General features: G+C 71.9%; 196 protein-coding genes, 1 tRNA gene and 3 pseudogenes (2 of these 200 only partly in view). 117 read left to right on the top strand and 83 right to left on the bottom strand.

Annotated features, from left to right (window positions below; genetic code table 11):
- From ACIP64_RS01235 to ACIP64_RS01190, 10 genes are all read left to right on the top strand, one after another.
- Window positions 1–1,493, top strand: partial view of a trypsin-like peptidase domain-containing protein gene (locus ACIP64_RS01235; RefSeq protein ID WP_401580471.1) — the 3' portion only. 586 nt of this gene lie to the left of the window's left edge; the window shows 1,493 of its 2,079 coding nt (coding positions 587–2,079); the start codon falls outside the window, past its left edge; the stop codon is at window positions 1,491–1,493.
- A gap of 151 nt (window positions 1,494–1,644) precedes the next feature.
- The gene (locus ACIP64_RS01230) at window positions 1,645–2,682 is read left to right on the top strand and encodes an AAA family ATPase (protein WP_401580469.1); all 1,038 of its coding nucleotides are present in this window, start codon (window positions 1,645–1,647) and stop codon (window positions 2,680–2,682) included.
- Between the two features lie 6 nt (window positions 2,683–2,688).
- A complete protein-coding gene (locus ACIP64_RS01225; RefSeq protein ID WP_401580467.1) occupies window positions 2,689–5,937 on the top strand; it encodes an SAV_2336 N-terminal domain-related protein in 3,249 nt (1,082 codons plus the stop codon).
- A 71-nt stretch (window positions 5,938–6,008) separates the two neighbouring features.
- Window positions 6,009–6,233 carry a YxD-tail cyclophane-containing RiPP peptide gene (locus ACIP64_RS01220; RefSeq protein WP_401580465.1) on the top strand — a complete coding sequence of 75 codons (225 nt, stop codon included), beginning with the start codon at window positions 6,009–6,011 and terminating at the stop codon, window positions 6,231–6,233.
- Between the two features lie 138 nt (window positions 6,234–6,371).
- Entirely contained in the window at window positions 6,372–7,643 is a 1,272-nt protein-coding gene (locus ACIP64_RS01215) for an FxsB family cyclophane-forming radical SAM/SPASM peptide maturase (protein ID WP_401580463.1), read from the top strand.
- 64 nt (window positions 7,644–7,707) lie between these two features.
- Complete coding sequence (gene fxsT, locus ACIP64_RS01210) at window positions 7,708–10,689, top strand: FxSxx-COOH system tetratricopeptide repeat protein (RefSeq protein WP_401580461.1); 2,982 nt, start codon at window positions 7,708–7,710, stop codon at window positions 10,687–10,689.
- 14 nt (window positions 10,690–10,703) lie between these two features.
- Window positions 10,704–10,892 (top strand): hypothetical protein, encoded by a 189-nt coding sequence (locus ACIP64_RS01205; RefSeq protein WP_401580459.1) that lies wholly within the window; start codon window positions 10,704–10,706, stop codon window positions 10,890–10,892.
- A gap of 25 nt (window positions 10,893–10,917) precedes the next feature.
- On the top strand, window positions 10,918–12,135 hold the full coding sequence (locus tag ACIP64_RS01200) for an FxsB family cyclophane-forming radical SAM/SPASM peptide maturase (protein WP_401580457.1): 1,218 nt from the start codon (window positions 10,918–10,920) through the stop codon (window positions 12,133–12,135).
- Between the two features lie 323 nt (window positions 12,136–12,458).
- Window positions 12,459–12,755, top strand: a complete 297-nt coding sequence (locus tag ACIP64_RS01195) for a CU044_2847 family protein (protein WP_401580455.1) — start codon at window positions 12,459–12,461, stop codon at window positions 12,753–12,755.
- Window positions 12,752–13,687 carry an AAA family ATPase gene (locus tag ACIP64_RS01190; RefSeq protein WP_401580453.1) on the top strand — a complete coding sequence of 312 codons (936 nt, stop codon included), beginning with the start codon at window positions 12,752–12,754 and terminating at the stop codon, window positions 13,685–13,687. Before ACIP64_RS01195 ends, ACIP64_RS01190 begins: the two co-directional genes overlap by 4 nt.
- Before the next feature lie 498 nt (window positions 13,688–14,185).
- Here ACIP64_RS01190 and ACIP64_RS01185 read toward each other — a convergent pair whose 3' ends face one another.
- From ACIP64_RS01185 to ACIP64_RS01170, 4 genes are all read right to left on the bottom strand, one after another.
- The gene (locus ACIP64_RS01185; RefSeq protein ID WP_401580452.1) at window positions 14,186–18,064 is read right to left on the bottom strand and encodes a multifunctional oxoglutarate decarboxylase/oxoglutarate dehydrogenase thiamine pyrophosphate-binding subunit/dihydrolipoyllysine-residue succinyltransferase subunit; all 3,879 of its coding nucleotides are present in this window, start codon (window positions 18,062–18,064) and stop codon (window positions 14,186–14,188) included.
- Window positions 18,065–18,272: 208 nt separating this feature from the next.
- Entirely contained in the window at window positions 18,273–19,367 is a 1,095-nt protein-coding gene (locus ACIP64_RS01180; protein WP_401580450.1) for an ATP-binding protein, read from the bottom strand.
- The gene (locus tag ACIP64_RS01175) at window positions 19,364–20,110 is read right to left on the bottom strand and encodes a response regulator transcription factor (RefSeq protein WP_401580448.1); all 747 of its coding nucleotides are present in this window, start codon (window positions 20,108–20,110) and stop codon (window positions 19,364–19,366) included. The genes ACIP64_RS01180 and ACIP64_RS01175 overlap by 4 nt, the downstream gene beginning before the upstream one ends.
- Window positions 20,111–20,171: 61 nt before the next feature.
- Entirely contained in the window at window positions 20,172–20,855 is a 684-nt protein-coding gene (locus ACIP64_RS01170) for a spermidine synthase (protein ID WP_401580446.1), read from the bottom strand.
- Between the two features lie 135 nt (window positions 20,856–20,990).
- On the opposite strand from ACIP64_RS01170, the gene lon reads away from it, so the two are divergent.
- Together lon and ACIP64_RS01160 are read left to right on the top strand one after the other, a co-directional pair.
- On the top strand, window positions 20,991–23,432 hold the full coding sequence (lon, locus tag ACIP64_RS01165; RefSeq protein ID WP_401580445.1) for an endopeptidase La: 2,442 nt from the start codon (window positions 20,991–20,993) through the stop codon (window positions 23,430–23,432).
- A gap of 270 nt (window positions 23,433–23,702) precedes the next feature.
- On the top strand, window positions 23,703–24,125 hold the full coding sequence (locus tag ACIP64_RS01160) for a MarR family winged helix-turn-helix transcriptional regulator (RefSeq protein ID WP_401580443.1): 423 nt from the start codon (window positions 23,703–23,705) through the stop codon (window positions 24,123–24,125).
- A gap of 279 nt (window positions 24,126–24,404) precedes the next feature.
- Here the strand turns inward: ACIP64_RS01160 and ACIP64_RS01155 are convergent, their stop codons facing one another.
- Window positions 24,405–25,259, bottom strand: a complete 855-nt coding sequence (locus ACIP64_RS01155) for a hypothetical protein (protein WP_401580442.1) — start codon at window positions 25,257–25,259, stop codon at window positions 24,405–24,407.
- 389 nt (window positions 25,260–25,648) lie between these two features.
- Here ACIP64_RS01155 and ACIP64_RS01150 point away from each other — a divergent pair, with 389 nt between their 5' ends.
- From ACIP64_RS01150 to ACIP64_RS01130, 5 genes are all read left to right on the top strand, one after another.
- Entirely contained in the window at window positions 25,649–28,156 is a 2,508-nt protein-coding gene (locus tag ACIP64_RS01150; RefSeq protein ID WP_401580440.1) for a nitrate- and nitrite sensing domain-containing protein, read from the top strand.
- Window positions 28,156–28,692, top strand: a complete 537-nt coding sequence (locus ACIP64_RS01145) for a roadblock/LC7 domain-containing protein (protein WP_401580439.1) — start codon at window positions 28,156–28,158, stop codon at window positions 28,690–28,692. The genes ACIP64_RS01150 and ACIP64_RS01145 overlap by 1 nt, the downstream gene beginning before the upstream one ends.
- Window positions 28,692–29,096, top strand: a complete 405-nt coding sequence (locus ACIP64_RS01140) for a DUF742 domain-containing protein (RefSeq protein WP_401580437.1) — start codon at window positions 28,692–28,694, stop codon at window positions 29,094–29,096. The genes ACIP64_RS01145 and ACIP64_RS01140 overlap by 1 nt, the downstream gene beginning before the upstream one ends.
- A gap of 1 nt (window position 29,097) precedes the next feature.
- Complete coding sequence (locus ACIP64_RS01135) at window positions 29,098–29,700, top strand: GTP-binding protein (RefSeq protein WP_401580436.1); 603 nt, start codon at window positions 29,098–29,100, stop codon at window positions 29,698–29,700.
- 93 nt (window positions 29,701–29,793) lie between these two features.
- Window positions 29,794–31,029 carry a styrene monooxygenase/indole monooxygenase family protein gene (locus tag ACIP64_RS01130; protein WP_401580434.1) on the top strand — a complete coding sequence of 412 codons (1,236 nt, stop codon included), beginning with the start codon at window positions 29,794–29,796 and terminating at the stop codon, window positions 31,027–31,029.
- Window positions 31,030–31,542: 513 nt separating this feature from the next.
- Here ACIP64_RS01130 and ACIP64_RS01125 read toward each other — a convergent pair.
- The 8 genes from ACIP64_RS01125 to ACIP64_RS01090 form a co-directional block, all read right to left on the bottom strand.
- Window positions 31,543–32,328 (bottom strand): alpha/beta fold hydrolase, encoded by a 786-nt coding sequence (locus ACIP64_RS01125; protein ID WP_401580433.1) that lies wholly within the window; start codon window positions 32,326–32,328, stop codon window positions 31,543–31,545.
- Window positions 32,329–32,426: 98 nt separating this feature from the next.
- A complete protein-coding gene (locus ACIP64_RS01120) occupies window positions 32,427–33,431 on the bottom strand; it encodes a zinc-dependent alcohol dehydrogenase family protein (RefSeq protein WP_401580431.1) in 1,005 nt (334 codons plus the stop codon).
- 85 nt (window positions 33,432–33,516) lie between these two features.
- The gene (locus ACIP64_RS01115) at window positions 33,517–34,101 is read right to left on the bottom strand and encodes a TetR/AcrR family transcriptional regulator (RefSeq protein WP_401580429.1); all 585 of its coding nucleotides are present in this window, start codon (window positions 34,099–34,101) and stop codon (window positions 33,517–33,519) included.
- Window positions 34,102–34,224: 123 nt separating this feature from the next.
- A complete protein-coding gene (locus ACIP64_RS01110) occupies window positions 34,225–35,373 on the bottom strand; it encodes an NlpC/P60 family protein (RefSeq protein WP_401580427.1) in 1,149 nt (382 codons plus the stop codon).
- Between the two features lie 128 nt (window positions 35,374–35,501).
- Window positions 35,502–37,070, bottom strand: coding sequence for a chitinase (locus tag ACIP64_RS01105; protein ID WP_401580426.1), 1,569 nt, complete (start codon window positions 37,068–37,070; stop codon window positions 35,502–35,504).
- 131 nt (window positions 37,071–37,201) lie between these two features.
- Window positions 37,202–37,468, bottom strand: coding sequence for a hypothetical protein (locus ACIP64_RS01100; protein WP_360907087.1), 267 nt, complete (start codon window positions 37,466–37,468; stop codon window positions 37,202–37,204).
- Between the two features lie 34 nt (window positions 37,469–37,502).
- Window positions 37,503–38,255: a TetR/AcrR family transcriptional regulator gene (locus tag ACIP64_RS01095; RefSeq protein WP_401580424.1), complete on the bottom strand. Its 753-nt coding sequence runs from the start codon at window positions 38,253–38,255 to the stop codon at window positions 37,503–37,505.
- Window positions 38,256–38,286: 31 nt separating this feature from the next.
- Window positions 38,287–39,189 (bottom strand): diiron oxygenase, encoded by a 903-nt coding sequence (locus ACIP64_RS01090; RefSeq protein WP_401580422.1) that lies wholly within the window; start codon window positions 39,187–39,189, stop codon window positions 38,287–38,289.
- Window positions 39,190–39,241: 52 nt separating this feature from the next.
- On the opposite strand from ACIP64_RS01090, the gene ACIP64_RS01085 reads away from it, so the two are divergent.
- The gene (locus ACIP64_RS01085; protein ID WP_401580421.1) at window positions 39,242–40,339 is read left to right on the top strand and encodes a ferritin-like domain-containing protein; all 1,098 of its coding nucleotides are present in this window, start codon (window positions 39,242–39,244) and stop codon (window positions 40,337–40,339) included.
- Window positions 40,340–40,342: 3 nt separating this feature from the next.
- Here ACIP64_RS01085 and ACIP64_RS01080 read toward each other — a convergent pair whose 3' ends face one another.
- Complete coding sequence (locus ACIP64_RS01080; protein WP_401580419.1) at window positions 40,343–41,809, bottom strand: penicillin-binding transpeptidase domain-containing protein; 1,467 nt, start codon at window positions 41,807–41,809, stop codon at window positions 40,343–40,345.
- Window positions 41,806–43,206 carry an FtsW/RodA/SpoVE family cell cycle protein gene (locus ACIP64_RS01075; RefSeq protein ID WP_401580417.1) on the bottom strand — a complete coding sequence of 467 codons (1,401 nt, stop codon included), beginning with the start codon at window positions 43,204–43,206 and terminating at the stop codon, window positions 41,806–41,808. The genes ACIP64_RS01080 and ACIP64_RS01075 overlap by 4 nt, the downstream gene beginning before the upstream one ends.
- Before the next feature lie 95 nt (window positions 43,207–43,301).
- Here ACIP64_RS01075 and ACIP64_RS01070 point away from each other — a divergent pair, with 95 nt between their 5' ends.
- The 3 genes from ACIP64_RS01070 to ACIP64_RS01060 all read left to right on the top strand — a co-directional run bounded on the left by ACIP64_RS01070 (window position 43,302) and on the right by ACIP64_RS01060 (window position 46,020).
- Window positions 43,302–43,985 carry a pentapeptide repeat-containing protein gene (locus ACIP64_RS01070; protein WP_401580416.1) on the top strand — a complete coding sequence of 228 codons (684 nt, stop codon included), beginning with the start codon at window positions 43,302–43,304 and terminating at the stop codon, window positions 43,983–43,985.
- Window positions 43,986–44,077: 92 nt separating this feature from the next.
- On the top strand, window positions 44,078–44,665 hold the full coding sequence (locus tag ACIP64_RS01065) for a pyridoxamine 5'-phosphate oxidase family protein (protein WP_401580415.1): 588 nt from the start codon (window positions 44,078–44,080) through the stop codon (window positions 44,663–44,665).
- A 152-nt stretch (window positions 44,666–44,817) separates the two neighbouring features.
- Window positions 44,818–46,020: a transglycosylase family protein gene (locus tag ACIP64_RS01060; RefSeq protein WP_401580413.1), complete on the top strand. Its 1,203-nt coding sequence runs from the start codon at window positions 44,818–44,820 to the stop codon at window positions 46,018–46,020.
- Window positions 46,021–46,070: 50 nt separating this feature from the next.
- Here the strand turns inward: ACIP64_RS01060 and ACIP64_RS01055 are convergent, their stop codons facing one another.
- Entirely contained in the window at window positions 46,071–46,517 is a 447-nt protein-coding gene (locus ACIP64_RS01055; RefSeq protein WP_401580411.1) for an SRPBCC family protein, read from the bottom strand.
- 106 nt (window positions 46,518–46,623) lie between these two features.
- Window positions 46,624–47,685, bottom strand: coding sequence for an ATP-grasp domain-containing protein (locus ACIP64_RS01050; protein ID WP_401580409.1), 1,062 nt, complete (start codon window positions 47,683–47,685; stop codon window positions 46,624–46,626).
- Window positions 47,686–47,979: 294 nt separating this feature from the next.
- On the opposite strand from ACIP64_RS01050, the gene ACIP64_RS01045 reads away from it, so the two are divergent.
- The gene (locus ACIP64_RS01045; protein ID WP_401580407.1) at window positions 47,980–48,984 is read left to right on the top strand and encodes an alpha/beta fold hydrolase; all 1,005 of its coding nucleotides are present in this window, start codon (window positions 47,980–47,982) and stop codon (window positions 48,982–48,984) included.
- A gap of 56 nt (window positions 48,985–49,040) precedes the next feature.
- Here ACIP64_RS01045 and ACIP64_RS01040 read toward each other — a convergent pair whose 3' ends face one another.
- The gene (locus tag ACIP64_RS01040) at window positions 49,041–49,745 is read right to left on the bottom strand and encodes a 4'-phosphopantetheinyl transferase family protein (RefSeq protein ID WP_401580405.1); all 705 of its coding nucleotides are present in this window, start codon (window positions 49,743–49,745) and stop codon (window positions 49,041–49,043) included.
- On the bottom strand, window positions 49,742–50,149 hold the full coding sequence (locus tag ACIP64_RS01035; protein WP_360907065.1) for a RidA family protein: 408 nt from the start codon (window positions 50,147–50,149) through the stop codon (window positions 49,742–49,744). The genes ACIP64_RS01040 and ACIP64_RS01035 overlap by 4 nt, the downstream gene beginning before the upstream one ends.
- Window positions 50,150–50,300: 151 nt before the next feature.
- On the opposite strand from ACIP64_RS01035, the gene ACIP64_RS01030 reads away from it, so the two are divergent.
- Entirely contained in the window at window positions 50,301–50,516 is a 216-nt protein-coding gene (locus ACIP64_RS01030) for a DUF6296 family protein (protein ID WP_360907063.1), read from the top strand.
- A gap of 179 nt (window positions 50,517–50,695) precedes the next feature.
- Here the strand turns inward: ACIP64_RS01030 and ACIP64_RS01025 are convergent, their stop codons facing one another.
- Complete coding sequence (locus ACIP64_RS01025) at window positions 50,696–51,211, bottom strand: FBP domain-containing protein (RefSeq protein ID WP_401580402.1); 516 nt, start codon at window positions 51,209–51,211, stop codon at window positions 50,696–50,698.
- 754 nt (window positions 51,212–51,965) lie between these two features.
- On the opposite strand from ACIP64_RS01025, the gene ACIP64_RS01020 reads away from it, so the two are divergent.
- The 3 genes from ACIP64_RS01020 (at window position 51,966) to ACIP64_RS01010 (ending at window position 58,079) form a co-directional block, all read left to right on the top strand.
- A complete protein-coding gene (locus ACIP64_RS01020; RefSeq protein WP_401580401.1) occupies window positions 51,966–53,039 on the top strand; it encodes a terpene synthase family protein in 1,074 nt (357 codons plus the stop codon).
- Between the two features lie 39 nt (window positions 53,040–53,078).
- Complete coding sequence (locus ACIP64_RS01015; protein WP_401580399.1) at window positions 53,079–54,077, top strand: LuxR family transcriptional regulator; 999 nt, start codon at window positions 53,079–53,081, stop codon at window positions 54,075–54,077.
- 255 nt (window positions 54,078–54,332) lie between these two features.
- The gene (locus ACIP64_RS01010) at window positions 54,333–58,079 is read left to right on the top strand and encodes a S8 family serine peptidase (protein WP_401580398.1); all 3,747 of its coding nucleotides are present in this window, start codon (window positions 54,333–54,335) and stop codon (window positions 58,077–58,079) included.
- Window positions 58,080–58,148: 69 nt separating this feature from the next.
- Here the strand turns inward: ACIP64_RS01010 and ACIP64_RS01005 are convergent, their stop codons facing one another.
- The 4 genes from ACIP64_RS01005 to ACIP64_RS00990 form a co-directional block, all read right to left on the bottom strand.
- Complete coding sequence (locus ACIP64_RS01005) at window positions 58,149–59,006, bottom strand: serine hydrolase (RefSeq protein ID WP_401580396.1); 858 nt, start codon at window positions 59,004–59,006, stop codon at window positions 58,149–58,151.
- Window positions 59,007–59,209: 203 nt separating this feature from the next.
- Window positions 59,210–59,839 carry an alpha-ketoglutarate-dependent dioxygenase AlkB gene (locus ACIP64_RS01000; protein WP_401580395.1) on the bottom strand — a complete coding sequence of 210 codons (630 nt, stop codon included), beginning with the start codon at window positions 59,837–59,839 and terminating at the stop codon, window positions 59,210–59,212.
- 37 nt (window positions 59,840–59,876) lie between these two features.
- On the bottom strand, window positions 59,877–60,770 hold the full coding sequence (locus tag ACIP64_RS00995) for a sigma-70 family RNA polymerase sigma factor (protein ID WP_401580393.1): 894 nt from the start codon (window positions 60,768–60,770) through the stop codon (window positions 59,877–59,879).
- 75 nt (window positions 60,771–60,845) lie between these two features.
- The gene (locus tag ACIP64_RS00990) at window positions 60,846–61,562 is read right to left on the bottom strand and encodes a DUF2470 domain-containing protein (protein WP_401580392.1); all 717 of its coding nucleotides are present in this window, start codon (window positions 61,560–61,562) and stop codon (window positions 60,846–60,848) included.
- Between the two features lie 296 nt (window positions 61,563–61,858).
- Between ACIP64_RS00990 and ACIP64_RS00985 the strand changes: the two genes are divergently transcribed.
- Window positions 61,859–63,064: a helix-turn-helix transcriptional regulator gene (locus ACIP64_RS00985; protein WP_401580390.1), complete on the top strand. Its 1,206-nt coding sequence runs from the start codon at window positions 61,859–61,861 to the stop codon at window positions 63,062–63,064.
- Here ACIP64_RS00985 and ACIP64_RS00980 read toward each other — a convergent pair.
- From ACIP64_RS00980 to ACIP64_RS00970, 3 genes are all read right to left on the bottom strand, one after another.
- Window positions 63,027–63,581 carry a hypothetical protein gene (locus ACIP64_RS00980; RefSeq protein ID WP_401580389.1) on the bottom strand — a complete coding sequence of 185 codons (555 nt, stop codon included), beginning with the start codon at window positions 63,579–63,581 and terminating at the stop codon, window positions 63,027–63,029. The genes ACIP64_RS00985 and ACIP64_RS00980 overlap by 38 nt on opposite strands.
- A 79-nt stretch (window positions 63,582–63,660) precedes the next feature.
- Window positions 63,661–64,947: an MFS transporter gene (locus ACIP64_RS00975; protein WP_401580387.1), complete on the bottom strand. Its 1,287-nt coding sequence runs from the start codon at window positions 64,945–64,947 to the stop codon at window positions 63,661–63,663.
- A gap of 49 nt (window positions 64,948–64,996) precedes the next feature.
- A complete protein-coding gene (locus ACIP64_RS00970) occupies window positions 64,997–65,965 on the bottom strand; it encodes a GlxA family transcriptional regulator (protein ID WP_401580386.1) in 969 nt (322 codons plus the stop codon).
- Window positions 65,966–66,115: 150 nt separating this feature from the next.
- Between ACIP64_RS00970 and ACIP64_RS00965 the strand changes: the two genes are divergently transcribed.
- From ACIP64_RS00965 to ACIP64_RS00950, 4 genes are read left to right on the top strand one after another with little or no spacing between them, the layout of a single operon-like run.
- Window positions 66,116–66,754: an HD domain-containing protein gene (locus ACIP64_RS00965; protein WP_401580384.1), complete on the top strand. Its 639-nt coding sequence runs from the start codon at window positions 66,116–66,118 to the stop codon at window positions 66,752–66,754.
- Between the two features lie 25 nt (window positions 66,755–66,779).
- Window positions 66,780–67,625, top strand: a complete 846-nt coding sequence (locus ACIP64_RS00960; protein ID WP_401580383.1) for an MFS transporter — start codon at window positions 66,780–66,782, stop codon at window positions 67,623–67,625.
- Entirely contained in the window at window positions 67,622–67,900 is a 279-nt protein-coding gene (locus ACIP64_RS00955) for a hypothetical protein (RefSeq protein ID WP_401580381.1), read from the top strand. Before ACIP64_RS00960 ends, ACIP64_RS00955 begins: the two co-directional genes overlap by 4 nt.
- A 21-nt stretch (window positions 67,901–67,921) precedes the next feature.
- The gene (locus tag ACIP64_RS00950; RefSeq protein ID WP_401580379.1) at window positions 67,922–68,842 is read left to right on the top strand and encodes an NADP-dependent oxidoreductase; all 921 of its coding nucleotides are present in this window, start codon (window positions 67,922–67,924) and stop codon (window positions 68,840–68,842) included.
- 18 nt (window positions 68,843–68,860) lie between these two features.
- On the opposite strand, the gene ACIP64_RS00945 is transcribed toward ACIP64_RS00950, so the two are convergent.
- The 3 genes from ACIP64_RS00945 to ACIP64_RS00935 all read right to left on the bottom strand — a co-directional run bounded on the left by ACIP64_RS00945 (window position 68,861) and on the right by ACIP64_RS00935 (window position 70,708).
- Window positions 68,861–69,334 (bottom strand): VOC family protein, encoded by a 474-nt coding sequence (locus ACIP64_RS00945; RefSeq protein ID WP_401580377.1) that lies wholly within the window; start codon window positions 69,332–69,334, stop codon window positions 68,861–68,863.
- A gap of 86 nt (window positions 69,335–69,420) precedes the next feature.
- Window positions 69,421–69,684 carry a hypothetical protein gene (locus ACIP64_RS00940; protein ID WP_401580375.1) on the bottom strand — a complete coding sequence of 88 codons (264 nt, stop codon included), beginning with the start codon at window positions 69,682–69,684 and terminating at the stop codon, window positions 69,421–69,423.
- A 127-nt stretch (window positions 69,685–69,811) separates the two neighbouring features.
- Entirely contained in the window at window positions 69,812–70,708 is an 897-nt protein-coding gene (locus ACIP64_RS00935) for a LysR family transcriptional regulator (RefSeq protein ID WP_401580373.1), read from the bottom strand.
- Between the two features lie 252 nt (window positions 70,709–70,960).
- On the opposite strand from ACIP64_RS00935, the gene ACIP64_RS00930 reads away from it, so the two are divergent.
- The 4 genes and pseudogenes from ACIP64_RS00930 (at window position 70,961) to ACIP64_RS00915 (ending at window position 73,110) form a co-directional block, all read left to right on the top strand.
- Window positions 70,961–71,692: an SDR family NAD(P)-dependent oxidoreductase gene (locus ACIP64_RS00930; RefSeq protein ID WP_401580371.1), complete on the top strand. Its 732-nt coding sequence runs from the start codon at window positions 70,961–70,963 to the stop codon at window positions 71,690–71,692.
- On the top strand, window positions 71,656–71,748 hold the full coding sequence (locus tag ACIP64_RS00925; protein ID WP_401580369.1) for a hypothetical protein: 93 nt from the start codon (window positions 71,656–71,658) through the stop codon (window positions 71,746–71,748). The genes ACIP64_RS00930 and ACIP64_RS00925 overlap by 37 nt, the downstream gene beginning before the upstream one ends.
- 49 nt (window positions 71,749–71,797) lie before the next feature.
- A pseudogene (locus tag ACIP64_RS00920) lies at window positions 71,798–72,010 on the top strand (carboxymuconolactone decarboxylase family protein); the annotation flags it as partial.
- Between the two features lie 230 nt (window positions 72,011–72,240).
- Window positions 72,241–73,110: a hypothetical protein gene (locus ACIP64_RS00915; RefSeq protein WP_401580367.1), complete on the top strand. Its 870-nt coding sequence runs from the start codon at window positions 72,241–72,243 to the stop codon at window positions 73,108–73,110.
- A gap of 72 nt (window positions 73,111–73,182) precedes the next feature.
- Here the strand turns inward: ACIP64_RS00915 and ACIP64_RS00910 are convergent, their stop codons facing one another.
- From ACIP64_RS00910 to ACIP64_RS00900, 3 genes are all read right to left on the bottom strand, one after another.
- Complete coding sequence (locus tag ACIP64_RS00910) at window positions 73,183–74,562, bottom strand: S8 family serine peptidase (RefSeq protein WP_401580365.1); 1,380 nt, start codon at window positions 74,560–74,562, stop codon at window positions 73,183–73,185.
- 577 nt (window positions 74,563–75,139) lie between these two features.
- Window positions 75,140–75,472 carry a hypothetical protein gene (locus ACIP64_RS00905; RefSeq protein ID WP_401580363.1) on the bottom strand — a complete coding sequence of 111 codons (333 nt, stop codon included), beginning with the start codon at window positions 75,470–75,472 and terminating at the stop codon, window positions 75,140–75,142.
- A gap of 52 nt (window positions 75,473–75,524) precedes the next feature.
- The gene (locus ACIP64_RS00900) at window positions 75,525–75,656 is read right to left on the bottom strand and encodes a DUF397 domain-containing protein (protein WP_401580362.1); all 132 of its coding nucleotides are present in this window, start codon (window positions 75,654–75,656) and stop codon (window positions 75,525–75,527) included.
- Between the two features lie 626 nt (window positions 75,657–76,282).
- On the opposite strand from ACIP64_RS00900, the gene ACIP64_RS00895 reads away from it, so the two are divergent.
- Window positions 76,283–79,585, top strand: coding sequence for a type ISP restriction/modification enzyme (locus ACIP64_RS00895; RefSeq protein WP_401580360.1), 3,303 nt, complete (start codon window positions 76,283–76,285; stop codon window positions 79,583–79,585).
- Between the two features lie 7 nt (window positions 79,586–79,592).
- Here the strand turns inward: ACIP64_RS00895 and ACIP64_RS00890 are convergent, their stop codons facing one another.
- The gene (locus tag ACIP64_RS00890; RefSeq protein ID WP_401580358.1) at window positions 79,593–79,982 is read right to left on the bottom strand and encodes a hypothetical protein; all 390 of its coding nucleotides are present in this window, start codon (window positions 79,980–79,982) and stop codon (window positions 79,593–79,595) included.
- 496 nt (window positions 79,983–80,478) lie between these two features.
- Here ACIP64_RS00890 and ACIP64_RS00885 point away from each other — a divergent pair, with 496 nt between their 5' ends.
- Window positions 80,479–81,555, top strand: coding sequence for an MrcB family domain-containing protein (locus tag ACIP64_RS00885; RefSeq protein ID WP_401580356.1), 1,077 nt, complete (start codon window positions 80,479–80,481; stop codon window positions 81,553–81,555).
- A 1,000-nt stretch (window positions 81,556–82,555) separates the two neighbouring features.
- On the top strand, window positions 82,556–83,908 hold the full coding sequence (locus ACIP64_RS00880; RefSeq protein ID WP_401580354.1) for a hypothetical protein: 1,353 nt from the start codon (window positions 82,556–82,558) through the stop codon (window positions 83,906–83,908).
- A 416-nt stretch (window positions 83,909–84,324) separates the two neighbouring features.
- Here ACIP64_RS00880 and ACIP64_RS00875 read toward each other — a convergent pair whose 3' ends face one another.
- The gene (locus tag ACIP64_RS00875) at window positions 84,325–84,801 is read right to left on the bottom strand and encodes an NUDIX domain-containing protein (protein ID WP_401581109.1); all 477 of its coding nucleotides are present in this window, start codon (window positions 84,799–84,801) and stop codon (window positions 84,325–84,327) included.
- A gap of 18 nt (window positions 84,802–84,819) precedes the next feature.
- On the opposite strand from ACIP64_RS00875, the gene ACIP64_RS00870 reads away from it, so the two are divergent.
- From ACIP64_RS00870 to ACIP64_RS00820, 11 genes are all read left to right on the top strand, one after another.
- Window positions 84,820–85,599: a GntR family transcriptional regulator gene (locus ACIP64_RS00870; protein WP_401580352.1), complete on the top strand. Its 780-nt coding sequence runs from the start codon at window positions 84,820–84,822 to the stop codon at window positions 85,597–85,599.
- A 136-nt stretch (window positions 85,600–85,735) separates the two neighbouring features.
- Window positions 85,736–86,065 carry a hypothetical protein gene (locus tag ACIP64_RS00865; RefSeq protein ID WP_401580350.1) on the top strand — a complete coding sequence of 110 codons (330 nt, stop codon included), beginning with the start codon at window positions 85,736–85,738 and terminating at the stop codon, window positions 86,063–86,065.
- 3 nt (window positions 86,066–86,068) lie between these two features.
- Complete coding sequence (locus tag ACIP64_RS00860) at window positions 86,069–87,448, top strand: FtsK/SpoIIIE domain-containing protein (protein WP_401580348.1); 1,380 nt, start codon at window positions 86,069–86,071, stop codon at window positions 87,446–87,448.
- Window positions 87,449–87,536: 88 nt separating this feature from the next.
- The gene (locus ACIP64_RS00855; protein ID WP_401580346.1) at window positions 87,537–87,716 is read left to right on the top strand and encodes a hypothetical protein; all 180 of its coding nucleotides are present in this window, start codon (window positions 87,537–87,539) and stop codon (window positions 87,714–87,716) included.
- Window positions 87,717–87,798: 82 nt separating this feature from the next.
- On the top strand, window positions 87,799–88,503 hold the full coding sequence (locus ACIP64_RS00850) for a DUF2637 domain-containing protein (RefSeq protein ID WP_401580344.1): 705 nt from the start codon (window positions 87,799–87,801) through the stop codon (window positions 88,501–88,503).
- Window positions 88,504–88,520: 17 nt separating this feature from the next.
- Window positions 88,521–88,709 carry a mobile element transfer protein gene (locus ACIP64_RS00845; RefSeq protein WP_401580342.1) on the top strand — a complete coding sequence of 63 codons (189 nt, stop codon included), beginning with the start codon at window positions 88,521–88,523 and terminating at the stop codon, window positions 88,707–88,709.
- A 16-nt stretch (window positions 88,710–88,725) separates the two neighbouring features.
- Window positions 88,726–88,995, top strand: a complete 270-nt coding sequence (locus ACIP64_RS00840; RefSeq protein WP_401580340.1) for a hypothetical protein — start codon at window positions 88,726–88,728, stop codon at window positions 88,993–88,995.
- A 93-nt stretch (window positions 88,996–89,088) separates the two neighbouring features.
- Complete coding sequence (locus tag ACIP64_RS00835; RefSeq protein WP_401580338.1) at window positions 89,089–89,271, top strand: hypothetical protein; 183 nt, start codon at window positions 89,089–89,091, stop codon at window positions 89,269–89,271.
- Between the two features lie 5 nt (window positions 89,272–89,276).
- Window positions 89,277–90,677: a replication initiator protein RepSA gene (repSA, locus tag ACIP64_RS00830; RefSeq protein WP_401580336.1), complete on the top strand. Its 1,401-nt coding sequence runs from the start codon at window positions 89,277–89,279 to the stop codon at window positions 90,675–90,677.
- A gap of 11 nt (window positions 90,678–90,688) precedes the next feature.
- The gene (locus tag ACIP64_RS00825; RefSeq protein WP_401581106.1) at window positions 90,689–90,862 is read left to right on the top strand and encodes a helix-turn-helix transcriptional regulator; all 174 of its coding nucleotides are present in this window, start codon (window positions 90,689–90,691) and stop codon (window positions 90,860–90,862) included.
- Window positions 90,859–92,232 carry a tyrosine-type recombinase/integrase gene (locus tag ACIP64_RS00820; RefSeq protein WP_401580334.1) on the top strand — a complete coding sequence of 458 codons (1,374 nt, stop codon included), beginning with the start codon at window positions 90,859–90,861 and terminating at the stop codon, window positions 92,230–92,232. Before ACIP64_RS00825 ends, ACIP64_RS00820 begins: the two co-directional genes overlap by 4 nt.
- A 217-nt stretch (window positions 92,233–92,449) precedes the next feature.
- Here ACIP64_RS00820 and ACIP64_RS00815 read toward each other — a convergent pair.
- Window positions 92,450–92,521, bottom strand: a tRNA-Arg gene (locus tag ACIP64_RS00815).
- Window positions 92,522–92,705: 184 nt separating this feature from the next.
- Between ACIP64_RS00815 and ACIP64_RS00810 the strand changes: the two are divergent.
- From ACIP64_RS00810 to ACIP64_RS00690, 25 genes and pseudogenes are all read left to right on the top strand, one after another.
- Window positions 92,706–93,159, top strand: a pseudogene (locus ACIP64_RS00810) (response regulator).
- A 66-nt stretch (window positions 93,160–93,225) separates the two neighbouring features.
- Entirely contained in the window at window positions 93,226–94,200 is a 975-nt protein-coding gene (gene nrtL, locus ACIP64_RS00805) for an ArgS-related anticodon-binding protein NrtL (RefSeq protein ID WP_401580332.1), read from the top strand.
- A 19-nt stretch (window positions 94,201–94,219) separates the two neighbouring features.
- Complete coding sequence (lysA, locus tag ACIP64_RS00800; RefSeq protein ID WP_401580330.1) at window positions 94,220–95,611, top strand: diaminopimelate decarboxylase; 1,392 nt, start codon at window positions 94,220–94,222, stop codon at window positions 95,609–95,611.
- 126 nt (window positions 95,612–95,737) lie between these two features.
- Window positions 95,738–97,072, top strand: coding sequence for a homoserine dehydrogenase (locus ACIP64_RS00795; RefSeq protein WP_401580328.1), 1,335 nt, complete (start codon window positions 95,738–95,740; stop codon window positions 97,070–97,072).
- A 7-nt stretch (window positions 97,073–97,079) separates the two neighbouring features.
- A complete protein-coding gene (gene thrC, locus ACIP64_RS00790) occupies window positions 97,080–98,168 on the top strand; it encodes a threonine synthase (RefSeq protein WP_401580326.1) in 1,089 nt (362 codons plus the stop codon).
- A 263-nt stretch (window positions 98,169–98,431) separates the two neighbouring features.
- Window positions 98,432–99,355: a homoserine kinase gene (gene thrB / locus ACIP64_RS00785; protein ID WP_401580325.1), complete on the top strand. Its 924-nt coding sequence runs from the start codon at window positions 98,432–98,434 to the stop codon at window positions 99,353–99,355.
- A 393-nt stretch (window positions 99,356–99,748) separates the two neighbouring features.
- Window positions 99,749–101,695 carry a transcription termination factor Rho gene (gene rho / locus ACIP64_RS00780; protein WP_401580323.1) on the top strand — a complete coding sequence of 649 codons (1,947 nt, stop codon included), beginning with the start codon at window positions 99,749–99,751 and terminating at the stop codon, window positions 101,693–101,695.
- A 348-nt stretch (window positions 101,696–102,043) separates the two neighbouring features.
- Window positions 102,044–103,171 (top strand): LCP family protein, encoded by a 1,128-nt coding sequence (locus tag ACIP64_RS00775; RefSeq protein ID WP_401581104.1) that lies wholly within the window; start codon window positions 102,044–102,046, stop codon window positions 103,169–103,171.
- A 123-nt stretch (window positions 103,172–103,294) separates the two neighbouring features.
- On the top strand, window positions 103,295–103,519 hold the full coding sequence (rpmE, locus tag ACIP64_RS00770; RefSeq protein WP_319659968.1) for a 50S ribosomal protein L31: 225 nt from the start codon (window positions 103,295–103,297) through the stop codon (window positions 103,517–103,519).
- Between the two features lie 115 nt (window positions 103,520–103,634).
- Window positions 103,635–104,723, top strand: a complete 1,089-nt coding sequence (gene prfA, locus ACIP64_RS00765) for a peptide chain release factor 1 (protein WP_360909893.1) — start codon at window positions 103,635–103,637, stop codon at window positions 104,721–104,723.
- Window positions 104,724–104,737: 14 nt separating this feature from the next.
- The gene (gene prmC / locus ACIP64_RS00760; protein WP_401580322.1) at window positions 104,738–105,583 is read left to right on the top strand and encodes a peptide chain release factor N(5)-glutamine methyltransferase; all 846 of its coding nucleotides are present in this window, start codon (window positions 104,738–104,740) and stop codon (window positions 105,581–105,583) included.
- A 31-nt stretch (window positions 105,584–105,614) separates the two neighbouring features.
- Window positions 105,615–106,262, top strand: a complete 648-nt coding sequence (locus ACIP64_RS00755; protein WP_401580321.1) for an L-threonylcarbamoyladenylate synthase — start codon at window positions 105,615–105,617, stop codon at window positions 106,260–106,262.
- Entirely contained in the window at window positions 106,259–106,882 is a 624-nt protein-coding gene (locus ACIP64_RS00750; RefSeq protein ID WP_401580319.1) for a protein-tyrosine-phosphatase, read from the top strand. Before ACIP64_RS00755 ends, ACIP64_RS00750 begins: the two co-directional genes overlap by 4 nt.
- Before the next feature lie 128 nt (window positions 106,883–107,010).
- Entirely contained in the window at window positions 107,011–108,312 is a 1,302-nt protein-coding gene (gene glyA / locus ACIP64_RS00745) for a serine hydroxymethyltransferase (RefSeq protein ID WP_401580317.1), read from the top strand.
- Window positions 108,313–108,429: 117 nt separating this feature from the next.
- The gene (locus ACIP64_RS00740) at window positions 108,430–109,731 is read left to right on the top strand and encodes an MraY family glycosyltransferase (RefSeq protein WP_401580315.1); all 1,302 of its coding nucleotides are present in this window, start codon (window positions 108,430–108,432) and stop codon (window positions 109,729–109,731) included.
- Window positions 109,732–109,985: 254 nt separating this feature from the next.
- The gene (locus ACIP64_RS00735) at window positions 109,986–110,399 is read left to right on the top strand and encodes a hypothetical protein (RefSeq protein WP_401580313.1); all 414 of its coding nucleotides are present in this window, start codon (window positions 109,986–109,988) and stop codon (window positions 110,397–110,399) included.
- Between the two features lie 210 nt (window positions 110,400–110,609).
- Window positions 110,610–111,440 carry a F0F1 ATP synthase subunit A gene (atpB, locus tag ACIP64_RS00730; RefSeq protein ID WP_360909958.1) on the top strand — a complete coding sequence of 277 codons (831 nt, stop codon included), beginning with the start codon at window positions 110,610–110,612 and terminating at the stop codon, window positions 111,438–111,440.
- Between the two features lie 78 nt (window positions 111,441–111,518).
- Entirely contained in the window at window positions 111,519–111,761 is a 243-nt protein-coding gene (atpE, locus tag ACIP64_RS00725) for an ATP synthase F0 subunit C (RefSeq protein ID WP_018563527.1), read from the top strand.
- A 43-nt stretch (window positions 111,762–111,804) separates the two neighbouring features.
- Entirely contained in the window at window positions 111,805–112,350 is a 546-nt protein-coding gene (locus ACIP64_RS00720; RefSeq protein ID WP_401580310.1) for a F0F1 ATP synthase subunit B, read from the top strand.
- Complete coding sequence (locus ACIP64_RS00715; protein WP_401580308.1) at window positions 112,347–113,162, top strand: F0F1 ATP synthase subunit delta; 816 nt, start codon at window positions 112,347–112,349, stop codon at window positions 113,160–113,162. The genes ACIP64_RS00720 and ACIP64_RS00715 overlap by 4 nt, the downstream gene beginning before the upstream one ends.
- A gap of 88 nt (window positions 113,163–113,250) precedes the next feature.
- Entirely contained in the window at window positions 113,251–114,822 is a 1,572-nt protein-coding gene (gene atpA / locus ACIP64_RS00710; RefSeq protein ID WP_360909875.1) for a F0F1 ATP synthase subunit alpha, read from the top strand.
- Between the two features lie 2 nt (window positions 114,823–114,824).
- A complete protein-coding gene (locus tag ACIP64_RS00705; RefSeq protein ID WP_401580306.1) occupies window positions 114,825–115,742 on the top strand; it encodes a F0F1 ATP synthase subunit gamma in 918 nt (305 codons plus the stop codon).
- Between the two features lie 2 nt (window positions 115,743–115,744).
- Window positions 115,745–117,187, top strand: a complete 1,443-nt coding sequence (gene atpD, locus ACIP64_RS00700; RefSeq protein WP_360909871.1) for a F0F1 ATP synthase subunit beta — start codon at window positions 115,745–115,747, stop codon at window positions 117,185–117,187.
- Window positions 117,188–117,309: 122 nt separating this feature from the next.
- Window positions 117,310–117,687, top strand: a complete 378-nt coding sequence (locus ACIP64_RS00695) for a F0F1 ATP synthase subunit epsilon (protein ID WP_360909956.1) — start codon at window positions 117,310–117,312, stop codon at window positions 117,685–117,687.
- A 94-nt stretch (window positions 117,688–117,781) separates the two neighbouring features.
- Complete coding sequence (locus tag ACIP64_RS00690) at window positions 117,782–118,234, top strand: DUF2550 domain-containing protein (protein ID WP_401581101.1); 453 nt, start codon at window positions 117,782–117,784, stop codon at window positions 118,232–118,234.
- 109 nt (window positions 118,235–118,343) lie between these two features.
- Here the strand turns inward: ACIP64_RS00690 and ACIP64_RS00685 are convergent, their stop codons facing one another.
- Window positions 118,344–118,997: a response regulator gene (locus tag ACIP64_RS00685; protein WP_401580304.1), complete on the bottom strand. Its 654-nt coding sequence runs from the start codon at window positions 118,995–118,997 to the stop codon at window positions 118,344–118,346.
- On the opposite strand from ACIP64_RS00685, the gene ACIP64_RS00680 reads away from it, so the two are divergent.
- Window positions 118,996–119,379 (top strand): hypothetical protein, encoded by a 384-nt coding sequence (locus tag ACIP64_RS00680; protein ID WP_401580302.1) that lies wholly within the window; start codon window positions 118,996–118,998, stop codon window positions 119,377–119,379. The genes ACIP64_RS00685 and ACIP64_RS00680 overlap by 2 nt on opposite strands.
- 29 nt (window positions 119,380–119,408) lie before the next feature.
- On the opposite strand, the gene ACIP64_RS00675 is transcribed toward ACIP64_RS00680, so the two are convergent.
- Window positions 119,409–119,981, bottom strand: a complete 573-nt coding sequence (locus tag ACIP64_RS00675) for a cob(I)yrinic acid a,c-diamide adenosyltransferase (RefSeq protein ID WP_401580300.1) — start codon at window positions 119,979–119,981, stop codon at window positions 119,409–119,411.
- Between the two features lie 171 nt (window positions 119,982–120,152).
- On the opposite strand from ACIP64_RS00675, the gene ACIP64_RS00670 reads away from it, so the two are divergent.
- The 3 genes from ACIP64_RS00670 to ACIP64_RS00660 all read left to right on the top strand — a co-directional run bounded on the left by ACIP64_RS00670 (window position 120,153) and on the right by ACIP64_RS00660 (window position 124,321).
- Complete coding sequence (locus ACIP64_RS00670) at window positions 120,153–121,001, top strand: 3-hydroxyacyl-CoA dehydrogenase family protein (protein ID WP_401580298.1); 849 nt, start codon at window positions 120,153–120,155, stop codon at window positions 120,999–121,001.
- A 203-nt stretch (window positions 121,002–121,204) separates the two neighbouring features.
- Window positions 121,205–121,528 (top strand): STAS domain-containing protein, encoded by a 324-nt coding sequence (locus ACIP64_RS00665; protein ID WP_018563514.1) that lies wholly within the window; start codon window positions 121,205–121,207, stop codon window positions 121,526–121,528.
- 213 nt (window positions 121,529–121,741) lie between these two features.
- Window positions 121,742–124,321, top strand: coding sequence for an ATP-binding protein (locus tag ACIP64_RS00660; protein WP_401580296.1), 2,580 nt, complete (start codon window positions 121,742–121,744; stop codon window positions 124,319–124,321).
- An 83-nt stretch (window positions 124,322–124,404) separates the two neighbouring features.
- Here ACIP64_RS00660 and nucS read toward each other — a convergent pair whose 3' ends face one another.
- On the bottom strand, window positions 124,405–125,067 hold the full coding sequence (gene nucS, locus ACIP64_RS00655; protein ID WP_401580295.1) for an endonuclease NucS: 663 nt from the start codon (window positions 125,065–125,067) through the stop codon (window positions 124,405–124,407).
- A 186-nt stretch (window positions 125,068–125,253) separates the two neighbouring features.
- On the opposite strand from nucS, the gene ACIP64_RS00650 reads away from it, so the two are divergent.
- Complete coding sequence (locus ACIP64_RS00650; RefSeq protein ID WP_319659947.1) at window positions 125,254–125,646, top strand: SCO5389 family protein; 393 nt, start codon at window positions 125,254–125,256, stop codon at window positions 125,644–125,646.
- A gap of 54 nt (window positions 125,647–125,700) precedes the next feature.
- Here the strand turns inward: ACIP64_RS00650 and ACIP64_RS00645 are convergent, their stop codons facing one another.
- Entirely contained in the window at window positions 125,701–126,726 is a 1,026-nt protein-coding gene (locus ACIP64_RS00645; protein ID WP_401580293.1) for an LLM class flavin-dependent oxidoreductase, read from the bottom strand.
- Window positions 126,727–126,940: 214 nt separating this feature from the next.
- On the opposite strand from ACIP64_RS00645, the gene ACIP64_RS00640 reads away from it, so the two are divergent.
- Window positions 126,941–127,264 carry an ATP/GTP-binding protein gene (locus tag ACIP64_RS00640; RefSeq protein WP_360909850.1) on the top strand — a complete coding sequence of 108 codons (324 nt, stop codon included), beginning with the start codon at window positions 126,941–126,943 and terminating at the stop codon, window positions 127,262–127,264.
- A 16-nt stretch (window positions 127,265–127,280) separates the two neighbouring features.
- On the opposite strand, the gene ACIP64_RS00635 is transcribed toward ACIP64_RS00640, so the two are convergent.
- The 7 genes from ACIP64_RS00635 to mce form a co-directional block, all read right to left on the bottom strand.
- Complete coding sequence (locus ACIP64_RS00635; RefSeq protein WP_401580291.1) at window positions 127,281–128,153, bottom strand: ABC transporter permease; 873 nt, start codon at window positions 128,151–128,153, stop codon at window positions 127,281–127,283.
- On the bottom strand, window positions 128,150–129,238 hold the full coding sequence (locus tag ACIP64_RS00630; protein WP_401580289.1) for an ABC transporter ATP-binding protein: 1,089 nt from the start codon (window positions 129,236–129,238) through the stop codon (window positions 128,150–128,152). Before ACIP64_RS00630 ends, ACIP64_RS00635 begins: the two co-directional genes overlap by 4 nt.
- A 208-nt stretch (window positions 129,239–129,446) precedes the next feature.
- Complete coding sequence (locus ACIP64_RS00625) at window positions 129,447–130,217, bottom strand: ABC transporter permease (RefSeq protein ID WP_401580287.1); 771 nt, start codon at window positions 130,215–130,217, stop codon at window positions 129,447–129,449.
- 1 nt (window position 130,218) lies between these two features.
- Window positions 130,219–131,229, bottom strand: a complete 1,011-nt coding sequence (locus ACIP64_RS00620) for an ABC transporter ATP-binding protein (RefSeq protein ID WP_401580285.1) — start codon at window positions 131,227–131,229, stop codon at window positions 130,219–130,221.
- A gap of 116 nt (window positions 131,230–131,345) precedes the next feature.
- Window positions 131,346–132,278, bottom strand: coding sequence for a cellulose-binding protein (locus ACIP64_RS00615; RefSeq protein WP_360909840.1), 933 nt, complete (start codon window positions 132,276–132,278; stop codon window positions 131,346–131,348).
- A gap of 103 nt (window positions 132,279–132,381) precedes the next feature.
- Window positions 132,382–136,278 carry a polarized growth protein Scy gene (gene scy / locus ACIP64_RS00610; protein WP_401581098.1) on the bottom strand — a complete coding sequence of 1,299 codons (3,897 nt, stop codon included), beginning with the start codon at window positions 136,276–136,278 and terminating at the stop codon, window positions 132,382–132,384.
- A 178-nt stretch (window positions 136,279–136,456) separates the two neighbouring features.
- Window positions 136,457–136,885: a methylmalonyl-CoA epimerase gene (mce, locus tag ACIP64_RS00605; protein WP_401580283.1), complete on the bottom strand. Its 429-nt coding sequence runs from the start codon at window positions 136,883–136,885 to the stop codon at window positions 136,457–136,459.
- 172 nt (window positions 136,886–137,057) lie between these two features.
- On the opposite strand from mce, the gene ACIP64_RS00600 reads away from it, so the two are divergent.
- Complete coding sequence (locus ACIP64_RS00600; RefSeq protein ID WP_401581096.1) at window positions 137,058–138,233, top strand: acetyl-CoA C-acetyltransferase; 1,176 nt, start codon at window positions 137,058–137,060, stop codon at window positions 138,231–138,233.
- 286 nt (window positions 138,234–138,519) lie between these two features.
- Entirely contained in the window at window positions 138,520–139,476 is a 957-nt protein-coding gene (gene meaB / locus ACIP64_RS00595; RefSeq protein WP_401580281.1) for a methylmalonyl Co-A mutase-associated GTPase MeaB, read from the top strand.
- Between the two features lie 38 nt (window positions 139,477–139,514).
- Here meaB and ACIP64_RS00590 read toward each other — a convergent pair whose 3' ends face one another.
- The 5 genes from ACIP64_RS00590 to ACIP64_RS00570 all read right to left on the bottom strand — a co-directional run bounded on the left by ACIP64_RS00590 (window position 139,515) and on the right by ACIP64_RS00570 (window position 142,960).
- Window positions 139,515–139,991, bottom strand: coding sequence for a MarR family transcriptional regulator (locus ACIP64_RS00590; protein WP_360909834.1), 477 nt, complete (start codon window positions 139,989–139,991; stop codon window positions 139,515–139,517).
- Window positions 139,992–140,055: 64 nt separating this feature from the next.
- Complete coding sequence (locus ACIP64_RS00585) at window positions 140,056–140,835, bottom strand: AIM24 family protein (RefSeq protein ID WP_360909832.1); 780 nt, start codon at window positions 140,833–140,835, stop codon at window positions 140,056–140,058.
- On the bottom strand, window positions 140,832–141,482 hold the full coding sequence (locus ACIP64_RS00580) for an AIM24 family protein (protein ID WP_401580279.1): 651 nt from the start codon (window positions 141,480–141,482) through the stop codon (window positions 140,832–140,834). Before ACIP64_RS00580 ends, ACIP64_RS00585 begins: the two co-directional genes overlap by 4 nt.
- Window positions 141,482–142,120 (bottom strand): AIM24 family protein, encoded by a 639-nt coding sequence (locus tag ACIP64_RS00575; RefSeq protein WP_401580277.1) that lies wholly within the window; start codon window positions 142,118–142,120, stop codon window positions 141,482–141,484. The genes ACIP64_RS00580 and ACIP64_RS00575 overlap by 1 nt, the downstream gene beginning before the upstream one ends.
- A gap of 3 nt (window positions 142,121–142,123) precedes the next feature.
- On the bottom strand, window positions 142,124–142,960 hold the full coding sequence (locus ACIP64_RS00570) for a DUF2127 domain-containing protein (RefSeq protein ID WP_401580275.1): 837 nt from the start codon (window positions 142,958–142,960) through the stop codon (window positions 142,124–142,126).
- 223 nt (window positions 142,961–143,183) lie between these two features.
- Between ACIP64_RS00570 and ACIP64_RS00565 the strand changes: the two genes are divergently transcribed.
- Together ACIP64_RS00565 and ACIP64_RS00560 are read left to right on the top strand one after the other, a co-directional pair.
- Window positions 143,184–143,546: a DUF3817 domain-containing protein gene (locus ACIP64_RS00565; RefSeq protein WP_401580273.1), complete on the top strand. Its 363-nt coding sequence runs from the start codon at window positions 143,184–143,186 to the stop codon at window positions 143,544–143,546.
- On the top strand, window positions 143,543–143,839 hold the full coding sequence (locus ACIP64_RS00560) for an MTH1187 family thiamine-binding protein (RefSeq protein ID WP_360909823.1): 297 nt from the start codon (window positions 143,543–143,545) through the stop codon (window positions 143,837–143,839). The genes ACIP64_RS00565 and ACIP64_RS00560 overlap by 4 nt, the downstream gene beginning before the upstream one ends.
- Before the next feature lie 83 nt (window positions 143,840–143,922).
- Here ACIP64_RS00560 and ACIP64_RS00555 read toward each other — a convergent pair whose 3' ends face one another.
- A complete protein-coding gene (locus ACIP64_RS00555; protein WP_401580271.1) occupies window positions 143,923–144,897 on the bottom strand; it encodes a DUF5937 family protein in 975 nt (324 codons plus the stop codon).
- A gap of 84 nt (window positions 144,898–144,981) precedes the next feature.
- On the opposite strand from ACIP64_RS00555, the gene ACIP64_RS00550 reads away from it, so the two are divergent.
- A complete protein-coding gene (locus ACIP64_RS00550) occupies window positions 144,982–146,199 on the top strand; it encodes an MFS transporter (RefSeq protein ID WP_401580269.1) in 1,218 nt (405 codons plus the stop codon).
- 57 nt (window positions 146,200–146,256) lie between these two features.
- Here ACIP64_RS00550 and ACIP64_RS00545 read toward each other — a convergent pair whose 3' ends face one another.
- The gene (locus ACIP64_RS00545) at window positions 146,257–147,882 is read right to left on the bottom strand and encodes a M4 family metallopeptidase (RefSeq protein WP_401580268.1); all 1,626 of its coding nucleotides are present in this window, start codon (window positions 147,880–147,882) and stop codon (window positions 146,257–146,259) included.
- 414 nt (window positions 147,883–148,296) lie between these two features.
- Between ACIP64_RS00545 and ACIP64_RS00540 the strand changes: the two genes are divergently transcribed.
- From ACIP64_RS00540 to ACIP64_RS00530, 3 genes are all read left to right on the top strand, one after another.
- Window positions 148,297–148,803, top strand: a complete 507-nt coding sequence (locus tag ACIP64_RS00540) for a MarR family winged helix-turn-helix transcriptional regulator (protein ID WP_401580266.1) — start codon at window positions 148,297–148,299, stop codon at window positions 148,801–148,803.
- Window positions 148,804–148,889: 86 nt separating this feature from the next.
- Entirely contained in the window at window positions 148,890–149,225 is a 336-nt protein-coding gene (locus ACIP64_RS00535; protein WP_401580264.1) for a DUF3817 domain-containing protein, read from the top strand.
- 159 nt (window positions 149,226–149,384) lie between these two features.
- The gene (locus ACIP64_RS00530) at window positions 149,385–151,085 is read left to right on the top strand and encodes a methylmalonyl-CoA mutase (RefSeq protein WP_401580263.1); all 1,701 of its coding nucleotides are present in this window, start codon (window positions 149,385–149,387) and stop codon (window positions 151,083–151,085) included.
- Window positions 151,086–151,176: 91 nt separating this feature from the next.
- Here the strand turns inward: ACIP64_RS00530 and ACIP64_RS00525 are convergent, their stop codons facing one another.
- Together ACIP64_RS00525 and ACIP64_RS00520 are read right to left on the bottom strand one after the other, a co-directional pair.
- On the bottom strand, window positions 151,177–152,340 hold the full coding sequence (locus ACIP64_RS00525) for a DUF3103 family protein (RefSeq protein WP_401580262.1): 1,164 nt from the start codon (window positions 152,338–152,340) through the stop codon (window positions 151,177–151,179).
- 303 nt (window positions 152,341–152,643) lie between these two features.
- Window positions 152,644–153,258: a TetR/AcrR family transcriptional regulator gene (locus tag ACIP64_RS00520; protein ID WP_401580260.1), complete on the bottom strand. Its 615-nt coding sequence runs from the start codon at window positions 153,256–153,258 to the stop codon at window positions 152,644–152,646.
- A gap of 189 nt (window positions 153,259–153,447) precedes the next feature.
- On the opposite strand from ACIP64_RS00520, the gene ACIP64_RS00515 reads away from it, so the two are divergent.
- From ACIP64_RS00515 to ACIP64_RS00500, 4 genes are all read left to right on the top strand, one after another.
- Entirely contained in the window at window positions 153,448–154,404 is a 957-nt protein-coding gene (locus ACIP64_RS00515; RefSeq protein WP_401580258.1) for a tetratricopeptide repeat protein, read from the top strand.
- Window positions 154,405–155,042: 638 nt separating this feature from the next.
- Window positions 155,043–155,669 carry a DUF6230 family protein gene (locus tag ACIP64_RS00510; RefSeq protein ID WP_401580256.1) on the top strand — a complete coding sequence of 209 codons (627 nt, stop codon included), beginning with the start codon at window positions 155,043–155,045 and terminating at the stop codon, window positions 155,667–155,669.
- Between the two features lie 96 nt (window positions 155,670–155,765).
- Entirely contained in the window at window positions 155,766–156,368 is a 603-nt protein-coding gene (locus ACIP64_RS00505; RefSeq protein WP_401580254.1) for a DUF6114 domain-containing protein, read from the top strand.
- Window positions 156,358–157,653, top strand: a complete 1,296-nt coding sequence (locus ACIP64_RS00500) for a hydrogenase expression protein HypF (protein WP_401580252.1) — start codon at window positions 156,358–156,360, stop codon at window positions 157,651–157,653. The genes ACIP64_RS00505 and ACIP64_RS00500 overlap by 11 nt, the downstream gene beginning before the upstream one ends.
- 117 nt (window positions 157,654–157,770) lie before the next feature.
- Here ACIP64_RS00500 and pyk read toward each other — a convergent pair whose 3' ends face one another.
- The 3 genes from pyk to pta all read right to left on the bottom strand — a co-directional run bounded on the left by pyk (window position 157,771) and on the right by pta (window position 162,584).
- Window positions 157,771–159,195, bottom strand: a complete 1,425-nt coding sequence (gene pyk / locus ACIP64_RS00495) for a pyruvate kinase (protein WP_401580250.1) — start codon at window positions 159,193–159,195, stop codon at window positions 157,771–157,773.
- 108 nt (window positions 159,196–159,303) lie between these two features.
- Window positions 159,304–160,455, bottom strand: a complete 1,152-nt coding sequence (locus tag ACIP64_RS00490) for an acetate kinase (RefSeq protein ID WP_401580248.1) — start codon at window positions 160,453–160,455, stop codon at window positions 159,304–159,306.
- Entirely contained in the window at window positions 160,452–162,584 is a 2,133-nt protein-coding gene (gene pta, locus ACIP64_RS00485) for a phosphate acetyltransferase (protein WP_401580246.1), read from the bottom strand. Before pta ends, ACIP64_RS00490 begins: the two co-directional genes overlap by 4 nt.
- A gap of 176 nt (window positions 162,585–162,760) precedes the next feature.
- On the opposite strand from pta, the gene ACIP64_RS00480 reads away from it, so the two are divergent.
- Window positions 162,761–163,786, top strand: coding sequence for an ATP-dependent 6-phosphofructokinase (locus ACIP64_RS00480; protein WP_401580244.1), 1,026 nt, complete (start codon window positions 162,761–162,763; stop codon window positions 163,784–163,786).
- Window positions 163,787–163,793: 7 nt separating this feature from the next.
- Here ACIP64_RS00480 and ACIP64_RS00475 read toward each other — a convergent pair whose 3' ends face one another.
- The 3 genes from ACIP64_RS00475 to ACIP64_RS00465 form a co-directional block, all read right to left on the bottom strand.
- Window positions 163,794–163,991 carry a hypothetical protein gene (locus ACIP64_RS00475; RefSeq protein WP_401580242.1) on the bottom strand — a complete coding sequence of 66 codons (198 nt, stop codon included), beginning with the start codon at window positions 163,989–163,991 and terminating at the stop codon, window positions 163,794–163,796.
- 67 nt (window positions 163,992–164,058) lie between these two features.
- Entirely contained in the window at window positions 164,059–164,742 is a 684-nt protein-coding gene (locus tag ACIP64_RS00470) for a response regulator (RefSeq protein ID WP_401580241.1), read from the bottom strand.
- Entirely contained in the window at window positions 164,739–166,379 is a 1,641-nt protein-coding gene (locus ACIP64_RS00465; RefSeq protein WP_401580239.1) for an ATP-binding protein, read from the bottom strand. Before ACIP64_RS00465 ends, ACIP64_RS00470 begins: the two co-directional genes overlap by 4 nt.
- A 142-nt stretch (window positions 166,380–166,521) precedes the next feature.
- Here ACIP64_RS00465 and ACIP64_RS00460 point away from each other — a divergent pair, with 142 nt between their 5' ends.
- Together ACIP64_RS00460 and ACIP64_RS00455 are read left to right on the top strand one after the other, a co-directional pair.
- On the top strand, window positions 166,522–167,886 hold the full coding sequence (locus ACIP64_RS00460) for a cation:dicarboxylate symporter family transporter (protein WP_360909950.1): 1,365 nt from the start codon (window positions 166,522–166,524) through the stop codon (window positions 167,884–167,886).
- A gap of 124 nt (window positions 167,887–168,010) precedes the next feature.
- Window positions 168,011–168,733 carry a poly-gamma-glutamate hydrolase family protein gene (locus tag ACIP64_RS00455; protein WP_401580237.1) on the top strand — a complete coding sequence of 241 codons (723 nt, stop codon included), beginning with the start codon at window positions 168,011–168,013 and terminating at the stop codon, window positions 168,731–168,733.
- An 823-nt stretch (window positions 168,734–169,556) separates the two neighbouring features.
- Here ACIP64_RS00455 and glgB read toward each other — a convergent pair.
- The 4 genes from glgB to ACIP64_RS00435 all read right to left on the bottom strand — a co-directional run bounded on the left by glgB (window position 169,557) and on the right by ACIP64_RS00435 (window position 177,681).
- Window positions 169,557–172,217: a 1,4-alpha-glucan branching enzyme gene (glgB, locus tag ACIP64_RS00450; protein WP_401580236.1), complete on the bottom strand. Its 2,661-nt coding sequence runs from the start codon at window positions 172,215–172,217 to the stop codon at window positions 169,557–169,559.
- Window positions 172,218–172,254: 37 nt separating this feature from the next.
- The gene (locus ACIP64_RS00445) at window positions 172,255–173,715 is read right to left on the bottom strand and encodes a maltokinase (protein ID WP_401580234.1); all 1,461 of its coding nucleotides are present in this window, start codon (window positions 173,713–173,715) and stop codon (window positions 172,255–172,257) included.
- Window positions 173,716–173,968: 253 nt separating this feature from the next.
- A complete protein-coding gene (gene treS / locus ACIP64_RS00440; RefSeq protein WP_401580232.1) occupies window positions 173,969–175,687 on the bottom strand; it encodes a maltose alpha-D-glucosyltransferase in 1,719 nt (572 codons plus the stop codon).
- Window positions 175,684–177,681, bottom strand: coding sequence for an alpha-1,4-glucan--maltose-1-phosphate maltosyltransferase (locus tag ACIP64_RS00435; RefSeq protein WP_401580230.1), 1,998 nt, complete (start codon window positions 177,679–177,681; stop codon window positions 175,684–175,686). The genes treS and ACIP64_RS00435 overlap by 4 nt, the downstream gene beginning before the upstream one ends.
- A gap of 471 nt (window positions 177,682–178,152) precedes the next feature.
- On the opposite strand from ACIP64_RS00435, the gene glgP reads away from it, so the two are divergent.
- Complete coding sequence (gene glgP, locus ACIP64_RS00430; RefSeq protein ID WP_401580228.1) at window positions 178,153–180,789, top strand: alpha-glucan family phosphorylase; 2,637 nt, start codon at window positions 178,153–178,155, stop codon at window positions 180,787–180,789.
- An 82-nt stretch (window positions 180,790–180,871) separates the two neighbouring features.
- Here glgP and ACIP64_RS00425 read toward each other — a convergent pair whose 3' ends face one another.
- From ACIP64_RS00425 to glgX, 5 genes are all read right to left on the bottom strand, one after another.
- Window positions 180,872–183,250 carry a M4 family metallopeptidase gene (locus ACIP64_RS00425; RefSeq protein WP_401580226.1) on the bottom strand — a complete coding sequence of 793 codons (2,379 nt, stop codon included), beginning with the start codon at window positions 183,248–183,250 and terminating at the stop codon, window positions 180,872–180,874.
- Window positions 183,251–183,668: 418 nt separating this feature from the next.
- On the bottom strand, window positions 183,669–185,564 hold the full coding sequence (locus ACIP64_RS00420) for an ABC transporter ATP-binding protein (RefSeq protein WP_401580224.1): 1,896 nt from the start codon (window positions 185,562–185,564) through the stop codon (window positions 183,669–183,671).
- A gap of 55 nt (window positions 185,565–185,619) precedes the next feature.
- The gene (locus tag ACIP64_RS00415) at window positions 185,620–187,434 is read right to left on the bottom strand and encodes an ABC transporter ATP-binding protein (RefSeq protein ID WP_401580222.1); all 1,815 of its coding nucleotides are present in this window, start codon (window positions 187,432–187,434) and stop codon (window positions 185,620–185,622) included.
- Between the two features lie 34 nt (window positions 187,435–187,468).
- Window positions 187,469–188,668: an MFS transporter gene (locus ACIP64_RS00410; RefSeq protein WP_401581095.1), complete on the bottom strand. Its 1,200-nt coding sequence runs from the start codon at window positions 188,666–188,668 to the stop codon at window positions 187,469–187,471.
- Between the two features lie 203 nt (window positions 188,669–188,871).
- Window positions 188,872–191,148 carry a glycogen debranching protein GlgX gene (gene glgX, locus ACIP64_RS00405; protein ID WP_401580220.1) on the bottom strand — a complete coding sequence of 759 codons (2,277 nt, stop codon included), beginning with the start codon at window positions 191,146–191,148 and terminating at the stop codon, window positions 188,872–188,874.
- 228 nt (window positions 191,149–191,376) lie between these two features.
- On the opposite strand from glgX, the gene ACIP64_RS00400 reads away from it, so the two are divergent.
- The 5 genes from ACIP64_RS00400 (at window position 191,377) to ACIP64_RS00380 (ending at window position 196,522) form a co-directional block, all read left to right on the top strand.
- The gene (locus tag ACIP64_RS00400; protein WP_401580219.1) at window positions 191,377–192,543 is read left to right on the top strand and encodes an Ig-like domain-containing protein; all 1,167 of its coding nucleotides are present in this window, start codon (window positions 191,377–191,379) and stop codon (window positions 192,541–192,543) included.
- 201 nt (window positions 192,544–192,744) lie between these two features.
- The gene (locus ACIP64_RS00395; protein ID WP_401581092.1) at window positions 192,745–193,932 is read left to right on the top strand and encodes an Ig-like domain-containing protein; all 1,188 of its coding nucleotides are present in this window, start codon (window positions 192,745–192,747) and stop codon (window positions 193,930–193,932) included.
- A gap of 67 nt (window positions 193,933–193,999) precedes the next feature.
- Entirely contained in the window at window positions 194,000–194,767 is a 768-nt protein-coding gene (locus ACIP64_RS00390) for an enoyl-CoA hydratase/isomerase family protein (RefSeq protein ID WP_401580217.1), read from the top strand.
- Window positions 194,768–195,021: 254 nt separating this feature from the next.
- The gene (locus ACIP64_RS00385; protein ID WP_401580216.1) at window positions 195,022–195,519 is read left to right on the top strand and encodes an ATP-binding protein; all 498 of its coding nucleotides are present in this window, start codon (window positions 195,022–195,024) and stop codon (window positions 195,517–195,519) included.
- A gap of 337 nt (window positions 195,520–195,856) precedes the next feature.
- On the top strand, window positions 195,857–196,522 hold the full coding sequence (locus tag ACIP64_RS00380) for a hypothetical protein (RefSeq protein ID WP_401580214.1): 666 nt from the start codon (window positions 195,857–195,859) through the stop codon (window positions 196,520–196,522).
- A 78-nt stretch (window positions 196,523–196,600) separates the two neighbouring features.
- Here the strand turns inward: ACIP64_RS00380 and ACIP64_RS00375 are convergent, their stop codons facing one another.
- Window positions 196,601–198,238, bottom strand: a complete 1,638-nt coding sequence (locus tag ACIP64_RS00375; RefSeq protein ID WP_401580212.1) for an FAD-dependent oxidoreductase — start codon at window positions 198,236–198,238, stop codon at window positions 196,601–196,603.
- Between the two features lie 139 nt (window positions 198,239–198,377).
- Here ACIP64_RS00375 and ACIP64_RS00370 point away from each other — a divergent pair, with 139 nt between their 5' ends.
- From ACIP64_RS00370 to ACIP64_RS00330, 9 genes are all read left to right on the top strand, one after another.
- A complete protein-coding gene (locus ACIP64_RS00370) occupies window positions 198,378–199,490 on the top strand; it encodes a SchA/CurD-like domain-containing protein (RefSeq protein ID WP_360909740.1) in 1,113 nt (370 codons plus the stop codon).
- Between the two features lie 87 nt (window positions 199,491–199,577).
- Window positions 199,578–200,069 carry a cupin domain-containing protein gene (locus ACIP64_RS00365; RefSeq protein ID WP_360909738.1) on the top strand — a complete coding sequence of 164 codons (492 nt, stop codon included), beginning with the start codon at window positions 199,578–199,580 and terminating at the stop codon, window positions 200,067–200,069.
- Window positions 200,066–201,334 carry a beta-ketoacyl-[acyl-carrier-protein] synthase family protein gene (locus ACIP64_RS00360; protein ID WP_401580209.1) on the top strand — a complete coding sequence of 423 codons (1,269 nt, stop codon included), beginning with the start codon at window positions 200,066–200,068 and terminating at the stop codon, window positions 201,332–201,334. The genes ACIP64_RS00365 and ACIP64_RS00360 overlap by 4 nt, the downstream gene beginning before the upstream one ends.
- Window positions 201,331–202,551 carry a ketosynthase chain-length factor gene (locus tag ACIP64_RS00355; protein WP_401580208.1) on the top strand — a complete coding sequence of 407 codons (1,221 nt, stop codon included), beginning with the start codon at window positions 201,331–201,333 and terminating at the stop codon, window positions 202,549–202,551. The genes ACIP64_RS00360 and ACIP64_RS00355 overlap by 4 nt, the downstream gene beginning before the upstream one ends.
- Window positions 202,552–202,583: 32 nt before the next feature.
- Complete coding sequence (locus ACIP64_RS00350; RefSeq protein ID WP_360909732.1) at window positions 202,584–202,841, top strand: acyl carrier protein; 258 nt, start codon at window positions 202,584–202,586, stop codon at window positions 202,839–202,841.
- A 3-nt stretch (window positions 202,842–202,844) separates the two neighbouring features.
- Window positions 202,845–203,312 carry an SRPBCC family protein gene (locus ACIP64_RS00345; protein ID WP_360909730.1) on the top strand — a complete coding sequence of 156 codons (468 nt, stop codon included), beginning with the start codon at window positions 202,845–202,847 and terminating at the stop codon, window positions 203,310–203,312.
- Window positions 203,309–203,641, top strand: coding sequence for a TcmI family type II polyketide cyclase (locus ACIP64_RS00340; RefSeq protein ID WP_360909728.1), 333 nt, complete (start codon window positions 203,309–203,311; stop codon window positions 203,639–203,641). Before ACIP64_RS00345 ends, ACIP64_RS00340 begins: the two co-directional genes overlap by 4 nt.
- A gap of 1 nt (window position 203,642) precedes the next feature.
- Entirely contained in the window at window positions 203,643–205,358 is a 1,716-nt protein-coding gene (gene accA / locus ACIP64_RS00335; protein ID WP_401580205.1) for a carboxyltransferase subunit alpha, read from the top strand.
- On the top strand, window positions 205,355–205,921 hold the full coding sequence (locus ACIP64_RS00330) for an acetyl-CoA carboxylase biotin carboxyl carrier protein (RefSeq protein WP_401580203.1): 567 nt from the start codon (window positions 205,355–205,357) through the stop codon (window positions 205,919–205,921). Before accA ends, ACIP64_RS00330 begins: the two co-directional genes overlap by 4 nt.
- 13 nt (window positions 205,922–205,934) lie before the next feature.
- Here the strand turns inward: ACIP64_RS00330 and ACIP64_RS00325 are convergent, their stop codons facing one another.
- Window positions 205,935–207,185: an RNA-guided endonuclease InsQ/TnpB family protein gene (locus tag ACIP64_RS00325; RefSeq protein WP_401580201.1), complete on the bottom strand. Its 1,251-nt coding sequence runs from the start codon at window positions 207,183–207,185 to the stop codon at window positions 205,935–205,937.
- A gap of 153 nt (window positions 207,186–207,338) precedes the next feature.
- On the opposite strand from ACIP64_RS00325, the gene ACIP64_RS00320 reads away from it, so the two are divergent.
- Entirely contained in the window at window positions 207,339–208,685 is a 1,347-nt protein-coding gene (locus tag ACIP64_RS00320) for an acetyl/propionyl/methylcrotonyl-CoA carboxylase subunit alpha (RefSeq protein WP_401580199.1), read from the top strand.
- A gap of 7 nt (window positions 208,686–208,692) precedes the next feature.
- Here ACIP64_RS00320 and ACIP64_RS00315 read toward each other — a convergent pair whose 3' ends face one another.
- Window positions 208,693–209,739, bottom strand: a complete 1,047-nt coding sequence (locus ACIP64_RS00315) for a methyltransferase (protein ID WP_401580197.1) — start codon at window positions 209,737–209,739, stop codon at window positions 208,693–208,695.
- 2 nt (window positions 209,740–209,741) lie between these two features.
- Entirely contained in the window at window positions 209,742–210,803 is a 1,062-nt protein-coding gene (locus tag ACIP64_RS00310; RefSeq protein WP_401580195.1) for a nitrous oxide reductase family maturation protein NosD, read from the bottom strand.
- A gap of 564 nt (window positions 210,804–211,367) precedes the next feature.
- On the opposite strand from ACIP64_RS00310, the gene ACIP64_RS00305 reads away from it, so the two are divergent.
- Window positions 211,368–211,925 carry a sigma-70 family RNA polymerase sigma factor gene (locus tag ACIP64_RS00305; protein ID WP_401580193.1) on the top strand — a complete coding sequence of 186 codons (558 nt, stop codon included), beginning with the start codon at window positions 211,368–211,370 and terminating at the stop codon, window positions 211,923–211,925.
- Window positions 211,922–212,620, top strand: a complete 699-nt coding sequence (locus ACIP64_RS00300; protein WP_360909714.1) for a zf-HC2 domain-containing protein — start codon at window positions 211,922–211,924, stop codon at window positions 212,618–212,620. The genes ACIP64_RS00305 and ACIP64_RS00300 overlap by 4 nt, the downstream gene beginning before the upstream one ends.
- 81 nt (window positions 212,621–212,701) lie before the next feature.
- Here ACIP64_RS00300 and ACIP64_RS00295 read toward each other — a convergent pair whose 3' ends face one another.
- Window positions 212,702–213,151 (bottom strand): MarR family winged helix-turn-helix transcriptional regulator, encoded by a 450-nt coding sequence (locus tag ACIP64_RS00295; RefSeq protein WP_401580191.1) that lies wholly within the window; start codon window positions 213,149–213,151, stop codon window positions 212,702–212,704.
- A 72-nt stretch (window positions 213,152–213,223) separates the two neighbouring features.
- On the opposite strand from ACIP64_RS00295, the gene ACIP64_RS00290 reads away from it, so the two are divergent.
- Together ACIP64_RS00290 and ACIP64_RS00285 are read left to right on the top strand one after the other, a co-directional pair.
- Window positions 213,224–214,318 (top strand): ABC transporter permease, encoded by a 1,095-nt coding sequence (locus tag ACIP64_RS00290; protein ID WP_401580189.1) that lies wholly within the window; start codon window positions 213,224–213,226, stop codon window positions 214,316–214,318.
- A 79-nt stretch (window positions 214,319–214,397) separates the two neighbouring features.
- Window positions 214,398–215,168, top strand: coding sequence for a hypothetical protein (locus ACIP64_RS00285; protein WP_401580188.1), 771 nt, complete (start codon window positions 214,398–214,400; stop codon window positions 215,166–215,168).
- A gap of 7 nt (window positions 215,169–215,175) precedes the next feature.
- On the opposite strand, the gene ACIP64_RS00280 is transcribed toward ACIP64_RS00285, so the two are convergent.
- The 3 genes from ACIP64_RS00280 to ACIP64_RS00270 all read right to left on the bottom strand — a co-directional run bounded on the left by ACIP64_RS00280 (window position 215,176) and on the right by ACIP64_RS00270 (window position 219,133).
- Window positions 215,176–216,180, bottom strand: coding sequence for a LacI family DNA-binding transcriptional regulator (locus tag ACIP64_RS00280; protein WP_401580186.1), 1,005 nt, complete (start codon window positions 216,178–216,180; stop codon window positions 215,176–215,178).
- A 129-nt stretch (window positions 216,181–216,309) separates the two neighbouring features.
- A complete protein-coding gene (locus tag ACIP64_RS00275; protein WP_401580184.1) occupies window positions 216,310–217,419 on the bottom strand; it encodes a hypothetical protein in 1,110 nt (369 codons plus the stop codon).
- Between the two features lie 73 nt (window positions 217,420–217,492).
- Complete coding sequence (locus ACIP64_RS00270) at window positions 217,493–219,133, bottom strand: M48 family metalloprotease (RefSeq protein ID WP_401580182.1); 1,641 nt, start codon at window positions 219,131–219,133, stop codon at window positions 217,493–217,495.
- Window positions 219,134–219,643: 510 nt separating this feature from the next.
- Here ACIP64_RS00270 and ACIP64_RS00265 point away from each other — a divergent pair.
- Entirely contained in the window at window positions 219,644–226,678 is a 7,035-nt protein-coding gene (locus ACIP64_RS00265) for a glycoside hydrolase domain-containing protein (protein WP_401580181.1), read from the top strand.
- 161 nt (window positions 226,679–226,839) lie between these two features.
- On the opposite strand, the gene ACIP64_RS00260 is transcribed toward ACIP64_RS00265, so the two are convergent.
- Window positions 226,840–227,634: a ferritin-like domain-containing protein gene (locus tag ACIP64_RS00260; RefSeq protein WP_401580179.1), complete on the bottom strand. Its 795-nt coding sequence runs from the start codon at window positions 227,632–227,634 to the stop codon at window positions 226,840–226,842.
- A complete protein-coding gene (locus tag ACIP64_RS00255; protein ID WP_401580177.1) occupies window positions 227,634–228,365 on the bottom strand; it encodes an HAD family hydrolase in 732 nt (243 codons plus the stop codon). Before ACIP64_RS00255 ends, ACIP64_RS00260 begins: the two co-directional genes overlap by 1 nt.
- Before the next feature lie 495 nt (window positions 228,366–228,860).
- Here ACIP64_RS00255 and ACIP64_RS00250 point away from each other — a divergent pair, with 495 nt between their 5' ends.
- A complete protein-coding gene (locus ACIP64_RS00250) occupies window positions 228,861–229,049 on the top strand; it encodes a hypothetical protein (RefSeq protein ID WP_401580175.1) in 189 nt (62 codons plus the stop codon).
- Here the strand turns inward: ACIP64_RS00250 and ACIP64_RS00245 are convergent.
- Window positions 229,022–229,954, bottom strand: a pseudogene (locus tag ACIP64_RS00245) (SDR family oxidoreductase); the annotation flags it as partial. The gene ACIP64_RS00250 and the pseudogene ACIP64_RS00245 sit on opposite strands and share 28 nt — an antisense overlap.
- Window positions 229,954–230,686, bottom strand: the 3' portion of a protein-coding gene (locus ACIP64_RS00240) for a hypothetical protein (protein WP_401580173.1). 95 nt of this gene lie beyond the right edge of the window; 733 of the gene's 828 nt are visible here — the last part of the coding sequence; its start codon lies beyond the right edge, outside the window — the gene reads right to left on this strand; its stop codon occupies window positions 229,954–229,956. The gene ACIP64_RS00240 and the pseudogene ACIP64_RS00245, both read right to left, overlap by 1 nt.

Genomic DNA, 230,686 nt, shown 5'->3' with positions numbered 1-230,686 from the left:
GTCCCGGCGTCTCCGGCGGGCCGCTGGTCGACATGGAACGCGGAGAGGTGGCCGGGGTCGTCAAGGCCCGGGGCCGCGAGGGCACCACCACCGTGCTGGCCGTCCCGATGTCCGCGCTGCGCGCGCTCAGCGCCGCCCACCACGTGCCGGGCGCCCCCGACCTCGGACCGGCGCCCTACGACACCCTGATGCGGCTGCACGACCGGTGGCACGCCGACCGGCAGCGGCCCGGCGGCGGTACGGCCCGCACCTGGGCGGACGTCCAGAAGCACCTTCCGGCCGTCGCGCACGGCCGGAGCGCGCTGGACCGGCTGCGCGCGCTGGAACTCCTCGCGAGCCTGCCCTCCCCGCGCCACGCGGGCCAGGTGGAGCGGATCGCGGCGGAGGCGATGGGCGCCGCCGGCCGCATCTGGCCCCAGCCGCTGCCCACCTGGCGCGACGGCCACGGGGTGCTCTACGACCCCGATCCGGGCCGCGAGTCGCGGATGACGCTGCGCTATCTGCTGTTCGCCGCGGCGGAGGCGGAGCGCACCGCCCGCGACGCGGAGGACGCGGCGGGACTGGGCCACGCCGAACGGCTGCGGGAGTGGGCCGAGGAGCGCGCCCGCGACCTGGACGTCGATGAGCGCGACGCGCTCGGGCGCGAGGAGCGCCGGCTGCCCTCGTCGGTGCTCGTGGAGTTCGAGCCGCGTGCCTACGACGAGGGCACCCCCGTCTTCGACTGGGCCATCCGCCTCGGCTGGGGCGCGGGCGAGTGGACCATCGCCAGCGTCGGCAACGACGACCCCCGGGGGTTCCCCTTCGACTACGCCGTCCGGATGGTCGAGCGAGGGCTGCGCGAGGTGCTGGACGGCGCGGACGGCCCCGGCGGCACCCCCGCCCGGCTGGAGGTGGCGCTGCCGGACGAGCGGCTCGGCACCGCGGCCCACCGATGGCTGGTCGCCCAGAAACGCGCGGTGGGCCTCGGCCGCGCCGTCGTGGTGCGGGACGTGGGGCGCCGCGGTGTCCCCGACCCCCGCTGGGAGGCCCGCTGGCGGCGGCTCACCGGCGCGGACCGCCTTCAGCCGCTGCGCCTGGCGCGCGCGGGCAGCGTGCTCGGCCGGCACGAGATCGACGCCGGGGCCGACGGGGCGGTGCCCGTGCTCTGCCTCGCCGTCGGCGACGGACCGGGCTCGGACGCCGCCGGGGTCACCCTGGAGAGCGGCTACGCGGTCGCGGTGTGGCGCGCCGACGGGCACCCGCCCGAGCGCTGTGCCGAGGACTGCGACCTCTTCCACTCCCGGATCACCGCCCTCCTCGACGGCGGGACCAACGGCGCGGCCGGCAACGGGGCACTGCGCGAACTCCCTGGGAAGCTCGGGCAGTTGAGGGAAGCGGCCAAGGACGGGACGACCGGTGCCGGATGGGTGGCCCAGGTGATCCTGCTCTATGACGATCCGGGCAATCCACTGCCCCAACTCCTCGGCCCGCCAGTACACTTCCCTGCTTTGTGAGGCCGGTGACCCGACCGGAATCCGTCGTGACCTTCCGTATACGTGGGTACTGTCTTAACGTCCCTGTTGAGAGCGTGGACGCCGTCCGACCGCACCCACCGCCCGACCCTCTACGACGACCTGCTGGCGCGCCAGCGATGAGGAGTGCGACGTGAGCGAGTGGCTGATCTACCGTGGCGCGGGCGCTCCGCACGACGGGATCACCGAGCTGCCACCGCCCCCGCCCTGGCGGGATTTCGACGGAGAGCCCCTCGTGCCGGCCCCCGCCCCGCTGGACCCCGCCTCCGAGCGCAGGCTCGGGGTGCAGCGCCGCCAGGCGGTCCTCCACCGGCCCGGCAACCAGGAGCGCGAACTGGTCAACGCCGCGCTCTACCTGCGCCGCCCGCTGCTGGTGACCGGCGAGCCCGGCAGCGGCAAGAGCACGCTCGCGCACTCCGTGGCGTACGAACTGGGCCTGGGCAGGGTGCTCAACTGGCCCATCGTCAGCCGCAGCACGCTGCGCGACGGCCTCTACCAGTACGACGCCATCGGCCGCCTGCAGGACCTGCAGATCGAACGCAACGCCGGTGGCTCCGCCTTCGCCGAGGACAGCCGCGGCGACGAACCGGGCGGCGGCATCGGCCGCTACATCCGGCTCGGCCCGCTCGGCACCGCGCTGCTGCCCTCCCGGCGGCCTCGGGTGCTGCTCATCGACGAACTCGACAAGAGCGACATCGACCTGCCCAACGACCTGCTCAACGTGCTGGAGGAGGGCGAGTACACCATCCCGGAGCTGGAGCGCATCACCGACCGCGCGCGCGAGGTGCCCGTGCGCTGCGACGACGGCACGGTGGTCACGATCCGCGACGGCAAGGTGCGCTGCAACGCGTTCCCCTTCATCGTCCTCACCAGCAACGGCGAACGGGACTTCCCCGCACCGCTGCTGCGCCGCTGCATCCACCTGCAACTGGCCACCCCCGACAAGGACCGGCTGGCCGGCATGGTCCGGGCGCACTTCGGGGAGGCCGCGGCCGAACGCTACGACACGGTCATCGAGAGCTTCCTGGCCCGCTCCCCGGGCGACGTGCGGGCCGTCGACCAGCTGCTCAACGCCATCCACCTCATCCAGCAGGCCGGCTGGACCGACGAGGAGGAGACCCGGCAGCGGCTCACCGCGGAACTCCTGCGCCCGCTCGACCGGACGAGGTGACCGGCCGTGCCCACCGGGACCGGTGAGGCCGGCCGCCGGCCCCTCACGGACCTCGTCGGGCGGTTGCGGGCGGCGGGGGTCGACCTCGACGCCGAGGGGATCGCCGACGCCCTGTGGCTCGCCCAGTGGGTCGACCCGGGCCGCGCCGCCGCCGGGGCGGGGGCCGCGGGAAACGGCCGCGGCGGATCCGAGCCACCAGATCAAGCCAATCTGCGGCCGGACCGCGACGCCACCGGCACCGGGCCGGAGCCCGGCACCGGGCCGGAGCCCGGCACCGGCACGGACACCGGCCGGACCGCGCCCGCCGGAACGCCCGGCACGGACCCCGGCCGCCGCACCGTCGACCTGCTGCCCGTGCGCACCGGCGGCCCCACCGACAGCCGCGGTCCGCTCAGCGAGATCGCGGTGCCCGCCGCGTCCGCCTTCCCCGCGCTGCTCCCGCTCCAGCGAGCGCTGCGCCCCATGCAGCAGTACCGCCCGCCGGTCGCGCCCGCGCGCACCGAACTCGACGAGGACGCGACCGCCGAACGCACCGCGGGATCCGGCCTGGTCTGGCCCGTGCTGCGCGGCGTACGGCGCCACGAGGCGGACCTGCAGCTCCTCATGGACGGCTCGTCGTCGATGGCCGTGTGGGAGCAGATGCTGCAGGAACTGCGCGAGGTCGGCGAACGCGTCGGCGCCTTCCGCAATGTGACGGTCCGCTACCTGCGGCCGCACGCCACCGGCGTCGGCGCGGCCGCCGCGCCCGGCCCCGACGAACGCCTCAGCCCCGCCGACCAGTTGTACGACCCCACCGGCCGCCGGCTCAGCCTCGTCGTGAGCGACTGCGCGGGCCCGCTGTGGCAGGACGGCCACATGCACCGCCTGCTGCGGCGCTGGGCGGAGCACGCGCCCGTCGCCGTCCTCCAGCCGCTGCCGCAGCGGCTGTGGTCGCGGACCTTCCTGCCCGCCGTGCCCGGCGTCCTGCGCCGCCGGCCGGGCACCTACCGCGCGCCGGAGTTCCGCCCGCAGCGGCGGCGGTCCGCCGTACCGGTGCCGCCCGGGGCACTGCCCGTACCCGTGCTGTCCGCGGTCCCGGCCGCCCTGGGCTCCTGGGCCCGGCTGGTGTCGGGCACCGCCGGGGTCACCCTGCGCGGCGCCGCGGCATGGGTCGCCGCCGACGGCGGACCCGGCATGCCCGTCGTGCCCGAGCAGCGCGACCGGGACCCCGGGGAACTGCTGCACGCCTTCGAGACCTCCGCCTCGCCGCAGGCCCGCCAGCTCGCCGTGCAGCTGTCCGCGGCGCCCCTCGCGCTGCCCGTGATGCAGCTCGTGCAGCGCGCCATGCTCCCCCAGACCGGGCCGACAGAGCTCGCCGAGGTCCTGCTCAGCGGCCTGGTCGTGCCGGTCGGCCCGGCCGGCACGCCGGCGGGCGCGGGGGACGCGGGCGAGAGCCCCTGGTACGACTTCCTGCCCGGTGTGCGCGACCTGCTGCTGCGCCGGCTGACCGCGGGCGAGGCGGCGCTCGTGCTCAAGCACTGCTCCCTGTACATCGAGAAGGCCTTCGGCCGCAGCGCCCGCAACTTCCCCGCCGTGGCCGTGGCCTATCTCTCGGGTGCCGGCCGCGAACCCGAGACCGGGCCCGACGCGGTGCCCGAACCCTTCGCGCGGGTCTCCGAGCGCGTGCTGCGCCGCTTCGAGCCCTCCCTCGACTTCTCCGCGGCGCCCACCCGGCAGGACCCGGAACCGGACACCCCCGCCGGTCCCGCCGCGCTCGGCGCCGCCCGGCTCGACCGGTACGAACGCGGGGGCTCCGTCCGCGACCTGCTGGAGGCCGTGCGCCTGCTGCGCGCCGCGGCCCCCGCGTCCGCCCCCGGGACCGCCGGCAGCAGGCTCGCCGACGCGCTCCGCCACGCCTGGCGCGAATGGGGCGACTCCGACGTCCTCGACGAGGCCGAACGGGCCGCCAGGGGCGGACTCACGGCCGGCGGCGGCCCGTACGCCCGTCTTGCCCTGGCCCGCGTGCTCGTCGAGCGTGCCGCGGCGGACATCGCCACCGGACGTCCCGACGCGGCGCTGCCCGTCCTGCGCGAGGCCGCCGGCCACTGCCGGGCCGCCCTGGACGGCGAAGCCGGCGCGGGCCCGTCGCTGCTGCTGACCTGCGCCCTGCAACTCGCGGAGTGCCTGCGGACGCTGCACACCCTCGAAGCCCCGGGGCCGGCCCGCGACGCGCTGCTCCAGGAGGCCGAGGAGGTGTGCAACGCCCAGCTGCGCAGGTGGCGTTCCGCGGAACTCCCCAGCTCCCTGCTGCTGGGCCGCGGGCGCGTGCTGCTCGACCGCGCCCGCGCCACCGGCGAGCAGGCCTTCGCCGTGCGGGCCGCGGCAGACCTGCGCACGGCCGTCGGCCTCATGCGCGCCGACCAGGTCCCGGCGGGGGAACTGCGCCGGCCGCTGCTCGACCTCGCCGAGGCGCTGACCCTGACGCCCGGCGACCGGGGCGCCGACGAGGCGCACGACCTGCTCACCGAGGCCGCGGCCATCGCCCGCGAACTCGGCGACGGACCCGCCGAGGCCGAATGCCTGCGGCGCGTCGCCGAGACCTGCCGGGCCCGCTGGGACCGCACCGGCGACGCCGCTCACCTGCGCGCCGCCGACGCCGCCCTCACCCGCGCCCAGCGCCTCGTCCCGCACGACGCGCCCGTCCACGGGGAACTGCTCGTCGCGCGGGGCGAAGTCGCGCTGAAACGAGCCGAACTGGACCCGCGGAACACCCGCGTCGTCACCGAGGCCGTGCACGTCCTGCGCGAGGCCGTCGCCGAGACCGCCTCCCACGCCCCGCACGCCGCAGCCCGGCGGCTGCTCTTCGGCCAGGCCCTGCGGCTGCGGCACGAACGGCAGGGCGGCCTCGCCGACCTGCACGAGGCCGCCTGGATACTCGAACTCGCCACCCGGGCCGAGGACGACGGGACCGCCGCCCGCGCCTGGCTGGAGCTCGGCGACGTCCAGGGCCTCCTCGCCCGCCGCACGCTCTCCGTCGCCCCTCTCACCCGCGCCGCCGAGGCCTACGCCGAGGCGGCCCGGCAGGCGCCCGGGCCGCTCCTCGCGGCCCGGGCCCACCACCGCCGCGCCGACGTCCTGGAACGCACCGCGGGCGCCGCCGTGGCCCTGTCGGCCTACCTCAAGGCCGCCGACGCCTGGGAAGCCGCCGGTGCCGCCGACACCGACGAGGCCCAGCGCACCGACGACCGGATCAGGGCCCTGCGCCCACCGCATTGACGCCACATGTGTTTCCCGGGACGTCAGTTCGGGCATCCCCGTCCAGCAGGCCATCCCCAGAGGAGAACAGAGTGCACAGTCCTCCGACGAGCGGACCGCCGGAGGAGCGGCAGGAGCGCACGGAGCCGCTCCCGGACTTCTCCGGAGTCGACGTCCCGTCGCTGCGGGACGCCACCGGGCACCCGGTGCTTTCCGCGGTCGTGGCCGATCTGCTCGACCACTGGCCGGAGGAGGGGGACGCGGTGGCGTACTACGACGACAGCCCCGGCGGGCAGGTAAGGCACCGGCATACCTGATAGGTCGTCAACTGCTGTCCTGCGCGGCTGGATTGCACCTTGCCGTGCCGCGTCCGCCGCGCCGACGCTTGCCCTGTGCATGAATCGTCGCCGGGCCGGGTAGGAACCGGGACCTCAGGGAGACCGACAGGGGGCAACGTGGTCGGCGCAGCCGGTACGCCCCCGACCGAGGACGAGGCGGCGCGGCACGCGCCCTGGCCGCTGCGGCTGCTCGACGTCCCGGCCCTGCGCAGGGCGGGTACACCGGCCGTCCCCTTCCGGCAGTTCGTGCTGAAGGTGCACAGCCGCTGCAACCTCGCCTGCACGTACTGCTACATCTACCAGGGCGCCGACACCAGTTGGCGGGCCCGCCCCACGAGTGCGGCGTCCGGCACCATGCGCCGGACCGTCGCACGCATCGCCGAGCACGTCGCCACGCACGGACTGCGCCGGGTCCAGGTGGACCTGCACGGCGGGGAGCCGCTGCTGAGGGGGCCTGAGCCGCTGCTGGCGATCGCGGATCTGCTGCGTTCCGCCCTGCCGTCCTCCTGCGCCGTCGACCTCGCCGTGCAGACCAACGGCACATTGCTCACCGAGCAGGTGCTCGCACGCCTCACCGGCGCCGGCATCCATGTGGGACTGAGCCTGGACGGCGGCACCCCGGCGCTGAACCGGCGGCGCGTCGACCATGCGGGCCGCTCTTCCTGGGCGGCGGTCGCGCGGGCCGCCCGCCTCCTGAGGGAGCACCCGGAGGCTTACTCCGGGCTCCTCGCCACCATCGACCTCGCCGGCGAACCGGAGGAGACGTACACCTCGCTGGTCTCCCTGGGGCCTCCGTTCCTCGACCTGCTCCTCCCGCACGCCAACTGGAGCAGGCCGCCCCCCGGCGGCGACGGAGGGTCCGTGCCGTACGGCCGATGGCTGTGCCGGGTCTTCGACCTGTGGTGGCAGGCCGCGGTTCCGGGGCCGCCGGTGCGGCTCTTCCGGGAGATCGTCGGGCTGCTGCTGGGCCGCCCCGGAACGAGCGAGTCCGTGGGGCTCTCCCCCGTGGTGGCCGTCGTCGTCGACACGGACGGCTCGATAGGACAGGTCGACTCGCTCATGGCCGCGTACCACGGCGCCATGCACACCGGGCTGAGTGTCTTCACCGACCCGTTCGACGCCGCCCTGGACCACCCGGGGATGGCGGCCCGGCAACTGGGGGCCGACGGCCTCTCGGCGGCCTGTCGGCGATGTTCCCTGGTCAAGGTCTGCGGCGGCGGCAACTACGCGCATCGCTTCTCGGAGGGCAGCGGTTTCCTTCACCCGTCCGTGTACTGTTCCGATCTTGAATTTCTGATCCGCCACATCGCCGACCGGCTTGCGGCGGCCCTCCCGGCGGACCGTACGGGCCATTCCGGTCTCAACACGACTGCCTGCAAATCTGTCTGACGGTGCACCACATCCACTAGGGTTTTGAGCCCTACGACGACGCCTGCTCGCAGAGGGAGACGGCATGGCCGAGCAAGCCCGGACACCCGGCCCTGGCGAGCACTTCACCATCAGTTATGCGGGCTTCAACCGGCCCTGGGCCGCCTGGATCTCCCACCAGCTGGAGCAACTGGGACACCGGACCGCGATGCTGCGCTGGGACCCGGGTGCCGAGGGTCTGCTGAGCGACGCCCTGCAGGATCTGCTGCGGGCCCCCGGACGGGTCCTGCTCCTCCTCGACAACTGGTACTTCCGGCTCGGTCCGCGGACCCGGGAGGAGTGGACCGCGGCGCTGCGCGAGGTCGTCCCGCCGAACAGCGACCGGTTCGCGGCGGTGAGCGTCGCGACCGAGCCGCTGCCGGCCACGGTCGCCGCCCTGCGCCCCGTCGACCTTCACGAACTCGCCGCGTCCGAGGCACGCCGCCGCATCCTTCGCCGGCTGGACATCGACCCCGCGAGGATCCCGGCGAACGGCGCCGAAAAGGCGCCGCGCTTCCCCCTCGACCCGCCGGAGATCCGCAGGACCCCCCGGCGCAACGACCGCTTCACCGGGCGCGACCCCCTTCTGGAGAAGCTCCACGACCTGCTGACGTCGGGCGGTGACGAGGGGTCCCAGTGCGCCCTCTACGGCATCTCCGGAGTGGGCAAGAGCCAGATCGCCCAGGAGTACGCGCACCGCTTCGGCAACGCCTACGACATCGTGTACTGGGTCAGTGCCAACTACCGCGGCACCGCGCGCGAGCAGCTCGCCGAGCTCGCCCCGCAGCTGAACCTCCAGGTCGGCCAGGAGATCGGCGACCGCATTCGCGCGGTCCACGAGGCCTTGCGCACCGGCCGCCCGTACGGGCGCTGGCTGCTGATCTTCGACGGCGCCGACTACATGGACCAGGTCGAGGACCTGATCCCCGAGGGCCGCGGCCATGTGCTGCTGACCACCCTCACCCGCGACTGGTCCGCTGCCGGACGCACTCAGGAGATCGAGGTCCGTCCCTTCTTCCGCGGTGAGAGCGTCGCCTACGCGTTGCGCCGGGCCCCCCGCCTCAGCGCCGAGGAGGCCGACGACCTGGCCGAGGCCGTGGAAGACCTGCCCCTGCTCCTCGCGCAGACCACGGCCTGGCTCGACACCAACCCGATGCCCGCCAAGGAGTACATCGCGCTGATCAAGCGCGGCGAACCCAACCAGCTGGGGATCGGCATCGGTGACAACTACCCGATGAGCTTCCAGACCAGCTGGTCGATAGCTCTCAACACGCTTCGCGAGCGCACTCCCGGGGCCGCCGAACTCCTCAAGCTCCTGGTGTTCTTCTCGCCGGACGCCATCCCGGTCCGGCTGATCCAGTCGGCCCGCGCCCGCGACCTGCCCGAGCATCTCGCCACGCTCGTCGCCGACCCGATCGGCTGGCACACCGCGCTGCGTCGCCTGTCGGAGGCCACCGCTGTGCGGCTGGACTACGAGACGAGCCCCGGCCAGGAGACCGTGGTGGACACCGTGCAGATGCACAAGCTCTACCACGGCTTCCTCCGCAACGACCTTGGCGAGGACGAGCGCGACACCCTGGCCCTGGCCGCCTGCCGGATCCTGGTCCGCGCGGACCCGCGCCGCCCCACGGAACCCGGGGAGTGGCACCGCTACGCCGAGCTGTTCCCGCACCTCAAGCACTCCGGGGCGCTGGAGAGTGGCGACGAGGACGTGCAGGACCTCGTCCTCAACTGCATCAACTACCTCAGGACGCGAGGCGAGTACCGCACCGGGCTCGCCCTGTGCGAGCAGGCGCTGGCACGGTGGCGCGGCCGCATCCCGCCGACCCGCCGCATCATGCTGATCGCGATGACGCTGCACACCAACCTGCTGCGCAGGTCCGGCCGTTACCGCGAGGCCGAGGCGGTGGGCCGTTCGGTGGTGCACGCCTTCGCGGACCGAACCCCGGACGACCCCGACCTGCTGACCGCCCGCAACGCACTGGGCGGTGCCCTGCTGGCCCTGGGCCGGTTCCGTGAGGCACGCGAGCTCTACGACGACATGCACCGGCAGTACCAGCACACCGTCGGACCCGAGAGCCCGCGCACGCTCCAGGCGCGGGAGAACCTGGGACTCGCCCTCGGACTCCTCGGCCGCTACGAGGAGGCGCTGGAGGCGCACGACGACAACGTGGTCGTGCGCACCAGGCTCTACCGGGCCGACAACCCCGACACGCTCCGCTCCGGCCTGTCCTCCGCCTGGATGCAGCGGCTGCTGGGTCGGTACACCGAGGCCATGTCCAAGCAGGAGCTCAATGTTCGCCTGCACCGGCAGCGCCTCGGCGCGAACAACCCCGAAACACTGAGGGCCGAGCACAACCTGGCCCTGTGCATGCGTCGTCAGGGTGATCTGGCGGGCGCCGAGGCCCTGATGAGCAGCGTGGTGGCACGCTGTGCCCAGGTGCAGGGGCCCCGTCACCCGGAGACGCTGATGGTGCAGGCGGACTTCGCCACCTTCACTCGTGAGCACGGCAATCTCGACCAGAGCCGCGAGCTGTCCGAGCGGGTCGCGGAGCGCTACCGCGAACTGGTGGGCGAGGATCATCCGTACGCCATCGGCACCTACGGCAACACCGGTCTGGTGCTGTGGGAGTACGGAGAGCGCGAAGCCGCCCTCGACATCGCCGAACGCGCACTGGTCGCCATGCGCCGGTCCGTGGGCGACGACCACCCCTGGGCTCTGGGCTGCGCCCTCAACACCTCGGGCGCCCGGCACTTGGCGGGCCACGAGGAGGACGCCCTCGAGTTGAGCCGCCACAACCTCCAGCAGGCCGTGCGCATCATGGGCGACACCCACCCCCTGACGCTTTCCTGCAAGGCGGCCGTCGCCGACGACCTGAGGACCCTGCGGCGTGCCGAGGAGGCGAACAAGCTGGAGCGGGAAGCCCTGCAGCAGCTGACCGACACCCTTGGCCCCCAGCACCCGCACACCATGTCCGTGCGCCGCCGCGAGCGGCCGTACTGGGACTTCGAACCCCAACCCATCTGAAAGGCGCGACGACGATGCACGACACCCATGAGCCGGTCCCCTCGGACGAGGCGCTGCCGGACCTGTCGGGTCTGGCGTTGAGTTCGCTGGCCGGCCATGCGGGACGCCCCGCGCTCAGCTCGCTGGCGTCGGTGCTGCTGCCGCGGGCCGAGGCCGGCGGGACGATGGTGGCCTTCTACGAAGACGGCATTTTCATCGCCTGATCAGTCGTTCGTTCGCGCAGCCCTTATGTGGCCCCTGCAGACCCTGGACGTCGCCGAGGTGCGGCGTGCGGGCATTGCCCCTGTGCCGTTCCGGCAGTTCGTGCTGAAGGTGCACAGCCGGTGCAATCTGGCGTGCACGTATTGCTATGTCTACCGGGGTGCGGACGAGAGCTGGCGGGACCGTCCGGCGCGGGTGCCGGAGGACGTGGTGGCACGGACGGCGGAGCGGATCGCGGAGCACGCGCGGACGCACAACCTGTCCGCGGTCCACGTCAATCTGCACGGCGGTGAGCCGTTGCTCGCCGGCCCCGCCCCGCTCGTCGGGTACACCGAGACGGTGCGCCGGGAGGTGCGGGCCCGGGTGCCGGAGTGCCAGGTGCACGCCTCCGTGCAGACCAACGCCACGCTGCTGACGGAGACGGCCGTCGCGACGCTGGCGGACGCCGGGATCCGCATCGGGGTGAGCCTGGACGGGGGGACGGCCGCGCTCAACCACCGTCGCGTGGGCCACAACGGGCGTCCGTCCTGGCCCGCCGCGACCCGCGGGCTGCGGCACCTGGCCCGGCGCCCGGAGGCCTACGCGGGGGTGCTGTGCACCATCGACCTCGCCTCCGACCCCGTCGAGGTCTACGAGTCGCTGGCGGCACTGGAACCCCCCTCGATGGACCTGCTCCTGCCGCACGCCAACTGGTCGGCCCCGCCGCCCGGCAAGCCGGCCGGCCGCGCGCCGGCCCGGGGCGGCCCGACCCCGTACGCCGACTGGCTGATCCGCGCCTTCGACCGCTGGTTCGAGGAGACGGCCGGCGCGCCGCCGGTCCGGCTCTTCGCCGAGATCGCCGGGCTTCTCCTGGGTCTGCCCAGCGGCGCCGAGGCCGTCGGCACCTCACCGGTAGCGGCGGTGGTCATCGACACCGACGGCGCCATCGAGCAGGTCGATTCCCTCAAGACCGCGTACGAGGGCGCCCCCGCCACCGGCCTCGATGTCTTCCGCCATGCGTTCGACGACGCCCTGGACCACCCCGGTGTCGTCGCCCGCCAGCTCGGCAGGGACGCCCTCGCCCCCACCTGCGGCACGTGTCCCGTCGTGGCTGTCTGCGGGGCGGGCAACTACGCGCACCGCTATCTGGCAGGGCAGGGTTTCCGCAACCCTTCCGTCTACTGCGCCGATCTGGAGAAGCTCATCCGGCACGTGGCGAGCCGCTTGCATGCGGTTACGTCCAATGAATACGGCCCGCAGGCGTAGCATGAGGCTCACTGCGGCTGGGACGGCCCAAGCAGTCATCCGTGCGGTGTGCGTGAAGCTGAGGACGGTGCCGATTACCCATGGTGGCACCGCGTTGCGGTAGGTCCAGCGGTCGGACGAACCACTGCCCGACCTCATCCGCCTGTTCTGACTCCAAGCGCGGCAGAAGGCGGCCACCTGGTGCTCGCCAGCGTGACCTCCTCACTTTTGAGCAGGTGCGTCGACAAGGAACAGGTGGCGTACTACGACGACAGCCCCGGCGTCGTCTGAGATCTGAACATATGTCACGCATGTGCCCGAACATAGGCATTGACGTCGCTGGTGTGCGGCGTACGGACGTCCTTATTCCGCACGGCGGTGAATTGCCGCTCACCGGGCCCGCACCTTTTGTCACGGACATAGCTCGCAATGTCTTCAGCGACGGCCTGGAGCCCGCCAGGCGGTGCGCCCAGCAGGCAGCCACCCGACTGGGGGAGCTCGGCCACGGGCTGACCCCGGACGAAGTTGAGTTGCAACTCGCCATCAAGTTCGACGCGACGCTGGGCGCGGTCCTCGCGAAGTCCGGCGCCGAGGCCCAACTGCAGGTCACCTTCCGGTGGAAGCCGGGAAGCGGATCGTGACCGTCGGTCCAGGGAGCGCGATTCTCCCGTACAGCTACATCGTGGGCCAGCACGAACTGAAGCTCGCCCTGGAACTCAATCACATTGCGCCCGGCATCGGCGGAGTGCTCATCAGCGGGCAGCGCGGCACGGCCAAGTCCACGGTCGTGCGTGCCTTCTCCGCCATGGTCCACGGCGAGTTGCCGGTGACCCTGCCCATCAACGCCACCGACGACCGGGTGCTCGGCGGATGGGACCTCGATGCCTTGATGCGGGGAGAGGCCGTCGTCCAGCGAGGGCTGCTGGACGAGGCGGGCGACAAGGGCCTGCTCTACGTGGACGAGGTGAATCTGCTCGACGACCACGTGGTCGACATCATCCTCGACGCGGCGTCCACCGGGTGGCTGACCGTTCAGCGGGAAGCGCTGAACCAGCGCCAGTACATCCGATTCGGCATCGTGGGCACGATGAACCCGGAGGAAGGCGGTCTGCGTCCGCAGTTGCTCGACCGGTTCGGCCTCATGGCCACCGCATCCGAACTCGCACCCGAGCAGCGCCGTGAGGTGATTTCCACCGTCCTACGCTTCGACGAGGCCCGCGACGCCGCGTCGTCGCCGTGGCTCGACGAAGGGCGCGAGCAGGACGCCGAGCGCAGCCGTGCGCTGCATGCGGCCAAGGAGGCGTACGAGCGCGTGGAGCTCTCGACCTCGATGATCGAGTTGTGTGCGGACGTCGCCTCGCTCGTCCGGGCGGTGGGGCACCGGGGAGAGCTCGTCACCGCGTTCGCGGCACGCGCCATGGCCGCGCTGGAGGGGGCGCCCCACGTGCGGCCCGACCACGTGCGCGCCGTCGCGCCGCTCGCCTTGCGTCACCGCCGGCCTGATGCGGCACACGGCGGCCCGGTCGAATGGACAGCGGAGGGGACCGAAGGCCTGGACGGCCTCTTCGCTTAGGGACGGGGAGCACTGTGGACGTTCCGCCGGACGACGCGGCAGCGCGGCGCCTCCTCCGCGTACTGGGATGACGGAGAGGCCCGGCCCCAGGGCACGGGTGCTCGTGCTGAACTGCATCGAATACCGCACACTGTGAGGCGAGTCCCGTGCCGGTCTCGAATTGTGCGAGAAGGCCGCCGACCCGTGGCGGGCACTGCTGCCCCCGACGGATCCGTCGCTTCTCTGCCTTGCGCATCAGCACGCCAACCTCTCGCGCAGGACGGGGCGTTACTGCCGGGCCATGACGCGGGGCATCGCGACGAGGCCCGGCGCTGGGAACGCCACAGCATCGAGCAGCTTTCCGGCACCCTCGGCGCCGGGCATCCGCACACCGTGTCCGTAGGCCGCCGGGAGCGGCAGTACTGGGACTTCGAACCCCAGCCCATCTGAGCCCGGTACGCGAGGGGCCCCGCACTCGGTGAGTGCGGGGCCCCTCGCGTGGTGTCGCTCAGTGGTGCCTCAGAGCTCGAAGACCTCGTGCACCAGCTGCTCCTGCTCCGCCTGGTGGCGCTTGGCGGAGCCGACCGCCGGCGACGAGGAGGCCGGGCGCGAGACGCGACGCAGCCGGTCGGCGTTGTCGGGGGCGGCGCCCAGGACCAGGTCGAGGTGGTCGATGAGGTTGAGGGCGATGAAGGGCCAGGCACCCTGGTTGGCCGGCTCGTCCTGGGCCCAGATGTACTTCTGGGCCTTGGTGAACGGGGCCAGGGCGGCCTGGATCTCCAGGCCCGGGAGCGGGTAGAGGCGCTCGATCCGGATGAGGGCGGTGTCGAAGGCACCGCGCTTCTCCCGCTCGGCGACGAGGTCGTAGTAGACCTTGCCGGAGCAGAAGACGACCTTGCGGACCTCTTCCGGCCTGACGGCGGAGTCGCCGATGACCGGCTGGAACTGACCGGAGGTGAACTCCTCGGTCGTCGACGTCGCCGCCTTCAGACGCAGCATCGACTTCGGGGTGAAGACGATGAGCGGCTTGTGGTGCGGGTTGTGGACCTGCCACCGCAGGAGGTGGAAGTAGTTCGCCGGGGTGGTCGGAACCGCCACCGTCATGTTGTTCTGCGCGCACAGCTGGAGGAAGCGCTCGATGCGGGCGGACGAGTGGTCCGGGCCCTGGCCCTCGTAGCCGTGCGGGAGGAGCAGGGTGACGCCGGAGGTCTGGCCCCACTTCTGCTCGGCGGAGGAGATGAACTCGTCGACGACGGTCTGCGCGCCGTTGACGAAGTCGCCGAACTGGGCCTCCCAGGCGACGAGCGCGTCCGGGCGGGCGAGCGAGTAGCCGTACTCGAAGCCCATGGCCGCGTACTCGCTGAGCAGCGAGTCGTAGATGTTGTAGCGCGCCTGGTCCTCGGAGAGGTAGAGCAGCGGGGTGTAGTCCTCGCCGGTCTCCCGGTCGACCAGGACGGCGTGCCGCTGGCCGAAGGTGCCGCGGCGGGAGTCCTGGCCGGCGAGCCGGACCGGGGTGCCCTCCATCAGCAGGGAGCCGATGGCGAGGGTCTCGCCCATGGCCCAGTCGATGGTGCCGTCCTCGACCATGGCCGCGCGGCGCTGCAGCTGCGGCAGCAGACGCGGGTGGACGGTGATCCGCTCCGGGATGTTGACCTGCGAGGCCGCGATCCGCTTGACGGACTCCTGGCTGATCGCGGTGGCGACCGGGACCGGGAACTCCGGCCCGGCCGGCGTGTCCTGCTCCGCCTGCGAGGTGGCGGGCGCGGTGGCCTCGCGGACCTCGGTGAAGACCTTCTCCAGCTGGCCCTGGTAGTCCTGCAGGGCCTGCTCGGCCTCTTCCAGGGTGATGTCGCCGCGGCCGATCAGGGACTCGGTGTAGAGCTTGCGCACCGAGCGCTTCTTGTCGATCAGGTCGTACATCAGCGGCTGGGTGAAGGACGGGTTGTCGGCCTCGTTGTGACCGCGGCGGCGGTAGCAGATGAGGTCGATGACGACGTCCTTGTTGAACGCCTGGCGGAACTCGAAGGCCAGCCGCGCGACGCGGACCACGGCCTCCGGGTCGTCGCCGTTGACGTGGAAGATCGGTGCCTCGATCATGCGCGCGACGTCGGTGCTGTACATCGACGAGCGCGAGGACTCCGGGGCGGCGGTGAAGCCGACCTGGTTGTTGATCACCACGTGCACGGTGCCGCCGGTGCGGTAGCCGCGCAGCTGCGACATGTTGAGGGTCTCCGCCACGACGCCCTGGCCGGCGAAGGCCGCGTCGCCGTGGAGCACGACCGGCATGACCGTGAAGTCGGTGCCGCCCTTGCCGATGACGTCCTGCTTGGCGCGGGCGATGCCCTCGACGATCGGGTCGACCGCCTCCAGGTGCGAGGGGTTGGCGGCCAGCGAGACGGTGATCTGCTCGCCGTCCAGACCGGTGAAGGTGCCCTGGGCGCCCAGGTGGTACTTCACGTCGCCGGAGCCGTGCATCGACTTCGGGTCGAGGTTGCCCTCGAACTCGCGGAAGATCTGCGCGTACGACTTGCCGACGATGTTGGCCAGCACGTTCAGCCGGCCGCGGTGGGCCATGCCGATGACGACCTCGTCCAGGCGCGACTCGGCGGCCGCGTCGATGACGGCGTCGAGCAGCGGGATGACGGACTCGCCGCCCTCCAGCGAGAAGCGCTTCTGGCCGACGTACTTGGTCTGCAGGAACGTCTCGAAGGCCTCGGCAGCGTTGAGCCGGCGCAGGATCCGCAGCTGCTCGTCGCGCTCGGGCTTGGTGTGCGCGCGCTCGACGCGGTCCTGGATCCACCGGCGCTGCAGCGGGTCCTGGATGTGCATGAACTCGATGCCGACGGTGCGGCAGTACGAGTCGCGCAGCACGCCGAGGATGTCGCGCAGCTTCATCAGGGACTTGCCGGCGAAGCCGCCGACCGCGAACTCGCGCTCCAGGTCCCACAGGGTGAGCCCGTGCTCGGTGATGTCGAGGTCGGGGTGCTTGCGCTGCTTGTACTCCAGCGGGTCGGTGTCGGCCATGACGTGGCCGCGGACCCGGTAGGAGTGGATCAGCTCGAAGACGCGGGCGGCCTTGGTGACGTCGTCGTCGTGGCTGGCGTCGATGTCCTTGAGCCAGCGGACCGGCTCGTAGGGGATGCGCAGCGCCTCGAAGATGTCGTCGAAGAAGTTGTTCTCGCCCAGCAGCAGCTGGTTCATGATCCGCAGGAACTCGCCGGACGCGGCACCCTGGATGACCCGGTGGTCGTAGGTGCTGGTCAGCGTCATGACCTTGGCGATGCCCAGCTTGTTCAGGGTGTCCTGCGACGTGCCCTGGAACTCGGCCGGGTAGTCCATCGAGCCGACGCCGAGGATCACCGACTGCCCGGGCATCAGGCGCGGCACCGAGTGGACGGTGCCGATGCCGCCGGGGTTGGTCAGGGAGACCGTGACACCCGTGAAGTCGTCCATGGTCAGCTTGCCCACGCGGGCGCGGCGGACGATGTCCTCGTAGGCCTGCCAGAACTCGAAGAAGTTCAGGGTCTCGGCCTGCTTGATCGCCGCGACGACGAGCTGCCGGTCGCCGTTGGGCTTGACCAGGTCGATGGCCAGGCCCAGGTTGACGTGCTCGGGCTTGACCAGCGTCGGCTTGCCGTCCTTCTCCGCGAAGGACCAGTTCATCGCGGGCATGATCTTCAGCGCCTGCACCATGGCGTAGCCGATGATGTGCGTGAAGGAGACCTTGCCGCCGCGGGCGCGCTTGAGGTGGTTGTTGATGACGATGCGGTTGTCGAACAGCAGCTTCACCGGGACGGCGCGCACGGACGTGGCCGTGGGCAGCTCCAGCGAGGCGTGCATGTTCTTCGCCACGGCCGCGGACGGACCGCGCAGCGTCACGAACTCCGGGCCCGCCGCGTTCGCGGCGGCCGCTGCCTTGGGGGCTGGGGTCGGCTGCTGCGCAGGGGTGGGCTTCACCACGGCCGGCTTCGGCGGGGCGGGAGCCTCGGCGACCGGCGCGGGGGCCGGGGCAGCCGGCGCCACGGGGGCAGGCGCGGCCGCGGCCGGGGTCACCGGCGCGGGGGCCGGGGCCACCGGGGCGGGCGCCGCCGGAGCCGGAGCTGCCGGGGCGGGCGCCGGCGGGGCGGCCGGAGCTGCTGCGGGGGGCGTCTGAGGACGGCCCGTGGCGACCGCGGAACCCGTATCCGCTCCCGGCTTGTAGTCGGCGAAGAAGTCCCACCAGGCTCGGTCGACCGAGTTCGGGTCCTGGAGGTACTGCTGGTAGATCTCATCGACAAGCCACTCGTTCGGCCCGAAGCCCGCGGCAGGGTCCTGGGCCTGCCCGTCGGTTTCGGTCCTGGGGGTACCGCCCGGCCGGAGGCTGGGGGAACTCGAGCTATTGGGGGACTGTGGCGACACGGCGGTAACCGCCCTCTTCCGCTTCACAAGGTGATGGACAGCGGGAATAAAGGCTACGCCTATCGGACCGGTTCCTGCAGGCCCGGGGGCCAGTCGTCGCCTAAGTCACATCGAAAGGGCGGTTTCGGCGCGGAGATTGGCGGGAAAGAGGTCCCGAATCGACAGTCTCGCTCCGGGTGGATCACCCCACCCGGCCGAACGGCGCACGTCAGGCCGGTGCCGGCGCGGAACCCGGAAGGGTGACGCGTATGCGGCAGCCGCGCGGGGACTCGGCGACCTTGATGTCGCCGCCGTGCAGGTCCACCGCCCAGCGGGCGATCGCCAGCCCCAGTCCCGTACCGCCGTCGCCGGGACCCGCGGTGCCGCGGTTGAAGCGCTCGAAGACACGGGTGCGCTCCGCCTCGGGGATGCCGGGGCCCTCGTCCAGCACCTCCAGGTCCAGGCTGCCGGGGCCGGCGCCGCGCCGGGCGCGGACGGTGACCCGGCCGCTGGGCGGGCTGTGCTTGACGGCGTTGTCGACCAGGTTGGCGACCACCTGGTGCAGCCGTTCGGCGTCCGCGTACGCGGTGAGCTCCGGCGGCGAGACGTCCAGGTGCAGATGGACGTCCTTGCGCGGCCGGGCGCCCGGCCCGCCGTCCTGGAGCCCCAGGCTGGCGGCCTTGATCACCGCCGACAGGTAGGGCCACACCTCGAAGCGCTTGGCGTCCAGCGGCACGATGCCGCTGTCGAGGCGGGACAGGTCCAGCAGGTGGGCGACGAGCAGGCTCAGCCGTTCGGCCTGCTGGAGCGCGGTGCGCATGGTCTCCGGATCGGCCTCGGAGACGCCGTCGACGACGTTCTCCAGGACCGCGCGCAGTGCCGCGATCGGTGTGCGCAGCTCGTGTGAGACATTCGCCACCAGCTCCTTGCGGTGCCGGTCGACGGCCTCCAGGTCGGCGGCCATGCGGTTGAAGGCGTCGGCCAGCTCGCCGACCTCGTCGCGGCGGCGGGCGTTGACGCGGCGGCCGTAGTCGCCGCGGGCCATGCCGATGGCCACCGAGGTCATCTCCCGCAGCGGCGCGGTCAGCCCGTGGGCGACCAGCTGGGAGATGAGCAGCGAGGCGATGATCGAGAAGATCGTGATGATCCTGATCTCGGTCGCGGAGTGCATCGCGACATAGATGAGGAAGGTGGTGATCGCCACCGAGGCGATCACCAGGAACTGCAGCGCCGCCTTGATGGACCGGAACGGGTCCCACGGCCGCAGCGCCGCCCACGCACGGTCCCGCAGGCTCGGCGGGGGCGGCGTGCTGTAGGGGCTCACGGTGTGGGCGTCTCGAGGGCGTAGCCGACGCCGTGGACGGTGCGGATGCGCTCCGCGCCGATCTTCCGCCGCAGTGCCTTGACGTGGCTGTCGACGGTGCGGGTGCCCGAGGCGTCCGCCCAGTCCCAGACCTCCGCGAGCAGCTGCTCGCGGGAGAGCACGGCGCGCGGCTGCTGCGCCAGGCACACCAGCAGGTCGAACTCGGTGGGCGTCAGGTGCACGTCCGCGCCGCGGACCCGGACCCGCCGCTGGGCGTTGTCGATCTCCAGGTCGCCGAGCTGCATGTTGGCGCCGCGCGGGTCGCGGGCGGCGATGGTGGCCCGCTCGACGCGGCGCAGCAGGACGTGCACGCGGGCGACGAGCTCGCGCAGCGAGAACGGCTTGGTCATGTAGTCGTCGGCGCCCACACCGAGGCCGACCAGCATGTCGGTCTCGTCGTCGCGCGCGGTGAGCATCAGCACCGGCACGGGCCGTGCGGCCTGCACGCGGCGGCAGACCTCCAGGCCGTCGTAGCCGGGCAGCATGACGTCGAGCACGAGCAGGTCGGGCTGCCAGGCGGCGGCGGTCTCCACCGCGGCCGGGCCGTCGCCGGCGGTGCGGACCTGGAAGCCCTCGGCCCGCAGGCGTACGGCGATGGCGTCGGCGATCGTCGCGTCGTCCTCGACCACCAGTACCCGGCGCTGTGCGCCGGGGGTGGCCGCGACCGCTGCGGCGTCGCCCGGAGTCGGCTGAGTGGTGTCCATGTGCGGTCCCCCATGGTCGTTTGCGTTGCGCAGCAGCGTACGGGGCACGACGGTATCGCGGCTATGCGGGTGTGGTTGCCAGGTGCACGACATCCGGAACGCCCCGGTCCACGGGGGTCTCCATCGTGCGGACCTGCGTGAACCCCGCGGTCCGCAGTGCGTCCTCGAACGCGGCGGACGGCTGGGCCGACCATACCGCCAGTACGCCGCCGGGTGTGAGCCGCGCCCGGCAGGCCGCCAGGCCCGCGGGACCGTACAGCCCGCGGTTGTCCTCGGTCACCGTCCAGTCGGGGCCGTTGTCGATGTCCAGGCACAGGGCGTCGTACGTCGCGTCCGCGTCCCGCAGGTACGCGACCAGGTCGCCCTCCAGCACCGTCACCCGCGGATCGTCCAGCGCGTGCTCCGAGAAGGGCGCCAGCGGCCCGGTGCGGTGCCAGTCGACGACGGCGCGCTCGCGCTCGGCCACCGCGATCCGTCCCCAGCGCGGCTCGCACGCCGCGCGGGCCAGGGAGAAGCCCACGCCCAGGCCCCCGATCAGCACCGACAGGTCCGCGGCGTCCGCCGGCAGGGCGGCCAGGGCGGCGTCGACCAGCAGCCGCTCGGAGCGGCCGTCGGAGGTGTCCATGAGGAAGGTGCCGTTGGCGATGATCTCGAACCGTGCCGCGTGCCGGCGCAGGACCACCTCGCCGTACGGCCCCTCGCGGCGGTCGAGCGTGACGGGCCGTTCCTCTTCGTTCGCGCGCATGGGCTCAGCGTAATGAGGAGCAGGTCAGCGGCCGGTCGGCAGTCGATCGCTCAGAGCGAACACGGACCGGGGAACACCAGGGGCATCAGAAGCATTGAGTCTGCATAGCTCAACTTGATTGCTTAGGGAGAGATAATGGCTCAATCGTCTTCGTCGGCGTTCGCGCCGCTCACCCTGCCCGTGCTGCCGCTCGACGACGCGGTGGTCCTGCCGGGCATGGTGGTGCCCGTGGACCTCACCGACGCCGAGGCGCGCGCCGCGGTCGAGGCGGCCCAGGCCGCGCAGCGGTCCGGACTGCCCGGTGTCGGCAACAAGCCGCGGGTGCTGCTCGTTCCCCGTGTGGACGGCGACTACGCGGGAGTGGGCACGCTGGGCACCGTCGAGCAGGTGGGACGGCTGTCGGACGGCGATCCCGGGGCCGTGATCCGCGGCGTCAGCCGCGTGCGCATCGGCGCCGGCACGACCGGACCCGGCGCCGCCCTGTGGGTGGAGGGGACCGAGCTCGCCGAGCCGGTGCCCGCCGAGGCGCCCGGCACCGTCGCGGAGCTCGTCAAGGAGTACAAGGCGCTGGCCACCAGTTGGCTGCGCAAGCGCGGGGCCTGGCAGATCGTGGACCGCGTCCAGCAGATCGACGACGTCTCGCAGCTCGCCGACAACGCCGGCTACTCCGGCTTCCTCACCACCAAGCAGCGCATCGAGCTGCTGGAGACCACCGACCCGGTCGCCCGGCTGAAGCTCGCCACGCAGTGGCTGCGCGACCACCTGGCCGAGCAGGACGTCGCGGAGACCATCCGCAAGGACGTCCAGGAGGGCATGGAGAAGCAGCAGCGCGAGTTCCTGCTGCGGCAGCAGCTCCAGGCCGTCCGCAAGGAACTGGCCGAGCTGAACGGCGACCCCGAGGACGAGGCGGACGACTACCGTTCCCGCGTCGAGGCCGCCGACCTGCCCGAGAAGGTGCGCGAGGCCGCCATGAAGGAGGTCGAGAAGCTGGAGCGGTCCAGCGACGCGTCCCCCGAGGGCGGCTGGATCCGCACCTGGCTCGACACCGTTCTGGAACTGCCGTGGAACACCACGACCGAGGACGCCTACGACATCCCCGGCGCGCGGGCGGTGCTGGACGCCGACCACGCGGGCCTGGAGGACGTGAAGGAACGCATCACCGAGTACCTGGCCGTGCGCAAGCGCCGCAGCGACCGCGGTCTCGGGGTCGTCGGCGGCCGGCGGGGTGGCGCGGTGCTGGCCCTGGTGGGCCCGCCCGGCGTCGGCAAGACCTCGCTCGGCGAGTCCGTGGCCCGCGCGATGGGACGCAAGTTCGTGCGCGTCGCGCTCGGCGGCGTCCGGGACGAGGCGGAGATCCGCGGCCACCGGCGCACCTACGTCGGCGCGCTGCCCGGCCGGCTCGTGCGCGCCATCAAGGAGGCCGGGTCGATGAACCCGGTGGTCCTGCTGGACGAGATCGACAAGGTGGGCTCCGACTACCGCGGCGACCCGTCCGCGGCCCTGCTGGAGGTCCTGGACCCGGCCCAGAACCACACCTTCCGGGACCACTACCTGGAGGTCGAACTGGACCTGAGCGACGTGGTGTTCCTCGCCACCGCCAACGTCCTGGAGGCCATCCCGGAGCCGCTGCTGGACCGCATGGAACTGGTGCGGCTGGACGGCTACACCGAGGACGAGAAGGTCGTCATCGCCCGCGACCACCTGCTGCCGCGCCAGCGCGAGCTGGCCGGGCTCGGCGAGGACGAGGTCACCGTCGACGACGCGGCCCTGCGCAAGCTGGCCGGGGAGTACACCCGCGAGGCGGGCGTGCGCACCCTGGAGCGGTCGATCGCCCGCATCCTGCGGAAGGTCGCGGCCAAGCACGGACTCGGCGAGCGCGAGCTGCCCTTCACCGTCACCCCGGAGGAGCTGCGGGACCTCATCGGGCGGCCGCACCACGTGCCGGAGTCGGCGCAGGACCCGCAGGAGCGGCGCACGGCGGTGCCGGGCGTGTCCACGGGCCTGGCGGTCACCGGCGCCGGCGGCGACGTCCTCTACATCGAGGCGTCGCTGGCCGACCCGGAGACCGGCGGCAGCGGGCTGCAGCTGACCGGACAGCTGGGCGACGTGATGAAGGAGTCCGCGCAGATCGCGCTCTCCTTCCTGCGCTCGCACGGCGCCGAACTGGAACTGCCGGTCGGCGACCTGAAGGAGCGCGGCGTCCACATCCACGTCCCCGCGGGCGCGGTCCCCAAGGACGGCCCGAGCGCGGGTGTCACCATGACCACCGCGCTGGCCTCGCTCCTGTCGGGACGCCGGGTCCGCACCGACGTGGCGATGACCGGCGAGGTGTCGCTGACCGGGCGCGTACTGCCCATCGGCGGCGTCAAGCAGAAGCTGCTGGCGGCGCACCGCGCCGGGATCACCACCGTCGTGATCCCCAAGCGGAACGAGGCGGATCTGGACGACGTCCCCGCCGAGGTCCTGGAGAAGCTGGAGGTCCACGCGGTCTCGGACGTCCGGCACGTGCTGAAGCTGGCCCTGGAGCCCGCCGTCACCGACGCGGACTCCGGCCTGGAGGCCTCGATCGCGGCGTGAGCCGGGCCGCGTCCGGAGGAGAGAAGAGAGCGGAAGAGAGCGGCCCCTCCCCTGCGCCCGGGGAGGGGCCGCTCTCGCGCCCGGAGGCCGCCGCGCCCGGTGGGGAAGTGACACCGGCGACGGATGTGCCCCTGGTCACGCCGTTGATCCACGTCTGCGAAATACTGGGGGCGCCGCGCACACCGCGGCGCCTGAAGCGAAGTTTCCGTCCTGAAAGCGGGTGACCGCGTGGCCGACACGGCCGGGTCCCACGGAGGTGCCGACCCAGTGATGGAGGCGCTCGAACGCGAACTGACCGTCCTGTTCCGGCGGGCCCGGGCCTCGCAGGGCGAAATGGCCCGCGAGGTCCATCCCGAGCTCGAACCCGCGGCGTACGGGCTGCTGGCCCGGCTGTCCGAGACCGGCCCGCAGCGGGCGACCGTGCTGGCCGGGTACTTCGGCGTCGGCAAGGCGACGATGAGCCGCCAGCTGCGTGCCCTGGAGGAGCTCGGGCTGATCCACCGCGAGCCGGACCCGGCGGACGGCCGGGCCTTCCTCGTCCATCTGACGGAGGAGGGCGAGGCCCGCTTCACCCGGGTCCGGCTCGCCCGCCGGGCCCGCTACGTCAGCCGGCTGCGCGGCTGGGACCGGACCGAACTGTCGGAACTGGCCAGGCTGCTGAGCCAGCTGAACGACTCGCAGGAAGGCGCCTGAGCGCACGCCGGCAGCGGCGTCGGCGTCCGACCGCTTCGATGACGGCGAAGGCCCCCTGTGCGGTGGGGCCGTCCGGGACCGCACCGCACCGGGGGTCTTCACGTCCGGCCGTCGTGCCCGGCGGACCGTTCACGGCGGGCGGCCGGGGCCGGGGTGTCGCGCTCGTCCTGGCTCGAGCCGTACGGCGGTGGTCTCCGACAGGCGGCGCGGCGCGGCTCGGCGCTCGGGCAGGTCGCGGGCGCGGGCGGACCGGATCAGCCGCGTGGACGGCGCCGTACTTCAGTACCGCTGGAGCTCCACGAACACCGCGGTGGCGTCGTCGCTCTTCTTGCCACGCGGGAAGCGCGTGCGGTCCGGGTCGGCGGACTCCGCCGCGCGGACCCGGCGGACGAGTTCGTCGGGTCCGGCCTTGCGCAGCAGGTCGACCAGGCCGGCCCGGTCGGTCTCGCCGAAGACGTCGGCCAGGCGCGTCGCGCCGTCGGTGAGGGCGGCGACGGCCCGCACCGACGACCGCGGCCGCACACCGGTGACGGCTCGGGCCGCCACCTCCGGGTCCGCGGCGGCCGTGAAGAAGCCGCCCTCGGCGTTGCGGAGCGCCTCGACGGCCTCGGCGTACACCGCCGCGGCCCGCGCGCGCTCCTCGCTGCCGCGCGGCAGCGCGCGGACGGCGGCGCGCAGCGCGGGCACGGGTTCGGGCAGGCGGTCCAGCCGGTCGTCGAGCACGGCGTCCACCGCGCCGGACGCGTCCTCGATGAGCAACTCCGAGTCGGATAGCACCAGATGCTCCACGCTGTCCGCATTCCACCGGACCGCCACAACGGTCGCCTGAGGGGTGCGCCGGTGATAAAGGTCACAGGTCGCGCGGTGCGTGTCGGCGGTCCGCGCGATGGCCTGCGCGAGACACTCCGCCAGGGGCGGCGCCGAGGGCGAAACGGACAGTTCGATCATGGAACCGCCCAGCTCGGAGACGTACCAGGGCACGGTGTGGCGGCAGCCGGTGGGACCGTCGGGCGGGGTGACGCCGTCCAGCAGGACCAGTGAACCGCCGCCGCCTGATGCGGGCATGGCGATCGCCACGAAGTCCTCGTTCGGGCGATCGGGGGTGCCGGGCTCGGTGGCCGTCTCGACGCGCATGCGTCCAGTGTGCGGCACCCGCTCGCGCGGCCTGTTCGAACCCCCGCGGGGGCCCGCCGCGGGGTCCGGGCCGTGAAGGCGCGCATCCTGCCAGGACCGCGCGGAGGACGCCAGTTCCGTGCCGTGACCGCCGGCGGACCCGCGAGCGGCGGTCCCGCGCGGGAGTTGAACGTCAACTTGTCGGTGCGATTCACTCGTTCGAGTGTCGAGGTGAGGGACGCACATCTGCATTCCGGGTCGGCCTGAGATGGTCGGGACGATGCCGGGAAGAGGCCAGACGTTGCCGTGCTCGGCGCTCGGCCGATGTGTCGTCATCTCGGGACAACTGGACCAGGCAGACGGGATAGCGAGCACCGGTGCGAACACGACGTAACCCGCGGACCAAGCGCGTGCGGCAGAGACTGCTCGGTGCTCTGCTGATCTGCGCCGTCACCGTTCTGGCCGCCTCCGCGCCGGGGGTGGCGACGGCCGTACGGGACCTCGCGGAGTCCCAGCGGCTGCTCGGCATGGCCCGGCTCCAGGGGCAGGCGGTCTCCCTCGGCCACGCACTGGCCGACGAGCGCGACGACACCGCGGTGCTCGTCGCCACCGGCCGGTCCGCCGAAGGCGCCACGGGCGTCCCCGGGACCGAGCGGGAGCGCGTCGACCGGCAGGTCCAGGAGGTCCTCGCGGCCGCCGCGGACGCCGACACCGCCGACGCCCCGGCGTTCGCCGCCGCGCTCACCGAGGCGCGCCACCGGCTCGGCGAACTGCCCGAGATCCGGCGGAAGGCGCTCTCCGGTTCCGGCGGGGCCGTCGCCGCCGTCCTGGCGTACCAGCCGCCCATCGACGCGCTGAACGCCCTGGGCGCGGCCGTCGCCCGGTCGCTGCCCGCCCGCGGCGCCTCCGCCGACACCACCGCGCTGCCCTTCCTCGCGCGCGCCGTCGACCACGCCTCGTTCGAGCGCGGCCTGCTGGTCGGCGCCCTCGCCGCGGGCGGGTCGCAGGCCGAACTGGTCGGCGCCGCGCAGACCGCGGCGGTGGGGGAGAGGACCGCGCTCGCCGACTTCCGCGCCGCCGCGTCGTCCGCCGCCGCCGAGCAGTACGACCAGACCGTCACCGGTTCCGACGTCACCACCGCCGACCGGCAGCTGAAGTCGCTGCTGGACGCGGGCTCGCTCTCGGCCTCCGACCGGAAGCTGAAGTCCGCCTCCGTGCAGAGCGCGCTCTCCGCGCGGATCGACCTGATGCGCGGGGTCGAGTCCTCGCTCGCCGCGGCCTCCGCCGACCGGCTCGCCGCGCTGCGCTCCGACGACGTCACCGGCCTCGAACTGCACGTCGCCCTGGCCGGCGTCTGCTTCCTGCTGGTGCTCGGCACCTGCGTCTCCACCGCCCGCTCGATCACGCGGCCCGTCGCCGCCCTCAACCGGTTCGCGCGCGGCGACGTCCCGGCCGACGAGCAGGTCAGGGCCGTCGGCTCGGACGAGTTCGCGGCGGTGGCCCGCGCCGTCAACGCGCTGCGGGCGGAGACCGCGGGCCTGCGGGAGCGGATCGCCGCGCAGGACGCGGAGCACACACGGGTGCAGGGCGTCTGCGACGCCCTCGCCGCCGAACGCGACCTGCTGCGGAGCCGGCAGGAGGCACTGGCCGCGGAGGTCGCGAGCGTGCGCGGCAGCGTCAGCGCCACCTCCGTGAACCTCACCCTGCGCACGCTCGGCCTGGTCGAGCGGCAGCTCACGCTCATCGAGAAGCTGGAGGAGCTGGTCCACGACCCGGACGAGCTCGCCCAGCTGTTCCGCCTGGACCACCTCGCCACCCGGATGCGCCGCAACAGCGAGAACCTGCTGCTGCTCGCGGGCACCGAGCACGGCCACACGAACGCCCGGCCGGTACCGCTGGTGGACGTCGCGCGCGCCGCGGTCTCCGAGATCGAGAAGTACGAGCGGGTCCGCATCCAGCAGCTGCCCGCCGGCCGGATCGCCGGCTTCGCCTCGGACGACCTGAGCCACCTCGTCGCCGAGCTGCTGGAGAACGCCACCACGTCCTCGCCGCCGGACACCGAGGTGCAGCTGTCCGGCTGGATGCTGGAGAGCGGCGAGCTGATGCTGTCGGTCGAGGACGAGGGCATCGGCGTCCCGGCCCACCGGCTGGAGGAGCTCAACGCCCTGCTGGCGCAGGCCGACCCGGCCGCGCCGACCTCCGAGACCACCGGCATGGGCGTGTACGTGATAGCCCGGCTCGCCGCCCGGCACGGCATTCGCGTCCAGCTGCGCGACGCCAAGCGCGGCGGGACGACCGCGGTCGTGGTCGTCCCCGCGTCGGTCACCGCGCCCGCGGAGGACCCCGAGGGCCCGCAGACCCCGGTCGAGGCCGCGGTCGCCGGCGAGCCGTGGCAGCCCCGCGCCGTCCGGCCCCGGCCCCGGTCTGCCCCGCTGCCGGCCCCGCGGGAGGAGCGGGACGCAACGCCGGCCGGCGGGGACGCGCAGGAGCCGGCCGCCGGGGCGGAGGCGGGCGGGAGCGAGCCGATCGAGCACGCTCGTGCCGACCAGCCGCTGCCCGAGCCCGCGCCCGAGCCCGCGCCCGTTCCCGCGCCGGCCGCCGAAACCGCGCCGGGCGGCAACTCGTTGACCGCCAAGGGACTGCCGCAGCGGGTCCCGAGAGCCACCGGACTGTCGGGCGAGCCCCAGGTCCGTGACGCCCGCCAGGGGAAGGCGGTGGACCCGGAGGAACTGCGGCGCAAGCTCGGCGGCTTCGCCCAGGGTCTGCGCGAGGGGCGCGCGGACGCGGACGCCGAGACACGTGAGACACGGCGCGACGCGGTCGCGCCCCAGGGGACGACGGACACAGCGGAAGAGAAAGTCAGCTCGGGGGGACCACAACAAGTCGAAGCCGAAGGCGTCGAGGAGGCACGCGGTTGATGTCGGCCAGAACGGACACCCAGAGCGAGCGGGACCTGAGTCACGAGGCACGCAACCTCCAGTGGCTGCTGCGCAATTTCGTGGACGACGTGCCGGGCGTCCGCTCCGTGGCCGTCGTCTCGTCGGACGGGCTGCTGCTGCTGAACTCGGAATCGGACGATTCCGAGGAAGGCGCGGACGCGCCGGACGCGCCGGAGGGGTCCGCCGCCGACGGTGACGATGCCGCCCGGCCCAAGGGCCCCGCGGGCACGTTCGCGGACCTGGCGACGGTGGTCTCCGGCATCGCGTCGCTCACCGACGGCGCCGCCCGCCTGATGGAGGGCGGCGGGGTCCGGCAGACGGCGGTCGCGATGGAGAACGGCAGCGTGTTCGTGATGTCGATCAGCGACGGTTCCCTGCTGGGCGTCCACGCGGACACCGAGTGCGACATGAGCGTCGTGGCGTACCACATGGCCCTCTTCGTCGGCCGGGCCGGCCATGTGCTCACCCCGCAACTCCGCACGGAGCTGCGGCAGGCGATCGAGGGAGCCCGCTGATGCCCCGGCACGCCGCGACGCTCCCGGTGCGCGGTGCCGGGCGCCGCTCGGCCCGGGTGCGCCCCTACGCGCTGACCGGCGGCCGGACGTCCTTCGGGCACGTGCTGCTCGTGGAGACCTTCGTGGCCACGATCGACGGTGCGCAGGAGCGCCGGGAGCTGACCTCCGGGAGCTGGGCGGAGCGCGTGATGCCGGAGATGCGCGCCATCGTCGAACTGTGCCGCCGGATGCGGTCGGTCGCCGAGATCTCCGCGCTGCTGCGCATGCCGCTGGGCGTCGTCCGCGTGCTGCTCAGCGATTTGGCCGATCAGGGAAGGATCCGCGTGTACGGGACCGGGCACGGGCCCGGTACCCCCGATCGCGCGCTGCTGGAGAGGGTGCTCGGTGGACTTCGCAGGCTCTGAGATGGCGTCGGTGACGGAGGAGGAGGGCCTTCAGGAGTGGCAGCTCGACGTCAGCCGCGCGCCCACCTCGACCAAGATCGTCGTGGCGGGCGGCTTCGGCGTCGGCAAGACCACCTTCGTCGGCGCGGTCTCCGAGATCACCCCGCTCACCACCGAGGCGGTGATGACCCGGGCCAGTGAGGACATCGACGACCTCGGCTCGACCCCGGACAAGACCACGACCACGGTGGCGATGGACTTCGGCCGGATCACCCTCGACCGGGAACTGGTGCTGTACCTGTTCGGCACGCCCGGCCAGCAGCGGTTCTGGTTCATGTGGGACGACCTGGTGCGCGGCGCGATCGGCGCGGTCGTGCTGGCCGACACCCGGCGGCTGGCGGACGCCTTCCCGGCGCTGGACTACTTCGAGAGCAGCGGCCTGCCGTACGCGGTGGCGGTGAACCACTTCGAGGGCACGACCGCCTACGACGAGATCGACGTCCGTGAGGCGCTGGCCGTGCCGGACGAGATCCCCGTGCTGATCTGCGACGCGCGCGACCGCTCCACGGTGATCCAGGTGCTGCTGGCGCTGGTCAAGCAGGCCCTGGTCGCGCACCCGGACTAGCAGCCCCAGCCCTCCGGAGGTGCCTCGCGGCGCCGCCGGAATCCCGTCCCACCTCACCCATCTCCCCAGCACCGTACGAGAGAGCGTGCCGTCTTGCGCAAAATATTGATCGTGGGGGCCGGGCAGTCCGGCCTCCAGCTCGCCCTGGGGCTGCAGTCCCACGGGTACGAGGTCACCGTCATGTCCAACCGCACGTCGGACGAGATACGCGAGGGGCGTGTCATGTCCACCCAGTGCATGTTCGACACGGCCCTCGGCCACGAGCGCGACCTCGGCCTCAACTTCTGGGAGGACCAGACCCCGCGGATCGAGGGCCTGGGCGTCTCGGTGGCCGCCCCCGACGGATCCCGTCCGATCGACTGGCTCGGCCGGCTCGACGCGTACGCCCAGTCCGTCGACCAGCGCGTGAAGATGGCCGGCTGGCTGGAGACCTTCGGCGAGCGCGGCGGCAAGCTGGTCGTGCACGGGGTCACCGTCGGCGACCTGGACTACTTCTCCCGCGCGTACGACCTGGTGCTGGTCGCCGCCGGCAAGGGCGAACTCGTCTCGCTGTTCGGCCGGGACGCCGCCCGCTCCCCGTACGACAGCCCCCAGCGCGCGCTGGCCGTCGCCTATGTGCACGGCCTCGCCCCGCGGCCGGAGCACCCGGACGTCCACGCGGTGCGGCTCAACATGGTCCCGGGCGCCGGCGAGCTGATCGTCATCCCGGCGCTGACCACCTCGGGCCCCTGCGACATCCTGTTCTGGGAGGGTCTGCCCGGCGGCCCGCTCGACGTCTTCGACGGCGTGAAGGACCCCGCGGAACACCTGGGCATCACACTCGACCTGATGAAGCGTCACCTCCCGTGGGAGTACGACCGGGCCCGCGACGTCGAACTCACCGACGCCGGCGCCACTCTGGCCGGCCGCTTCGCCCCGGTCGTCCGCCGCCCGGTCGCCGAACTGCCCTCGGGCGGCCTCGTCCTCGGTGTCGCGGACGTCGTGGTCGCCAACGACCCCATCACCGGCCAGGGTTCCAACAGCGCCTCCAAGTGCGCCGCCGCCTATCTCGCGGCGATCGTCGAGCGCGCGGACCGGCCCTTCGACCGGGAGTGGATGGAGTCCGCCTTCGCCCGCTTCTGGACCACCGCCGAACCGGTCACCAAGTGGACCAATGCCCTCCTCGGCCCGCCGCCGGAGCACGTCCTCGGCCTGATCGGCGCCGCGGGCCAGTTCCCCGCGGTGGCCGACCGCTTCGCGAACGGCTTCGACGACCCCTCCGACTACGAGGCGTACTTCTACGACCCGGAGAAGACGGCGGCCTACCTCGCCTCGGTCGCGGGAGCCTGAGCACCGCCTGAAGCCGCCGGTCCGTCCGTGGGCCGCTCGCGAACGGCCCACGGACGGACCGGAATCCGTTGACGGATCAGGGTGCCCCCACCAGGCTCACGGGCATGGCGGACGGCGGGTTGTGGGAACGGGGCCTGGACGACTGGTACGGCCCGGGCACCCGGCTTGTGCGACGCGTACGGCGCTGCCGGCTGCCCCGGCATTCCTGATGGCGTCCCTGTGCCGGCGGTTCTCCCTCATCGGGGTGGTGCTGAAGCCCGGGGCGATCGTGCGCTGCGGTGTGTCGCGGCACGTTGTCGTGCCCCGCGCCTCGGTGGTGCGACTGCGCCGTGACACATGGCGCGACGGACTCGTCCTGCGGACCCACGCGGGGGAGGAGGTCGCCGTCTTCCGCTTCGGCGGGTCCTTGTGGGACCTGTTCCACGACTTCTCCCGCGTCTGCGGCGACGCGATGCGGCCGCATGCCGGCTCAGCCCGGGGCCGGGCCGCGTCCCCCGGACCCGCCGGGACCGGTCAGCGGGCGAGGAACGGGACGAGCGCCGCGAGGAGTTCGGCGGGCGCGTCGAGTGCGACGAGATGGGCCGCCGTGGGGAATTCGGCCAGGGAGGCACCGGGGATCTCGGCGGCGTACCGGCGGGCGATGTCGCGGAAGTCGGCGACGTCGAGGCCCCCGAATCCGACCAGCGTGGGAACCGTGATCGTGGCGACGTCACGGTCCGTGCCGCCCTGGGAGTGCCGTCCGACGGCCTCCTGATGCGTCAGCGAGATCCGCAGCGGCTCCCGGAGCGCTTCGGCCAGTCCCGGGGCGACGTCCTCCCAGCCGCGGTTCGGGCCGCGAAGCCACATGTCCAGGTTGACGCGGACGGCGCCGTCGAGGTCGCCCGCGGCCAGGGCGGCCGTCTCGGCCTCGTCGTACGCGACCATCTCCGCCGACCAGTCGTACCCCCGCCACGGCGGGGCGAGCAGCGCGAGCGAGTGGACCCGGTCCGGGTGGGTGAGGGTGAAGTCCGCGGCCACGCGGGCGCCCCAGGACGCGCCGACGACCCGGACCCGGTCGTGACCGAGGTGGTCCAGGAGCCCGAGCAGGTCGTCGGTCTCGCTGAACGGGCCGGTCGGCGGCGCGGATTCGCCGAAGCCGCGCAGGTCGTACCGGATGACGGTGTGCCGCTCGGCGAGGCCGGGGGCGACCGCGTCCCACATGCGGTGGTCGGCGATGCCGGCGTGCACGAGGACGACGGGCGGGCCTTCGCCGGTGACGGTGCAGGAAAGATGACCGAGGTGATCCTTGAGTATGAGCATCGCGTGCATACTCGCGGGCCGGCGCCGCACGGGCCACCGAATTACCTCGGGCGTCCGGCCGTCGGCCCGGGGCGGGGCCCCGGGCCGGATCCGGGTGCTCAGCCGGTGACGTCGACCACGATCCTGCCCGCGGCGGAGCCCTGTTCGACGGCGGCGTGCGCCTCGGCGGCCGTGGCGAGGGTGAACCGCCGGGGGTCGACCCGCGGCCGCAGGGACCCGGCGTCGGCCAGGGGCGCCGCCTCGCGCAGGATCGCGCCGTGGTGCTCGCGCCCCCGGCCGGTGAGCAGCGGCAGCAGCGTGAAGACCCCGGAGTAGGTGGCGCCGCGGAAGGACAGCGGCGCGAGGCTGTGGGTGCCCCAGCCCAGCGCGCTCACCACGTGGCCGGTCCAGGTGCGCGCGGCGGCGAAGGACGCGTCGAGGGTCGCGCCGCCCACCGTGTCGTAGACGATGTCGAAGCCCTCGCCGCCGGTGTGCTCGGCGACGTAGTCCTCGACCGGGGTCGTGGTGCGGTCGATCGGGGTGGCGCCGAGTTCCGCGATCGTCCCCAGGCTGTGGGGGGCGCCGGTGGCGAAGACGCGGGCGCCGCGGGCCTGCGCCAACTGCACGGCGATGTGGCCGATGCCGCCGGCGCCCCCGTGCACGAGCACGGTGTGGCCCTCGCGCACCCCCGCCCGGTCCACCAGGCCCTCCCAGGCGGTGACGAAGACCAGCGGCAGGGCGGCGGCCTCGCGCATGCCCAACGAGGCGGGCTTGCGGGCCAGCAGCCGGGCGTCGACGGCCGCGTACTGCGCGAGCGAGCCCTGGAGGCCGCCGACGCCGCCGGTCAGCCCGAGGACCTCGTCGCCCGGGGCGAACCCGGTGACCTCCGGGCCGACCGCTTCGACCACTCCGGCAAGGTCCAGGCCCAGCACCGCGGGCAGCCGGCTGCGGGCATGGGCGGCCTTTCCGGCGCGGATCTTGGTGTCCAGCGGGTTCACCCCGCTGGCCTCGACCCGGACCAGCACCTGGCCGGGGCCGGCCACCGGGACCGGGAGTTCGCCCAGCGCCAGGGGACCGCCGAAACGTTCCAGCACCACCGCGCGCATCGAGGGCTTCGCAGGCATGGTCTCTCCATTCGAACAGACAGGTCTGTTTTGTTGAGCTCGGGAAGGGCCCTCGTCCGCAGCGGGGACGAGGGCCGGTGGGGGGTCAGGCGGCCGGCGGGCAGGCCCGCTCGACGATGGCACGGGCGGCGGCCTTGGCGGCGGCCGGCATGGCGGGGTTCTGTTCCAGCTTGCCCGCGGCCAGCGTGCCGTCGATCAGCAGCGTGAGCTGGAGGGCCAGCTCGTCGGGGTCGCCGGCCCCGGCCGCCTCGGCGAGGCCGCGCACCCACGCGCGGACGGTCCGCTTGTGCTCGGCGGTCACCTCGTGCGGCAGGCTCCCCGGCTCGCTCTCGGCGGCGGCGTTGATGAACGGGCAGCCGTGGAAGCCGTGCCGCCGGAACGACGCGTCGACCGCGTCGAACAGGCCGGTCAACTGCTCACGCGGATCGTCGCCGGCCGCCAGCGCCGCGGCACGCAGTCTGCCCCGCCAGGAGTCGTCGACCCGGCGCAGATAGGCGGCGGCCAGCTCGTCCTTGGAGGGGAAGTGCACGTACAGCGTCGACTTGGCCACGCCCGACTCCGCGATGATGCGGTCGACGCCCACACCGCGCAGCCCGTGGGCCGAGAACAGCTCCTCGGCCGTGGTGAGGATGCGTTCGCGCGCCGGGAGGCGCCTGGCCGTGGCGGGCATGCCGATCACCTGCTTCTGCCGGGGACCCGGCGGGCCCGTCCCGGCAAAACTAACAGACAGGTCTGTCCGATGCGTCGTGGCGCCGGTCACACCGGTCCCGCCGTACACGCACGCGAGCCGTCGTCAGCCGGCGGAGCCGCCGTTCGAGGCCCGGTCCTTCGCGGGGTCCGGAGCGGTCGGCGAGACGTAGTGCTGCATCGACGGCTCGTCGGGGTCCGGGCGGACCGCGCCGAGGATCGGGTTGGCGGCGATCGGGGAGATCTTGACGACGCTGCCCGGGCGGGGCGCCTGGATGACCAGGCCGTCGCCGATGTACATCGCGACGTGGGTGGCGCCCGGGAAGAAGATCACGAGGTCGCCGGGGCGCAGCAGGTTGAGCGGGATGTGCGGCAGCTGCTTCCACTGCTCCTGGCTGGTGCGCGGGATCGGGGTGCCCGCGTGCAGCCATGCCTGCGAGGTGAGTCCGGAGCAGTCGTACGCCTCCGGGCCCTCGGCGCCCCAGACGTAGGGCTTGCCGATCTGGGCGTAGGCGAAGCTCAGTGCGCTGTTGCCGATCTTGGAGGGCGCGAGCGAGAGGTTGCCGAGCTGCCCCGAGCGCAGGAACTCCTCCTGGGCCCGGTTGATGCCCTGCTGTTCCAGCCGCTGGAGGTCGGCGAGCTGAGTGCCCGTCAGGCCGGCGAGGATCGCCTCGACCTGCCCGAGCTGGTCCTCGATCTCCTCCTTGGCCTCGCGCTGCCGGTCCGCGAGCTGCAGCGAGCCGTCCAGTGCGTGCTGCTGCGCGCGGCTGAGCGCGGCGATCCGCTTCTCGCCGTTCTCCAACTGGGCGACCAGTTCGGCCTGGGTTCCGACGGCGCGGTCGAGCAGGTGGCCCTGGGTGAAGGCGTCCTGCGGGTTCCCGCTCAGCAGCAGGCTCAGGTAGGGGGAGACCCCGCCCTCCTTGTACTGCTCGCGGGCGAGCTGCCCGGCCAGCGCGCGGGCGTCGGCCAGCGCGGTGCGCTCCTCGGCGAGCTGCCGGTCCAGGCGGTCGGCCTTGCCGCGGTTCTCGGTGAGGTCGGACTCGGCCTGGTCGTAGGTCTCCGTGGCCTGCTCCGCCCTGAGGTAGAGGTCCTGGAGCCGTTCCAGCAGGACGACCAGGGTCGGGCCGTGGGGATACGGGTCGTCGGGCATCGCCTGCGCGTTCTGCGCGGGCAGTCCGAGGGCCGCGGCGGCCAGCAGCGTCCCGCAGATGAGTGCCCTGCGCACCCACTCCTTGGGCCTGCTTGCTGCTGACATCCCTTCACCTCCGACTGTATTACCGGCTGCTTGCCGGTAGATCCTTACATGATCGGGTCGGCTGCGACAGGGTGACCGGGCCGGAATGGGTGGCTCCGTGGCAATTGGAGCCACCCGTTTTCTCCGTGTCAGCCAAAGTACGAATCGAAGTTCTTCTGGAATTCCCAGTTGCCGAACTTGTCCCAGTTGATCGACCACGTCATCAGACCGCGCAGATTCGGCCATGTTCCGTGCGGGGTGTAGGAGCCGCAGCCGGTCCGCTTGGTCAGGCAGTCGAGTGCTTTGTCGACATCCGCCGGAGTTGTCCAGCCATTGCCCGCGTTGGAGGTCGCGGGCAGTCCTACGGCGACCTGGGAGGGCGCGAGCGCCGGGAAGACATTGGCCGTGTTGCCCGCCACCGGGAATCCGGTGAGCAGCATGTCGGTCATCGCGACATGGAAGTCGGCGCCGCCCATCTGGTGGTACTGGTTGTCCAGGCCCATGATCGGCCCGGAGTTGTAGTCCTGGACGTGGAGCAGCGTCAGGTCGTTGCGCAGCGCGTGGATGACGGGAAGGTAGGCGCCCGCCCTCGGGTCCTGCGCGCCGTTGGGACCCGGACCGTAGAACTGGTAGCCGAGCTGCACGAAGAAGGTCTCGGGCGCCATCGTCAGCACGAATCCGCTGCCGTACCGGGCCTTGAGGGTCTTCAGCGCGGAGATCAGGTTGACCACGACCGGTGTGGTCGGGCTCTTGAAGTTCGTGTCACCGGCGTTGAGGGAGAGCGAGTGGCCCTCGAAGTCGATGTCGAGGCCGTCCAGCCCCCAGGTGTCGATGATCCGGCCGACGGAGGCGACGAAGGCGTCGCGGGCGGCGGTCGTCGTCAGCTGCACCTGCCCGTTCTGGCCGCCGATGGAGATCAGCACCTTCTTGCCCTGCGCCTGCTTCGCCTTGATCGCGGCCTTGAAGTCCGCGTCGGACTCCACGTTCGGGCACTCGGCGGCGGAGCAGCGGGTGAAGCGGATGTCGCCCGAGGTGACCGTGGTCGGTTCGCCGAACGCGAGGTCGATGTAGTCCCAGCTCGCCGGGACGTCGGCCATGCGCACATAGCCGGAGCCGTTGGCGAAGCTGGAGTGCAGATAGCCGACCAGGGCGTGGGAGGAGGGGCCCGGGGGCGTGTCCGTCGGAGTGGGCGTGGGGGTCGGGGTGTCCGTCGGCGGCGGTGTGGTCACCGGGCCGCCGGGGCCGGTGAGCGAGGCGTCGTCGGCCCAGAACGTGGGCTGGGCGTACCAGCCGTGGACGTAGACGGTCGCGCTCGTCTGGCTCGCGCCGGTCGTGAAGCTCACGCTGAGCTGCTGGTACGCCCCGCCGGTGCCCGGGGTCCAGGTGCCGGCCCCGCCGTCCACGCCGATGTAGACGTAACTGCCCTTGACCTGGGTGGAGTAGGTGTACGTGGTGCTGGGCGCCACGGTGACCGTCTGCTTGCACTGTGCGGTGCCGGACGAGCCCGGGGTGCCGGCCAGTGCCCAACTGCCGGTCTTCGCCTGGCCGGTGACCGCCTGGGTGGTGCCCGTGTCGCAGCTCCAGCCGGTCAGACTGCCGTTCTCGAAACCGCCGTTGACCAGGAACTCGCCCGCGTGCGCGGAGGGCGCGAGGGCGACCAGCCCGCCGAGGGCGGCGGTGAGGGCGAGGGTCGCCGTCGCGGCGACGAGGGATCTCATGGGGACCGCTCCTTCGGGGGCGAGGAGATGTGCGCATGACAACTCGCAGCAAACAGGTCTGGACCAATCCTGTCAATGGTCCGGACCGGAACGCGGCGCGGTCGCCCCCGCGCGGAGCCGGGCGGCGGCGCTCAGGCCCCCCGCTTCGACCAGGGCCAGCGCGGCTTCTCCGGCCGGTTCCCCTCGGGGTCGTAGACGAAGACCCACCGCGTGCGGCGCTGCTCACGCGTCCCCGGGCTGGGCTCGCGGTGGTAGACGTGCACGACCGGGGCCGCGCCGTCCGGTTGCGGCACCGGCACCTCGTACACCTTCGGGGGCTGCCCGGTGATGCCGGTCAGCACCCCCAGCACGCGGCCGTCCAGCGGCCCCCCGACGAATTCCGTGTCCTCATGCCTCACGGGGTCAGCGTAGGCCCTTCGATGGGGCCCGTGTTCACGGAATGGCAGGTGGGAGCAGATGTGCGACGGCCTGTGCGAGCGGTGCGACCCGGCGGGCCAGGTCGCCGGCGGGACTGCCCGGGCTCTCCCTCCCCAGGGCGGCCAGCGCGACCTCGGCCGTCTCCTGGTCGGTGGTGGAACTGACCAGCAGCAGCGCCGTGAAGTGGTCCACCAGCCACCGCCTCAGCTCCTCGGCCGGCGGCTGCTTGCCCTCGTCCAGCCAGGTCAGCGACACCGCCTCCACGCTCGCGATCCACGAGCGCACCATCATCGCCAGCCGCGGGCCGGGCCGCGGCGCGCCCAGGTGCATGAGGATCTGCTCGGCGGCGCTGCGCCGCACCTCGTCCACGATGGCGCCGGTGCGGCTGGTCTCGGCGACGCTGCCGCCGCGCAGCAGCGCGGAGTACGCGGCGCCGTGCTCGTCCACGTACGACAGGTAGCGGTCCAGCGCGTTCGACAGGCGCTGGGTCATCTCGCCGGCCGCGGGCTCCACGAAGCACTCCCGCAGCTCGTCGGCGGCATTGCGCATGGCGGCCTCGTACAGCTGCTGCTTCCCGCCGGGGAAGTAGCGGTAGACCAGGGGGCGGGAGACGCCGGCGGCGGCGGCCACGTCGTCGACCGACACGTCCTCGGGGCGGTGGTGCCCGAAGAGGTCCACGGCCGCGGCGAGCAGTTGGGCGCGACGCTGCTCGACGCTCAGCCGGCGGTAGGCGGGGGCGGCGGGCGCCGGCGTCGAACTGCCGTTCATGACCGCCAGCGTATCCGGCCCGCCCGCCGTCCTACCCGAGAAGCCCCGAGGTGCGCCACATCCGGCGTATCCCGCGGCCCTCGAACATGCCGACCTCCTCCAGGAAGTCCATCAGCTTCTTCGCCGCCTGCCGCATCACGTCGCGCCGGTGCGGGCTGGTGCGGGCCAGCTCGGCGGCGTACCGCGGGTCCAGCCCCACCGAGGCGTACACCTGCGGGCTGATCAGCGACCGCGCGATGACCCGGGCGGCCTCGGCGGAGGAGACCCGGGTGAAGGCCAGTTCCCAGCGGGGCGCGGTGGCCATCTGACGGCGCAGTTCCTCGCGGGCGTAGCGGATGTGCCGGGCCTCCTCGACGACGTGGATGCGGGTCACGCCGCGGGTCAGCGGCTGCACGCGCTCGTCCGGGAAGGTCAGGCGCTGCATCCAGTCGAGGATCTCCTCGGCCAGCAGGGTGCCCGTGAACGCGCCGGGCGTGGTGGAGACGGTCTTCAGCACCCGGCCGAGGTTGTGGTCCAGCCGGGTCGGCCGGTAGACGGGCGTGCCGAGCTTGGTCACCAGCCGCGCGAACATCTTCGAGTGGCGGCACTCGTCCGCGATCTCGGTCAGCGCGTAGCGCACGTGCCCGCTGGTGGGGTCCAGGTCGTAGGAGTGCCGCAGCAGTAGCTGCATCAGGATGATCTCGAACCAGATGCCGATCGAGGCCAGCGAGGCGGCCTCGTGCCGGCTCAGCTCGATCCGCTGCTCCTGCGACATGTGCTTCCACAGCGGGGTGTCGTACAGGGAGACCAGTTCGGGGGGCCAGAACCACCCGCCCTCCTCGAAGGGGGCGTCCCAGTCCAGCTCGGTGTCCGGGTCGAAGGAGTGCTTCGCGGAGGCGTCGAGCAGCCGCTCCGCCACTTTTTCTCGCGTTGCAAGAGGGGTGCCAGCGGTCATGCTCTTATGAGACTGTGTGTCAGCAAGCTCGTCAAGAGTCGAGGAGGCGCCAATGACGTCGCAGGAACACCTGTGGGAGATCCCGGCCTCCGGAGCGGCCCGCTTCTCCTGGGAGTACGACGACGGGCGCGACCGGCTGCTCGCCCTCTACCAGAAGGGCAAGGACAAGCAGTGGGACGCGGTGACCCGCATCGACTGGGACCTCGAGGTCGACCCGTACGACCCGCTCGGCGTCCCGGACCAGAACCTGACCGTGTACGGCACGTCCCACTGGGACAGGATGTCCGAGCAGAACAAGCGCGACCTGCGCCGCGCCTACGCCTCCTGGCAGTTCAGCCAGTTCCTCCACGGCGAGCAGGGCGCGATGGTCTGCGCGGCCCGCATCGTGGAGTCGGTCCCCGACCTGGACGCCAAGTTCTACTCGGCGACCCAGACCATGGACGAGGCCCGGCACGCCGAGATCTACTCGCGCTTCCTGCGCGAGAAGGTCGGCATGGTCTACCCGGTCAACGACTCGCTCCAGGCGCTGCTCGGCGACACCCTGCGCGACGCGCGCTGGGACATGCCCTACCTCGGCATGCAGGTGCTCATCGAGGGCCTGGCGCTGGCCGCCTTCGGCATGCTCCGCGACACCACCGACAAGCCGCTGCCCAAGCAGATCCTCACCTACGTCATGCAGGACGAGGCCCGGCACGTGGCCTTCGGGCGGATGGCGCTGCGCGACTACTACCGGCAGCTGTCCGACGCCGAACTGCGCGAGCGCGAGGAGTTCGTCATCGAGGGCTGCTACCTCATGCGCGACCGGCTGCGCGGCGCCGAGGTGCTGGAGGACTTCGGCATCCCGCGCCAGGAGGCCGAGGAGCTGAGCGAGCGGTCGGAGTATCTGACGCTCTTCCGGAAACTGCTGTTCAGCCGCATCGTGCCGTGCGTGAAGGACATCGGCCTGTGGGGCGAGCGGCTCCAGCGCGCCTATGTCGACATGGGCGTCCTGGAGATGGGCGACTCGAATCTCGACCTGCTGATGGCCCAGGACGAGGAGATCGCCGAGAGGCTCGACGCCGAGCGCTTCGCCAGGGAGGAGGACGCGCGGGTCGCCGAGGTCGCCGGCGCCATCGCGCTCGGACGGCAGGGAGACGGCGGCGGGGCGTGAGCGTCAGCCGCGGCGCAGCACCGCCTCCATCACCGCGCGGGCGACCGGCGCCGCGTTGCCGCCGCCGCTGATGTCCGCACGGTCGGCCGCGGCGTCCTCGACGACGACCGCGACGGCGACCCGCGCCGGGCCGCCCGCCGCGTCCTTCGCCCAGGCGATGAACCAGGCGAAGGGGGTGCCGCGGTTGTTCTCGCCGTTCTGCGCGGTGCCGGTCTTGCCGCCGACCACGGTGTCCGGGATGGCGGCGTTGCGTCCGGTTCCCGACCGGACGACCTCGGTCATCATCGTCTGCATGTCCCGGGCCACCACCGCGTCCATCACCTGCCCGTAGGCCCGGTCGCCGGTGAGCGCGACCGGCAGCCCGGAGCTGTCGGTGGTGCGGTCCACCAGGTGCGGGTACATCAGCGTGCCGTCGTTGGCGACCGCCGCGGCGACCATCGCCATCTGCAGGGGCGTGGCGCGGGTGTCGTACTGGCCGACGGAGGACAGGGCCAGTTGCGCGTCGTCCATGCGGCGGTCGAAGACGCTGACCGCCGCGTGCGAGGGGATGCCGAGCGAGTCGTCGTTGAAGCCGAAGGCCTCCGCCGTCTCCCGCATCGCGGTCAGGCCGACGTCGTCGCCGAGCTTGCCGAAGACGGTGTTGCAGGAGATGGCGTACGCGTACAGCAGCGGCGCGTCCTCGCAGTCCTCGGCGTCGGACTCGTTGCGCAGCGAGGTGGTCGAGCCCGGCAGCCGGTAGGGGTTGGGCGAGTCGGTCGGTTCCTCGATGTCGGTGATCGTGCCGCTGGTCAGCGCCGCCACCGCGGTCACCGTCTTGAACGTCGAACCCGGCGGGTACGTCTGGCGCAGCGCCCGGTTGAGCATCGGCTGGTCGCGGTCGGAGATCAGCGACTCCCACGCCGCGGTGACCTTCGGACCCGTCCCGGCGATCCGCCCGGGGTCGTACGAGGGGGTGCTCACCAGCGCCAGGATCCGGCCCGTGGCCGGGTCGAGGGCGGCGACCGCGCCCTTCTTGCCGCCCAGCGCCTCGTACGCGGCCCGCTGGGCGGACCGGTCGATGGTGGTCCGGACGTCGCCCGCGGGCTGCGGCTGCCGGGTGATGGCGTTCCACACCGGCAGGGTGGCCAGTTGCGGGGAGGTGCCGGACAGGACGGGGTCCTCGGCGGCCTCCAGCAGCGTCGTGCCGTACGTCTGGGAGGCGAACCCGGTGACGGGCGCGTACAGGGGGCCGTCGGTGTAGGTGCGCTCGTAGCCGAGCGGGCCGCTGGTGGCGCGGGAGCCGGTCACCGCGTGCTTGCCGGCGAAGATGTCGCCGCGGGGCCGCTCGTAGCGCGCGATGGCCACCCGGCGGTTGGCCGGGTTCTCGTTGTAGGCCGGGGCGCTGAAGACCTGCAGGCGGGTGGCGTTCACCAGGAGCGCGACGAAGAGCAGCATGCAGAAGGCGGCGGCCCGGCGGGCGTGCGGGATCACCCCGGCACCGCCGGGACCGGGCCGGGGACGGGCCGCCGGGCGGTGTCGCTGAGCAGCACCAGCAGCGCCACCATCACCCAGTTGGTGACGACGGAGGAACCGCCCTGCGCCAGGAACGGCATCGCCATGCCGGTGAGCGGGATCAGGTCGGTGACCCCGCCCGCGATCACGAAGACCTGGAGCGCCCAGATCGAGGCCAGCCCGATCGCCAGCAGCCGCCCGAACGGGTCGCGGATGGCGAGCCCCGCGCGGTAACCCCGCGCCACGAGCAGCCCGTAGAGCAGGAACAGCGCGGTCAGCCCGGTCAGCCCCAGTTCCTCGCCCGCCGTGGCCAGGACGAAGTCGGACTTGGCGGCGAAGCCGATGAGGGCCGAGTGCCCCTCGCCCAGGCCCGTGCCCAGCAGGCCGCCGGCCGCGAACGCGAACAGCGACTGGGCCAGCTGCCCCGGTCCCTGCCCGGCATCGATGCTCGCGAAGGGGTGCAGCCAGTCCTGCACCCGGGAGTGCACGTGCGGTTCGAGGGAGCCGACCAGGAACGCGCCCGCGCCCGACAGCAGCAGCCCGATCGCGATCCATCCGGTCCGCCCGGTCGCGACGTACAGCAGGATCACGAACAGCCCGAAGAACAGCAGGGATGTGCCGAGGTCGCGCTCCACCACCAGCACGCCCACGCTGATCGCCCAGACCGCCAGCACCGGCCCGAGCACCCGGCCGGTCGGCAGCTGCAGCCGCCGGAAGCGCCAGATGTGGCGGCCGGTGTGGGCGAGCGCGCTGCGGTTGTCCGCCAGGTACGCGGCGAAGAACACCGCGAGCAGCACCTTGGCGAACTCGCCGGGCTGGATGGACAGTCCCCCGAAGCGGATCCAGAGCTTCGCCCCGTTCACGGCCGGGAAGAGGATCGGCGCGATCATCAGCGCGAGCGCGGCCACCACGCACACGTACGCGTACACCGACAGCGCCCGGTAGTCCCGCAGCGCGAGGACCACCAGGAGGAACAGCGCGACCCCGGCCCCCGACCAGACCAGCTGCGCGGGCGCGGCGGAGTCCGGGGTGGACAGGTCCAGGCGGTGGATCAGCACCAGGCCCAGGCCGTTGAGCAGCACCGCGATCGGCAGCAGCAGCGGGTCGGCGTACGGCGCGCGCAGCCGGACCGTCAGGTGCGCCAGCAGGGACAGCGCCCCGAGGGCGGCCCCGTAGCCCGCGGCGCCGGGCGGCAGGGTGCCGTCCCTGGCCAGGCCGACGTTGCAGTAGCCGTACACCGAGATCAGGACCGCCGCGCACAGCAGCCCCAGCTCCACACCGCGGCGGCGGTGCGGCGGCGCACCGGGCCCGGGCTCCTCCAGGCTCCGCCGGGGGGACTCCCACTCGGGCGAAGCATTGGGGGAGGGTGCACTCATGGGCGAAAGGTATCAAAAGGACATCATTCGCCCATGGTGTTCGGCCGCTGCCGGGTCCTCATGGCGCTGTCGGTGGGGGCGGCTACCGTGGCGGCATGACCCACAAGGCGCCGACTTCTCTGGACGAGCTCCCGTACGCCCATGTGCTGGAGCCCTTCGCCGAGTCCCGGCTCTTCGTCGAGGAGCGGTACGACACGCTGCACTTCGCCGGGCTCACCCTCGACGACCAGGACGCGGGCGGCGCCCAGTTCCTCGAGTGCGCCGTCACCGACTCCGTCCTCAACGGCGGCAGCCTGCGCCGGGGGCGGCTCAACGAGGTGTGGCTCCAGGGCGACCGGTTCGTCGGCACCTCCTTCGCCGAGACCAACTGGACGGACGTCACCGCGGACTCGTGCGTGTTCGCCGGGGTCGAGGCCTTCGGGGCGGTGCTGCGGCGCGTGGTCTTCCGCCGCTGCAAGTTCGACTCCGTCAACCTGCGCGGCGGCTCGCTCCACGAGGTCGTCTTCGAGGACTGCGTCCTGCGCGACGTCGACCTCGGCGGCGCGCGACTGAAGGAGGTCGCCTTCCCCGGCACCCAGCTCGAACGGCTGCGCATCGGCCACGCCGAACTCAAGAGCACGGACCTGCGCGGCACCACCCTCCTCAACCTCGCCGACGGCCACGAGTACCTGCGCGGCGCGATCATCGGCAGCGCCCAGCTGCTCGACCTCGCCCCGGCCCTGGCCGCCGCCCTCGGCATCGAGGTCCGCGACGACGACCGGGGCACCACCCGCCGCTGACCGCGCGCCCGCGCACCCGGCCGGGGCGCGGTCACCCCGACACGACCGGCGCAGGGCCGCGGAATCCGTGCCACCGCCGGAGAATCGCGGACATGGGAAAGACCTATGCACGCATCGACGGGCGCCTGCGCGCCTTCATCGAAGAGCAGAAGATCTTCTTCACCGCCACCGCGCCCCTGTCGGGCGACGGCCGGGTCAACCTCTCGCCCAAGGCCCTCGACGGGTCCTCCGCCCTCCTCGACGACCACACCTTCGTCTACGCCGACCTCGGCGGCAGCGGCGCGGAGACCATCGCCCACCTCAGGGAGAACGGCCGCATCACCCTGATGTGGTGCGCCTTCACCGGGCCGCCGTCCATCGTGCGCGTCCACGGACGCGGCGAGGCGGTGCTCCGAGACGACCCCCGCTGGGACGCGCTCGTCCCGCACTTCTCCGACGAGGTCCGCAAGCGCACCGACGTGCGCGCGATCATCGTCGTCACCGCCGAACGGATCAGCGACAGCTGCGGGTTCGCCGTGCCGTACATGGACTTCCGCGAGGAGCGGGACCTGCACACGCAGCGCTTCTCGCGCGAGACCGACGCGTCCTTCAACGACTACTGCGCCGCCAAGCCCCATGTCGGTACCAGCCTCGACGGCCTCCCGGCCCTCCCGCTCCCGCTGCCACCCCGGACCTCCTGACCCGGCGCCCGTGCCCCGCCGACGGCTCAAGTCGACGCGGTGCGGTGGTGATTGGGGCGCACGGGCGATTCCCGAACGCGCTCTTGCGGCGACAGGATCCCTCTGTCGTACTTGTACGGCCGTATGTCCGGAACCGGAGAGGTGGTCCCCCCATGCCCGTACGGCCCGTACGAGGTCGCCACCGCAGACCCCAGCCGCCCGGCCGCCTCTCGCAGATGTCCGTGGCCGTGACGGCCGCGTCCGGTGCGGGGCTGGCGCTGCCGCTGATCGCCGCGACCGGCGCGGGGGCGGCGACGGCCGGCACCTGGGACAAGGTCGCGCAGTGCGAGAGCAGCGGCAACTGGAGCATCAACACGGGCAACGGCTACTACGGCGGGCTCCAGTTCACCCCGTCGACGTGGAAGGCCTACGGGGGGACGAAGTACGCCTCACGCGCGGACCTGGCCACCAGGGACCAGCAGATACGCGTCGCGGAACGCGTGCTGGACGGGCAGGGGCCGGGGGCGTGGCCGGTGTGCTCGCAGCGCGCCGGGCTGACGCGGGGCGGACCGGAGCCGCGCACGAAGCTCCCCGCGCAGAAGAAGACGCGGACGGAACAGCCCTCCGCGCAGGAGAAGGTGACGAAGCCTCAACGGCAGCCGGAGCACCGGCAGGAGGGCCACGAGGCGTCCTACCGGGTCGTCAGCGGGGACACCCTCTCCGGCATCGCCGAGGAGCAGGACGTCCGCGGCGGCTGGTCGCGGCTCTACGACGCGAACCGCCCGGTCGTCGGCGCCGACCCGGACCTCATCTTCCCGGGCCAGGAACTGGCGCTGCCGGGCGGCACGGCCAAGGCGGCGCCGCACACCAAGCCGCCGGCCACGTCCGCGAAGCCCGCGGCGAAGGCCAAGCCCGCGGCCGGGCCCAAGGAAAAGGCCAAGGAAAAGGCCAAGGCCAAGCCCGCCGCCGCCACCGCGTTCGTGGCGCCGGTCAGCGGATCGCTGGGCACCCCCTACCACCGGGCCGGCGCGCACTGGGCCAGCGGTTACCACACCGGGCAGGACTTCGCCGTCCCCACCGGGACCTCGGTGAAGGCCGTGGCCGCCGGCACCGTGGTCGAGGCGGGCTGGGGCGGGGCGTACGGCTACCAGGTGGTCGTCCGGCACGAGGACGGGATGTACACGCAGTACGGCCACCTCTCGTCGCTGACCGTACGGGCCGGGCAGACGGTGTCCGCGGGACGGCAGGTGGGACGCTCGGGGTCCACGGGCAACACGACCGGGCCGCACCTGCACTTCGAGGTCCGCACCGGCGAGGGCTACGGGACGGACGTGGACCCGGTGGCCTACCTGCGCCGGCACGGAGTGCGCATGTGATGTGCGGCGGGGCGGCCCGTGCGGACCGCCCCGCGGCACGCCGCCGCACGTCAGCGTTCGCGCTCCACCAGGTCCTTGAAGCGCCGCAGGTCGTCGCGGACCGTCCGTTCGATCGCGCTGACCTGGGCGAAGCCCTTGGGGCCGCCGAAGGCCTCGCGTACCTCGCCGGCGTCGTACTCCATGCGGACCTGCACCCGGCTGTGCTGCTCGTCGATCGGCAGGACCGAGCACGTCCCGCTCATCTCCGGCGTGCCGCTGGTGCGCCAGGCCATCTCACGGGTCGCACCGCGCGCCTGCGGCCGGTCGGAGATTTCCGCCTCGATGGAGGCGTCCTCGCCGCCGCCGCGGGCCACCTCCAGCCGCGCCCTGCTCTCCCCCTCGGCCGCGGCGTCCAGGACGCCGCCGACGAACTGCGGATACTCGCCCACACTGTGCAAGTGCTTCCACGCCACCTCGGACGGAACGCCGAGGTCGATCTGTTCCTCGAGTCTGCTCATGGACTGCCACCTGCCTTCCTTCCTCCAGCCTGCGCCCGTGGCGTCGCCCCCGCCACGTTGCCCGTGCGGTGCCCCGGGCGGCGGTCCGCCCGGGGCACCGCACCGGTCAGGCCACGCTGCCGATGGACTCCGGTGTGACGGTGGCGGGCGTCGTCGGCATCACGGCGGGAACGCTGTCCGGGACCTCGGTGACCGCCTCGGTCACCGCGACCCGGCCGCCGAGACGCGGCGCGGCGGTGAGGCCCGCGTCGCCCTCCAGCAGGAGGCGTACGGCCGCCCAGGGCAGGTTCACCCCGGTGAAGGCCGTCTGGAAGATCCCGGCGGAGGGCCGGGGGTTGGCCTCCAGCAGGACCGGCTCCCCGAAGCGGTGGCGCAGCTGCACATTGGAGAGGTACGCCAGGCCGAAATGGGCGATCAGCCGCCGGGCGATGCCGGTCATCTCCGGGTCGTCCAGCAGCAGCCGGTAGCGGCCCTCCTTGGCACGCGGGATCGCGGCGAGCAGTTCGCCGCCGCGGGTGGACAGGCAGTCGACGCTGACCTCGGGCCCCTCCAGGTAGGGCATGACGATCAGTGCGGGCACCTGCTCGCCCTCGTCGGCGGCCTGCTTCATCGCCTGGGCGACCGCGTCGACCGAGGCCATGGGACGGGCCGGGGCCAGCAGGTCGCGCAGGACCATCGGCCGGTCCTCCAGGATGCGGAACCCGAAGGCGGAGAACTCGCCCGCGGGCTTGAAGCAGAGCGTCTCACCGGTCGCCGACAGCTCCTCCACGGCTGTCCGCAGCCCGTCGGCGTCCTTCACCACCCGCCACGGCGGCACCGGGATGCCGGCGGCGAGCGCCTCCTCATATGTACGGCTCTTGTTGGTCAGCACTTTGACGGAGCGGGCCGGGGAGCACATCAGCCGTGTGCCCACGGCGGCGAACTCGTCCGACAGTCCGGCCAGTGCGCTCAGCCGCCGGGGCGGGATGAGCACGTCGATCGCGTGGCGGCGGCAGAAATCGAGGGCGAATTGGGCGTACACCGGGTCGGCGACGTGCCGGGGTTCGACCTCGGCGACGTCGCAGGCCGCGAGCGCGGCCGCGGTGGGATCGACGTTGGTGCCGTAGATGCGCACATCCACGGCATCGGGGTTCGCGCGCAACATGGCCATCACCTGTGTGGTGGCCACCCCCGCGCTGCTGAGCCATATTCGGAGGGCTATCGGACGCTCCCCTCAGTGCCGGGACGGCCGGCCCGTGGGCATGCAGGCATGCTGCGGCACGGGCTTCCGCCGTTCGGGATCATGTGTGAGGCGGATCATACTGCCGTTCGATGACGCCGGTGTTTCCGGTCCGCGGAGCGCAAGGGAAGGGCACACGGCGTGCCGTCACCCGACCGCCGCACGGGGCGGGCGGCGCGGGGGCGGCGGGCGAACGCTGGAAGGCGACCTCCATCCCTTCCGTGAAAGAGGGACGACGCTCCCATGGACATCGACACCGATCCGATCCCCCGCATCCCGCCCCGCCCGCGCCGCATACGCACGGCCGCGCCCCTGACGGCGGTGCTCGCCGCGGCGGCCCTGGCCGCCGCCCCCGTCGGCGCCGCGGCAGCCCCCGGCGACGGCCGTACGGGCTCCGGCAAACCCACCGTGGTGCTCGTGCACGGCGCTTTCGCCGACGCGTCCAGCTGGAACGAGGTCGTCCGCCGCCTGGAGGGCGAGGGGTACGACGTGATCGCCCCCGCCAACCCGCTGCGCGGCCTGACCAACGACTCCACGTACATCGCCAGCGTGCTCAGGAGCGTCAAGGGCCCGATCGTGCTGGCCGGCCACTCCTACGGCGGCGCCGTGATCAGCGAGGCGGCCGCCGGCAATCCCCAGGTCAAGGCGCTGGTGTTCGTCTCCGCCTTCATGCCGGACCGGGGCGAGACGCTCGCCGCACTGGGCGCGAAGTTCCCCACCACCGGCCTGGACGGCGCCCGGCGCACGGTGCCGTACCGCGACGCGACGGGCAGTGGTGTCGACGTGTACGTCCGCGACTCCCGCTTCCACAGCGTTTTCGCCGCCGACCTCCCCGCGGCGCAGGCCCGGCTGATGGCCGCCGAACAACGGCCCATCGCCACCGCGGCGTTCACCCAGGCGGCGACCGGCGCGGCCTGGCGGACCGTGCCGTCGTGGGCCCTGGTCGCCACCGAGGACCACGCCATCAACCCCGCCCTGGAGCGCTTCGAGGCCGAGCGCGCCGGCTCCCGCACCGTGGAGGTCGCCTCCTCGCACGTCGCGATGATCTCCCATCCCGACGTGGTGACCCGGCTCATCCGCGAGGCCGCGGCCTCCGCCGCCGCGCCCGCCGCGGCGACCACCGGCGCCCCCGCCCTGGCCGCCACCGGCTGGCGCGAGACGGTCCTGACCGCCATCGGCGGCATCGCGGGCGCCGCGCTCATCATGGGCGGCGTCGCCCTCGCCCTCGCCCGCAAGTCCCGCGGCTGACCGCCTGCGGTGGGCGGGACGGTGCGCACCCGCCCACCGCGGTGGCCCGCGGTTCGTCAGTCCTCGCGCACGGCGATCGCGGCCATGTGCTCCGGGCCCGCGGCGACGTCGTGGACCCGCCAGCCGGCGGGGCCGGGCGGCGGAGTGGCGTCGGTGCCGAGGTAGTCGGCGGAGGGCTCGCGGGACAGGCCGGTGCCCAGTGCCTTGAGGTAGGCCTCCTTGCGGACCCAGGCGCGGGCGAAGGCGGGCGCGCGGTCCGGTTCCGCGAGGGCCTCCAGCTCCGCGACCTCGCGCGGGTGGAGCGACTGCCACACCCCGTCCGGGGCCGCCCCGCGGGGCACCTCCTCCACGTCGGCCCCCACCGTGACCGCGGCGAAGGCGAGCAGCGACAGCCCCCGGGTGTGCGAGAGCGAGAAGTGCGGCCGGCCCTGCGGCACCGCGGGCCGGCCGTGGGGGCCGCCGCAGGTGGGGCAGGTCTCGCGGACGAACGCCACCGCGCCGGGGGCGGTGCCGAGGTAGGCGCCCAGCAGCATCCGCAGCGCCACGTGCGCGCAGACATAGGCGTCCCGGTCGCGGTCGAAGCGGAACGCCGCCGCGCGCCGGCGTTCGTCGGCGTCCAGCACGTCCGGCGCGAGCCGGGCGGCGTCCACCGCGGTGGCGGCGGTGTCCACCAGCCAGAGCCGGGGCGGCCCGCCGGGTGCGGGCGGCGCCGGGTCGGGGGGCGGGGCCCCCGGGTCGAACGGCTGCGGGACGAGCGTCACGGCCGTACGTCCCGCACGATCGCGTAGGCCTCGACCTCCAGCAGCAGCTCCGGCCGGAAGAGGGCGGCCACCTGCACCGCGGTGCTGGCGGGCGGGCGGGCGGTGTCGATGTGGGCGTCCCGCGCCGCGCGCACGGCGGGCAGGACGGCGACGTCCGTGACGAAGAAGGTCAGCTTGGCGACATCGCCCCAGTCCGCCCCGGCCGCCGCCAGGCAGCGCCCGAGGTTCGCGAAGACCTGGCGGGCCTGCGCCGCCGGATCGCCGGGGCCGACGACCTCGCCGTCGGCGTCCAGCGCGATCTGGCCGGAGATCGCCACGAAGCGGCCCTCGCCCATGACGACGTGGCTGTAGCCGCCGGCGGGGGCGATCCCGTCCGGCGCGGCGATGTGGGTGAGGTGCGACATCGGGTTCCCCCCTGGGACGTACGGGCGACGGCGGTCCATGATCCCGCACGGTCCCGCGGGGCCGCCATCGGCTACGTCACAGCGGATGTCATGGGAGAGTGATTCTCTGGGCATAAATGGTCATAAGGTGCGGAGACAGGAGGTTCCCCACATGTCCCACTCCGAAACGTACGAACTCACGTTCCCCGTTTCCGGTGACACCGTGGTCGTCCGGCGCACCGAGCGCAAGGGTGCCGGAGGGCATCCCGTCTACAGCGACGACACCGGCATCGTGCAGGCGGAGATCAGCGACCGCGGCGAGGTCCGCATGCTCGCCACCGGCGGGCACCAGCGTCCGGACATGCCTTCGCGCGCCAGGCCGAACTGAGCGGCGACCGCCCCGTTCCCGAAGCGCCGCCCGCCGGGCCCCCGGCCACCGGAGCGCCGTCCGCACCCTCTCCGCGGCGCCCACTGCCGGAGGCGGCCCGGCGGGCGCGCCCATGTCCTTCGCCGCCCTGCCGGGGCGGGTCCCGTCTCACCGCTGACGTCGGCCGCACGGGTGGGCGGTCAGGCCGGTGCCTGCGCGCCGTCGAAGACCCTGTCCAGGAAGGCCGCCAGATTGGCCCGTGCGCGCGCCACGCGCTCCTCCGGTGTCAGCGTCTCCTCCATGCGCCGCACCAGGGCCGAGGTCTTCTTGCCGCGGACGTACAGCGAGCAGGCGAGGTCCGCGCAGATGTAGGTGCCGACGGTGTTGCCCTGGCGCCCCGCGGGGCCGACCTTCGGCGCGGCGAGCAGGTCGACGCCCGAGCCGGCGTGCGAGGTGAGGCAGATGGAGCACAGGCTGGTCCTGAGCAGGCTCCTGCTCGCCGAGGAGGGCGCCCGCATCGACAGGCCCACCAGGCAGCCCTGCCGCTCGGCCACCAGGTAGCCGCGGTCCGGGGCCCCGGGGTCGCGCCACCCGAGGAAGTCGAGGTCCGCCCAGGGCAGCCCGTGCAGGTCGCGCGGCAGGTTGGCCCGGCGCGCCTCGCCCTTGGAGCAGTTGACGAACGCGTCGCGGATCTCGTTCTCGGTGAGCGGGTCCATGGTGCCGGAAGCTAACACCGGCGCGCGGGGGCTGTCGCGGGGATTTCGGGCGTCTCCGTGTCGCTCACCGCATACGACGGCGCCGGGTGTCCCCCCGCGGGACCTCCCGCCGCCGTCGCCGCCCCCAGTGCCGGCCCGCTGCTGCTGCAGTCACCGCTGTCGCCCGAGATCCGGCCGAGGTCGGTGCCGCGGAGAAGAGGGCGCTGCCGCCGGCGCCCGGCTCGGCGCACACGCCGGTCCGGACGTGCCCGCTCGACTGCCGCGCACCCGGGAGTTCTTCCGGTCGCCGGCGCCGCGCCCCGTGCGCCGCGCGGCAAGCATGCTCACGCCAAACGCCGCCGAGTATTCCCGGGCGTTCCGGCGACCGGCAGGGCCGGACCGGGGTCTGCGCAGGCGTCGCGCAGGACATCCCGAGTCCCTTGGAGGAACCTCTCCCGGACCGGCGGAACCCGGCCGTCCGCTTCTCCCGGAGCGTCGCGGTCCGCCCGGACCTGCCCGGGGCGCCCCGGCGCCGCGGGTGTCGGCACAGGCCGGAGCCCGTCAACGGCCGCCGCCGCGAGGGGTGTCCAGGGCCGCCGGAGCGCTCCCGGGGCGTCCCGGGAGATCTCGGCCCGCTCTGCGGAATTCATGGCCAAAGCCCGGGCTTTTCCTGCCTGATTCCGGCGTTCCGCGGACGGGGCAGGGGTATGAGGCGGTCGGTGGGGATGGCCGAAAAGCATTCCTGGCCCGCCGTACGGGGCCGGGAGGGGGGCACGTGGTGGACAAGGCGACGGCGTACGCGCACACGCACACTCCGGCAACGGAGGCTCCCGGGGGCACCCTGCCGGTCGCGGCCGCGGCGGCGGTCCGCATCCCGGGGCCCTCGGCGTTCAACTCCGCCCTCTGGCAGGTCGAACCGCAGGTCGCGGCCTGGGCGCTGCACACCGGACTGCTGTCGGAACAGACCGCGGAACAGGCCCGCCGCGAACGGCACGCGGCCATGGCCGCCCATGTGTGGCCCTGGGCGCCGAGCCGCCGGCTCACCGAACTGGCCCGGCTGACGCTGTGGATGTTCGCCGTCGACGACCGCAGTGACGCCCTGGCGCGCGACCCCGCGGCGGTCCACGCCGAACTGGACGCCATGATCCGCACCGTCGCCCTCGCGGCACCGGCCGGCGCGGCCCCGGCCCCGCCGGCGGTCCGCGCCCTGGCCGACATCGTGCCGCGGATCGGCGCGGCGATGGGACCGGCCTGGCGCGACCGGTTCGGCGCGCACCTGGCCGCCTGGCTCCGCACCAACCAGGACATGCTCCGGCACCGCGCCGACCACGCCGTGCTCACCCCGGAGGCGTACGCCGCCTGGCGGCGGGTCTCCGGTGCGACGGGCTGGTTCTTCGACCTCATCGAGTACGCCGAGGACGCGGAGCTCACACCGGCCGAGTGGTCGGCGCCGGCCTGCCGCAGGCTGCGCGAGGCGGCCGCCGACGTCATCGGCTGGACCAACGACCTCTTCTCGCTCGACAAGGAACTGGCGAGCGGCGAGACCGCCAACCTCGTGCTCGTGCTCCGCCACCACCGGCGGCTGCCGCTGCGCGAGGCCGTCGCCGAGGCGCAGCGCCTGCACACCCGCCGTGTCGCCGAACTCACCGCCGCGGGCCGCGCCCTGCGCGCCGAGCCCACCACGGCCGTCCGCCGTGCCGCGATCCGCCGCTACACCGACGGCATCCACGCCTGGGCCCGCGGCTTCCTCGACTTCTCGCGCGCCTCCGCCCGCTACGCCGCCGGCGGGACCCGGGCACAGGGGCGAAATTCGGTCCCTGGCCGCAACAATGGCTTGTTAGGTTCGTGACGGCTTCGGGGGCGCGGTCGGTGAATGGGGAGGGTTCTGATGGAGGATGCTGCGCCGCTCGGTCTTGTCGGGGTGGACTCCGAGGCGGAGAAGGCCTACCGCCACCTGCTCGCACGCGGTGGCGGGACCGTCGGCGACGTGGCGGCCGCCTTCGGTGTGAGCTATCCCGAAGGGCTGGCGCTGCTGGAGCGGCTGCACCGCTTCGGGCTGGTCAGCCGCCGTCTGTCGGGCGAGTTCCTCACCGTCGACCCCCGGCACGCGCTCGGCTCCCTGGTGGAGTCGCGGGAACGCCAACTGGCCTCCGTGCGCGACGCGGCGGGCTCGCTCGGCGCGATCTTCGACACCGCGAAGCGGGCCAGGAACGGCAGCCACGGGACCCTCGTGATCAGCGCGCCGGAGGAGATCGGCGACCGCTACTACCGGCTGAAGCAGGCCGCGCGCGCCGAGATCTGCTGTCTGGACCGGCCTCCGTTCCTGCTCGTCCCGAACGGGCCGCTCGACGAGGCGGCGGTGGGCCGCGGGGTGCGGGTACGGGCCGTCTACGCGGCCGCCAGCTTCGTCGCGGACGGCGGGCGGCAGGAACTCGGCAGCCTGGTGTCGCGGGGGGAGGAGGCCCGGATCATCCCGACGCTGCCGATCAAGCTCGCCATGGCCGACCGGTCGGCCGCGATGGTGTCCCTGAGCCTGGCGGCCGACGACAACGCGTGCCTGTACACCGAGGCGCCCCCGCTGCTGGAGGCCCTTTCCGAACTCTTCGAGCGCTACTGGGCGGCCGCCTCCCCGCTGGCGGGCACCCCCGGCCCCGGTGACCCGCTGCCCGCCCCGGCCGGCGCCCCGCAGGAGGACCGCAAGCCCACGGACGAGGAACGCAATCTCCTCGCGCTGTTCGCGGCCGGCGTCAAGGACGAGGCGATCGCCCGGCAGTTCGGGATCTCGTCGCGGACCCTGCGCCGCCGTATTCAGGACCTTTACGCGGAATTGGGGACGACCAACCGATTCGGTGCCGGTGTCGCGGCGGCACGCCGCAACTGGGTCTGAGCACGGCGGCCGCAGCCCGCGTCACCGCAGCTCAGCGCAGTGCGTCGCACAACAAGCCCTTTGCTGCGCTCAATTGACGGAGCATCAATACGCGTCAATATGTTTGTAACAAAGCCGGGGAATTGCCGTGGGGGAACGGCCGTCTGTCCAGGTGCGGACATTGGCACTCAAGGGACATGACCTCTTCTTTACAGCGAGGCAAAAGGGTGGCTGACTACGCACATCTTTCGCACGCCTAGCCTCTTGAGGTTCCCCTTGCGTATACCTCCGTCCCCCAGACGCGGGCTGACTGTCGCGGTCGCCGCCCTCGTGGCGCTGACCGCCATCGGGCCTGCCGCGTCGGCCGAGACGCGCACGCCTCCCGCCCCCGCCCCCCAGCCCTCCGCACGTCCCGGCACCTCGGGCACCGTCACGCTGATCACCGGTGACAAGGTCGCGGTGACCGTCGCCGACGGCGGCACCACCGCGACCGTGTCCGACGCGCAGGGCAGGCCGGGCGGCGCCCACGTCATGTCGGTCGGCCCCGACACCTACGTCTACCCGGACGCGGCGCTGCCCTGGATCGCGTCGGGCGCGCTGGACGAGCAGCTGTTCAACGTCAGCGAACTGCTCAGGGACGGCTACGACGACGGCCACAGCGACCGGCTGCCGCTGATCGTCACGTACACCGACGCCGCCGCCCGCGCCCGCAGCGCGCAGACCCCGGACGGCGCGCGGAAGACACTGACGCTCAGCAGCATCCAGGGCGCCGCGATGTCGGCCGAGCACGCGCGGGCGACGGACTTCTGGTCCTCCCTCACCGGTGCCGCCGCCAAGACCGCGCCGGGCGGGCAGCCCTCCGGGCGGCTGGCGGGCGGGATCGCCAAGGTGTGGCTGGACGGCAAGGCCAAGGCGACGCTGTCCGACACCACCGCGCAGATCGGCGCGCCGGAGGTCTGGGCGGGCGGCGACACCGGACAGGGTGTGGACGTCGCCGTCCTGGACACCGGCATCGACGCCGCGCACCCGGACTTCGCGGGGCGGATCGCCGCCTCGCAGAGCTTCGTGCCGGGCCAGGACGTCACCGACCGGCACGGCCACGGCACGCACGTCGCCTCGACGGTCGCGGGCACCGGCGCCGCGTCCGACGGCAAGGAGAAGGGTGTCGCCCCGGGCGCCTCGCTGCACATCGGCAAGGTCCTGGACAACGACGGCAGCGGCCAGGACTCCTGGATCCTGGCCGGCATGGAGTGGGCGGCCCGCGACCAGCACGCGAAAATCGTCAGCATGAGCCTGGGCGGTGCCCCCACCGACGGCACCGACCCGCTCAGCCAGGCCGTGAACAAGCTCAGCGCGGAGACCGGGGCGCTGTTCGTCATCGCCGCGGGCAACTCCGGCCCGGAGCCGTACTCGATCGGCGCACCGGGCGCGGCGGACGCCGCGCTCACCGTCGGCGCGGTCAACGGCCCCGGCAAGGGCGTGGACCAGCTGGCGGAGTTCTCCAGCCGCGGCCCGCGCGTCGGCGACAACGCCGTCAAGCCCGACCTGACCGCCCCCGGTGTCGACATCCTCGCGGCCCGCTCGCAGTACGCCCCGGAGGGCGAGGGCGCGTACCAGACGATGAGCGGCACCTCCATGGCGACGCCCCATGTCGCGGGCGCCGCCGCCCTGCTGGCGGCGAAGCACCCGGACTGGAGCGGTCAGCAGCTCAAGGAGGCGCTGGTCAGCACCACCGCGAGCACCCGGCGGTTCAGCCCCTACCAGGGCGGCAGCGGCCGGCTCGACATCGCCGCGGCCGTGAAGGCCACCGTGGTCGCCTCCGGCGCCGCGTTCGCCCAGGTCCGCTACCCGTACACGCCCGGCCAGACGGTCCGCAAGGACGTCACGTACACCAACAGCGCGGCCGAGCCGATCACTTTGGACCTGGGCCTGATCGCGGACAACATCCCCGCCGGGCTGTTCACCCTCACCGACAGCCGCCTGACCGTGCCCGCGCACGGCACCGCCACCGTCGGCGTCATCACCCACCTCGACCTGGCCGCCGACAACGCCGCCTACACCAGCCAGCTCACCGCGACCGGCCCCGACGGCGCGGTCCGCGCCCGGACGCCGGTCGGTGTGAACAAGGAGGGCCGGCGCGTCAAGCTGTCGGTCACCGCGAAGGACCGCAAGGGCCGCGGCCTGCCCGGCACCCTCGTGCTGAAGGACGTCGACCGCAACACCATCCCCAAGGTCTACACCGTCGGCTCCTCCGGCACCCTGGACCTCAGCCTGGTCCCCAGCGACTACGCGGCCTGGATGTACGCCGACGTCCCCGGCATCGACGGCACGCACACGCTCGGGTTCGGGCTGTTCTCCGCGCCGCAGGTCGACCTGAGCACGGACCGCTCGCTGCGCTTCGACGCCGCGGACCTCCGCAAGGCCGCGGCGATCACCCCGCAGCCGACCGCCAACAGCTTCCTGCGGGTCGACCAGTACCGGTCGTACGGCGACCTGTTCCCGTTCATGGACAGCTACATGCCGGAGTACTGGCGGTACGACAGCCTCTGGGCGGCCCCGACGTCCAAGGTGACGCACGGCTCGTACACCTTCGCCACCCGCTGGCGGCAGATCCAGCCGCCGCTGACGTTCTCGTCCGGCTCCCAGAGCTACGACGCCGTGACCCTGCAGAGCATGTCGCCCGTGCTGCCCGAGGGCAGCGGCACGTACCGGGCGGTGTGGGCCGGGGACGGCTCGGCCGCGGAGTTCGCCAAGGCCAAGGTCCGCGGTCAGGTGGCGGTCGTCCGCCGCAGCGACGCGGTGTCCGCCCCCGACCAGGCCGCAGCTGCGGCGAAGGCCGGCGCGAAGCTGCTGCTGATCCTCAACGACGGCTACGGGAAGCTGGACCCGTGGGCCGACCTGCCCGACGCGGCCCCGCTGCCGGTGGCCTCGCTCGGCACCGACGACAGCGTCCGCCTGCGCGGCCGGCTCGGCCGGGCCGGGACGGGAACGCTGAAGGTCGTCTCGCACCCGCACCCGCGCTACCTGTACGACCTGGTCCGGCACTACGGCGGCGCGATCCCGCGGACGCTGACGTACCGGCCGGGGCCGGGCGAACTCGCCCGGATCGACGAGTCGTTCCGCGACACCAAGCAGGGCGAGGCGGTCGCACTCCGCGACGACCTGGCCGTGGACACCGGCAGGCCGATGGGCAGCCGGCCGGCAGCGGTCGCGGCTCAGGGGACGCTCACCTCATGGGTCACCGCGGGTCCCGGTGCCGCGTGGGTCTCCAGCGCGGCGGTGAGGGACCTCGGTCTGGGCGGCACGCCGCGCTCGTACAAGGCGCGCGGCACGTACCGGGAGACCTGGTTCGCCCCCGTCGCGCGCCCGCGGCTCCTCAACGACTCCACCCGCACGTCCCCCTTCCGGGTCGGCGACATCATCAGCCCGTCGTCGATCAGCGCCTGGGGTGACTCCGGCGGCCACGCCGGTGTCGTCTGGGCCGACGGGGACACCTCGAAGGTCTCGCTGTACCAGGGCGACCAACTGCTGGGCGAGACGGTCAACGAGGGGATCTTCGCCGTCGAGGGCCTGCCTGCGGAACCGCTGCCCTACCGCCTGGTGGTGGAGGGCAAGCGCGACCTGCCGGGCCGGCCGTACTCCACCCGCACCCGCACCGACTGGGGATTCACCTCCGGCACCACGGACTACACGGTCCTCTCGCCGCTGCCGCTCATCCAGCTGGACTACGCGGTGGCGACCGACCTGTCCGGCCGGGCCGGGCGGCGGACCGCGCTGTCCGTCACCCCGTCGCACCTGGCGGGCGCGACCGGCGCGGGCGCGATCCGCACGGTGACGCTGGACGTCTCCTACGACGACGGCGCCACCTGGCACCGGACCACGCTGTGCCACCGGGGCACGGCCTGGACGGCGCAGCTGAACGCGCCGCGCACGGCCCGGTTCGCGAGTGTGCGGGCGACCGCGAAGGACGCCGCGGGCAACACCGTCAGCCAGACCGTCGTCCGCGCCTTCGGCCTCAAGTAGGGCCGCAGGCAAGGCCAATGGGCCCCTGTCCGCCGTCGTGCGGGCAGGGGCCCGCGGTCCGTACGGCTGTCAGCCCGCGGGGCTGAGGTCCTTGTGGACCGCGCGGGCCACCGCCTCGACGGTGGCGACGCCGGAGGCCATGGTCGCGTTGTCGTGGGTGAGCACCGCGAGGCTGTAGTCGTGGCCGCCGCCGGTGAAGGCGCCGAGGCTGTGCACCCGCCAGCCGTGCGTGGCGCGGGGGAGCCAGCCGTTCTTGACGTGGACCACGGCAGTGGCGGGCGCTCCCGCCGGGGTGCCCCAGCGCTGCGAGGCGATGACCTTGCCCATCAGCTTGAGGGTGTAGGCGCGCGCGTTGTCGTTGAGCACGCGGTTGTGCGCCGTGACCAGGTCCAGCAGCTTCTGCTCGTCGCCGGCCGTGATCTGGGTCAGGCCCCAGTAGCCGCCCGCGCCGGGCACGGTCCGGGTCATCCCGGCCGCGGACAGGAAGCCCTTGATCTTGTCCGGGCCGAGTTGCTTCCACAGCGTGCTCGTCGCGTCGTTGTCCGACTGCGTGATCATCTTCGACGCGAGACCGGTCTCCCGCGCGGTGAGGTAGCGGCCGTGCTGCGTGGCGTCCCGCAGCAGCGCCGCCAGGACGGTGACCTTGACGGTGCTGGCGGAGTCGAACGCCTGGTCCGCCCGGAGCGTGCACACGGTGTTCGTCGTGCGGTCGTGCAGGGACAGCGCGGTGAGGGCGGTCCTGCCCTTGAGGGACGCCGCGATGTCCCGCTGGAGCTTCGCCGCCAGCCCGGGCTTCCCCGAGACGCAGACCGGCTGGGGGGTCGCGGCGACGGCGTTGCCGGCTCCGGCCGCCACGACCGCGGGAACCGCCAGGCCGGCGACGACCGAAGCGGCCCAGAAGCGCCGGGATATTCGTATATGTCCCATTTGTGCCCGCCCATTTCCTGGTAGCCGACGGCCGGTTCGGCTGACCAGTGTGGGCGCACTGATGTACGGAGCGGGATGTGACATCGGCTACGCCGGGCCCCGCGGGCGGGGACTCCGGCGGCCTCTTCGGAGCCGTCACGACAGGGCCCCGGCGCGAGCCCGTACGGGCCTGCCGGGGCCGGGGGAGAGGTCCGGCGCGCGGACTAGCGCACGCCGCGCGGCCGGAACTGGATGCTGATCCGCGGGCCCACCGCGCGCACGCTCTTGGGTACCGCGTGCTCCCAAGTGCGCTGGCACGAACCGCCCATGACGACCAGATCGCCGTGCCCGAGCGGCAGCCGCAGCGCCGCCGCACCGCCGCCGCGCGGACGGAGCGCGAGATCGCGGGGGTCGCCGACGGACAGGATCGCGACCATCGTGTCGTGGGTCGCCGACCGTCCCGTGCGGTCGCCGTGCCAGGCGACGCTGTCGCGTCCGTCGCGGTAGTAGCAGAGCCCGGCTGTGACGAAGGACTCCCCGAGTTCGCGGGCGTAGTGCGTATCGAGGGCGTCCCGGGCCTCGCCGAGGACGGCGTGCGGCAGCGGCGCGCCCTCCGCGTAGTGGCAGAGCAGGCGCGGGACGTCGACCTCGCGCTCGTACATCTGCCGCCGCTCGGCCTTCCACGGGACGGAGCCGGCCAGGTCCTCGAAGAGGGCGTCGGCCCCCTGGAGCCAGCCGGGCAGCAGGTCGATCCAGGCGCCGGCGCCCAGGACCGTCCGCCGCACGCCGTCCAGCGGGCCGAGACGGATGTCGTCGGTCTGGTCGAAGAGCGAGCCCTGCAGCGGTGCGGTCATGGATCCAGCGTAACTCCCCATTCGAACATGTGGGCTATTAATCGAACGTGGCGAGGCCGGACCGCTCCAGTGCCGCCAGGCGCGCGGGGTCGGCCAGGATGTCGATCTCCACGATCCGCCCCCCGCTGACCGTCAGGCTCATGACCGCCGTCAGCCGCCCCTCCGGCGCCGTGACGATGCCGTACGCGCCGTTGACCAGGGCAAGGCGTGTGTGCGCCGCGAAACGCCGGAACAGCATCGCCCGCCCGGCCACCGTGCGCGCCCCGCGTGCCGTCGGCGACAGCCCGGACGCACCCGCCCCGGTGTCCGCCCGCAGCACCACGTCCGGATGGAGCAGCCCCACCAGCGCCTCGAAGTCCCCCGCCCGGGACGCCGCCATGAAGGCGCCGACCACCTCGCGCTGCCGTGCCAGGTCCGCATCGGGCGCCGGGGCCCGGCCCCGCACCCGGCGCCGCGCCCGGCTGGCCAGCTGGCGGGCGGCGGCCGGGGTGCGCCCCACCATCGGCGCGATCTCCTCGAACGGCACCGCGAACATGTCGTGCAGCACGAACGCCAGCCGCTCGGCCGGCGTCAGCGTCTCCAGCACCACGAGCAGCGCCAGCCCCACCGAGTCCGCGAGCAGCGCCTCGTGCTCGGGGTCCCCCGGGCCGTCCTGCGGGGCCACCACCGGATCGGGCACCCGGACCTCCAGCGGCTGCTCGCCCCGCGAGGTCCGCGCGCGCAGCATGTCCAGGCACACCCGGCCGACGACCGTGGTCAGCCAGCCGCCCAGGTTGGCGATGCCGTCCGCCCTGGTGCGGCTGAGCCGCAGCCATCCCTCCTGCACGGCGTCGTCCGCCTCGCTCAGCGAGCCCAGCATGCGGTAGGCCACCGCCCGCAGGTGCGGCCGGTTCTCCTCGAAGCGCCGGGCCAGGAACTCCTCGTCGTCCATCGGTGACCTTCCCTCGTCGTCTCCCGTCGGGGCCATGACGAAGCCAAGCAGGCCGATGTGACAGCGCGGGGCGGCTCACCACCCCGGCATCAGGCGGCCGAGGTGGGAGGAGCGGCGCGCCCCGCTGAGCAGCGCCTGGATACGGCCCCCGGCCTGGTCGGCGCTGTCCAGCGGCGACGTGAACGGCAGCCGGACGTCGCGGTGGACGCGGGGGTACTCGATGCGCAGGGTGATCCCGTACCGGTCGACGGCCAGGGGGAGCACACGCTGCGCCCCGGGCGCGGGCAGCGGCCGCACCAGGCGCATCAGCAGCGGCACGAGCTCGGTGTGGTCGTCGAGCAGATGCGTGAGCATGCCCGCCTCGCACGTGGCCAGCGGGTCGGCGGCCACCGCGACCAGCTCCTCCAGCTCGACCGTGCTCCGCCCGTCCCCGGTCTCCAGGACGGCCTGGGCGAACTCCATGCACTGGCTGTCGGCCGCGTCGGCGCGGTAGGGCGCGGCCAGCCGGCCGGTCACCGTGACCCGGGCGCGCACCCGTTCGCGGACCGGGGTGGGGGCGACATCGGTGAACTCCAGCGCGGCGGGCACCGATTCGGGGCGGGGGAGGGCCGTGTCCAGGGGGTGCAGATGGAGGTGGCCGGCCAGGTCGGCGGCGGTGAGCCGGGAGACCTCCGCGCGGCCGTCGGCGGTGACCACGGTCATCGAGTGCGCCGAGGCGAGGACCGACCGGATGCGCTCGGCGCTGGACGGTGCCAGGGGCGCGGCGAGGGCGGTGTGGAACATGCTGCGCATCCGGATCTCCACTCACGAAGGTCAGCTTAGGTTTGCCTAACCTAACCTACATCCGGATCGCCCGCAGGCGCAGCCCCTGCGTGCCTCGCTTCCCTGGTGACTCCGTACGGGCACGGGCGCCCGCTGCGGCGCCCGTGCCCCCGTACCCCCGTGTTCCCCCGTGCCCCCGTACCCCGTCCGTCCGCCGCGCGGCGCCGGAGCGCCCCCCTCGCGCGGCCGTGAACGGGACATCAGGCTACGCGGGCATTTGTGCCAATCCCATCCCAGATGTCTGGGGGTGCGCCTAGCCTGCTGACGTGACCACCGCTCCCCGCCCCGGCCCGGGTTCACGTCCCCGCCCCCGTACGGACCGGCCCAGCCCCGCCGCACGCGCCGCCCTCGCCGACGACCTCGCCCGCCGGCTGCGCGGAGCCGAACACCCCGGCGCCCTGGACGTTCTGCGCACCGCCGCCGACACACTGCTCGGCGTGGTCGGGGCGGACGTGTGGTGCGCCGTCATGCTCGACCCGGCGACCCTCCTCGACACCGGCGGCCGCCACGAAGAGGGCTTCCCCCAGGCGGTGATGCCGCGGCTCTTCGAGATCGAGCACACGGAGCAGACCGGCGTCGACCACCTGCGCGCGCTGACACGCCGTCCGGGCAGCGCGAGCCTGCTCAGCCGGTCCATGGCCGGACGGCTCGACGAGAGCGTCTACTACCGCGACATCCTGCGCCCCACCGGCCTCGCCGACGAACTGCGCGTCCTGCTCCGCCACGGCACGCGCACCTGGGGGCTGTTCGTCCTGTGCCGGGCCCCCGGTTCGGCGCCCTTCACGGCCGCCGACGTCGCGCTGGCCGACTCGTTCAGCACCCCAGCCACGCAGGCGCTGCGCCGCTCACTGCTGCTGTCCGGCATCGACCGGGGGGACGTACCGGACGCCGCGGGACTGCTCGCCTTCGACGACGACCAGGGGCTCCGGCTGCGCACCGCCACCGCGGAACGCTGGCTCGCGCTCGTCCAGGAGTCCCACCCCGCCGCCGCCCGCCCGTACCCGCTCACCCTCACCGCGCTGCTCAGCAAGGCCCGCGCGGCGGGCCCCGGCGCGCACGTCCAGTCCCGCGCCCTGACCCGCACGGGCCACTGGATCACGCTCAGCGCCTGGCGCGAACCGGCCCCCGACACGCCCGAGTCCACCGGCTCGGACGCCGTGCTCACCTACGTCAGCCTCGCCCCCAGCCACCCGGGCGAACTCACCGCCATCGTGCTCGACGCCTACGGACTGACCCCGCGCGAACGCGAGGTCGCCCAGCACGTCCTGCTCGGCCGTTCGACGGCGGACGTCGCCGACGCCCTCCGCATCGCCGAGTACACCGTCCAGGACCACCTGCGCAAAGTCTTCGACAAGGCCGGCGTCCGCAGCCGCCGAGAGTTCACCGGCGACCTCTTCCGGCGCTGCTACCTCCCGCGCCTGCCCGCGCCCCCGCTCACCACGGACGGCCGGATGCGGAACGACGCCTCCTGAACCACCGCCGGGGCGGGGGCGCCAACTCCTCCTCCAAGGTGCGCAGCAGGGTCGCGCCCGGGGTGAAGTCGTACGACTCCAGACCCCGGACGTCGAGGTCCCGGCGCAGGTACACCATCGTCAGATCCCGCCACCGGTAGAGGTCATGGGGCCGCTCCCCGGTCCGCCGCCACGCGTCGCAGCCCGCCCGCAGCCCGAGCAGCGCGCCGCGTGTCGTCCGGTCGGCACACAGCCCGCCCGCCGAGTACAGCCAGTCGTTGAGTTCACGTGCGACCTCGCCGGCCGCCTCGGGCGCCACCGCGCCGTCGAGCGTCGACAGCGCCCGCAGCACCTCGAACGCCCGCGGGTACGCCGCGAGACGGGCCCTGTGCACCTCCAGCGCCCACGCGGTCTTGAGGTCCGTCCGCCACTTCTGCCGCTCGCGCCTGATCTGCGCCCACGTCAGCAACCCCGTCCCGGCGCCCACCACCAAGGCCACCAGCCCCGACACCGCCGCCGCCACGACCTGCTCGTCCACGCCCCGCCCCTCCCCGCCCCCGAACCCACCCCCGTCGCCGCGGGGTGCGGTTCCAGGATGCGGCACGACCGTGTCCCGTTCAGGCCCCGGCGGACTTCGCCGTCTCCTGCCCGCGCGGCCCGGCCGCGGCCGGGCCGGCGCCGGGGGACCGGAAGGCGCGCCAGGGCAGGAGCAGGGCGCTGCCGAGGCAGAGCACGCCGGCGAGGAGGACGGCGAAGCGGACTCCGGCCAGGGCGGCGGCGGTTGCGCCGATCGCCAGCCCCAGCGGCTGGGCGGTCCGGGTGCCGACCGACCACGCCGTGACCACGCGCACCATGAGGTGGTCGTCCGTCGCCGACATGCGGTAGGCGGCGAACGAGGGGTTGAAGACGCCGGCGGCCGTCAGCAGGCAGGTGTCGGCCGCGACGAGCACGGCCAGGCCCGCGGACCCGGGCGGCACCCACGCGAGCAGCACGAGCCAGGGCGTCCGCACCACGCCGAACAGCAGCAGGAGCCGGTGTGCGCCGAGCCGGCGCGAGACCGGGGCGGTCAGGCGGGACCCCAGAATCCCGCCGAGGCACGGCAGTCCGAGCGACAGCCCGTACTGCCACGGTGTGAAATGCAGCTCCCCGAGCATCAGGACGGCCAGCAGCGGACTGCTCATCATGACGGCCCCGCTGAAGAGCAGTGCGTTCCAGAAGAGCGGACGCAGGCCCGGATGCGCGGCGATGTACCGCCAGCCGGCCAGGAGTTCGCGTGTCCGCCCCGGAGCCGCCGCAGGCACCGGGGGCTCCGGCTCCGGGCGCCGGATCCGGCCGACCCCCAGCGCGGACAGGAGGAAGGAGACCGCGTCGACGCCCATCGACACCGTCGCCCCGAAGACGCCGACCAGCAGCCCGCCGACCGGCGGCCCCACGCTCAGGCTGAGCCAGCCGGTCGTCTCCAGCCGCGCGGCCGCCCGGAGCCGGTCCTCGGGCGCGACGAGCCCTTTGAGGTGCGCGGTGCTCGCCGCGCCGAAGGCGATCGCTGCCGTCGCCTGCACGACGCCGACCGCGCACAACTGGGCGAAGGTGAGGACACCGAGGGCCGCCGCGACCGGAACGCTGAGCAGCGCGGCGAACCGCAGCAGATCCGCCGCGATCATGACCGGGCGTTTCCGCCGGTGCTCGATCCGTACCCCCAGCGGCAGGGTGACCGCGGCCGCCACGACCGCGGACAGTGCGGCGAGCAGGGAGACCTGGGACGCCGGGGCGTCCAGGGCCACCACCGCGACCAGCGGCAGCGCGCCGGAACCGACCGCGCTGCCCGCCGCGCTCACGGCATAGGCGGCCCACAGGCGGCCGAAGTCCCGTCGTGCATAAGTCGATTGCTCGTCCCGTGAAGCCACGGCGGGTGAGCCTACGGCCTGCCGCGGCCCCTGCGGCGGCCCGCCGGTCCTACCGGCCGCGCCGGGCGCTGCTGAAGCGGCGCTGGTACGCGGCGGGGCTGATGGACAACTCCCGTGCGAAGACCCGCCGGAGACTCTCGTAACTCGGGAACCCGGCCAGCAGCGCGGCCTGCGTCGCGGAGTGCCCCTGGTCGAGCAGGTTCTTCGCGATGTCGAACCGGATCGCCTCGACGTAGCGGGCCGGGGTGGTGGCCAGCTCCGTCCGGAACAGCCGGGTGAGATGGCGGGGGCTGAGGTTGAGGTGCCCGGCGAGTTCACCGAGGGAGTGGTTCCCCGCGGGATCGGCCGTCACCAGGTCGACGATGCTCCGCAGGGCCGGGGACCGGGGCGGCGGGCCCTCCAGGGGCGCCGAGAACTGCGACTGGCCGCCCGCCCGTTGCAGGTAGACCACCAGGGCGCGGGCCACCTTCCGGCTCAGCTCCGGCCCGTGGTCCTCCTCGACGAGGGCCAGCGCCAGGTCGATCCCCGCGGTGACGCCCGCCGAGGTGTACGTGCTGCCGTCGCGCACGTAGATGGCGTCGGGATCGACGCTGACCCTCGGGTGCCGGGCGGCGAGTTCACGCGCGACCTTCCAGTGGGTCGTCGCCCGCTTGCCGTCCAGCAGCCCGCCGGCGCCCAGGACGAACGCCCCCGAGCAGACCGACGCGACCCGCCCGGCCCGGCCCGCGAGCTCCTTCGCGGCCTCGACCAGGTCCGGCGTAATGGGCGTCCTGGGATAGACGATCCCGCCCGGCATCATGAACGTGTCCGGGTCCGGCTCCGCGGCGGGGCCGCCGTCGACGGCGATCCGGATGCCGATCGACGAGGCGACGTCGGTCCCGGTCGTCGACAGCAGCACGATCCGGTAGTCCGCGCCCAGCCGGTTCGCCTCGCCGAACACCTCCGCCGGCCCGGCCACGTCCAGCAGCGCGACCCCGTCGTAGACGAGGATCGCGACCCGGTGCGTCCCGGAGCTCACAGTCCTGCTCCTCGGTGGTGGTGATGTCGGTATTCGAGTGGTTCCTGGCCGGACCGAGGCGGCGGCGGAGCCGGGCGCTCGGCATCGTGGAGAACAGAGGCACTGCCCACTTCTCAGCGTCTCCACTGTCTCACCGAAAGCGCGTGCACCATGACCGACACCATCGCAGCCGTCGAAACACCCGATACCGCGGCAGTCGCGGAGGCCACCGCATTCCTCCAGGAAACGGCCGGCCCCCTCATCGTCCACCATTCCCATCGCGTTTTCCTCTTCGCCTCCCTCCATGCGCGCGATCTCGGTCTCCGGCCCGATCCGGAGCTGCTCTTCATTTCCTCGATGTTCCACGACACGGGGCTCGCGACGCCGTTCTCCGACGCGGAGCAGCGCTTCGAGCTCGACGGTGCCGACCACGCCCGCAAGTTCCTGCTCGACCGCGGGTTCCCGCACAGTGCCGTCGAGGTCGTCTGGACGGCGATCGCGCTGCACACGACGCCCGGGATCCCCAGCCGGATGGGCCCGGTGACGGCCGCCATGAACTACGGCGTCCTGACCGACGTGCTCGGCTGGGGACTGGACAGGCTGGACGCCGGCCAGGTGGACGAGATCGTCGCCGCCCATCCGCGCGGAGAATTCAAGAAGGGATTCCTCCAGGCATTCGTCGACGGGCTCAAGAACCGCCCGGACACCACTTACGGGACGATCAATGCGGACATCCTCGAACGCTTTGTCCCGGGATTCCACCGCACCTCGATGGTCGAGCGCATCGCCGACGCGCCCTGGCCGAATTGACGTCGGGGAAACCGGAGGACATCCGATGACACCGCCGGCTTCGGTCCGCGACCGCCGCCGTCCGGGACGGCAGGCCGGCTTCACCGTGTTGGCGGTTGCCACCGTGGTGATGATGGCGACCGCGAGCGCGCCCTCGCCGTTCTATCCGCTGTACCGGGAGCGCTGGGGACTCTCGGTCACCATGGTGACGGTCGTCTTCGCCGTGTACGTCGCGGGACTGCTCGCCGCCCTGCTGACCGTGGGACCCCTGGGCGACCGCCTCGGACGCCGCCCGGTCCTGCTCGCCGCGCTCCTGCTGGCGGCGGTCGGCACCGCCCTCTTCTGGACGGCGAACGGCGCCCCGTCCCTGGTCGCCGCCCGGGTGGTGCAGGGCGTCGCCACGGGAGCGGCCACGAGCGGCCTGGCCGCGGGGCTGGTCGAGTTCTCGCCCGCGGGACGCCCGCACGCGGGGACCACGGTGACGTCGGTCGGCACGAACGCCGGGCTGGCCGCCGGCGCCGCGGCGGTCGGGCTGCTGGTGAGCCACGTCGCCCACCCCGACACGTACGTCTTCGCCACCCTCACCGCCGCCTTCCTCGTCCTGGCGGGACTGGTCCTGCTGATCCCCGAGACGGCCGCGCCGGGCGCCGCTCCGACGGCCGCCCGGCGCCTCGGCCCGCGCGTCCCCCCGGCGGCCCGGCCCCGGTTCCTGGCCGCCGTGCCCGCCCTCGTCGCGGGATGGGCGGTGACGGGGCTGTTCCTCGCGCTGACCCCGTCCCTGGTGACCGGCGTCCTGCACGTGACCTGGGGCGCCTGGCGGCGGCGGTCGCCGCGTCGTCGGCGGCCGGCTTCGCGTGCGGTGCCGTCCTCGCCGGCCTGGGATCGGGGATGACGTTCCACGGGAACCTGCGCGCGATCGGGGCGGTCACCACCGCGGACTCGCGTTCGCAGGTGTTCTCGGCCGTCTACGTCGTCAGTTACGCGGCCCTGAGCCTTCCGGCGCTCGCGGCCGGACTCCTGGCACCCGCCTGGGGACTGAGGACCACGAGCTTTGCCTTCATCGGGTTCGTCGGCGTGCTGTCCGCCGTCGCCCTCGCCCACGCACGGGACGCCGACTCGGCCGGGACAGCCGCGACAGCCGACTCCGCCACAGCGAACATCCACTGACCACCGGACACAGGAGCAGCCATGCAAGCCCTCACCACGTCGGACCGCGAGGCAGGCCTCGGCGGACTGGCCCTGGCCCACCTGCCGTACCCCCACGCCGCCGAGAACGACGTCGTCGTCCGCGTGCACGCCGCCGGCTTCACCCGCGGGGAGCTCGACTGGCCGGCGACGTGGTCCGACCGCGCCGGCCGCGACCGCACCCCGACCGTGCCCGGGCACGAGGTCTCGGGTGTCGTGGCGGCCCTCGGCTACGGAACCACCGGCCTCACGGTCGGCCAGCGGGTCTTCGGACTCACCGACTGGGCCCGCGACGGCTCGCTGGCCGAGTACGTCGCCGTGGAGGCCCGCAACCTCGCCCCGCTCCCCGCCGACGTCGACCACACCGTGGCCGCCGCACTGCCGATCTCCGGACTCACCGCCTGGCAGGGCCTGTTCGACCACGCGCGGCTCACGACCGGTCAGACCGTGCTGATCCACGGCGCGGCGGGCGCCGTCGGCTCGGTCGCGGTGCAGTTCGCGCACGAGGCGGGAGCGCGCGTGATCGGCACCGGCCGGGCCGCCGACCGGGACACCGCGCTCGCGCTGGGCGCGCACGTCTTCCTGGACCTCGACGCCGGCGAACTCGCGGACGCCGGGGAGGTGGACGTGGTCTTCGACGTGATCGGCGGGGACGTCCTCGCCCGCTCGACCGCGCTCGTGCGCGCCGGCGGCACGGTCGTCACCATCGCGGAACCGCCCACCGTCCGGCCTGACGACGGGCGGGCGCTGTTCTTCGTCGTCGAACCCGATCGCGCGCGCCTCGCGGACCTGGCGCAGCGCGTCCTGGACGGGCGCCTGTCGGTGCGGGTGGGCGCCGTCCGCCCGCTGGCCGAGGCGGCCGCCGCCTTCGCCCCGGACCGGCGCGTCAAGGGCAGGACGATCATCCGGGTCGCGGAGGACTGACGGCCGCCGCCCGCGGCGTCACCGGCCGGGCACGCGCTCCGTGATCTCCTGGAGCAACCAGCCGTTCCCGTCCGGGTCGCTGAAGGTGGCGTACGAGGCGTAGGAGGTGCGGCCGGGTTCGGGACCCTCGATCCGTTCCTGGCCCGCACCGCGGTGGACGGCCTCCCCGCCCTCGTGCCCGTGGTGGAGAACTCCCCCGGCGTCGTGGAACACCTCGCTCATCCCGACGCCGCGGCCGACGAGTTCCTCGCGGGCCTTCTCGACGTCCGCGACGATGAGGTACAGGCCCTGGACGGTGCCGGGGGCGGTGGAGATCGTTCCCTTGCCGAAGATGATGGAGCACTGCGATCCGGGCGGCGTCATGTGGACCAGCCGGTATTCGTCGCTGAACGTGGTGTCGACGTCCAGGCGGAATCCCGCTGCCTCGTAGAAATTCTTGGCCCGGTCGACGTCGGAGACGGGCAGCACGATGGCTTCGAGCTTCAGATCCATTTCTTTCACCTTCGGGGAAGAGGAATCCGGAAGAAGGCCGCCGGTGGGTGCCCGCCCGGGGCACGGAGGTCAGGACGGCACGGCGCTCACGCGCGGCTCCCGGCCGCACGCTCCGCGGCGTAGCAGACTCCGCAGGTCAGCCGCCGGGCCTCGACGGCCGGGGCGGAGGCGCCCTGCGGGCCGGTGACCGGGGCGCCGGAGACATGCAGGTGCCCGCCGCAGATACCGGCCCCGCAGCGGGCGCAGGCGGCCACGGCGATGGCCGGATCGAGGGTGACCGCCACGGTCGTCGCACGACTCTCCAGCACGCAGTCGTAGCACTGCACAACGGCTCGCCTTTTGTCGCTCACGGGGAATCCGACCCCACAATTTTACACCCGGTTGTTTCCGGTCGCATGTCCGCGATTTCCTTCCGGGAATTCCAGGAATATATTGGCGGCCGTTTCGAAACCCGAATTCCGGAATGTGCGCCGGCCCTTACTTCCCCGATTCCTCCGGGGCCTCCCCGGACCGGACGAGCGCGGTGACCAGGTCGTCCAGATCGGCGCCGAGCGGGGTGTCGCAGTCCCACACGGCCTCGTAGGCGATCTCGACGGGCGCCCCGGCCCGGAGGAGGGGGCGGCAACTGGCGTGCTCGTGCGCGACCTTGGACCGGGGCAGCAGCGCCGACCCCAGGCCGATCGCCGCCCATTCGTCGACCGCCCGGAAACTGGCGGCCTCCCCGGGGTAGGCGTGCAGCGCCAGGTCGCCGCCGCGGAAGAGCTCCGTGGTGAAAGTGGTCAGCCCGCAGGTGCCGGGGCCGAGGATGTAGGTGGCGTCCGCCACGGCCTTCAACTCGACCGGGTCGTCGTCGGCGGAGGCGACGGGGTCGACCACCACCACGGGTTCCCGCGCGACGACCCGGTGCCGGAACGCCGGCATCCCGGCCACGGCGGGCACAAGGACGATGTCCAGGCGGCCCGCCCGCAGGTCGCCGCTCAGCGGTTCGAGGTCCGCTTCCCGCAGCACGAGGTCGCGTGGACGCTCCAGGGAGCGGGCGGCCTGGAAGACCCGGGCCACCAGATCGGCCCCGATCAGCGGGGACACGCCCAGGCGGATCGTCTCGGCGACCGGGCCGGCCAGCCGCCTGCTGTCGGCGACCAGGACGTCGAGGGAGTCGAGGACGTCGTCGATCAGGGGCAGGATCCGCGCGCCGTGCGCCGTGGGCCTGACCCCGCGCGGCGAGCGGTCGAAGAGCGCGACGCCGAGCTCCTCCTCCAGCCGCGCGACGCCGTTGGACAGGGCCGGTTGCGTGACGCCGTAGGCCCGTGCGGCGGCGCTGAAGGACCCGGTCCGTGACACGGCCTGGACGTAGCGCAAAGCCTCGATGTTCACGGTGACGATTATTCCTTATGGGCGATAACCGACCGCTATACCTGCATTCGCCGAGATCCTCTACCGGGGCCCCGCGGGCCGCCCTACTGTCTGAGGCGTTCCCCCTGTACGCGGCCGTACCGACTCCGGTCCCCGGACGCCGGCGGAACACCTCTCCAGCACACGGGAAGGGCGCGGCGCCCTGTCCCCGCCCATGGGCGATGCGAGCCCCCGCGGCCCCGTGCACCCCCCACACGCACCAAGGAGCACGTCATGTCCAGCAGCACCCTTGACTTCACCGGGCGGAAGGCCGTCGTCGTCGGCGGCACCAGCGGCATCGGGCTGGCCGTCGCCCGCCTGGTCGTCGAGGGCGGCGGCACCGCCGTCGTCACGGGCCGTTCCGAGAGGAGCGCCGCCAAGGCGGCGGCCGAACTGTCCCGCCACGGCGACGCCACGGGCCTGGCCGCCGACCTGATCGACCGCGCCGCCGTGGACCGGCTGCGCGGCACACTGACCGAGGAGCACGCCGACGCCACGCTGCTCGTGAACTCCGCCGGGATCTTCGAGCCGAAGGCGTTCCTGGAGCACACGCAGGACGACTACGACCGCTACCAGGCCATCACCCGGGCCTTCTACTTCATCGCGCAGACCGTGGCCGGCAACATGATCGCCCGCGGCAGCAAGGGGGCCTTCGTCAACATCGGCGGCATGCTGGCCCACCAGGCCATGGCCGCCACCCCGTCCTCGGCGTACTCCGTGGCGAAGGCCGGGCTGCACTCCCTGACCCAGCACATAGCGATGGAGCTCGCGCCGTACGGCATCCGCGTCAACACGGTGGCGCCCGCGGTGGTCCGCACGGCGATCTACGAGGCGTTCATCCCGAAGGACGACATCCCCGCCGCCCTCGACGCGCTGAACCCTTCCACCCCCTCGGCCGCGTGGGGAACCCGGAGGACGTCGCTCCCACGGTGGCGTTCCTGCTGTCCGGCCAGGCGGACTGGGTGACCGGCGCGACATGGGACGTCGACGGCGGCGTCAGGGCCGGCCGCAACCAGTACTGAAAGGAGCCGACGTGTCCTACCACGAAGCACATACGCCCCGGAGGCCTTCAAGGCGTTCATGGCCTGGGACACCCAGGTCCTGCGCGGCAGCGACAAGGCCGTCCCGCCGAAGTACACCGAACTTATGCCGGTGGCGGTGGCGTTGACCACCCAGTGCGCGTACCGCATCGAGGCCCGTATTAAGGCCGCGCACGCCGCGGGCGCGACCCGGCGGGAGCTGGCGGAGACCGTGATGATCGCCGCGGCGCTGCGCGCGGGCGGCGGCTACGCGCACGGCTTCATGGCCATGAAGTTCTTCGACCAGGCCGAACGGACCCCCGCCCCCCGACACGTACGCGAAGGCCGCCGCCGGGATGCCCGGCGGCGGCCGTCGTCGCACAACTCGCCCTCGCACGCGGGTAGTCGTGCCCAGGAGCCGCCGGGCTCACCGCGAGTCGCAGACGACCCCGCGGCCCGTATCGCCGTCGCCTGGTGGGAACTAGTATCGCGGCCATGCCGAGCCCCGGGGAGAACGGCCGCAGTCACAGGGCGGCCCCGGCCCCCTGGCGGGCCACTGTGGTGGACCATGACCGTACGGTCGGCCGACCACCCGACGAGCGGACCCACACCGAAGGACAGCCGCTCGCACGGCGGGAAGGCGTACGCATCCACGGTGCGGTCGGGGAAATCAGCTGCGTCGACGCCTCGGGCCGTACCCGCTGGACCCAGCCCATCGCCGGACGTCCCAACGCCGCCCACTTCTCCGGCGGCAGGGTCCTGGTCACGACGGACTCCCTCGACTACACGCCCTGGGGTTTCCTCGGCCCGGCCCTGCTGCTCGACCTGGCGAACGGCGCCCTCATCGCCGAACTGCGCGGGGAACGTGGCGCGGCCCTCCGCGGCGGCCGCTTCCTGCTCGGCCTGGAGGGCTACTCGTTCTTCGACACCTGGGAGCACGACCGTGACGGCACCGTCGTGGACTCCTGGCGCAGCTACGGCCACTACGTCGTCGGCACCGGCGTCCGCGTGGTGGAGGCCGACCGCGCCCTGCCGACCCGCAGCCGGGTGGTCCGGTTGCTGCCCGGCGGTGGCATCGAACGCGGCCCGCAGCTCACCGACCCGCAGGTCCCGCGGCCACTGGTCCTGGAGGACGGCACCATCCTGGTCCTCGACGCCGGGGCGCTGCGCGCCGTCGACCGCCGACTGGAGCACACCGTGCTCGCCGAACTGCTGCCGGTCGACCCCGCCCGGCTCTCAGGCCACGCAGGGGCGTTGCGCCGTGACGGCGACCACATCACCGCGGTCATCGCCGAGCCCGACCCAGGTGATCCCACCCGGCACACCGTTCACACCTGGACCATCGCCCTCCACCCGGGCCCCTGACAGCGGCCCACACCTGCCGGCGCGGGGCCCGGCAGTGCTGCGCCAGGCCCCGCGCCGCGGGACGGGATGCGGTCAGCCCTCCTTGGCGAGGGCCGGGACGAAGCGGGCCGCGTCGATCGTTCCGACGCCGGTCGCCATGTCGTAGCCCTTCACCGCGGTGTAGCCGGTGACGCCCGCGTAGCTGTTGTTCGTGCCGTCCTTCACGTCCACGATTCCGGTGGACGGGTCCGTCGAGGAGCGTGCGTACAGCGAGTACAGGGCCTGGTGGATGTCGCCCAGCCGGTGCCCGGCGGCCTGGTCGGCCAGTGCCACGATGCCGGCGAAGAGCGGGCTGGCCTCGCTGGTGCCGACGTAGACGTCCCAGCCGACCCGCTTCGGGTTGAAGCTGGAGTACACCCAGGCGCCGCCCTTCAGGGAGGCGGACATGGACAGGTCGGGGGTGCCGCGGTGGTCGCCGACCCGCTGCACGCCGTTCTGGTACGAGGGGCGGGAGAAGACGTGGGACAGACCGCCGCCGCCGGCACCGGCGTCGTTGTAGACGCTGTCCGGCGCGATCCGGTCGCCCTTGGCGTCCAGGTGCAGCTGGGTGCCGCCGACGGAGACCACCAGCGGGTCGGCGGTCGGCCAGGCGTTGACCCGGTACGGGTAGTGGGATGTGCCGTCCGACGTGGTGTTGGTGGCGCCGCTGTCGCCGGAGGCGGCGACGAGGGTCACCCCGTGCTTCTGGGCGTCCTTGAACGCGTACCGCAGGTTCTCGATGCTGGAGAAGTCACCCCGGTTGAAACCGGGGAAGCTGTTCTCCGCCACGCCCCAGCTCTGGCTGATCACATCGCCCACGCCGCGGTCGATGAGGGCCTTCTCGGCGTCCATGACCTCGCGCAGGCCGGTGGTGCCGTCCCCGATGCGGCCGACGCCGGTCTCCGCAAGGACGATGTGCGCGTCGGGGGCTACGGCGTGCGCCATCTCGACGTCGAGGGTGGTCTCGCCGGCCCAGGCGATCTGGTCGGCGTCGCTGGTGTCGAAGCGTGGGACCTTGCCCCACTTGACGACGTCGACGTGGGTGCTCTTGATGCCGAAGCGGGCACTGTAGACGTCCAGGTCGTGCTGGACGGTGGGCGAGCCGAAGGGGTCGACGATCACAATCGTGCGGCCCTTGCCGGTGATGCCCGCCCGGTACAGCGGTTCGAGGTCGTACGCCTGGCGGAACTGGCTCGCGGAGTAGCAGGCGATCTGCCACTTCTCCCGGCACTCCGCGGTGGTCATCAGGTTGTGGGCCGCGTTCTTCGACTCCTGCCCGGCAGCGCGCGCGGGCTTGGCTCCCGGCGCCGGCCGCACGGGCGCGGCGACGGCGGCGGACCCGGACAGAAGCGTTGCCGCTGTCGCGACACTGGTGAGGCTGGTGATCCAAGCTGCGGCGACCGCAGTGCGCCGCCGCGCATGAATCCTGCGCATAGATGCTCCTCGTAGTGGACTAGACCACGTTCGGCCGTTGCCCGCGATCTCACTCCGAGGCGGCCCACAGGGCAAGGGAATGCCCGTGTGGGACTTGTCACTGCTTGGTCCGATTCGATGGTGTATGCCCGCACGGGCCGCGCCGCATGGAGGCGCGCACGGCGCAGGCTCGATCCGTGCGGGAACGGGACGTTGAGGTGTCAGGCTGCTTCTTGCCGGGCCGTTGTCGGGTTCACCCGATATCGCCGATATGGCACTTATGTGAGACGCCTCACGACGTGACCGTCAGTACTGAGCCGTCACCCGAAGACCGCATTACAGCGGGCGCACGGCGCGGAGCCGAAGACATAGGTCAGCTTGTGCGTGATGCCGGGCCGGCCGTCCGCAAGGACGAGACGGCGAGGGGCTGCGGCAGCAGCCAGCTCGCCGCAGTCTCGTTCATGTGCAGGCGGCCGTGCTCGCCGAACACAATGAAGTCCTCGGCTTCGCAAGCGGTACGGGGGCCCCAGACGTCGACGCCCTCGAAAATGAGGCGGGCGGCCAGCAAGTAGAAGTAGTCCGTGGGGGTATCGACGAGTCAGGGGTCCCGCAGAGCTTCCTCGATCAGTACCACGATCGCTGCGGCATGGGTCACCAGGAGATCCTCATAGCCGTACGGCTGATCCCCGATGGCCCCGGCTAGGGTCAGGGGAGGGGCATCCGTCGATCGGTCGCCGACTACTGACGCGCCAGCAGGGGCCAGAGCAGGCAGAGTCGCGTAGCTGGCCGAGGAGACGGTGCCCTGACACCACAACCGGGACCAGAGATCGTCCCACCAGCGGTGTTGTGCCTCCGGACCCACGGAAGCGAGCAGGGCCGGGACATCTTCCGCGGTGCCGTGGGCGTGGTGGAGCCGGGACCAGTCGGCCACGCTGATGATCTTAGACACCAGCAGAACTGGGGAGCGGTCAGTTACCGCACGGTCAGAATTCGCCGTCACGCACACCGAGTCGGAACGCCGCCCACTCCTCCGCGGTGAACCGCAGCGCCGGCAGTTCCCGATTCTCTGAATCCCGGACAGCAACGGCCCCTCCACCAAGGTCCGCGACCTCCACACACGTCTTCGTTCACCTGTTGGTGTAGCTGCTGGTGACCCAGTCGGCATCAGTCAGGTCAAGGGTGTACAGCTCAGCCTTCACGCCGTCCATCATGGGATCTCCCGTTGCTGCGGCATACACGATCTCCCCCCTCCAGCATCACTCCGACGGCCCTGACGTGCATCCCGCCCCCTCGCGGCCGACCGGGGGCCGCCAGGTGAGCTTCGCCGGTCGCGAAGTCTTCTGGCGCCTCGTGCGAGGTACCCCCGGCAGGATCCGGCCCTGCGCACACGGCTCCGGAGGCCGTTGCACCTTGCAGCATCCTTCCTGTTCAGCGCCTTGGATGGGGCTGAGGACCGTATATCGGTCCACGAGTGGTCCACGGCTCCTTAACGTGGTCGTGTGTGGTCGTTCGCGGATCCCTCCGTGATTCCGCCCGGTCGGGATGACGGCTGGGCCCCAAGAGCAACGGTCCGTTTTGGCGCGACCTTGCCTGGTTCGCTGCTCCTGCTGTGCAGCGTCGACCCGCGCCACACTCCACGTGCGCCCTCAACGCCGCATGTCACGCTGAGACTTCGTCTGGATCTTCCTGGTGACCTGACCTACCATCAAGTCGTGATCGGCAGTTCGTGGGGGGTGCGGTAGTGACGCAGGAGCAGTTCGGCTGGCTCTCTGAGGCCATATCAACCTTCGGTGCGTCGTGCAAGGACATGGTGAACGGCCCGGGCGACCCCGAGGCGTCCATCCGCCCGCCGATGCAGAAGCTCTTGGAGACTGTGGGCAGTCACGATGCCTTGGATGGCGTTCTGTGGCACTCCGAAACTCCTCTGCGTGACGTGGGTGTACGCCCCGACTATGCAGTCGAGGTGCATGGCGACATCGTCGGCTACATCGAAGTCAAACGTCCTGGTCATTCTGTTGATCCGGAAAAGTTCACGGGGCGCAACAAGAAGCAGTGGGAGCGACTGCGTGACCTGCCGAACGTGCTCTACACCAACGGCACGGAGTGGCGGCTCTTTCGCACCGGGGAGCAGATCGGCACTCCGGTCGTTTTCGAGGGCGACTTGGCCAGTGCAGGACGGTCGCTAACCGCTCGTGACCCCGCAGCATTCAACAGTCTCCTGAGGACCTTCCTCCACTGGGTTCCCGAGCCAATTCGCCATGCTTCGGCTCTGGTTCGGCGCACTGCGCCGCTGTGCCGCCTGTTGCGCGCGGCGGTCCTGGAGCAGTTGGAGTTCGAGAGTAGGTATGCGGCGGAGGGCGCGCGTCCCGAGGAGTTGCGGTTCACAGGGCTGAAGAATGACTGGCGCAGACTGCTCTTTCCGACGGCCGATGACGCCACCTTCGCCGACGGCTACGCCCAGGCAGTGACTTTCGCGCTGCTGCTGGCGCGCACCGAGGACATCTCCTTGAAGGGGGTGGGGCTGCATGAGGTTGGTCGGCGGCTGGATGCCGGGCATGCCTTGATGGGCAAGGCCCTTCAGCTCCTCACCGACAACATCACGGTGAGCTTCGAGGTCAGCCTCGATTTGCTCATTCAGGTGATTGACGCGGTTGAATGGGCGACGATTCGTAAGGGCCGACGGGACGCATATCTACACCTATACGAGTCGTTCCTGGAAGTGTACGACGAGAAGCTCCGACAGAAGAGCGGCTCGTATTACACCCCCCGCGAAGTGGTCGAGGAAATGGTGCGTCTCACCGAGGACGTGCTCCGTACCCGCTTGGGACGCTCGGACGGATATGCGGACGAGAGCGTGCGCATCGTCGATCCAGCCATGGGAACAGGCACGTACCTTCACGCGGTCATTGAACATGTCGCCGCCTGGGCGGCAGAAAACATCGGCCCCGGAGCAACGCCGGATGCGATAGGTGATCTGGCGAAGCGCCTGATCGGCTTCGAGCTGCAGATGGGGCCCTTCGCTGTCGCTGAACTGCGGACCTCGGATTTGCTTAAGCGGCATCAAGCGGTCGCACCGCCGGATGGGATGAAGCTTTTCGTCACCGATACGTTGGACGATCCGTATCTGGCCGAGGAAACCCTTGCCTCGACGTACGGAGTGATCTCTGAGTCTCGTAAACGGGCGAACCAGGTGAAGGCCAGCACGCCGGTTACCGTTGCCATCGGCAACCCGCCTTACGACGATAAGGCCAAGGGGCGCGGCGGCTGGGTCGAGAAGGGCACACCTGCCCAGGGCATGGCTCCGATCGAGGCCTTCAAGTGGCCTGGCAACGGCCGCTACGAGCACGTGCTGAAGAACCTTTACGTCTACTTCTGGCGCTGGGCGACGTGGAAGGTCTTCGACGCCCATCCCCAGGATCAGCAGGGAGTGGTTTGCTTCATCACACCCTCGGGGTTCACGACTGGACCGGGCGGGCGTGGCATGCGGGACTATCTGCGGCGCACCTGTGACGAAGGCTGGATTATCGACCTGTCTCCGGAGGGGCACCGGCCGGATGTGGCGAGTCGGATCTTCCCGGGTGTCGCACAGCCTCTGGCCATCTGCATCTTCGTCCGCACTAAAGACACCGACCCTAAGCGACCCGCCCGTGTCCACTATCGCGCCGTCCACGGCAAGCGAGGCGCCAAGTACCGCCAGCTCAAGGAGATCCGGCTGGACGACGACGGCTGGCAGGACACGCACGCGGATGCTATTCGCCCCTTCCGCCCAACCACCGAGACGGGGTGGGAGGACTACCCCGCTCTCGACGACCTCTTCCGCTGGGGAAGTCCGGGCATCAAGGCCAACCGCTCCTGGGTCAACGGCCCCAGCAAGCAGGTACTTGAGAAGCGCTGGGCGCGCTTGATCCACGAGAACGATCTTGCCAAGAAGGCGGAGCTATTCAAGGAGACTAGGGACCGTGCGTTGGATGCCAGTAGGGATCCTCTGCCTGGGCAGCCTGAACACACCCGGGAACTTGCGGTCGAAACAGACCTGGCGCCTGACCTGGTACGCATCGCTATGCGAAGCTTCGACCGGCAGTGGCTGATCTCCGATAGCCGTGTCATCGACTTCGCCCGGCCAGCGTTGTGGGAAGCCATGCAGCCGGATCAGCTCTTCCTGAACCAGCAGTCCTCGCACGAGATCGAGACCGGGCCTGCGATCGTCGCCACCTCCTTGCTCCCCGACACTCACCATTTCAACGGCCGCGGTGGCAAGATCATGCCGATCCTCCATCCGGACGGCACCCCCAACGTGCATCCGTTCCTTCTGGCGTACCTCGCTGCCGAACTTGGCATCGATGACGTCACGGTGCACGATCTGGCTGCATATGTGGCGGCTGTTGCCGGGCACGCCGGGTTCACCAAGCGATTCACCGAGGAGCTCCTCACCCCGGGCGTGCGGCTGCCGCTCACCCGTGATAGCGCCCTGTGGCACGAAGCGGTCCAACTGGGCAAGTACCTCTTGTGGGCCTCGACATACGGGGAGCGCTATGCCGATTCGGAAGATGACCGACCGGGCGGGGACGTCCTATTTCCGCTAGGCGATGCGCGCCGGCTGCGCTACGACCAGTACGTAGGGGCGGAAGTCCCCGCCGAGATCCGGTACGCCGAGATGACCGGTACCCTGCACTTGGGCGGCGGGCACATCAGCCCTGTCCCCGCCGAAGTGTGGAACTACGACGTCGGCGGCATGCAGATCATTAAAAAATGGTTCGGTTACCGAAAGGCCAACCCCAACAGCCGCAAAAGCAGCCCCTTGGACGACCTGCATGTCGAGTCTTGGCCAGCCGACTGGTCGCGGGAGCTCATGGAACTGCTTTCTGTGCTGCGCCGACTTGTTGACCTCGCGCCCGCCCAGCAGGACCTGCTCGATCGCGTCCTCGCCGCCCCCACGATTACTACCGCTGACCTTGAGAAAGTCGGCATCCTGCCGGTCCCTGACAAGGCCCGCAAACCCCATCGCTGCGTTGTGCTCCTCAAGGAGGCTGGCGAGGAAGCGTAGGGCCTGGTCAATGCGCCCAACGCTCCACGTATGCCATCGCCTTCGTCCTGCTCCATTCCCCGTTGGCGAGCTGGCGGAGCGCGTGCAGTTCTGCACTGAGTGAGGGTGCGCGTCGCTGGAGGTCGTCAGCGAAGGCGCTCACCTCGGTCAGGCGCGTTGAGAGTACGGCGCACTCGGCCTCGAAGTGCACTGCTCTTCCGCGCGGCGTGATGGCCAGGCGCTCCGCTCTAACCTCCAACAGTCCCATCCAGCTGAGAATTTGCACGTCGTCCGGGAGGCTCGCTTCTTCGAGGTCTCGGACCGCTACGGAGACCGGATCCGCATCGGGGTGTGGGACCTCGGCGAGCATGAGGTGTCGCAGAAGTTGGAGTTGGGAGGGGGAGAGAGCTGAGTGCACGGATGCATGTCTAGCAGTACGGGGCGTCAGTCTCGTGCATCGGGACAGCTGTCGCCCCAACTTCCACCTGAATCAGGTCGCTATTCCGGACTCGCTCGAGGCGCTGTGCGTGGGGCCCAACGGCGGCGTGGTAGACCAAGTGGTCGTCACTTTGGGAGCGAGGTTGGGGGACGTTGGGCCCGACCGGGGCATCGTTGCCCTGGGCACCTTGGGTCGTACGCACCCGGCGAACCTCGATTCCCGATGAGTCCCCACCCGTCACGGAAGTGGTACGCCCCGCGGCCCCCTCGATGGGAACTACGAACACAGCGGTCGCTGAGGTCTGCTGGGCTGGCCGAGAGGTCTGCGAGGATCACCGACGGTTGATGCCGGTCGTAACGGCCGCTGTACATCGCTGCTGCACTGCAACCGCTTTGGTGCGTACGGACAAGCGACAAGGCCCGACGAGTGGAAAGATTATGGGCTGTTGTCAGTGGTCACCCGTAGCATCCGAGCTATGGAGATCCGCAACTTCCTCTACGCGGTCGGTACCACCTTCGGGGTAGGCACCGACGCCAGCACAAGCACCGACGCGGCCCAGCTACTTCGGCGAGCGCCGGATGAGATTGGGCACTTGGTTCCGGCCGGCTACCTCGTTGAGGGTAGCCCGGGCAGGGGCAATGCCGCAGTCTGTCCATGGGTGTCGTTCTTTGATCCCGACGAGACAACCAGCGCTACCCGCGGCATGTATCTCGTCTACCTCCTCGCCGAGGACAGGAAGACATTCGCACTCAGCCTCAACCAAGGCGTCACGGAGATCACCAAGGCTCTAGGCGCCCGGCAAGCACGTAAAAAGCTCGCAGCACAAGCTGAAGCCATCAGAGAAGCCCTCCCGGTAGGAGCCCGGATGGGCTTGGACGCAACGATTGATCTCGGAGGCCGGTCAGGATTGCCGCGCTCCTACGAGGCCGGCAACCTCCTGGCCATCACTTACGACATAGCCGCCCTGCCTGACGAGCAGACGTTGCGCGCCGACCTCAGCCGTATGATCACTCTCTATCAAGACGCCTTGGCAGTGCGGGAGGAAGTTCGTCAAACCACGCGCGACACCATCGTCACCGTAGTCGAACAGCCACCTATCCAGTCGAGCGAAATTTTGCTGCACTTCGCTCCCAAGAGCGACAAAGAGTACGTCCAGGTTGTTACAGCACGGTGGCTACGCAAGAGCCGCAGCCACGAGACTCTCGTACATCAGTACGGTACGTTCCTGCGCAGTCAAGGTATCGAGGTGGGTACGAACGTCCACCCCCGAGACTTGGTTGTTATCGCCAACGGAACTCATTGGCTCGCTGAAGCTAAGTTCATCCGGCGTGGCAACGCCACGGGGGCTGTTCGTGAGGCCTTGGGGCAGCTGGCCACGTACGCCTTCTGCCTCTACCCGGAAGACGCACAGCCTCATAAGATGGCCTTGTTTTCCGAACCCATCGGCGACGTGTACACCCGACTCTTGGAACACCACGGCATCGCCGCAGTGTGGCGTACAGACGAGGGCTGGGCCGGATCTCCGTCCGCCCGGGCCGCAGAGCTTGCCTAGAATCCAGCCGCCAATGCCAATCCGGTGAGAGGTCGTGCCCCATCGCCTGAGCTCAACTGATAGACAAAAAGCTGTGGTTGCCAGGCGAGAACTCCGGGTGCAGGCATGGTCCGTCCAGTGTCGCAGATCAACTGGGGCCGCCCAGGTCAGATGGGTGAGGGAACCGTCACCCCCGGGCATCCCCTGTCATCGCTGGCCAACCTCGCACGGCCCAGGGACGGCCCAGAGCGCTTGAAGTTGTCTACTCACAGCCGAATCAGTTGACCCCTCGGCATCGCATCGATTCTACAAGCACCTTCTCAGGTAATATCGTAGAGCTTAGGCATGTGGGCGATGACGAGTACGGATTTGCCACTATCTCAACGTTCCGAAGAAATCGACGATCAGAGATCCGTGTACGACTTCCCTTTGCCACATACCAAGAGGCCGTCACATGGCATCGAGCGCGCCGCACTGTAATCGTCGAGGGCGAGGTAAATTATGGGACCGGAAGACGCCTAGTGGTCGAAGGGCCGGTCAGTTTTCGGCCGATTGATGAGATCTTGCTACCGATCCCTCAATAAACAATGGTCGCCCCCTACTCGCGAGTCTGAAAACGGTCGGTGGAGTCTCAGTGACTTAAGTCAAGCCAGCGGGCTTCGCATGCCAGATCGATAACGCCCGCGCTGGCCTGGCGAGTCGACTGCCGGCCTCATCTCAGGCGCATCGGCACCGACGCCCTGGCACCTGTTGGCGGAAGGTTCCGTTACTCTCCAACCGCGGATGGTCACGAGCTCCTCCACCTCCGCTGGCTGGCCGTACGTGGGGCCGGGCTTGGTGCCTTGGTGAGCAAGCAGCATAGGAAGCGTCTACCCCTGACCCCCAACCACGTGGTAGGTAGCAACCCGGTCGAGCTGCTGGTCGTGCGCTCACAGCCAGTCTAGATTTTTAGCCGCAGCTCGCGGATACTCATGTTGCCGTACTTTTGATCAATTCGGATGCGATTGCGGGGCAAGGTTTCATGGGAATAAGCGGGGACGACTTCGAGCTCGAAGCGCTCTTGAGTATCAATGAGGAGGAGGCCGAAGGTCGCAAAGAGCCAGCGCTGGAGCCAGAAGAAGAGCTCAGCGTGAAGAAGATCGAAGCAACCGGGTTGAGATTGGCAAGGAATGAACGAGATTTTCTTCGTTTTGAGGATAGAGAGAGACCTGACCGCAGGACTTCACGGCGCAGTTACTTTGTCGAACGAGGGAGTCTCGACAAAGTCGCTTCTGAAGTAAGCAACTACCAGGAAAGCGAAACCTACAGGGGGATCGTTAAAGCCGACGGATCATATATTGAATACCTTCTCACTAACCCTGGCAGCTTTCTTCCTTTTGGGCGACTTTTTGAGCGCCTAAAATGGAACCATGCACGGGTGGATTGCGGCCATGAATTCACCCCAAACATAATCCGAACCAGGCAAAGGGAGGTTCGTCCCGGTTTTCATGTCACATCACCAACTGGTGACGCATGCATAGAGATATCCAACATAAGCACTATCGCCGCGTTCAAACTATCCAAGGGGGGGCGATTTGCGCGGATCGACATGGTTGACTACACACTGAAAGTCCTTCTTTCGGCCGCTCCCGGCGTTGAAGCCGGGACAGGCACCGCACAGCGGATTGCCGACAGCCTTCTATTTGAACTTGACGCAAAGCATGGCCTAGCTCTGTCACTGATCCCCTGGGAACGAGGTCGAGTCCCTGGAGTGGCTCGCTTGGACGTCGCGACAGAAAACACTGTTTCATTCCCCGCAACCTCGATTCCAAGAGAAGTGGCCGCCCTTTTCGGTTTCGCTGCAGAGGCTTCCGACAATCCCCCCTTCGCTTTTCTTTCTTACTATCAGGTACTCGAGTACTACATGCCGCTAACGTCGAAACGCGAGGCCCTTAGGAGGATACGTCGGGAAATGCGAGACTTCGCATTTGATGTAGCAAACGATGCTTCCGTGCTGAGGATTCTCAATGCGGTGGAGAGGTCAAAGGGGCTCAGCGAAGAAGACGCGCTGAAAATTTTGGTACGCGACTGTGCACGTGAAGACAAGCTGAAGGAGTTCTTCGAGTCCGAAAAGACCGAGAAGCATTTCTCTTCAAAAGGACCCATAGTCGGCGTCCCTTCCGTAAATCTCAAGGCTACTAACGAGACCCTTGCCACTCAGGCCGCAAAGAGGGTGTACGCCTTGCGAAATCGAATCGTGCATGCCAAAGATGATCCCAAATACGCCGAGACGCCGCAGTTGCTGCCCAGAAGCGGGGAAGCCTACGCGCTGGTTCCGGACGTGCTACTTGCTCGGTTCCTAGCCTTGGAAACTATCGCCGACACCCAAGACTAGTTGCCGCGCTGGGACGGCTAGCGCCGTAACTCCGGATATAGATTCCGCAGGTAATTCGCAGAGGACGGCGGAGCGGCTTTGGGCTGGAGCTGCCATGGGGCGAGAGATCGGGGCCCGTACGCTGGCCGCGGATCGGGCTGGCTCCTTGCCTGCCCGCAATAGCCCGATGTGGGCCCCGATCTTCGAGGCTCGCCCCATGGTGGCTGCCTAAAGCCGCGGAGCCGACCGCCCCAGCCACCGTGGTTCTGACCTCGTGCCCTCGGGCCTACCTTGTGGGCGTGCGGCGGCGGGCGGCGCGCCGAGCGGGACGAAGGCGGGAGCGTGGGCGCGGCCGGACGTCGGCCGCGCGCCCGGCGGAGCGTGAGCGACGCCGGGTGCCTTGATGAGGTAGAGAAACCTGTAACAGCTCTGCTGGTTCAGTCGGCTGACCGGCCGTTGGTCAACTTCCTGCCGTCGTGTGCGCGGATGTGAGGCGCCTCGTTGCGCAGAGCATCTGCGATGCGGACTGCGTAGACCTCGCCCATGCTGGCGGTCACTTCGGCCGGCGTGAGCCAGGCAACGGCCGTGGACTCGTCGGAGACCTGTTCGTGGCCCCCTTCGGGCCGGCACCGGAAGACCAGGGCCACGACACCAAGGGTCATGTTCTTGTAGACGCCGGTCAGTCGCTCCACGTGGACCTTGATGCCGGTCTCCTCGTAGATCTCGCGGCGTACGCCGTCCTCGATGGCCTCCGCGCGTTCGAGTACGCCGCCGGGCGGCTCCCAGTTGCCATTGTCGGCGCGCTGAATCGCCAGGATGCGTCCGTCTTCGCGTACGACGACTCCGGCCACAGACACGGAGTGCAGCGGCGTTGACGGGCTCTGCGGCCGACTGTTACTCATGTACAGGAGGATAGGAGACTCTGAAGGACTATGGCGAGTAGCGCAGCTGCCTCTTCGGCGAAGGCAAAGTATCTCCAGATCGCGGACGACCTCGCGGCTCAGATCCGCTCGGGCGTCCTGGCCCCTGGCGATCCCGTTCCCAGTGAAACGACCTTGATGGAGCGGTACGGGGTGGCATCCGGCACCGTGCGCAAGGCCGTCGCAGAGCTGCGTGCAACGCAGTTGATCGAGACGCATCACGGCCGAGGGTCCTTCGTGAGGTCCCGCCCGCCGGTGCAGCGCAAGTCGTCTGACCGGTTCCGACGGGCCCACCGCAAGGCGGGCAAAGCTGCGTACCTGGCCGAAGCGGAGCAGTCCGGGGGGACTCCCTCTGTGAACGTGCTCTTCGTCGGTCCGGTGGAGGCGCCTGACGAGATCGCAGAGCGGCTGGACGTTCCCGCTGGCGGCCAGGTGCTGGCACGCAAACGCAGGTACTTCCGGGACGGCATCCCAACCGAGGAAGCGACCTCCTACCTGCCGTGGGACGTGGTCAAGGACATCCCCGAGATGTTCGCGGAGAACCCTGGCGGGGGCGGCATCTACGCTCGACTGGAAGAGCATGGACACGTGCTGAGGGAGTTCACCGAGACGGTCAGTGCCCGTCTGGCGACGAAGTCGGAGACTGGTGCGCTGGGCTTGAGCCCCGGGGCGCCGGTGATCCACCTCGTTCGCAACGCGTTCTCCGAGGTTGGCCGCGTCGTGGAGGTCTGCGACACCGTCATGGCCGCTGACCAGTTCGTTTTGGACTACCGCTTCCCCGCTGGGGACTAGTCTCCGGACCCTCCCGCAACCCGTCGCAAGATTCTTTCTCGCGGCGGGTTGACTCATGTACAGGAGTCGGGCACTCTTCTAGGCATAGCTCATGTACATGAGTGCATGAGCTCGTCTCTTCTAGAGGAGATGGCTGATGCCGTCGTTCAAGATCGACCTTTCGACCGCGGTGACGTTCGTGGCGACTGCGCCTACCCCGAAGCTGGTGAGCAAGCAGACCGGGGAGGTGGCGATCGACCGGGAGACCGGTGCGCAGCTCATGACCGTGGGCCTGCTGATCTCCGACGAGGGTGAGGGGAACCTGTACCAGGTGACCGTGCCCTCGACCGGGGTGGAGGCGACGCTGACGCCGGGCACTGTGGTGTCGGTGATCGGCCTCAAGGCCCGGGACTGGGAGAACACGTTCAACGGTCAGACCCGGCACGGGATCTCGTTCCGCGCGGTGGCGATCACGGCGGGTGCCTGAGCCATGGTGGATGTGGCGACGCTGATCGAGATCGGCACCCCGCTGGTGGGGGCTGCCGGCGGCCTGGGCTACGCGAGGGTGAAGGCGCCTGGTGTGTACTGGTCGCTGGTGGGTCTGCCGGTCGCGTTGGGCCGGTTCCACTTCACCTACGCCTCCACGATGGATGTGTGCGGGCTGACGGTGGCGCCGTCCCGGCTGCGAGCGTTCATGGTCCGCAACGTGGCTCGTCGTGAGGTGCAGCCGGTCCCGCCGAAGATCCGCCGCGTCGCCGGCTCCGCCACCGGCATGCGGGTTCGCCTCCGGCTCCCCGCCGGCCTGGAACCCGATGACGTCGCCGCGGCCTCGAACCGGCTCCGGCACGCCTGGGGCGTCCACGCCGTCCACGTGGCCGAGATCAAGCCCGGCGTCGTGGAGCTCCGCATGACCGGCTACGACGTCCTGCGCACGGTGCGCATGCCGCGTCGCCTGCCGTCCGGCCCGATGGTCGTCCCGGTGGCGCTGCGGGAGGACGGAACCGCGTTCGCCCGGAACTACCGCGAGATCCCCCACGCCCTCACGCTGGGGGCGAATCAATCGGGCAAGTCGATGTATCAGCGCAACCTGATCAAGCAACTCGCCAAACTCCCCGTCGCCCTGGTCGGGATCGACTGCAAGCGCGGGGTGGAACAGACCCCGTACGCGCCGCGCCTGTCGGCCCTGGCCACCGACCCGGAACAGGCTGCCGGCCTGCTGGACGCCTTGGTGGGGGAGATGGAGTCCCGCTTCGATCTCCTCAAGGACTACCAGGGCACGGCCCTCACGGTGCCGAACGGGGAGATCACCAGCGACATATGGGGCCTGCCCGCCGCGGTGCGACCCGTGCCGGTCGTCGTCCTGGTCGATGAGGTCGCGGAACTGTTCCTGACCGCCACCAAGAAGGATGAGGAACGCCGGGACCGCATGGTCACCCAGTTGATCCGGCTCGCGCAGATGTCCCGCGCGGTCGGCATCTACCTGGAGATCTGCGGCCAGCGCTTCGGCGCCGAACTCGGCAAGGGCGCCACCATGCTCCGCGCACAGCTCACCGGCCGCGTGGTCCACCGCGTCAACGACAAGCAGACCGCCGAAATGGGCCTGGGCGACATCTCACCCGAAGCGATGCACGCCGCAACCGCGATTGCTGCCGACCGGCCGGGGGTCGCGGTCGCGGGTGACGCCTCCGGGGGCTGGACCCACATCCGCACCCCCCTGACCTCGATCACCGACACCGCCGCGGTCTGCCGCGCCCACGCTCACCTGGTCCCGGACCTGCCCGCCCTGGATCCCTTCCGGCCGGACGTCCCGCCGATCCTTGCGCCGGCTGACGCGCCGCCGCTGGCCCGGCCCCGCCCGGTCACCGAGTAACCCGCACTCCCCGCAACCCGGTTGGCGTGACCGCTTCGCGCCAGGTCCCTACCCCACCCATGCCAGAACCCGGAAGGAGTGATCCGTCATGGCCGCTCGCAAGACCGCCCGCCGCCCGGCCGCGACCGAACCCCCGAAGTGCCCGGACTGCCAGGACGGCGAGACCACCGAAACCGTCCGCGTCGGCTCCCGCAAGGGCCGCGAGACCGGCGACCGGCAGGCCGCTCTGTGCCTGACCTGCTTCGGCACCGGCACCGCCCCGTCCTGACCCCCAACGCCCCCTGGTGCCGGGCGGCCAGAGAACCCGTTCCCCGCCCGGCCCCGGGACCAACCCGAAAGGAGGTGACCCGGTGTCCCGCCCCAACCGCTTTGACCCCGTGCTGATTCAGGCCGTGATCGCCGGTGCGCTGTCCTTCGCCCACCTGCACGACATCGCCGAAGCCGCCGGCCAACACGGCTGGAAAGCCTGGGCCTACCCCGTCTCCGTCGACCTGCTCCTGGTCGCCGCCTGGCGCCGCATGCGCATCCTCCGCGCCGCCGATCGTCCGGCTCGCGCCGCCTGGACCTGGTTCGTCATCGCCCTGACCGCGTCCCTCGGGGCGAACATCTCCACCGCCGGGCTGCTCGACATGAACGCCGTCCCGGCCTGGCTGCGCATCCTCGTCGCCGGCTGGCCCGCCCTGGCCTTCCTCGGCGGCACCCTCCTCGCCCACACCCACACACCGGCACCCGACCCGACAGCGGACCCCGCCACGGACACCGTGCCGGTGCCTCAAGCGACCCCGGTCCCGGCTGCGGAACCTGCTCCAGAGGTCACGGTCGAACGCGCCCCTGATCACACGCCCGAACTCCCCTCCGCTACGCCGCCGGAGACCGCTCCCGTACTGGCGCCGGTGTCCTCGCCTTCTGTGCCGCCGGCGCTGCTGGCGCATGCCCGGAAGGTCGCCGACAGCCACCACGCCGCCACCGGCAACCCGATCGACACCGCGACCCTGCGGACCCGCCTCGGCGTCCCGCCGGCCCTGGCCGACGTGATCGCCGCCCAACTCGCCTGAAAGGAGACCCGATCCCTATGTCGCGCCCGAACCGCTTCTACGACGTGATCCGCATCGGCCCCGTGCGGGTCGGCAGCTACTACGACGGCCGCGGACGCACCCGCCACTCAGCCGCCTGCACCGCTCCCGGCTGCGGCTTCTCCACCGACTACCGCGACCGATCCGGCGCCGAACTCGCCGCCCGCACCCACCGCTGCCAGCCCTGAAAGGAGATGACCCACCGTGCGCTACCCCGACGCACAACTGCGAGCCAACCACCGCCCGTCCGAGCTGATCCCGCCCGGCGTCCACCCCGGACAGGTCGTCGTCATCCAGGCCGCCCCGCCCTCCTACGCCGGGAAGATCCTGCTCACCCTCACCGTCAGCGCCGGCACCGCCCTGGTCATCGTCGTCCTGGCCTTCGCCCTCCAGACGATCGCCGCCGCCGCTGCCGCGGCCATCCCCACCGTGGGCGGCGCATCCGTCTCGATCAACCTCGCGCGCAAGCGCTGACCGGCCCCCGGGACGGCTTCCGTCGCCAAACATCCGCCGCCCCGGGGACCACTGCCCCTTCCTGATCCAACAGACCCGAAAGGGACCCTCATCATGCCCCAGCACGCCCCGAACCGGCCTGTCTGCCGCGACTGCGACGGCTTCCCCGTCGTCGCCATCACCACCGGCACCCGCCTGACCGATGGAACCCGCGCCACCCTCCGGATCCTCTGCCCCGGCTGCTACGGCACCGGCCTTGCCCACTCCGCCCGCATCCTCGCCCGGACCGGGAGGTGAGCGACTTGACCGACACCGCCACCGCGGCGGGCCTGGACCCGGCCACCCTCGCAGACCTCCTGCGGGTGGCCGGGGCTCCGGACTTCCACCGCTGGCAGGAACAGATCCGCCGCACCGGCGGCTGCTCCGATCCCATCCACCTGACCGGCTACACCAAAACCCTCGACCGGGCCACCGGCCACGTCCTCCACGCCTACTCCACCGACACCGAACCCGGCGGACGGCTCCGCGTCGCCTGCGGCAACCGCCGCGCCTCCCGCTGCCCGTCGTGCGCCTGGACCTACGCCGGCGACACCTACCACCTCATCCGCGCCGGCCTCACCGGCGACCCGAACAAGGGCACCCCCGCCACCGTGCGGGTCCACCCGAAGGTGTTCGCCACCCTCACCGCCCCCTCCTTCGGCCCCGTCCACAACCGCCCAACCTCAGGCCGCTGCCGATGCGGCACGGCTCACCGTGAGGACGACACTGCGTTAGGCACGCCCCTCGACCCCGAGTCGTACGACTACGCGGGCGCGGTGCTGTGGAACAACCACGCCTCCGACCTGTGGCGGTACTTCACCATCTACCTCCGCCGCGAGATCGCCGCCCGCGCCGGCCTCACCCAGACTGCCGCCCGCGAACAGTCCCGGGTCTCCTTCGGCAAGGTCGCCGAATACCAACGCCGCGGCGCCGTCCACTTCCACGCCGTCGTCCGCTTCGACGGCCCAGACGGACCCGACACCGAACCCCCACCGTGGGCGACCCTCGACCTCCTCACCGACGCCATCCACGCCGCCGCACGCCGCGGCGCCGTCCCCGTCCCCGCTGCCGGCAACTACCCCGCCCGCACCCTGACCTGGGGCACACAGCTCGACATCCAGCCCATCCGCTCTGCCGACGCTGGCACGGACGGGGAACTGACCGAACAAGCGGTGGCCTCCTACGTGGCCAAGTACGCCACCAAAGCCGCCGAAACGACGGGGACCGTTGATCGCCGGGTCGGTAACCGCGAAGCCCTCGAACTCCTCGGCGTCCCCCCGCACCCGCGGCGGCTGATCGAAGCCTGCTTCGACCTCCACCGCCTCTACCCCGACCGCAAGCTCCTCGACTGGGCCCACATGCTCGGCTTCCGCGGCCACTTCTCCACCAAATCCCGCCGCTACTCCACCACCCTCGGCGCGCTGCGCCAGGTCCGAGCCGACTACCGCGCCGCCCAACAACGCGAAGCCCTCGGCCTACCCGACCCCGACGACTCCCCAGAGGCCACCACCCTCGTCCTCGCCCACTGGGCCTACGCCGGCCACGGCCACACCCCCGGCGAATCCTGGCTCGCCGCCACCATCCACCACGAGATCCAGCTCAACCGCGAAACCGCCCGAGAAGCCCTGCAAGACCTGCACGCCACGGAAGGAGCCGCAGCGTGAAAGACGAATTGATGACCGTCCCGCAGATCCTTGCCGAATTGGGAGGTGTCTCACGCCGTACTTTCTACCGCTGGCGCGAACTGGGGCAGGGTCCCGACGCGTTCAAGCTGCCCAACGGGGAGCTGCGGGTCTGGCGCAGTGACTTCATGGCGTGGCTGCGCCGGCTGGAGGCGACCGCCGCGTGAAGTCTCTCGACGTGAAGGTGTGGGCCGTTCGTAAGCGGAACACCAAGACGCCTTCCTACAACGTGCGCTGGTCCGTGGGGGGCCAGGTCTTCTCGGATACCTTCCGGACCAAAGGGCTCGCCGAGAACTTCCGCTCCAAGATCCTGCGGGCGGCCCATGATGGGGAAGAGTTCGACTCTGGCAGCGGTCTACCTGAGTCCATGGCCGAGAAGAAGTCCACGTTGACCTGGTACGACTTCGCGCTCAGGTATCTGGCGATGAAGTGGCCTCACGCCGCGCCGAATACGCGGGTCGGGATCAATGAATCCCTGGCAGCGGTGACCGTGACGCTTCTGGACGATCGTCTCGGCCGGCCGCCGGAAGAACTGCTTCGGAAGGCTCTACGGAACTGGGCTTTCGTTCTGCCGGGGCCGAATGATCGGGAACTGCCTGCGGAGATGGCCAACGCGCTGCACTGGGTGTCAAAGGCATCACGTCCGCTGGCCGACCTCGGGGACCCGGTGATCGGCCGTGCCGTACTCGATTCCCTCAAGCTCAAATTGGATGGCACTGCCGCGGCGGCCGAGACCGTGCGCCGGAAGCGACGGACGCTCGTCAATGCCATGCATTACGCGGTCGACCTGGGCGCGTTTCCGGAGAATCCGCTCGCCGGCGTCCGGTGGCAAAAGCCCAAGGTTTCCAGCGAGGTAGATCCCCGGGTCGTCGCCAATCCTCACCAGGCCCGCGCCTTGCTGTACGCCGTGTCGTACATCGGCGGCTACCGACGTGCCCGCGGCCGGCGCCTGGTCGGCCTGTTCGCAGCGATGTACTTCGGGGGCCTGCGCCCGGCCGAAGCGGTCGGCCTCGCCGATACCGACCTTGTCCTCCCCGCCACCGGATGGGGCTCCGCCCTGCTCCACCGCACACGCCCGAGCGTCGGCAAGCAGTGGACGGATACGGGGGAGAGCCACGACGACCGCGGGCTGAAGAACCGGCCCGCTGAGGACGTGCGCCGGGTGCCGCTTCCCCCGCAGCTGGTGGTCATCTTCCGGGAACACCTCGACACCTTCGGGACGGCCAGCGACGGGCGCCTGTTCTTCAGCGAGGGCGGGGGAGTGGTTTCCTCATCCTCCTACTACCGGGCGTGGCAGGAGGCTCGGCTACTGGCGCTGCCGCCGGCTGTGGCCGCCTCACCGCTCGCCCGGCGTCCCTACGACCTGCGGCACTCGGCGCTGTCGACCTGGCTGAACGCCGGCGTGGACGCCACCGAGGTTGCCGAACGGGCAGGCAACAGTGTGGAGGTGCTGCTGAGTCGGTACGCCAAGTGCATCGACGGCCGGCAGGAGGTGGCGAACCGCCGGATTGAGGACCTGTTGCGCGAGTACGAGTGACGTCCCGCGGACTTCTGCGATCCTGGCCCCTGGACCTGTCCAGGGGCCTTCGCCGTTTTCGGGCGCTGACCTGGGCTGATGGCCCAAGATCCTGTCCACGTACTGTCCACAGACCCCGCCCTACAGCCACTTTCGGCGGCACACGCCTGCGCATACGCAAAGACCCCGCACTCAGCGTCTTGGCTGGTGGCGGGGTCTTTTGGCACCTCGTGCGAGGTGCCCCCGGCAGGATTCGAACCTGCGCACACGGCTCCGGAGGCCGTTGCTCTATCCCCTGAGCTACGGGGGCGTGTCGTCCGCCTCGGCGGTGACGGGTGAAACCTTACCAGTACGCAGGGGGTGACCGTGTACAGGGTTTCCCGGGGCGTCGGGCCCGCGTCGGCCCCATGCCCATCCGGCGTCAGGCCCGCGTCGACACTGCCACCTCCCGTCCCCCGGTCGGGGAAGAAGTGGGGAAAACGCGGACGCATCCCATGTCGCGCGCCTAGGCTTCACTGTGTGCCGGGCGCGTCCGGCCGGGTGCTTGTGGTCGACGACAACAAGGTCATCCGGCAGTTGATCAGGGTCAATCTCGAGCTGGAGGGCTTCGAGGTCGTGACCGCGGCCGATGGTGTCGAGTGCCTGGACGTCGTGCACCGCGTGCGCCCGGATGTCGTCACCCTGGACGTGGTCATGCCGCGCCTGGACGGGATACGGACCGCGGCCCGCCTGCGTGCCGATCCGCGCACCCGCGAGGTCCGCATCGTCGTGATCAGCGCCTGCACCCAGGCCGAGGTCGAGAGCGGTGTCGCCGCCGGCGTGGACGCCTTCCTGGGCAAGCCGTTCGAGCCCGCCGACCTGGTCCGTGTCGTCCGCGCCCTCGCCGCCGGCCCCGGCAGGACCGGCGAAGAGGAAGAGGCCCCCGCCGCCAGCCCCGGCGGCGCCTGACCGAAGGCGCCCGACGGGTGAAACCGGTTCGCGTGGCCACCCCCCTCCTCGCCTAGGCTTGCCAGCGTGACCCCCGCCGAGCTCTCCCGCACCGTGCTGAGCGCGGTGCGCCGTGCCGTCGAGGCCGATGAGCTCCACCTCGCGGGGCCCGTCCCGGACCGGGTTGTCGTCCGCCGGCCGCCCCGCCCCGGATGCGGGGACTGGGCCACCAACGTCGCCCTGCAACTGGCCCCCCTCACCGGCGCTCCGCCCCTCGCCGTCGCCGACGTCATCCGGGGCCACCTGGCCGCCCTCCCCGGCATCGCGCGGGTCGACGTCGCCCACCCCGGGTTCCTCAACATCACCCTCGAAGGGGACTCCTACGACGCCCTCGTCGGCCTCGTCCGCGAGCAGGGCCCGCGCTACGGCATCGGACACCACCCCGCCCCCGCCCCCCAGGGGCACGCCGACGCCCGCGCCAACGCCTTCGCCGCCGCCCTGCACCGGCTCCACGCTGCCACCGGCATCGCCCCGCCCGCCCGCCGCCCGCACCCCGTGCGGGAAACGGCGGACGACCTGCTGCGCACCCTCGGCCCCGACGCCACCGCCTGGGCCCTGCTGCGCCCGCCCGCCGAGGACGCCCCCCGCACCGACCCCGCCGAGCTCCTCGCGCAGCGCGAGAGCAACCCCCTGTTCCGGGTCCGGTACGCTCACGCCCGGGCCCGGGCCCTGCTGCGCAACGCCCACGATCTGGGCATCGGCCCCGGTGCGACCGAGGACCTCCGCCACCCCGCGGAGGCCGAACTGCTCGGCCTGATCGCCGACTTCCCCCGCACCGTGCAGGCCGCGGCCCGGCACGGCGCGCCGGACCGGCCGGCCCGGCACCTCGAGCACACCGCGGACGCCTTCCTCCGCTTCCACGACACGTGCCCGGCGCTGCCCAAGGGCGACGAGAAACCCTCGGCCGTTCACGGCACCCGGCTGGCCCTCGCCGACGCCGCCGGGACCGTGCTCGCCAACGGCCTGACCCTGCTCGGCATCAGCGCCCCCCGACACCTGTGACAGCAGAGAGCACCCGACGATGAGCCGTTCCGCACACCCCGCAGGCCCCCGCTACGCCGACGTCCTCCCCGAGGGCCACTACGCCGCGCCGCCCGCCGACCTCAACGCCCTCGACCCGCGCGTATGGGCCCGTACCGTCACCCGGGACGCCGGCGGCGTCACCACCGTGGGCGGGCTGGACGTCCGGCAGCTGGCCGAGGAGTTCGGCACCCCCGCCTACATCCTGGACGAGTCCGACTTCCGGGCCCGCTGCCGCGCCTGGCGCGAGGCCTTCGGCGACGGCGCCGACGTCTTCTACGCCGGCAAGGCGTTCCTGTCCCGCGCGGTGGTGCGCTGGCTGCACGAGGAGGGCCTGAACCTCGACGTCTGCTCCGGCGGCGAACTCGCGGTGGCCCTGTCGGCCGGCATGCCCGCCGAGCGCATCGCGCTGCACGGCAACAACAAGAGCGGCGAGGAGATCCACCAGGCCGTCGAGGCCGGGGTGGGGCGCATCGTGCTGGACTCGTTCCAGGAGATCGTCCGGGTCGCGGACGCCGCGCAGCGCCTGGGCCGGCGGCAGCCGGTGCAGATCCGCGTCACGGTCGGCGTGGAGGCGCACACCCACGAGTTCATCGCCACCGCCCACGAGGACCAGAAGTTCGGCTTCTCCCTCACCGGTGGCGACGCCGCCGAGGCGGTGCGCCGCGTGCTGCGCCTGGAGTCGCTGGAACTGGTCGGCATCCACTCCCACATCGGCTCGCAGATCTTCGACACCTCGGGCTTCGAGGTGGCCGCGCACCGCGTGATCGGGCTGCTGAAGCAGATCCGCGACGAGCACGGTGTGGAGCTGCCCGAGATCGACCTCGGCGGCGGCCTCGGCATCGCGTACACCGCGGACGACGACCCGCGCGAGCCGTACGAGATCGCCAAGTCGCTGGGCGAGATCGTCGCCCGCGAGTGCCGGGCGGCGGAGCTGGCCGCGCCGCGGCTGTCGGTGGAGCCGGGCCGGGCGATCGTGGGCCCGACCGCGTTCACCCTCTACGAGGTGGGCACGATCAAGCCGCTGGAGGGGTTGCGCACGTACGTCAGCGTGGACGGCGGCATGTCGGACAACATCCGCACGGCGCTGTACGACGCCGAGTACAGCGTCGCCCTGGTGTCGCGCAGCAGCGACGCCGAGCCGATGCTGACGCGGGTCGTGGGCAAGCACTGCGAGTCCGGCGACATCGTCGTACGGGACGCCTTCCTCCCCGCCGACCTGGCCCCCGGCGACCTGCTGGCGGTGCCCGCGACCGGGGCGTACTGCCGCTCGATGGCGAGCAACTACAACCACGCGCTGCGGCCGCCGGTGGTGGCGGTCGGGGACGGCGCGGCCCGGGTGATCGTCCGGCGCGAGACGGAGGAGGACCTGTTCCGTCTCGACGTCGGCTGACGTGGAGTCCCGTACAGAAAAGGCTTGGTCTCGCGATCCGGACACGGCGTGGAATCTCCCGTCCGGTGCGTGAGACTGGGACCGTCCAAAGAGCTCGAAAGAGCCGAAAACGCGAAGCGAGGTCGGATGATGCGTACGCGTCCGCTGAAGGTGGCGCTGCTGGGCTGTGGAGTGGTCGGCTCCGAGGTGGCGCGCATCATGACGACGCACGCGGACGACCTCGCCGCGCGCATCGGCGCACCGGTGGAGCTCGCGGGCATCGCGGTGCGCCGTCCGAACCGGGTGCGCGCGGGGGTGGCTCCCGGGCTGCTGACCACGGATGCGACGGCCCTGGTCAAACGCGGGGACATCGATGTGGTCATCGAGGTCATCGGTGGCATCGAGCCCGCCCGCTCGCTGATCACCACGGCCTTCGAGCACGGCGCGAGCGTGGTCTCCGCCAACAAGGCGCTGCTGGCCGCGGACGGCACGGCGCTGCACGCCGCGGCCGTCGAGGCGGGCGTCGACCTCTATTACGAGGCCGCGGTCGCCGGTGCCATCCCGCTGATCCGCCCGCTGCGCGAGTCGCTGGCCGGCGACCGGGTCGACCGGGTGCTCGGCATCGTCAACGGAACGACCAACTTCATCCTCGACAAGATGGACTCCACGGGCGCGGGCTACTCCGAGGCGCTGGACGAGGCCACCGCGCTGGGGTACGCCGAGGCCGATCCGACCGCCGACGTCGAGGGCTTCGACGCGGCCGCCAAGGCCGCGATCCTGGCGGGCATCGCCTTCCACACCCGGGTGACGATCGGCGACGTGCACCGCGAGGGCATCACCGAGGTCACCGCGGGCGACATCGCCTCGGCCAAGGAGATGGGCTGCACGGTCAAGCTGCTGGCGATCTGCGAGCGCAGTGCCGACGGCAGTTCGGTGACCGCCCGCGTGCATCCGGCGATGATCCCGCTGACCCACCCGCTGGCGAATGTGCGCGGTGCCTACAACGCGGTCTTCGTGGAGGCGGCGGCCGCCGGCCGGCTGATGTTCTACGGTCCCGGCGCGGGCGGTTCGCCGACGGCGTCCGCGGTGCTGGGCGACCTGGTGGCCACCTGCCGCAACAAGCTGGCGAACACCACGGGCCCGGGGGAGTCGGCGTACGCGCGGCTGACCGTGCGCCCGATGGACGACGTGGTCACGCGCTACCACATCAGCCTGGACGTGGCCGACAAACCGGGTGTCCTGGCCCAGGTGGCCACGGTGTTCGCCGAGCACCAGGTGTCGATCGACACCGTCCGCCAGCAGGGCAGGGAGCAGGCCGGCACCGACGACGGCGGACGTGTCGCCGTCGACGGCGGTGAGGCGTCCCTCGTCGTCGTCACCCATCGCGCACCGGACGCCGCGCTCGCGGCCACCGTCGAGGCCCTGCGCAAACTCGACACCGTACGGGGCGTCGCCAGCATCATGCGCGTCGAAGGGGAGTGATCCAGCGATGAACGCAGTCTCGGCCGTCCGCGGCCCCGCCACCCACCAGTGGCGCGGCCTCATCGAGGAGTACCGGGAGCGTCTGCCGGTCACCGCGCGGACCCCGGTGGTCACCCTGCTGGAGGGCGGCACACCGCTGGTGCCCGCCCAGGTGCTGTCCGAGCGCACGGGCTGCGAGGTGTACCTGAAGGTCGAGGGCGCCAACCCCACCGGTTCGTTCAAGGACCGCGGCATGACGATGGCCATCTCCAAGGCCAAGGGGGAGGGCGCGCAGGCGGTCATCTGCGCCTCCACGGGCAACACCTCCGCGTCGGCGGCGGCCTACGCGGTGCGCGCCGGGATGGTGTGCGCGGTGCTGGTGCCGCAGGGCAAGATCGCGCTGGGCAAGATGGGCCAGGCGCTGGTGCACGGCGCGCGCATCCTCCAGGTGGACGGCAACTTCGACGACTGCCTCGACCTCGCGCGCGGACTGTCCGACAAGTACCCGGTGGCGCTGGTGAATTCGGTGAACCCGGTGCGCATCGAGGGCCAGAAGACAGCCGCGTTCGAGATCGTCGACGCGCTCGGCGACGCTCCCGACATCCATGTGCTGCCGGTGGGCAACGCGGGCAACATCACGGCCTATTGGAAGGGGTACCGCGAGTACTCCCGGGACGGCATCTCCACCCGCAACCCGCGGATGTGGGGCTTCCAGGCCCTGGGCGCGGCCCCGATCGTGCTGGGCCACCCGGTCCTGAAGCCGCAGACGATCGCCACCGCGATCCGGATCGGCAACCCGGCGTCCTGGCGGTACGCCGAGGAGGCGCGGGACGAATCCGGCGGTCTCATCGACTCGGTGACGGACCGTCAAATCCTGTCCGCCTACCGGCTGTTGGCCGCGCAGGAGGGCGTCTTCGTGGAGCCGGCCTCCGCCGCGAGCGTCGCGGGACTGCTCAAGGCGGCCGAGGAGGGCAGGGTCGACCCGGGCCAGCGCATCGTCTGCACCGTCACCGGCAACGGCCTGAAGGACCCGGGCTGGGCGGTGGAGGGCGCGCCGCAGCCGATCGTCGTCCCGGTCGACGCCGACGCGGCCGCCGACCGGCTCGGGCTGCTCTGACCCGCTCCGGCAGCAGGGGCGCACGGTCCCGCTCGCGACACGCATCACGCGCTGTCCGTGCGCCCTATGTCGCAGCAGAACCTTCCTTCGATAGGCTGGCTTCACACCGGCGCCACTGCACGCCGTTCTGGCCCATGCCAATGGCATCGTCCCCGAGCAGGGGACGGTCCTGGTACGGTCCCCCAAGTCCCCGCCCCCGTACGGCAACGATGCCCTCGTGCCGCGGGGCGGAACGCACTTGAAGCAAGGAGAGTCATCGAACGATGGCCGGACCCGCCTTCCGCGCCGCCGCCGTCCGAGTGCGCGTCCCCGCGACCAGCGCCAACCTCGGACCGGGCTTCGACGCCTTCGGCCTGGCCCTCGGGCTCTACGACGACGTCGTGGTCCGGGTGGCCGACTCCGGTCTGCACGTCGACATCGCCGGCGAGGGCGCGCAGACGCTCTCCCGCGACGAGAACCACCTGGTCGTACGGTCCCTGCGGACCGCCTTCGACCTGCTGGGCGGCCAGCCGCGCGGCCTGGAGGTCGTCTGCGCCAACCGCATCCCGCACGGCCGCGGCCTCGGCTCCTCCTCCGCCGCCATCTGCGCCGGCATCATGGCCGCCCGCGCGGTGACGATAGGCGGCCAGGAACGGCTCGACGACGCCGCCGTGCTGGAGCTGGCCAACGAGATCGAGGGCCACCCCGACAATGTCGCCGCCTGTCTGCTCGGCGGCTTCACCCTCGCCTGGACGGAGGGCGGCTCCGCGCACGCGGTCCGGATGGACCCCGTGGAGTCGGTCGTCCCGGTGGTGTTCGTGCCGTCGAGGCCGGTGCTGACCGAGACCGCGCGGGGACTGCTGCCGCGCACCGTTCCGCACGTGGACGCCGCGGCCAACGCGGGACGCGCCGCACTGCTCGTCGAGGCCCTGACCAGGCGCCCCGAGCTGCTGCTCCCCGCCACCGAGGACCGGCTGCACCAGGAGTACCGGGCGCCGGCGATGCCCGAGAGCGTGGCGCTGGTGAACCTTCTGCGCGCGGAGAGCGTCCCTGCTGTCATCTCCGGCGCGGGACCGACGGTGCTGGCGCTGGCGGCGGAGGACACCGCCGACAAGGTCTCCCTGCTCGCGGGGGAGGGGTGGGCGGCCAATCGCCTGACCCTCGACGCGGCGGGGGCGAGTGTGCTGCCGCTCGCCGTGGGGCAGTGACACGATTGCCGGTCGAAGAGAGGGGGAATGTTTGGTGGATCGGGTAGTGTTAATCTCATTGCTGCACTCGCGGACTCAGGTACTCAACCACTGTTCCTGTTGTCCGGGTGCTCTGTGTCCCGCATCGGGACCGCCATTCTTCCGGGAGCCTCCCACACCGCATAGGCAGCCTGCCTGAGCAGTGCCGAGCACGCTCCGGAGTCGGCGCGGGTGACATTTCACCCGAGAGTGAACTCTCACCTCGCCGGAACTGTGTTTTGACTCGTTCCATTATTTCTCCGCCATCAGGCGGACCACCGCCCCGGGTCCGGACAGTCATATGGACCGGATCCGGACAGCACAACCGGTCGCCGAGCCAGACAGGCCGACGTCCGCTCCAGGGAAGGACCCTTCGTGAGCGACACCACCGATCTGATGGGCGTACGCGCAGACAGCCCTGTCGCCGCGTCCGATGCTGCCGCGCCTGCCACCGGTGCTGCCACTGCCCCCGCCGCGCGGCGTCGCCGCGCGGGTACCGGTCTGGAGGGCATGGTTCTCGCCGAGCTGCAGCAGCTCGCCTCCGGTCTGGGCATCAAGGGCACCGCGCGGATGCGCAAGAGCCAGCTCATCGAGACCATCAAGGCCGCGCAGTCCGGCGGCCCCAAGGCCACTGCCGGCGAGGGCGCCGAGCCCGCCGCCGACAAGCCGAAGCGCCGCGCCACCTCCCGCACCCGTACGGGTGAATCCGGTGAGGCCCCGGCCGCCACGGGCACCGAGCAGCCGAAGCAGATCGAGATCCCCGGCCAGCCGGCCGGCGAGAAGACCGCTCCCGCGGCCAGGGCGGAGCAGTCCGCGGAGGGCCGGGGTGAGGCGCGTGCCGAGGCCGCGGCCGACACGGCCGAGGGCCGTGCCGGCGGCGACGCCAAGGGCGGCGAGGACCGCCGCGAGAGCCGTCGCGACCGCCAGCGCGACCGTCAGCGCGACCGCCGCAAGGGCGGCGAGGACGGCGGCGGCCAGCAGCAGCAGCGTCAGCAGGGCGGCGGCGGCCAGCAGGGCCAGCAGCAGCACCAGCAGCAGGGCGGCGGCCCGCAGGGTGGCGGCGCGCAGGACGACGACGAGTTCGACGGCAGCGGCCGCCGGCGCCGGGGCCGTTACCGCGACCGCCGCGGGCGCGGTGGCAACCGCCGCGAGGACTTCGCGAGCGAGCCGCAGGTCGCCGACGACGACGTCCTGATCCCGGTCGCGGGCATCCTGGACATCCTCGACAACTACGCGTTCATCCGGACCTCCGGCTACCTGCCCGGCCCGAACGACGTGTACGTCTCGCTGGCCCAGGTCCGCAAGAACGGCCTGCGCAAGGGCGACCACGTCACCGGCGCCGTCCGGCAGCCGAAGGACGGCGAGCGCCGCGAGAAGTTCAACGCGCTGGTCCGCCTGGACTCGACCAACGGCATGGCCCCCGACTCCGGGCGCGGGCGGCCGGAGTTCAACAAGCTGACGCCGCTGTACCCGCAGGACCGGCTCCGACTGGAGACCGACCCGGGCGTGCTGACGACCCGGATCATCGACCTCGTCGCGCCGATCGGCAAGGGCCAGCGCGGTCTGATCGTGGCCCCGCCGAAGACCGGCAAGACCATGATCATGCAGGCGATCGCCAACGCGATCACCCGCAACAACCCCGAGTGCCACCTGATGGTCGTCCTCGTCGACGAGCGTCCCGAAGAGGTCACCGACATGCAGCGGTCGGTGAAGGGCGAGGTCATCTCCTCGACCTTCGACCGCCCGGCCGAGGACCACACCACGGTCGCCGAGCTCGCCATCGAGCGGGCCAAGCGCCTGGTGGAACTCGGACACGACGTCGTGGTCCTGCTGGACTCCATCACCCGCCTGGGCCGCGCGTACAACCTCGCGGCGCCCGCCTCCGGCCGCATCCTGTCCGGTGGTGTCGACTCGACCGCGCTGTACCCGCCGAAGCGCTTCTTCGGCGCGGCGCGCAACATCGAGGACGGCGGCTCGCTGACCATCCTGGCCACCGCGCTGGTCGAGACCGGCTCGCGCATGGACGAGGTGATCTTCGAGGAGTTCAAGGGCACCGGCAACATGGAGCTCAAGCTCGACCGGAAGCTCGCCGACAAGCGGATCTTCCCGGCGGTCGACGTCGACCCGTCCGGTACCCGCAAGGAGGAGATCCTGCTCGCTCCCGACGAACTGAGCATCGTCTGGAAGCTGCGCCGGGTGCTGCACGCGCTCGACTCGCAGCAGGCGATCGAGCTGCTGCTGGACAAGATGAAGCAGACCAAGTCCAACGCCGAGTTCCTGATGCAGATCGCGAAGACGACCCCGGGCACGAACAACGACTGACGTCCGGACGAACCACGGGGCGGGTTCCGGCACTTGAGTGCCGGGACCCGCCCCTTTTCCGTACGCGGCCGGCGGAGCCGCCCCGCGGGCCCGCGGCATCCGGGTGACCAGCGGGGACCGGCGCGGGCGCCGGGAGAGGGCCGACCGTGTGGCTCTGGGACCACGGGTCCCGGCGCGTCCTGGGACAGGGCGCACCGGGACCCGCTGTCATGGCTGGGTGCACGATCGCCAGGAACCCCGAGCCGTCCCCGGACGTCTTCCAAGGGGGGACATTTCGTCCCATGACCGATGACCACGACCACGGGGGGCACCCGAAGCCACGACGAGCCGACGAGAACCGAGGAGCTCATGGGCCACGAGGCGGACCACGGACGACGGACGTCATCGCGGCGGCGCAGGAGCGCCCGCGGGCGCGCGCTGCGCTACACGGCCTGGGGCGTGGCGACCGTCCTGCTGCTGGCCACCGCGGCGGTCGGCTGCCTGTACCTGAAGCTCAACGGGAACATCCGCGGCATCGACATCAACGCCCTGCTGGGGCGTGACCGGCCCCGCGACGTCGACAACGGCTCGATGGACATCCTCGTCCTCGGCTCCGACTCGCGGTCCGGCGCGAACGCGAAGGCCGGCGGCGGCCAGGACGACGGCACGGCCCGTTCGGACACCGCGATGATCGTCCATGTCTACCCGGGCCACCGCAAGGCCGCCGTGGTCAGCATCCCCCGGGACACCCTCGTCGACCGGCCCTCGTGCGCCGGGCCGGGCGGCGGCACCGTGCCCGCCGTGGCGAACGAGATGTTCAACGAGGCGTACGCGGTCGGCGGCCCGGCCTGCACGGTCAAGACCGTCGAGACGATGACCGGCATCCGCATGGACCACTACATGGAGGTCGACTTCACCGGCTTCCAGCGGCTCATCGACGCCCTCGGCGGGGTCAGCGTCACCACCAGCCGCGCGATCAGCGACAACGAGAGCCATCTGCACCTGCCGGCCGGCACCCACCACCTGGACGGCAAGCAGGCCCTCGGCCTGGTCAGGACCCGGCACGGGGTCGGCGACGGCAGCGACCTCGGCCGGATAAGGCTCCAGCAGGCCTTCCTGAAGGCGCTGGTCGACCGGGTCGACAAGATCGGGGTGCTGGGCTCGCCGACGCGGCTGTACAAGATCGCCAGTACCGCCACCGGCGCCATCACCACCGACTCCGAGCTGGCCTCGGTCAAGAAGCTGGTCGACCTGGGGGAGAGCCTGAAGGACCTGGGCTCCCGGCACATCTCCATGGTCACCATGCCGGTGCGCTACGACCCGGCCGACCCCAACCGGGTCGTCCCGCTGACCGCGCAGACCCAGCAGATCTGGGCCGCCCTGCGCGCCGACCGCCCGATCCCGCGCTCGGCGACCAAGGGCTCGGCCGCCGACGAGGTGGACACCGGCGGTGTCGTCAGGAGCACCCCGCAGGCCCGGGACGGCGGCCAGGAATAGTTCCGGGCCGTCCCCGGTTTGGGGAGATGCGGCCAGTGCTGGCAGACTGGTACGTCGGCCCCGGTTCACGTGACGCAAGCCCGTGCCACGACCCGGGACCCTCCCGATCACTAGGAGTTCCCCTTGAAGCGCGACATCCACCCGGAGTACGTCGAGACCCAGGTCAGCTGCACCTGTGGCAACTCGTTCACCACGCGTAGCACCGTCGGCGGCGGCGTCATCCGTGCCGACGTCTGCTCCGCGTGCCACCCGTTCTACACGGGCAAGCAGAAGATCCTCGACACCGGTGGCCGCGTGGCCCGCTTCGAGGCCCGCTTCGGCAAGGCGGCCGGGTCCGCCAAGAAGTAGCGACCCGAAAGCGCCGGTCCACGGCCGCCCGGATATCCTCCGGCGGCCGGACCGGCGCTTTGTCGTCCACAGGCTGGTTCACCGGCGTTCACCCATTCGCAGAGCAGGGATCCTGATGTTCGAGGCGGTCGAGGAACTGATCGGCGAGTACGCCGACCTCGAGAAGAAGCTTGCCGACCCCGGAGTCTTCGCGGACCAGGCCAACGCGCGCAGGCTCAACAAGCGCTACGCCGAGCTGACCCCGATCGTCGGCACGTACCGGGGCTGGAAGCAGACCGGCGAGGACATCGACACGGCCCGCGAACTCAGCGCCGACGACCCGGACTTCGCCGCCGAGGTCAAGGAGCTGGAGAAGCAGCGCGAGGAGCAGACCGAACGGCTGCGCCTGCTGCTCGTGCCGCGCGACCCCAGCGACGACAAGGACGTGATCCTGGAGGTCAAGGCGGGCGAGGGCGGCGAGGAGTCCGCGCTGTTCGCCGGCGACCTGCTGCGCATGTACCTGCGCTACGCCGAGCGCGTGGGCTGGAAGACCGAGATCATCGACTCCAACGAGTCCGACCTCGGCGGCTACAAGGACGTCCAGGTCGCGGTGAAGACCAAGGGCGGGGGCGGCGCCACCGAGCCCGGCCAGGGTGTCTGGGCGCGGCTGAAGTACGAGGGCGGTGTGCACCGCGTGCAGCGTGTGCCCGCGACCGAGTCGCAGGGCCGCATCCACACCTCCGCCGCCGGTGTGCTGGTCACCCCGGAGGCCGAGGAGGTCGAGGTCGAGATCGGCCCCAACGACCTGCGGATCGACGTCTACCGCTCCTCCGGCCCCGGCGGCCAGTCGGTCAACACCACCGACTCCGCGGTGCGCATCACGCACCTGCCGACCGGCATCGTGGTCTCCTGCCAGAACGAGAAGAGCCAGCTCCAGAACAAGGAGCAGGCGATGCGCATCCTGCGTTCCCGGCTGCTGGCCGCCGCCCAGGAGGAGGCCGAGCGCGAGGCCTCCGACGCCCGCCGCAGCCAGGTCCGCACGGTCGACCGCAGCGAGCGCATCCGCACCTACAACTTCCCGGAGAACCGCATCTCCGACCACCGCGTCGGGTTCAAGGCGTACAACTTGGACCAGGTCCTCGACGGTGAACTCGACGCGGTCATCCAGGCGTGCGTCGACGCCGATTCGGCTGCCAAGCTGGCCGCCGCGGGCGACGGAAGCTGAACCGGAGGCGACAAGTGAACCTGCTGCTCGCCGAGGTCGCGCAGGCGACCCAGCGGCTGGCCGACGCCGGCGTGCCCTCGCCGCGCTTCGACGCCGAGGAACTGGCGTCGTACGTGCACGGCGTCAAGCGCGGCGCCCTGCACACCGTCTCCGACGCGGACTTCGACGCGCGCTACTGGGAGGCCGTCGCCCGCCGCGAGGCCCGCGAGCCCCTGCAGCACATCACCGGCCGGGCGTTCTTCCGCTACCTGGAACTCCAGGTGGGGCCGGGCGTCTTCGTGCCGCGTCCGGAGACGGAGTCCGTGGTGGGGTGGGCCATAGACGCCGTGCGCGCCATGGACGTCGCCGAGCCGCGCATCGTCGACCTGTGCACCGGGTCCGGCGCCATCGCGCTCGCCCTGGCGCAGGAGGTGCCGCGCAGCCGGGTGCACGCCGTGGAGCTGTCCGACGAGGCCCTGGTGTGGGCCCGCAAGAACGTCCAGGGCAGCAAGGTCGACCTGCGCCAGGGGGACGCCCTCGCGGCCTTCCCCGACCTCAACGGCCAGGTGGACCTGGTGATCTCCAACCCGCCGTACATCCCGCTCACCGAGTGGGAGCACGTGGCGCCCGAGGCCCGTGACCACGACCCGGAGATGGCGCTGTTCTCCGGCGAGGACGGCCTCGACACCATCCGCGGCATCGAGCGCACCGCGCACCGGCTGCTGCGGCCCGGCGGCGTGGTCGTCATCGAGCACGCAGACACCCAGGGCGGCCAGGTGCCCTGGATCTTCACGGAGGAGGCCGGCTGGGCTGACGCCGCCGACCACCCCGACCTGAACAACCGCCCCAGGTTCACCACTGCCCGCAAGGCGACGCCGTGAGCACGGCGCCGCACGTCATGGAGGTCTGCTGATGGCACGGCGTTACGACTGCTCGGACGCGACGGACCGGGTGGCCGGACTGCGCGAGGCCGCGTCCGCCGTTCGCCGCGGCGAGCTCGTGGTGCTGCCCACGGACACCGTCTACGGCATCGGCGCGGACGCCTTCAACGCCGAGGCCGTCGGCGACCTGCTGGAGGCCAAGGGCCGGGGCCGCAACATGCCCTCGCCCGTTCTCGTCGGCTCCCCGAACACCCTGCACGGCCTGGTCACGGACTTCACCGAGCAGGCCTGGGACCTCGTCGACGCCTTCTGGCCCGGCGCGCTGACCCTGGTCACCCGCCACCAGCCGTCCCTCCAGTGGGACCTGGGGGACACCCGCGGCACCGTGGCCGTGCGTATGCCGCTGCACCCCGTCGCGATCGAGCTGCTGAACACGACCGGCCCGATGGCCGTCTCCAGCGCCAACCTCACGGGACACCCCTCGCCGCAGGACTGCGACGCCGCCCAGGAGATGCTCGGCGACTCCGTGGCCGTCTACCTCGACGGCGGGCCCACGCCGGCGGCCGTGCCCTCCTCCATCGTCGACGTCACCGGCAAGGTGCCGGTACTGCTGCGGGCCGGGGCCCTCAGCGCCGAGCAGCTGCGCGAGGTCGTACCCGACCTGGAGGTAGGCAATTGACGCCGCCCATACCCGGGCAGCGCGATGACTACTTCCGCATCCTTCACGTCTGCACCGGCAACGTCTGCCGCTCGCCGATGGCCGAGCGGCTGACCCGCCACGAGCTGACCCAGCGGCTCGGCGACGGGGCCTCCGGCATCATCGTGGAGAGCGCGGGCACCTGGGGCCACGAGGGGGCGCCGATGGAGGCGCACGCGGCCACGGTGCTGGCCGAGTACGCCGCCGACCCGAGCGGCTTCCTCGGCCGCGAACTCCTCGACGACCACGTCATCGACGCGGACCTGGTGCTCACCGCGACCCGGGACCACCGCGCGCAGGTGATCTCGATGGGGCACGCGGCGGGGCTGCGGACGTTCACGCTCAAGGAGTTCACCCGGCTCGTGCGGGCGATAGACCCCACGACGCTGCCGGAGGGCAGCGTGACCGAGCGGGCCCGCTCGCTGGTGCGTGCCGCGGCGGCGCTGCGCGGCTGGCTCCTGGCGCCGACGCCGGACGCGGACGAGGTGTACGACCCGTACGGGGCGCCGCTGACCTTCTTCCGCTCCGTCGGCGAGGAGATCCACGGGGCGCTGGACCCGGTGCTGACCGCGTTGACAGGGGTGGCGGCCCCTACCCGGTGAGGTCCTGCCGGAAGGTTTCCGCACAGGTCGCGGCCCGACATCCACCGGCGGAGCACAAGACGGCGCGAAACGGCCGGAACGGTGCAAGAGTGGCAGGTGAGTCCCTTCCAGCCGCCCCGGAGCGCCCCATGCCTACCGCGGAAGCGTCGTCAGCCCACATAACCACCACCGCGCTCCCGGCCGGGGACACCGGCTTCGCCCGGCTGCGCGACCAGGACCCCGAGCTGGCGGACATCCTGCTCGGGGAGACCCAGCGGCAGGCCTCCTGCCTCCAGCTGATCGCGGGGGAGAACTTCACCTCGCCCGCGGTGCTGGCCGCCCTCGGCTCGCCGCTGTCCAACAAGTACGCCGAGGGCTACCCGGGGCACCGCCACCACGCGGGCTGCGAGCTGGTCGACCTTGCGGAGCGGCTGGCCGTGGAAAGGGCCACACGGCTCTTCGGAGCCGCCCACGCGAACGTGCAGCCCTACTCCGGCTCCTCGGCGGTCCTGGCCGCCTACGCGGCCCTCCTGGTCCCCGGGGACACCATCCTGGCGATGTCCCTGGCGCACGGCGGGCACCTCACGCACGGATCGGAGTCCAACTTCTCCGGCCGCTGGTTCCGCATCGCCGGGTACGGCGTGACCGAGGGCGCCACCTTCGAGGAGGGCGGCCGCATCGACTACGACCGGCTGCGCGTCCTCGCCCACCAGCACCGCCCGAAGGCGATCGTGTGCGGCGGCATCGCCTACCCCCGCACCATCGACTACGCCGCGTTCCGCGAGATCGCCGACGACGTCGGCGCGTACCTGATCGTGGACGCCGCGCACACGCTGGGCCTGGTGGCCGGCGGGGTCTCGCCCAACCCGGTGCCGTACGCGGACGTGGTGTGCGCCACCACGCACAAGACGCTGCGCGGGCCGCGCGGCGGGCTGATCCTGTGCGGGGCCGATCTCGCGCAGCGCATCGACCGGGCGGTCTTCCCGTTCTCGCAGGGCGGCCCGCACATGCACGCGATCGCCGCCAAGGCCGCGGCCTTCGCGGAGGCGGCCCGGCCGGAGTTCGCGCTGTACGCGCACCAGGTGGTCGCCAACGCCCGTGTGCTCGCCGACGCCCTGGCCGGCCAGGGCATGCGGATCGCCACCGGCGGCACGGACACCCATCTGATCGCCGCCGACGTGTCGGCCTTCGGGGTCACCGGGATGCGCGCCCGCGGGCTGTGCGCCGGCGCCGGGATCGTGCTGGACAAGTACACGCTCCCCTACGACAAGGAGCCCTGCGCCGCGGGTTCCGGCATCCGCCTGGGCACCGCGGCGGTGACCACGCAGGGCATGGGCGAGCAGCAGATGCCGCAGGTCGCGGACGTGATCGCGCGGGCGCTGCGGGAGGAGCGCGGACTGGCGAACCGGGTCGCGGAACTGGTGGGCGACTTCCCCCCGTACCCGGTCTGACCGGGCACGGGCGGGCCCCCGCGCGTACCCGGGGAGTGACATGTGCAACCCTGGGTACCCGCTGTGAGTCTCTGACTGTGTTTCCAGTCGCCACCCGGACGCGAATAGGGTGTGCCCGTGCGCGAGTACCTCTTGACCTTGTGCGTGGCCGCTGCCGTCACCTACCTCCTGACGGGGCCGGTGCGGAAGTTCGCCATCGCGGCAGGTGCCATGCCCGAGATCCGCGATCGCGACGTCCACCGCGAACCGACGCCGCGGCTCGGCGGCATCGCCATGTTCGGCGGCCTGTGCGCCGGCCTGCTGGTGGCCGCGCACCTGACCAACCTCAAGAGCGTCTTCGAGCTCTCCAACGAGCCGCGCGCGCTGCTGTCCGGCGCGGGACTGATCTGGCTGCTGGGCGTGCTCGACGACAAGTGGGGCGTGGACGCGCTGATCAAGCTGGGCGCCCAGATGATCGCGGCCGGTGTCATGGTCCTTCAGGGCCTGACCGTGCTGTGGCTGCCCATCCCGGGCAAGGGCATCGTCGCGCTCAGCCCGGTGCAGTCGACGCTGCTGACCGTCGCCCTGGTGGTGATCACCATCAACGCGGTGAACTTCGTCGACGGCCTGGACGGGCTCGCGTCCGGCATGGTGTGCATCGCCGCCATCGCGTTCTTCATGTACGCCTACCGGATCTGGTACGGCTACGGCATCGAGGCCGCGGCGCCCGCGACGCTGTTCAGCGCGATCCTGATCGGCATGTGCCTGGGCTTCCTGCCGCACAATCTGCATCCCGCGCGGATCTTCATGGGCGACTCCGGCTCGATGCTGATCGGCCTGGTGCTGGCCTCGGGTGCGATCTCCATCACAGGCCAGACCGACCCCGACGCGATCACCAACCTCACCGGGTCCACCCGGGACACCACGCACTTCATGGTGCCGGTCTACATGCCGCTGCTGCTGCCGCTGACGCTGATCGCGATCCCCGCCGCGGACCTGGTGCTGGCCATCGTGCGCCGCACGTGGAACGGCCAGTCGCCGTTCGCCGCGGACCGCGGCCACCTGCACCACCGGCTGCTGGACATCGGCCACTCGCACAGCCGGGCCGTGCTCATCATGTACTTCTGGTCGGCGCTCATCGCCTTCGGCGCGGTGGCGTTCTCGGTCAACTCCTCCAGCCTGTGGATCGTGCTGGGCATCGTCATGCTGAGCGCGATCGGACTGATCGCGCTGCTCATGCCGCGCTTCAACCCCAAGGCCCCGCGCTGGGCCGAGTCGTTCGTGCCGCCCCGCTACCGCCGCACGCGGATCGAGGCGCACGCCGCGGCGAGCGCCGCCATCGCCGCGGGGGAGGCGCCGGGTGTCAACGGCGCGACCGCGCTGAGCGAGATCGACCGGCAGCTGGTGGAGGCCGGCCGTTCGGCGGGCAGCGGTCACTGAGCCGCGGGCCCGATAGCACACGGGTGTCCGGCCGTCAGCCGGACGCCACGGGTGCTACTCCGGTCGTGTGACAGGTCGCACACGAACCGGGTAAAGACCTCATCAAATAGTTTGTGATACCGTTCACGAAAGCCCGGAAGCAAGCCGAAAGACCGAGTGCGATGGTCTTCCGGCGTGAGGCATGTCCCCGCCGCCGGGCTACGCTCGTCCACGACGACCCCTGTACTCCCAACCTCGCCGGAGGAGCTGCCGCCATGCAGTCCAACGACGTCCGAACGCTTCTGAATTGCGCCGTGCCCGCCGCAGCCGCGGGAGTGATCGCGGTCGCTGTCGCAGCCGTGCTCGCGGGCGGCAAGGGGGCGATCGGCGCGGGATTCGGCGCGGTGGTCGTGATCACCTTCATGGGAATCGGCCTGACGGTGCTTCAGCGCACCGCCCGTTCCTACCCCACGCTGTTCCAGGCGATGGGCCTGATGCTCTACACGGTGCAGCTGCTGCTGCTGGCGATCGTCCTGGCGGTGTTCAAGCACACATCGCTGTTCGACACCCAGGTGTTCGCGTTCAGCCTGCTCGGCACGACGTTGGTGTGGATCGCCGCCCAGGCCCGTGCGCACATGAAGACCAAGATGCTGTACGTCGAGCCCGGATCCGCCGGAACGTCGTCGTGAACCCAGGGGCCGGTGCAAGAGGGCTGCCGCTCGTTTGCTATCGTCCGGTCTCAACTGCGGCAGAGCTGGCGCGGGCGGCAGTCATGCCTTCGCAACAGTCGTCCGGCTCGATGTCCGACCGCCGCCCCCACATCTGCTTGACCAGTCCAGTGCCGTTCCGCGGGCCTACGCCGCGCCGACACAACGAGGTTGCCGTACCCATGCGCCACGCTGAAGGAGCTCGCGGTGAGTGATGTAAAGACGCTCGCTTTCGAGACGAACTGCCACATCTTCGACGGGTGCGGCTTCCCGGCCCCCGGCCTGCACTCCTTCCTCTTCAAGCCGTTGATCGGCGACGGGGACGGCAGCGTCTACTTCAACAAGACGATGCTGCTCGCGCTGCTCGGCAGCATCGTCATCGTCGGCTTCTTCTGGGCCGCCTTCGCCAAGCCGAAGGTCGTCCCCGGCAAGCTGCAGATGGTGGCCGAGGCCGGCTACGACTTCGTGCGCCGCGGCATCGTCTACGAGACGATCGGCAAGCGCGACGGCGAGAAGTACGTGCCGTTCATGGTCTCGCTGTTCTTCTTCGTGTGGATCCTGAACCTGTGGTCGATCATTCCGATCGCCCAGTTCCCGGTCACCGCGATCATCAGCTACCCGGCCGCGCTCGCCGCGATCGTCTACATCACCTGGATGTCGCTGACGTTCAAGAAGCACGGCTTCGTCGGTGGCTGGAAGAACATCACCGGCTACGACAAGAACCTCGGCCCGGTCCTGCCGATGGTCGTCGGCCTGGAGTTCCTCTCCAACGTGATCGTCCGCCCGTTCACGCACGCGGTGCGACTCTTCGCCAACATGTTCGCCGGGCACGTCCTGCTGCTGCTGTTCACCATCGCCAGCTGGTACCTGCTCAACGGCATCGGCATCGCCTACGCGAGCGTCTCGTTCGTGATGGTCATCGTGATGACCGCCTTCGAGCTGTTCATCCAGGCCGTCCAGGCCTACGTCTTCGTCCTCCTGGCCTGCTCCTACATCCAGGGCGCGCTGGCCGAGCACCACTGAGCACCGTTCACCGCTCGGCACCCCCGATTGTCCGGTGGCCAACCCCCACCGGTCCGTGAAAGAGAAGGAAGAAACAGCATGTCCGCTGTGAACCTCGCCGCCACCCAGATCCTCGGCAACCTGGGCTCCATCGGCTACGGCCTCGCGGCCATCGGCCCCGGCGTCGGCATCGGCATCATCTTCGGCAACGGCACCCAGGCCCTCGCCCGTCAGCCCGAGGCTGCCGGCCTGATCCGCGCCAACCAGATCCTCGGCTTCGCCTTCTGTGAGGCGCTCGCCCTGATCGGTCTGGTCATGCCGTTCGTCTACCCGACCTCCTGATCCGGGCTGACGAGCCCAACCCCTTTCGACGGAAGGCACTGATGTGAACGCCCTGGTACAGCTGGCGGCCGAGGAGGCGGAGAACCCCCTCATCCCGCCGATCCCAGAGCTCGTCATCGGTCTCATCGCCTTCGCCATCGTCTTCTTCTTCCTGGCCAAGAAGCTCATCCCGAACATCAACAAGGTTCTGGACGAGCGCCGCGAGGCCATCGAGGGCGGCATGGAGAAGGCCGAGGCCACCCAGGCCGAGGCTCAGCGGACCCTCGAGGAGTACAAGCAGTCGCTCGCCGAGGCTCGTCACGAGGCCGCGCGTCTGCGCCAGGAGGCGCAGGAGCAGGGTGCCGCGCTCATCGCCGAGATGCGTGCGGAAGGCCAGCGGCAGCGCGAGGAGATCATCGCCGCGGGCCACGCGCAGATCGAGGCGGACCGCAAGTCCGCCGCGCACGCGCTGCGCCAGGACGTGGGCAGGATCGCCACCGATCTGGCAGGCAAGATCGTCGGTGAGTCCCTGGAGGACACCGCCCGGCAGAGCCGTGTGATCGACCGCTTCCTCGACGAGCTCGAGGAGAAGGCCGAGGCCGCGCGATGAACGGAGCGAGCCGCGAGGCACTGGCCGCCGCACGCGAGCGTCTCGACGCGCTGGCGGACAACACGTCCGTCGACGCGGCGAAGCTCGCCGAGGACCTGGCCGCCGTCACGGGGCTGCTCGACCGCGAAGGCACCCTGCGCCGGGCGCTGACCGACCCGGCGCAGTCCGGTGAGGCCAAGGCGGGCCTGGTGCAGACGGTGCTGCGCGGTCAGGTCGGCGGGGAAGCCCTCGACCTGTTCTCGGGCATGGTCCGCAGCCGGTGGTCGCAGTCGCGGGACCTGACCGACGCGCTGGAGGAACTCTCCTTCGGCGCCGACCTGATCGCCGCGGAGCGCGCCGGCCACCTCGACGACGTCGAGGACGAGCTGTTCCGCTTCGGCCGGATCGTCTCCGGCAGCACTGATCTGCGGGCCGCGCTGACCGACCGCGCCGCGGGCGCCCAGGCCAAGGCCGGGCTGCTCCGCTCGCTGCTGGGAGGCCGGTCCAACCCGGTCACCGAGCGGCTCGTGGTCCGTCTTGTGACCCATCCGCGAGGCCGTAGCCTGGAGGCAGGGCTCGACGCCCTGTCCAAGCTGGCGGCGGCGCGCCGGGGCCGTACGGTCGCGGTCGTCGTCTCGGCGGTACCGCTGAGCGACCGGCAGAAGCAGCGTCTCGGCGCCGCGCTGGCCACGATCTACGGTCGGCCGGTGCACCTGAACCTCGACGTGGACCCCGAGGTCCTCGGCGGAATCCAGGTGCGGGTGGGCGACGAGGCCATCAACGGGACCATCGCGGAACGCCTCGAAGAGGCGGCCCGGCGGATGGCCGGCTGAACCAGCCACCAACTCAAAGAGCAGTACAGCGGCCCGAGTTGGGCCGTAGCGAATACTTCGGGCCCAACAAGGAGAGCAGGGAACCCAGATGGCGGAGCTCACGATCCGGCCGGAGGAGATCCGGGACGCGCTGGAGACCTTTGTCCAGGCGTACAAGCCGGACGCGGCCTCGCGCGAGGAGGTCGGCACGGTCAGCATGGCCGGCGACGGCGTTGCCAAGGTGGAGGGTCTGCCCTCGGCCATGGCCAACGAGCTGCTGCGCTTCGAGGACGGCACCCTCGGTCTCGCCCTCAACCTCGAGGAGCGCGAGATCGGTGCGATCGTCCTCGGCGAGTTCAGCGGTATCGAGGAGGGCCAGCCGGTGCACCGCACCGGTGAGGTGCTCTCCGTCGCTGTCGGCGAGGGATACCTGGGTCGCGTCGTCGACCCGCTCGGCACCCCGATCGACGGCCTCGGCGAGATCGAGACCGACGGCCGCCGCGCGCTGGAGCTCCAGGCTCCCGGCGTCATGGCCCGCAAGTCCGTCCACGAGCCGATGCAGACCGGCCTCAAGGCCGTGGACGCGATGACCCCGATCGGCCGCGGTCAGCGTCAGCTGATCATCGGTGACCGCCAGACCGGCAAGACCGCCCTGGCGATCGACACGATCATCAACCAGCGCGACAACTGGCGTTCCGGCGACCCGAAGAAGCAGGTCCGCTGCATCTACGTCGCCATCGGCCAGAAGGGCTCCACCATCGCGGGCGTGCGCGCCTCGCTGGAGGAGGCCGGCGCCCTGGAGTACACGACCATCGTCGCGGCTCCGGCGTCCGACCCGGCAGGCTTCAAGTACCTCGCCCCCTACACCGGCTCGGCCATCGGCCAGCACTGGATGTACCAGGGCAAGCACGTCCTCATCGTCTTCGACGACCTGAGCAAGCAGGCCGACGCCTACCGCGCCGTCTCCCTGCTGCTGCGCCGTCCGCCGGGCCGCGAGGCCTACCCGGGTGACGTCTTCTACCTGCACTCCCGTCTGCTGGAGCGCTGCGCCAAGCTCTCCGACGACATGGGCGCCGGCTCGATGACCGGTCTGCCGATCGTCGAGACCAAGGCCAACGACGTCTCGGCGTTCATCCCGACCAACGTCATCTCCATCACCGACGGCCAGTGCTTCCTGGAGTCCGACCTGTTCAACGCGGGCCAGCGCCCGGCGCTGAACGTCGGTATCTCGGTCTCCCGAGTCGGTGGCTCGGCGCAGATCAAGGCCATGAAGTCGGTCGCCGGCCGCCTGCGCGTGGACCTCGCCCAGTACCGCGAGCTGGAGGCCTTCGCCGCCTTCGGTTCCGACCTGGACGCCGCCTCCAAGGCGCAGCTGGAGCGCGGCAAGCGCATGGTCGAGCTGCTGAAGCAGGGCCAGTACGCGCCGTTCCCGATCGAGGACCAGGTCGTCTCCATCTGGGCCGGCACCACCGGCAAGCTGGACGACGTCCCGGTCGAGGACATCCGCCGCTTCGAGCGCGAGCTGCTGGACTACCTCCGCCGCGAGAAGAAGGACCTCCTGCAGGGCATCGTCGAGACCGGCAAGCTGGGCGACGACACCATCGAGGCCCTGACGGACGCGGTCACGGAGTTCAAGAAGCAGTTCGAGACCTCGGACGGCAAGCTCCTGGGTGAGGGCTGAGCATGGGCGCCCAGCTTCGGGTATACAAGCGCCGCATCAAGACCGTCACCGCCACAAAGAAGATCACGAAGGCGATGGAGATGATCTCCGCGTCCCGGATCGTCAAGGCCCAGCGCCAGGTGGCGGCCTCGTCCCCGTACGCCGATGAGCTCACCCGCGCGGTGGCCGCGGTCGCGAGCGGTTCCAACACGAACCACCCGCTGACCACGGAGACCGAGAACCCGACCCGCGCCGCGGTGCTGCTCGTGACGAGCGACCGCGGTCTGGCCGGCGGCTACTCGTCCAACGCGATCAAGGCGGCCGATCGGCTCACCGAGCGGCTGCGCGCGGAGGGCAAGGAGGTCGAGCACTACATCGTCGGCCGCAAGGGCGTCGCGTACTACGGCTTCCGTGAGCGTCCCGTCACCGCCTCGTGGACGGGATTCACCGACAAGCCGGCCTACGCGGACGCCAAGGCCGTGGCAGACCCGCTGATCGACCAGGTCCTCAAGGACACGGCCGAGGGCGGCGTCGACGAGCTGCACATCGTCTTCACGGAGTTCGTGTCGATGCTGACGCAGTCCCCCGTCGAGCGGCGGCTGCTGCCGCTCTCCCTCGACGAGGCCACCGGCGGCCAGGCCCGCAAGGAGGGGGAGATCCTTCCCCTGTACGACTTCGAGCCGTCGGCGGAAGGCGTCCTGGACGCCCTGCTGCCGCGGTACGTCGAGAGCCGGATCTACAACGCGCTGCTGCAGGGTGCCGCTTCCGAGCACGCCGCCCGCCGCCGCGCGATGAAGGCCGCGACCGACAACGCCGAGGAGCTCATCAAGACGCTCACGCGGCTTGCCAACCAGGCCCGCCAGGCCGAAATCACCCAGGAAATCAGCGAGATCGTCGGTGGCTCCAGCGCCCTGGCCGACGCCTCTGCGGGGAGTGACTAAACATGACCACCACTGTTGAGACGGCCGCTGCCACGGGCCGCGTCGCCCGGGTCATCGGCCCGGTCGTCGACGTGGAGTTCCCCGTCGACGGCATGCCCGAGATCTACAACGCCCTCACCGTCCAGGTCGCCGACCCGGCCGAGAACGGCAAGCTGAAGACGCTGACCCTCGAGGTCGCCCAGCACCTGGGCGACGGCCTGGTCCGCGCCATCTCCATGCAGCCCACCGACGGCCTGGTCCGCCAGGCCGCGGTCACCGACACGGGCACGGGCATCACCGTCCCGGTCGGCGACTTCACCAAGGGCAAGGTGTTCAACACCCTCGGTGAGGTGCTGAACGTCCCCGAGGAGAACGCCAACGTCGGTGAGCGCTGGACGATCCACCGCAAGGCCCCGAAGTTCGAGGACCTCGAGTCGAAGACCGAGATGTTCGAGACCGGCCTGAAGGTCGTCGACCTGCTGACCCCGTACGTCAAGGGCGGCAAGATCGGTCTGTTCGGTGGCGCCGGTGTCGGCAAGACCGTCCTCATCCAGGAAATGATCATGCGTGTGGCGAAGCTGCACGAGGGCGTTTCCGTGTTCGCCGGTGTCGGCGAGCGCACCCGTGAGGGCAACGACCTCATCCAGGAGATGGAGGAGTCCGGCGTTCTCGACAAGACCGCGCTGGTCTTCGGCCAGATGGACGAGCCCCCGGGCACCCGTCTGCGCGTCGCCCTGGCCGGTCTGACCATGGCGGAGTACTTCCGCGATGTGCAGAAGCAGGACGTGCTGTTCTTCATCGACAACATCTTCCGCTTCACGCAGGCCGGTTCCGAGGTCTCCACGCTGCTCGGCCGCATGCCGTCCGCGGTGGGTTACCAGCCGAACCTCGCCGACGAGATGGGCCTCCTCCAGGAGCGCATCACCTCGACCCGTGGTCACTCGATCACCTCGATGCAGGCGATCTACGTCCCCGCGGACGACCTGACCGACCCGGCGCCGGCGACGACCTTCGCGCACCTGGACGCGACGACCGTTCTGTCGCGTCCGATCTCGGAGAAGGGCATCTACCCGGCGGTGGACCCGCTGGACTCGACGTCCCGCATCCTGGACCCGCGCTACATCGCGCAGGACCACTACGAGTGCGCCATGCGCGTCAAGGGGATCCTGCAGAAGTACAAGGACCTCCAGGACATCATCGCGATCCTCGGTATCGACGAGCTGGGCGAGGAGGACAAGCTCACCGTCCACCGCGCCCGCCGCATCGAGCGCTTCCTGTCGCAGAACACCCACGCGGCGAAGCAGTTCACCGGTGTGGACGGCTCCGACGTCCCGCTGGAGGAGTCGATCCACGCGTTCAACGCCATCGCCGACGGTAAGTACGACCACTTCCCTGAGCAGGCGTTCTTCATGTGCGGTGGCATCGAGGACCTCGAGCGCAACGCCAAGGAGCTCGGCGTCGGCTGACGCCTTCGCCCGACGGCTCACCGTGGCAGGGGGCGGACCCTGTGTCCGCCCCCTTGCCGCACCCCCGTTATCCTTTGTTTCATGCACCCGCCGGACGGCGGTGGGTGCCGACCCGAGGAGCCATCTTGGCTGAGCTGCACGTCGAGCTGGTCGCCGCGGACCGCAATGTCTGGTCCGGCGAGGCCACTCTTGTCGTCGCACGCACCGAGTCGGGCGACATCGGCGTCATGCCGAACCACGAGCCGCTGCTCGGTGTGCTGCAGACCGGCCCGGTGACCATCCGCACCACCGACGGCGGCACCGTTGTCGCGGCGGTGCACGGCGGCTTCATCTCCTTCGCGGACAACAAGCTGTCGATCCTCGCGGAGATCGCGGAGCTGGCCGACGAGATCGACGTCCAGCGCGCGGAGCGGGCCCTGGAGCGTGCGAAGGCCGACGCCGACGCGGTCGGCGAGCGGCGCGCCGAGGTCCGTCTCATCGCGGCGACCGGTTCGCGCTGAGCATCCGGCCCACTGGGGCCATGAGCCGCGGGAGGCCCGAGAGGGCTTCCCGCGGTTGCAGTATCCCTGTACGTGACGTTGAGCGAGGAGGTCGATAGGCGTGATCCTCGCTTTTCAGCTGTGCGGGGCCCTTGTCGCGGTGGCGCTGCTGGGGCTGTTCGTCTTCGGCCTGCGGCGGCGGCTCATCCAGCGTCCCGGCGGCACCTTCGACTGCAGCCTGCGCACCGCGCCCGGCGGCGTGGACGCCCCCTCGGGCAAGGGCTGGGCGTACGGCGTCGCGCGCTACAGCGGTGACCGGATCGAGTGGTTCCGGGTCTTCTCCTACGCCCCCCGACCGCGGCGGTCCCTGGAACGCTCCGCCATCGAGGTGCTGCACCGGCGGCTGCCGCAGGGCCAAGAGGAACTGGCGCTGCTGTCCGACGCCGTCGTCCTGGTCTGCGAGCACCGCGGCACCCGGCTCGAACTCGCGATGAGCGAAGACGCCCTCACCGGCTTCCTCGCCTGGCTGGAGGCCGCCCCTCCCGGCCAGAGGGTGAATGTGGCCTGAGTAGAGGGTGCCCCGCTGGTGGGGGTCCCCCCGGACGGAGTCCGGGGGAGGGTGAATGTGGCCTGAGCCCCGCTGTCCGGGGGAGTGACCTGAGGCGTGAGCGCCCCCGTCACGGCTTCGCCGGCAGTCCCCACTCCTGCGCGAGAATCGCCGCCTGCACGCGGCTGCGCAGTTCGAGCTTGGCGAGTATCCGGCTGACATGGGTCTTGGCCGTGGCCTCCGCCATGCCGAGCCGGGCCGCGATCTCCGCGTTCGACAGTCCCTGGCCGACACAGGCGAGCACCTCCCGCTCGCGCGGGGTGAGGCCGTCCAGCAAGCCGCGGTCCGCCTCCCGCACCGCGCGCGCCGGCCGGGCGAACTCCCCGATCAGGCGCCGCGTCACCGCCGGGGCGATCATCCCCTCGCCGCGTGCCACCAGGCGCACCCCCTCGATCAGCCGGTCGGCCTCGGTGTCCTTCAGCAGGAATCCCGCGGCCCCGGCGCGCAGCGCGCCGAAGACGTACTCGTCCAGGTCGAACGTGGTCAGCACCAGCACGTCCGCCAGGCCCTCGGCGACGATCTCGCCGGTGGCCCGCACACCGTCGAGCCGGGGCATCTGCACATCCATGAGGATCATGTCGGGTCGCAGCTCGCGGGCCGCGCGGACGGCGGCCTCCCCGTCGGCGGCCTCACCGACCACCTCGATGTCCGGCACCGAGCGCAGGATCAGCACCAGCCCCGCCCGGACCGCCGACTGGTCCTCGGCGACGACAACCCGGATCATGCCTCCCCCTCCACGGGCAGCGCGGCGCGCACGCGCCAGGTACCTGGGCTTCTCCGTCGCGTACGGGCACTACCTGGTGCGCTGGGCCGACGCCCGTGTCGCGTACCGCTTCGCGGGCGGGCCGAGGCCGCAGGGCCCGCCGAAGTTCGGCCGGGCGCGGGCCGTGCACGAGTGGCGGATGTGCGGGCGCACGGCTCTGGCGGCGGTGCCGGCCGCGCTGCTGCTGGAGTGCGCGGTCCGGCTCGTCGGCGACGCGGATCGCACGGAGGCGCTGCGGCAGTGGCAGCTGCGGTTGGCGTGGGTCACCGGGCTCAACGCCGCCTTCGCGGCGTCGTACACGCTGTGGCCGCGGCGCGAGCCCGCCACGGGCCCGCGCCGATGACGTGCTGTCAGGGTCGGCGGCTCAGCGGCTCAGCGGTTCTCGCCGGGCACCCACAGGACGTCGCCGACCTCCTTGTTGGCCGTGCGGGCCAGGATGAACAGCAGGTCCGACAGGCGGTTGAGGTAGGTGGCGGTGAGCGGGTTCATCGTCTCGCCGTGCTCCTCCAGCGCCGCCCACGTGGAGCGTTCCGCCCGCCGCACCACCGTGCACGCCTGGTGGAGCAGCGCGGCCCCCGGGGTGCCGCCGGGCAGGATGAAGCTGCGCAGCTTCTCCAGCTCCTCCAGGAAGCGGTCGCACTCCGCCTCCAGCCGGTCCACATAGCCCTGTTCGACGCGCAGCGGCGGGTACTTGGGGTCGGGCACGACCGGCGTCGCCAGGTCCGCGCCGACGTCGAAGAGGTCGTTCTGGACCCGCACGAGGACGGTCGCGACCTCCGCGGGCAGCCCGCCGAGCGCGAGGGCGACACCGATCGCGGCGTTGGCCTCGTTGGCGTCCGCGTAGGCCGAGATGCGGCTGTCGGTCTTGGCGGTGCGGCTCATGTCGCCGAGGGCGGTGGTCCCGTCGTCCCCGGTCCGCGTGTAGATGCGCGTCAGATTGACCATGGGGCCGAGCGTAGTCCCCGGCGGTGCCCGGCCGCCGGTGTCCCACCGCGGGCCCGGTCGCTCCGTGATTGCGACGAAGGACACACGGTGACCCGGGTCTCCAACTGCTGCGCAGGGCTGTGAAGCACCGTTAAGGTCCCGGCAACAGCATCGAGAAGATAGGTGTGTGCCGTGGCGAAGAAGCTCGCCGTCGTCGGAGCCGGCCTGATGGGCTCCGGAATCGCGCAGGTGTCGGCCCAGGCGGGCTACGAGGTCGTCCTGCGCGACATCACCGACGAGGCGCTGGCCCGCGGCAGGAGCGGTATCGAGGCGTCGTACGAGCGGTTCGTCGCCAAGGGCAAGCTGTCGGCGGAGGAAGCGGCCGCCTCCCTGGGCCGCATCACCACGACCACCGACCTCGACGCGGCCGCCGACGCGGACATCGTCGTCGAGGCGGTCTTCGAGAAGATCGAGGTCAAGCAGGAGATCTTCCGGGCCCTGGACAAGATCGCGCACCAGGATGCGGTGCTCGCCTCCAACACCTCCGCCATCCCGATCACGAAGATCGCGGCCGTGACGGAGCGTCCGGAGCGCGTGGTCGGCACGCACTTCTTCTCCCCGGTCCCGATGATGCAGCTGTGCGAGCTCGTACGCGGCTACAAGACCAGCGACGAGACCCTGGAGCGGGCCAAGGCCTTCGCGGAGGAGGTCGGCAAGACCACCATCGTGGTCAACCGCGACGTCGCCGGCTTTGTCACCACCCGCCTGATCTCGGCGCTGGTCGTCGAGGCCGCCAAGCTCTTCGAGTCCGGCGTCGCCTCGGCGGAGGACATCGACACCGCCTGCCGGCTCGGCTTCGGCCACGCCATGGGCCCGCTGGCCACCGCCGACCTGACGGGCGTCGACATCCTGCTGCATGCCACCGGCAACATCTACACCGAGTCGCAGGACGAGAAGTTCGCGGCGCCGGAGCTGATGCGGCGCATGGTCGACGCGGGCGCGCTCGGCCGCAAGAGCGGCGAGGGCTTCTACCGCTACTGACGGGCGGTCAGTCCCGGTGGGCGCCCGAGGGCCCCGCCGGGGCGATCACCCGAGGGAGGGTGGGCCTGGCGGGCGCATCACATCACTCTCCAGAGTGAATTCGGTATCGGTTCGCTCACAGACGGCAACCTCTTCGTACGACGGACCGTCAGTTACGTAGAACCACGGTACTTTCCCACCCATTCACTCCACGGGGAGGCTTCATGCACATCAGGGGCGACCACGCCGAACTGGTTGTCGGGGGTCGCCTCGACGTCCGTACCGCGGCGGACGCCCGCAAGGTCCTGCACTCCGCGGTGGACGGCGGCCACGGGGACCTGGTGCTCGACCTGACCGAGCTGGACTCGTGGGACGCCACCGGACTGGGTGTGATCATGGGTGCGCACCGCCGCTGCGGACGGGCGGACCGCCGGCTGGTGCTGCGGGGCGTCCCGGCGCAGATGCAGCGGCTGCTGGTCGCCACGCGACTGCACCGCATTCTGGTCATCGAGGGGGGTATCGCGGCAGAGGCACTGCCGCGTACCTAGCGGGGCGTGCCGCAACGGAACTGGCAAGCCCGGACAGATTTGGACGCATGGGCGGCATGGCGGCCCTGAGGTTCGCACATACTGTGGGAAGGTTTAAGGTTCGGTTCCGGCGTGCCACACCCCGTACGCCGAGGAGGGGAGCCGGACCGGTCCAGCTGCGGACGTGCGGGCCCGGTACGGCCCCGCTGCGACGCGAATGGGGGGCGGAGACTAATGGACCCACACATCGGACCCGACATGTCCGGCGACGAGTACGGCGCACAGCAGGACTCCACGAGCTTTCCCGAGCGGCCGGCACCGGCCGGGCCCGAGGACGGCACGCAGCCCGTGCCGCGCGCGACGCGGCCCCTGCGTGACCCGCTGGCCCCCGAGGTCGGCTCGGGCACGGCGGACGGCGACGCACCCCGGGTCGTCCAGCTCGTCGTCGGCGACTGCCTGCTGACCCTCAATCCCGTCGACGGCAGCGAGGTGAGCACCCTGCCGGCCGCCGGGCTGCCCGCCCCGGTACGCCGCGACGCGGATGCGCGGGCCGCGCGCACCACCGGCACGCACCCCGCCGTGCCTCCGGGCCCGCGCGGGCCCGAGCTGCCGCTGCTGGAGCGGGAGGAGGAGCGCGAACGGCTCACCCGGCTGCTGTCCCGCGGCCGTTCGGTCCGGGTCACCGGCCCGTCCGGCGCCGGCCGCAGCGTGCTCCTCGACGCCGTGGCCGAGGTGTCCGCCGGCGTCGCCCCCGACGGTGTGATCCGGCTCTCCGGCTACCGCCGCACGCCCAGCGACCTGTTGCAGGAGATCTTCAGCACGGTCTACGGCACCGAGGACGAGTCCTCGCAGGCAGACGACGTCGCGGGCTACCGCCCCGACCGCGGGCGGCTCACCGAGCTGCTGCGCGAGGTCGGCGCGGTCGTCGTCCTGGACGACCTGGAGTTCGGCGGCGCGGCCCTGGAGGAACTGCTCGCGGCCGCACCCGAGTGCGCCTTCCTGATGGCCGCGACGCCCGACGTCGCCGCGCCCTCCTCCGACTCCGCGGTCGAGGAAGTCTTCCTTCCCGGGCTGACCCGGGTCGCCTGCCTCGAACTGCTCGAACTGGCCGCGGGGCGGCCGCTGCAGGAGGAGGAGACCGCCTGGGCGGCGGACCTGTGGTTCGAGTCCGAGGGGCTGCCGCTGCGCTTCGTCCAGGCCGGCGCGCTGCTGCGGCAGCGCGACGTGCTCGCGGCCGAGATCCTCGCCGCCGACGAGTCCGTCTGGGGCGGCACGGATCCGGACGACGAACTGCCCGTCGACGCGCCCTTCGACGCGATCGCCGGGCCTGGGGCGCCGGTGTCCTCCTCGCACGTGCCGCTGCCCTCGCTCGCCGAGAGCGCCGCCCCCGCCGCGCTGCTGGCCTCCCGGCTCAGCGGCGCCGCCCAGGAGACGCTGCGCTTCGCGGTGGCCCTGGGCGGGGAGTGCCCGCACCAGTCGCACCTGCCCGCGCTGGTCGGCGAGACGCACGGCGACGCCGCGCTCGGCGAACTCGTCGCCGTGGGGCTCGTCGCACCGGTCGACCGGCACCACCGCCTCGCGGCGGGCGTACGCACGCAGCTCGCCGCCCCCGGTGAACTCGCCGAGGACGCCGCCGCGGAGGGCGCCCCGCAGGCCCTCACGGCCGCCCAGCACTACACCTGGTGGGTCGGCCATCCCTCCGTCACGCCCGAACGCGTCGCCGCCGAGGCGGAGGCGGTCCTGGCCGCCCTCAGCGCCTGCCGCGACGGGGGCCACGCCAGCGCGGCCGTCCTCCTCGCGCGCACGGCGGCACCGGTGTTCGCCGCGTCGCTGCACTGGAGCGCCTGGGAACGCGCCCTGCGCGCCGGCCAGGAGGCCGCGCGGCAGTCCGGAGAGGTCGCCGAGGAGGCGTACTTCCTGCACGAACTCGGCGTCCTCGCGCTCTGCCTCGGCGGTTTCGACCGTGCGCGCAGCGAGCTGGAGGCCTCCATAGCCCTGCGCGCCGCGCTCGCCGACCGCCAGGGCACCACGGTCGGCCGCCGCACGCTCGCCCTGGTCCTCGACCGCTCGGGCCACATCGCACCGTTCACCACCCCCGACAGCGCCGCGACGGCCACGAGCGGCCTCGCGCTGCCCGAGTCCCCCGCGACGATCATCAGCAAGCGCCTGGCCGTCACCGCGCCGCGCCGCCGCGGCCTCACCGCCTCCCGCCGCAACCTCGTCGCCGCCGGCGCGGGCGCACTGCTCGCGGCGGTGCTCGGCACCATCGTCACCCTCGGCACGACGGCCTCCGGCGGTGACCAGAACACCCCGATGAACGTCAAGCCCCTGGAGACCGCGCAACCCGACAACGCCGACGACGGCCTCCCGGCGGACGGCGCGTCCCCCACCCCGGGCTCCACCCACCGCGGGCCCTCGCCCTCCGTCAGCGGCAGCGGCCCCGCCACGGACCCGAGCGCCCCGGGCACGGGCACGGGCGGCGGCACGGGCGGCGGGGTGGACCCGGGGACGGGCACGGACGGCGGGAGCACGACGGGGGAGCAGGGCGGCAACACGCCGTCGCACACCACGACGCCGCCCAAGGGCGGCACGCCGCCGACCCTGAAGCCGACGCCGTCGTCGACGCCGAGCTCGTCGACGCCGAGTTCCACGCCGCCGAGCAGCCCCTCGACGACGCCCGGCACCCCGACGACGCCGACGGACACCCCGACCGGGCCGGAGGGCACCACGACCGCCAGCGGCCCGTCGACCGACACCCCGGTGACGGCGACCGAGGGCGCCCCCGGCACCGCCGGGACGACGCCCGTCATCTGAGGCCGTCCGCAGCGCAGCGTGGCCCCGTCGTCTGGAGACGACGGGGCCACGGCGCTGTCGGGGGGCCGCCGCGCGGCCCGGTTTCAGAAGAGGCGCAGCTTGTCGTCCTCGATGCCGCGCAGCGCGTCGTAGTCGAGCACGACGCAGCCGATGCCGCGGTCGGTGGCGAGCACGCGGGCCTGCGGCTTGATCTCCTGGGCCGCGAAGACGCCCTTCACGGGCGCCAGCAGCGGGTCGCGGTTGAGCAGTTCCAGGTAGCGGGTCAGCTGCTCGACGCCGTCGATCTCACCGCGCCGCTTGATCTCGACCGCGACGGTCGTGCCGTCGGAGTCCCGGCCGAGGATGTCGACGGGTCCGATCGCGGTCGGGTACTCGCGGCGGATGAGGGTCCAGCCGTTGCCGAGGACCTCCATGCGGTCGGCGAGCAGTTCCTGGAGGTGCGCCTCGACGCCGTCCTTGATCAGGCCCGGGTCGACGCCGAGTTCGTGGCTGGAGTCGTGGAGAACGTCCTCGATCGTGATGATCAGCTGCTCGCCGGCCTTGTTGGTGACCGTCCAGACCCCGTCCTCGCCCTCCTTGAGCGTGCAGGGCGGCGACATCCAGTTGAGCGGCTTGTAGGCGCGGTCGTCGGCGTGCACGGAGACACTGCCGTCGGCCTTCACCAGGAGCAGCCGGGTCGCCGAGGGGAGATGGGCGGAGAGCCTGCCCGCGTAGTCCACGGAGCAGCGGGCAATGACGAGACGCATGGTCGGCAACGCTACTCGCTACCGGGCGCGGTTGGAAAATGGCCAGTTGTGAGCGCTCCCACCTAGTGTCGTGGGACCTCTCCGCCTACGGTTGTGAGTGGAGGCCGTCGTGCGGGAGAACACTTGACGGCTTCTCTCCGTAGTCCGTCTGACTCCTCGGACAGGGGGGTCACGAGAGGAGTACTCATGTCGCTCGACGTCTCACCGGCCCTCCTCGAACAGGCCGAGCGAGGCGAGGTCGACGAACGGGAATTCGTCGACTGCGTCCGGACTTCCCTGCCTTACGCATGGGACATGATCAGCTCTCTGGCGGCGCAGCTCAAGGTGGACGGCGGAGAGTTCGCCGACAACCAGGTGCCGCCGCCGGACGAGCACGCACGCGGGCAGTTGCTCCGCGCTCTGGCGAGTGACGCGATCCGGGGGGCACTTCAACGGCATTTCGGGGTGCGACTGGCATTCCAGAACTGCCACCGGGTCGCGGTGTTCCCGCTGGACCCGGCGGTCGATGAGCGTTACGCGAAGTTCACCTCCGTACGCGCACAGTTGCTGAACCAGTCCCCGGAGCTGCGGGACTGCTGAGATCGGCCACAGTGCTCCCGCAAGTGGCCGACGCTTTGCCGCTTGATGTTTCAATCAGGCCAATTGCGGGAGCACTTCCGCTCCGAGCCGTGCCACGTTCTGCTCCGTGGCCGCGAGGTCCCCGGAGCCCTCGACGAGCAGGGCGAAGCGGCGGATGCCCGTGCGTTCCGCGGTGGCGGCCAGGCGGTCGGCGCACAGCGACGGCGGCCCCACCGGGTGCAGGTCGCAGAGGAGTTCGGTGTAGGCGAGGGGATCGCGCATCGAGCGGGCCCGGCCGTCGACCGTGCGATGGGCGGCCAGCCCCTGCTGGAGCCAGCCGGGCATCGCCTTGGTCAGCGCCTCGACGGCGTCCGCGCGGTGGTCCGCGATCTGCGCCACACCCGCGGACACATGCTCCGCGGCCGCCACCATTTCGGGTGAAAGCCCCGCATCGCGCGCCTCGGCCTGCCACATTGCGACCATGGCCGCCTTGTCCTCGTCCCCGCAGTGCATGCCGAGCAGCATCGGCAGGCCGCGCCGTGCAGCCAGCCGCACGCTGGACGGCGAGGTGCAGGCGACCACGACCGGAGGGCCGCTGGGGTCCTCGAACTCGTCGGCCCGGGGGACGACGTCCACCTCGCGGAAGGCGAATCGTTCCCCCGAAGCGCCGACCCGGGGCTCGCGCAGCCAGCGCAGCAGCAGGTCGAGCGACTCGGGGAAGCCGCTCTCGAAGGCGGCCAGGCCGGCCCCGAAGACCTCCAGGTCCACCCACGGCCCGCCGCGGCCCACGCCGAGCGTGAACCGGCCGCCGGACGTGATGTGCAGCAGCGCCGCCTGTTCGCCCAGGGACACCGGATGGGCGGTCGGCAGCACGCTCACCGCCGTGCCCACCCCGATCCGCCGGGTCCGCCCCAGCAGCAGCGCGGCCAGCGTCACCGCCGACGGGCAGACCCCGTACGGCACGAAGTGGTGCTCCGCGAGCCACACGGAGTCCAGCCCGGCCGCCTCCGCCGCCTCCGCGGAGCGCACCGCCCGGTGCAGTGCCTCCCCGGCCCCCTGTCCCGGGAACTGGGCGGCGAGAACGAAAGTACCGACGCGCATCGTGCTTCACACCTTTCTCGGTGGCCGACGCGGCTCCCCTAACTGTCATTAACGCCTGACACGTGCCAAGGGCACGGGCCAACCGCAGCGATTTCATGATTTTCAAGGGGATGGTGGGAATGGGGGGTTGTGGGACGCGTACCCGAGCCGCCCCGGGCTACGCGTAGGCTTGACAGCAGGTCCGTTGTCCCCGACCCGCATGAGGTGTGTGCTTGTGTCCCCGCGCCGAAACCGCCCGCGAGGCACCACCGGAAGTCCGCAGGAGACGGACGGCCCCGGCTGGGGTCGCGGCGGGGAGCGCACCGAGAGCTGGCAGGGCGAGGAGTGGACGGTCCGTCCGCTCGCCGGGAGTTCCGGCGGCAAGCGCTACCGCTGCCCCGGCTGCGACCAGGAAATCCCGCCGGGCGTGGGGCACTTGGTGGTCTGGCCGGAGTACGGCGGCGTGGACGACCGGCGGCACTGGCACACCGCCTGCTGGAACGCCAGGGACCGCCGGGGCGTGCGGCCCCAGCGGTCCCGGAACGCCCCGCGGCACTGAGCCGCGGGAGCGGAGGTCACACGTCGCGCTTGGCGAGCACCGCGTACGCGCCGCCCAGGGCGACGGCGGTGACGATCGCCAGCACGATCAGCTGGCGCACCCCGTCGGCGCTGCCGTTCTCCAGCATCGGCATCTGGTAGAGCGAGGCGATGGCGTTGGGGGAGGAGTACTCGATCAGTTTGTCCTGCAGCGCGTGAAGGCTGTCCGGCATGAAGATCGCGACGATCAGCGGCAGCAGGACCACGCCCATCATCGTCGTGATCGCGCCCGCAGAGTGCCGCAGCAGGGTGCCCACGGCCAGGGACAGCAACCCGAGCAGGGCCACGTAGAGGCCGACGCCGACGGTGGCGCCGAGCCACTGGGAGCCGCTGGCGGTGGTGAGACCGTGCTCGACGACGAGACGCGAATGGCTGTAGAAGGCGTCCTCGTCGTTCGCCGGCCGGCCGCCGAAGGCCGCGTTGTTCATGAGCGCGGTGAGGGTGCAGGCCACGGTGGTGACGGTGAAGCTCAGCGCGAAGAAGACGATCGCCTTGGCGGCGAGGATCCGGCCGCGCTGCGGGCCGGCGGTGAACGTCGTACGGATCATGCCGGTGCCGTACTCGGAGCTGATCACGAGCACGCCGAGCGTGATGACGCACAACTGCCCCAGCAGCACGCCGAACAGGCCGAAGGCGAGCACCGGGTCGGTGACGTAGTCGTGGGAACTCGCCCCGACCACCAGCAGGTTGATGCCGAGGATCAGCACGAGCAGCATGCCGAGCGTCCACAGCGTGGAACGCACGGTCCGGATCTTGGTCCACTCGGACGCGAGCGCATGGCCCAGATGGGTCTTCTGCACAGGGATCGCCGAGGAGAACTGCGGGGCCGGGTGCTGGACGGGGGCGGTCATCGGGCGTCCTCGACGGGCAGGGCCGGCCGGTTCGGCCGGGTGGATGGGACCGGCTGCGGGATCGGCTGTGCGTACGGATTCGGCTGGGGCTGCGGCTGGGAGTACGCCTGCGGGGCTCCCCAGCCGCCCGCCACCGGCGCGCCCGGCTGCTGGAGGCCCTGCCGCGGGTCCTCGGAGGAGCGGTAGTCCACCGCGCCGTTGGTGAGCCGCATGTACGCCTCCTCCAGTGAGGCCTGGTGCGGGGACAGTTCCCACAGCCGTACACCGGCGTCGTGCGCGAGGTCGCTGATCCGCGGCAGCTCCAGGCCGGTCACGTGCAGCGCGCCGTCCTGCTCCTGCTGCACCTGGGCGCCCGCCCCGGCCAGCGCTTCGGTCAGCTTCTCCCGGTCGGCCTCGACGTCGGGGGTGCGGACCAGGGCGAAGCCCGTGGAATTGCGGGCGATGAAGTCCTTCACGCCCATGTCGGCGAGCAACTGGCCGCGGCCGATGACGATCAGGTGGTCGGCGGTCAGTGCCATCTCGCTCATCAGGTGCGAGGAGACGAAGACCGTACGGCCCTCCGAGGCGAGCTTGCGCATCAGGTGGCGCACCCAGTGGATGCCCTCGGGGTCGAGTCCGTTGACCGGCTCGTCGAAGAGCAGCACCTCGGGGTCGCCGAGCAGCGCGGCCGCGATGCCCAGGCGCTGGCCCATACCGAGGGAGAAGCCCTTGGAGCGCTTGCCGGCGACCTCCTGGAGGCCCACGACGCCCAGCACCTCGTCGACACGGCGGGCGGGGATGCCCGACAGCTGGGCCAGGCTGAGCAGGTGGTGCCGGGCGCTGCGCCCGCCGTGCACGGCCTTGGCGTCCAGCAGGGCGCCCACCCGGCGCGGCGCGTTGGGCAGCTTGCGGTACGGCTCACCGCCGATGGTGACCTGGCCGGAGCTCGGGCTGTCCAGCCCCAGGATCATCCGCATCGTGGTGGACTTGCCGGAGCCGTTCGGCCCCAGGAAACCGGTGACCACGCCGGGCCGTACCTGGAACGACAGGTTGTACACGGCCGTTTTGCTGCCGTAGGTCTTGCTGAGGCCCACTGCCTCGATCATGCTCCGCCCCTCGACGACCAGTCCTCGGGGCGGGTGCCCCCATGGGTATGAGGAGGCCGGCGGAGCGGAAACGGTTCCCGTCCCGGAAGAGCGGAAACGTTTCTCCCGCCTCCGGGCCCCGGGCTCCCAGGACGGCGAAGGCCGCCGCACCCGGGCGGGGTGCGGCGGCCTTCGCGAGCCGCGGTCCGGGCGTGGCGCCCGGCACCGGTCAGGCGTCGCGCTTCTTCAGCACCAGGTAGCCGCCGATGAGGGCGGCGACCACCCACAGGGCCATGATGCCGAGACCGGCCCAGGGCCCGTACGGACGCCCGTCGTCGACCGCGACCACCTGGAGGACCTTGGAGCCGGCCTGGTCGGGGAAGTAGTGGGCGACGTTCTTGGCCTTGGGGACGTTCGCCAGGATCGACGAGACCAGGAAGAAGAAGGGCATCAGGATGCCCAGTGACAGCATGGGGCTGCGCAGCATCATCGCGACGCCCACGGAGAACAGCACCATCAGCGTCATGTAGAGACCGCCGCCGACGACGGCCCGCAGGACCCCGGTCTCCGAGAGGGAGGTGCTGTGCGAGCCGAGCAGCGCCTGGCCGACGAAGAAGGTCAGGAAGCTGGTGGCCATGCCCACGACGAGGGCCAGGGCGCCGGTGACCGCGACCTTCGACAGGTAGAACGTGGCACGCTGCGGGACCGCCGCGAGCGAGGTGCGGATCATGCCCGTGCTGTACTCACCGGTGACGACCAGCACACCGAAGACGATCAGGGCCAGCTGGCCGAGGATCAGCCCGGCGAAGCTCGTGTTGGTCGGGTCGAAGTTCTGCAGGTCCTGCTCGGAGGCGTTCCCCCACTGGGAGGCGATCAGCAGGCAGATGAGTCCGCTGATGACGACGGTGACGAGGAGTGCGGACGCCAGCGTCCACACCGTCGAGCGGACCGACTTGACCTTGGTCCACTCGGACTGCAGAACCGCGCTCGTTGCCGCCATGTCAGGACTTCTCCTTCTTGTTCTGCCAGTCGGCACCCCAGGCCGCTCCGGGAGCCGCCGCGGGAACGGCGGAGCCCGCCGCCACGGATTCGTCCGCCGACTGCCCGGGGATGCCCGCCTGGTACTCCACCGACTCGGCGGTCAGCCGCATGAAGGCCTCCTCCAGGGAGGCGCGCTGCGGGCTGAGTTCGTGCAGCACGACCTGCTTCTCCGCGGCCAGCTCGCCGATCTTGGCGGCCTCCGCGCCCTCGATCTCGAACGCGCCCTCGTCGGTGATCACGGACGGGATCGACGCCCCGGTCAGCGCGTCCTTGAACTTCTCCGGCTCGGGGGTGCGGACCCGCACGAAGGAGCGGGAGTTCTCGGCGATGAAGTCGGCCATCGTCGTGTCCGCCATCAGCTTGCCGCGGCCGATCACGATCAGGTGCTCGGCGGTCAGCGCCATCTCGCTCATGAGGTGGCTGGAGACGAAGATGGTGCGGCCCTGGGCCGCCAGGCTCTTCATCAGGTTGCGGATCCAGTGGATGCCCTCGGGGTCCAGTCCGTTGACCGGCTCGTCGAACATCAGGATCTCGGGGTCGCCGAGCAGCGCCGCGGCGATCCCGAGGCGCTGGCCCATACCGAGGGAGAAGCCCTTGGAGCGCTTCTTGGCGACCGAGGAGAGGCCGACGGTCTCCAGCACCTCGTCGACCCTGCGGGCCGGGATGCGGTTGGACTGGGCCAGGCACAGCAGATGGTTGTACGCCGTGCGGCCCCCGTGGATGGCCTTGGCCTCCAGCAGCGCGCCGATGTGCCTGAGAGGTTCGTTCAGCTCGCGATAGTGCTTGCCGTCGATGCGGATGCTGCCGCTGGTCGGATTGTCCAGGTCCAGCATCATGCGCATGGTGGTGGACTTGCCGGCGCCGTTGGGACCGAGGAAGCCGGTCACCACGCCGGGCCGCACCGTGAAGGTGAGGTGGTCCACGGCGGTCTTGTCACCGTACCGTTTGGTCAGCCCCTGCAGCTCGATCATGCCGCATAGGGTACTGGTGCCCCGGCGGCCGGTGCACGCGGAATACCGGCCCCCGATTGTGCCCGAGCCCCCTGCCAGGAGGCAGGGGGCTCAGTCGGTCCGGACGCGGGGCGCGTTCAGCGCTGGGCCGGGACGCCGCGCGAGACGGGCTCGTCGTCGGCGGGGGCGCCGGCCGCGGCGACGGCGGCACCGGTCAGGGTGGCCAGCATCTCGCGGACGTTGGTCAGCTGGGCGTTGATGCTGTCGCGGCGGTTGGTGAGGGCCGCCAGCTCGCGCTCGGATTCGCTGCGGATGCGGTCCGCCTTCGCGTTCGCGTCCGCGACGATGTCCTCGGCCTGGCGCTGCGCGGTCTCGACCGTCTGGCGGGCGCGGCGCTCGGCGTCGGTGCGCAGCTTCTCGGCCTCCAGGCGGAGCTGCTCGGCGCGGTGCTCGATCTCGGCGAGGCGCTTCTCGGCCTTGGCCTGACGGGACGCCAGGTCGCGCTCGGACTGCTCACGGCGCTTGGCGAGGTTGGTCTCGAAGTCGGCCGCGGCCTGGGCCGCCTTGGCGCGGGTCTCCTCGAAGAGGGCGTCCGCCTCCTCGCGCTTGGCCTGCGCGTCCTTCTGCGCGTCCGCGCGCATCTGGCCGGCCTCACCCTTGGCCTTCTCGACGATGCGCTCGCCCTCGTCCTCGGCCTTGGCCTTGCGCTCCGTGGCGTAGGACTCGGCGTCGTTGCGCACCTGGGCGGCGGCGGACTCGGCCAGCTCGCGGTGCTGCTCGGCGGCGCGGCGCGCCTCCTCGCGCAGGTCCTTCGCCTCCTCCTCGGCGAGGCGGAGGATCTTCTCGACGCGTGCGCCCAGACCCGCGTAGGACGGCTCGGCGTCGTTGACCTGCGCCTGAGCGTTCTGGGTCTCGAGGTGCAGTTCCTCGATGCGCTTCTCCAGCGCATTGATCCTGGCGAGTGCGCTGTCACGGTCGGCGACCAGCTTGGTGATGCGGTCGTCCACCTGCCCGCGGTCGTATCCGCGCCGCACGAGCTCGAAGCCGAAGGGGGAGGAAGTGTCGCTCATGGGGTTCCTGTCAATTCAGACCGGGTGGGGTGTTAGAGGGAATCCTAGGGGCCGGGGCGGCGTGTCATCGAGTCAGTGTCCAGTAACTGTGCACAATGACCGCTCAATCGAGTGGTGCATCGTCGGACCGCTTGCCCCCTGTTCGGGTGGTTCCGGACGCCGCCCCGGCAGCGACCGTGTTCTTACCGTTCTGTGTGCCGTTCTGACTGTTGCCCTTTCCCCCGTCGAGCGGCGTCTGGAATGACTCCAGTGCCTCAAGGACATCCTGCACGCGGGTGATCTCCGCGTTGATGTCCTGGCGCCGCCGGGCCAGCACCTCCAGCTCGCGCTTACCCTCCGTGACGATCCGCTCGGCCTCGGTCCGCGCCTCGGCGCGCTGCCGCTCCGCGTCCCGCTCGGTGTCGGCCTTCTTCTGCTCGGCTCCCTTGAGGAGCTCCTCCGCCTTCTTCACCGCCGCGATGCGCACCTTGCTGGCCTCGGCACTCGCGGTCGACCGGGTGTCCTCGGCCTTCGCCTCCGCGTCGGCGACCAGCTCGCGGGCCTTCGCCTCGGCCCTGGACAGCTGCTCGGTGGCGGCCTCCACCAGCTTGTCCACCCGCTCGCCCGCCGACTTCATCGTCGTGGCGGCCTCGTTTCGGGCCCGCTCGTGCAGCTCCTCGACCTCGGACTCGACGCGCTGACGCAGCTCCTGCGACCGCTCCCTTATGGCGGTGGCGTCCCGGCGGGCCTCCTCCAGCATGGTGTCGGAGTCGGTACGGGCCCGCTCCACCAGGCCATTGCCCTCGTTGGTGGCCTCGTTGACGATCCGGTCGGCCTCCTTGCGGGCGGCGCCCACCATGGTGTCGGCCTGCTCCTCGGCCGAGGCGCCGATCTTCCGCGCCTCCGCCTGCGCCCCGGAGATCAGCTCGTCCGCCTGCGCGGCGGCCTCGCCCCGGCGCTTGTTGGCGTCCTCGCGGGCCTCGTCGCGCATCCGGTCGGACTCCGCGCGGGCCGCCTCCGCGTCCCGCTCCGCCGACTCCAGCGCGTCCTTGGCGAGGATGCCCAGCCGCTCGGCCTCCGTCCGCGCCTTGCCGATGAGCTGGTCCGCCTGCTGAGCGGCCTCCGTACGGCGCTTGTTGGCCTCGTTCCTCGCCTCGTCCAGCAGGCGGCGGGCCTCCGACTCGGCGGTGCCCAGTGCCTCCTCGGCGGCCCTGCGGCGCTCCACGGCGTCCCGCTCGGCGCCCTCCAGCGCGTCCTTGGCGAGGATGCCCAGGCGCTCGGCGTCGCGCTGCGCCTTGCCGAGCATCTCCTCGGCCTGCGCGCCGGCCTCGGCCCGCAGCCGGTCCGCCTCCTCGACGGCCTCCGACAGCAGCCGGTCCACCTGCTCGGCGGCGTCCACCCGCAGCCGGTTGGCCTCCTCGCGGGTCTCCGCACGCAGCGCGTCGGCCTCCTCGATCGCCTCCGTGACGGTGCGATCGGCCAGCTGACGGGCGGACTCCGCCTCCTCCTGCGCCTCACGGCGCATCCGGGACGCGTCCTCGCCGGCCCGCTCGCGCTCGGCGTTGGCCTCCGCATGCAGACGGTCGGCGCCCTCCTGGGCCTCGCTGCGCAGCCGCTCCGCCGCGTGCTCCGCGGCCGAGCGCAGCCCGGCGATCTCCTCCTCGGCCTGCTCGTGCAGCCCGTTGACGGAGTCCCGCACCTGCTGGGCCGTCGTCTCGGCGGCGCCGATCAGCTCCGCGGAGTGCCGCTCGGCCTCGGCCACCAGGCGCTCTGCCTCGGCGCCGGCCTCCTCCACCCGCTTGCGGGCGCTGGCCAGCAGCTCGTCGCTCTCCTGGCGGGCCTGCGCCCGCTCCTGCTCGGCCTCGCCGCGCGCCGAACCCAGCAGCTCCTCGGCCTCGCGGCGGCGCCGGCCGGCCTCCTCCTGGGCGGCGGACAGCGCCTCGGCCGCCTCGGCCCGCAGCCGGCCGGCGGTGTCCTGGGCCTCCGCCCGCACGCGGTCGGAGGTCTCCTGCGCCTCGACGCGCAGCTGCTCCGCCTCGGCGGCGGCGTCACCGCGCAGCCGGACGGCGGCCTGCTCGGCCTCGGCACGGCTCTGCGAGGCGTCGGCGGCGGCCTCGTCGCGCAGCCGCAGGGTGTCCTGCTCGGCCTGCTCCTGAAGGGTGCGCACCCGATCGGCCGCCTCCGCGCGCAGCGCGGCGACCTCCTCGGCGGCCTCCCGGCGCAGCCGGTCCGCCTCGGTACGGGCGTCGCGCAGCGCCTCCTCGGCGGCGGTGATGCGCCGTTCGGCCTCCTCGCGCTGCCGGACCAGATCGGCCTCGGCCTCGTCGCGCAGCCGCTCGGCGCCCCGCTCGGCCTCCTCGCGCAGCGCCGCGCCGGCCGCCTCGGCGTCCTCGCGGACCTGGTCGGCCTGGGCCTGCGCCTCCTCGCGCACCTGCCCGGCCTCGCCGTGGGCACGCTCCAGCAGCTCGTCGGCCTGGCGGCGGAGCCCCGCGGCGCGCTCGATGGCCTCGGTACGGACCCGGTCGGACTCGGCGTTGGCGGTCTGCCGGTGCGCGGCGGCGTCCGCCTTGGCCTTGGTCAGCAGCTCCTCGGCGGAGCGGGCCGCCTCCTCGATCTGCTGGACGGCCTCGCGCCGGGCCTCGCCGCGGATGCGCTCGCCCTCGGCGACCGCCTCGGCACGCAGCTGCTCGGCCTCGCCGCGCAGCCGGCGCGCCTCCTCCTGCAGCTCGACCGTCTTGGCCCGGTACTCCTTGGTGTCGTCCTTGGCCGTGCCCAGCAGCTGCTCGGCCGACTCCTCGGCCTGGCCGCGCAGCCGCTCCGCCTCGGACTCCGCCTCGCGGCGGATGCGCTCGGCCTCCTCGCTCGCCGCGCGGGTGGTGGCGCGGGCGTCCTCGGTGGCCTTGGTCAGCACCTCCTCGGCGGTGCGGGCCGCCTTGGCCAGCGCGGCCGCCGCGTCCTCGGCCGCCTCGGACTTGGCGGTCTCCTGCGCCTGGGCCAGCACCCGGTCGGCCTCGGCCCTGGCGTCCGCCACGACCTGCTCGGCCTCGGCCTTGGCGGCCTCCGCCTCCTTCGTCGCCTCCGCGACGAGGCGGGCGACCTCGGCCTTGGCGGTGCGGGTGCGCTGCTCGTTGTCGGCGTCGACGACGGACAGCCGCTTGGCGGCGTTGCTCGCCGCCTCCTCACGGAGCCGGTCGGACTCGCTCTGCGCCTCGCGGAGCTTCTCGTCGGCGTCCCGCAGCTTGTCCTCGGCGACCCGGGTCAGCTCGGCGGCCTGGGTACGGGCGCTCTCCGTGTCGCTGCGGGTGGACGTACGCAGCTGCTCGGCCTGGGACGTGGCCTCCTGGGCCTGGCTGGCGGCGGCGTTGAGCAGGCGCTCGGCGTCGGCGCGGGCGCGGCGCAGCAGTTGCTCCGCCTCGGCGCGGGCGGCCGCCCCCTCGGACTCCAGCCGGTCGCGGGCGCCCTCGGCGATCCGCTGGGCCTCGGTGCGGGCGGCGGCCAGCGCCGACTCCGACTCGGCCCGGGTCTCCTCCATGAGCCGCCGGGCCTGGGACTCGGCGCGGGCGCGCAGCTGCTCCGCCCAGGCGACGTTCTCGTTGACGTGGCTCTCGACGTTGGTCCGGCGCTCGGCCAGCTCCTCGTCCAGGCGGCGGCGCCGGGCGACGGCCTCGGCATGCCACTCCGCCTCCGCACGCGACTGGTGCTCGGCCTGCTCCTGGAGCAGCCGCTGGGTGGCCGCGCGGGCCTCGCGCAGCTCCCGTTCGGCGTCGGCACGCAGCTGGTCGGCCTGGATCTGGGCGTTGCGCAGCAGCTGGTCCGCCTGCAGGCCCATGTTGTCGTAGGCAGGACGAGTCGCCAGATTGCGTCGCGCCTCGTGCAGCTTGGCGCGCAGCACCTCGACCTGGTATCCGAGGTCGTCGGCATGCTGGACGACCTTGTCCCGCTCCTTACGAAGCCGTTCCATCTCGGCCTCGAACTGCGAGAGGTGGTCTTCCTCAACCTCGTAGCGGTCGTAGCCCCGCACTCCGCGGTCCCATCCGTCTCCTGGTGTACCCACCCGCCAACCGAGTGAGATTCCCCGGGGCCCCGTTCACCGCGGAGCCTTACGGAGAATTGTGTCCGATCCCACGCCGAGGCGCGGGCAGGTACCCCAGCCCACCCCGGGGTCGCCCCGCCACTCTACCGGGGCGAGTCGCGTCCGGTCAGTGCTCCTTGGACGAGGTGACCAGCTCCGTGAGAACCCCGTGGCAGTCCTTGGGGTGCAGGAAGGTGATCCGGGACCCCATCGTGCCGGTGCGCGGGGTGTCGTACAGCACCCGCACGCCCTTGTCGCGGACGGCCGCGGCGTCGCCGTCCACGTCATCGGTGCCGAAGGCGATGTGGTGGACGCCCTCACCGTTCTTGGCCAGCCACTTCGCGACGGTGGAGTCCTCGCGGGTCGGTTCCAGCAGCTGGAGGTAGGACGCGCCCCCGTCGGAGGTCTCGTTGATCTTCAGCATGGCCTCACGGACGCCCTGCTCCTCGTTGACCTCGGTGTGGAACACCTCGAAGCCGTACGTGGCACGGTAGAACTCGACGGTCGCGTCGAGGTCGGAACAAGCGATACCGATGTGATCGATTCGAGTCAGCATGAGTCCAGTGGACCGCCGGGACGCATGGTCACGCAACGTGCCCGCGATCACACCGTCCGCCTCGTGACCGCCGCCGTACCCCTCAGTACATTGACACCACCCTCGTGAAACCATCGTTAACCCACCCTCCGTGCAAAGGGGCCGCGTCATGACCAGCCAGGCACGTACGTCCGTGATCGTCGCGGGCGCCCGCACTCCGATGGGCCGCCTGCTCGGCTCGCTCCGCAGCTTCTCCGGCGCCGAGCTCGGCGCCGTCGCCATCAAGGCGGCCCTGGACCGGGCGGGCATCGCCGGCGACCAGGTCGAGTACGTGATCATGGGCCAGGTGCTGCAGGCCGGCACCGGGCAGATCCCCGCCCGCCAGGCCGCGGTCAAGGCCGGCATCCCGATGAGCGTCCCGGCGCTCACCATCAACAAGGTCTGCCTGTCGGGACTGGACGCGATCGCCCTGGCGGACCAGCTGATCCGCGCGGGTGAGTTCGACGTCGTGGTGGCCGGCGGCCAGGAGTCCATGACCAACGCCCCGCACCTGCTGCCCAAGACCCGCGAGGGCTTCAAGTACGGCGCCGTCCAGATGCTGGACGCGATGGCCCACGACGGCCTGACCGACTCCTTCGAGAACATCGCCATGGGCGAGTCGACCGAGAAGCACAACACCCGCCTCGGCATCGCCCGCGCCGAGCAGGACGAGATCGCCGCCCTGTCCCACCAGCGCGCGGCGGCCGCCCAGAAGAACGGCCTCTTCGACGCCGAGATCACCCCGGTGGAGGTCCCCCAGCGCAAGGGCGACCCAGTGGTCTTCAGCAAGGACGAGGGCATCCGCGCCGAGACCACGGTCGAGTCCCTGGGCAAGCTGCGCCCCGCCTTCAGCAAGGACGGCACCATCACGGCCGGCACCTCCTCGCAGATCTCCGACGGCGCCGCCGCGGTGGTCGTGATGAGCAAGGAGAAGGCCGAGGAGCTGGGCCTGGAGTGGCTTGCCGAGATCGGCGCCCACGGCAACGTGGCCGGCCCGGACAACTCGCTGCAGTCGCAGCCGTCCAACGCCATCGCGCACGCGCTGAAGAAGGACGGCCTCACCGTGGCCGACCTGGACCTCATCGAGATCAACGAGGCGTTCGCCGCGGTGTCCGTGCAGTCCATGAAGGACCTGGGCGTGACACCTGAAAAGGTGAACGTCAACGGTGGCGCCATCGCCCTCGGTCACCCGATCGGCATGTCCGGCGCCCGCATCGTGCTCCACCTGGCGCTGGAGCTCCAGCGCCGCGGCGGCGGCACCGGCGCCGCAGCCCTCTGCGGCGGCGGCGGCCAGGGCGACGCCCTGATCATCCGCGTCCCCGCCAACTGACGCGCGCAGCGCCCGACCATCCGCGTGCCGGGCGGCACGCGGGCAGACCCTGCGGGCGAGTGAGCCCGAGGGGTGCGGCTTCGGCCGAGGTTGATCATTTGTGTGCCGGTCGGCTGGTCGGCATGTGGGCAGACTGTGTGGGCGAGTGAGCCGAAGGGGCGCGGCGCCCGCCGAAAAGGAGAACACGCGCAGGTCCCGAGGAACGAGGGACCGAGCATGATCGACTGTCGGCGGGTGCTCCGAGCGCCCCGGAGGCGAACCGAGCCCTCAAAGAAGAAGGAGCACGATGGACGTCCCCACCCTGGTGGAGCAGGCGCGGCAGGGCCGCCCGAGGGCGGTCGCGCGGCTGATCTCACTGGTGGAGGGGGCGTCCCCGCAGCTGCGTGAGGTGATGGCGGCCCTCGCGCCGCTCGCCGGCGGCGCGTACGTGGTCGGGCTGACCGGCTCGCCCGGTGTCGGCAAGTCGACCTCGACCTCGGCGCTGGTCTCGGCCTACCGGCGCGCCGGGAAGCGGGTCGGGGTGCTCGCGGTGGACCCCTCGTCGCCGTTCAGCGGGGGCGCCCTGCTGGGCGACCGGGTCCGGATGAGCGACCACGCCTCGGACCCGGGGGTCTACATCCGCTCGATGGCCACCCGCGGCCATCTCGGCGGTCTGGCGTGGGCCGCGCCGCAGGCGATCCGGGTGCTGGACGCGGCCGGCTGCGAGGTGATCCTCGTGGAGACCGTCGGCGTCGGGCAGTCGGAGGTCGAGATCGCGGCCCAGGCGGACACCTCCGTGGTGCTGCTCGCGCCCGGGATGGGGGACGGCATCCAGGCGGCGAAGGCCGGGATCCTGGAGATCGGCGACGTCTACGTGGTCAACAAGGCCGACCGGGACGGCGCCGACGCCACCGCCCGCGAGCTGAACCACATGCTGGGCCTGGGCGAGGCCCGGCAGGCGGGCGACTGGCGTCCGCCGATCGTCAAGACGGTGGCCGCCCGCGGCCAGGGGACCGACGAGCTCGTCGAGGCGCTGGAGAAGCACCGGGCCTGGATGGAGGAGCACGGTGTGCTGGCGGAGCGGCGGCTGCGCCGGGCCGCCCTGGAGGTCGAGCACATCGCCGTCACGGCGCTGCGCGAGCGGATCGGCGACCTGCACGGTGACCGCCGGCTCGGCGTCCTGGCCGAACGCATCGTCGCCGGCGCGCTGGATCCGTACGCCGCCGCCGACGAGCTGGTCGCGGGCCTGACCGAGCAGGCCTGACCGAGCGGCCCCGGGAACGGGCCGCCCGGACCGGCCGGTCAGGCGCGTCCGCGTACCGCGCGCAGGTGCTCGGCGACCGGGGCCAGCGCCTTGCGCAGCGCCGCCAGGTCCTCCGCCGGGAGCAGGTCGATGAAGTGCTCCCGCACGGCCGCCACGTGGTGCGGGGCGACCTTGCGCATGGTCTCCCAGCCCTCCTCGGTGAGGACGGCGTACAGCCCGCGCCGGTCGGACTCGCAGTTCTCCCGGCGGACCAGGCCCGCGGTCTCCATGCGGCTGATCTGGTGGGACAGCCGGCTCTTGGACTGGAGGGTCGCGCGCGCCAGGTCGCTCATCCGCATGCGGCGCTCGGGGGACTCCGAGAGGTTGACCAGGATCTCGTAGTCGTTGTACGTCAGACCGAACGGCTGCAGGTCCCGTTCGAGCTGGTGGGTCAGCAGCTTGCTGACCTCCAGGTGGGTGCGCCAGGTGCGCTGCTCGTCGCCGGTCAGCCAGATGGTGCCGTTCTCAGTCTCCATGCTGGAATTATACCCAGGATGTTGAAATCCGTATTAATTGGGGTCCGATTGCGTGTCCGCGCGGTCACAGTCCGAAACGGCGCTGCAGGTCGCCCAGTTGACCCGGCAGCCGCGGCGCGCCCGGTGCGCCGCCGTGGGCACCGGCCCCCGCGCCCGGTACGCCGGCCTCGTGCGGGACCGCGCCGGTCGCCTGCTCGGGCATCAGCACCTCCGTGGACTGCAGCAGCACCTGGCCCGCGCCCACGAACTCGAACTGGTGCTCCTCGCCCGAGGTGCCGCCGATGCCGGTCAGCGCCCGCAGGCCGCCCAGCACGCCGCGCATGTAGCCGTGGTCGTAGTGGTGGCAGGGCGACGGGCAGTCCGCCCAGCCCACCAGGGCCTGCGGGTCGACCCGGACCGGGGGCTCGACGAAGTGCACCGCGCCGTTGGACGCGGCGACGAACTTGCCCGTGCCGATGAGGGTCAGGAAGCCCGGGATGATCGACTGCTTGAGCGCCAGCCCCGGCTGGAAGGCCAGCAGGTTCCCCGACCGGATGGTGAGGTTGCCGTCCTCCAGGTCGTAGGAGTTCACGTCGAAGGCGCGGTCCGCGAGGATCATCTTGCCCTGGCCCTCGGCGACCACCCAGTCCGAAGCGTGCAGCGGGGAGTGGAAGTTGGCGCGGATCAGGCCGTCGAGGGCGCCGTGGCCGATGCCGTGGAAGGAGATCTGCCCGTAGTAGGCGATCATCTTCCCCTTCTGCAGGAACCACTGCCCCTTGAGGTCGACGCTGAAGGCGTACGGGTTGACGTTGTCGTCGACCGGCAGGGTGTACGGGTCGTGGACGACCGGGCCGTTCGCGGTCACAGCTTCTCCTCGCTTGCCTGGACGTAGACCGTGCCCTGCCCCGACAGCTCCAGCTGGAACGCCTCGCCGGAGCCGCGGCCCACCATGTCGCGCCAGCCGAGTGCGGTGGACAGCTTGTTGCGGACGTCGCCGCGGTGGGCGACGTACGCCTGGGGGTCGACGTGCACCGGACGCTGCGGGGTGATCGGCAGCTCGATCACGCCGCCGTGCGCCATGACCGCCACCGCGCCCTGGCCCTGAAGCGTCGTGGTGAACAAACCCTGGCCCGTGACCTGGCCGCGGATGACGCCCATGACGCCGCCCTGGGAGCCCATGAACATCGTGCTCTGCCGCAGTGTGCCGTCGAAGGCGAGCAGCCGGTCCGCCTCGACGTACAGGGTGTCGCCGGTCAGGTCGATGCAGTGCACATGGTGGCCGCCGTGCCCGAACATCACCGAGCCCTGGCCCTCGACGGTCATCAGCGGTGTCGCCTCGCCCGCCATCCGGCGGCCGATCATCGACCCGATGCCGCCCTGCCCGCCCTGCATGTTCGGGGTGAACGAGACGTTCCCGCGGTAGGCGAGCATCGCGCCCCGCTGGCTGAACAGCCGCTGCCCGGGCAGCACCTGGGCCTCGACCATCTTGGAGTTGATCCGCGTGAACGGCATCAGACCTGCCCCCCGATCGTGTTGCGCTCGCTGGGCTGGACGTACACCAGGCCGTCGCCCTCGAAGCGGATCTGGAAGGACTCGCCGCCGGACTCGCCGATCATGGCGCGCCAGCCGATGCCGGCCTGGAAGTGCTGCTGAAGGCGGCCCGTGTGCGCCACATAGGCGCCGGGGTCGACCTGGAGCGGCATGCCGGGGGCGACGCGCAGCACCACGGCCGGCCCGTCGGACATGATCGCCGCCTGGCCCATGCCCTCCACCGTGGTGGTGAACAGCCCGTTGCCCTGGGAGGCGCCGCGCAGCCCGGTGAAGGTGGTGCCGGTGCGCAGCGTCGCCTCGGTCGCCAGCAGATTGCTGGCCTCGACGTACAGCTTCTCGCCGTTGAGGCGGACGAGGTTGATCTCGCTCGCCCGGTCGGCGAAGTAGCAGGTGCCCTGCCCCCGTACCTCCATGACCTCCATCGACTCGCCGGTGAGCCGCCGGGTCACCATGCCGCGCAGACCCTCGCCGCCACCGGACATCTTCTTGAACTGCATCTGGCCGTCGTAGGCGACCATCGAGCCGTTCTTCGCCTTCACGGCGTCGCCGGCCATGTCCACGGCGAGCACCTTGCTGCCCTGCAATCGAAACTGAGCCACGGGTCAGACCGTATCCGTCCGGGAGGAACCCGTCACCAGGGTCCGCGTCACATGATGGTTGTCCGAGGTGCCGGAGGTGCCCGCCGTGCCCGCCGCCTCCTCGACCTCCAGCAGCGAGGCGCCGCGCCGCTCCGCCTCGAAGGCCGCGTGCCCGCCGCGCAGTCCGAACAGCCGCTTGGACAGCAGGATGTAGAGGACGGCGAGGATGTTGAGCAGCAGCGTGCCGATCTTGAGGTAGCTGACCTTCTCGGTGATCTCCCAGATCTCCAGCGGCAGGAACGCCGCCGTCGCGACCACGGTGAGGTACTCCGCCCACCGCTTGCCCGCCCACAGGCCGAACGCCTCGACGATCTCGATCAGCGCGTACAGCAGCAGCGCCCCGGCCACGATCAGCAGCGTGGAGTGCCGGTACTCGAAGGTCCTGCGGATGGTGTCGACCACGGGGGAGTGGTCGAGGTCGTAGTGGAAGTGCTCGAAGACCGGGCGGAAGACGGTCAGGTTCTCCTCGAAGAAGCGGCGCACCGCGTCCTGCGAGTTGCTGAAGCGCCACACCGCCCAGGCCGCCAGCACGATGAACAGGCCGCGCAGCAGCCGCTCCACGGCCAGGAAGCGCAGGATGAACAGATCGCGCAGCGCGCGGCCGCGCGGCACCTCGGGCGCCTGGTCGGCGGGGCCCGAGCCGTGCGGCTCGCCGAGTGCGAAGTCCCCGCAGCGCAGGCAGCGCCAGACCTCGCCGAGCGCGGTCTCGGCGCGCAGCCGCTCGCGCAGGTGCGTCTCGTCGGGCGCGTAGGTGACATGCCCGCGCCGGGCGCAGTGCCGGCGGTCCCAGTCCAGCTTCATCCCGTTTCTTCCTCGAGGGGGCGAGTTGTCGGTCGTCGGTCGTCGTGGAGGGGGACGCAGTCCGCCGCCGGATGGTTCACATGTTCCCGGACCCCGGCGCCTGGGTGCGGGATCGGCCGGGTGATAATGGTGACACCCTTTGTGATCGTGTTCACAAGGGCTGTCGGCGCCCGACAGCCGTACCGTGCAAGTGCTCGCAGTCGAGTCCCGTAAGAGAGGTCCCGTGGACATCAAGACCGCATCCGCCCTGAACCGGCTCCGCCTGGTCTCCGCCCCGGAGGCGGTGTCCTTCCTCCTGCTGCTGATCTGCTCGGTGCTCAAGCGCACCACGGACTTCAACGCGGTGCCCGTGATGGGCATGGTGCACGGCGTCCTGTTCATCCTCTACGTGGCGTTCTGGGTGTGGGCGTGGTTCCGCGCCAAGTGGCCGCTCGGCCGCGCCGCGCTCTACCTCCTGCTCTCCGTGCTGCCCACCGGCGGCTTCTTCGCCGAGCGCATGCTGCGCCGCGAGGCGGAGAACAGCGTCATCGCGGCCCGCGCCCGCAAGGAGCTCAAGGACGTCGGCCGAGGGGCGGTCGAGGCATGATCGTCGCGTTCTCCGTCAGCCCGGTCGGCGTCGGCGAGGACGTCGGCGAGTACGTCGCGGACGCGGTCCGCGTGGTCCGCGAGTCGGGGCTGCCCAACCGGACCGACGCGATGTTCACCTCGATCGAGGGCGAGTGGGACGAGGTCATGGACGTCGTCCGCCGCGCCGTCGCCGCCGTCGAGGCCCGCGCCGGGCGGGTCTCCCTCGTCCTCAAGGCCGACATCCGCCCCGGCGTCACCGACGGGCTGACCTCCAAGGTCGCCACGGTCGAGCGGTACCTCGCGGGCGAGTAGCCGCGGGCGTTCCCGCAACGAACGCCGGGCGGGCTGGATCTCCAGCCCGCCCGGCGTTCTTTGTGCGCCGGAGCTTGCGGCGTTCAGTCGGTCGTTAGGGCGGTGCCCAGGGGGGTGCGTGCGTAGAGGACCTGGTGGCCGTAGCGGCGGGAGGTGAGCAGGCCCGCGTCGCGGAGTACCGACAGGTGCGAGGAGACGGACGACAGGGCGAGGCCGTGGCGGTGGGCGAGCGCGGTGGTGGTCGCCGGTTCGCCGAGACCGCTGAGGATGGCGGCCCGGTTGGCGCCCAGCAGCCGGACCAGGGCGTCCGAGTCGGCGTGCGGGGTCTGCCAGAGGCCGCCGATGCCGCGCGCCGGGTAGACGACGGTGCCCTGCCAGGGCGGGTCGAAGCCGGATGCCACGTCGGGCCAGACGAAGACGCTGGGCGCGAGGACCAGGCCGTCGCCGCCGAGGTCGCGGTCGTGCTGCGTCGGCCGGTGCAGCGTCAGGGTACCGTTCGCCCAGCTCAGCGAGGGATGCAGATCGGCGAAGAGCCCGGTCAGCCCGTCGTCCGCGAGACGGCGGGCGCGGAAGGCGATGTCGGCCTCCAGCACGGCGCGCACGCGCGGCCAGTAGGGGGCGACCAGCGCGTGCCAGGCCCGTTCGCACAGGTCCGCCAAGTCCCTTGTGGCGCGGGCCGGATCGGCGAGCATGGCGCGGCCGGACGGGGTGTCCGCCGCGCCCGGGGTGTCGGCGAGGGCGCGGGCGAGGTCGCCGCGGGCCGTGCCGGGGTCGGTGGCCCGTACGCGGGCCAGGTCCTGCTCGATGGAGGTCAGGGGGCTGTCCGGCGGCGGGGACAGGAAGTCCGGGGTGTGGCCGCGGCGCGGCATGAGCAGCCACAGCGGCGTGAGGTCCAGTTCCCGCGCCGCCGGCTGCGTCTGCCGCAGCCAGGGCAGGTGGTAGGCCTGCAGCCGGGGCTCCTTGAGGGCGCGGACCGCGCCCGTCACCTCCCACAGCGGGGATATCCCGAACCGGCAGCGCAGCAGGTCGTCCGGCCCGAACCGCATGTGCAGCGGCATCGGCGGCCTCCTCCCGGGCACTCTTGTTTCGGCTGGAGCCGAAAGACTACGGGCGGTGCGGTTCCGGCCGCCACGCTGCGGTCCATGACGCTCAATGCCGACGCCGTCCCCGCCGCCGCGTCCGGGGGCTACCGTGCCGTCTTCGCAGTGCGGGAGTTCCGGGCCGTCTTCGCGGCGCACGTGCTGTCCTTGCAGGGCACCGTCGTGTCCCAGATCGCGCTGTCCGTGCTGGTGTTCCGGCTCACCGCGTCGCCGCTGCTGTCGGCGCTCACCTTCGCGCTGGGCTTCGTGCCGTACGCCGTGGGCGGGACGCTGCTGGCGGGGGTCGCCGACCGCTTCCCGCCGCGCCGGGTGCTGGTGGTCTGCGACCTGCTGTGCGCGGCGTGCGCGGCCGCGATGGTGCTGCCGGGGACGCCGATCGCCGTCCTGCTCGCGCTGCGCGCGGTCATGGCGGTGATCGCCCCGGTCTTCACCGGGACGCGCGCGGCGAGCCTGGCCGACATTCTCCCGGGTGACGCCTTCGTCCTCGGGCGGTCGCTGATCCGGATCGTGGCGCAGGGAGCGCAGGTCGTCGGCTTTGGGCTGGGCGGACTGCTGCTGGCCGTGGTCACGCCGCGGGCCGCCTTGCTGCTCACCGCGGCCGCGTTCCTCGGCTCGGCGCTGCTGCTGCGCCTGGGGACGAGGCGGCGGCCGGCACGGGGCGCGCGCGAACGCGGTGACGGCGGCGGTACGGGACGGCTGCTCGCCCACCGCGGGGTGCGCGGGCTCCTGCTGCTCGCGTGGGTGCCGTCGTTCTTCTGCGTCGTCCCGGAGGCGCTCGCGGCGCCGTACGCGCAGTCCGTGGGGGCGGGGACGACGGGGCTCGGCCTCTTCATGGCGGCGATGCCGGTCGGCATGATCCTCGGGGAGGCCCTGGCGGGCGGGTACTTGAGCCCGGCGGCCCGCGGCCGGATCGCCGGCCCGCTGGTGGCGTGCACCCTGCTGCCCTACGCCGCCTTCCTCCTGCGGCCGTCGCTGCCCTGGTCCCTGGCCGCGATGTTTGCCGCCGGGCTCACCGGCGCCTGGACGCTGGGCGTGGACCAGTGGTTCGTCGACGCCGTTCCGGAGGAACTGCGCGGCCGGGCGATGACCGTGCAGTCGGCGGGCCTGATGACGGTCCAGGGCGCGGGAATGGCGGCGGCAGGTGCCGCCGCGGAGTTCGGGCCCGTCCATCTGGTGAACGGGTGGTCCTGCGTGATCGGCACCTTGTGCGTCCTCGCGGTGCTGCGGACCGTATGGGGCGGTCCGCAGCACCGCGAGTGATCGGGGTGCCGGCCGGGTCAACGGGTCAACGGGTCACCGGGCTGCACCGGCGCGCCGTCAGGCGACGTTGACCCCGGTCCAGGCGGCGGCGACCGCGTTGTACTCGGCGGAGCCGCTGCCGTACAGGTCCTTGGCCGCGTTCAGCGTCGCGGTGCGGGCCTTGGCGTAGTTGGTGGACGAGGTGAAGTACACCGTCAGGGCGCGGTACCAGATGGCCGCGGCCTTGGCGCGGCCGATGCCGGTGACGGTGGAGCCGTTCTTCGTGGGGCTGTTGTAGCTGACGCCGTTGATGGTCTTGGCGCCGCTGCCCTCGGAGAGCAGGTAGAAGAAGTGGTTGGCCACACCCGACGAGTAGTGCACGTCGAGGTTCTTCACCGAGGAGGACCAGTAGTCGGCGGAGGCACCGTCCTTGGACGGCTTGTCCATGTAGCGCAGCGGGGTGCCGTCGCCGTTGATGTCGATCTTCTCGCCGATGAGGTAGTCCGGGGTGTCCGAGGCGAGGTTGGCGTTGAACTCGACCATGGTGCCGAAGATGTCGGAGGTGGCCTCGTTGAGGCCGCCGGACTCGCCGGAGTAGGTCAGGCCGGCCGTGGCGCTGGTCACGCCGTGGGATATCTCGTGGCCGGAGACGTCGAGCGCGGTCAGCGGGTGGGTGTTGCCCGAGCCGTCGCCGTAGGTCATGCAGAAGCAGCTGTCGTCCCAGAAGGCGTTGACGTAGTTGCTGCCGTAGTGGGCGCGCGAGACGGAGCCCTTGCCGTCGTTCCTGATGCCCGAGCGGCCGAAGGTGTTCTTGTAGAAGTCCCAGGTGGCCGCCGCGCCGAACTGGGCGTCCACGCCCGCCGACTGGCGGTTGGAGGCGGAGCCGTTGCCCCACACGTCGTCGGTGTCGGTGAACGTGGTGCCGGTGCCGCTGGTGCGGTTGTTCAGGTCGGTGGTGGAGATGCCGCCGCGGCTCGCGTCCTTCAGCGTGTAGGTGCTGCCGGACTTGGTGGTGGTGAGGGTGACCGAGCCCACGTGGACGCCGGTGCCGGTGCCGGTCTGGATGCCCTCGTACTTCTGGATCACCGCGCCGGTGCCGGCGTCGGTGATCACGTTGAGCTCGCTCGGGGTGCCGTCGGCCTGGGTGCCGTGGACCACGGTCCGGTAGGCGAGCCGGGGCGTGCCGCTGACCGCCCAGACGACCTTCTGCGGGGTGGCGGCGGTACCGACGGTCTTCAGCGGTTCCTCGCCCTTGACCAGCGGCGTCTTCAGCAGGCCCTTGACCGTGGCGGCGGCCTTGTCGCGGGCGGCGGAGGGCGTCACGGCGGGGGTGAGGGTGGCGGGGGCGATGCTCGCGGTGACGGTCCGCGAGACGGACCGGGTGGCGCCGTCGCTGCCCTGGTGGACCACCAGGTCGCCGCCGAGCACCTCCAGGCCCGCGTAGGTGCGGTCGTAGCGCAGGTGGCGGGTGCCGTCCGGGTCGACGACGACGTCCTTGACCGTCAGCCGCTCCTGGGAGCCCAGGCCGAGGGCGCCGGCCAGGGCGCCCGCCTGGCCGCGGGCGTCGGTGAGGGCCTGTGCGTGGGAGGCGGCGAGCGCGGTGGCGGACGGCGCGGGCCGTGCGGTCGCCGCGAGGGACTGGAGGCCGCCGGCCAGGAGTGCCGATGTGGCCACGAGGGTGCCGAGTGCCAGCTTCTTGCGCAATGTGACTCCTTGGGTCCCGCCGTGTGGGGACGGCAGGCGTGGTCCCCGGGCGGAACCGCACCCGGGGGATGTGGGGGGTGCGCGGTGTTCCGCGCGGTAAGGAGCCTCGCACCGAACAGGGCATTAATGACAGGTGCATTTCATCGATTGGCCGGTTGTCGTGAGCGTGACCGACGTCACGTCCCGGGTCATCCGGGCCAAAGGGGGGCAAGTCCGGCCCGGGAGTAGGGGAAACCCTCCCCGGGAGGGTGAGGTTTTCGGTCGGAACCCCTGGCCGGGGTGGCTGAAACACTGCGTTCACACAGGTGCGGCGGATGGCGGGTACGGTCGGTGCCCCGGCGCGCCTGACGTGCCGTCGTCCCGCCCCGCGAGACATGGCTGCCCGCCATGTGACCGGCGGGTAGGCTCGGCCCTGTGTCCAAGCCGCTCAGCCTGCCCTTCGACCCGATCGCCCGCGCCGACGAGATCTGGACCCGGCGCTGGGGGCGCGTGCCGTCCATGGTCGCGATCACGTCGATCATGCGCGCCCAGCAGATCCTGCTGAGCCAGGTCGACGCCGTGGTCAAGCCCTACGGACTCACCTTCGCCCGCTACGAGGCGCTGGTGCTGCTCGCCTTCAGCAAGGAGGGTGAGCTGCCGATGTCGAAGATCGGCGAGCGCCTCATGGTGCACCCGACGTCGGTCACCAACACCGTCGACCGCCTGGTGGCCGCCGGCCTCGTCGCCAAGCGCCCCAACCCCAACGACGGGCGCGGCACGCTGGCCTCCATCACGGCCAAGGGCCGCGAGGTGTGCGAGGCCGCCACCGACGACCTCATGGGGATGAAATTCGGCCTCCAGGCGTACGACGACGACGAGTGCGCGGAGATCTTCGCCCTGCTGCGGCCGCTGCGGATATCCGCGGGGGATTTCGAGTCGTAGCCGCGCTGCCCGGGGAGCCGGACGCCCGCCGGCCACGGGACGGCCCGGGGGAAAGTGCCCGAAGCGCACCGGTTAGGCTTCGGCGCATGAAGCAGAGTGTCCTGACCCGGTACCGCGCCCTCGCCTACGTGACGGGTGTGCTGCTGGTCCTGCTGACCGTCGGCGTGATCGCCAAGTACCTGCTGCACATCGACGGCGCCGCGGGCTTCACCCAGGTCGTCGCCATCGCGCACGGCTGGCTCTACGTCCTGTACCTGGTCTTCGCCTTCGATCTGGGATCCAAGGCGAAGTGGCCCTTCGGCAAGCTGCTGTGGGTGCTGCTGGCCGGGACCGTCCCCACCGCGGCGTTCTTCGTCGAGCGCAAGGTGACCCGCGAGGTGGCGCCGCTGGTGCTCCCCACGGGTGAACCCGTCAAGGTCTGACAACCACCTGACCTGCGGATACCCCCCTCCCTGTGCGGACGGGGGGTTTTGCCGTCGACAAATACTAGGACGTCCTAGTATTTTCGCCCCACAGGGGTAGACCTCCTTGTACAAGGACGTGCGAGGACGGCCCCGCACCGATGAGAGGCGGACACCGGCATGGACGCTGCAGCCATTGACGAGGGGCGCAGCCGCTGGCAGGCGCGCTACGACGCCTCCCGCAAGCGCGAGGCGGACTTCACCACGCTCTCCGGGGACACCGTGGAGCCGGTGTACGGGCCGCCGGCCGGCGCGGAGGTACCCGGCTTCGAGCGGATCGGCTGGCCCGGGGAGTACCCGTTCACCCGCGGTCTGCACGCCACCGGCTACCGGGGCCGCACCTGGACCATCCGCCAGTTCGCCGGCTTCGGCAACGCCGAGCAGACCAACGAGCGCTACAAGATGATCCTGGAGGCGGGCGGCGGCGGTCTGTCCGTCGCCTTCGACATGCCCACCCTCATGGGCCGGGACTCCGACGACCCGCGCTCGCTGGGCGAGGTCGGCCACTGCGGTGTGGCCATCGACTCCGCGGCCGACATGGAGGTCCTCTTCCGGGACATCCCGCTCGGCGACGTCACCACCTCGATGACGATCTCCGGTCCCGCGGTGCCGGTCTTCTGTATGTACCTGGTGGCCGCGGAGCGCCAGGGCGTCGACCCCGCGGTGCTCAACGGCACCCTGCAGACCGACATCTTCAAGGAGTACATCGCGCAGAAGGAGTGGCTCTTCGAGCCCGAGCCGCACCTGCGCCTGATCGGCGACCTGATGGAGCACTGCGCGAAGGGCATCCCCGCGTACAAGCCGCTGTCGGTCTCCGGCTACCACATCCGCGAGGCCGGCTCCACGGCCGCGCAGGAGCTCGCCTACACCCTGGCCGACGGCTTCGGCTATGTGGAGCTGGGCCTGTCGCGCGGGCTGGACGTCAACACCTTCGCCCCGGGGCTCTCCTTCTTCTTCGACGCGCACCTCGACTTCTTCGAGGAGATCGCCAAGTTCCGCGCGGCGCGCCGGATCTGGGCGCGCTGGATGCGCGACGTGTACGGCGCGACGTCCGACAAGGCGCAGTGGCTGCGCTTCCACACCCAGACCGCTGGCGTCTCGCTGACCGCCCAGCAGCCGTACAACAACGTCGTGCGCACCGCGGTCGAAGCGCTGGCGGCGGTGCTCGGCGGCACCAACTCCCTGCACACCAACGCCCTGGACGAGACGCTGGCGCTGCCCAGCGCCCAGGCCGCGGAGATCGCGCTGCGCACCCAGCAGGTGCTGATGGAGGAGACCGGCGTCGCCAATGTCGCCGACCCGCTCGGCGGCTCCTGGTACGTCGAGGCGCTGACCGACCGCATCGAGGCGGACGCGGAGAAGATCTTCGACAAGATCAAGGAACTGGGCGCCCGCGCCGTGCCCGACGGCCGGCACGAGGTCGGCCCGATCACCTCGGGCATCCTGCGCGGCATCGAGGACGGCTACTTCACCGGCCGGATCGCCGAGGCCGCCTTCGAGTACCAGCGTTCCCTGGAGAAGGGCGACAAGCGGGTCGTCGGCGTCAACTGCCACACCGGCTCGGTCACCGGGGACCTGGAGATCCTGCGGGTGAGCCACGAGGTGGAGCGCGAGCAGGTGCGGGTCCTGGCCGCCCGCAAGGAGCGGCGGGACGACGCCGCCGTGCGCAAGGCGCTGGAGGCGATGCTCACCGCGGCCCGCGAGGGCACCAACATGATCGAGCCGATGCTGGAGGCCGTGCGCGCCGAGGCGACTCTCGGCGAGATCTGCGGCGCGCTGCGCGACGAATGGGGCAGCTACACCGAGCCCGCGCGCTTCTGAGCACATCGGCGGCGCGAACGCCGAGGGCCGGCGGGAACCAGGGGGTTCCCGCCGGCCTCGTGCCGTCGCGGCGCCGTGGCGCCGCTACGACTCAGAACTGCTGCACGAAGTACGGCTCGACGGTCATCCAGCCGTTGCCGCGGGCACCGTAGCGGGTGCCGTTGTCGCTCTGCGCCAGGGTGTACCAGGAGTCGACGTAGTCCGGGTCGTCGGTCCACCAGTCGTCCGGGATCGCGTCCAGGACCGCGTTCACCAGCGGGATGTAGGTGCCCTGGTCGGTGATGGTGAGCAGCGCCGTGGCGATGGCCTTGGCCAGGTCGCGGTAGTTGGTGCTGCCGTCCTCCTCCATCATCACCGCGTCGGCGAGGTTGTACTTGTAGTTCGACCAGTTCACCAGGATCTGGTTGGGCCGGTAGACCGTGCCGTCGTTGTCCAGGTACGGCATGTCGACGGGGTCGACGCGCACGGCGCCGTCCTGACCGAAGCCGGTGACCAGGGTGTAGATCTCGGCGTCGCCCTTGACCCAGGGCTCCTCGTCGTCCGACAGCTCGACCGAGGTGATGCGGGTGGTCCAGAAGCCGCCCGTGGCCGCCGCCTGCGCCCGCGAGCCGGCCGCCGGGGCCTGCGCGCGGGACGGGGTGGCCTTGGCGGAGGCCACTCCGTAGCGGGTCAGCTCCTTGTTCATCACGGCCAGGCCGGCGGCCAGCGCCTTGGAGCCGTCGATGTCCACGACGTACACCGGGTGCGTGGGCGCCTTGCGGGCGTCCAGCGTGTGGGTACGGCCCTGGCTGTCCCAGGCGGTGACGGTGGCGGCGTCGTCGTCCAGGGAGGCCGCGGTCACCCACGGCGCCGCACCGGCGGCCAGCGCCGCGCGCATGGAGTCGTCGCCGAGGCGCAGCCGCAGCAGCGGTCCGACGCCGGCGTCCAGGCCCTTGGCGGCGGCGATCCGCCGGTCGGCGGCGGCCAGTTCGGTCTTCAGGGAGCCCCGGGCCTGGCCGGCCAGGGTGGTGACGGCGACGTCGCCGGAGGCGAGCGCGGCCTTGCCCACCCGGGCGCGCCAGGCGGTGTCGGTGAGCGAGCCGGCGATCGCACGAGCCGCCTGCTCCTCGGCCGCGGAGACCGCGGAGGCGGGCGTGTGGGGGTGCGGGGCGGCCGTGGCGGGCAGGGCGCTCACGGTCTGGCCGGCCGTCAGGGCGAGCAGTGAAGCGGCGAGGGAGACGACGGCGCCGCGCCGACGAGGGTGATGACGTCTCACGTGGATCGATCCTCCTGGGGGCGAGCGATCAACTGACGCACTGTCAGGTCGAAGCAGTGCGCAACTGTGCTGAGCTGGGCAGAACTTCATGAAGCTGTGCGGAAATGCGCGGAACTGTGCGGAACCGGTGAGGAATCTATGCGAGTAGATACCCGCGGGTAAGCATGGCGGTGCCATGACATCGCGGCAAGACCCCGGCGCCGCGGGATTGATGAACTTCCGGGAACGCCCGCAGGAAGACGTCCTGCCGAACGGCGGGCGAACGCAAGGGAGTTGCGTCGGCGGTGCGGCGGCCCGGGACGATCAGCCGGTGGCGGCCGACAGCCCGCCGAGCAGGACCGCGGTGAAGCGCGCCGCCCAGTCGGCGTCCACCGGCTCGCAGGAGACGAGCGTGCGGTGCACGACCGCCCCCGCGATGACGTCGAAGACGAGGTCGACCTGCGGCGCCGGGTCGCCCTCGTCGGGCGGGATCTCGCCGCGGGCCTGGGCGCGTTGCCGGCCCTGGACCACCAGCCGCTTCTGCCGGTCCACGATCGCCTCGCGGATCCGCTGCCGCAGCGCCACGTCGTGCGTGGCCTCGGCGACCACCGCCATCAGCGCGGTCTTGGTGGCGGGTTGCTCCAGCAGGGCCGCGAACTGCAGGACGACGCCCTCCACATCGGCCCGCAGGCTGCCGCGGTCGGGGAGTTCCAGTTCGTCGAAGAGCGCGGCCACCGCGTCCACGACGAGTTCGCTCTTGCCGGCCCAGCGGCGGTAGAGAGTGGTCTTGGCCACCTTGGCCCGCGCCGCGACGTCGCCCATGGTCAACTTGGACCAGCCGGTCTCGACCAGGGCCTGCCGCGCGGCGTCCAGGATCGCCCGGTCGGCCTCCGCACTGCGGGGGCGGCCGGTTCGTCGTCCTGTTTCACGCGGGCACATGGCTGGGCACCCTATCCCCGTTGCGCTGTGCGCGACCATGGAGTTACGCTACGGCGCGTATCGAAACAGTCGGCAGCCACGAGGCGTGGGCGGGGACCCCGCGTCGTGCTTCCGGCGTCAAGACGCGCCATGGCGGCGCTTCCGGGGGGCGATTCCCCGGGAACCGCGACGAGGGGGGAGGATTGGTCCATGCAGCCACGGAACATGTCCATGAGCGGCGTGGTCGACCTCGCCGCGGTGAAGGCGGCCGGTGAGGCCAAGGCAAAGGCCGAGCAGGCCCGCGCGGAAGCCGCCCGCACCGGGGGAGTACCCGCCCCCGCTTTGGTGACCGAGGTCACCGAGGCCACCTTCGAGACCGACGTCCTGCAGCGCTCCACCGAAGTCCCGGTCGTCGTCCACTTCTGGACCGACCGTGCGGACGCCAGCGTGCAGTTGCAGGACGCGCTGGAGCGGCTCGCCGCCGAGTACGCGGGCCGGGTCGTCGTCGCCAAGATCGATGTGTACGCGAACCAGCTGCTGGTGCAGCAGTTCGGCGTGCAGGGGATTCCCGCGGTGTTCGCGGTGCTGGCCGGCCAGGCGATGCCGCTCTTCCAGGGCGCGGCGCCGGAGGACCAGATCCGCGAGGTGCTGGACCAACTGGTCGCCGTCGCCGAGCAGCGCTTCGGCATCGTCGGCACCCCGGTCGAGGGCGGGGTGCCCGCCGCGCCGGCCGAGGAGCGCCCGCCGAGCCCGCAGGAGCTGGCGCTGACCGCGGCACACGACGCGCTCGACCAGGGCGACCTCGGCGGCGCGATCCAGGCGTACCGCAATGTGCTGTCCGGGGAGCCGGGCAATGTCGAGGCGAAGCTGGGCCTGGCCCAGGCGGAGCTGCTGCAGCGGGTGGAGGGAGCCGACCCGCACGCGCTGCGCAAGGCCGCCGCGGACCACCCCGACGACGTGCAGGCGCAGATCGCCGTGGCCGATCTGGACCTGGTGGGCGGACATGTGGAGGACGCCTTCGGACGGCTGGTGGACGCGGTGCGCCGCTCCACGGGTACGGACCGTGACGCGGCCCGGATGCGGCTGCTGGAGCTCTTCGAGGTGATCGGACCGGACGACCCGCGGGTGACCGCGGCCCGCTCGGCACTGGCCCGGGTGCTCTTCTGATCCCGTCGCGCCCTTGATCGCTTGAGGTCGCGCCGACCGTCCCCACCTCGAAAGACCTTTCGAGCCGAATGCGGCATCGGCCGCGCTTTACCAAATCTTGATGAAGTGCGGCCGATGTTACTTCCGGTAAGAGAGTGACGGACATCTGTCCGGATCTATCACCCCTTGAGGCAATTTCACACCCTCAACGCAACTACCCTGCGTAGTCGATCTGGTCCAGACCATACTGACTGGGTTATCGCACCGTTACCCGCTAGTAACGAAGCCCCTTGTGCAGCGGCCCCGAATGGACCACGATCGGCCAAGCTCGGTCCGTTGCCGAGGTGTCGGCATCCAGCCGCCCGCTCGTCGTACGGGTCCCCACCGGGCCGGGGCGCGAAGGCTGTGCCAGCAGCGGCCGCGTCACGTGGACAGGGGGGTCTCTGCCACCCGGCAGGGCCTGTCCAGCAGGTTGCGCGAGAGCGTGGCCAGTGGTTGTCGCTCGGGGGTGATCGCCGATTTCCGGACAACGCCGTCCGCCATCCCGCGTGACGGCCGTCTGTACGGCGCTCTCCTTCCCGAGGACGTAGCTCTTCTCCCATCCCGCCGCAATCCCCACGATTCCGGCCGGAGATGTACGTCCGAGAAGGAGGAAAGTCATGGAGTCGCTCATTCGCGGCGGTACCAGATGGAAGCGGTTCGCCGTTGTCATGGTGCCGAGCGTCGCGGCCACCGCCGCGATAGGCGTGGCCCTGGGCCAGGGCGCGCTTGCCGCGTCGTTCAGTGTGTCCGGCCAGCAGTTCAAGGTGAAGGCCGACAGCCTGCACGGTGAGGGCTTCGTCCAGTACGGAGCCATCGACGTCCAGCACGGCGGCAGGCCGATCCCGGTCGCGGTCTCCGCGTTCAGTAACGCCACGATCTCCGGCCTGTGCCAGTCCGTCGTGGTTCCGGTCCCCGTCTTCGGCGATGTGACGCTGAAGCTGGGCGCCGGCAACGGTGACAAGAAGGTGGAGGCGAAGAACCTCTACATCGACCTGGACCAGCTGAACGCTGACGCCACGTTCACCAACATCAACATCGGCGTGGCGGCCGGGGACAGCAAGAAGGGTCCCGGCATCAAGACCGGCGACCAGTCGGACCCGGGTTCCTTCGCGCAGGAGGCCGACTCGGCCGACCTGACCGACGTGAGGCAGACCGCCTGGGCCACCAGCGCGGGAACCTTCAAGCTCAGCGGGCTGAGCATGTCGGTCAAGAAGGGCTCGGGCGCAGGCTACGAGTGCTTCTAAGCACCACCAGGGGGGTGAGGGGCGCGGGACGCCCCTCACCTTTCCCCACCCACTCGCTTTTTTCTTTGTAACGCCAGTCCCAGGGAGCAGTTTTCCATGAGCGCCGAGACACATGGACTGAGCGGGTTCGACTATTGGCGGTTCCGGTTCCGCGTGTGGCGCGGGCAGCGGCCGTTCTGGGCGGGCCTGCTGACGGTTCTGGCCGGACTGCCCATCGCCTATTTCCCGTACGCCAACATCACCCTTGGCTCGCTCAGCCTGACCATGGCCACCACGGCCGGCTCCGGTTCGCTGATCATCGGCGTGCTGCTGGTCGTCCTCGGTCTGACCATGTGGTTCCAGTCGGCGGTCCGGGTGTTCGCGGGCATCGCCTCGATCCTGCTCGCCCTGGTCTCCCTGGTGGTCTCCAACTTCGGCGGCTTCTTCGTGGGCTTCGTGCTCGGGCTGGTCGGCGGAGCGCTCTCCGTGGCCTGGGCCCCGGGTGTCGCGCCCGCCGAGGGCGGACCGCAGGCGGCGGAACTGCCCGGTGGCGGCGCGGGGTACGACGGCGACACCGGCTACGTGCCCCCGCCGGACTCCCCCTACGCCAAGGCGTACGGCGAGTACCCCGCCGAGGCGCCGGCCGGCAGCGCTGCGCAGGAGCCGGAGGACGGCACAGAGCGAACCGCAGACGCGAACGGGAGGCACAGTGCGGGGTGATGAGGATCAGCCGGCTTCCGCTGCCGCTGGGAACGGCACCCGTGTGAGACCGGGGCCGCGGCACGCGGCCCCGCGGAAGTCGCTGCTGACCAAGCTGCAGATGCCGGCGGGCAAGGCGATAGCCCTGGCCGCGATGCCGACGGCGGTCCTGATGGGCATGGGACTGACCCCGAGGCTGGCCTCTGCCGACGAACTGCCGAAGAACCCGTTCTCCGGTACGAAGTGCGTGGAGCAGCCCGACGAGCCCTCGCCGTCCTCGACGCCGACGAGCAGCACGCCGAGCGGTGACACGAAGCCGGACAAGCCGCAGAAGCCGGAAACGCCGGAGACACCGAAGCCCTCGGTGACCCCGACGACCGGTCCGTCCGACCCCGGCTCCGGCACGGGCGCCGGCGACGGCAAGGACGACACCGGCAGCGGTGGTTCGACGGGTACGACGGGCACCCCGTCCACGCCCGCGACCCCGTCGGTGAAGCCGTCCTCCAAGCCGCTGGACCCGCTGGGCCTCGGCGACGCGCTGGGCGACCTGCTGGGCGTCAACAAGAAGGGCACCGAGTCCGCCCCGGCGGACACCGAGCCCTCCGCGACCGCCACGCCGACCCCGAGCGCCACGTCGCAGACCCCGCAGGCCGGCAGCACGAACACGTCGACCGTCAAGTCCGTCAAGGACACCACCGACGCGGTCAGGAAGGCGCTGTCCGAGGCCACCAAGGCCGCGGACGACGCCACCGGGAAGGCGACGCAGAAGCCGGCCGACACCCCGAGCCCCCTGGTCACGTCGGCGGACGGGAAGACCCCGTTCCCGTGCCCGACGCACGACGCACAGGCTCTGGCCGACGCCGCGTACCAGGAGACCCCCGCGCTCCTCGCGGACGACGCCTGGATACTGCACAGCAGTGTGCTGACCCTCACGGGCCTGGACTACAAGGGCATCGTCGAGGTGAAGACCTGGAGCGGGAAGACCAAGCCGGTACTGAAGTTCACGGCCTCCACCCTGGACATCAAGGACCTGCACCAGGAGGTCTTCTACCCGGGCGGCGTCGTCGGCCACGTCGAGGCCCGCAAGGGCAGCACGTCCACGATCCGCGGCGGCACGGTGACGATGTACACCGAGTCGCTGAAGGGCAACCTCTTCGGGCTCATCCCGGTCGAGTTCACGCCCGACACCCCGCCGCCGGTCAATGTGCCGGTCGCCTTCTTCACCAACGTCACGGTGAAGCAGGCCGGGCAGTTCGGCGGCACGCTCACGATCCCCGGTATGCACGTCTACAACACCAAGGGTTGATCGAACCCCGGACCCTTCGGGAGCCGCACACGGCGGAGGGCGCCCACCCCTTGCGGGGGAGGCGCCCTCCGCCGTTCTCCCGGACCCGCGGTGCGGGCCCGGGAACGGCCGGCCTGCTCAGACGGCGCGGTGGCCGAGGTGGTGCACCCGCACCAGGTTGGTGGTACCGGCCTCACCGGGAGGCGAGCCGGCGGTGATGATCACCGTGTCGCCCTCGGTGTAGTCGCTGAGCTTGAGCATCTCCTCGTTGACGATCTCGACCATCTCGTCGGTGGTGTTGACGTACTGCACGACGGTGGTCTGCACGCCCCAGGTCAGCGCCAGGTAGTTGCGCGTGGACTCGTCGGTCGTGTACGCGACCACCGGCTGCGGCACGCGGTAGCGGGCCAGCCGGCGCGCGGTGTCGCCGGACTTGGTGAAGGCGACCAGCGTCTTGGCGTCCAGGTAGTCCGCGAGCTCGGCGGCGGCACGGGCGACGGCACCGCCCTGGGTGCGCGGCTTGCGGCCGTTGAGCGGCCACAGGCCCTGCTTGAGCAGCTCGACCTCGGCGGCCTCGATGATCCGCGACATGGTCTTCACGGTCTCGATCGGGTACTTGCCGACGCTGGACTCCGCGGACAGCATGACCGCGTCCGTGCCGTCGAGGATCGCGTTGGCGACGTCGGAGGCCTCGGCGCGGGTGGGGCGGGAGTTGGTGATCATCGACTCCATCATCTGGGTCGCCACGATCACCGGCTTGGCGTTGCGGCGGCACAGCTCGATGAGCCGCTTCTGCACCATCGGGACCTTCTCCAGCGGGTACTCCACCGCGAGGTCGCCACGGGCCACCATGACGGCGTCGAACGCCGCGACGATGTCCTCCATGTTGTCGACCGCCTGCGGCTTCTCCACCTTGGCGATGACCGGCACGCGGCGGCCGACCTCGTCCATCACGCGGTGGACGTCGCGGATGTCCTTGGCGTCGCGCACGAAGGAGAGCGCGACCATGTCGGCGCCCATCCGCAGCGCGAAGCGCAGGTCCTCGATGTCCTTCTCGGACAGCGCCGGGACGTTGACGGCCGCACCGGGCAGGTTGATGCCCTTGTGGTCGGAGATGACACCGCCCTCGACGACCAGGCAGCGCACGCGGGCGCCGTCGACCTCGGTCACGCGCAGCGCGACGTTGCCGTCGTTGATCAGGACGGGGTCGCCGGACCGCACGTCGCCGGGCAGGCCCTTGTAGGTGGTGCCGCAGATGGTCTTGTCGCCCGCCACGTCCTCGGTGGTGATGGTGAACTCGTCACCGGCGACCAGCTCCACGGGGCCGTCCGCGAAGGTCTCCAGGCGGATCTTGGGGCCCTGGAGGTCGGCCAGCACACCGATGGCACGCCCGGTCTCCTCCGAGACCTTGCGCACTCGGTGGTAGCGCTCCTCGTGCTCGGCGTGGCTGCCGTGGCTGAAGTTGAAACGGGCCACGTTCATCCCGGCTTCGGCCAGCGTTTTCAGCTGGTCGTAGGAATCGACGGCGGGACCCAGGGTGCAGACGATTTTCGCTCGGCGCATGAGGACGATCCTATCAATTTGTTCCGCTCCGGAATTTTCCCGTGCGGGGGAGTCGTGGACGGTGCGGACGGCGGCCATAGACTAGAGCCTCCAGGTGACCTGGAGACGTCACCGACCGGTCACCAGCGCGTACGTCTGCCGGGCGATCTCGTGCTCCTCGTCGGTCGGGACCACTGCCACCGCCACCGTGCTGCCGGCGGCGGACACCAGCCGCGCCGAGCTCGCCCGCACCGCGTTGCGCACCCCGTCCAGTTCGATGCCCAGGACCTCCAGGCCCCGCATCGCGGCCTCCCGCACGGCGGCGGAGTTCTCCCCGACACCCGCGGTGAAGGCGATCGCGTCCACCCGGCCCAGGACGGCGGTGTAGGCGCCGACGTACTTGCGCAGCCGGTGCACGTAGACGTCGAAGGCCAGCTGTGCCGCCTCGTCGCCCTCCGCCATCCGCCGGCCGATCTCCCGCATGTCGTTGTCGCCGGACAGGCCCAGCAGACCGGACCGCTTGTTGAGCAGGACGTCCACGTCGTCCACCGACATCCCGCCCACGCGGGTGAGGTGGAAGACCACGGCCGGGTCGACATCACCCGAGCGGGTGCCCATGACCAGGCCCTCCAGCGGGGTCAGGCCCATGGAGGTCTCCACGCACACGCCGCCGCGCACCGCGGACGCGGAGGCGCCGTTGCCGAGGTGCAGCACGATCACATTGACCTCGGCGGGGTCCTTGCCCAGCAGCGCGGCCGTGGCCCGGCTGACGTACGCGTGCGAGGTGCCGTGGAAGCCGTAGCGGCGCACCTGGTGGGCGTCGGCGGTCTCCCGGTCGATGGCGTAGCGGTACGCGGCCTCGGGCAGCGTCGAGTGGAAGGCGGTGTCGAAGACGGCCACCTGCGGCAGGTCCGGGCGCATCGCGCGGGCCACCTTGATGCCGGTGATGTTCGCCGGGTTGTGCAGCGGGGCGAGCGGCACGAGCTCCTCGACGGCCGCCAGCACGGCGTCGTCGACCAGCGTCGGCTCGGTGAACCGGGTGCCGCCGTGCACCACGCGGTGCCCCACGGCGGCCAGTTCGGGGGAGTCCAGGCCGAGGCCGCGGGCGGCCAGTTCGTCGGCGACGGCCTTCAGCGCCTCCGCGTGGCCGGCGACCCCGCCGGGCTCACCGATGTGCTCCACGATCCCGGCCGCCGGGCGGCTGCCGTCGGCCATGTCGATGAGCTGGTACTTCACCGACGAGGAGCCGGAGTTGAGGACGAGGACGCGGGTCGCGGTCACAGTGCCTTCCTGGGGTCGGTCGGGGCGGCGGGGGCAGCCGGGCCTGCCGCCGCCTGCTCGCCCTGGGCCTGGATCGCCGTGATGGCGACGGTGTTGACGATGTCCTGCACCAGCGCGCCGCGCGACAGGTCGTTGACGGGCTTGCGCAGGCCCTGCAGCACGGGGCCGACGGCCACGGCGCCGGCCGAACGCTGCACGGCCTTGTAGGTGTTGTTGCCGGTGTTGAGGTCCGGGAAGATCAGTACGGTGGCCTTTCCCGCCACCTCCGAGCCGGGCAGCTTTGTCTCGGCGACCTGGGCGTCCACCGCCGCGTCGTACTGGATCGGGCCCTCGACCAGCAGCTCCGGGCGGCGCTCGCGGACCAGTTCGGTGGCCCGGCGCACCTTGTCGACGTCGGCGCCCGAGCCGGAGGTCCCGGTGGAGTACGAGAGCATCGCCACCCGCGGCTCCACCCCGAACTGGGCGGCGGTCTCGGCCGACTGGATCGCGATGTCCGCCAGCTGCTCGGCGTCGGGGTCGGGGTTGACCGCGCAGTCGCCGTACACCAGCACCTTGTCGGCCAGGCACATGAAGAAGACCGAGGAGACGATCGAGGCCTCCGGCACGGTCTTGATGATCTCGAACGCGGGACGGATGGTCGCCGCGGTGGAGTGCACCGCGCCGGAGACCATGCCGTCGGCCAGGCCCTGCTGCACCATCAGCGTGCCGAAGTACGACACGTCGGCGACGACGTCGTAGGCGAGTTCGTAGCTCACGCCCTTGTGGGCGCGCAGTTTGGCGTACAGCTCGGCGAAGCCCTCGCGCAGCGGCGAGGTCTGCGGATCGGTGAGCACCAGGCCGGGGACGTCCACGTCGATGCCGAGTTCGCCGGCCCGCCGGCGGATGGCGTCCTCGTTCCCCAGCAGCACGATGTCGCACACATTGCGGCGCAGCAGCACCTCGGCCGCGTGCAGGATCCGCTCCTCGGCGCCCTCCGGCAGCACGACGCGGCGCCGGCCGGAGCGGGCCCGCTCGATGAGCTCGTGCTCGAACATCATCGGGGTGACGCGCTCGCCGCGGACCACCGACAGCCGCTCGCTGAGCTCGGCGCTGTCGACATGCGTCTCGAAGAGGCCGAGTGCCGTCTCGGCCTTGCGCGGAGTGCCCGCGCCGAGCTTCGCCTCCAGGGCGAACAGCTCGGCGGCCGTCGGGAAGCTGCCGGTCGGCACGGACATCACCGGGGTGCCGGGGGCGAGCCGGGCGGCCAGCGCCATGATCTCGGGGCCGGGCACCTCGTCGAGGGTGAGCAGGATGCCCGCGATGGGCGGGGAGCCGGCCGAGTGCGCGGCGAGCGAACCGATGATGAGGTCGGCGCGGTCGCCCGGGGTGATCACCATGCAGCCGGGGGTCAGCGCGCGGATGAAGGTGGGCAGCATCGCGCCGCCGAAGACGAAGCCCAGGACGTCGCGGGAGAGCCCGCCGGCGTCGCCGAGCAGCACCTCCGCGCCGAGGGTCTCGACGATCTGGGAGACCGTCGGCGCCGACAGCGCGGGCTCGTCCGGCAGCACGTAGGCGGGGACCGGCAGCAGCCGGCGCAGCCGCCCGGCGACCTCGTCCAGGGCCTCCCGGGGCACCCGGTTGGCGATCATGGCGACGATGTCGCAGCCGAAGCCGCTGTAGGACTGGTGGGCGTTGCGCACCTCGTCCACCACCGACTCCGCGGTCTGGTCGCGCCCGCCGACCACCGGGACCACCGAGGCCCCGAACTCGTTGGCGAGGCGGGCGTTGATACCCATCTCGCCCGGCAGGTTCGTCTCGTGGAAGTCCGAGCCGAGCACGAGCACGGTCTCGTACTCCCGGGCCACCAGGTGGTAGCGCTCGACGAGCACGGCGATCATCGCGTCCCGGCCCTGCTCGGCCTGGAGCGCCGCGGCCTCCTCGTAGCTCAGGCCGAAGGCGGTCGCCGGGTCCTGGGTGAGCCGGAAGCGGCTGCGCAGCAGCTCGAACATCCGGTCGGGGGTGTCGTGCACCAGCGGGCGGAACACGCCCACGCGGTCGACCTGGCGGGTGAGCAGCTCCATGACGCCGAGCTCGACGACCTGCCTGCCGTCCCCCCGGCCGACCCCGGTTACGTACACGCTGCGCGTCACGCGCTCTCTCCGTTCCTGCCGGGCAGCATCTCTGGTCGGTCGCACATCACCCATTCGGGTGAGGGATGCCTCTTGACATTACAGTCCGCTGTGCGTAAGACGCGCGGTGGGTCAGGCACGGATCTACGATGCGAAAGAGGCGACCTGGGACGCTACCGGAGGGAGCGCGGAGCGCCATGCGTATCGGAGTCCTCACCGCGGGTGGCGACTGCCCGGGGCTCAACGCAGTCATCCGTTCGGTGACCCATCGCGCGTTGACGTACCACGGCGACGAGGTGATCGGGTTCGAGGACGGCTTCAAGGGACTGCTGGAGGGCCGCTACCGCACCCTGGACCTGAACTCCGTGAGCGGCATCCTGGCCCGCGGCGGCACGGTGCTCGGCTCCACCCGCCTGGAACGCTCCCGGCTGCACGAGGCCGCCGACAACTGGCGTACGGTGTGCGCGGACTACGGCCTCGACGTGCTCATCCCCATCGGCGGCGAGGGCACCCTCACCGCGGCCCGGCTGCTCGCCGAGGCGGGCATGCCGGTCGTCGGCGTCCCCAAGACCATCGACAACGACATCTCGGCCACCGACCGCACCTTCGGCTTCGACACCGCCGTCACCGTGGCCACCGAGGCCATCGACCGGCTGAAGACCACCGCCGAGTCGCACCAGCGCGTCATGGTCGTCGAGGTGATGGGCCGGCACGCCGGATGGATCGCCCTGGAGTCCGGGATGGCCGGCGGCGCCCACGGCATCTGCCTGCCCGAGCGGGCCTTCGACCCCGCCGACCTCGTCGCGATGGTCGAGGAGCGCTTCGCGCGGGGCAAGAAGTTCGCCGTGGTCTGCGTCGCCGAGGGCGCCCACCCCGCCGAGGGCACCATGCCGTACGTGCACGGCGAGATCGACGCCTACGGCCACGAGCGCTTCGCCGGCATCGGCACTCGGCTCGCCGTCGAGCTGGAGCAGCGTTTGGGCAAGGAGGCCCGCCCGGTCATCCTCGGCCACGTCCAGCGCGGCGGCGTCCCCACCCCCTACGACCGGGTCCTTGCCACCCGCTTCGGCTGGCACGCCGTCGAGGCCGCGCACAAGGGCGCCTTCGGCAACATGACGGCGCTGCGCGGCACCGCGATCGAGCTGGTGCCGCTGGCGGAGGCCGTGACGGTGCTCAAGCGGGTCCCGGAGGACCGGATGCGGGAGGCGGAGTCCGTGTTCTGACGGGCCGTCATCGTGCGGGTACTGTCGGCCGGCGTGCCGTCGAGGCCGCGCGCGCCTTCGGCGGCGTGACGGCGTTGCGCGGGACCGCGATCGGGCCGGTGCCGGTGCCGGTGCCGGTGCCGCTGGCGGAGGCCGTGACGGTGTCCAGGCGGGTCCCGGAGGACCGGATGCGGGAGGCGGAGTCCGTGTTCTGGCGGGTCGTCAACACGAGTTCCTGCGGGCGCTGTCGGCCGGGACGCCGGCCAGGCCGCGCGCGATTCGGCAACACGCGCTCAGCTCCTGCGTGGGCTCGCCCACCGGTAGGTGAGCTCGGGCCGGCCCACCTGCCCGTACTGCGGGGCCCGCACGGCGCTGCCGACGTCGACCAGGTGCTCCAGGTAGCGGCGGGCCGTGATGCGGGAGACGCCGACCTGCTGTGCGGCGGCGGTCGCCGACAGGCCCTCCCCGGCGTCGCGCAGCGCGGCGGTCACCGCCTCCAGCGTCGGACCGCTCAGGCCCTTGGGGAGCGCCGAGGTCTCGGGGCTGCGCAGTGCCGCCAGCGCGCGGTCCACCTCGTCCTGCCCGGAGGCCTCGCCGCCCGCCAGTTCCTCGCGGTAGCGGGCCCAGCGCTCCAGCCGGTCGCGCAGCGCCGGGAAGGTGAACGGCTTGAGCAGGTACTGCACCACGCCCACCGAGACGGCCTGCCGCACCACCCCCAGGTCGCGGGCCGAGGTCACGGCCACCACGTCCGCGGTGTGCCCGGCGGCCCGCAGCTTGCGCACCACCTGGAGCCCGTGCCCGTCGGGCAGGTTGAGGTCGAGCAGGATCAGGTCCACCTGGTGCCGCTCCAGCGCGCGCAGCGCCGCGCCGCCCGACTGCGCGACGGCCGCGACCTCGAAGCCGGGCAGCCGCTCCACGTACAGGCGGTGCGCGTCGGCCGCCACCGGGTCGTCCTCGACCACCAGCACCCTGATCACGCCGGCACCCCCTGCCGCAGCGGCAGCCGTACGGTGAAGGCCGCGCCGCCGGTCTCGGCGCGGTCCAGGTCCACGGTGCCGCCGGCCCGCCGCGCGGCCTGTTCCACCAGGGCCAGGCCCAGTCCGCGGCCCTCGCTCTTGGTGGTCCAGCCGCGCCGGAAGACCTCGCGCACCGTGGCCGGGTCCACGCCGGTTCCGTTGTCGGTGACCCGCAGCAGCAGCACACCGCCGTCCGCGCGGGCGGTCACCCCCACGTGCGGGCGGGCCGGGCTCCGGCCGGCGCCCTCGATCGCCGCGTCGATGGCGTTGTCGATCAGGTTGCCCAGGACGGTCACCAGGTCGCGGGAGGCCAGCGCGGCCGGCAGCACGCCGTCGTCGATGCGGCTGTCCTCGCTGACGGTCAGTTCGACGCCGCGCTCGCTCGCCTCGGCCGCCTTGCCCAGCAGCAGTGCCGCCAGCACCGGTTCGCCGACCGCCGCCACCACGCGGTCGGTCAGCGCCTGCGCCAGTTCCAGTTCGGCGGTCGCGAACTCCACCGCCTCGTCCGCGCGACCCAGTTCGATCAGCGACACGACCGTGTGCAGCCGGTTGGAGGCCTCGTGGGCCTGCGAGCGCAGCGCCTCGGCGAAGCCGCGCACCGAGTCGAGTTCGCCGGTCAGCGCCTGGAGGTCGGTGTGGTCGCGCAAGGTGACCACGGTGCCCCGGCGTTCGCCGCCGAGCACCGGCGCGGTGCTGACCACCACGACCCGCTCCGCGGTCAGGTGCACCTCGTCCACGCGCGGTTCCGCGGCCAGCAGCGCGCCGGTCAGCGAGGTCGGCAGGCCGAGTTCGGCGACGTACGCGCCGACCACGTCCTCGGGCAGCCCCAGCAGTTCGCGCGCCGCGTCGTTGCAGAGCGCCACGCTGCGGTCCGCGTCCAGCAGGATCAGGCCCTCGCGCACCGCGTGCAACGTCGCCTGGTGGTAGTCGTACATCCGGCTCAGCTCGTCGGCGGCCATGCCGTGGGTGTGCCGGCGCAGCCGGGCGTTGGCGAGGTAGGTGCCCGCGCCGCCGACCGTCAGGGCCGCCAGCGCGAACCCGATCAGGGCGGTCAACTGGTCGCGCACCTGGCCTGTGATGGCCTGGACGGTGATGCCGATGCTGACCAGCCCCACGATGCGGCCGCCGTCGCGGACGGGGGTGACCACGCGCACGGACGCGCCGAGCGTGCCGGTGTAGGTCTCGGTGAACGTCCGGCCGTGCTGCGCCGGGCCTATGTGCCCGAGGAACGGCCGGCCTATCTGGCGCGGGTCGGGATGCGTCCAGCGGATGCCGGCCGGGCTCATGATCGTCACAAAGGCGACACCGGTGTCCTTGCGGACCTGCTCGGCGTACGGCTGGAGCGCGAGCGTGGGGTCCGGGCCGCGGATCGCCGCCGCGACGGAGGGCGCGTCGGCGACCGCCCGCGCCGCCGCCGTCACCCGGTCCTCGGCCGCCGCGACCGCGCGGCTGCCGGCGTTGACGTACACGAGCACGGCGATGCCCGCGACGACCATGGCCACGATGACGACCTGCATCGCGAAGAGCTGCCCCGCGAGGCTGCGCGGGCGCGCGCGGCGCCGCGATCCGGGGCTGCGGAAGGGGGTGAGGACCGGCATGCCCACCAGTGTGCACGCGGGCCGCGAACTCAATGAACGCAAACGTGACCTGGCTCACTGCGCGGGCGCATAGTCACCGGGAGTTATCCGATGGCGGGCGTCAGGGACGGCGCCCGGCTGGACCGAGGAGACAAAGGTGTCAGTGCCGGTGCAGAGCCGCAGCCAGGGTCGAAGGGACCGTACCCACTACCTCTACATCGCGGTGGTCGTCGCCGCGATCGCCGGCGCCGTCTTCGGCCTTGTCGCCCCCGACGCGGCGGTCGAGCTGAAGCCGATCGGCACCGGCTTCGTGAACCTGATCAAGATGATGATCTCGCCGATCATCTTCTGCACGATCGTGCTCGGCGTCGGTTCGGTGCGGAAGGCCGCCAAGGTCGGCAAGGTCGGCGGGCTCGCCCTCGGCTACTTCGTCGCCATGTCCTTCGTGGCGCTGGCCATCGGCCTCGTCGTCGGCAACATCCTCCAGCCCGGCGACGGACTGCACCTGACCGACGCCCTGAAGGACGCGGGCCAGGCCCAGGCCAAGGACGCCCCGGCCGAGTCGCTGCCGGACTTCATCCTCTCGATCATCCCGGTCACCTTGGTCTCGGCGTTCACCGAGGGCCAGGTGCTGCAGACCCTGCTGGTGGCGCTGCTCGTCGGCTTCGGCCTCCAGGCCATGGGCTCGGCGGGCGAGCCGGTGCTGCGCGGCATAGGGCACATCCAGAAGCTGGTCTTCCGCGTGCTGTCCATGATCATGTGGGCGGCGCCGGTGGGTGCCTTCGGCGCCCTCGCGGCGGTGGTCGGCTCCGCGGGCGTCGACGCGCTCAAGGCCCTGGCCACGATCATGCTCGGCTTCTACGTCACCTGCCTGATCTTCGTCGTCGTCGTGCTCGGCCTGATCCTGCGCCTCGTCGCGGGGGTCAACCTCTTCCAGCTGCTGAAGTACCTCGGCCGGGAGTTCCTGTTGATCGTCTCGACCTCCTCCTCGGAGTCGGCGCTGCCCCGCCTCATCGCCAAGATGGAGCACCTCGGCGTCAGCCGCCCGGTCGTCGGCATCACCGTGCCGACCGGCTACTCCTTCAACCTCGACGGCACCATGATCTACCTGACCATGGCCTCGCTGTTCATCGCCGACTCGATGGGCCAGCCGCTGTCCATCGGCCAGCAGATCACGCTCCTGCTCTTCATGATGATCGCCTCCAAGGGCGCGGCCGGCGTCACCGGTGCGGGCCTGGCGACGCTGGCCGGCGCACTCCAGTCGCACAAGCCGGCCCTCGTCGACGGAGTCGGCCTCATCGTCGGCATCGACCGCTTCATGAGCGAGGCGCGCGCCGTCACCAACTTCGCGGGCAACGCGGTCGCCACCGTCCTGATCGGCACCTGGACCAAGGAGTTCGACCGCGAGCGCGCCGAGCGGGTGTTCGCCGGCGAGCTGCCCTTCGACGAGACCACGCTCGTCGACGACGGCCACGGCGAGCCGTCCGCGCCGGTGTCCACCGAGAAGGAGCCGGCCCCGGCGGCCTGAGCGGCCGCCCCCCTCACGTCCCGCCGGGCTCTTCCCCCCGTCGCCCGGCGGGACCGCACGTTCCGTGTCCGGCGGTCCCGGCTCCCGGCGGGAGCCGGGGCCGCCGGTGCGTGATGATCGCCTCATGCCGACGCACACCGGGTACGCCTCAGCGGCATCCGACACGTACGCCACCAACACCGCGCTGTACGCCGACACCTCCCTGACCGAGGGCACCGACTGGGCCCGGCGCTTCCGCCGCCACACCACCGCCCGGCCCGGCGACACCGTGGTCCTCGCCCCCCACGCGGGCGGCATCGAGGCCGGCACCTCCGAACTCTGCCTCGCCGTCGCCGGGTACCACCCCGCGGACCTCGCGCCCACCCCGGCCGGCGGCCCGGTGTACGACTACTGGATGTTCGAGGGCCTGCGCCCCACCGGCAACGGCGCCCTCCACGTCACCTCCACGCGCTGCGACGACCCCGTCGCCCGCGCGCTGGCCGCGGGCAGCCTGCGCGTGCTCTCGCTGCACGGCTGCACCGCCGCGCAGGCGGGCCTCCCGGACGGCGCCCGGGCCGTCCTCGTCGGCGGCGCGGACACCCACTTCGCGGAACGGCTCACCGCCGCCCTCACCGCGGCCGGCATCCACGCCGTCGACGCCTCGGCGGCGAAGGAACTCGCCGGCCTCTCACCGGCCAACATCTGCAACCGCACCCGCCGCGGCCGCGGCGCCCAACTGGAGATCACCGCCCCGCTGCGCGCCGCGATGTTCGGCGTCAACACCCGCGCCGGGAGGGGGAGCACGACGCGCCCGGTCTTCTGGAACCTCGTCGGCGCGGCCCGCGCGGCGATCGCGTCGGTGTCCTGACCCTTCGGGTCGGGGCCCTGGGACGTGCGGGGGTCCGGGGGCTGACGGCGCCCCCGGCACGGCGGCGGTGCCGGGCACGCCTTGCCACGACGTGCCGCCCGGCCACACCGCCGGCGCGGAGCATGCCCGATCCGGGCCTCGGACCCGAACCCTGCCGGTCCCGGTGCCTGCCGAGCGGCCCGGCGACGGTTGGACAGGGCGAGCCCCCGCCCTCGGGGGCACCCGGGTCTCGCGGGCGTGTACTGCCGAGGCGCCGGAGTTCCGCGCGTCCGTACAGCGTCGCGTGCCGGGGCGGCGGCGTACGACCAGCCCCCCGGGGGCCCGGTACGACGTGCAGCGGGTCGAGGCGCGGTGGGGTACGCCTGCGGTCGGGCGGTCCCGTCACGTCCTGGCGTCGCCTGCAGGGAGGCCTGTGCCGTGCCGGTCCCGGTGCCCGGCGAAGGCCCCGCCAGGGCGGGGGCGGCCCGGGCGGTTGCCGGGCGTGGTGTGTCGCGGGGCCGCGAGCACGCCGATGCCGCGCCGGGGGCGAGGCAGGCGTACCCACGCCGGGGCGGGCGGCGCTCAGCCGCGGTCGACGGCACGCCGGGTGTCACCACAGGCGGACGAAATGCCCTACGACTGAGGAGTCGTGACGGTGCATCAGAACTGCGGCCCTGTCGTGCCCCCCGAAGGCGCCCGGCGCCGTTCCCCACGCCCGTGCGGGCCGTGAGCAGGACCACAGGGCGATGGTTCAAATTCGAACTTCTCTTGTGCGACCATCGCAGTGGGGAGAGGAACCGGGGACCCGGACAGCACCCGGCCCTCTCCCCGTGAAGCGGCCCCGTTACGCCGGCCGCAGCCAGACCGTGGCCAGCGGCGGCAGCGTGAGCTGCACACTCTGCCGGCGGCCGTTCCAGCCGACGGGCTCGGACTTCAGCGGCTCCGGATTGGTGACGTCGCCGCCCCCGTACGCCGCGGCGTCCGTGTTCAGCACCTCACGCAGCGCCTCCACGCCGTCCGGGACACCGAGCCGGTACCCCTGGCGGACCACCGGCGAGAAGTTGCTGACCGCGATCAGCGGGTCGCCGGCCGCGTCGAGGCGGACGAAGGAGAACACGTTGTCCTCGGCCGCGCCGCCGTCGATCCAGGCGAACCCCTCCGGCGAGGTGTCGCGCTGCCACAGGGAGGGCGTGCCCCGGTACACCGTGTTGAGGTCGCGCACCAGGTCGCGCACGCCCCGGTGGTCGCCGGCCGCCGAGTAGGTCTCGTCGAGCAGCCACCAGTCCGGGCCGTGGTCGTGCGACCATTCCGCGCCCTGGGCGAACTCCTGCCCCATGAAGAGCAGTTGCTTGCCCGGGTGGGCCCACATGAAGCCCAGGTAGGCGCGGTGGGTGGCGCGCTGCTGCCACCAGTCGCCCGGCATCCGGTTCACCAGCGAGCCCTTGCCGTGGACGACCTCGTCGTGCGAGATCGGCAGCACGTAGTTCTCGCTGTAGGCGTACACCATCGAGAACGTCATCTCGTTGTGGTGGTACTTGCGGTGCACGGGCTCGTGCTTGACGTACTCCAGCGAGTCGTGCATCCAGCCCATGTTCCACTTCAGGCCGAAGCCCAGCCCGCCGAAGCCGGTGGGGCCGACCTCGTGGGTGGCGCGGGTCACGCCGTCCCAGGCCGTGGACTCCTCGGCGATGGTGACCACGCCGGGGCAGCGGCGGTAGACGGTCGCGTTCATCTCCTGGAGGAAGGCGACCGCGTCCAGGTCCTCCCGCCCGCCGTACACGTTCGGCGCCCAGTCGCCGTCTTCGCGCGAGTAGTCCAGGTAGAGCATCGAGGCGACGGCGTCGACGCGCAGCCCGTCGATGTGGAACTCCTCGCACCAGTAGACCGCGTTCGCGACGAGGAAGTTGCGGACCTCGGTGCGGCCGAAGTCGAACTCCAGCGTCCCCCAGTCCGGGTGCTCGCCGCGCCAGGCGTGCTCGTAGACGTTCGCGCCGTCGAACTGCGCCAGCGCCCACTCGTCCTTGGGGAAGTGGGCCGGCACCCAGTCCATGATCACACCGATGCCCGCCCGGTGCAGGGCGTCCACCAGGAACTTGAAGTCGTCGGGGGTGCCCATCCGCGCGGTCGGGGCGTAGTACGAGGTGACCTGGTAGCCCCAGGACCCGCCGAAGGGGTGCTCGGCGACCGGCATCAGCTCCACGTGCGTGAAGCCCAGGTCGCGGACGTACGCCGGGAGCTGCTCGGCGAGTTCGCGGTACGACAGCCCCGGCCGCCAGGAGGCCAGGTGCACCTCGTACACCGAGAACGGCGCCTCGTGCACGGGCACGTCGCCGCGCCGGGCCATCCAGTCGGCGTCCTGCCACTCGTGGTGCGAGGCGGTGACCACGGAGGCCGTGGCGGGCGGCGTCTCGGTGCGGCGGGCCATGGGGTCGGCCTTGAGGCGGTGGGCGCCGTCGGGGCCGCAGATGTCGAACTTGTAGCGCTGCCCCTCGGCGACGCCGGGCAGGAACAGCTCCCACACACCGGTGGAGCCCAGCGAGCGCATGGGGAAGGCCGTGCCGTCCCAGTAGTCGAAGTCGCCGACCACGCGCACGCCGCGGGCGTTCGGCGCCCAGACGGTGAAGCGGGTGCCCGGCACCCCGTCGTGGGTCATCGGCTCGGCGCCCAGTGCCTTCCACAGCTGCTCGTGCCGGCCCTCGCCGATCAGATGCAGGTCGAACTCGCCGAGCGCGGGCAGGAACCGGTAGGGGTCGTGGACCTCCTGGTCCTGGCCGTCGTACGTCACGAGCAGCCGGTGGGCCGATGCGTCCGTCGGCGGCAGCACCCCGGCGAACAGGCCGTCGCCCTCGTCGCGCAGCACCGCCCGCGTCCCGTCGCCGGTGACGACCGCCACCGCCTGCGCGTAGGGGCGCAGGGCGCGCACCAGCACGCCGTCCGCCACCGGGTGTGCGCCGAGCAGGGTGTGCGGGTCGTGGTGCGAACCGTCCAGCAGGCGCCACCGGTCGCCGGCGTCCAGTGCCGGGGCGGGAGTTACGTCGGCGGGCGCGGCGGCCGGTGCCGGCCGGGTCGCCTCGGCCCCGGGCGGCGGCGCCTGGTGGCCGACCGCTGCGGTCGCGGGCACCGTGCGGGGCGCGCCGCCCGAGGCGGGCGGCCGGTCGGAGCCGGCGGGGTCGTAACCCCGCGCGACGGCCTCGGAGGTGGGGACGTTCGTCGCCGCGGACGGACGCTCCGCCTTGCGCCGGGAGTTCGACGACCCGGCGGCATCCGCGGACCGTCCCGTCCGGCCGGTCTGCGCTGCCTGCGCCGCCTGCCCGGTCTTCGGCGCCTTCGCCCCGCGCGCCGGCTTCGCCGGACGGGCGGACGGGCCCGGCGACGCCGCGGCACGCGGTGGCACTGAACCCTCGGGCCCGCCGCCGGGAGCGGAACGCGCGGCGGCGGACGGCCCGTTCCCGCCGGGGCCGGGGGTGCCGGGATCGGCGTCGGGGAACGGCTGACGATCGGTCACGATCAGGTCCTCCTCGGTAGGGCGCGGGGGTGCCCGGTCAGGGGGTGGCACCGCGGAGCGGCTGCGAGAGGCGCCGCACGGCGGCCATGGGGATGGGCAGCCAGGCGGGCCGGTGCCTGGCCTCGTAGAGCACTTCGTAGACGGCCTTGTCGGTCTCGTAGGCGCGTATCACCACGGGCTCGTCCCGGGGGTCGGTCCCGGCGGCCTCCGCGTATCCGGCGCAGAACGCGGCCCGCTGGGTCTCGGCCCATTCGGGCGCGCCGGGGGCGGCCGGATCGTGGTGCCGGGCCGCGTAGTCGAACGAGCGCAGCATGCCGGCCACGTCCTGCACCGGCGGCGCGGGACGGCGCCGTTCGGGGAGCGGCCGGGCCGGCTCCCCCTCGAAGTCGATGAGCACCCAGCCCTGGGCCTGGGTCAACAGGGCCTGACCCAGGTGGAGGTCGCCGTGGATGCGCTGGGCCGCCAGTTCCGTGCCCTGTTCGCCGAGCACCGCGAGGTCCTCGAAGGCGGCGCGCAGCCGGGCGCGGTACGGCCGGAGCGCGGGTACGGCGGCGGCCGCGGCGTCCAGCCGGTCGGCCATCGCCCCGGCGATGTGTTCGATCTGCTGCCGGCGCAGGGTGCTGGTGGGCAGGGCGCGCGCCAGCGCGAGGTGCACCTCGGCGGTCGCGCGCCCCAGCGCGTGCGCGTCGCCGGAGAAGTCGAGGTCCTTCTCCACGGCCTCCAGCGCCAGTTCCCAGGCGCCGGACGAGCCGGGCAGATAGCGCTGCAGCACGCCCAGGGTGGCGGGCTCGTCGTACAGGCCCACCGCCTCGAACCAGGCGGCGGGCGCGGCGATCCGCCGCGACCCGGCGCGGGCCAGGGCCAGCGACAGCTCCAGGTCCGGGTTGGGGCCGGGCGCGACCCGCCGGAAGAGCTTCAGGATGTGGCTGTCGCCGTAGATCACCGAGCTGTTGGACTGCTCGGCGGTGGACAGCCGCGGCGCCGGACCGGCCGGGATCGCCGCATCCGGCTCGGCGCCGAACCGCAGGTGCCCGCTGCGGCCGGGGGCCCGCAGCCGTTCCAGCAGCAGGGCGGTCAGCCGGGGGTCGTGCAGTGCCTCGTAGATGGTGAGGCCGTCCAGCGGCCCGCCGACCGCGTGCCCGATGAGCGCGGGCGCGAGGGCCGGCGGCAGCAGGGCCCGGGAGCCCAGCAGCAACTGGTAGGTGTCGGGGTGCCCGTGGCCGCGGCCCTGCCGCTGTGCCTCGTGCGGGTCGTCCTGGTGGACGTCGAGCAGCAGATGGAGCAGCCCGGGGGTGCCGAGCCGGCCGTCCGCCGGCAGCAGCTCGGTGGCCGAGACCAGGCCGAACGCGGTGATCGGCCGCCCCTTGCCGGCGAACCACCGCTGCCGGGGCAGCCATTCGCGCAGCAAGGGGCCGAGAGTGGAGAGCAGTCCCGGGGCCGGGGGCACGGTGGTGCCGGCGGGGGCTGCGGAGGAGCGAAGCCACGAGGTGTCCGACATGACGTCCTTTCCTCGGGTGCCGGGCCTGCTGGTTCCCTAAGTGAAGGGGTGCGCTGCGGCGACTGTCCGACTCACGGGACGTGTCGGACGAATATCATCCGAGCTGGTGGTGCAATTGGCGTACTGGCCTACAAGGTGCCAAGCGCCCGACAAGCATCCGATATGACGCTGGATTCGGCAGGGGGAGCCTGCCCCCGCGGTCCGGTGCGAAACCGCACCGGACCGCCGGGGTCGCCGTCCTCGGGCGGTCCGGCTACACCGCGTCGCGGCGCAGCCGGAACCAGTAGAAGCCGTGACCGGCGAGAGTGAGCAGGTAGGGCCACTCCCCGATGGCGGGGAAGCGGACACCACCGATGAGCTCGACCGGGTGACGGCCGGTGAAGGAGCGCAGATCGAGCTCGGTGGGCTGGGCGAAGCGCGAGAAGTTGTTCACGCACAGGACGAGGTCGTCGCCCTTGCCGTCCAGCGACGGCGCCTCGCGCAGGAAGGCCAGGACGGCCGGGTTGCTGGAGGGCAGTTCGGTGTACGAGCCGAGTCCGAAGGCCGGGTTCTGCTTGCGGATCTCGACCATCCGGCGGGTCCAGTGCAGGAGCGAGCTCGGCGAGCTCATCTGCGCCTCGACATTGGTGACTTGGTAGCCGTACACCGGGTCCATGATCGTCGGCAGGTACAGCCGCCCCGGATCGCAGGAGGAGAAGCCCGCGTTGCGGTCGGGCGTCCACTGCATCGGGGTGCGCACCGCGTCGCGGTCACCGAGCCAGATGTTGTCGCCCATGCCGATCTCGTCGCCGTAGTAGAGGATCGGCGAGCCCGGCAGGGAGAGCAGCAGCGCGGTGAAGAGCTCGATCTGGTTGCGGTCGTTGTCCAGCAGCGGGGAGAGCCGGCGCCGGATGCCGATGTTGGCCCGCATCCGCGGGTCCTTGGCGTACTCCGCGTACATGTAGTCGCGCTCTTCGTCCGTCACCATTTCGAGCGTCAGCTCGTCGTGGTTGCGCAGGAAGATGCCCCACTGGCAGTTCTTGGGGATCGCCGGGGTCTTGGCCAGGATCTCCGAGACCGGGTAGCGCGACTCCCGGCGCACCGCCATGAAGATGCGCGGCATGACCGGGAAGTGGAACGCCATGTGGCACTCGTCGCCGCCCTTGGCATAGTCGCCGAAGTAGTCGACGACGTCCTCGGGCCACTGGTTGGCCTCGGCGAGCAGCACCGTGTCCGGGTAGTGGGCGTCGATCTCCTGGCGCACCATCCGCAGGAAGCCGTGGGTGCGCGGCAGGTTCTCGCAGTTGGTGCCCTCCTCCTGGTAGAGGTACGGCACCGCGTCCAGCCGGAACCCGTCGATGCCGAGGTCGAGCCAGAAGCGCAGGGCGGCGAGGATCTCCTCCTGGACCTTCGGGTTCTCGTAGTTGAGATCCGGCTGGTGGGAGAAGAAGCGGTGCCAGTAGTACTGCTTGCGCACCGGGTCGAACGTCCAGTTGGAGCTCTCGGTGTCGACGAAGATGATCCGGGCGTCCGGGTACTGCTTGTCGTCGTCCGCCCAGACGTAGTAGTCGCCGTAGGGCCCTTCGGGATCGCTGCGGGACTGCTGGAACCACTCGTGCTGGTCGCTCGTGTGGTTCACGACGAAGTCGATGATCACCCGCATCCCGCGCTGGTGCGCGGCGTCCACGAACTCCACGAAGTCCGCCAGGTCGCCGAACTCCGGGAGCACCGCCGTGTAGTCCGAGACGTCGTAGCCGCCGTCACGCAGCGGTGACGCGAAGAACGGCGGCAGCCACAGGCAGTCGACGCCCAGCCACTGCAAATAGTCCAGCTTGGCGGTGAGCCCCTTGAGGTCGCCGACCCCGTCGCCGTTGCTGTCCTGGAATGACCGTACGAGTACCTCGTAGAAGACGGCCCGTTTGAACCAATCGGGATCCCGGTCCTTGGCCGGGGTGTCTTCGAACGTGTCAGGTACGGGTTCGTTGACGATCAAGTGGGTGACCCTCCTGTCGATGGAGTAGGTCGCAGGGTGAAGATGTGCGCGGGCACGCGGCCCGGCTCGAGGCGCACATAGTTGTTCCTGCCCCAGTGGTAGGTCTCGCCGGTGAGCTCGTCGCGCACCGGGGTGGACTCGTGCCATGCGAGGCCGAGTTCCGGCATGTTCAACGAGACGGTCGCCTCCTGGGTGTGGTGCGGGTCCAGGTTGACGACCACCAGTACGACATCACCGCCGTCGCCCGAGCGCTTCGAGTACGCCAGCACCGCGTCGTTGTTCACGTGGTGGAAGCGCAGATCTCGCAGCTGCTGGAGCGCGAGGTGGCGGCGCCGCAGCCGGTTGAGCGCGGTGAGCAGCGGCGCGAGGGAACGGCCCTCGGCCTCGGCTGCCGCCCAGTCACGGGGCCTCAGCTCGTACTTCTCCGAGTGTAGGTACTCCTCGCTGCCCTCGCGCACCGGCACGTTCTCGCAGAGCTCGTATCCGGCGTACACCCCCCATGTGGGCGAGAGGGTCGCCGCGAGCACCGCGCGCACCTCGAACGCCGCCCGTCCCCCCTGTTGCAGGTAGGCATGCAGAATGTCGGGGGTGTTGACGAAGAAGTTCGGGCGCATGTAGCTCGCCGTGTCCCCACTGAGCTCCGTCAGATAGTCGACCAGCTCCTGCTTCTCATTACGCCACGTGAAGTACGTGTACGACTGCTGGAAGCCGATCCGGGCCAGGGTGTGCATCATCGCCGGACGGGTGAACGCCTCGGCCAGGAAGATGACGTCGGGGTCGGTGCGGTTGATGTGCGTGATGACCTTCTCCCAGAAGACCACCGGCTTGGTGTGCGGGTTGTCCACCCGGAAGATGCGCACCCCGTGGTCCATCCAGTGCCGCAGCACCCGCTCGGTCTCGCGGACCAGCCCGGACATGTCGGAGTCGAAGGCGATCGGGTAGATGTCCTGGTACTTCTTCGGCGGGTTCTCGGCGTACGCGATCGAGCCGTCCGGCCGCCGCGAGAACCACTCCGGGTACTTCTCCACCCACGGGTGCTCGGGGGAGCACTGCAGGGCGAAGTCCAGGGCGATTTCCAGCCGCAGTTCGCGGGCCCGTTCGACGAAGAAGTCGAAGTCCTCCAGGGTGCCGAGATCCGGGTGGACCGCGTCGTGGCCGCCCTCGGGGGAGCCGATCGCCCAGGGCGAGCCGACGTCGTGCGGACCCGGCGTCAGGGAGTTGTTCGGCCCCTTGCGGAAGGCCGACCCGATCGGGTGAACGGGCGGCAGATAGACCACGTCGAAGCCCATGGCCGCGATCGCCGGCAGCCGGTCGGCCGCCGTGCGGAAGGTGCCGGACCGCGGGGGCTGCTTCCCGGACGGGTCCACCACCGCGCCCTCGGAGCGGGGGAACATCTCGTACCAGGAGCCGAACAGCGCCCGCTGCCGCTCGACCTGGAGGGCCGCCGGGCGCGAGGCGCTGACCAGTTCGCGCAAGGGGTGGCGGTCCAGCACGGCCACGACGTCGGAGGCCAGCGCCGCCGCGTGCCGGGCGGCGGGGGGCCGGCTGTCGTCGCGGAGCGCGTCGACGGCGGCGAGCACGACGGCCCGGCCGTCCTTCTTGGGGACCTTGGCCGCGGCGCGCTCGTGCAGTGCGGCGCCCTCGGCGAGGACCAGTTCGGTGTCGATGCCGGCGGGGATCTTGATGCCCGCGTGGTGCCGCCAGGTGGCCACCGGATCGCTCCAGGCCTCCACCGTGTACGTCCAGCGGCCCTCGGCGGTCGGGGTCACATCGGCGCCCCACCGGTCGGTGCCGGGGGCGAGTTCACGCATCGGGGTCCAGGGGCCGCTGCGGCCCGAGGGGTCCTTCAGGACCACATTGGCCCCGATCGCGTCATGTCCTTCACGGAATACCGTCGCCGACACCTGGAAGGTCTCGCCTGCCACCGCCTTCGCGGGGCGGCGCCCGCAGTCGACCAGTGGGCGGACGTCCAGGACGGGGATACGACCGATCATTGCGCCTCACCTGTTCGAGCTGGTGGCCGGGCGGGTGACGTGCACTCTTTTTATCTGCTCCTTCGGTTGGCTGCCTGGGGGCATGACCGCTCCTGTCCGCGTTCACTCGGGTGGGCGGATGTGAGTCGAGGGGTGAGGAGGAGAAGTGGCGCCGCGTCGCGCAAGGGTGAGCCTGCCCAGTGGACGCCGCCCGAATGCCCTTCGGAAGGGGGTACTGGCGCGTAGCTTGCAAAGCCTGCGGAAAACCGGCCGGCCCCGCGGACGCCGTGGTTCTGGCCGATTGTCGACGGGTCGGAGCGGTTGCCGAGGGGGCGCGGCCGGGTGGTCCGGGGGCTCCGCGGGGCGGTTGCGCCGGCGTCGCCGGCGCCGGTCCGCGCCCCCTGGTGGTGCGCCCCCGGCGTGCACCGGCGCGGAGCGCATCCGGTCGCCGGTTGCCACCACCGGGCGGGGGGATGCCGCTACCGTCGAAGAGTGAAGGCTATTCGTCGATTCACCGTGCGAACTGTCCTGCCCGAACCACTACGTCCGCTCGGGGAGCTCGCGCAGAATCTGCGCTGGTCCTGGCATCCCGAGACCCGCGAGCTGTTCCAGGCGGTCGACCCCGAGGGCTGGCGGGCGGCGGCCGGCGACCCGGTGCGCCTGCTCGGCGCCGTCTCCAAGGAACGGCTGAACGCGCTCGCCAAGGACCGCCGCTTCCTGCGCCGGCTGGGTACCGCCGTCGAGGACCTCCACGACTACCTCGCCAACCCCCGCTGGTACCAGGGCGCCGCCGGCAGCGGGGAACTCCCCTCCGCCATCGCCTACTTCTCGCCCGAGTTCGGCATCACCGCCGCGCTGCCGCAGTACTCCGGGGGCCTCGGCATCCTGGCCGGCGACCACCTCAAGGCCGCCAGCGACCTCGGCGTCCCCCTGATCGGCGTCGGCCTGCTCTACCGGCACGGCTATTTCCGGCAGTCGCTGTCCCGCGACGGCTGGCAGCAGGAGCACTACCCGGTGCTCGACCCGAACGAGCTGCCGCTGTCCCCGCTGCGCGACGACGGCGGCGCCCCCGTGCTGATCGTCCTCGACCTGCCCGGCGGCCGGAGCCTGCGCGCCCACGTCTGGCTGGCCAGGGTCGGCCGGGTGCCGCTGCTGCTGCTGGACTCCGACGTCGAGGAGAACAACCCCAGCGAACGCGACGTCACCGACCGGCTCTACGGCGGCGGAAGCGAGCACCGGCTGCTCCAGGAGATGCTGCTGGGCATCGGCGGCGTCCGCGCGGTGCGCACGTACTGCGCCCTGACCGGCCACCCCGCGCCCGAGGTCTTCCACACCAACGAGGGGCACGCCGGCTTCCTCGGTCTGGAGCGCATCCGCGAGCTCACGGCCGAGGACAGCGGGACGGACTTCGACTCCGCGCTGGAGGCGGTCCGCGCCGGCACCGTCTTCACCACCCACACCCCGGTGCCCGCGGGCATCGACCGCTTCGACCGCGAGCTGGTCGCCCGTCACCTCGGCGACGACGGCGAACTGCACGGGGTGGACGTGCAGCGCGTGCTGGAACTGGGCATGGAGACGTACTCCGGGGGCGACCCCAACGTCTTCAACATGGCCGTGATGGGCCTGCGGCTCGCCCAGCGCGCCAACGGCGTCTCCACCCTGCACGGCCAGGTCAGCCGCGAGATGTTCGCCGGGCTGTGGCCGGGCTTCGACCCGGAGGAGGTGCCGATCACCTCCGTCACCAACGGCGTCCACGCCCCCACCTGGGTGGCGCCCGAGGTGTTCCGGCTCGGCGCCCGGCAGGCCGGCTCGCAGATCGCCGAGGACGCGATGACGGTCGGCCTGGCCGACACCTGGGAGTCCGTCGGCGCCATCCCCGACGCCGCCGTCTGGGAGCTCCGCCGCGAGCTGCGCGAGCAGCTGGTGTGGGAGGTGCGTCGCCGCGTGCGCGCCTCCTGGCGGCAGCGCGGCGCCGGTTCCGCCGAGCTGGGCTGGACCGACGACGTGCTCGACCCCGATGTGCTCACCATCGGCTTCGCGCGCCGGGTGCCCTCGTACAAGCGGCTCACGCTCATGCTGCGCGACCAGGACCGGCTGATGGACCTGCTGCTCAATGCCTCCCGGCCGGTCCAGATCGTCGTCGCGGGCAAGGCCCACCCGGCCGACGACAGCGGCAAGCGCCTGGTCCAGGAGCTGGTGCGCTTCGCGGACGACCCGCGGGTGCGGCACCGCATCGTCTTCCTGCCGGACTACGACATGGCCATGGCGCAGCACCTGTACCACGGCTGCGACGTCTGGCTGAACAACCCGCTGCGCCCGCTGGAGGCCTGCGGCACCTCCGGGATGAAGTCCGCGCTGAACGGCGGCCTCAACCTCTCCGTCCTCGACGGATGGTGGGAGGAGTGGTTCGACGGCAACAACGGCTGGGCCATCCCCACCGCCGACGGCTTCGGCGCCCAGGGCGACCCCGACCGGCGCGACGACATCGAGGCGGCCGCGCTGTACGACCTGATCGAGAACCAGGTCGCCCCGCGCTTCTACGACCAGGGCACGCACGGGCTGCCGGCGCGCTGGATCGAGATGGTCCGGCACACCCTCACCACCCTGGGGCCCAAGGTGCTGGCCGGCCGCATGGTGCGCGAGTACGTCCAGCGGCTGTACGCCCCGGCCGCCGCCGCGCACCGCCTCGCCGCCGGCGGGGAAGCGGCCGAACTCGCCGCGTGGAAGCGGCGGGTGCGCGAGCAGTGGCCGCGGATCGCCGTGGACCACGTGGAGACCGGTGCCGCCGTCGGCGGCTCGCCCGAGCTCGGGACGACGCTCACGCTGCGGGTCCAGGTCGCCCTCGGGGACCTGGAACCGGGCGACGTCGACGTCCAGGTGGTCTCCGGCCGGGTCGACGACTCCGACCGGATCACCGACCCCTCGGTGGTCTCCCTCAAGCCGGGCGGCCGGCCCGACCTGGAAGGCCGCTGGCTGTACGAGGGGCCGCTGGCGCTGGACCGCACCGGGCCGTTCGGTTACACCGTGCGGGTGCTGCCCACCCACCGGCTGCTCGCCTCGCCCGCCGAGCTGGGGCTGATCGCGGTGCCCGCCGAGGCCGCGGGCATGACGGCCGGCGTGCTGCGCTGACCGGGCACCCACCGGGCACACGACACCGGGCCCCGGCCGTCGAGGACGGCCGGGGCCCGGCGTTCACGTCACCCCGAGGGGATCAGCTGGAGGTGGTGACGGCCGTGTCGTCCACCACGAAGCTCGTCTGCAGCGAGGAGTCCTCGGTGCCGGTGAACTTCAGGCTGACGGTGGAGCCGGCGAAGCCGTTCAGGCTGAAGGACTTCTGGGTGTAGCCCGTGGCCTTGTTGAGGTTCGAGTACGTGGCCAGGGTGGTCGATCCGGCCGTGACGGTCAGCTTGTCGTACTGGGTGCTGGTGGTCGTCTCGGCGGAGTCGATGTGCAGCCAGAAGGTGAAGGTCGCCTTGCAGCCGGCCGGGATCGTCACCGACTGGGACAGCGTGTCGGTGTGGGTCGTGCCGTAGCCGTTCAGCCAGCCCTTGTACGAACCGCCGTGCGCGGCCTGGCCGCTGTCGTTGGTGATCACGCCGCTGCTCGCGGTCCAGGAGGCGCTGCCGGACTCGAAGCCCGGGTTGCCCAGCAGCTGCGCCGAGGCGCAGGTGCCGCCGCCGGTGGAGACGGTCCAGGTGAACGAGGCGGTGCCGGTCTTCGCGGCGGAGTCGGTGACCGTGACCGTGGTGTTGGAGGTGCCCGCGGTGGTCGGGGTGCCGGAGATCAGACCGGTGGAGGCGTTGATCGACAGACCGGCCGGCAGGCCGCTCGCCGCGTAGCTCAGGGCGCCGCTGTTGGTGCTGCTGGCCTGGATCTGCAGGCTGACGGCGGTGCCGACGCCGCTGGCCTGGTTGCCCGGGTTGGTGACCGTCACGCCCGAGACGGGGGCGTGGCTGCCGACGCCGATGCCCGCGAAGGCGTTCTGCACGCCCGCGTACTGGGCGGAGGAGGCGCCGTACAGCGCGGTGGCGGCGTTGAGGGCGGCGGTGCGGGCGCCGGCGTAGTTGGTGCTGCTCGTCATGTACGAGGTCAGCGCCTTGTACCAGATCTGCAGCGCGGCGGCGCGGCCGATGCCGGCGACGGCGATGCCGTCGGCGGTCGGGCTGTTGTAGCTGACGCCGTTGATCGTCTTGGCGCCGCTGCCCTCGGAGAGCAGGTAGAACATGTGGTTCGCCGGGCCCGAGGAGTAGTGGACGTCCAGGTTCCCGATGCCCGAGTACCAGTTGTCGGGTGACGTGCCGTCACGAGAGGGCTTGTCCTGGTAGCGCAGCGGGGTGCCGTTGCCGTTGATGTTGATCTTCTCGCCGATGAGGTAGTCGCCGACGTCGCTGCTGTTGCCGGCGTAGAACTCGACGCCCGTGCCGAAGATGTCGGAGGTCGCCTCGTTGAGGCCGCCGGACTCACCGGAGTAGTTGAGGCCCGCGGTGTTGGACGTGACGCCGTGGCTCATCTCGTGGCCCGCGACGTCCAGCGAGGTCAGGGCGTGGGTGTTGCCCGATCCGTCGCCGTAGGTCATGCAGAAGCAGCTGTCGTCCCAGAAGGCGTTGACGTAGCCGCTGCTGTAGTGCACCCGCGAGTACGCCGCCGCACCGTCGTTGCGGATGCCGCTGCGGCCGAAGGTGGTCTTGTAGAAGTCCCAGGTCTCCTGGGCGCCGTAGGCGGCGTCGGCGGCGGCCGTCTGGGTGTTGGAGCCCGTCCCGTCGCCCCAGACGTCGTCTGCGTCGGTGAACAGCGTGCCCGTGCCGGACGTCGCCCGGTTGAGGTTGTACGTCTTGTGGCCGCCGCGGGTGTTGTCGGTGAGCTGGTACGTCGAGCCCGACAGCGTGGTGCCGAGCGTCACCGATCCGCTGTACTGGGTGTTGCCGGTCCCGGTCTTGATGTCCTGGAACCGGTACAGCTCCGCGCCGGTCATGGCGTCGGTGACGACGTGCAGCCGGCTCGGCGTGCCGTCGTCCTGCAGACCGCTGACGACGCTCTCCCAGGCGAGCTTCGGCGTGCCCTGCCCGGCCCAGATCACCTTGCGGGCGCTGTCCGCGGCGGGTGCCTCGGCCTTCAGCGCCTTGGCGGTCTTCAGCGCGGAGGTGGTGGCCGCGGACCCGGCGACCTTCGGCGTCGTCGAGGCGACCGTGATCGCCTTGTTCGTGTTGAACGTGGTGCCCAGCGTGCCGGTGCCCGTGGCGGGCGTGTGCACCACGAGGTCACCGCCGAGCACGGGGAGCCCGGCGTAGGTGCGCTCGTAGCGGGTGTGCAGGGTGCCGTCCACGTCCTTGACGACGTCCCGGACGACGAGCTTCTCCTTGCTGCCCAGGCCCAGGGACTGGGCCGTCACGGCCGTCCGGGCGCTCGCGCTCTTGATCAGCGAGCTGTGCTGGGCGGGGGTGAGCGCGGCCTCGAGCGCTCCGGCGCGGACCTGGCTCGTGTGGGGGGCGGGCTTCGCCGCGGCGGTGGTCGACGGTATGCCGACGGCGAGGAATGCGGCGGTGGCGACCAGGCTTGTGGCCGCGACTGCCTTGCGGGGGGATCGTCTCACTCGGACTCCTACTGCGTCGGCCGCGGTTGGCGGCCGGGGACAGCCGGGCAGACAGGGTGTGCTGCCCGGGCGGAACTAGCCGTGCAAGCCGTGCGGGTGGGACGTTGCGGAGCTCCGGCCGGAGCGCCGGCGCGCGGAGGTGCACCGGCGCGGGCGCGTTCTGAGCCGACCGGGGGAAGAGTGCCACTATTCATGGGTTGATGTCATGTACGTGACGAGAAGTTGGCCGAATACGTCCTTTCAGGAGGACAGTCGGTCCGCATAACGGACAACGTGTCCCGCAGGGCGTGACGGCGTGACCGGGCCCGGTCCGGGGATGGCGCACAATGCCGCACAAAACGGGCATGCCCGGTGCGCGGCCGCCCGAGGACGGTCCCGTGACGCGTCCCCCCGGCGCGGGGCCGGGGGGAGAGCGGTGTCAGACGAGGCTGTCGCGCCAGGCCTGGTGGAGATCGGCGAAGCGGCCCGCCCCGGAGACCAGGTCGGCGGGGGTGCCGTCCTCCACGATCCGGCCCTGGTCCATGACCAGGACGCGGTCGGCGATCTCGACCGTCGACAGACGGTGGGCGATGATCACTGCCGTACGGCCGCGGAGCACCTCGCTCATCGCGCGCTGCACCGCGCGCTCGCCGGGCACGTCCAGCGAGGAGGTGGCCTCGTCGAGGATCAGCACGGCGGGGTCGGCGAGCAGCGCCCGCGCGAAGGCGACCAACTGCCGCTGCCCGGCGGAGATCCGGCCGCCGCGCTTGCGCACGTCGGTGTCGTAGCCGTCCGGGAGGGCGGCGATGAACTCGTGGGCGCCGATGGCGCGGGCGGCGTTCTCGACCTCCTCGCGGGTCGCCTCCGGGCGGCCGATCGCGATGTTCTCGGCGACCGTGCCGGAGAAGAGGAACGCCTCCTGGGTGACCATGACCACGCCGCGGCGCAGGTCAGGCAGCGTCAGGTCGCGCAGGTCCACCCCGTCGAGGGTGACGCGGCCCGAGGTCGGGTCGTAGAAGCGGGCCAGCAGCTTGGCGAGCGTCGACTTGCCGGCGCCGGTCGCCCCCACCACCGCCACCGTCTGCCCCGCGGGCAGCCGCAGGTCGAACCGGGGCAGCACCTCACCGCCGGTGCGGTACGCGAAGCGGACGTCGTCGAAGACGACCTCGCGGCCCGGGATCTCCGCCACCGTGGGCGGCAGCGGCCGCGGTGCCTCCGGCTCGGGCACCGAGGGCCGCTGGGCGAGCAGGCCCGCGATCTTCTCCAGCGAGGCGGCGGCCGACTGGTAGGAGTTGAGGAACATGCCGAGCGGGTCGATCGGCGCGTACAGCCGGCGCAGGTAGAGCACGAACGCCGCGAGCACGCCGAGCTCCAGCGAGCCGGAGGCCACGCGGTAGGCGCCCCACAGGACCACCAGCGCCACCGAGGTGTTGGCGATCAGCCAGGAGGAGACGGTGAAGCGGCCCATCTCCAGGATCGCGTCGCCGTTGGCCTTGCGGTGCGTGGCGTTCAGCTCGCCGAACGCCTCGTCGTTGGCGTGCTCCCGGCGGAACGCCTGCACGGGCCGGATGCCGTTCATCGTCTCGGTGAAGCGCACGATGACCGCGGCGGTCGCGGCCGAGCGCCGTGTGTACACCCGGGCCGAACGGCGGCGGAACGCGCGGATGGTGAACACCAGCGGCACGCCGCTCGCCAGCGTGAACAGGCCCAGCGGCCAGTCCAGCCACAGCAGCACCGCGGAGATGTACAGCACCGACAGCCCGACGTTGAGCAGCTCCTGGAGGCCCTCGGTCAGCAGCTCGCGGATCGACTCCACGTCGGAGGTCGCGCGGGCGATGATCCGGCCGGAGGTGTAGCGCTCGTGGAAGTCCAGGCCCAGCGCCTGGGCGTGCCGGAAGATCCGGCTGCGCAGCTCCACCAGGACGTCCTGGCAGATCACCCCGGCCTTCCGGATGAAGGCGCGCTGGAGCAGCCCGCCCACGACGGCGCAGCCGATGTAGGCCGCGGCCACCGCGATCAGCGGCCCGTGATCGTGCCGGCGCAGGGCCGGGATCGCCTGGTCGATGGCCAGCGCGACGATCAGCGGGCCCGCCTGCACCGCGGCCTGCTGCACGAGCAGCAGCACGGCCGCGAACCAGACCCGCCCGCGGTGCGGGCCGACGAGATCGCGCAGCAACTGCCGCGACGCCCCGGGGGGCGTCGGCAGGGTGTCCCGGTCGAAGGGGTCGTCGCCGGCGGCCGGTGTGCGGTCCTCGGCGGGCTCACCGGGGCGGGCGGGCGCGCCGGGTTCCCCGGGTTCGCCGGTGGAGGGCTGTGACTCCGTGACCGAGGTCATCGTGCGCTGCTCCCTTGGGATCGGATCGTGCCGCGGCCGGTGCGGGACGGGGTCATCAGGCCGCGCCTCCCCCGGAGGGGACGGTGGCGGGCTCGTCCTGGCCGGACATCAGACGGCGGTACTCCGGGGACGCGGCGAGCAGTTCGTGGTGCGTGCCGATCTCGGTGATCCGGCCGCCGGCCATCAGGGCGACGCGGTCGGCGAGCATCACCGTGGAGGGACGGTGGGCCACGACCAGGGCGGTGGTCGTGGCGAGCACCTGGCGCAGGGCGCCCTCGACGAGGGCCTCGGTGTGCACGTCCAGCGCGGACAGCGGGTCGTCGAGGACGAGGAAGCGCGGCCGCCCGACCACCGCGCGGGCCAGGGCCAGGCGCTGCCGCTGGCCGCCGGACAGGCTCAGGCCCTGCTCGCCGACCTGGGTCTCCACACCGTGCGGCAGCTTGTGGACGAAGTCGCACTGGGCGATCCCCAACGCCCGCAGCAGATCGGCCTCGTCCGCGTCGGGCGCGCCCATCAGGACGTTCTCCCGGACGCTGGCGGAGAAGAGCGTGGGCTCCTCGAAGGCCGTCGCGACGAGGTGGCGCAGCGCCGAGCGGCTCAGCCCGGCGGTGTCGGCGCCGTCCAGGGTGATGCGGCCCCCGGTCGGCTCGTACAGCCGGGGGATCAGCGAGGTGAGCGTGGTCTTGCCGCTGCCCGTGGAGCCGACCAGGGCGACCGTCTCGCCGCTGCGGATGTGCAGGTCGATGCCGGTGAGCAGGTCCGGGGTGCCGTCGGGGGCGTCGGGGTAGCGGAAGCGGACGCCGGAGAAGCGGATGCCGTCGCCGCCGCCGGCCGTCACCTCCGGCCCGGTGCCGCTGCCGGTCTCCGGGGGCAGCTCGGAGTCCAGCACCTCGAAGACGCGGTCGGCGGCGGTGGCCGCCTCGTTGCTGAACGACAGCAGCCAGCCCAGCGACTCCACCGGCCAGCGCAGCGCCAGCGCGGTGGAGAGGAAGGCCACCAGCGTGCCTGCGGACAGCTTGCCGTCGGCCACCTGGGTGGCGCCCAGCACCAGCGCCGCGCCGAGCGCCACGTCCGGCAGGGCCGTGATGACCATCCACAGGTCCGCCAGCAGCCGGGCCTTGCGCAGTTCTGTACCGCGCAGCTCGCGCGACTGGCGGCGGAAGGACTCGGCCTGGCTGCGGTGCCGTCCGAAGGCCTTGATGATGCGGATGCCGAGCACGGACTCCTCGACCAGCGTGGTCAGGTCGCCGACCTGGTCCTGGGCGAGCCGGGAGGCCTGCTGGTAGCGCGCCTCGAAGTACGCGCAGAGGAACACCAGCGGCACGACCGGCCCGAGCAGGATCAGCCCGAGCGACCAGTGCTGGAAGAACAGGATGGCGAAGCCCGCCAGGATCGTCGCGCCGTTGACCGCGAGGAAGACCATGGGGAAGGTCAGGAACATCCGCAGGATCTGCAGGTCGTTGGTGGCGCGCGACAGCAGCTGCCCCGAGCCCCAGCGGTCGTGGAACGCCACCGGAAGCCGCTGGAGCCGGCGGTACAGGTCCGCCCGCATGGTCGCCTCGAGGCCCGCCATCGGCCGGGCCACCAGCCAGCGCCGCACGCCGAAGAGCCCCGCCTCCATCAGCCCGAGCAGCAGCACGACGCCGCCGCCGAGCCAGACACCGGAGGGGTCGCCGTCGGCGACCGGGCCGTCCACGATCCACTTCAGGACGAGTGGGATGAGCAGCGCGAGGCAGGACGCGACGACGGCCACGCCCGCGGAACCGAACAGCCGGTGGCTGACCGGCTTCACGTACGGCCACAGGCGCAGCAGTGAGCGGACTGCGGATCGAGGACGGTCGGGCGCGGGTTGGATGGTCGACTCAGGCATCGTTTCAGAGACTACGTGCCACCACTGACAACGCTCATCCGGATTTTCGGCCGAGGTCCCGCACGGCGGGCACCGACAGCAGCGCCACGCAGACCCCCACCGTCACCACGCCACCGGCCAGCAGCACCGGACGGGCCCCGAAGAATCCGGCCGCGGGGCCCGCCAGGGCCTGGCCGACGGGCAGCATGGCGACCGACCCCGCGACCTCGTACGCGTGGATCCGGTTGAGGATCTCGCCGGGCACCTGGGTCTGCACGCTGGTGGCCCACATCACACCCCAGAAGGCCCACGACATGCCCGCCGCGAAGACCGCCGCGGCGATCAGCGGCACCGGCAGCGCCAGTCCGACCGACGCGGGGTACAGCGCGGAGCCGAACAGGGCGATCGAGCCGCCGCGCAGGGGCCGCGCCGGCCGCACCCTGATCGCGAGCAGGCCGCCGACCGCGGTGCCCGCTCCCAGCGCCGAGCTGACCAGGCCGTAGGCCTCGGGACCGTGCGCGGGCAGGATCTGGGCGGCGGCCAGCGGGGTGACCGGACCCATGACCATGATCATGAAGACCATCCAGACGACGATCACCGACCACATCCAGGTGCGGGCCCGGAACTCCCGCCACCCCTCGGCGAGATCGGCCCGGAAGGTACTGCGTGCCCGTTTGTCCTCCGTCTCGTGCGCCATCCGCCGGGGGAGCCGGAGCAGGATCAGGCAGACGGCGCTCACGGCGTACGTGCCCGCGTGCGCCGCGAAGACCGCCCCGGCCGAGGCGAACGCCACCAGCAGACCGGCGACCGCCGGACCGGCGAGCGCCATCAGGGACTCCGCGGTGCGGATCACGCCGTTGGCGCCTTGCACGTCCCGGGCCACCTGGGGCACGGTGCTGGCCACGCCTGGCTGGAACATGGCCGCCGCCGTGCCGTTGACCGCGCCGATGACGCACACCTGCCAGAGCACCACATGCCCGGTGAAGAACAGCGCCGAGGCCAGCGACTGGGTCCCCACCCGCACCAGGTCCGCGCCGATCATGAGCGTGCGGGCGCTGAAGCGGTCGGCGATCACACCGCCGAGGATCACCAGGCCCGCGAAGCAGGCGGTGAACGAGGCCATGGCGAAGCCGATGTCGCCGGCGCCGTAGCCGTGTTGGAGCAGCCCGGCCGAGAGCGCGACCGGGAGCATCGAGTCGCCGAGCATCGCGATGCTCCGCGCGGTGAAGTAGAGCCGGAACGGCCGGGACCACAGGCCGCCGCCGTCGGGGGCGACGGCGCGCGTGCGGGCGCCGGTTCGCGGCGGGGAGGGCGGCGGGGGCGGCGGGGGCGGCGGGGGCGGTGGGGCAGCGGTCACGGACGACCAGTGTGGACTGGACCAATTGGCCGAGTCCACCCCCTTCCCGGGGACGGCCGGGCTCCGTTTCCGCGCCGTCCCCCGCTGCGTGCCGGACCTGCTCAGACGACCCGCAGCAGCAGCACCGTCCGCCCCGGCACCGTCAGGACGTCACCGGCCTGGTACGCGGTGCCGGGCGCCTCCGCCTGGTCCTCGCGCGAGGTGTCCAGCAGCAGTTCGTACGCCGCCGCCCACGGCGCGCCCGGCAGGGTGAAGCGCACCGGGCGGTGCGAGGCGTGCAGCACGGCCAGGAAGCTGTCGTCCCGCACCGGCTGCCCCCGCTGGTCGCGGTGCGGGATGTCCGCCCCGGACAGGTACATCCCGAGCGTCGAGGTCGCCTGGTGCCAGTCCCCCTCGGTCATCTCCCGTCCCCGCGGGGTGAACCAGGCCAGGTCCCGCAGCCCGTTGTCGGACTGCGGGCGGCCGGAGAAGAAGGCCCTGCGGCGCAGCACCGGGTGACGCCTGCGCAGCCGCACCAGACGGGTGGTCAGGTCGTGCAGTGCGGCCCAGGCCGGGTCATCCAGCAGCGACCAGTCCATCCAGCCGATCTCGTTGTCCTGGCAGTAGGCGTTGTTGTTGCCGCCCTGGGTGCGCCCCGCCTCGTCGCCGGCGGTGAGCATCGGCACGCCCGTGGACAGCAGCAAGGTGGCGAGCATGTTGCGCAGCTGCCGCCGGCGCAGCGCCGTTACCTGCGGGTCGTCGGTCTCGCCCTCGTGTCCGCAGTTCCAGGAGCGGTTGTCGTTGGTGCCGTCGCGGTTGTCCTCGCCGTTGGCCTCGTTGTGCTTGCTCTCGTAGCTCACCAGGTCGCGCAGGGTGAAGCCGTCGTGCGCGGTGATGAAGTTGACCGAGGCGTACGGGCGGCGGCCGCCCCAGGCGTACAGGTCGCTGGAGCCCGACAACCGGTAGCCGAGGTCGCGGACGTCGTGGTGGGTGCCGCGCCAGAAGTCGCGCACCGTGTCGCGGTAGCGGTCGTTCCACTCCGTCCACAACGGCGGGAAGGCGCCCACCTGGTAGCCGCCGGAGCCGACGTCCCACGGCTCGGCGATCAGTTTGACCCGGCGCAGCACCGGGTCCTGGGCGATGACGGCGAGGAAGGGCGAGAGCATGTCGACGTCGTGCATGGAGCGGGCCAGCGCCGCCGCCAGGTCGAAGCGGAAGCCGTCGACGCCCATCTCGGTGACCCAGTAGCGCAGCGAGTCCGTGATCAGCCGCAGCACCTGCGGCTGCACGACGTGCAGGGTGTTGCCGCAGCCGGTGTAGTCGGCGTAGCGACGGGCGTCGCCCTGGAGCCGGTAGTAGCCGCGGTTGTCGATGCCCCGCAGCGACAGGGTCGGGCCCAGCTCGCTGCCCTCGGCGGTGTGGTTGTAGACGACGTCGAGGATCACCTCGATGCCCGCGTCGTGCAGCGCGCGCACCATCGCCTTGAACTCGCCGACCTGCTGCCCGCGGCTGCCGGTGGCGGCGTAGCCGGCGTGCGGGGCGAAGTAGCCGACGGAGTTGTAGCCCCAGTAGTTGCGCAGGCCCCGGCGCAGCAGATGGTCCTCGTGCGCGAACTGGTGCACCGGCAGCAGTTCGACCGCCGTCACGCCGAGGCCCGCCAGGTACTCCACCGCCGCGGGGTGCGCCAGCCCCGCGTAGGTGCCGCGCAGCTCGGGCGGGATGCCGGGGTGGCGCATGGTGAAGCCGCGCACGTGCAGCTCGTAGATGACGGAGTCGGCCCAGGGCGTCTTCGGCCGCCGGTCGTCCTCCCAGGAGTCGTCGTCGTCCACCACGACGCCCTTGGGGACGTGCGGGGCCGAGTCGCGGTTGTCGCGCACGGTGTCGGCGACCGCGCGCTCGGGCCAGTCGCGGACGTGCCCGTACACCTCCGGGGGCAGCGTGAAGTCGCCGTCCACGGCGCGCGCGTACGGGTCGAGCAGCAGCTTGGCCGGGTTCCAGCGGGCGCCGGTCCACGGGTCCCAGCGGCCGCCCACGCGGTAGCCGTAGCGCCGGCCCGGCAGGACGCCGGGGACGAAGCCGTGCCAGATCTCATGGGTCAGCTCGGTCAGCGGGACCCTGGTCTCGGCGCCGTCGTCGTCGAACAGGCACAGCTCGACGGACTCGGCGCCGCCCGCCCACAGCGCGAAATTGGTGCCCTGCCGTCCGTCCGGGCCGAGGTGGAAGCGGGCCCCCAGCGGCTGCGGGCTGCCCGGCCAGACCTCCGTCGCCGGCTCCGGCTCGGCGGCAGCCGGATCGGAGTGCGGGCGCGGGAGGGGCACGGACAGGGGAGCGATCGGGGGGCCGACCGGGCGCAGCATGCCGGCCCGCTCGGCCGTATCGTCCTGGCGCGTCTCTGACACGTGCTCGCCTCCTGCGGCTCGGGGGACGGCCGGTCCTGGCCGCGCCGGCCAGGACCGTCGCGGCACGGTGTCCCTCCCGTGCGCGCGCTGCGCCCTCCCGCTTTACTTTCCCGTTCCCCGTACGACGTCACACGCCTGATCGATCGGCGGCGCCGGCGCGTTTCCCCGCGCCCGCCCGCTCGTTGACCCTGCGTGACGACTGCGGTGCGGCGCGCTGTGCGCGCGGGGGTGGGATTGACCGCCGCCATATGGCTGGGTTCGGTGCTGACGGCATGCGGTCTGGGGTTCGCGCCCGCGGAGGGCGGCACCGCGGACCACGCGCCGAAGGTGTCCCGGGCCCAGATCCGGATCACGCCCGGTGACGGGGCCCGCGAGGTGCGCCCCGACGATCCGTTCACCGTGGAGGCGGAACGCGGCCGGCTCACCTCCGTGCGGGTCGCCGACGGCGAGGGGACGGCGATCGACGGCGCGCTGAGCGCCGACCGCACCCGCTGGCAGCCGCGCGACCGCCTGGCGCTGTCGGCGAAGTACACCGTGGACGCGGTCGCGGTGGACGGCGACGGCCGGCGCGCCGCCAAGCACGCGGTGTTCACCACCCTCGTGCCCCGGAACACCCTGGTCGGCTACTTCACGCCCGAGGACGGCCAGACGGTGGGCACCGGGATGATCGTGTCCCTGGACTTCAACCGCCCCGTGGCCGATCGCGCGGCCGTCGAGCGCGCGATCTCCGTGACCTCCGTGCCGGCCGTCGACGTCGAGCCGCACTGGTTCGGCGACCAGCGCCTGGACTTCCGGCCCCGCTACCGCTGGCAGCCGGGCACCGAGGTCACCCTCGCGCTGCGGCTGCGCGACGTGGAGGCGGCGCACGAGGTGTACGGGGTGCAGCACAAGGACGTGCGCTTCACCGTCGGCCGCGACCAGACCAGCGTCGTCGACGCGGCCACCCACACCATGACGGTGCGCCGGGCCGGCCAGGTCTTCCGCGTCCTGCCCGTCTCGGCCGGCGCGCCCGACAACCCGACGTACAACGGCGCCATGGTCGTCTCCGAGAAGCTGCGGCTGACCCGGATGAACGGCGACACCGTGGGCTTCGGCGGCGAGTACGACATCCCCGACGTCCCGCACGCCCTGCGCCTGACCCGCTCCGGCACCTTCGTGCACGGCAGTTACTGGGCGCCGCCCGGCACCTTCGGCTCCGCGAACACCAGCCACGGCTGCGTCGGCCTGTACGACGTGAAGGGCGGCGGGGACGCCACCCCGGCGGGCTGGTTCTTCGACCACACCCTGGTCGGGGACACGGTCACGGTGGTCAACTCCCACGACCGGACCGTCGCCCCGGACAACGGTCTGGGCGGCTGGAACCTGTCCTGGCAGCAGTGGCTCGCCGGCGGCTGAACACCCGCTCTGGCAGGGCCCGGTGATCGGGACGGAACGGTGACATTACCGGGACCTGCCGGACCGCTTTCCTGTGGTTGGCTGGCACAAGAGTGAGGGGGACTCACACGGGCACGGCCGGGCATGGGGAGAAGAGAGTTGAAGGCGATACAGGGAGCGCCGGGCGCCAAGCGCAGCACCGTGGCTCTGGCGGTGGGGGCGATGCTGCTGCTCGTGACCGCCTGCGGGGGCAGCGCGAGCGGAGACAGCAAGGACGGCGGCGACAAGGCCGCCAAGCCGGGGGCGTCGGCGTCGGCGGGCGGCGGCACCGGTGACACCACCGAGTCGCAGGCGGTCGTGACGATCGCGCCGGAGGACGGCGCGGACGACGTGGCCACCACGGGCACGCTGAAGGTCACCGCCGGCAAGGGCAAGTTGACCTCGGTCGTGGTGAAGACGGCCAAGGGGGAGCCGGTCGACGGGGAGATATCCGCCGACGGCACGGGCTGGGAGCCCTCGCAGACACTGGGCGCCTCGACCAAGTACACGGTGGACGCGATAGCCAAGGACAGCGCGGGCCGCGAGTCCGCCAAGCACGCGAGCTTCACCACGGTCACCCCGAAGGACACCTTCATCGGCTTCTTCACCCCCGAGGACGGTCAGACGATCGGCACGGGCATGGAGGTCTCCCTCAACTTCAACCGCGCCATCAAGGACAAGAAGGCCGTCGAGAAGGCCATCCAGGTCACCGCGAGCCCGTCCGTCCCCGTTGCCGGCCACTGGTACGGCAACCAGCGCATCGACTTCCGCCCGGAGAAGTACTGGGCGAAGGGCACCAAGATCACGCTCTCCCTGCGGCTGAACGGCGTCGAGGGCGCGGACGGTGTCTACGGCACCCAGGCCAAGGACGTCCACTACACGGTGGGCCGCAGCCAGGTCAGCATCGTGGACGCCGCGAAGCACACCATGAAGGTCTACCGCGACGGCAAGCTGCTGAGGACCGTCCCGATCACCTCCGGCGGCCCCGGCACGACCACCTACAACGGCAAGATGGTCATCACCGAGCGCTACCCGGTCACCCGCATGAACGGGGACACGGTGGGCTACGGCGGCGAGTACGACATCAAGGACGTGCCGCACGCGCAGCGCCTGACCACCTCGGGCACGTTCGTCCACGGCAACTACTGGGCCAGCCCGTCCACCTTCGGCAACGCCAACGTCAGCCACGGCTGCGTCGGTCTGCAGGACGTGCGCGGCGGCAGCAGCAGCAGCCCGTCCGGCTGGTTCTACAACAACTCGATCATCGGTGACGTGGTCGAGGTGAAGAACTCCAAGGACAAGACGGTGCAGTGGTGGAACGGGCTCAACGGCTGGAACATGCCGTGGAGCGAGTGGACCGCCGCGTCCTGACGCCGGGCGCCGTGCCCGTGAGGCACGTCGCAGCGTAAACGGGCGTTCACGGATACCCTCGTCGGCCATGACAGTCAATCTCGAGGTCGACGAGGGTGTCGGCACCATTCGCCTGGACCGCCCCCCGATGAACGCGCTGGACGTCGCGACGCAGGACCGGCTCCGCGAGGTCGCCGAGGAGGCGGCCCGGCGCGACGACGTCCGCGCCGTGGTGGTCTGGGGCGGCGAGAAGGTGTTCGCGGCGGGCGCGGACATCAAGGAAATGCAGGCCATGGACTACGAGGCCATGGCCGTGCGGGCCCGCGCGCTGCAGGACTCCTTTACGGCGGTCGCCCGGATCCCCAAGCCGGTGGTCGCCGCCGTGACGGGGTACGCGCTCGGCGGCGGCTGCGAACTCGCCCTGTGCGCCGACATCCGGATCGCCGGGGAGAACGCCAAGCTCGGCCAGCCGGAGATCCTGCTCGGCCTGATCCCGGGCGCCGGCGGCACCCAGCGGCTGTCCCGGCTGGTCGGGCCGTCCAAGGCCAAGGACCTCATCTTCACCGGCCGCATGGTGGCGGCGGACGAGGCGCTGACGATCGGTCTGGTGGACAAGGTCGTCCCCGCCGAGCAGGTGTACGCCGAGGCGCGCGCCTGGGCGGAGCGCCTCGCGCGCGGCCCGGCGCTGGCGCTGCGCGCCGCGAAGGAGGCGGTGGACGCCGGTCTGGAGACCGATCTGGAGACCGGCCTGACGATCGAACGCAACCTTTTCGCGGGCCTGTTCGCCACCGAGGACCGGACGACGGGCATGCGCAGCTTCGTCGAGGAGGGTCCCGGCAAGGCGAAGTTCCGCTAGGGCCCACCCGGTTGAGTGACCGTCGGAACCGGCCCGGTCGCCTTAAGGCAACCTTAAGCAGACCTTAAGGCGACCTGGGCCGGACGGGTGGACGGGCGGCCGTCGGGGCGCGGTTCCCGCAGGTGAAAGGTGTTGCGCGAGATCCATTTTTGCCCTTGACATATGTCAAAACGGCTACACGGAACATCCCATTCCGCCCTGTCAATTCCCCCGATCCGCCCCGAACCGCCGCCCGGGGCGGTCATCATGAGGGCATGGCGGGGCAGCAGGGAGCATCGGAACAGCCGCAGCGGGTGACGATCCCGGCTGCGGGGCGGCCGCCCGCGGCGGCCGACGAACTGGCGGCGACATCCCTCGATCTGGTGGGGAACCCGTCCGTGGACGAGGTGCGGCTCACCTCGCGCCCGGAGTCCGCGGCAACCGCCCGCCGGCTGGCGCTCTCGGTGCTGCGGCTGTGGGGCCTGCCGCAGTTCGACGACGTCGTCGAGTTACTCGTCTCGGAGCTCGTCGGCAACGCCGTGCGGCACACCGGGGCCCGTACCTTCGGTCTGCGCATGCTGCGCCGCCGCGGCTGGATCCGGGTGGAGGTGCGCGACCCGTCCCGGGCGCTGCCCTGCCTGATGCCGGTGCGGGAGATGGATATCAGCGGCCGCGGCCTGTTCCTGGTGGACAAGCTCGCCGACCGCTGGGGCGTGGATCTGCTCCCGCGCGGAAAGACCACTTGGTTCGAAATGCGCGTCATGGAACGTTGAACACAAAGTGAACTTCGCGCCTGCGTTTGCAAGGTCAGTGGCCCACCTCACGCCCACATCGTGAGGTTCGGGGTGGGGAAGGTCGTATAGTTGTGCGTAACGACCCCATTGACCCGGCTCGGTCGTTCCAGGACGTCTTGGATCACACCCCCTGGTTCCATGACGAATGAGAGGCCCCCGCCTCGCCGAACAACGGCGCGCAGGGGGCCTCTTTTTACGGGCGGCACGGGGTCGGTTGCACCGGCCGCCGTCGCGGCGGGGGCGCGGATCGCGCGGACACGCCGACGATCGGGTGAGCATCCCCGTCCCCGGGGCGGACCGGGGTGATCGTGAGCATATGATCACATTGCGTATGCTGCGCCGGCTGAGCGCCGCCGCGCTTCCGCTGGGCGTCCTCGCCCTCCCGCTGTGCGCCACCGCCGATGCCGTCGCCCCCGGGCTCGCCGACACCGCCGAGTGGTGCCCCCTCGTCCCCGACCGGCTCTACGCGGCGGCGGACCCCGGCGTGGACCTCGCCAGGATGCGGCCCGGCGAGCCCGCCTGGCGCGCCAACTGCCTCGCCCTGTACCGCTCGGACGACCGGCCGCCCGCGGTCGTCTTCAAGGAGGGCCTGCGCCCGGCCGACACGCACGGCCAGTACGACCTGCGGTCCTACGTCCAGCGCGACCAGCCCGCGCCCTACGTCGCCGCGACGTACGACCCCGAGGCCTACCGCCGGCAGGGCGCGGCCTACCACTACTGGATCGACGCCCCCGGCGGCATCGACGTCAACGCCACCGTCGGCACCCGCACCGTCCGCGCGCCGCAGACGGCCGTCGCCTTCCCCGGCGGCATCGCCCGGCAGTTCGTCGTCAAGGGCTGCCCGGTGGACCCCGCGACCCGGACCGAGATCACCGCGCAGTGCGTGGCCAACCCCTTCTACGCCCCCTGGCGCGGCTGGCCCGCCCCCGCCTGGACCGGGGTGCCGGAGCCCGGCGAGGGCGGCCGGCCCACGGCGCCGTGACGGAGGAAGAACGCGGGCCCCGCGGGGGGCCGGGACACAGGGTCCCGGCCCCCCGCGGGGCCCTTGTCCGACGGGCGGTCAGCCGCGCCGCAGCACCGTCGTGAGCACCCCGGCCAGGGTGGCCCCGGGGTCGTCCACGGCGTCCTCGGAGCGCCACGCGACGAAGCCGTCCGGGCGGACCATGATCGCGCCCCGCGCCGACATGCCGTGCAGGGCGGCCCAGTCCGTGTCGCCCTCGGGGGTCAGGTCGGCGTCGGCGGAGCCGCCGAGGCGGTACGCGTCCAGCGGCACGCCGAGGCGCGCGCCGGCCGTGCGGGCGGCCTCGTGCCACGCCCTGCCCTCGGTGCCGTCGCCGCAGAGCAGCACCATGGAGCGCTCGTACAGGTCCAGTGTCGAGCGCCGCTCGCCGTCCCGGGTCGTCGCCCACAGGTGCGGGGCGCGCCCGCCGGGCTCGGCGACCGGACGGAAGTCCTCCGGGACCACCGGGCGGCCCGCCTCGCCGCCGAGGAACGCGCCCTCGGGGTAGCGGTAGCCGAGGGCGACCACGAGGACGCCCTTCTGCGGTCCGCCGCCGGCCGGCGGGGCGTACCCGGGGTGGGCGTGCTCGGCGGAACGGGCCGAGGCCCGCTCGCTGGTCGCCACCGCGACCGGGCGGCGCTCGGCCTCGTAGGTCTCCAGCAGCCCGGGACCGGCCCAGCCGTCGACGACCGCCGCGAGCTTCCACGCCAGGTTGTGGGCGTCCTGGATACCGGTGTTGGAGCCGAAGGCGCCGGTCGGGGACATCTCGTGGGCGGAGTCGCCGGCGAGCAGCACCCGGCCGCGGCCGTAGGAGTCCGCGACGCGCTCGGCGGCCCGCCAGGGCGCGCGCCCGGTGATCTCGATCTCCAGGTCGGGCACGCCCACCGCGGTGCGGATGTGGGCGATGAGCCGCTGGTCGGTGAAGTCCTCGATCTTCTCGCCGTGTTCGGGGTGCCAGGGGGCGTGGAAGACCCAGTTCTCCTGGTTGTCGACGGGCAGCAGCACCCCGTCGGCCTCGGGGTTGGTCAGGTAGCAGGCGATGAAGTACCGGTCGCCGACGGCGTCGGCCAGGCGCTTGGCCCGGAACGTGGCGCTGATGTTGGCGAACAGGTCGCCCCGGCCGCTGTGGCCGATGCCCAGCCGCTCGCGGATCGGGCTGCGCGGGCCGTCGGCGGCGACCAGGTAGTCCGCCCGCACCGTGCGGCGCGCGCCGGTCTCCCGGTCCAGCAGCTCCGCGGTGACGCCGCTGCCGTCCTGCTCGAACGAGAGCATCTCGGTGCTGAAGGCGAGGTCGCCGCCCAGCTCGCGGGCGTACGTCAGCAGCACCGGCTCCAGGTCGTTCTGGCTGCACAGGCACCAGCCGCTGGGGCTGATCCCGGCGAGCCGGCCGCCCGGGTCGATCTCGCGGAACAGCCACTCGGCGTTGGCCGAGGTCAGCGACTCGGCCTGGAGGATGCCGTGGTTGTCGGCGAGGACCGAGGCCGCCTGCCGGATCTTCTGCTCGGCGCCCGCGGTGCGGAACACCTCCATGGTCCGCAGGTTGTTGCCGCGGCCGCGGGGGTGGATGGACGTTCCCGGGTGCTTCTCGACGAGAAGGTGCCGGATGCCGAGCCGGCCCAGGAAGACGGAAGTGGAGAGCCCTACGAGGGAGCCTCCAACGATGAGGACCGGGACCCGGTCTTCGGCCTGTGGAGTCATAGCTCCCTTGATGCCCGATAACGGAGCGTATTTACGCCCGTCACCCAATCGGATCACATATCTCGCACCGGTTGGGCCACCACAGCACGATCAATGGACGACGGACCTCGGGGTTGCTCGCTCTCGAAAGAGGTGGAATATGACACCCCTGGCCGAAAAGGTCTCGCAGTCCGCGCTCGATGGCACCCGCCTGCGCGTCGTCCTCATGCTGGATGTCGAGGACGGTGCCGAGCAGCGGTTTCTTGACGCGTATGACCAAATGTGCCGCCATGTCGCCGCCGTGCCCGGGCACGTCAGCGACCAGCTTTGCCAGTCGATCGAGAATCCCTCGCAATGGCTGATCACCAGTGAGTGGGACAGTGCGCTGCACTTCCTCGCATGGGTGGACAGCCCGACCCATCTGGAGATGGTGCAGCCGATGCACGGCTGCGTGAAGGACACCCGCTCGCTGCGCTTCGGCGTGCTGCGGGAGACCCGTACCTCGTACGAGCCGGGTCTCCTGCAGTCGGTGCCGAGGGTCGGCGACGGGCTGAACCGACACGCCATCACCTTCACCGTGAAGCCCGGCAGCGAGTCGGTCGTCGCCGACATCCTCGCCGGCTACACCTCACCGCAGGCGCAGGTCGACGAGACCACGCGGCTGCACCGCACCTCGCTGTTCATGCACGGCAACCGTGTCGTGCGTGCGGTGGAGGTGGAGGGCGACCTGATCCGGGCGCTGCGCCACGTGGCGCGGCAGCCGGAGGTGCAGGAGGTCGAGGAGGCCATCAACCCCTACCTCGAGGCACACCGCGACCTCAGCGACCCCAGTTCCGCACGGGAGTTCTTCGCCCGCGCGGCACTGCCGGCCGTGCACCACGTAGCCAAGGGCGCCGACCGGCCGGAGACCCTGCGCCGGCACGCCCTGTTCTACCCCGCCAAGGACGGCTGCGGGCCCTCCGTCGCCAAGATGCTGGCCGCGCAGGACGAGCAGGCGGTCGAGGACCAGAAGGGCCCGCTCGCGCGGAGCACCGTGTACCTGCGCGAGGACATCGTCGTCCGCCTGATCGACCTGCGCATGCCGGTCGAGGAGGCACCCCTGATCGCGGTCGGGGCCGCCGGCCGGCACAAGGCGAGCGTGCTCGCCCGGCTGCTGGACGTCGGGCCCGACCTGGACGTCTCGAGCGACCTGGGTCTCAAGCGGTTCCTCAACGAGTGCGACATGCGGATGCTCACCGACCGGCGAGCCCCCGCGAACGCGCCCGCGTCCTGAACCACCCCCCACACCCGCCACCGCAACCGGCAGGTACCGGCCGGCCCCGGGTACGCCCCGGGGCCGGCCCGGCCGGAGGAGAGAAGCATGGATGACCTGCTGACGAACGACCGGAGCAACCGGGACGTTCCGTTCACCCCGACGATCGTGAATCTCGGCGACACCGCGCCCAACCGCCGTCGCGGCGGCGACCTGCGGGCGATGCTCACCCCGACCGCGGTCGGCGCCACCAGCGGTTTCATGGGCGTGGCGCTCGTGCAGCCCGGCGAGCGGATCGGTGAGCACTACCACCCGTACTCGGAGGAGTTCGTGTACGTGGAGTGCGGCTCACTGGAGGTCGACCTGGACGGGGAGCCGTGCCCGCTCCGGCCCGAGCAGGGCCTGATGATCCCCCCGTACGTCCGGCACCGGTTCCGCAACGTCGGCAGCACCGAGGCCCGGCTCGTCTTCCACCTCGGCCCGCTCGCCCCGCGCCCCGAACTCGGGCACGTGGACACCGAGGTCACGGAGGGCACCGAGCCCGCCTGGACCGCTGCGGCCGACCAGGGCCGCGATACCCACCAGGGCCCGGCGTCATGACCCGCCGGGTGGCGGTCACCGGGGCAGGTGTCGTCGCCCCCGGCGGTGTCGGGGTCCCCGCGTTCTGGGAGCTGCTGACCGCCGGCCGTACGGCGACCCGCGGGATCACGCTCTTCGACGCGACGGGTTTCCGGTCCCGCATAGCCGCCGAGGTCGACTTCGACCCCGCGGCCTGCGGACTGAGCCCCAAGGACACCGAACGCGCCGACCGGTACGTGCAGTTCGCGCTCGTCGCGGCCGCCGAGGCACTGCGCGACGCCGGACTGGACCTGGACGACGAGGACCCGTGGCGCGTCGGGGTGTCGCTCGGCACCGCCGTCGGCGGCACCACCCGGCTCGAACACGACTACATACGCGTCAGCGCCTCCGGCGCCCGCTGGGACGTCGACCCCGCCAAGGCCGGCGCCCACCTCCACCGGGCGTTCGCACCCAGCGCGCTCGCCTCCGAGATAGCCGAGCGGCACGGCGCCCGCGGGCCCGTGCAGACCGTCTCCACCGGCTGCACCTCGGGCCTGGACGCGGTCGGCTACGCCTTCCACACCATCGAGGAGGGACGCGCCGACATCGTCATCGCCGGCGCCTCGGACTCCCCGATATCCCCGATCACGGTGGCCTGCTTCGACGCCATCAAGGCCACGTCGCCCAACAACGACGACCCGGCCCACGCCTCGCGGCCCTTCGACGCCCGACGCGACGGCTTCGTCATGGGCGAGGGCGGCGCCGTCCTCATCCTGGAGGACCTGGAGCACGCCCGGGCCCGCGGGGCCCGTATCTACTGCGAGATCGGCGGCTACGCCACCTACGGCAACGCCTACCACATGACCGGTCTCACCACCGAGGGCCTGGAGATGTCCGAGGCCATCGACCGCGCCCTGGACCACGCGCGGCTCGACCGCCGGGACGTGGACTACGTCAACGCCCACGGCTCCGGCACCAAGCAGAACGACCGCCACGAGACCGCCGCGGTCAAGCGCTCGCTGGGCGAGCACGCCTACTCCACGCCCATGAGCTCCATCAAGTCCATGGTCGGCCACTCCCTCGGTGCCATTGGCGCGATCGAACTCGCCGCCTGCACCCTCGCCCTCGCCCACGGCGTGGTCCCGCCGACGGCCAACTACGAGACCCCGGACCCCGAGTGCGACCTGGACTACGTCCCGCGCACCGCCCGCGAACTCAAGCTGCGCACCGTGCTGTCCGTCGGCAGCGGTTTCGGTGGCTTCCAGTCCGCGGTGGTCCTCAACCGACCGGAGGGGAGCCAGCGATGAGCACGCAAGCGGTGGTCACCGGCATCGGCGTGGTCGCGCCGAACGGCATCGGTGCCGACGCCTTCTGGAAGGCCACCCAGGAGGGCGTCGCCGTTCTCGACTCGGTCAGCCGCGAGGGCTGCCAGGACCTTCCGCTGCGCGTCGCCGGGGAAGTGCGCGGCTTCGACGTCTCCGCGGTCGTCGAGGAGCGCTACACCGTCCAGACCGACCGGTTCACCCACTTCGCGATGGCCGCGGCCGACCAGGCGGTGGCCGACTCCGGCCTGCGCCCGGACGAGGGCGCCCCGTTCGACATCGGTGTGGTGACCGCGGCCTGCTCCGGCGGCGGCGAGTTCGGCCAGCGCGAACTCCAGCACCTGTGGGGGAAGGGGCCGAGCTTCGTCGGCCCCTACCAGTCCATCGCGTGGTTCTACGCGGCGAGCACCGGCCAGATCTCCATCCGCGGCGGCTTCAAGGGCCCCTGCGGCGTCGTCGCCAGCGACGAGGCCGGCGGCCTGGACGCCATCGCGCACGCCTGCCGCAACATCACCCGCGGCACCGGCACCCGGGCCGTCGTCGTCGGCGCCGCCGAGGCACCGCTGGCGCCGTACTCCGGCGTGTGCCAGCTCGGCTACGAGGAACTCAGCCTCGAGTCCGAGCCCGACCGGGCCTACCTGCCCTTCACCGACCGCGCCCGCGGCTTCGCCCCCGCCGAGGGCGGGGCCATGCTCGTCGTCGAGGACGCCGAGCACGCCGCCCGCCGCGGCGCCGAGGTCCGGGCCGTCATCGCCGGGCACGGCGCCACCTTCACCGGGGCCTCCCAGTGGGAGAGGTCCCGCGAGGGCCTGGCCAGGGCGATCCAGGAAGCCCTCACCGAGGCGCGGTGCGCGCCCGAGGAGATCGACGTCGTCTTCGCCGACGCGCTCGGCACCGTCGAGGCCGACCGGGCCGAGGCGCTGGCGCTCGGCGACGCCCTCGGGCCGTGGGCCGCCCGCGTCCCCGTCACCGCCCCCAAGACCGGTACCGGCCGCGCCTACTGCGGCGCCCCGGTGCTCGACGTGGCCGCCGCCGTGCTCGCCCTGCGGCACGGGGTGGTCCCCCCGACCCCCAACGTGACCGACATCTGCCACGACCTCGATCTGGTCACCGGCCGGCCCCGCCCGGCGGACCTGCGCACCGCGCTGGTCCTCAGCCGCGGCCTCATGGGCTCCAACTCGGCCCTCGTGGTCCGGGCTTGAGGCCCGTCCCGTCCATCCAAGGAGAGTGCTCCATGTCCAAGGAACTCACGTACGGCGAACTCGCCGCTCTGATGAAGTCCAGCGCGGGCATCACCGTGGAACCGACCATGCTGGCCGGTCACCCCGACACGCCCTTCGCCGAGTACGGCCTGGACTCGCTCGGCCTGCTGGGAATCGTCGGCGCCCTGGAGAACGACCGGGGCGTGTCGATCGCCGGCGACGCCGATTCGTGCAAGACCCCCGGCGCCTTCATGGACGTCGTCAACCACTCACTCAAGGCAGGAGTCTGATTCATGCCCGGCCACACCGAGAACGAGATCACCATCCCCGCCCCGCTCGACCTCGTCTGGGACATCACCAACGACGTGGAGGACTGGCCGCAGCTCTTCAGCGAGTACGCCTCCGCGGAGATCGTCGAGCGCGACGGCGACCGGGTCGTCTTCCGCCTGACGATGCACCCCGACGAGAACGGGCAGGTCTGGAGCTGGGTCTCCGAGCGCACCGCGGACCGCGCCTCGCGCACGGTGCGCGCGCACCGGGTCGAGACCGGACCGTTCCAGTACATGGACATCCACTGGTCGTACCAGGACACCCCCGAGGGCGTCCGGATGCGCTGGGTCCAGGACTTCTCCATGAAGCCCGGCGCGCCGCTGGACGACGAGGCGATGACCAACCGCATCAACGAGAACTCCAAGGTCCAGCTGGAGCTGATCCGCGAGCGCATCGTCAAGCGGCACCGGGACGGCGAGGGGCGCGCATGAGCACCTACCGCTCGCTCATCGTGGCCCGGATCAAGCCGGGCGTGGAGGACCAGGTCGCCGGGGTGTTCGCCGACTCGGACCAGGGCGAACTCCCCGGTCTGATCGGCGTCACCGGGCGCAGCCTCTTCCAGTTCGGCGACGTCTACCTCCACCTGGTCGAGGCCGACCGGCCGCCCGGCCCGGAGGTCGCCCGGTACAAGGACCACCCCGCCTTCCGCGACATCAGCGAGCGGCTGTCGTCCTACGTGCTGCCGTACAACCCCGAGACCTGGCGCGAGCCCAAGGACGCCATGGCCCGGGAGTTCTACCGCTGGGAGCGGAGCGGCTGACATGGCCGCCACCGAGCCGGAGTGGGTGCGCTGCGAACGCTGCGAGGCGCTCGTCTACACCAAGCGCTACGCCCGCATGCTGCGCGTCTGCCCGCACTGCGGCGCGCACGGCCGGCTCACCGCCCGTCAGCGGCTGGAGCAGCTGCTGGACCCGGGCTCGCAGGCGCCGCTCGTCCCCGAGGGTGGCGAGCGGCCGCCTGCGCACGACCCCCTGGAGTTCACCGACACCCGGCCCTACGCGCAGCGGCTGCGGGACGCCCGCGAGACCACCGGCCTGGACGAGGCCGTGCTGTGCGTGCGCGGCACGATCGGCGGCCGGCCGGTGATCGCGGCCGTCATGGACTTCCGCTTCCTGGGCGGCAGTCTGGGCCTCGGCGTCGGCGCCCGGATCACCGCCGCCGCTCGGACCGGCCTGCGCCATCGCGTCCCCCTGCTGCTGGTCACCGCCTCCGGCGGGGCCCGGATGCAGGAGGGCGCGCTGTCCCTGATGGAGATGGCGGCGACCGCGCAGGCCCTCGCCGAACTCGACGAGGCCGGCGTCCTGGTGCTCTCCGTCGTCACCGACCCCACCTACGGCGGTGTCGCCGCCTCGTACGCCACCCTCGCCGACGTCGTCCTCGCCGAACCCGGCGCCCGCCTCGGCTTCGCCGGGCCCCGGGTCGTGCAGCAGACCACCGGGCGGCAGTTGCCCGAGGGCTTCCAGACCGCCGAGTTCCTGCTCGCGCACGGTCTCGTCGACGACGTCGTGCCGCGTGCCGCCCTGCGCGGCGCGCTCACCCGGCTGCTCGGGATGCGCCCCGGAGCGCCGCACCGGGCGGCCGCGCCCCGCGCGCCGGTGACCGTCGTCCGCGACGTGGACGCCCTGCCCGAGCGCGACGCCTGGCAGGCCGTACGGCTGGCCCGGCACCCCCGCCGGCCGACCGCCGCCGACTACGCGGCGCACCTGCTGGAGGACTTCCACGAACTGCACGGCGACCGGCTCGGTGCCGACTGCCCGGCCGTCATCGGCGGACCCGGCCTGCTCGACGGACACCCGGTCATGCTGATCGGCCACCACAAGGGCGGCCCCACACCCGCCGGCCGCCGCCGGCGGCACTTCGGCATGGCGAGCCCGGCCGGCCACCGCAAGGCCGCCCGCCTGATGCGCACCGCCGCCAAGCTCGGCATGCCGGTGATCACCCTGATCGACACCCCGGGCGCCGACCCCGGGCCGGAGGCCGAGAGCGGCGGCCAGGCACTCGCCATCGCCGAGAACCTGCGGCTGATGTCCCGGCTGCCGGTGCCCGTGGTCGCGGTCGTCACCGGCGAGGGCGGCAGCGGCGGCGCCCTCGCGCTGGGCGTCGCCGACCGCGTGCTCGTCAGCGCCAACGGCATCTACTCCGTCATCAGCCCCGAGGGCTGCGCCGCGATCCTGTGGAAGGACCCGGGGGCCGCGCCCCTGGCCGCGGCCGCGCTGCGGCTGCACGCCCGCGACCTGCTGCGGCTGGGCATCGTGGACGGTGTCGTCCCCGAGCCGCCGGAGGGCGCCCACGCGGACCACGCGGCCGCCGCCGCACACGTCGGCGGCGCGCTCTCGGCCGCCCTGGACGAACTGCGCGCGCTGGAGCCCGAGCGGCTGCTGGCCGAACGCCGCGATCGCTACCACCAGTTCCACCGGCTCTCAGGGTCCCCCGGATTGCACCGTTCCGGACGACTGGAGGAGGAGGCAGCACCATGACGCTCCACGGCGACAACAAGTTGCCCGCCCACGCCGCCGGCGTGGGCCGGAACCTCAACGGATCGGCCCCCACCGCGCAGCCGGCGCACCCGGTGCTCGACGCCGTGTGCCGCAGCGCGACCGAACTGGCCACGTCGGTCCCCACCCCGCCACGGCGCATCCGGCTGCGGCACGGTCAGACCTCGGTCGAGATCGAGTGGCCGGAACCCCGGGACCACGAGCGGCCCGAGGAGGCCGGCCCGGCGCCGCGGATCACCGCGGAGGAGCCCCCGGGGGAGCCCGCCGGGCCGGTGCCCGGGGCCCCGCACTACATCTGCGCCCCCACCGTGGGCACCTTCTACCGCGCCCAGGAACCCGGCGGCGCGCCCTACGTCCGGGTCGGCGACCTCGTCGCCCCCGGTCAGCCGGTGGGCGTCCTGGAGGTCATGAAGATGCTCAGCACCGTCGAGTCGGACGTTGCCGGCCGGGTCGTCGAGATCGTCGTCGGGGACGCGCAGCCCGTGGAGTTCGACCAGCCGCTCATCGCCGTGGAGCCGGCCGCCGCGGACCCCGGAGGGGATTGACATCCTCCCCGCCCTAAAACTGAAGGGCGGGGATTCCTGGCTCACGTGGGCTGGGGACCAGCGGTCCGTCAGCGCTTACACGATCGGCACCAGCCGGGTTGAGACCAGCCCGGACCAGCATCACGCGGGCGGAGTTCTTGTCCCTGGACGAGACGGCTCCGCACGGGGTGCAGGTGTAGGTACGTTCCGAAAGAGGAAGTGCGTGCTTGGTTCTCGCTCCGCACTGCGCGCAGTCCATGGTGGTGTGCGCGGGATGCACCAGGCGGACGTCCCGCCCGTGCTTGCGGCCCATCTCGACCAGGGCCGCCTTCGTGGCCCCGATCGCGGCGTCCGCCGCCTTACGGGCCATGCTGGACTTCGCCAGGAACTTCGGCTGGAAGTCCTCGACCGCGATGACGTCGTGGTCACGGACGACCTGCTTGGCCCACTTGCGGCCCGTGTCCTGCCGCTGCCGGGCGATCTTCTTCGACACCTTCGCCGCGGCCCGGCGAGCCCTGCGGTAGCCGGCGGTGTCCGGCGTGTTCTTCGGGGTGCGGCGGCGGGCCATCATCTTCTGGTAGCGGGCGAGCTTCGCCGCGGCACTCTTGCCGTGCTGGGCGTGGGGCAGGTCGTGGAGGTCGCTGGTCGTCGTGGCGGTTTCGCGGACGCCCCAGTCGATACCGATCACCGCTCCCGTCGGAGGCAGCGGCTCAAGGGCAGTGGTCACGACGAAACTGGCGTACCAGTGGCCGAGGCTGTCCCGGTGGACGCGTACCGACGTGGGGTCGGCGGGCAGGGCGCGGGACCAGACCACCGTCAGGGCAATGTCCCCGGCCAGGTGCAGGCGCCCGTCCTTGAGCCGAAACCCGCGCCGGGTGTAGTTCAGCGTCGGGGCGGCCTCGCGTTTGCGTTTGATGCGGGGCATCCCGGCCCGCTGTCGCATCGGCAGCCGCGCCGTGATGTCCTTCAACGCCTTGGCGCGGGCCTTGCCGAAGTCCCGGATGGTCTGCTGCTGCGGCACCGAGCTGCCGTCCCGCAGCCACGCCATCGACCGCCGGGCCTGGGTCAGCATTTTGTCCAGTTGTGCGGGGCCGCAGGTGGTCTTCTGCCCGGTGGTCCGGTTCAGGGCGTGGATCTTGCGGGACACGGCCACGCACTCGTTCCACACCCACCGGCACCGCGCCCACTCCGCCTCCAGACCGGCGCGCGCGGTGGACGACACCCGCAGCCGGAAGGCGTACCGGGCATACCCGGCCCCCTCCTCGACCGTCGCTGTCGCCGTCATGCCCTGGAAGCTAACAGCATCCACTGACAACGAAAGAGAGTGCAGGTCAGAACAGATGCGCAAACTACTCCGCCGCTTCGCGGCTGCGGCCCGAGGCCCCATTCCTCCCCGGCCTGAAGGCCGGGGCCTCCTGGGAGAAATCAGGTGAACGCCATGTTCTCCACCGTACTGGTGGCCAACCGCGGCGAGGTCGCGCTGCGGGTCGCTCGCGCTTGCCACGAACTCGGCCTGCGGACCGTCGCGGTGTACTCCACCGCGGACCGGGACTCGGCCGTCGTCCGCTTCGCCGACGAGGCCGTGCACATCGGGCCGCCCCCCGCGCGGTCCAGCTACCTCGACATCCCCGCGGTCATCGAGGCCGCGCGCCGCACCGGCGCCCAGGCCGTCCACCCCGGCTACGGCTTCCTGTCCGAGGACCCGGACTTCGCGGAGGTCTGCGAGGCCAACGGGCTGACCTTCATCGGGCCCTCGCCGCAGGTGCTCGCGCGGCTCGGCGACAAGGCCGCCTGCCGCGCCCTGATGGCCGAGGCGGGCCTGCCCGTGCTGCCCGGCAGCCCCGGGCCGCTGGACGGTCCGGCCGAGGCGAAGGAGGCCGCGCAGCAGGCCGGTTACCCGGTGATCCTCAAGGCCGTCGCGGGCGGCGGCGGGCGCGGCATGGCCGTCGTCGCCGAACCGGACCTGCTGCTGGACGCCTTCCGCGAGACCAGGGCGCACGCCCGCGCCGTCTTCGGCGACGACCGGCTCTACCTGGAGCGGTACATCGACGGCGCCCGCCACGTCGAGGTGCAGGTCGTGTGCGACCGGCACGGCGCGGTGGTGCACCTGGGCGAACGCGACTGCTCCGTGCAGCGCCACCACCAGAAACTCGTCGAGGAGACCCCCGCCCCCGACCTGCCGGCCCGGCTGCGCGGCGCCATGTGCGACGCCGCCGTGCGCGGCGCGATGGCGGTGGGCTACGAGGGCGTCGGCACCTTCGAGTTCGTCCTGACCCCGGAGCGCGACTTCTACCTGCTGGAGGTCAACTGCCGCCTCCAGGTGGAGCACCCGGTCACCGAGATGGTCACCGGTGTCGACCTGGTGCGCGAGCAGCTGCTGATCGCCGCGGGACACCCGTTGACGCTCCGTCAGGAGGACATCGTGCCACGCGGGGTGGCCGTGGAGTGCCGTGTCAACGCCGAGGACCCGGCGCGCGGCTTCGCCCCCACCCCCGGGCTGCTCACCGAGTTCGTGCCGCCCGGCGGCCCCTTCGTCCGGGTGGACACGCACGCCTACCCGGGCTGGCGGATCGGCCCGGACTACGACTCGCTGCTGGCCAAGGCCGTCGTCTGGGCACCGGACCGGGAACGGGCGCTGGCCCGCATGGACCGCGTCCTGGAGGAACTGCGCGTCCGCGGCGAGGGCGTGTGCACCACGGCGGGCTTCCTGCGCGCGGTGCTGGCCCGCCCGGAGTTCCGGGCGGGCCGTCACACCACGTCGCTGGTCGGGGAGATGACCGGCTGAGCCGGGTTCACCCCCGGCCGATGGTGCTGTGGATGGCGTGCAGGAACGGGTTGACCGGGGTGACCTCGCCGACGGCGAGGCCCGCCTCGGTCATCAGCCCGGTCAGGCTGTCGCGGGTGTGCTTCTGCCCGCCGACGTTCATCAGCAGCATCAGGTCCATCGCGGTGGTGAACCGCATGGACGTCGTGTCGTCCACCAGGTTCTCGATGACGACCACCCGGGCACCGGGGTGGCCCGCGGCCACGACGTTGCGCAGCGTGCGGCGGGTGCTCTCGTCGTCCCACTCCAGGATGTTTTTGATGATGTACATGTCGGCGGTCACCGGGATCTCCACCCGGCAGTCGCCCGGCAGCAGCCGCGCACGGGAGGCGAGTTCGCCGCCCTGGCGCAGCCGCGGGTCGGCGCCCGCGACGACCTTGGGCAGGTCGAGCAGGGAGCCCTGCACCTCGGGGTGCTTCTCCAGCAGCGCGGCCAGCACGTGGCCCTGGCCGCCGCCGATGTCGGCGACCGAGGAGATCCCCGTCAGGTCCAGCAGATCGGCGATGTCCTGCGCGGACTGGCGGCTGGAGTGCGTCATCGCCCGGTCGAAGACCTTGGCGCTGTCCTGCGCGTCGTCGTGCAGGTAGTCGAAGAACTCCTTGCCGTAGATGTCGGGGAAGATGTTGCGGCCGTGCCGCACGGCCTCGTCGAGCCGCGGCCAGGCCTCCCACGTCCACGGCTCGGTGCACCACAGGGCGATGTAGTGCAGGCTGTTGGGGGTGTCCTTGCGCAGCATCCGCGACATGTCGGTGTGCGCGAAGCGGCCGTCGGACCGCTCCTCGAACACTCCGTAGGAGGACAGCGCGCGCATCAGCCGGCGCAGCGGGCGCGGCTCCGCGCCCACGACGGCCGCGAGCTCCTCGCTGGTCGCCGGCTGGTCGCCGAGCGCGTCGGCGACACCGAGCCGGGCCGCGGCCCGGACGGCGGCGGCGCAGGCCGCGCCGAAGACGAGCTCGCGCAGGCGCATCGCGCCCTGTGCGGGGGAGGCGGTGGGGGTGGTCTCGGTCAGACTCATCGTCAGCACAGGCCCTTCGGCTGGGAGACGCGGCAGGTGCTGCCGCTGAACACGTTGTCCTTGCCCTGGTCCTCGGCGGCCAGGTCGGCGGGGCTGTTGCCCATGGCGGTGTTGTCGCGTACGGAGTTGCCGGTGTTGGGGGCGCCCACCACGCTGCGGAAGAGCACGATGCCGCCGGACATCGGCGAGGTCCCGATGTTCTCCACGACCCTGTTGTGGAGCACCTGGGTCTGCTCGGCGCCGGTCAGCACGATGCCGGCGCCCTGGATGAAGGGCAGCCGGGCGGTGGCCGGGCAGTACTTGTTGTTGGCCGCCACCAGGTTGCGGGAGACGGTGAGCGACCCGGCCCGCGGCACGCCCTCGTCGCCGACGACGAAGACGCCGCCGCAGTTGGCGGTGATGTCGTTGTACTCGACGTCCACGGTCCGCACCCGGCGCAGCACGAGGCCGATCCGGTTGCCGGACAGCTCGTTGTCGGCGATCAGGGTGTGCTTGGTGTCCAGGGCCCCGCCCTCGGCGTCCACCGCGTTGGCCAGGAAGATCCCCGACTCGCCGTTGTTCTCCGCGACGTTGTCGCGGAACACGGCACGCACCGACCGCTGCTGGCTGATGCCCTGCTGCCCGTTGGCGCGCGCGACGACCCGGGTCACGTCCATGCGGTCGGTCCAGGTGGCGTCGACCCCGTTCTTCCGGAACCCGGAGACCGTCAGCGACCGCAACCGCACATAGGTCAGCGGGCTCTGCTCCGTACCGGTGACGCAGATGCCGTGACCGGCCGCGGCGCAGGCGTTCTCCGTCCCCTTGTCGCTCGGGGTGATCACGGTCTCGCGTCCGGCGCCCAGCAGGGTCAGCCGGGGCTTGGTGATGTTGACGCTGCCCGGGTAGGTCCCGGGCGCGATCTCGATGACGTCGCCCGGGTGGGCGCGGTCGACCGCCGCCTGGATGGACTCCCCGGGCCGCACCAGGAGCGGTGCGTCCGCGGCCTCGACCCCGGGGACGTTGCACAGCCCCACGACGGCCGCGGCCGTGGCGGCCGCGGCCGCGAGGGACCGACGAAGTGTCATGACTGCCGCACCTGCCTTCCTGGCGGCCTCCGCAGCCACCCGGAAAAGTACGTTATGAGCTGTTATGACCTCCTGCCACTCCGTCAGGCCATCAGGGGCCCACAGCAACGGCCCCTGAGCACACCCCCCACCGGGAATCAGGCGCGCACCAACGTCCGCCTGAGCACGGTGCCCTCTCCACCCACCCACCGGGGATCAGGCGCGAGAGCTCACGGAGGGGGCGGGGTCGTAGGGGTGGCGTTCTGGACTGTGGACCATATTTGGGTGCACGACCCGGAGCGATCAATGGCAAGCACCTGAGGCACCTAAATGTGCTGTCCGGAATGGCAGCTCCGGAGGCCCCGAACCCGGCCCACCCCGCACGCGCGTCGGGGCGCCCAGACCTTGCCGGGATGGGGGCACCCCCGGCCGAAGGTTGGGGGAGGGCGGGAGGGCGGGAGCAAAACCCGGTACAAGGGGCGCAGCCCCACATGTGGCCAGGGTCACCTGAACCCCCCGCCCTCCCCGTCTCGTGTCCGCGCTGAGGGATCTGCGACACGGATCGGGAGAGGACGGAGTGAGTGGATGGCGGCATTGTGGTCGCGCACTCGTCAGAGCAAGGGCACGAGTGACGAGGCGCTCATACGGGCGCTCTACGAGGAACACGGCAAAGCCCTGCTCGCGTATGCGACCCGGCTCACCGGCGATCGCGCCGCGGCCGAGGACGTCGTCCAGGAGACCCTGATCCGCGCGTGGCGGCACCCGGACGCGCTGGTCAACGGGAAGGGTTCGGTGCGGGGCTGGCTGCTGACGGTGGCCCGCAACATCATCACGGACCGGTACCGGGCCAAGGCCGCCCGGCCGCAGGAGGTGGCCGAGTCCCCGGCCACGCCGCCCGTCGAGCGCGACCACGCCGACGCCGTGGTCGACTCCATGGTCGTGATGGAGGCCCTTGAGCGCCTCTCGCCGGACCACCGGGACGTGCTGTACCAGATCTACTTCCGGGGGCAGAGCGTCGCCGAGGCGGCGGAGACCCTCGGGATACCGCCGGGAACGGTCAAGTCCCGGTCCCACTACGCCCTCAAGGCGCTGCGGGAGTTCTACACCAAGAAGCCGGTCGCGCTGCGGGAGGTGGCGGCATGAGCACGGAAGAGCAGCACGACGGCGGGACGCTCACCGCCTACGTCCTCGGCGCACTCGACGCCGAGGAGGTGCGTGCCGTAGAGGAGCACATCGCCACCTGCGGCCGCTGCCGGGCCGAAGTCGACGAGCTCCGCGAGATGGAGCGCGCACTCGGTGAGGTCCCGCCGGAGATCTTCCTGGACGGCCCGCCGGAGGACGGCGCCCTGCTGCTGCAGCGCACGCTGCGGGAGGTGCGCTCAGAGCGCACGGGGGTGCAGCGGCGCCGGTGGACCGCGGCCGGAGCCGCGGCGGCCGCCGCGGCGGCGGTCCTGATCCTCGGCGGTGTCGTGATCGGGCAGAACGCCGGTACGGCCGACGTCGCCGGGCCTCCGGGGGCCAGCGCGCAGCCCGGCGCCAAGGTCGCGTCGGCCACCGACCCGGCCACCAAGGCCCGGATGACCGTTCGGGTCACCCCGGCCAGTGCCTGGGTCCGGCTCAACGCGTCGGTCAGCGGGATCCCGGCGGGGGAGCGCTGCCGGCTGGTGGTGGTCGGCAAGGACGGCCACCGGGAGGTCGCGGGCAGTTGGGTCGTCCCCAAGGCCGGCGAGGAGCACGGTGTGAGCCTCGACGGTTCGGCCGCGGTGGCCGCGGACGACATCTCCGAGGTCGTCGTCGAGAACGCGGCCGGCAAGGAGTACGTGACCGCCAGGGTCTGATCCCCCGCCCGGACCGCCGCCCGCCCGTCCCGTTGGTCACCGGGACGGGCGGGCGGCGGGCATTGCGCGACAGCGCACAGCTCACGGGTGCGGCAGCGCGTGCGGGTTCATCGAGCGCAGCATGCGGCGAAGATCCGCCTTGAGCTGCGCCCCCTCGTCCTCCGTGAGGGGGGCCAGCGCCTCCTGCTCGCACGGTTGCAGCGCCTCGGTGGCCTGTCCGGCCAGGGTCTCGCCGGCCGGGGTGACGCTGATCTCGATGATCCGCCCGTGCGTCGGATGCGCGTGCCGTCCGACGAGCCCCCGGTCGGCCAGGCCTTGCACCGCGACCCCCATGGACTGCGCGGTCACTCCGCAGCGGCGCGCGAGTTCGGCGCCCGACAGGGGTCCCTCCATGGTCAGCCGGACCAGGGCGCTGTACTGCGTCTGCGTCAGGCCGAACGGGCGCAGGGCCTGCTCCAGCAGCTGCACGTACGCCTGCGAGAGCTGCCAGATCAGATAGCCGACGCGCTCACCCGGGTCGCCGACGGGCATACCGGACCGTCCTTCCATGTTGTTGTCTGTTAACTTATATCAGTCAGCTTATATTCTTGGAGGAAGGCCGCCGTGTCCGACACCGCCTTCATGCGCGACGCTCACCCCCTGGCGGAGGAGGGCGCCCCGCAGCAACGCCACCGGCACCGGCACGTTCCCGGACCGCAGACCGACGCTCCGCCCGCCCGCCCCGGGATGACCGGCGCGCACGCGGTGATCAAGCCCGTCCTCACGGTACTGGTCATCGGTCTCGCCTTCGTCAGCGTGTTCCTCGCCGCCTTCCACACCCCCACCGCGCACCGGCTGCCGGTCGCGGTGGCCGCCTCGGACCACTCGGCGGCGCTGTTCGACGTACGGCTCCAGCGCATCGCGCCCGAGGCGTTCCAGATCGACCGCTACCCCGACGAGGCGTCCGCCCGGCGGGCCGTCGAACACCGGCAGGCGTACGCGGCGTACCTCTCGGACGGGGGCAAGCCCCGGGTGCTCTACGCCGGGGCCAACGGGCCGGCGGTCTCCGCGCTGGTGGCCCCGCTGGCGGCGGTGCCGCACGGCGACGGGAGGAAGATCCCGGTGGTCGACATCCTGCCGCTGTCGAGCGGCGACAGCAGGGGGCTGTCGGTCTTCTACGCCTCGTTCGGGCTGGTCCTGGCCGGCTTCCTGTTCGGGCAGATGACCTACCAGGTCGCGCCGCGGCTCTCGTTCGGCCAGCGCATCCTCAGCCTCGCGCTGTTCGCCGTCCTCGGCGGCCTGGCCACCGCGCTGATCGCGTGCACCGCCTTCGACGCGATCCCGGGCTCCTTCCTGGGCATCATGGGGATCATCACGCTCATGGCCGGCGCCGTCGCCGCGGCCACCGTCATGCTGATCCGGATCTTCGGCGCGGTCGGCGTCCTCCTCGGCTCCATCTTCATGCTCGTCATGGGCAACGCCACCAGCGGCGGCGTCCTCCCGCCGGGCTTCCTCCCGGGCTGGCTGGAACCGCTCGCCTCCGTGATGCCGGCCGGGGTCGGCGTCCGCGCGCTCGACGGGCTCGCGTACTTCCACCACGACGGCCTCACCCGCGGGATCGTGATCCTCCTCGCGTGGATCGCCGTCTGCGTCGGGGCGGTGTACCTGCTCGACCGCATCGCGGCCTCGACGGGCATCGTGCACGCGGCGCACCGCTGACGGCCTGCTCCCTGCGGCGTACGCGGCCGGCCTTCGGACGGAGGACGACCGGCCGCGACCCGCCCGGCAGGCTGGGGCCATGGCGACCACCACCCTCGGCGCGAGAACCGCCTCGCGCGCCCTCCTCCCGGCCGAGCGCGTGGCGTACGCGACCGGCGCGCTCCTGGTCCTGTCGGGCCTGTTCCACCTGGCCGTCCAGGCCGTCGACGGGGGCCCCTGGAACGGGCCAGTGTCCTGGCGCAAGCCGTTCACCTTCGGCGTCTCCTTCGGGCTGACCCTGATCGCGGTCGCCTGGGTCACCTCGTACCTGCGGACCGGGGAGCGCCGACGGGCGGTCCTGCTCGCGGTGTTCACGGCCGACTGCGTCGTCGAGGTCGCGGGCATCACGCTCCAGGCCTGGCGGCGGGTGCCCTCGCACCTCGACATGGAGACCGGCTTCGACACCGCGGTCTCCATGACGCTGGCGGTCGGCGGCGGCGTCCTGGTCGTCGTGCTGGGTGCCTTCGCCGTCACGGCCTTCCGGCGGCGTCCCGACGGGCCCGCGGGCATGGCCCTCGCCCTGCGCGCGGGTTTCGCGATCCTGCTGGTGGGCCTCGCCTCCGGTGCCGCGATGATCGCCCGCGGTGTGTACCTCACCCGTACCGGCCACCAGGAGGCCGCCTACCACTCCACGGCGGCGCTGAAGCCCCTGCACGCCGTGAGCCTGCACGCCGTGCTCGTCCTGCCCGCGCTGGCCCGGCTGCTGTCGCGCACCGGGTGGAGCGAGGCGGCCCGGACCCGGCTGGTGCTGCTGGCGACCGCCGTCTACGGAGCGGCGGTGGTCTGCGCCGGAGTGCTCGCGATCACCTGACGTATCGTCAGGCAGAGTCGCGCAGCAGCAATTCGGCCCGGACGACGAGCTCCTCGGCGTCCAGCGGCTCGCTGCCCGACAGCAGCCGGGCGGCCTGGTCGATGGCGAGCGCGCCCAGCCGCCGGGTGTCCAGGGCGAGGCTGGACAGCGCGGGCTCGACGAGCGTGCCGAGCTGAAGGCCGTCGAAGCCGATCACGGCGAAGTCGCCCGGGACCTCGCGGCCCGTGCGGCGCGCCTCGCGCAGCGCGCCCATGGCGATGATGTCGTTGAAGGTGAGGACCGCGGTCACGTCGGGGTGGCGGCCGAGCAGCGCCCGCAGCGCCGCGGCACCGCCCTCGGCGGACTGCGCGGCGCCGGTCACCGCGTCCGCGCCGAGCCCGTGGGCCGCCGCCGCGGCCTCGAACCACGCGCGGCGGACGCTGGGTTCGGCGCGGCCGTCGTGGTCGAGCATGCCGATGCGGCGGTGGCCCCCGGCGACCAGGTGCGCGACCGCGGCGTGGAAGCCGGCCTCGCCGTCGACCCGGATCGAGCTGAACCGCGCGGTGTGGTGCTCACGGCCTATGAGCACCACCGGCATGCCCCGGGTGAAGTGCTCGATCTCGCTCTCCGGGCTGTTGAAGTAGCCCACGACCGCGTCCACTTGGGAGCAGATCACCTGGAGCGTGCCCAGCTCCTCCGTGGCGCGGTCGCCGGTGTCGTACACCACGACGTGCCAGCCGCGGGCGCGTGCGGCCTCCAGCGCGGCGGCGGCGACCTCGGTGAAGAACGGGTTGAGCAGGTCGGGGATCACCAGCCCGATGGTGGTGGTGTCCTGCCGGACCAGACCGCGGGCGAACCGGCTGGGCCGGTAGCCCAGTTCGCGCGCGGCGTCGAGCACGCGCTGCTTGGTCAGGCCGTCGATCTCGTCCTTGTCGTTCAGCGCCCGCGACACGGTCTGCCGCGACACCCCGGCGGACCGGGCGACGTCATGGATCGTGATCCTCCGCGGCTCCGTCCCCGACGACGACACCATCGCGTACCTCCCACTGCCCACGGGCGCCGATCCGCCCGAGGGGCCGAGTATGCCCCCGCGGGGCACGACGGCGCGAGACCGGGCCCGGCCATGCGCCGGCGGAAGGCCCGCGGTCCGCCCCTGCCCCCGTCAGGCCGTGCCCGCCACCGCCTGCGCCACCGCGTCGCGGACCTGGCAGTAATAGGCCGCCGGACCCGGGCGGTAACGCCACGGCAGGGCATGGACATAACCGTCGACCAGCCTGAACTGCTCCAGGGCCGCCTCGTTCCGGTCCTGGAGGTGCAGGTAGAAGGCGAGCAGATGGCGCAGTTCGGCCAGGCGCGGGTGCGCCGGGTCGGCAGCGGCCACGTCCACGAGGGCCGCTTCGACCCGGGCCCGCATCTCGGGCGTGTTGTCGGCGGCGACGTCCTCCGACTCGTCGTGCTCGAAATGCGCGATGAGCGGCAGCGCCGTCAGCAGGCTCCCCACGGGGGCGTCCTTGGCCACCCGCTCGGCGAACTCGGACGCCAGCCGCTCCGAACCCCGCCACTTCGCGCACCAGTACTGCAGGGCCGAGAAGGCCGCCTCGTAGTGGTGCGGGGCCCGGGCGGTGATCTCCTCCCACAGCCTGTCCATCTCGGCGTTGGGGTAGCCGAGCCCGAGCGCGATCCAGATCTCCGTGATGTACGGCGTCGGATCGTCGGGGTTCAGGGCGGCGGCGCGCTCCGTCTCCGCGCGGGCGCTCCCCAGCATCCGGTGGAAGCGGTCGAACTGCTCCCGCGTCGTGTACTGGCTCCGCTTCGCCCCCCGCAGCTTCCAGGCGAGGACGACCGTGCTGCGCGCCCGGACCACGGCCGCGTCCGGGTCGTCGGCCCGCTCGGACTCCCAGGCCAGCAGCCACTCGTCGTCCTCGGCGGCCTTCTCGGCGAGCAGGTACGCGATCGCGGACCTGCGCTCCCAGTCCCGGCCGACGGCGCGCAGCAGACCGGCGGCGGGCCGCCAGTCCCCGTCGCGCACGGCCGTGAGGGCGGCGGACCACTCCTCGGGCAGGGCCGCCGCGTACTCGGTGTTCTGCCGCTCGACGGGCAGCAGCCCCAGCCCCCGTGCCGTCTCCGCGGCCTTCGCGGCCTCCGCGGTCAGGGTCTCCTCGTCGTCGGGGCTCCACGAGAAGAACGTCTTGAGGAACACCACGGCCAGCCATGCCCCGAAGAGCACCGTGGGAACGGCCAGGGCCACCAGGATCCAGAGCAGGACGGTCATGAGGAGCGCGATTCCGTTCGTGGGAAGGACTGCGGGGGGCGGAAAGCCGGATGCCGGGTGGAACGGGCGCCGCTCACGCCGGCGCCGGCAGCTCCGGGGCGATCAGCGCCCGCAGCGGACCGGTGTCGGGGTGGTCGGCGAGCGCGGCGGCGACGGCGGCGTCCAGCGCCGCCTCGGGACCGTCCCCCGTCGCCTGTGCGGCGAGCGAGCCGGGCAGCCGGGCCGCGGCGGGACGGGACCAGGAGAACTCCCACCGGAGCAGCGAGCGGGCACTGAACTCGGCCAGCACCATCGTCCTCAACCCGTCGGTCAGCGACGGCCGGACGAACGCGCGGAACGCACGGCCCTTCGCCGCCGCGGCCTCCTCGGACATCGGCAGTCGCTCGGCGAGCCGCCACAGCCTGTTGTCGTCGATCACGTCCAGCAGCGCGGGCAGCGTCGCGGGACTCCCCGTGTACTGGGCCAGCGCACGGTGCAGCGGGGTGTGCGCCGACGACAGCGCGTCGGCCATGGCGGCGTCCAGCAGTTCCGGCCACCCCGCGGCGCGTTCGAAGGCCAGGATCTCGGTCCTCAGGACCGCGTCCTCCAGCGCGGCCCAGGTGCGCGCGGGGTCGGTGAGCACCGCCGGTGACGTGCCGTCCCCGCCCGCGGCGCCGCGGCCGTCCGCGGGCAGCGCCTCGATCCGGCGCACCCGCTCGGCGATCGGCGGGTGCGAGTCGTCCGGCGAGACGGGTGCCGACGGGAGCTGCGCGCGCAACGCCGCCAGGTTGTCCGCACGGGCCGCGAGCAGCTCGGCGAAGCCGCCGAAGAACGCGCCGCGCGGCGGCAGCAGTCGTACCGGCAGCCCCAGGGTGGCGTAGGAGTCCAGGTAGAACTCGTAGGAGGCGGCGACGGCCGGGATCTCGCGCAGCGCCGAGGCGGTCGCGTCGCGGCCGGCGACGCGGGCGGCGGCGAGGTCCGCCGCGAACTCCTGGGAGCGGGCGGTGGACTGGGAGGCCCGCAGGCAGAGCCTTCCGTACCAGGTGAAGATGGCGGCCAGCATCCGGTGGAGCAGGCCGGTGCCCCGGGTGTCGACCGGACCGGCCTTCTTGCCCTTGGCGACCCGCTTGGCCGCGGCCTGCTCCTGGCGGGCGCGTTCGGCGGCGACCTTGCTGTCCGCGCGGGCGTGGAACTGCTCCACGACGCGGCCGATCTGTACCCGGCCCCGCACCACGAGCGCCGACAGCCGGGTGTCGCCGCCGGCGAAGTGGCCGTACTCGTGGACCAGCACGGCCCGCAACTGCGCCTCGGTCAGGCCGATGAGCAGCGGTACGCCGAGATCGAGACGGCGCGGACCGGGGATCAGGCCGAGCAGGCGAGGCCGCTCGCTCACCGCCGCGTTGACGTCGTCGGTGAGCAGGATGCGGTCCGGGACGCGGGTGCCGCTCGCGTGCGCGAGCTCCCGCACGAGCGCCCACAGCCGGGGCTCGTCCTGCTCCGTCGCCTCGATGCCGGGCGGATCCTCGCCTCTGGGCGAGCGCAGCATGGACATCCCGCGTACCAGGGGGACGGCGAGCAGCGCGGAGACGGCCACGATCTTCACGGCCAGCAGGCCGTGCACCTCCGTGAGCAGGAGGGCATCGAGGCCGATCAGCACGGCGAGCAGGACGACGCTCAGCAGATAGAAGCCGCAGAGCAGGATGAGGGCGCGCAGCGCGCGCAGGGTCATACCCATCGGCAGGTTCCCCACAGGGCACGGAGACAGGACATGGCGGACACCCCGGGACGGACGCCGCCGGGTGAGCGCGTGTGGGGGAGCCGGGGAGGGCCCTCGGCAAAGCGCAGGCAAAGCCGGGGCACACGGAGTATGCCGCACCGCAGGTCAGCAAGGCAATCCTGGTGCCGAGGGGGCCGGGGTGCCGGATGAGGGCGTATCAGGCGGGTCGGTGCGGCTACCCTCTGACGCATCGTCGGCCGGGTTCTTCGGCGGGGGACGGGACCTGACGGCCGCCCGGCGCGGCGGCGTTGCCTGCGCGGCGCCCGGTACGCACGGACTGTACGCATTCCCTTTGCCCGCCGTACGCCTTCCCCGTGTCTGATGGCGGGCGGTCGTGAACGCGGCGGGTCGCTCCCGTGCGTCCACTGCCGTCTCGCTCTGGGTTGCACGCCCGGTATTCGGGTCGACAACGTTGTCTTCTGAATAAGGCCGGACCGAGCGTGCGTATTGCGACGCTGGAGAGGTTACGTGCCCATCAGATCCCATCCCCCCTTGCCCCGGGTGTCCCTTCCGGGGACCGCCCGCCGAGGCCGCCGGCCATTGCGCGCGGCGGTCGCCGCGCTGCTCTCCGGGGCGCTCGGCCTCGCCGCCCTGGCGGGTGCCGGTGCGGCCGCCGCGAACACGTCCCCGGGGTCCACGGGTTCCTCGGGGATCCCCGCCGGCAAGGACTACGCCGCGCTCGTCGACCCGTTCGTGTCGACCGCGGGTGACGACGGCAACGACCTGCCGGGCGCCGAGGCGCCGCACAGTCTGGCCAAGGTCAACCCGCTGACCACGCCGAACCGCAACCACACCGGGTACGACTACAACGAGGACCACATCGCCGGTTTCACCGCGACGAACCTCGACGGTGTCGGCGGCTCGGGCGGCGGCGGCGACCTGCTCGTCGTCCCGACCTCCGTGCAGTACGACAGCCGCCCCGCCGCCGGTACGTACGCCCACGCGTACAGCCACGACGACGAGAGCGCGGCGCCCGGCTCCTACCAGGTGGGCCTCGGGGCCATCTCCGGAACCGCCTCGTCGGTGCAGCAGGACCCCGGCACCATCAAGGCCGAGATGACGGCGACGACGCGCACGGCGCTGGAGCGGTACAGCTTCCCCGCCGGGTCGAACCCGGAGCTGGTCCTCGACCTCGCGAACAACTACACCAGCCGCACCCGTTCGACGATGAAGGCGACGACGCTCCCCGACGGGACCACCTCGATCGCCGGCCTCATCGCGGGCTCGTTCAACGGCGCCTCGTACAAGCTGTACTACAACGCCACCACGAACGTCCCCGTGACCTCCCTGAAGAGCTGGGGCAACGACGGCAAGCTGAGCGACGCGACCACGCAGGACGGGACCGACACCGGCGCCGTCCTCGGGTTCGACAAGGCCGCCGGCGGCAACATCGAACTGCGCATCACGCTGTCGCCGATCAGCGCCGAACAGGCCGCCGTCGACCAGCACAACGAGGTGGGCGGTCTCACCTTCGACCAGGCCCGCGCGCGGACCAAGGCGGAGTGGAACAGCGCGCTCGGCGCCGTCGACGTGCGCGCCACGGCGAAGTCCGACCCCGCGTCGACGCTCACCAAGGAGTTCTACACGCACCTGTACCGCATGTACGCGGCTCCGGTGAACGCCACCAGCACCAGCGGCACGTACCGCGGCGCCGACGGCGCGGTGCACCAGGCCAACGGCTTCACGTACTACGACGGCTGGTCCACCTGGGACGACTTCCGCAAGTACTCCGTCGAGGCGTACATCGACCCGGCCACCTACCGGGACATGATCCAGTCGCTGGTCGAGCTCTTCGCCGACCAGCGCGCCTCCGGCAAGAGCCTCGGCAGCCTGACCCACTCGGTCCCGACCGTGCGCTGGGAGCGCTCGGCCGTGCTGGTCGCCGACGCGCTGTCGAAGGGCTACAAGAACTTCGACCGGCTGGACGAGGCGTACCCGGCGCTGCTGTCGTACAGCGGCTACTACACGGGGGCGCAGCTGCGGCAGGGATACGTCACCGGTGACCCCGGTACGACGGTCCAGCGCGGCTACGACCAGTGGGCGCTGTCCGTCATCGCCGACGCGCTCGGCAAGACGGACGACGCGAAGAAGCTGCGCGCCCAGTCGACCATGGCGATCGACAACCTCGTGAAGTCCGGCGCCTGGACGGCGGCCGACGGCACCAAGGTCGGTCTGCTCACGCCGCGCGCCGCGAACGGCGACTGGCAGAGCGCCGACTACGAGAAGTTCGAGGCGGCCGGCCTCTACCAGGGCACGCTCTGGCAGTACCACTGGTACGACGCGTACGACATGGGCGGCCTCATCGAGGCCATGGGCGGCCCGAAGGCCGGCAAGGCCGCGGTCGAGCACATGTTCGGCGAGGACTCGACCGTCGATGACGGCTCGACCATGCTGCACTCCAACGCCAACGAGATCGACCTCCAGGCCCCGTACCTCTTCAACTACGTCGGCGAGCCGAGCCTGACGCAGAAGTGGGTCCGCGCCATCTACACCGGCGCCACCTGGAACCGCTACATCGCGACCGGCTCCACGAACGAGGCCCCCAGCTCCGGCGGCGAGTTCCGCCCGCCGGTCAAGACCCAGGTCTACAAGCTGTCCCCGAACGGCTTCCTGCCGACCATGGACAACGACGCCGGCACCATGTCGACGATGTTCGTCGGCGCCGCGCTCGGCCTGTTCCCGGTGACCGCGGGCTCCAGCCAGTTCCAGATCGGCAGCCCGTTCTTCGACTCCACGACGATCAGCTACGCCAACGGCGCGAAGTTCACGGTGAAGGCCGACGGCGTCTCGCCGAGCAGCTACTACGTGCAGAACGCCACCCTCAACGGCAAGCGGTTCGACAACACGTGGCTGGACTACTCCCAGATCATCTCCGGCGGAACGCTGGACCTGACCATGGGTTCCAAGCCCTCCCAGTGGGGCGCCAAGACCAAGCCCGCGTACTCGCTGAACACCGACGGGGGCGACACCGGTGACGGCGGCACCGGCGGGGTGAAGGGCGACACTGTCGTCTCGGCCCGCCCGGGCACCGTCGCCACCACCGCGGACGGCACCCTCGACGGCAGCGTCAAGCTCACGCTGGACGGACCGGCGGAGTTCGACGCCCGCAAGGGGACGAGCCTCACCACGACCGGCGCGGCGAGCGTGACCGGCCTGCCGGCCGGCGTCACGGCGGACCTCCGCGTCAGCGACAAGCGGACGGCGACGCTGTCGCTCACCGGTGCCACGAAGGCCGACGCGCGCGTCGGCATCACCTTCCGCGACGCGGCGTTCGCCCACGGCGTGCGGGCCTCGACGGTGACCGGCACCGGGGTCTCCCCGACCGACCCGCTGCTCGTCTCCGCGGCCGCGGTGCACCGCAAGGCGCTCGCCGCACTCGTGGACCAGGCGTCCCTGGTGCGCAGCGGCAACTACTCCGACGGCTCCTGGAACCTGTTCCGTTCGGCCCTGGAGCGCGCGCGGACCGTCCTCGCGGACACCGCCTCCGGGACGGGCACGATCACGGCCGCGTCCGACGGGCTGCGGTCCGCGATCGACGGGCTCGTCATCGACGAGGGCGGCTACGCCGTCCTCCAGGCCGAGGCCCCCGACCAGATGCAGGGCCCGAGCCTGGTGAAGGAGGCGTACTACTCGGACGGCGACCTCGGCGGCGTCACCGAGGGCGCCTGGGAGCGTTACAGCAAGCTGGACTTCGGCGGGGTCGCCCCGCGCAGCATCGCGGTCCGCTACGCCAACTCGCAGCCGACGAACGCGAAGCCGAGCAGCGTGGACATCCACGCCGGCACGGCCGACGGCCCCGTCGTCGCGACGGCCTCGCTCCCCGGGACCGGCGGCTGGCAGTTCTACACCACGGTGCAGGTGGCCGTCACCGACCCGGAGGCGCTGCTGGCGGCGAAGAGCGCGACGTTCGTCTTCCACGCCCCCGCCGGTCAGCAGTGGGTGTCGAACTTCGACTGGTACCAGTTCTCGCCCAACCCGGTCTCCTCCACGCCCTCGACGGTCCTCGCCACGCTGACCGCGGCGAACAGCACCTCGACCGGTGACGGTTCGCTGCCGCTCAAGCTGTCGGGCGGCATCTTCGAGAACGTGACGAACGGCGCCTGGGCCCAGTGGACGGGCACCAACCTCCGCGACGGCGCCGACACCGTCAGTGTCAGCTACGACAAGCCCCAGTCGCGGGCGGCGTCCGACTCGCACATCGAGCTGCACCTCGGCTCGAAGGACGGCCCGAAGACCGTCACCGTCCCGCTCGACTACACCGGATCGGGCTGGGGCACCGTCGCCACCACGACCGTGCAGCTCGACCCGAAGGTCTTCACCGGCGTCCAGGACGTGTACGCGGTCTTCGTGTCCAGCACGCAGACCAGTGCCCAGCCCTACGTCGGCAACGTCTACTCGCTGGCCCTGTCGCGCAACGCCGACGCCCCCGTGGGCTTCGACGCCACCGCGTGGCGCGCCAACAGCGGCGGCGGCCTCAAGAGCGAGCCGGTCGGCTGGACCGGCGCGGGGTCGGCCACCGACCTCGGCGGCACCTACAACGGCGCCTGGCTGAACTACGGGGACATCGACTTCGGCAGCTCGCCGAAGTCCACCGTCACCCTCACCTACGTCAACAACTCCGCCCGCTGCGGCACCGGCTCCGCCGCCCAGCTCTACCTGGACTCCTTCGACGCGGCCAACCCCGGCACGCCGTACGCGACCGTGTCGCTGCCGGTGACGGGAAGCGCGTGGTCGTCCGGTGGGACGACGAGCCTGACCCTGCCGAAGGCGATCACCGGCACGCACACCGTCTACCTGCGGCTGACGACCACCCCGGACTCCTCGCACCCGTACGTGGCGAACCTGGGCCGGATCACCTTCAGCCACGTCGACACGCCCGCCGTCACCGACAAGACCGCCCTGCGCAAGGCGATCGACCAGTTCGCGGGGCTCTCCGCGGACGCGGCGCGCTACGACACGGTCGACTTCGGTGTGTTCCTGCGGGAACTCGCCGCCGCCCGCGCCCTCGTGGACGCCGACGGCGCGACGCAGCTCGAGGTCGACGGACAGACGCGCAGCCTCACCCTCGCCGCGGGTCAGCTGGTCCCGCTGCCGAGGCTGAAGCTGGAGAACCTGGTCACGACCGCGTCGGCCCTGGACAACACCCGCTACACGGACGCGTCGTGGAAGGCGTTCACCGACGCGCTCGCCGCGGCGAAGGCCGCGGTCGCGGACGGCACGTCCACGGACCAGGCCCTCACGGCCCGGTACGACGCCCTGAGCCGCGCGATCTCCGCGCTCACCACCAAGCCCAGGACGGTGCCGGCCGCGCCCGGTGCCGTGTCGGCGACCTCGTCCGGCACGAGCGTGACGGTCGCCTGGTCCGCACCCGAGGACGACGGCGGCTCCCCGGTCACCGGGTACCGCGTCACCCTCAACGACGGCCACGAGGTGCAGATCGACGATCCGGCCGCCCGGAGCACGACCTTCACCTGGCTGCGGTCCGGCCGGTCCTACTCGGCCCGCGTCCAGGCGGTGAACACCTTCGGCGCCTCGCGCCCGAGTGCCGCCACGGCACCCGTGGTGGCCGACGGCGGCAAGCCGCAGCGGCCCGCCGTGACCGGCGTGCTCACCGACGGCAAGCAGGTCCGGGTGACCTGGCGGGCGGCCGGCGACGGCGGATTCCCGGTCATCGGCTACACCGTGGCCCTCGGTGACGGCACCACGGCGCACCTGCCCGCCACGGCGGACACGGCGCTGCTCACCACCAAGGACACGGCGAAGGCGCACACGGCCACCGTCACCGCGGTCACCCTGGCGGGCACCTCCGACGAGGCGGACGCGTCCGCCGCGACGGGTGCGACCGCCGGCGCGGACGCCACCGACCCGGCGTACGAGCCCTCGCCCTTCCCGGACGAGACGCTCAAGGCGAACTACGCCTCGGACACCTGGCCCGGGACCGGCGACGGGAGCGACTACTTCTACGGTCTCCTCAACGGCATCAACGACCTGGAATCCGGCATCCTCGCCGCCAACACCAAGGTGCCGGCAGGCGCCGCGCTCACCGCGGAGAACGACCGGATCGCCGTGCGCATCAACAACGCGGCGACGCAGAAGGAGGTGGACCGGGCCGAGGTCGACGCGACGAACAGCTCCACCGTCACCATGGCCGACGGCCTCGGGTCCCGGCTCGGGCAGATCTACCTCGACGCCCTGAACGGCGGCCGGCTGCCCAAGACCGGCGCGCTGTTCGGCCGCGTCACGCAGGGCCTCGACAAGGGCGGAGCGGCCAAGGACCACTTCGGCTACCAGCGTCCGTACGTGCGGCTCGGGTTCGTCGGCGACGGCGGCAAGATCTACGAGTCGCAGGACGGCTCGTACGGCAGCCTCACCACCAGCGGCTCGTACCCCAGCGGCCACACCTACGGCGGCTACGAGGCCGGGACGATCCTGGCCACGCTGCTGCCGGAACTGGCGCCGTCGATCCTGGCGCGCACCTCGGAGTACGGGGACAACCGCATCGTCCTCGGGTTCCACTACCCGCTCGACGTCATGGGCGGCCGCATCGCCGGACAGGCCACCGTGGCCCACCGGTGGGCCGACCCCGAGTTCGCGGACCTGCTGATGCAGGCCCACACCGAGATGGAGAACGTGCTGCTGGCGCAGTGCGAGAAGGAGGGGTACGGCGACACGCTCGCGGCCTGCGCGGGCGACCCCTACGCCGGTCTGAGCAGCGCGCAGGACGTCGACCTGTACACGCAGCGCCTGACCTACGGGTTCCCCCAGGTGGGCAAGGCCGGGCAGAGCCTCAAGGCGCCGTCCGACGCGGCGGCCCTGCTGGTCACCGCCTTCCCGAACCTGACCGCCGCGCAGCGCACGCAGATCGTCGAGCAGACCGCGACGGACTCGGGCTACCCGCTCGACCTCACCGCGGACGGCCAGGCGAGCTGGCAGCGGATCAACCTGGCGGCGGCGATGACGGCCCGCGTGGTCGTGCGCGCCGACGGGTCGGTCAAGGTGACGAACTACTCGGACGCCACCAGGGCCTCCGATGCCGGCGCCACGGCGATCACCGTCGGGGGCACCGCGATCGACGGGTTCGACCCCGAGGTCTCCACGTACGTCGTGGACTGGCCGAAGGACAAGAAGATCCCGTCCGTCACCGCCGTGCCGGCCCAGTCCGGCGCGCGGGTGAAGGTCACCGAGGGCAGCAGGATCCTCTCGGGCGGAAAGCGGTTCACCACCCGCACCATCACGGTGACCTCGGCCAACGGTGAGGTCACCCGGACCTGGACGGTCGGGTTCCAGCCCACCGACCGCGACCACCGGCCCGTTCCGGCCGGCGGCAACGGCAACTGCGACGACGGGGACTCCGGCCACTGGCCCTCCTCCGGCCCGTGGGGCCACGAGGGAGGCCACGGGGCGGACTTCCTCGGCGGCACCGGGTTCTGGACGCAGGGGACGCAGTGGGCGGAGCCCATGTGGATCCCGGGGGAGACCCCGGCGGAGCAGAGCACGACCTGACCGCCGGACCGGCCGCGGCCCCACGGGACCGCGGCCGGATCCCCGCTCCCGCACAGGCGCACCGCTACCACTGAGCCGGCCCCTCCGGGTGAACACCGCTGTTCACCCGGAGGGGCCGTTCCCGTGCCGGGCGCCGGGCGCCGGGCCGTCCGGTACCGGCGTCAGGCGGGGATGCCGCGCTCGTCCATGGCGTCCTCGACGATGCGCAGCCCGTCCATGCCCGGCAGCTTCGCGATGTGCGCGTCGATCTCGCGGACGAGCCTGCGGCCCTCGGCGCCCGCGAACAGATGGGTCATGACGTACGTGACCTCGTCCTCGGACATGACGCCCGAGCCGACCGGGCCCCAGGCCCTCTCCAGCGCGAACCGGGCGAACACCCGGGCCTTCCTGCTCGCCGCGAGCCGTCTCCGCGCCTGGGACGCGTAGAACGCGACGTGCTTGGTCTCCTGCTGCGCGATCCGCTTCAGCAGCGTCACCAGCACCGGATGGGTCTCCAGCGCGGCCAGCCGCTGGTACGCCGCGGTCGCCGACCACTCGTTGGCCGCGCCCCACGCCATGTGGACGGCGACGAAGTCGTGGCCGACGAGGCGGCTCATCGCCGTCTGCTTCACCGTCCCCAGGCGGTCCTTCCAGCCGAGCTTCAGCCGGGTCGCCCTGAGCGCGTCGAAGTCGACCCGGATCCCGTGGCGTTCGAGCACGGCCGCGAGTGCCTCGCCGTGCCAGAACTCCTCGCGGTTCCACATCGTCATGAACGTGCCCACCGCGGGCTCGTTGTGGGACGGGGTCGTCAGCAGGTCGCGCATGTAGCAGACCGTGTGGTACTCGATGTCGCACATGTACCGCAGCGTGCGCAGCGTCCCCTCGGGCAGCGGGTCGCGCTCGAACGCGTCGAAGTCGAGGTCGGCCCATCGCACCGCCGCGGAGTTCTGCGCGTACTTGTCGATGTCGAAAGCCATCAGTCGCCCTTCTCGTCGGTGCCCGCCGGCGTCGCCGGCCCGGCAGCGGTGATCTCGCCGAGTACGCCCGGACCGCCGCGCTTCCAGCGGTGGATGCCCCAGTGCCGCCGGTGCGACTCGCGCGCCAGTCCGGCGTCGGGGTTGATCGCCGAGGGCCTGCCCAGCAGCGACAGCCACGCCAGGTCGCAGTGGCTGTCGCCGTAGCCGTAGGAGGCGGCGAGGTCGTAGCCGCCCTCCTCGGCGTAGCGCCGCAGCCACGCGGCCCGCGCCTCGTCGACGAGCGGGGGCCTGTCGAGCCAGCCGGTGAGCACACCGTCCTTGGTGTGCATCGTGCTCCCGACGACCTCGTCGAACAGCCCGGCGAGCGGCGCGGCCAGCAGGCCGATGGAACCGGTGACCAGGACGGTGCGGTGCCCTGCCGCGCGGTGCTCGCGGATGCGCTCCAGGGCGTCAACGCTCGTGTGCCGCAGCACGGCCGCGGAGTAGCCGCGCCGGGTGACGACCTCTTCGAGACGGGCGAGCGGCATGCCGCGGTAGCGGCGCAGGAAGGCGCGGATGAACTCGCCGCGGTCGCGCCGCTCGGCGCGGAGGTAGCCGGGCAGCGAGGCGAGCAGGTCCACGACCTCCTTCGGCCAGGCCGCCTTGCGGAAGCCCGAGGTGCGCACCCAGAGGTACTGCTCGACGATGTTGGAGTCGACCACGGTCCGTTCGAGGTCGAAGACGGCCAGCACGTCGGTGCGGTGCGGTGCGGCAGTGCGGGTTTCGGGCGGGCGCCGGCCGGCCGGGCGGCCGCGGCCTTGCGGCGGCGGTGGACGGCCGTCAGCTCGCCGAGGGACGGGAGGTGCACCGTCTGCAGGTACTCCTCCCAGTCGATCCGCTCCACGTCGAAACCGCGGTCCTCGCGCACCTCGGCCGGCAGGGCGTGGTGCAGGGCACGCGCATTGCGGTCGTCGAAGACGATCTCGGTCCGCACGTAGGCGCGGTAGAGGTCGGTGAAGGTGCCGAGGGTGGCGATGCCGGAGCGCAGCTCGGCGTTCCGCGCGGCGAGGGTGCGTCTGCGCTCGTCGTTCGGCAGCAGCCGCAGACCGGCGTCCCACAGGGCGGCCTTCCGCCGGGCCAGCACGAGCCGCCGGTTGAAGGTGCGCTCGCCCGCGAACTTCCAGACCGGCACCGTGACGAAGCCGTCGTCCCCCGGGAGCGGGTGCCGCAGGTAGTACGCACGCACGTTGTCGTACATGCGGTGGAACGGCAGCGGATTCGACGCGCCCGAGGCGATGTGGAAGTACGCCGGCTCGTCGGCGGGGGCCGGGTTGGCCGCGGCGGCGAGGACGGCGTTGACGACGAAGTCGACGGGGATGACGTCGAGGATCGAGTCGGGCAGTCCCGGGAAGTCCGGCAACTGGCCGCGGCCGTAGGCGAAGATCAGCGGATCGGCGACCTTGAAGCCGTCGATCCAGCCGGGGAACGGATGCCTCAGGGCGCTCTCGATGATCGCGGGCCGGACCACGGACAGCCGGTGCCCGGCCTTGCCCCACAGGTCCTCCGCGGCCCGTTCGGCGAGCGCCTTCGTCAGGGTGTAGACATCCGTCCACCCCAGGCTCTGGGCGCGCCGCCGGCCCGCGTCGACGAGCTGCGAACGCACCCACGCGCGCCGGGCCTCCTCGCTCGCGCGGGCCGCCGCGATGGGGCCCTGCTTGCCGTGGCTGCCGCGGGCGCGGGACATGAACCGCTCCAGCCGCGCCGGTTCCCGCGAGGCGAGTTCGGTGCGCTCCTGGGCCCGGGTCGCGGAGCGCCACTCGGTGCGCCAGTCGACGTCGTGGTCGAGCCTGGCCTCGGGCACCACACCGCGGCGCAGTCCGCCGACGTAGCAGGTCGACACATGGACGACGTGCGGGTCCGCCCCGGAGGCGAGCAGCGCCTGGTAGAGGTTCACCGCGCCGTTGACGTTGGTGTCGAACGCCTCGTGGACGGGCGGGTCGAAGGAGACGACCGACGCCGAGTGGATCACCACGTCCAGGTCGGAGGGCAGTTCGGGAACGGCGGTCATGCTGCCGTCGAGCACGGTGATCCGCTCACGGACGGCGCGTTCGGCCTCCTCGGCGCCCACGGCCTCCCGCCAGCGCCGGAAGACGGGTTTGCGCAGCAGCTGCCGGAGCCGGTCCTGCCCGGTCTGCCTGCCCTTGCCGCGCACGAGCAGCGAGACGCGGGTGCCGGGGTGATCGGTGAGCAGCCGCTCCAGCACGGCCTGCCCGACGAAGCCGGTCGCGCCGGTGAGCAGGACGTGCGCGGTGCCCAGGTCGGTCTTCGCGGTGTGCGGCATCACGGAAGGAGCCTCGATTCCACGGTGGCTGCGACACCGGGACCGATGCCGGGGAGTGCGGCGACCAGCGCGCGGACCCGGGCCGCCTCGGCCCTTCCGCGCCGGCCGCCGAAGACTTTGCGTTCGAAGAAGTCGCGCTCGTGCGCGGAGCGGCCGGCCCAGCCCAGCGGCCAGGCGGAGTGCCGCAGGGCGCGGCGGGTGAGGCGCTGGGCGCGGACCGAGCGCCCGAGGCGCAGTTCGGCCTCCTCGGCGAGGAAGCCGATGTGGCGCCCCTTGATCTCCACCACGGGGTCGACGACCGCTGCCATGGCGGGGGACACCCGGGCCAGCCGCCGGTAGGCGGCGCCGGTGACCCATTCGTCCACCAGGCCCGTCGTCATGTGCTCGGCGACGATCTGCGTGCCGGTGACGCCCGCGACGAGGGAGCGGCGGAGCGGGCCGCGGTGCTCGCGGCGTTCGGTCAGGGACCACCGCGGCGGGCCCGCGCTCGACGGGAGGGCGCGGGCGGCGGGCGAGGAGTCCAGGACGGCGTCGAGGGCGTCGGCGATCCAGAACCGCTCGAACATCCAGGTCGTGAGGAACGCGGTGACTCGGGCGTCCTTGTGGGTCGCCGTCACCAGGAGGTCGCGGACGCGGTGCAGCGTGGCACGTTCCGTGTCCCGCAGCGCGCGGACGAGCCGGGCGGACGCGGTGTCGAGCGGCTCCCGGGCGAGCGCTTCGAGGTCGAGCGTT

The organism is Streptomyces sp. NPDC088733, from assembly GCF_044751185.1.
In the GTDB taxonomy this organism is placed as follows: domain Bacteria; phylum Actinomycetota; class Actinomycetes; order Streptomycetales; family Streptomycetaceae; genus Actinacidiphila.
Note: the sequence above shows the minus strand (reverse complement) of the source record. Positions and strands in the feature narration are given on the sequence as shown.

Bases quoted from the DNA above. Each gene is read 5' to 3' on its own strand.
- fxsT (WP_401580461.1), top strand. From the start codon at position 7,708: ATGGCCGAGCAAGCCCGGACACCCGGCCCTGGCGAGCACTTCACCATC.
- ACIP64_RS01205 (WP_401580459.1), top strand. From the start codon at position 10,704: ATGCACGACACCCATGAGCCGGTCCCCTCGGACGAGGCGCTGCCGGAC.
- ACIP64_RS01200 (WP_401580457.1), top strand. From the start codon at position 10,918: ATGTGGCCCCTGCAGACCCTGGACGTCGCCGAGGTGCGGCGTGCGGGC.
- ACIP64_RS01175 (WP_401580448.1), bottom strand. From the start codon at position 20,110: ATGGACACCACTCAGCCGACTCCGGGCGACGCCGCAGCGGTCGCGGCC.
- ACIP64_RS01170 (WP_401580446.1), bottom strand. From the start codon at position 20,855: ATGCGCGCGAACGAAGAGGAACGGCCCGTCACGCTCGACCGCCGCGAG.
- lon (WP_401580445.1), top strand. From the start codon at position 20,991: ATGGCTCAATCGTCTTCGTCGGCGTTCGCGCCGCTCACCCTGCCCGTG.
- ACIP64_RS01160 (WP_401580443.1), top strand. From the start codon at position 23,703: ATGGAGGCGCTCGAACGCGAACTGACCGTCCTGTTCCGGCGGGCCCGG.
- ACIP64_RS01155 (WP_401580442.1), bottom strand. From the start codon at position 25,259: ATGCGCGTCGAGACGGCCACCGAGCCCGGCACCCCCGATCGCCCGAAC.
- ACIP64_RS01145 (WP_401580439.1), top strand. From the start codon at position 28,156: ATGTCGGCCAGAACGGACACCCAGAGCGAGCGGGACCTGAGTCACGAG.
- ACIP64_RS01140 (WP_401580437.1), top strand. From the start codon at position 28,692: ATGCCCCGGCACGCCGCGACGCTCCCGGTGCGCGGTGCCGGGCGCCGC.
- ACIP64_RS01135 (WP_401580436.1), top strand. From the start codon at position 29,098: ATGGCGTCGGTGACGGAGGAGGAGGGCCTTCAGGAGTGGCAGCTCGAC.
- ACIP64_RS01125 (WP_401580433.1), bottom strand. From the start codon at position 32,328: ATGCTCATACTCAAGGATCACCTCGGTCATCTTTCCTGCACCGTCACC.
- ACIP64_RS01120 (WP_401580431.1), bottom strand. From the start codon at position 33,431: ATGCCTGCGAAGCCCTCGATGCGCGCGGTGGTGCTGGAACGTTTCGGC.
- ACIP64_RS01115 (WP_401580429.1), bottom strand. From the start codon at position 34,101: ATGCCCGCCACGGCCAGGCGCCTCCCGGCGCGCGAACGCATCCTCACC.
- ACIP64_RS01110 (WP_401580427.1), bottom strand. From the start codon at position 35,373: ATGTCAGCAGCAAGCAGGCCCAAGGAGTGGGTGCGCAGGGCACTCATC.
- ACIP64_RS01105 (WP_401580426.1), bottom strand. From the start codon at position 37,070: ATGAGATCCCTCGTCGCCGCGACGGCGACCCTCGCCCTCACCGCCGCC.
- ACIP64_RS01095 (WP_401580424.1), bottom strand. From the start codon at position 38,255: ATGAACGGCAGTTCGACGCCGGCGCCCGCCGCCCCCGCCTACCGCCGG.
- ACIP64_RS01090 (WP_401580422.1), bottom strand. From the start codon at position 39,189: ATGACCGCTGGCACCCCTCTTGCAACGCGAGAAAAAGTGGCGGAGCGG.
- ACIP64_RS01085 (WP_401580421.1), top strand. From the start codon at position 39,242: ATGACGTCGCAGGAACACCTGTGGGAGATCCCGGCCTCCGGAGCGGCC.
- ACIP64_RS01075 (WP_401580417.1), bottom strand. From the start codon at position 43,206: ATGAGTGCACCCTCCCCCAATGCTTCGCCCGAGTGGGAGTCCCCCCGG.
- ACIP64_RS01070 (WP_401580416.1), top strand. From the start codon at position 43,302: ATGACCCACAAGGCGCCGACTTCTCTGGACGAGCTCCCGTACGCCCAT.
- ACIP64_RS01065 (WP_401580415.1), top strand. From the start codon at position 44,078: ATGGGAAAGACCTATGCACGCATCGACGGGCGCCTGCGCGCCTTCATC.
- ACIP64_RS01060 (WP_401580413.1), top strand. From the start codon at position 44,818: ATGCCCGTACGGCCCGTACGAGGTCGCCACCGCAGACCCCAGCCGCCC.
- ACIP64_RS01055 (WP_401580411.1), bottom strand. From the start codon at position 46,517: ATGAGCAGACTCGAGGAACAGATCGACCTCGGCGTTCCGTCCGAGGTG.
- ACIP64_RS01045 (WP_401580407.1), top strand. From the start codon at position 47,980: ATGGACATCGACACCGATCCGATCCCCCGCATCCCGCCCCGCCCGCGC.
- ACIP64_RS01035 (WP_360907065.1), bottom strand. From the start codon at position 50,149: ATGTCGCACCTCACCCACATCGCCGCGCCGGACGGGATCGCCCCCGCC.
- ACIP64_RS01030 (WP_360907063.1), top strand. From the start codon at position 50,301: ATGTCCCACTCCGAAACGTACGAACTCACGTTCCCCGTTTCCGGTGAC.
- ACIP64_RS01025 (WP_401580402.1), bottom strand. From the start codon at position 51,211: ATGGACCCGCTCACCGAGAACGAGATCCGCGACGCGTTCGTCAACTGC.
- ACIP64_RS01015 (WP_401580399.1), top strand. From the start codon at position 53,079: ATGGAGGATGCTGCGCCGCTCGGTCTTGTCGGGGTGGACTCCGAGGCG.
- ACIP64_RS01005 (WP_401580396.1), bottom strand. From the start codon at position 59,006: ATGGGACATATACGAATATCCCGGCGCTTCTGGGCCGCTTCGGTCGTC.
- ACIP64_RS01000 (WP_401580395.1), bottom strand. From the start codon at position 59,839: ATGACCGCACCGCTGCAGGGCTCGCTCTTCGACCAGACCGACGACATC.
- ACIP64_RS00995 (WP_401580393.1), bottom strand. From the start codon at position 60,770: ATGGACGACGAGGAGTTCCTGGCCCGGCGCTTCGAGGAGAACCGGCCG.
- ACIP64_RS00990 (WP_401580392.1), bottom strand. From the start codon at position 61,562: ATGCGCAGCATGTTCCACACCGCCCTCGCCGCGCCCCTGGCACCGTCC.
- ACIP64_RS00965 (WP_401580384.1), top strand. From the start codon at position 66,116: ATGACCGACACCATCGCAGCCGTCGAAACACCCGATACCGCGGCAGTC.
- ACIP64_RS00960 (WP_401580383.1), top strand. From the start codon at position 66,780: ATGACACCGCCGGCTTCGGTCCGCGACCGCCGCCGTCCGGGACGGCAG.
- ACIP64_RS00955 (WP_401580381.1), top strand. From the start codon at position 67,622: ATGACGTTCCACGGGAACCTGCGCGCGATCGGGGCGGTCACCACCGCG.
- ACIP64_RS00950 (WP_401580379.1), top strand. From the start codon at position 67,922: ATGCAAGCCCTCACCACGTCGGACCGCGAGGCAGGCCTCGGCGGACTG.
- ACIP64_RS00945 (WP_401580377.1), bottom strand. From the start codon at position 69,334: ATGGATCTGAAGCTCGAAGCCATCGTGCTGCCCGTCTCCGACGTCGAC.
- ACIP64_RS00930 (WP_401580371.1), top strand. From the start codon at position 70,961: ATGTCCAGCAGCACCCTTGACTTCACCGGGCGGAAGGCCGTCGTCGTC.
- ACIP64_RS00915 (WP_401580367.1), top strand. From the start codon at position 72,241: ATGCCGAGCCCCGGGGAGAACGGCCGCAGTCACAGGGCGGCCCCGGCC.
- ACIP64_RS00910 (WP_401580365.1), bottom strand. From the start codon at position 74,562: ATGCGCAGGATTCATGCGCGGCGGCGCACTGCGGTCGCCGCAGCTTGG.
- ACIP64_RS00885 (WP_401580356.1), top strand. From the start codon at position 80,479: ATGGAGATCCGCAACTTCCTCTACGCGGTCGGTACCACCTTCGGGGTA.
- ACIP64_RS00880 (WP_401580354.1), top strand. From the start codon at position 82,556: ATGGGAATAAGCGGGGACGACTTCGAGCTCGAAGCGCTCTTGAGTATC.
- ACIP64_RS00870 (WP_401580352.1), top strand. From the start codon at position 84,820: ATGGCGAGTAGCGCAGCTGCCTCTTCGGCGAAGGCAAAGTATCTCCAG.
- ACIP64_RS00865 (WP_401580350.1), top strand. From the start codon at position 85,736: ATGCCGTCGTTCAAGATCGACCTTTCGACCGCGGTGACGTTCGTGGCG.
- ACIP64_RS00860 (WP_401580348.1), top strand. From the start codon at position 86,069: ATGGTGGATGTGGCGACGCTGATCGAGATCGGCACCCCGCTGGTGGGG.
- ACIP64_RS00855 (WP_401580346.1), top strand. From the start codon at position 87,537: ATGGCCGCTCGCAAGACCGCCCGCCGCCCGGCCGCGACCGAACCCCCG.
- ACIP64_RS00845 (WP_401580342.1), top strand. From the start codon at position 88,521: ATGTCGCGCCCGAACCGCTTCTACGACGTGATCCGCATCGGCCCCGTG.
- ACIP64_RS00835 (WP_401580338.1), top strand. From the start codon at position 89,089: ATGCCCCAGCACGCCCCGAACCGGCCTGTCTGCCGCGACTGCGACGGC.
- ACIP64_RS00825 (WP_401581106.1), top strand. From the start codon at position 90,689: ATGACCGTCCCGCAGATCCTTGCCGAATTGGGAGGTGTCTCACGCCGT.
- lysA (WP_401580330.1), top strand. From the start codon at position 94,220: ATGAGCCGTTCCGCACACCCCGCAGGCCCCCGCTACGCCGACGTCCTC.
- ACIP64_RS00795 (WP_401580328.1), top strand. From the start codon at position 95,738: ATGATGCGTACGCGTCCGCTGAAGGTGGCGCTGCTGGGCTGTGGAGTG.
- thrC (WP_401580326.1), top strand. From the start codon at position 97,080: ATGAACGCAGTCTCGGCCGTCCGCGGCCCCGCCACCCACCAGTGGCGC.
- thrB (WP_401580325.1), top strand. From the start codon at position 98,432: ATGGCCGGACCCGCCTTCCGCGCCGCCGCCGTCCGAGTGCGCGTCCCC.
- ACIP64_RS00775 (WP_401581104.1), top strand. From the start codon at position 102,044: ATGGGCCACGAGGCGGACCACGGACGACGGACGTCATCGCGGCGGCGC.
- prfA (WP_360909893.1), top strand. From the start codon at position 103,635: ATGTTCGAGGCGGTCGAGGAACTGATCGGCGAGTACGCCGACCTCGAG.
- ACIP64_RS00755 (WP_401580321.1), top strand. From the start codon at position 105,615: ATGGCACGGCGTTACGACTGCTCGGACGCGACGGACCGGGTGGCCGGA.
- glyA (WP_401580317.1), top strand. From the start codon at position 107,011: ATGCCTACCGCGGAAGCGTCGTCAGCCCACATAACCACCACCGCGCTC.
- ACIP64_RS00735 (WP_401580313.1), top strand. From the start codon at position 109,986: ATGCAGTCCAACGACGTCCGAACGCTTCTGAATTGCGCCGTGCCCGCC.
- atpE (WP_018563527.1), top strand. From the start codon at position 111,519: ATGTCCGCTGTGAACCTCGCCGCCACCCAGATCCTCGGCAACCTGGGC.
- ACIP64_RS00715 (WP_401580308.1), top strand. From the start codon at position 112,347: ATGAACGGAGCGAGCCGCGAGGCACTGGCCGCCGCACGCGAGCGTCTC.
- atpA (WP_360909875.1), top strand. From the start codon at position 113,251: ATGGCGGAGCTCACGATCCGGCCGGAGGAGATCCGGGACGCGCTGGAG.
- ACIP64_RS00705 (WP_401580306.1), top strand. From the start codon at position 114,825: ATGGGCGCCCAGCTTCGGGTATACAAGCGCCGCATCAAGACCGTCACC.
- atpD (WP_360909871.1), top strand. From the start codon at position 115,745: ATGACCACCACTGTTGAGACGGCCGCTGCCACGGGCCGCGTCGCCCGG.
- ACIP64_RS00680 (WP_401580302.1), top strand. From the start codon at position 118,996: ATGCCTCCCCCTCCACGGGCAGCGCGGCGCGCACGCGCCAGGTACCTG.
- ACIP64_RS00685 (WP_401580304.1), bottom strand. From the start codon at position 118,997: ATGATCCGGGTTGTCGTCGCCGAGGACCAGTCGGCGGTCCGGGCGGGG.
- ACIP64_RS00675 (WP_401580300.1), bottom strand. From the start codon at position 119,981: ATGGTCAATCTGACGCGCATCTACACGCGGACCGGGGACGACGGGACC.
- ACIP64_RS00665 (WP_018563514.1), top strand. From the start codon at position 121,205: ATGCACATCAGGGGCGACCACGCCGAACTGGTTGTCGGGGGTCGCCTC.
- ACIP64_RS00660 (WP_401580296.1), top strand. From the start codon at position 121,742: ATGGACCCACACATCGGACCCGACATGTCCGGCGACGAGTACGGCGCA.
- nucS (WP_401580295.1), bottom strand. From the start codon at position 125,067: ATGCGTCTCGTCATTGCCCGCTGCTCCGTGGACTACGCGGGCAGGCTC.
- ACIP64_RS00650 (WP_319659947.1), top strand. From the start codon at position 125,254: ATGTCGCTCGACGTCTCACCGGCCCTCCTCGAACAGGCCGAGCGAGGC.
- ACIP64_RS00645 (WP_401580293.1), bottom strand. From the start codon at position 126,726: ATGCGCGTCGGTACTTTCGTTCTCGCCGCCCAGTTCCCGGGACAGGGG.
- ACIP64_RS00635 (WP_401580291.1), bottom strand. From the start codon at position 128,153: ATGACCGCCCCCGTCCAGCACCCGGCCCCGCAGTTCTCCTCGGCGATC.
- ACIP64_RS00630 (WP_401580289.1), bottom strand. From the start codon at position 129,238: ATGATCGAGGCAGTGGGCCTCAGCAAGACCTACGGCAGCAAAACGGCC.
- ACIP64_RS00625 (WP_401580287.1), bottom strand. From the start codon at position 130,217: ATGGCGGCAACGAGCGCGGTTCTGCAGTCCGAGTGGACCAAGGTCAAG.
- ACIP64_RS00620 (WP_401580285.1), bottom strand. From the start codon at position 131,229: ATGATCGAGCTGCAGGGGCTGACCAAACGGTACGGTGACAAGACCGCC.
- ACIP64_RS00615 (WP_360909840.1), bottom strand. From the start codon at position 132,278: ATGAGCGACACTTCCTCCCCCTTCGGCTTCGAGCTCGTGCGGCGCGGA.
- mce (WP_401580283.1), bottom strand. From the start codon at position 136,885: ATGCTGACTCGAATCGATCACATCGGTATCGCTTGTTCCGACCTCGAC.
- meaB (WP_401580281.1), top strand. From the start codon at position 138,520: ATGGACGTCCCCACCCTGGTGGAGCAGGCGCGGCAGGGCCGCCCGAGG.
- ACIP64_RS00590 (WP_360909834.1), bottom strand. From the start codon at position 139,991: ATGGAGACTGAGAACGGCACCATCTGGCTGACCGGCGACGAGCAGCGC.
- ACIP64_RS00580 (WP_401580279.1), bottom strand. From the start codon at position 141,482: ATGCCGTTCACGCGGATCAACTCCAAGATGGTCGAGGCCCAGGTGCTG.
- ACIP64_RS00570 (WP_401580275.1), bottom strand. From the start codon at position 142,960: ATGAAGCTGGACTGGGACCGCCGGCACTGCGCCCGGCGCGGGCATGTC.
- ACIP64_RS00560 (WP_360909823.1), top strand. From the start codon at position 143,543: ATGATCGTCGCGTTCTCCGTCAGCCCGGTCGGCGTCGGCGAGGACGTC.
- ACIP64_RS00555 (WP_401580271.1), bottom strand. From the start codon at position 144,897: ATGCCGCTGCACATGCGGTTCGGGCCGGACGACCTGCTGCGCTGCCGG.
- ACIP64_RS00550 (WP_401580269.1), top strand. From the start codon at position 144,982: ATGACGCTCAATGCCGACGCCGTCCCCGCCGCCGCGTCCGGGGGCTAC.
- ACIP64_RS00535 (WP_401580264.1), top strand. From the start codon at position 148,890: ATGAAGCAGAGTGTCCTGACCCGGTACCGCGCCCTCGCCTACGTGACG.
- ACIP64_RS00530 (WP_401580263.1), top strand. From the start codon at position 149,385: ATGGACGCTGCAGCCATTGACGAGGGGCGCAGCCGCTGGCAGGCGCGC.
- ACIP64_RS00520 (WP_401580260.1), bottom strand. From the start codon at position 153,258: ATGTGCCCGCGTGAAACAGGACGACGAACCGGCCGCCCCCGCAGTGCG.
- ACIP64_RS00515 (WP_401580258.1), top strand. From the start codon at position 153,448: ATGCAGCCACGGAACATGTCCATGAGCGGCGTGGTCGACCTCGCCGCG.
- ACIP64_RS00510 (WP_401580256.1), top strand. From the start codon at position 155,043: ATGGAGTCGCTCATTCGCGGCGGTACCAGATGGAAGCGGTTCGCCGTT.
- ACIP64_RS00505 (WP_401580254.1), top strand. From the start codon at position 155,766: ATGAGCGCCGAGACACATGGACTGAGCGGGTTCGACTATTGGCGGTTC.
- pyk (WP_401580250.1), bottom strand. From the start codon at position 159,195: ATGCGCCGAGCGAAAATCGTCTGCACCCTGGGTCCCGCCGTCGATTCC.
- ACIP64_RS00480 (WP_401580244.1), top strand. From the start codon at position 162,761: ATGCGTATCGGAGTCCTCACCGCGGGTGGCGACTGCCCGGGGCTCAAC.
- ACIP64_RS00465 (WP_401580239.1), bottom strand. From the start codon at position 166,379: ATGCCGGTCCTCACCCCCTTCCGCAGCCCCGGATCGCGGCGCCGCGCG.
- ACIP64_RS00455 (WP_401580237.1), top strand. From the start codon at position 168,011: ATGCCGACGCACACCGGGTACGCCTCAGCGGCATCCGACACGTACGCC.
- ACIP64_RS00445 (WP_401580234.1), bottom strand. From the start codon at position 173,715: ATGTCGGACACCTCGTGGCTTCGCTCCTCCGCAGCCCCCGCCGGCACC.
- ACIP64_RS00435 (WP_401580230.1), bottom strand. From the start codon at position 177,681: ATGATCGGTCGTATCCCCGTCCTGGACGTCCGCCCACTGGTCGACTGC.
- ACIP64_RS00420 (WP_401580224.1), bottom strand. From the start codon at position 185,564: ATGACCTCGGTCACGGAGTCACAGCCCTCCACCGGCGAACCCGGGGAA.
- ACIP64_RS00415 (WP_401580222.1), bottom strand. From the start codon at position 187,434: ATGCCTGAGTCGACCATCCAACCCGCGCCCGACCGTCCTCGATCCGCA.
- ACIP64_RS00395 (WP_401581092.1), top strand. From the start codon at position 192,745: ATGCTGCTGCTCGTGACCGCCTGCGGGGGCAGCGCGAGCGGAGACAGC.
- ACIP64_RS00390 (WP_401580217.1), top strand. From the start codon at position 194,000: ATGACAGTCAATCTCGAGGTCGACGAGGGTGTCGGCACCATTCGCCTG.
- ACIP64_RS00385 (WP_401580216.1), top strand. From the start codon at position 195,022: ATGGCGGGGCAGCAGGGAGCATCGGAACAGCCGCAGCGGGTGACGATC.
- ACIP64_RS00380 (WP_401580214.1), top strand. From the start codon at position 195,857: ATGATCACATTGCGTATGCTGCGCCGGCTGAGCGCCGCCGCGCTTCCG.
- ACIP64_RS00375 (WP_401580212.1), bottom strand. From the start codon at position 198,238: ATGACTCCACAGGCCGAAGACCGGGTCCCGGTCCTCATCGTTGGAGGC.
- ACIP64_RS00370 (WP_360909740.1), top strand. From the start codon at position 198,378: ATGACACCCCTGGCCGAAAAGGTCTCGCAGTCCGCGCTCGATGGCACC.
- ACIP64_RS00365 (WP_360909738.1), top strand. From the start codon at position 199,578: ATGGATGACCTGCTGACGAACGACCGGAGCAACCGGGACGTTCCGTTC.
- ACIP64_RS00360 (WP_401580209.1), top strand. From the start codon at position 200,066: ATGACCCGCCGGGTGGCGGTCACCGGGGCAGGTGTCGTCGCCCCCGGC.
- ACIP64_RS00355 (WP_401580208.1), top strand. From the start codon at position 201,331: ATGAGCACGCAAGCGGTGGTCACCGGCATCGGCGTGGTCGCGCCGAAC.
- ACIP64_RS00350 (WP_360909732.1), top strand. From the start codon at position 202,584: ATGTCCAAGGAACTCACGTACGGCGAACTCGCCGCTCTGATGAAGTCC.
- ACIP64_RS00345 (WP_360909730.1), top strand. From the start codon at position 202,845: ATGCCCGGCCACACCGAGAACGAGATCACCATCCCCGCCCCGCTCGAC.
- ACIP64_RS00340 (WP_360909728.1), top strand. From the start codon at position 203,309: ATGAGCACCTACCGCTCGCTCATCGTGGCCCGGATCAAGCCGGGCGTG.
- accA (WP_401580205.1), top strand. From the start codon at position 203,643: ATGGCCGCCACCGAGCCGGAGTGGGTGCGCTGCGAACGCTGCGAGGCG.
- ACIP64_RS00330 (WP_401580203.1), top strand. From the start codon at position 205,355: ATGACGCTCCACGGCGACAACAAGTTGCCCGCCCACGCCGCCGGCGTG.
- ACIP64_RS00325 (WP_401580201.1), bottom strand. From the start codon at position 207,185: ATGACGGCGACAGCGACGGTCGAGGAGGGGGCCGGGTATGCCCGGTAC.
- ACIP64_RS00320 (WP_401580199.1), top strand. From the start codon at position 207,339: ATGTTCTCCACCGTACTGGTGGCCAACCGCGGCGAGGTCGCGCTGCGG.
- ACIP64_RS00315 (WP_401580197.1), bottom strand. From the start codon at position 209,739: ATGAGTCTGACCGAGACCACCCCCACCGCCTCCCCCGCACAGGGCGCG.
- ACIP64_RS00310 (WP_401580195.1), bottom strand. From the start codon at position 210,803: ATGACACTTCGTCGGTCCCTCGCGGCCGCGGCCGCCACGGCCGCGGCC.
- ACIP64_RS00305 (WP_401580193.1), top strand. From the start codon at position 211,368: ATGGCGGCATTGTGGTCGCGCACTCGTCAGAGCAAGGGCACGAGTGAC.
- ACIP64_RS00300 (WP_360909714.1), top strand. From the start codon at position 211,922: ATGAGCACGGAAGAGCAGCACGACGGCGGGACGCTCACCGCCTACGTC.
- ACIP64_RS00295 (WP_401580191.1), bottom strand. From the start codon at position 213,151: ATGCCCGTCGGCGACCCGGGTGAGCGCGTCGGCTATCTGATCTGGCAG.
- ACIP64_RS00285 (WP_401580188.1), top strand. From the start codon at position 214,398: ATGGCGACCACCACCCTCGGCGCGAGAACCGCCTCGCGCGCCCTCCTC.
- ACIP64_RS00280 (WP_401580186.1), bottom strand. From the start codon at position 216,180: ATGGTGTCGTCGTCGGGGACGGAGCCGCGGAGGATCACGATCCATGAC.
- ACIP64_RS00275 (WP_401580184.1), bottom strand. From the start codon at position 217,419: ATGACCGTCCTGCTCTGGATCCTGGTGGCCCTGGCCGTTCCCACGGTG.
- ACIP64_RS00270 (WP_401580182.1), bottom strand. From the start codon at position 219,133: ATGGGTATGACCCTGCGCGCGCTGCGCGCCCTCATCCTGCTCTGCGGC.
- ACIP64_RS00260 (WP_401580179.1), bottom strand. From the start codon at position 227,634: ATGGCTTTCGACATCGACAAGTACGCGCAGAACTCCGCGGCGGTGCGA.